This is a genomic window from Pseudomonas sp. AAC (genome assembly GCF_000725445.1).
In the GTDB taxonomy this organism is placed as follows: Bacteria; Pseudomonadota; Gammaproteobacteria; order Pseudomonadales; family Pseudomonadaceae; genus Pseudomonas; species Pseudomonas citronellolis.
This window is the reverse complement of record NZ_KL647096.1, coordinates 643,289-870,419: the sequence shown is the minus strand read 5'-3', so window position 1 is coordinate 870,419 and position 227,131 is coordinate 643,289. Positions and strand designations below refer to the sequence as shown.

At 67.8% G+C, this 227,131-nt stretch carries 200 protein-coding genes and 2 pseudogenes (1 of these 202 only partly in view); 95 read left to right on the top strand and 107 right to left on the bottom strand.

The window, feature by feature from the left end; genetic code table 11:
- Nucleotides 1-777 carry the 3' portion of an alcohol dehydrogenase AdhP gene (adhP, locus tag FG99_RS13680; protein ID WP_043270271.1) on the top strand. Its footprint begins 258 nt before the window's first position, so only the last 777 of its 1,035 coding nucleotides appear in the window; its start codon lies beyond the left edge, outside the window; the stop codon is at nt 775-777.
- Nucleotides 778-916: 139 nt separating this feature from the next.
- On the opposite strand, the gene FG99_RS13675 is transcribed toward adhP, so the two are convergent.
- On the bottom strand, nt 917-1,831 hold the full coding sequence (locus FG99_RS13675; protein ID WP_009614249.1) for a LysR substrate-binding domain-containing protein: 915 nt from the start codon (nt 1,829-1,831) through the stop codon (nt 917-919).
- A 222-nt stretch (nt 1,832-2,053) separates the two neighbouring features.
- Between FG99_RS13675 and FG99_RS13670 the strand changes: the two genes are divergently transcribed.
- Complete coding sequence (locus FG99_RS13670; protein WP_009614250.1) at nt 2,054-3,478, top strand: aspartate ammonia-lyase; 1,425 nt, start codon at nt 2,054-2,056, stop codon at nt 3,476-3,478.
- A gap of 461 nt (nt 3,479-3,939) precedes the next feature.
- On the opposite strand, the gene FG99_RS13665 is transcribed toward FG99_RS13670, so the two are convergent.
- The 9 genes from FG99_RS13665 to gbcA all read right to left on the bottom strand — a co-directional run bounded on the left by FG99_RS13665 (nt 3,940) and on the right by gbcA (nt 14,928).
- Nucleotides 3,940-4,239 (bottom strand): cell division protein ZapA, encoded by a 300-nt coding sequence (locus tag FG99_RS13665; RefSeq protein WP_009614251.1) that lies wholly within the window; start codon nt 4,237-4,239, stop codon nt 3,940-3,942.
- Nucleotides 4,236-4,466 carry a hypothetical protein gene (locus tag FG99_RS13660; RefSeq protein ID WP_009614252.1) on the bottom strand — a complete coding sequence of 77 codons (231 nt, stop codon included), beginning with the start codon at nt 4,464-4,466 and terminating at the stop codon, nt 4,236-4,238. The genes FG99_RS13665 and FG99_RS13660 overlap by 4 nt, the downstream gene beginning before the upstream one ends.
- Before the next feature lie 261 nt (nt 4,467-4,727).
- The gene (locus tag FG99_RS13655) at nt 4,728-5,501 is read right to left on the bottom strand and encodes an electron transfer flavoprotein subunit beta (RefSeq protein WP_043270269.1); all 774 of its coding nucleotides are present in this window, start codon (nt 5,499-5,501) and stop codon (nt 4,728-4,730) included.
- A 78-nt stretch (nt 5,502-5,579) separates the two neighbouring features.
- Nucleotides 5,580-6,812: an electron transfer flavoprotein subunit alpha gene (locus tag FG99_RS13650; RefSeq protein WP_043270267.1), complete on the bottom strand. Its 1,233-nt coding sequence runs from the start codon at nt 6,810-6,812 to the stop codon at nt 5,580-5,582.
- A gap of 289 nt (nt 6,813-7,101) precedes the next feature.
- On the bottom strand, nt 7,102-9,084 hold the full coding sequence (dgcB, locus tag FG99_RS13645; RefSeq protein ID WP_043270265.1) for a dimethylglycine demethylation protein DgcB: 1,983 nt from the start codon (nt 9,082-9,084) through the stop codon (nt 7,102-7,104).
- 103 nt (nt 9,085-9,187) lie between these two features.
- Complete coding sequence (gene dgcA / locus FG99_RS13640; RefSeq protein ID WP_043270263.1) at nt 9,188-11,248, bottom strand: dimethylglycine demethylation protein DgcA; 2,061 nt, start codon at nt 11,246-11,248, stop codon at nt 9,188-9,190.
- Between the two features lie 74 nt (nt 11,249-11,322).
- On the bottom strand, nt 11,323-11,853 hold the full coding sequence (locus FG99_RS13635; RefSeq protein WP_009614265.1) for a DUF5943 domain-containing protein: 531 nt from the start codon (nt 11,851-11,853) through the stop codon (nt 11,323-11,325).
- 105 nt (nt 11,854-11,958) lie between these two features.
- The gene (locus FG99_RS13630) at nt 11,959-12,936 is read right to left on the bottom strand and encodes a dipeptidase (RefSeq protein WP_043270261.1); all 978 of its coding nucleotides are present in this window, start codon (nt 12,934-12,936) and stop codon (nt 11,959-11,961) included.
- A gap of 702 nt (nt 12,937-13,638) precedes the next feature.
- Nucleotides 13,639-14,928 carry a glycine-betaine demethylase subunit GbcA gene (gbcA, locus tag FG99_RS13625; protein WP_043270258.1) on the bottom strand — a complete coding sequence of 430 codons (1,290 nt, stop codon included), beginning with the start codon at nt 14,926-14,928 and terminating at the stop codon, nt 13,639-13,641.
- A 447-nt stretch (nt 14,929-15,375) separates the two neighbouring features.
- Here gbcA and gbcB point away from each other — a divergent pair, with 447 nt between their 5' ends.
- The 4 genes from gbcB (at nt 15,376) to FG99_RS13605 (ending at nt 19,293) form a co-directional block, all read left to right on the top strand.
- Nucleotides 15,376-16,479: a glycine-betaine demethylase subunit GbcB gene (gene gbcB / locus FG99_RS13620; RefSeq protein ID WP_009614271.1), complete on the top strand. Its 1,104-nt coding sequence runs from the start codon at nt 15,376-15,378 to the stop codon at nt 16,477-16,479.
- Nucleotides 16,480-16,778: 299 nt separating this feature from the next.
- On the top strand, nt 16,779-18,065 hold the full coding sequence (locus FG99_RS13615) for an NAD(P)/FAD-dependent oxidoreductase (protein ID WP_043270256.1): 1,287 nt from the start codon (nt 16,779-16,781) through the stop codon (nt 18,063-18,065).
- A 60-nt stretch (nt 18,066-18,125) separates the two neighbouring features.
- Nucleotides 18,126-18,908, top strand: a complete 783-nt coding sequence (locus tag FG99_RS13610) for an NYN domain-containing protein (protein WP_009614275.1) — start codon at nt 18,126-18,128, stop codon at nt 18,906-18,908.
- 64 nt (nt 18,909-18,972) lie between these two features.
- A complete protein-coding gene (locus FG99_RS13605) occupies nt 18,973-19,293 on the top strand; it encodes a DUF2845 domain-containing protein (protein WP_043270254.1) in 321 nt (106 codons plus the stop codon).
- A 203-nt stretch (nt 19,294-19,496) separates the two neighbouring features.
- On the opposite strand, the gene FG99_RS13600 is transcribed toward FG99_RS13605, so the two are convergent.
- On the bottom strand, nt 19,497-19,790 hold the full coding sequence (locus tag FG99_RS13600) for a helix-turn-helix domain-containing protein (protein WP_043270252.1): 294 nt from the start codon (nt 19,788-19,790) through the stop codon (nt 19,497-19,499).
- 601 nt (nt 19,791-20,391) lie between these two features.
- On the opposite strand from FG99_RS13600, the gene FG99_RS13595 reads away from it, so the two are divergent.
- Both FG99_RS13595 and FG99_RS13590 read left to right on the top strand, forming a co-directional pair.
- The gene (locus FG99_RS13595) at nt 20,392-20,841 is read left to right on the top strand and encodes a BRO-N domain-containing protein (protein WP_043270250.1); all 450 of its coding nucleotides are present in this window, start codon (nt 20,392-20,394) and stop codon (nt 20,839-20,841) included.
- A gap of 126 nt (nt 20,842-20,967) precedes the next feature.
- Nucleotides 20,968-21,495 (top strand): REP-associated tyrosine transposase, encoded by a 528-nt coding sequence (locus FG99_RS13590; protein WP_043270248.1) that lies wholly within the window; start codon nt 20,968-20,970, stop codon nt 21,493-21,495.
- A 152-nt stretch (nt 21,496-21,647) separates the two neighbouring features.
- Here the strand turns inward: FG99_RS13590 and FG99_RS13585 are convergent, their stop codons facing one another.
- The 3 genes from FG99_RS13585 to FG99_RS13575 form a co-directional block, all read right to left on the bottom strand.
- Nucleotides 21,648-23,144 (bottom strand): CoA-acylating methylmalonate-semialdehyde dehydrogenase, encoded by a 1,497-nt coding sequence (locus FG99_RS13585; RefSeq protein WP_043270246.1) that lies wholly within the window; start codon nt 23,142-23,144, stop codon nt 21,648-21,650.
- 176 nt (nt 23,145-23,320) lie between these two features.
- Nucleotides 23,321-23,614 carry a cupin domain-containing protein gene (locus FG99_RS13580; protein WP_009614286.1) on the bottom strand — a complete coding sequence of 98 codons (294 nt, stop codon included), beginning with the start codon at nt 23,612-23,614 and terminating at the stop codon, nt 23,321-23,323.
- The gene (locus FG99_RS13575) at nt 23,615-24,961 is read right to left on the bottom strand and encodes an omega-aminotransferase AptA (RefSeq protein WP_043270244.1); all 1,347 of its coding nucleotides are present in this window, start codon (nt 24,959-24,961) and stop codon (nt 23,615-23,617) included.
- Between the two features lie 137 nt (nt 24,962-25,098).
- Here FG99_RS13575 and FG99_RS13570 point away from each other — a divergent pair, with 137 nt between their 5' ends.
- From FG99_RS13570 to argE, 6 genes are all read left to right on the top strand, one after another.
- The gene (locus FG99_RS13570) at nt 25,099-26,019 is read left to right on the top strand and encodes a LysR family transcriptional regulator (RefSeq protein ID WP_009614289.1); all 921 of its coding nucleotides are present in this window, start codon (nt 25,099-25,101) and stop codon (nt 26,017-26,019) included.
- Nucleotides 26,020-26,223: 204 nt separating this feature from the next.
- Entirely contained in the window at nt 26,224-26,913 is a 690-nt protein-coding gene (locus tag FG99_RS13565) for an NYN domain-containing protein (protein ID WP_043270242.1), read from the top strand.
- Between the two features lie 235 nt (nt 26,914-27,148).
- The gene (locus FG99_RS13560) at nt 27,149-28,498 is read left to right on the top strand and encodes a flavin-containing monooxygenase (protein WP_051878814.1); all 1,350 of its coding nucleotides are present in this window, start codon (nt 27,149-27,151) and stop codon (nt 28,496-28,498) included.
- Nucleotides 28,499-28,501: 3 nt separating this feature from the next.
- Complete coding sequence (locus tag FG99_RS13555; RefSeq protein ID WP_043270240.1) at nt 28,502-28,924, top strand: RidA family protein; 423 nt, start codon at nt 28,502-28,504, stop codon at nt 28,922-28,924.
- Between the two features lie 10 nt (nt 28,925-28,934).
- A complete protein-coding gene (locus FG99_RS13550; protein WP_009614292.1) occupies nt 28,935-29,609 on the top strand; it encodes a DUF1028 domain-containing protein in 675 nt (224 codons plus the stop codon).
- A 64-nt stretch (nt 29,610-29,673) separates the two neighbouring features.
- Entirely contained in the window at nt 29,674-30,825 is a 1,152-nt protein-coding gene (gene argE / locus FG99_RS13545; RefSeq protein WP_043270238.1) for an acetylornithine deacetylase, read from the top strand.
- Nucleotides 30,826-31,116: 291 nt separating this feature from the next.
- Here the strand turns inward: argE and FG99_RS13540 are convergent, their stop codons facing one another.
- The 6 genes from FG99_RS13540 to FG99_RS13515 form a co-directional block, all read right to left on the bottom strand.
- The gene (locus tag FG99_RS13540; protein WP_009614295.1) at nt 31,117-32,469 is read right to left on the bottom strand and encodes an 8-oxoguanine deaminase; all 1,353 of its coding nucleotides are present in this window, start codon (nt 32,467-32,469) and stop codon (nt 31,117-31,119) included.
- A 155-nt stretch (nt 32,470-32,624) separates the two neighbouring features.
- A complete protein-coding gene (locus tag FG99_RS13535; RefSeq protein ID WP_043270236.1) occupies nt 32,625-33,308 on the bottom strand; it encodes an SDR family oxidoreductase in 684 nt (227 codons plus the stop codon).
- 41 nt (nt 33,309-33,349) lie between these two features.
- On the bottom strand, nt 33,350-34,150 hold the full coding sequence (gene fetB, locus FG99_RS13530) for an ABC transporter permease (RefSeq protein WP_043270233.1): 801 nt from the start codon (nt 34,148-34,150) through the stop codon (nt 33,350-33,352).
- Entirely contained in the window at nt 34,147-34,770 is a 624-nt protein-coding gene (locus FG99_RS13525; RefSeq protein WP_043270230.1) for an ABC transporter ATP-binding protein, read from the bottom strand. The genes fetB and FG99_RS13525 overlap by 4 nt, the downstream gene beginning before the upstream one ends.
- A 197-nt stretch (nt 34,771-34,967) precedes the next feature.
- Nucleotides 34,968-36,275, bottom strand: a complete 1,308-nt coding sequence (locus tag FG99_RS13520) for an MFS transporter (protein WP_009614303.1) — start codon at nt 36,273-36,275, stop codon at nt 34,968-34,970.
- Between the two features lie 535 nt (nt 36,276-36,810).
- Nucleotides 36,811-37,608, bottom strand: coding sequence for an AraC family transcriptional regulator (locus tag FG99_RS13515; RefSeq protein ID WP_024128863.1), 798 nt, complete (start codon nt 37,606-37,608; stop codon nt 36,811-36,813).
- Nucleotides 37,609-37,685: 77 nt separating this feature from the next.
- On the opposite strand from FG99_RS13515, the gene FG99_RS13510 reads away from it, so the two are divergent.
- Together FG99_RS13510 and FG99_RS13505 are read left to right on the top strand one after the other, a co-directional pair.
- Nucleotides 37,686-39,302: a gamma-glutamyltransferase family protein gene (locus FG99_RS13510; RefSeq protein ID WP_043270228.1), complete on the top strand. Its 1,617-nt coding sequence runs from the start codon at nt 37,686-37,688 to the stop codon at nt 39,300-39,302.
- A gap of 456 nt (nt 39,303-39,758) precedes the next feature.
- Nucleotides 39,759-40,595, top strand: coding sequence for an outer membrane protein OmpK (locus FG99_RS13505; protein WP_043270226.1), 837 nt, complete (start codon nt 39,759-39,761; stop codon nt 40,593-40,595).
- Between the two features lie 347 nt (nt 40,596-40,942).
- On the opposite strand, the gene FG99_RS13500 is transcribed toward FG99_RS13505, so the two are convergent.
- The 3 genes from FG99_RS13500 to FG99_RS13490 all read right to left on the bottom strand — a co-directional run bounded on the left by FG99_RS13500 (nt 40,943) and on the right by FG99_RS13490 (nt 43,242).
- Entirely contained in the window at nt 40,943-41,860 is a 918-nt protein-coding gene (locus FG99_RS13500; RefSeq protein ID WP_043270224.1) for an AEC family transporter, read from the bottom strand.
- Nucleotides 41,861-41,933: 73 nt separating this feature from the next.
- Entirely contained in the window at nt 41,934-42,545 is a 612-nt protein-coding gene (gene cysC, locus FG99_RS13495; protein ID WP_043270222.1) for an adenylyl-sulfate kinase, read from the bottom strand.
- Nucleotides 42,538-43,242, bottom strand: a complete 705-nt coding sequence (locus tag FG99_RS13490; RefSeq protein WP_043270220.1) for a sulfotransferase family 2 domain-containing protein — start codon at nt 43,240-43,242, stop codon at nt 42,538-42,540. Before FG99_RS13490 ends, cysC begins: the two co-directional genes overlap by 8 nt.
- Nucleotides 43,243-43,788: 546 nt before the next feature.
- On the opposite strand from FG99_RS13490, the gene FG99_RS13485 reads away from it, so the two are divergent.
- The 3 genes from FG99_RS13485 to FG99_RS13475 all read left to right on the top strand — a co-directional run bounded on the left by FG99_RS13485 (nt 43,789) and on the right by FG99_RS13475 (nt 46,493).
- Nucleotides 43,789-44,772: an ABC transporter substrate-binding protein gene (locus tag FG99_RS13485; RefSeq protein WP_043270218.1), complete on the top strand. Its 984-nt coding sequence runs from the start codon at nt 43,789-43,791 to the stop codon at nt 44,770-44,772.
- 93 nt (nt 44,773-44,865) lie between these two features.
- The gene (locus FG99_RS13480; protein WP_043270216.1) at nt 44,866-45,672 is read left to right on the top strand and encodes an ABC transporter permease; all 807 of its coding nucleotides are present in this window, start codon (nt 44,866-44,868) and stop codon (nt 45,670-45,672) included.
- A complete protein-coding gene (locus FG99_RS13475; RefSeq protein WP_043270214.1) occupies nt 45,660-46,493 on the top strand; it encodes an ABC transporter ATP-binding protein in 834 nt (277 codons plus the stop codon). The genes FG99_RS13480 and FG99_RS13475 overlap by 13 nt, the downstream gene beginning before the upstream one ends.
- 45 nt (nt 46,494-46,538) lie before the next feature.
- Here FG99_RS13475 and FG99_RS13470 read toward each other — a convergent pair whose 3' ends face one another.
- Both FG99_RS13470 and FG99_RS13465 read right to left on the bottom strand, forming a co-directional pair.
- The gene (locus tag FG99_RS13470; RefSeq protein ID WP_043270212.1) at nt 46,539-47,009 is read right to left on the bottom strand and encodes a nuclear transport factor 2 family protein; all 471 of its coding nucleotides are present in this window, start codon (nt 47,007-47,009) and stop codon (nt 46,539-46,541) included.
- Nucleotides 47,010-47,281: 272 nt separating this feature from the next.
- Nucleotides 47,282-48,274: a GlxA family transcriptional regulator gene (locus FG99_RS13465; protein WP_043270210.1), complete on the bottom strand. Its 993-nt coding sequence runs from the start codon at nt 48,272-48,274 to the stop codon at nt 47,282-47,284.
- A 211-nt stretch (nt 48,275-48,485) separates the two neighbouring features.
- On the opposite strand from FG99_RS13465, the gene FG99_RS13460 reads away from it, so the two are divergent.
- From FG99_RS13460 to cls, 11 genes are all read left to right on the top strand, one after another.
- A complete protein-coding gene (locus tag FG99_RS13460) occupies nt 48,486-49,424 on the top strand; it encodes a choline ABC transporter substrate-binding protein (RefSeq protein ID WP_009614328.1) in 939 nt (312 codons plus the stop codon).
- Nucleotides 49,425-49,499: 75 nt separating this feature from the next.
- Nucleotides 49,500-50,384, top strand: coding sequence for a 3-dehydrocarnitine:acetyl-CoA trimethylamine transferase CdhC (locus FG99_RS13455; RefSeq protein WP_043270208.1), 885 nt, complete (start codon nt 49,500-49,502; stop codon nt 50,382-50,384).
- 45 nt (nt 50,385-50,429) lie between these two features.
- Nucleotides 50,430-51,395 (top strand): L-carnitine dehydrogenase, encoded by a 966-nt coding sequence (locus tag FG99_RS13450; RefSeq protein ID WP_043270206.1) that lies wholly within the window; start codon nt 50,430-50,432, stop codon nt 51,393-51,395.
- 85 nt (nt 51,396-51,480) lie between these two features.
- A complete protein-coding gene (locus tag FG99_RS13445; RefSeq protein ID WP_043270204.1) occupies nt 51,481-51,951 on the top strand; it encodes a thioesterase family protein in 471 nt (156 codons plus the stop codon).
- Nucleotides 51,952-51,953: 2 nt separating this feature from the next.
- A complete protein-coding gene (locus FG99_RS13440; protein ID WP_043270202.1) occupies nt 51,954-52,883 on the top strand; it encodes an alpha/beta hydrolase in 930 nt (309 codons plus the stop codon).
- Nucleotides 52,884-53,648: 765 nt separating this feature from the next.
- Nucleotides 53,649-54,479 carry an iron uptake transporter permease EfeU gene (gene efeU, locus FG99_RS13435; protein ID WP_043270199.1) on the top strand — a complete coding sequence of 277 codons (831 nt, stop codon included), beginning with the start codon at nt 53,649-53,651 and terminating at the stop codon, nt 54,477-54,479.
- On the top strand, nt 54,476-55,663 hold the full coding sequence (gene efeO, locus FG99_RS13430; RefSeq protein ID WP_043270197.1) for an iron uptake system protein EfeO: 1,188 nt from the start codon (nt 54,476-54,478) through the stop codon (nt 55,661-55,663). The genes efeU and efeO (FG99_RS13430) overlap by 4 nt, the downstream gene beginning before the upstream one ends.
- 15 nt (nt 55,664-55,678) lie before the next feature.
- Nucleotides 55,679-56,956 (top strand): iron uptake transporter deferrochelatase/peroxidase subunit, encoded by a 1,278-nt coding sequence (gene efeB / locus FG99_RS13425; protein ID WP_043270196.1) that lies wholly within the window; start codon nt 55,679-55,681, stop codon nt 56,954-56,956.
- Between the two features lie 29 nt (nt 56,957-56,985).
- Complete coding sequence (gene efeO / locus FG99_RS13420; protein WP_043270194.1) at nt 56,986-57,813, top strand: iron uptake system protein EfeO; 828 nt, start codon at nt 56,986-56,988, stop codon at nt 57,811-57,813.
- Between the two features lie 135 nt (nt 57,814-57,948).
- Complete coding sequence (locus FG99_RS13415) at nt 57,949-58,197, top strand: hypothetical protein (protein WP_009614343.1); 249 nt, start codon at nt 57,949-57,951, stop codon at nt 58,195-58,197.
- Nucleotides 58,198-58,748: 551 nt separating this feature from the next.
- Nucleotides 58,749-60,173 carry a cardiolipin synthase gene (gene cls, locus FG99_RS13410; RefSeq protein WP_009614345.1) on the top strand — a complete coding sequence of 475 codons (1,425 nt, stop codon included), beginning with the start codon at nt 58,749-58,751 and terminating at the stop codon, nt 60,171-60,173.
- A 434-nt stretch (nt 60,174-60,607) separates the two neighbouring features.
- Here cls and ahpF read toward each other — a convergent pair whose 3' ends face one another.
- Both ahpF and ahpC read right to left on the bottom strand, forming a co-directional pair.
- Complete coding sequence (ahpF, locus tag FG99_RS13405; protein ID WP_043270192.1) at nt 60,608-62,173, bottom strand: alkyl hydroperoxide reductase subunit F; 1,566 nt, start codon at nt 62,171-62,173, stop codon at nt 60,608-60,610.
- 274 nt (nt 62,174-62,447) lie between these two features.
- Complete coding sequence (gene ahpC / locus FG99_RS13400; RefSeq protein ID WP_009614349.1) at nt 62,448-63,011, bottom strand: alkyl hydroperoxide reductase subunit C; 564 nt, start codon at nt 63,009-63,011, stop codon at nt 62,448-62,450.
- Between the two features lie 724 nt (nt 63,012-63,735).
- Between ahpC and xdhA the strand changes: the two genes are divergently transcribed.
- From xdhA to FG99_RS33225, 5 genes and pseudogenes are all read left to right on the top strand, one after another.
- Nucleotides 63,736-65,160, top strand: coding sequence for a xanthine dehydrogenase small subunit (gene xdhA, locus FG99_RS13395; RefSeq protein WP_043270190.1), 1,425 nt, complete (start codon nt 63,736-63,738; stop codon nt 65,158-65,160).
- Nucleotides 65,153-67,741, top strand: a complete 2,589-nt coding sequence (gene xdhB, locus FG99_RS13390; protein WP_043270188.1) for a xanthine dehydrogenase molybdopterin binding subunit — start codon at nt 65,153-65,155, stop codon at nt 67,739-67,741. The genes xdhA and xdhB overlap by 8 nt, the downstream gene beginning before the upstream one ends.
- The gene (xdhC, locus tag FG99_RS13385) at nt 67,738-68,574 is read left to right on the top strand and encodes a xanthine dehydrogenase accessory protein XdhC (RefSeq protein ID WP_043270186.1); all 837 of its coding nucleotides are present in this window, start codon (nt 67,738-67,740) and stop codon (nt 68,572-68,574) included. The genes xdhB and xdhC overlap by 4 nt, the downstream gene beginning before the upstream one ends.
- A gap of 244 nt (nt 68,575-68,818) precedes the next feature.
- A pseudogene (locus FG99_RS33230) lies at nt 68,819-69,880 on the top strand (cache domain-containing protein); the annotation flags it as partial.
- A 129-nt stretch (nt 69,881-70,009) separates the two neighbouring features.
- On the top strand, nt 70,010-70,747 hold the full coding sequence (locus FG99_RS33225; protein WP_371263868.1) for a methyl-accepting chemotaxis protein: 738 nt from the start codon (nt 70,010-70,012) through the stop codon (nt 70,745-70,747).
- Between the two features lie 1,059 nt (nt 70,748-71,806).
- Here the strand turns inward: FG99_RS33225 and FG99_RS13375 are convergent.
- Both FG99_RS13375 and FG99_RS13370 read right to left on the bottom strand, forming a co-directional pair.
- A complete protein-coding gene (locus tag FG99_RS13375; protein WP_043270182.1) occupies nt 71,807-72,397 on the bottom strand; it encodes an IMPACT family protein in 591 nt (196 codons plus the stop codon).
- Complete coding sequence (locus FG99_RS13370; RefSeq protein WP_009614361.1) at nt 72,394-73,062, bottom strand: TetR/AcrR family transcriptional regulator; 669 nt, start codon at nt 73,060-73,062, stop codon at nt 72,394-72,396. Before FG99_RS13370 ends, FG99_RS13375 begins: the two co-directional genes overlap by 4 nt.
- Before the next feature lie 451 nt (nt 73,063-73,513).
- Here FG99_RS13370 and FG99_RS13365 point away from each other — a divergent pair, with 451 nt between their 5' ends.
- The 3 genes from FG99_RS13365 (at nt 73,514) to FG99_RS13355 (ending at nt 76,280) form a co-directional block, all read left to right on the top strand.
- Nucleotides 73,514-74,818, top strand: a complete 1,305-nt coding sequence (locus FG99_RS13365; RefSeq protein ID WP_009614363.1) for a CitMHS family transporter — start codon at nt 73,514-73,516, stop codon at nt 74,816-74,818.
- An 18-nt stretch (nt 74,819-74,836) separates the two neighbouring features.
- Entirely contained in the window at nt 74,837-75,598 is a 762-nt protein-coding gene (locus FG99_RS13360; RefSeq protein WP_009614365.1) for a TerC family protein, read from the top strand.
- 73 nt (nt 75,599-75,671) lie between these two features.
- On the top strand, nt 75,672-76,280 hold the full coding sequence (locus FG99_RS13355; protein ID WP_009614367.1) for a hypothetical protein: 609 nt from the start codon (nt 75,672-75,674) through the stop codon (nt 76,278-76,280).
- Here FG99_RS13355 and FG99_RS13350 read toward each other — a convergent pair.
- A complete protein-coding gene (locus FG99_RS13350; RefSeq protein WP_043270180.1) occupies nt 76,277-76,768 on the bottom strand; it encodes an LEA/WHy family protein in 492 nt (163 codons plus the stop codon). The two genes, FG99_RS13355 and FG99_RS13350, sit on opposite strands and share 4 nt — an antisense overlap.
- 476 nt (nt 76,769-77,244) lie before the next feature.
- Here FG99_RS13350 and FG99_RS13345 point away from each other — a divergent pair, with 476 nt between their 5' ends.
- The 4 genes from FG99_RS13345 (at nt 77,245) to FG99_RS13330 (ending at nt 83,287) form a co-directional block, all read left to right on the top strand.
- Complete coding sequence (locus tag FG99_RS13345; protein WP_009614371.1) at nt 77,245-78,960, top strand: Na/Pi cotransporter family protein; 1,716 nt, start codon at nt 77,245-77,247, stop codon at nt 78,958-78,960.
- Nucleotides 78,961-79,064: 104 nt separating this feature from the next.
- On the top strand, nt 79,065-79,388 hold the full coding sequence (locus FG99_RS13340) for a hypothetical protein (protein WP_043270178.1): 324 nt from the start codon (nt 79,065-79,067) through the stop codon (nt 79,386-79,388).
- Nucleotides 79,389-79,541: 153 nt separating this feature from the next.
- The gene (locus FG99_RS13335; protein WP_043270176.1) at nt 79,542-81,722 is read left to right on the top strand and encodes a putative bifunctional diguanylate cyclase/phosphodiesterase; all 2,181 of its coding nucleotides are present in this window, start codon (nt 79,542-79,544) and stop codon (nt 81,720-81,722) included.
- Nucleotides 81,719-83,287 carry a methyl-accepting chemotaxis protein gene (locus tag FG99_RS13330; RefSeq protein ID WP_043270174.1) on the top strand — a complete coding sequence of 523 codons (1,569 nt, stop codon included), beginning with the start codon at nt 81,719-81,721 and terminating at the stop codon, nt 83,285-83,287. Before FG99_RS13335 ends, FG99_RS13330 begins: the two co-directional genes overlap by 4 nt.
- Before the next feature lie 332 nt (nt 83,288-83,619).
- Here FG99_RS13330 and FG99_RS13325 read toward each other — a convergent pair whose 3' ends face one another.
- Entirely contained in the window at nt 83,620-84,579 is a 960-nt protein-coding gene (locus tag FG99_RS13325) for an NAD-dependent epimerase/dehydratase family protein (protein ID WP_043270172.1), read from the bottom strand.
- Nucleotides 84,580-84,775: 196 nt separating this feature from the next.
- Here FG99_RS13325 and FG99_RS13320 point away from each other — a divergent pair, with 196 nt between their 5' ends.
- Nucleotides 84,776-86,158, top strand: coding sequence for a M16 family metallopeptidase (locus tag FG99_RS13320; RefSeq protein WP_043270170.1), 1,383 nt, complete (start codon nt 84,776-84,778; stop codon nt 86,156-86,158).
- A gap of 3 nt (nt 86,159-86,161) precedes the next feature.
- On the opposite strand, the gene FG99_RS13315 is transcribed toward FG99_RS13320, so the two are convergent.
- From FG99_RS13315 to FG99_RS13280, 8 genes are all read right to left on the bottom strand, one after another.
- A complete protein-coding gene (locus FG99_RS13315) occupies nt 86,162-86,713 on the bottom strand; it encodes a GNAT family N-acetyltransferase (protein ID WP_009614384.1) in 552 nt (183 codons plus the stop codon).
- A 122-nt stretch (nt 86,714-86,835) separates the two neighbouring features.
- Complete coding sequence (locus FG99_RS13310) at nt 86,836-88,128, bottom strand: MFS transporter (protein WP_043270168.1); 1,293 nt, start codon at nt 88,126-88,128, stop codon at nt 86,836-86,838.
- Between the two features lie 222 nt (nt 88,129-88,350).
- A complete protein-coding gene (locus FG99_RS13305; protein ID WP_009614386.1) occupies nt 88,351-89,022 on the bottom strand; it encodes a S1C family serine protease in 672 nt (223 codons plus the stop codon).
- Nucleotides 89,023-89,213: 191 nt separating this feature from the next.
- A complete protein-coding gene (locus FG99_RS13300; protein ID WP_043270166.1) occupies nt 89,214-90,443 on the bottom strand; it encodes a nucleoside recognition domain-containing protein in 1,230 nt (409 codons plus the stop codon).
- Between the two features lie 216 nt (nt 90,444-90,659).
- Complete coding sequence (gene gltP / locus FG99_RS13295; protein WP_043270164.1) at nt 90,660-91,994, bottom strand: glutamate/aspartate:proton symporter GltP; 1,335 nt, start codon at nt 91,992-91,994, stop codon at nt 90,660-90,662.
- A gap of 842 nt (nt 91,995-92,836) precedes the next feature.
- Nucleotides 92,837-93,307: an inhibitor of vertebrate lysozyme family protein gene (locus tag FG99_RS13290; RefSeq protein WP_009614389.1), complete on the bottom strand. Its 471-nt coding sequence runs from the start codon at nt 93,305-93,307 to the stop codon at nt 92,837-92,839.
- Nucleotides 93,300-93,461, bottom strand: a complete 162-nt coding sequence (locus FG99_RS31330; protein WP_009614390.1) for a DUF1328 domain-containing protein — start codon at nt 93,459-93,461, stop codon at nt 93,300-93,302. The genes FG99_RS13290 and FG99_RS31330 overlap by 8 nt, the downstream gene beginning before the upstream one ends.
- A 39-nt stretch (nt 93,462-93,500) precedes the next feature.
- Complete coding sequence (locus FG99_RS13280; RefSeq protein ID WP_009614391.1) at nt 93,501-93,749, bottom strand: hypothetical protein; 249 nt, start codon at nt 93,747-93,749, stop codon at nt 93,501-93,503.
- A 351-nt stretch (nt 93,750-94,100) separates the two neighbouring features.
- On the opposite strand from FG99_RS13280, the gene algB reads away from it, so the two are divergent.
- Complete coding sequence (algB, locus tag FG99_RS13275; protein WP_043270162.1) at nt 94,101-95,450, top strand: sigma-54-dependent response regulator transcription factor AlgB; 1,350 nt, start codon at nt 94,101-94,103, stop codon at nt 95,448-95,450.
- On the top strand, nt 95,447-97,237 hold the full coding sequence (locus tag FG99_RS13270; protein ID WP_043270160.1) for an ATP-binding protein: 1,791 nt from the start codon (nt 95,447-95,449) through the stop codon (nt 97,235-97,237). The genes algB and FG99_RS13270 overlap by 4 nt, the downstream gene beginning before the upstream one ends.
- Here the strand turns inward: FG99_RS13270 and FG99_RS13265 are convergent.
- The 22 genes from FG99_RS13265 to rpmH form a co-directional block, all read right to left on the bottom strand.
- The gene (locus tag FG99_RS13265; protein ID WP_043270158.1) at nt 97,216-98,031 is read right to left on the bottom strand and encodes an N-acetylmuramoyl-L-alanine amidase; all 816 of its coding nucleotides are present in this window, start codon (nt 98,029-98,031) and stop codon (nt 97,216-97,218) included. The two genes, FG99_RS13270 and FG99_RS13265, sit on opposite strands and share 22 nt — an antisense overlap.
- Before the next feature lie 13 nt (nt 98,032-98,044).
- Nucleotides 98,045-98,638, bottom strand: a complete 594-nt coding sequence (locus FG99_RS13260) for a MarC family protein (RefSeq protein WP_024128857.1) — start codon at nt 98,636-98,638, stop codon at nt 98,045-98,047.
- A gap of 149 nt (nt 98,639-98,787) precedes the next feature.
- A complete protein-coding gene (gene glmU, locus FG99_RS13255; RefSeq protein WP_043270156.1) occupies nt 98,788-100,155 on the bottom strand; it encodes a bifunctional UDP-N-acetylglucosamine diphosphorylase/glucosamine-1-phosphate N-acetyltransferase GlmU in 1,368 nt (455 codons plus the stop codon).
- Nucleotides 100,156-100,292: 137 nt separating this feature from the next.
- Nucleotides 100,293-100,718, bottom strand: a complete 426-nt coding sequence (locus FG99_RS13250; RefSeq protein ID WP_009614398.1) for a F0F1 ATP synthase subunit epsilon — start codon at nt 100,716-100,718, stop codon at nt 100,293-100,295.
- Nucleotides 100,719-100,758: 40 nt separating this feature from the next.
- Complete coding sequence (gene atpD / locus FG99_RS13245; RefSeq protein ID WP_009614399.1) at nt 100,759-102,135, bottom strand: F0F1 ATP synthase subunit beta; 1,377 nt, start codon at nt 102,133-102,135, stop codon at nt 100,759-100,761.
- A gap of 30 nt (nt 102,136-102,165) precedes the next feature.
- Nucleotides 102,166-103,026 carry a F0F1 ATP synthase subunit gamma gene (atpG, locus tag FG99_RS13240; protein WP_009614400.1) on the bottom strand — a complete coding sequence of 287 codons (861 nt, stop codon included), beginning with the start codon at nt 103,024-103,026 and terminating at the stop codon, nt 102,166-102,168.
- A gap of 52 nt (nt 103,027-103,078) precedes the next feature.
- Complete coding sequence (gene atpA / locus FG99_RS13235; protein WP_043270154.1) at nt 103,079-104,623, bottom strand: F0F1 ATP synthase subunit alpha; 1,545 nt, start codon at nt 104,621-104,623, stop codon at nt 103,079-103,081.
- 18 nt (nt 104,624-104,641) lie between these two features.
- Entirely contained in the window at nt 104,642-105,178 is a 537-nt protein-coding gene (locus tag FG99_RS13230) for a F0F1 ATP synthase subunit delta (protein WP_009614408.1), read from the bottom strand.
- 11 nt (nt 105,179-105,189) lie between these two features.
- Nucleotides 105,190-105,660 carry a F0F1 ATP synthase subunit B gene (locus tag FG99_RS13225; RefSeq protein ID WP_009614410.1) on the bottom strand — a complete coding sequence of 157 codons (471 nt, stop codon included), beginning with the start codon at nt 105,658-105,660 and terminating at the stop codon, nt 105,190-105,192.
- Nucleotides 105,661-105,711: 51 nt separating this feature from the next.
- The gene (gene atpE / locus FG99_RS13220; protein WP_003457994.1) at nt 105,712-105,969 is read right to left on the bottom strand and encodes a F0F1 ATP synthase subunit C; all 258 of its coding nucleotides are present in this window, start codon (nt 105,967-105,969) and stop codon (nt 105,712-105,714) included.
- A gap of 109 nt (nt 105,970-106,078) precedes the next feature.
- The gene (gene atpB / locus FG99_RS13215; RefSeq protein ID WP_009614414.1) at nt 106,079-106,948 is read right to left on the bottom strand and encodes a F0F1 ATP synthase subunit A; all 870 of its coding nucleotides are present in this window, start codon (nt 106,946-106,948) and stop codon (nt 106,079-106,081) included.
- 16 nt (nt 106,949-106,964) lie between these two features.
- Nucleotides 106,965-107,372 (bottom strand): F0F1 ATP synthase subunit I, encoded by a 408-nt coding sequence (locus tag FG99_RS13210; RefSeq protein WP_009614423.1) that lies wholly within the window; start codon nt 107,370-107,372, stop codon nt 106,965-106,967.
- A gap of 149 nt (nt 107,373-107,521) precedes the next feature.
- On the bottom strand, nt 107,522-108,394 hold the full coding sequence (locus FG99_RS13205; protein ID WP_043270152.1) for a ParB/RepB/Spo0J family partition protein: 873 nt from the start codon (nt 108,392-108,394) through the stop codon (nt 107,522-107,524).
- Nucleotides 108,395-108,411: 17 nt separating this feature from the next.
- On the bottom strand, nt 108,412-109,200 hold the full coding sequence (locus FG99_RS13200) for a ParA family protein (protein WP_009614427.1): 789 nt from the start codon (nt 109,198-109,200) through the stop codon (nt 108,412-108,414).
- The gene (gene rsmG / locus FG99_RS13195; protein WP_043270150.1) at nt 109,193-109,867 is read right to left on the bottom strand and encodes a 16S rRNA (guanine(527)-N(7))-methyltransferase RsmG; all 675 of its coding nucleotides are present in this window, start codon (nt 109,865-109,867) and stop codon (nt 109,193-109,195) included. The genes FG99_RS13200 and rsmG overlap by 8 nt, the downstream gene beginning before the upstream one ends.
- Entirely contained in the window at nt 109,867-111,759 is a 1,893-nt protein-coding gene (gene mnmG, locus FG99_RS13190; RefSeq protein ID WP_043270148.1) for a tRNA uridine-5-carboxymethylaminomethyl(34) synthesis enzyme MnmG, read from the bottom strand. Before mnmG ends, rsmG begins: the two co-directional genes overlap by 1 nt.
- Before the next feature lie 594 nt (nt 111,760-112,353).
- Nucleotides 112,354-113,397 carry a PDDEXK nuclease domain-containing protein gene (locus FG99_RS13185; RefSeq protein ID WP_043270146.1) on the bottom strand — a complete coding sequence of 348 codons (1,044 nt, stop codon included), beginning with the start codon at nt 113,395-113,397 and terminating at the stop codon, nt 112,354-112,356.
- Nucleotides 113,398-113,582: 185 nt separating this feature from the next.
- Nucleotides 113,583-114,950 carry a tRNA uridine-5-carboxymethylaminomethyl(34) synthesis GTPase MnmE gene (gene mnmE, locus FG99_RS13180; RefSeq protein ID WP_043270144.1) on the bottom strand — a complete coding sequence of 456 codons (1,368 nt, stop codon included), beginning with the start codon at nt 114,948-114,950 and terminating at the stop codon, nt 113,583-113,585.
- Nucleotides 114,951-115,017: 67 nt separating this feature from the next.
- On the bottom strand, nt 115,018-116,769 hold the full coding sequence (gene yidC, locus FG99_RS13175) for a membrane protein insertase YidC (RefSeq protein ID WP_009614436.1): 1,752 nt from the start codon (nt 116,767-116,769) through the stop codon (nt 115,018-115,020).
- 2 nt (nt 116,770-116,771) lie between these two features.
- Nucleotides 116,772-117,020 carry a membrane protein insertion efficiency factor YidD gene (gene yidD / locus FG99_RS13170; RefSeq protein ID WP_043270141.1) on the bottom strand — a complete coding sequence of 83 codons (249 nt, stop codon included), beginning with the start codon at nt 117,018-117,020 and terminating at the stop codon, nt 116,772-116,774.
- Entirely contained in the window at nt 117,013-117,420 is a 408-nt protein-coding gene (gene rnpA, locus FG99_RS13165) for a ribonuclease P protein component (protein WP_009614437.1), read from the bottom strand. The genes yidD and rnpA overlap by 8 nt, the downstream gene beginning before the upstream one ends.
- 14 nt (nt 117,421-117,434) lie before the next feature.
- The gene (gene rpmH / locus FG99_RS31325; protein ID WP_003100258.1) at nt 117,435-117,569 is read right to left on the bottom strand and encodes a 50S ribosomal protein L34; all 135 of its coding nucleotides are present in this window, start codon (nt 117,567-117,569) and stop codon (nt 117,435-117,437) included.
- A gap of 540 nt (nt 117,570-118,109) precedes the next feature.
- Between rpmH and dnaA the strand changes: the two genes are divergently transcribed.
- From dnaA to gyrB, 4 genes are read left to right on the top strand one after another with little or no spacing between them, the layout of a single operon-like run.
- A complete protein-coding gene (dnaA, locus tag FG99_RS13160; RefSeq protein ID WP_009614445.1) occupies nt 118,110-119,678 on the top strand; it encodes a chromosomal replication initiator protein DnaA in 1,569 nt (522 codons plus the stop codon).
- Nucleotides 119,679-119,715: 37 nt separating this feature from the next.
- Entirely contained in the window at nt 119,716-120,822 is a 1,107-nt protein-coding gene (gene dnaN, locus FG99_RS13155; protein ID WP_043270138.1) for a DNA polymerase III subunit beta, read from the top strand.
- A 10-nt stretch (nt 120,823-120,832) separates the two neighbouring features.
- Nucleotides 120,833-121,939: a DNA replication/repair protein RecF gene (recF, locus tag FG99_RS13150; protein ID WP_043270136.1), complete on the top strand. Its 1,107-nt coding sequence runs from the start codon at nt 120,833-120,835 to the stop codon at nt 121,937-121,939.
- The gene (gene gyrB, locus FG99_RS13145; protein WP_043270134.1) at nt 121,936-124,356 is read left to right on the top strand and encodes a DNA topoisomerase (ATP-hydrolyzing) subunit B; all 2,421 of its coding nucleotides are present in this window, start codon (nt 121,936-121,938) and stop codon (nt 124,354-124,356) included. The genes recF and gyrB overlap by 4 nt, the downstream gene beginning before the upstream one ends.
- A 182-nt stretch (nt 124,357-124,538) precedes the next feature.
- On the opposite strand, the gene FG99_RS13140 is transcribed toward gyrB, so the two are convergent.
- The 6 genes from FG99_RS13140 to glyQ form a co-directional block, all read right to left on the bottom strand.
- A complete protein-coding gene (locus tag FG99_RS13140; protein ID WP_051878830.1) occupies nt 124,539-126,974 on the bottom strand; it encodes a TOTE conflict system archaeo-eukaryotic primase domain-containing protein in 2,436 nt (811 codons plus the stop codon).
- A 649-nt stretch (nt 126,975-127,623) separates the two neighbouring features.
- On the bottom strand, nt 127,624-128,028 hold the full coding sequence (locus FG99_RS13135) for an NUDIX hydrolase (RefSeq protein ID WP_051878812.1): 405 nt from the start codon (nt 128,026-128,028) through the stop codon (nt 127,624-127,626).
- Nucleotides 128,029-128,198: 170 nt separating this feature from the next.
- Nucleotides 128,199-128,966 carry a lysophospholipid acyltransferase family protein gene (locus FG99_RS13130; protein ID WP_051878810.1) on the bottom strand — a complete coding sequence of 256 codons (768 nt, stop codon included), beginning with the start codon at nt 128,964-128,966 and terminating at the stop codon, nt 128,199-128,201.
- Nucleotides 128,967-128,979: 13 nt separating this feature from the next.
- Entirely contained in the window at nt 128,980-129,510 is a 531-nt protein-coding gene (gene gmhB / locus FG99_RS13125) for a D-glycero-beta-D-manno-heptose 1,7-bisphosphate 7-phosphatase (protein ID WP_009614454.1), read from the bottom strand.
- Nucleotides 129,511-129,588: 78 nt separating this feature from the next.
- On the bottom strand, nt 129,589-131,643 hold the full coding sequence (glyS, locus tag FG99_RS13120) for a glycine--tRNA ligase subunit beta (RefSeq protein WP_043270132.1): 2,055 nt from the start codon (nt 131,641-131,643) through the stop codon (nt 129,589-129,591).
- The gene (glyQ, locus tag FG99_RS13115) at nt 131,643-132,608 is read right to left on the bottom strand and encodes a glycine--tRNA ligase subunit alpha (RefSeq protein WP_009614458.1); all 966 of its coding nucleotides are present in this window, start codon (nt 132,606-132,608) and stop codon (nt 131,643-131,645) included. The genes glyS and glyQ overlap by 1 nt, the downstream gene beginning before the upstream one ends.
- 182 nt (nt 132,609-132,790) lie before the next feature.
- Here glyQ and FG99_RS13110 point away from each other — a divergent pair, with 182 nt between their 5' ends.
- The 7 genes from FG99_RS13110 (at nt 132,791) to FG99_RS13080 (ending at nt 140,337) form a co-directional block, all read left to right on the top strand.
- A complete protein-coding gene (locus FG99_RS13110; RefSeq protein WP_043270130.1) occupies nt 132,791-133,339 on the top strand; it encodes a DNA-3-methyladenine glycosylase I in 549 nt (182 codons plus the stop codon).
- 289 nt (nt 133,340-133,628) lie between these two features.
- Nucleotides 133,629-134,516 (top strand): lysophospholipid acyltransferase, encoded by an 888-nt coding sequence (locus FG99_RS13105; protein WP_043270128.1) that lies wholly within the window; start codon nt 133,629-133,631, stop codon nt 134,514-134,516.
- Between the two features lie 6 nt (nt 134,517-134,522).
- On the top strand, nt 134,523-135,836 hold the full coding sequence (locus tag FG99_RS13100; protein ID WP_043270126.1) for an Nramp family divalent metal transporter: 1,314 nt from the start codon (nt 134,523-134,525) through the stop codon (nt 135,834-135,836).
- A gap of 56 nt (nt 135,837-135,892) precedes the next feature.
- Complete coding sequence (locus tag FG99_RS13095; protein WP_043270124.1) at nt 135,893-136,159, top strand: PilZ domain-containing protein; 267 nt, start codon at nt 135,893-135,895, stop codon at nt 136,157-136,159.
- Nucleotides 136,160-136,702: 543 nt separating this feature from the next.
- Nucleotides 136,703-137,356, top strand: a complete 654-nt coding sequence (locus FG99_RS13090) for a 7-cyano-7-deazaguanine/7-aminomethyl-7-deazaguanine transporter (RefSeq protein WP_009614477.1) — start codon at nt 136,703-136,705, stop codon at nt 137,354-137,356.
- Between the two features lie 130 nt (nt 137,357-137,486).
- Entirely contained in the window at nt 137,487-138,944 is a 1,458-nt protein-coding gene (locus FG99_RS13085; protein ID WP_009614479.1) for an NAD-dependent succinate-semialdehyde dehydrogenase, read from the top strand.
- A 13-nt stretch (nt 138,945-138,957) separates the two neighbouring features.
- Complete coding sequence (locus FG99_RS13080) at nt 138,958-140,337, top strand: aspartate aminotransferase family protein (RefSeq protein ID WP_043270122.1); 1,380 nt, start codon at nt 138,958-138,960, stop codon at nt 140,335-140,337.
- Nucleotides 140,338-140,733: 396 nt separating this feature from the next.
- Here FG99_RS13080 and FG99_RS13075 read toward each other — a convergent pair whose 3' ends face one another.
- The 5 genes from FG99_RS13075 to def all read right to left on the bottom strand — a co-directional run bounded on the left by FG99_RS13075 (nt 140,734) and on the right by def (nt 145,394).
- Entirely contained in the window at nt 140,734-141,057 is a 324-nt protein-coding gene (locus tag FG99_RS13075) for a tetratricopeptide repeat protein (protein ID WP_043270120.1), read from the bottom strand.
- A 122-nt stretch (nt 141,058-141,179) separates the two neighbouring features.
- Nucleotides 141,180-142,553, bottom strand: a complete 1,374-nt coding sequence (trkA, locus tag FG99_RS13070) for a Trk system potassium transporter TrkA (protein WP_009614484.1) — start codon at nt 142,551-142,553, stop codon at nt 141,180-141,182.
- 24 nt (nt 142,554-142,577) lie between these two features.
- The gene (gene rsmB, locus FG99_RS13065; protein WP_043270118.1) at nt 142,578-143,888 is read right to left on the bottom strand and encodes a 16S rRNA (cytosine(967)-C(5))-methyltransferase RsmB; all 1,311 of its coding nucleotides are present in this window, start codon (nt 143,886-143,888) and stop codon (nt 142,578-142,580) included.
- Nucleotides 143,885-144,829: a methionyl-tRNA formyltransferase gene (gene fmt, locus FG99_RS13060; RefSeq protein WP_043270116.1), complete on the bottom strand. Its 945-nt coding sequence runs from the start codon at nt 144,827-144,829 to the stop codon at nt 143,885-143,887. The genes rsmB and fmt overlap by 4 nt, the downstream gene beginning before the upstream one ends.
- Before the next feature lie 58 nt (nt 144,830-144,887).
- Nucleotides 144,888-145,394 carry a peptide deformylase gene (def, locus tag FG99_RS13055; RefSeq protein WP_009614487.1) on the bottom strand — a complete coding sequence of 169 codons (507 nt, stop codon included), beginning with the start codon at nt 145,392-145,394 and terminating at the stop codon, nt 144,888-144,890.
- Nucleotides 145,395-145,531: 137 nt separating this feature from the next.
- Here def and FG99_RS13050 point away from each other — a divergent pair, with 137 nt between their 5' ends.
- From FG99_RS13050 to FG99_RS13040, 3 genes are all read left to right on the top strand, one after another.
- The gene (locus tag FG99_RS13050; RefSeq protein ID WP_009614488.1) at nt 145,532-146,557 is read left to right on the top strand and encodes a LysM peptidoglycan-binding domain-containing protein; all 1,026 of its coding nucleotides are present in this window, start codon (nt 145,532-145,534) and stop codon (nt 146,555-146,557) included.
- 139 nt (nt 146,558-146,696) lie between these two features.
- Nucleotides 146,697-147,791, top strand: coding sequence for a DNA-processing protein DprA (gene dprA, locus FG99_RS13045; protein ID WP_043270114.1), 1,095 nt, complete (start codon nt 146,697-146,699; stop codon nt 147,789-147,791).
- 44 nt (nt 147,792-147,835) lie between these two features.
- Nucleotides 147,836-148,393, top strand: a complete 558-nt coding sequence (locus FG99_RS13040; protein ID WP_009614490.1) for an L-threonylcarbamoyladenylate synthase type 1 TsaC — start codon at nt 147,836-147,838, stop codon at nt 148,391-148,393.
- Between the two features lie 346 nt (nt 148,394-148,739).
- Here the strand turns inward: FG99_RS13040 and FG99_RS13035 are convergent, their stop codons facing one another.
- Nucleotides 148,740-149,717, bottom strand: coding sequence for a quinone oxidoreductase family protein (locus FG99_RS13035; RefSeq protein ID WP_043270112.1), 978 nt, complete (start codon nt 149,715-149,717; stop codon nt 148,740-148,742).
- A 181-nt stretch (nt 149,718-149,898) separates the two neighbouring features.
- On the opposite strand from FG99_RS13035, the gene hemF reads away from it, so the two are divergent.
- The gene (gene hemF / locus FG99_RS13030) at nt 149,899-150,822 is read left to right on the top strand and encodes an oxygen-dependent coproporphyrinogen oxidase (RefSeq protein WP_043270110.1); all 924 of its coding nucleotides are present in this window, start codon (nt 149,899-149,901) and stop codon (nt 150,820-150,822) included.
- Nucleotides 150,823-150,885: 63 nt separating this feature from the next.
- The gene (gene aroE, locus FG99_RS13025; protein ID WP_043270108.1) at nt 150,886-151,707 is read left to right on the top strand and encodes a shikimate dehydrogenase; all 822 of its coding nucleotides are present in this window, start codon (nt 150,886-150,888) and stop codon (nt 151,705-151,707) included.
- Between the two features lie 276 nt (nt 151,708-151,983).
- On the opposite strand, the gene FG99_RS13020 is transcribed toward aroE, so the two are convergent.
- The 3 genes from FG99_RS13020 to betC are packed head-to-tail and all read right to left on the bottom strand — an operon-like array spanning nt 151,984 to nt 156,017.
- On the bottom strand, nt 151,984-153,540 hold the full coding sequence (locus FG99_RS13020; protein ID WP_043270106.1) for a SulP family inorganic anion transporter: 1,557 nt from the start codon (nt 153,538-153,540) through the stop codon (nt 151,984-151,986).
- Nucleotides 153,541-153,546: 6 nt separating this feature from the next.
- Nucleotides 153,547-154,470: a choline ABC transporter substrate-binding protein gene (locus FG99_RS13015; RefSeq protein WP_043270104.1), complete on the bottom strand. Its 924-nt coding sequence runs from the start codon at nt 154,468-154,470 to the stop codon at nt 153,547-153,549.
- 38 nt (nt 154,471-154,508) lie between these two features.
- Nucleotides 154,509-156,017: a choline-sulfatase gene (gene betC / locus FG99_RS13010; protein WP_043270102.1), complete on the bottom strand. Its 1,509-nt coding sequence runs from the start codon at nt 156,015-156,017 to the stop codon at nt 154,509-154,511.
- Between the two features lie 128 nt (nt 156,018-156,145).
- Here betC and FG99_RS13005 point away from each other — a divergent pair, with 128 nt between their 5' ends.
- The 5 genes from FG99_RS13005 (at nt 156,146) to FG99_RS12985 (ending at nt 161,651) form a co-directional block, all read left to right on the top strand.
- Nucleotides 156,146-157,042 carry a choline sulfate utilization transcriptional regulator gene (locus FG99_RS13005; protein ID WP_043270346.1) on the top strand — a complete coding sequence of 299 codons (897 nt, stop codon included), beginning with the start codon at nt 156,146-156,148 and terminating at the stop codon, nt 157,040-157,042.
- Nucleotides 157,039-157,368 (top strand): DOPA 4,5-dioxygenase family protein, encoded by a 330-nt coding sequence (locus tag FG99_RS13000; RefSeq protein ID WP_043270100.1) that lies wholly within the window; start codon nt 157,039-157,041, stop codon nt 157,366-157,368. Before FG99_RS13005 ends, FG99_RS13000 begins: the two co-directional genes overlap by 4 nt.
- Nucleotides 157,369-157,460: 92 nt before the next feature.
- Nucleotides 157,461-157,982: a sigma-70 family RNA polymerase sigma factor gene (locus tag FG99_RS12995; protein WP_024128852.1), complete on the top strand. Its 522-nt coding sequence runs from the start codon at nt 157,461-157,463 to the stop codon at nt 157,980-157,982.
- On the top strand, nt 157,979-158,902 hold the full coding sequence (locus tag FG99_RS12990) for a FecR family protein (RefSeq protein ID WP_043270099.1): 924 nt from the start codon (nt 157,979-157,981) through the stop codon (nt 158,900-158,902). The genes FG99_RS12995 and FG99_RS12990 overlap by 4 nt, the downstream gene beginning before the upstream one ends.
- A gap of 367 nt (nt 158,903-159,269) precedes the next feature.
- Nucleotides 159,270-161,651, top strand: coding sequence for a TonB-dependent receptor (locus FG99_RS12985; protein ID WP_051878806.1), 2,382 nt, complete (start codon nt 159,270-159,272; stop codon nt 161,649-161,651).
- Between the two features lie 6 nt (nt 161,652-161,657).
- Here FG99_RS12985 and FG99_RS12980 read toward each other — a convergent pair whose 3' ends face one another.
- On the bottom strand, nt 161,658-161,972 hold the full coding sequence (locus tag FG99_RS12980; protein ID WP_043270095.1) for an antibiotic biosynthesis monooxygenase family protein: 315 nt from the start codon (nt 161,970-161,972) through the stop codon (nt 161,658-161,660).
- A gap of 306 nt (nt 161,973-162,278) precedes the next feature.
- Here FG99_RS12980 and FG99_RS12975 point away from each other — a divergent pair, with 306 nt between their 5' ends.
- Nucleotides 162,279-163,214, top strand: coding sequence for an AraC family transcriptional regulator (locus FG99_RS12975; protein ID WP_009614506.1), 936 nt, complete (start codon nt 162,279-162,281; stop codon nt 163,212-163,214).
- Nucleotides 163,215-163,369: 155 nt separating this feature from the next.
- Here the strand turns inward: FG99_RS12975 and FG99_RS12970 are convergent, their stop codons facing one another.
- The 3 genes from FG99_RS12970 to trpB form a co-directional block, all read right to left on the bottom strand.
- The gene (locus FG99_RS12970; RefSeq protein ID WP_043270344.1) at nt 163,370-163,753 is read right to left on the bottom strand and encodes an SMU1112c/YaeR family gloxylase I-like metalloprotein; all 384 of its coding nucleotides are present in this window, start codon (nt 163,751-163,753) and stop codon (nt 163,370-163,372) included.
- 124 nt (nt 163,754-163,877) lie between these two features.
- Nucleotides 163,878-164,684 (bottom strand): tryptophan synthase subunit alpha, encoded by an 807-nt coding sequence (gene trpA, locus FG99_RS12965; RefSeq protein WP_043270093.1) that lies wholly within the window; start codon nt 164,682-164,684, stop codon nt 163,878-163,880.
- On the bottom strand, nt 164,681-165,889 hold the full coding sequence (gene trpB, locus FG99_RS12960) for a tryptophan synthase subunit beta (protein ID WP_043270091.1): 1,209 nt from the start codon (nt 165,887-165,889) through the stop codon (nt 164,681-164,683). Before trpB ends, trpA begins: the two co-directional genes overlap by 4 nt.
- A 268-nt stretch (nt 165,890-166,157) precedes the next feature.
- Between trpB and FG99_RS12955 the strand changes: the two genes are divergently transcribed.
- From FG99_RS12955 to FG99_RS12940, 4 genes are all read left to right on the top strand, one after another.
- Entirely contained in the window at nt 166,158-167,048 is an 891-nt protein-coding gene (locus tag FG99_RS12955) for a LysR family transcriptional regulator (RefSeq protein WP_043270089.1), read from the top strand.
- Between the two features lie 103 nt (nt 167,049-167,151).
- Nucleotides 167,152-167,367 (top strand): dodecin, encoded by a 216-nt coding sequence (locus tag FG99_RS12950; RefSeq protein ID WP_009614515.1) that lies wholly within the window; start codon nt 167,152-167,154, stop codon nt 167,365-167,367.
- A 124-nt stretch (nt 167,368-167,491) separates the two neighbouring features.
- A complete protein-coding gene (locus FG99_RS12945) occupies nt 167,492-167,716 on the top strand; it encodes a DUF1161 domain-containing protein (RefSeq protein WP_043270087.1) in 225 nt (74 codons plus the stop codon).
- Between the two features lie 148 nt (nt 167,717-167,864).
- Nucleotides 167,865-168,077, top strand: coding sequence for a DUF1161 domain-containing protein (locus tag FG99_RS12940; protein WP_099049091.1), 213 nt, complete (start codon nt 167,865-167,867; stop codon nt 168,075-168,077).
- 10 nt (nt 168,078-168,087) lie between these two features.
- Here FG99_RS12940 and FG99_RS12935 read toward each other — a convergent pair whose 3' ends face one another.
- Together FG99_RS12935 and FG99_RS12930 are read right to left on the bottom strand one after the other, a co-directional pair.
- Nucleotides 168,088-168,522 (bottom strand): PA0061/PA0062 family lipoprotein, encoded by a 435-nt coding sequence (locus FG99_RS12935; protein WP_009614521.1) that lies wholly within the window; start codon nt 168,520-168,522, stop codon nt 168,088-168,090.
- Nucleotides 168,523-168,588: 66 nt separating this feature from the next.
- On the bottom strand, nt 168,589-169,014 hold the full coding sequence (locus FG99_RS12930; protein ID WP_043270085.1) for a PA0061/PA0062 family lipoprotein: 426 nt from the start codon (nt 169,012-169,014) through the stop codon (nt 168,589-168,591).
- 68 nt (nt 169,015-169,082) lie between these two features.
- Here FG99_RS12930 and FG99_RS12925 point away from each other — a divergent pair, with 68 nt between their 5' ends.
- Together FG99_RS12925 and FG99_RS12920 are read left to right on the top strand one after the other, a co-directional pair.
- The gene (locus FG99_RS12925; RefSeq protein WP_051878802.1) at nt 169,083-170,174 is read left to right on the top strand and encodes an aminopeptidase; all 1,092 of its coding nucleotides are present in this window, start codon (nt 169,083-169,085) and stop codon (nt 170,172-170,174) included.
- 85 nt (nt 170,175-170,259) lie between these two features.
- On the top strand, nt 170,260-171,315 hold the full coding sequence (locus FG99_RS12920; RefSeq protein WP_043270083.1) for an aminopeptidase: 1,056 nt from the start codon (nt 170,260-170,262) through the stop codon (nt 171,313-171,315).
- A gap of 330 nt (nt 171,316-171,645) precedes the next feature.
- Here FG99_RS12920 and FG99_RS12915 read toward each other — a convergent pair whose 3' ends face one another.
- Together FG99_RS12915 and FG99_RS12910 are read right to left on the bottom strand one after the other, a co-directional pair.
- A complete protein-coding gene (locus tag FG99_RS12915; protein ID WP_043270082.1) occupies nt 171,646-173,181 on the bottom strand; it encodes a 3-hydroxyacyl-CoA dehydrogenase in 1,536 nt (511 codons plus the stop codon).
- A 50-nt stretch (nt 173,182-173,231) separates the two neighbouring features.
- Nucleotides 173,232-174,863, bottom strand: coding sequence for an AMP-binding protein (locus FG99_RS12910; RefSeq protein ID WP_043270081.1), 1,632 nt, complete (start codon nt 174,861-174,863; stop codon nt 173,232-173,234).
- 182 nt (nt 174,864-175,045) lie between these two features.
- Here FG99_RS12910 and FG99_RS12905 point away from each other — a divergent pair, with 182 nt between their 5' ends.
- Nucleotides 175,046-175,831 carry an IclR family transcriptional regulator gene (locus FG99_RS12905; protein ID WP_009614533.1) on the top strand — a complete coding sequence of 262 codons (786 nt, stop codon included), beginning with the start codon at nt 175,046-175,048 and terminating at the stop codon, nt 175,829-175,831.
- A gap of 513 nt (nt 175,832-176,344) precedes the next feature.
- Here the strand turns inward: FG99_RS12905 and FG99_RS12895 are convergent.
- The 10 genes from FG99_RS12895 to zur form a co-directional block, all read right to left on the bottom strand.
- Nucleotides 176,345-177,475 carry an acyl-CoA dehydrogenase family protein gene (locus FG99_RS12895; RefSeq protein ID WP_043270079.1) on the bottom strand — a complete coding sequence of 377 codons (1,131 nt, stop codon included), beginning with the start codon at nt 177,473-177,475 and terminating at the stop codon, nt 176,345-176,347.
- Between the two features lie 10 nt (nt 177,476-177,485).
- Nucleotides 177,486-178,676, bottom strand: a complete 1,191-nt coding sequence (locus FG99_RS12890) for an acyl-CoA dehydrogenase family protein (protein WP_043270078.1) — start codon at nt 178,674-178,676, stop codon at nt 177,486-177,488.
- 9 nt (nt 178,677-178,685) lie between these two features.
- Nucleotides 178,686-180,767, bottom strand: coding sequence for a 3-hydroxyacyl-CoA dehydrogenase NAD-binding domain-containing protein (locus FG99_RS12885; protein ID WP_043270077.1), 2,082 nt, complete (start codon nt 180,765-180,767; stop codon nt 178,686-178,688).
- A 599-nt stretch (nt 180,768-181,366) separates the two neighbouring features.
- Nucleotides 181,367-182,149: a MetQ/NlpA family ABC transporter substrate-binding protein gene (locus FG99_RS12880; RefSeq protein WP_043270076.1), complete on the bottom strand. Its 783-nt coding sequence runs from the start codon at nt 182,147-182,149 to the stop codon at nt 181,367-181,369.
- 46 nt (nt 182,150-182,195) lie between these two features.
- Complete coding sequence (locus FG99_RS12875; RefSeq protein ID WP_043270075.1) at nt 182,196-182,861, bottom strand: methionine ABC transporter permease; 666 nt, start codon at nt 182,859-182,861, stop codon at nt 182,196-182,198.
- A complete protein-coding gene (locus FG99_RS12870) occupies nt 182,858-183,868 on the bottom strand; it encodes a methionine ABC transporter ATP-binding protein (protein ID WP_043270074.1) in 1,011 nt (336 codons plus the stop codon). Before FG99_RS12870 ends, FG99_RS12875 begins: the two co-directional genes overlap by 4 nt.
- A gap of 178 nt (nt 183,869-184,046) precedes the next feature.
- Nucleotides 184,047-184,421, bottom strand: a complete 375-nt coding sequence (locus FG99_RS12865) for a hypothetical protein (protein WP_043270073.1) — start codon at nt 184,419-184,421, stop codon at nt 184,047-184,049.
- A gap of 37 nt (nt 184,422-184,458) precedes the next feature.
- Entirely contained in the window at nt 184,459-185,247 is a 789-nt protein-coding gene (znuB, locus tag FG99_RS12860) for a zinc ABC transporter permease subunit ZnuB (RefSeq protein WP_009614550.1), read from the bottom strand.
- Nucleotides 185,240-186,049 (bottom strand): zinc ABC transporter ATP-binding protein ZnuC, encoded by an 810-nt coding sequence (gene znuC, locus FG99_RS12855; protein WP_043270072.1) that lies wholly within the window; start codon nt 186,047-186,049, stop codon nt 185,240-185,242. The genes znuB and znuC overlap by 8 nt, the downstream gene beginning before the upstream one ends.
- Nucleotides 186,049-186,555 (bottom strand): zinc uptake transcriptional repressor Zur, encoded by a 507-nt coding sequence (gene zur / locus FG99_RS12850; RefSeq protein WP_009614552.1) that lies wholly within the window; start codon nt 186,553-186,555, stop codon nt 186,049-186,051. Before zur ends, znuC begins: the two co-directional genes overlap by 1 nt.
- A 71-nt stretch (nt 186,556-186,626) precedes the next feature.
- On the opposite strand from zur, the gene FG99_RS12845 reads away from it, so the two are divergent.
- The 3 genes from FG99_RS12845 (at nt 186,627) to FG99_RS12835 (ending at nt 190,950) form a co-directional block, all read left to right on the top strand.
- On the top strand, nt 186,627-187,547 hold the full coding sequence (locus FG99_RS12845) for a zinc ABC transporter substrate-binding protein ZnuA (RefSeq protein ID WP_043270070.1): 921 nt from the start codon (nt 186,627-186,629) through the stop codon (nt 187,545-187,547).
- 551 nt (nt 187,548-188,098) lie between these two features.
- Entirely contained in the window at nt 188,099-190,246 is a 2,148-nt protein-coding gene (locus FG99_RS12840) for an adenosylcobalamin-dependent ribonucleoside-diphosphate reductase (protein ID WP_009614554.1), read from the top strand.
- A 17-nt stretch (nt 190,247-190,263) separates the two neighbouring features.
- The gene (locus FG99_RS12835; protein WP_043270067.1) at nt 190,264-190,950 is read left to right on the top strand and encodes a TSCPD domain-containing protein; all 687 of its coding nucleotides are present in this window, start codon (nt 190,264-190,266) and stop codon (nt 190,948-190,950) included.
- A 718-nt stretch (nt 190,951-191,668) separates the two neighbouring features.
- Here FG99_RS12835 and FG99_RS12830 read toward each other — a convergent pair.
- Together FG99_RS12830 and FG99_RS12825 are read right to left on the bottom strand one after the other, a co-directional pair.
- On the bottom strand, nt 191,669-192,619 hold the full coding sequence (locus FG99_RS12830; RefSeq protein ID WP_043270065.1) for a homoserine kinase: 951 nt from the start codon (nt 192,617-192,619) through the stop codon (nt 191,669-191,671).
- Between the two features lie 34 nt (nt 192,620-192,653).
- Nucleotides 192,654-192,944 carry a DUF2782 domain-containing protein gene (locus FG99_RS12825; RefSeq protein ID WP_009614560.1) on the bottom strand — a complete coding sequence of 97 codons (291 nt, stop codon included), beginning with the start codon at nt 192,942-192,944 and terminating at the stop codon, nt 192,654-192,656.
- A 74-nt stretch (nt 192,945-193,018) separates the two neighbouring features.
- On the opposite strand from FG99_RS12825, the gene polA reads away from it, so the two are divergent.
- A complete protein-coding gene (gene polA / locus FG99_RS12820) occupies nt 193,019-195,757 on the top strand; it encodes a DNA polymerase I (protein ID WP_043270063.1) in 2,739 nt (912 codons plus the stop codon).
- Nucleotides 195,758-196,060: 303 nt separating this feature from the next.
- On the opposite strand, the gene yihA is transcribed toward polA, so the two are convergent.
- On the bottom strand, nt 196,061-196,720 hold the full coding sequence (gene yihA / locus FG99_RS12815; protein WP_043270061.1) for a ribosome biogenesis GTP-binding protein YihA/YsxC: 660 nt from the start codon (nt 196,718-196,720) through the stop codon (nt 196,061-196,063).
- Nucleotides 196,721-196,908: 188 nt separating this feature from the next.
- Here yihA and FG99_RS12810 point away from each other — a divergent pair, with 188 nt between their 5' ends.
- From FG99_RS12810 to FG99_RS12775, 8 genes are all read left to right on the top strand, one after another.
- The gene (locus tag FG99_RS12810; RefSeq protein WP_009614563.1) at nt 196,909-197,199 is read left to right on the top strand and encodes a c-type cytochrome; all 291 of its coding nucleotides are present in this window, start codon (nt 196,909-196,911) and stop codon (nt 197,197-197,199) included.
- 44 nt (nt 197,200-197,243) lie between these two features.
- Nucleotides 197,244-197,852, top strand: a complete 609-nt coding sequence (locus FG99_RS12805; RefSeq protein ID WP_009614564.1) for a c-type cytochrome — start codon at nt 197,244-197,246, stop codon at nt 197,850-197,852.
- A 154-nt stretch (nt 197,853-198,006) separates the two neighbouring features.
- The gene (gene dsbA / locus FG99_RS12800; RefSeq protein ID WP_043270059.1) at nt 198,007-198,648 is read left to right on the top strand and encodes a thiol:disulfide interchange protein DsbA; all 642 of its coding nucleotides are present in this window, start codon (nt 198,007-198,009) and stop codon (nt 198,646-198,648) included.
- Between the two features lie 11 nt (nt 198,649-198,659).
- The gene (locus tag FG99_RS12795; protein ID WP_009614566.1) at nt 198,660-199,523 is read left to right on the top strand and encodes an endonuclease/exonuclease/phosphatase family protein; all 864 of its coding nucleotides are present in this window, start codon (nt 198,660-198,662) and stop codon (nt 199,521-199,523) included.
- A complete protein-coding gene (locus tag FG99_RS12790) occupies nt 199,520-201,418 on the top strand; it encodes a GGDEF domain-containing protein (protein WP_043270058.1) in 1,899 nt (632 codons plus the stop codon). The genes FG99_RS12795 and FG99_RS12790 overlap by 4 nt, the downstream gene beginning before the upstream one ends.
- A 248-nt stretch (nt 201,419-201,666) precedes the next feature.
- Nucleotides 201,667-202,437, top strand: a complete 771-nt coding sequence (locus tag FG99_RS12785) for a DeoR/GlpR family DNA-binding transcription regulator (RefSeq protein ID WP_009614568.1) — start codon at nt 201,667-201,669, stop codon at nt 202,435-202,437.
- Nucleotides 202,438-202,449: 12 nt separating this feature from the next.
- Entirely contained in the window at nt 202,450-204,285 is a 1,836-nt protein-coding gene (gene glmS, locus FG99_RS12780; RefSeq protein WP_043270056.1) for a glutamine--fructose-6-phosphate transaminase (isomerizing), read from the top strand.
- A 293-nt stretch (nt 204,286-204,578) separates the two neighbouring features.
- Nucleotides 204,579-204,902, top strand: coding sequence for a co-regulatory protein PtrA N-terminal domain-containing protein (locus FG99_RS12775; RefSeq protein WP_009614585.1), 324 nt, complete (start codon nt 204,579-204,581; stop codon nt 204,900-204,902).
- Here the strand turns inward: FG99_RS12775 and FG99_RS12770 are convergent, their stop codons facing one another.
- Nucleotides 204,903-206,288: a heavy metal sensor histidine kinase gene (locus tag FG99_RS12770; RefSeq protein WP_043270054.1), complete on the bottom strand. Its 1,386-nt coding sequence runs from the start codon at nt 206,286-206,288 to the stop codon at nt 204,903-204,905.
- Complete coding sequence (locus FG99_RS12765) at nt 206,285-206,959, bottom strand: heavy metal response regulator transcription factor (protein WP_043270052.1); 675 nt, start codon at nt 206,957-206,959, stop codon at nt 206,285-206,287. Before FG99_RS12765 ends, FG99_RS12770 begins: the two co-directional genes overlap by 4 nt.
- A gap of 443 nt (nt 206,960-207,402) precedes the next feature.
- Here FG99_RS12765 and FG99_RS12760 point away from each other — a divergent pair, with 443 nt between their 5' ends.
- From FG99_RS12760 to FG99_RS12750, 4 genes are read left to right on the top strand one after another with little or no spacing between them, the layout of a single operon-like run.
- Nucleotides 207,403-208,665 (top strand): TolC family protein, encoded by a 1,263-nt coding sequence (locus tag FG99_RS12760; protein WP_081884613.1) that lies wholly within the window; start codon nt 207,403-207,405, stop codon nt 208,663-208,665.
- Nucleotides 208,665-208,835, top strand: coding sequence for a hypothetical protein (locus FG99_RS32100; RefSeq protein WP_156060072.1), 171 nt, complete (start codon nt 208,665-208,667; stop codon nt 208,833-208,835). The genes FG99_RS12760 and FG99_RS32100 overlap by 1 nt, the downstream gene beginning before the upstream one ends.
- 25 nt (nt 208,836-208,860) lie before the next feature.
- Nucleotides 208,861-210,108: an efflux RND transporter periplasmic adaptor subunit gene (locus FG99_RS12755; RefSeq protein WP_043270050.1), complete on the top strand. Its 1,248-nt coding sequence runs from the start codon at nt 208,861-208,863 to the stop codon at nt 210,106-210,108.
- 15 nt (nt 210,109-210,123) lie between these two features.
- On the top strand, nt 210,124-213,255 hold the full coding sequence (locus FG99_RS12750; protein WP_043270048.1) for a CusA/CzcA family heavy metal efflux RND transporter: 3,132 nt from the start codon (nt 210,124-210,126) through the stop codon (nt 213,253-213,255).
- 538 nt (nt 213,256-213,793) lie between these two features.
- On the opposite strand, the gene FG99_RS12745 is transcribed toward FG99_RS12750, so the two are convergent.
- Nucleotides 213,794-215,119, bottom strand: a complete 1,326-nt coding sequence (locus tag FG99_RS12745) for an OprD family porin (RefSeq protein ID WP_043270046.1) — start codon at nt 215,117-215,119, stop codon at nt 213,794-213,796.
- 632 nt (nt 215,120-215,751) lie between these two features.
- Between FG99_RS12745 and FG99_RS12740 the strand changes: the two genes are divergently transcribed.
- Nucleotides 215,752-217,053, top strand: a complete 1,302-nt coding sequence (locus tag FG99_RS12740) for an MFS family transporter (RefSeq protein ID WP_043270044.1) — start codon at nt 215,752-215,754, stop codon at nt 217,051-217,053.
- 21 nt (nt 217,054-217,074) lie between these two features.
- On the opposite strand, the gene FG99_RS12735 is transcribed toward FG99_RS12740, so the two are convergent.
- Entirely contained in the window at nt 217,075-218,553 is a 1,479-nt protein-coding gene (locus tag FG99_RS12735; protein WP_043270042.1) for an MDR family MFS transporter, read from the bottom strand.
- A gap of 278 nt (nt 218,554-218,831) precedes the next feature.
- On the opposite strand from FG99_RS12735, the gene cfaB reads away from it, so the two are divergent.
- Nucleotides 218,832-220,016 (top strand): C17 cyclopropane fatty acid synthase CfaB, encoded by a 1,185-nt coding sequence (cfaB, locus tag FG99_RS12730; RefSeq protein ID WP_009614613.1) that lies wholly within the window; start codon nt 218,832-218,834, stop codon nt 220,014-220,016.
- Between the two features lie 212 nt (nt 220,017-220,228).
- On the opposite strand, the gene FG99_RS12725 is transcribed toward cfaB, so the two are convergent.
- A complete protein-coding gene (locus FG99_RS12725) occupies nt 220,229-220,678 on the bottom strand; it encodes a hypothetical protein (protein WP_043270040.1) in 450 nt (149 codons plus the stop codon).
- Nucleotides 220,679-220,752: 74 nt separating this feature from the next.
- Here FG99_RS12725 and FG99_RS12720 point away from each other — a divergent pair, with 74 nt between their 5' ends.
- Nucleotides 220,753-221,211, top strand: a complete 459-nt coding sequence (locus FG99_RS12720; protein ID WP_043270037.1) for a GNAT family N-acetyltransferase — start codon at nt 220,753-220,755, stop codon at nt 221,209-221,211.
- Here the strand turns inward: FG99_RS12720 and FG99_RS12715 are convergent.
- Genes FG99_RS12715 through folE2 form a run of 4 tightly spaced genes read right to left on the bottom strand, consistent with a single transcriptional unit; the run spans nt 221,208 to nt 224,522 of the window.
- A complete protein-coding gene (locus FG99_RS12715) occupies nt 221,208-222,080 on the bottom strand; it encodes a metal ABC transporter substrate-binding protein (RefSeq protein ID WP_043270035.1) in 873 nt (290 codons plus the stop codon). The genes FG99_RS12720 and FG99_RS12715 overlap by 4 nt on opposite strands.
- 23 nt (nt 222,081-222,103) lie before the next feature.
- On the bottom strand, nt 222,104-222,967 hold the full coding sequence (locus tag FG99_RS12710) for a metal ABC transporter permease (RefSeq protein ID WP_009614616.1): 864 nt from the start codon (nt 222,965-222,967) through the stop codon (nt 222,104-222,106).
- On the bottom strand, nt 222,967-223,632 hold the full coding sequence (locus tag FG99_RS12705) for a metal ABC transporter ATP-binding protein (RefSeq protein WP_043270033.1): 666 nt from the start codon (nt 223,630-223,632) through the stop codon (nt 222,967-222,969). Before FG99_RS12705 ends, FG99_RS12710 begins: the two co-directional genes overlap by 1 nt.
- Complete coding sequence (folE2, locus tag FG99_RS12700) at nt 223,629-224,522, bottom strand: GTP cyclohydrolase FolE2 (RefSeq protein WP_043270031.1); 894 nt, start codon at nt 224,520-224,522, stop codon at nt 223,629-223,631. The genes FG99_RS12705 and folE2 overlap by 4 nt, the downstream gene beginning before the upstream one ends.
- Before the next feature lie 67 nt (nt 224,523-224,589).
- Here folE2 and FG99_RS12695 point away from each other — a divergent pair, with 67 nt between their 5' ends.
- Nucleotides 224,590-225,768: an N-acetylmuramoyl-L-alanine amidase gene (locus tag FG99_RS12695; protein ID WP_043270028.1), complete on the top strand. Its 1,179-nt coding sequence runs from the start codon at nt 224,590-224,592 to the stop codon at nt 225,766-225,768.
- Nucleotides 225,769-226,312: 544 nt separating this feature from the next.
- Here the strand turns inward: FG99_RS12695 and FG99_RS12690 are convergent.
- The gene (locus FG99_RS12690) at nt 226,313-226,720 is read right to left on the bottom strand and encodes a hypothetical protein (protein ID WP_009614620.1); all 408 of its coding nucleotides are present in this window, start codon (nt 226,718-226,720) and stop codon (nt 226,313-226,315) included.
- 105 nt (nt 226,721-226,825) lie between these two features.
- On the opposite strand from FG99_RS12690, the pseudogene FG99_RS31320 reads away from it, so the two are divergent.
- Nucleotides 226,826-227,131, top strand: a pseudogene (locus FG99_RS31320) (TraR/DksA family transcriptional regulator); the annotation flags it as partial.

Below are 227,131 nucleotides of genomic sequence, written 5' to 3'. Positions count from 1 at the left end.
GAAGGCGACCGCGTCGGCGTGCCCTGGCTGTACACCGCCTGCGGCTGCTGCGAGCACTGCCTGACCGGCTGGGAAACCCTCTGCACGCAGCAGCAGAACACCGGCTACTCGGTGAACGGCGGCTACGCTGAATACGTGCTGGCCGACCCGAACTTCGTCGGCCACCTGCCCAAGGGCATTGGCTTCACCGAAATCGCCCCGATCCTCTGCGCGGGCGTCACCGTGTACAAGGGCCTGAAGGAAACCAAGGCACGCCCCGGCCAGTGGGTGGCCATCTCCGGCATCGGCGGCCTGGGCCACGTCGCGGTGCAGTACGCCAAGGCCATGGGCCTGCACGTGGTGGCGGTGGACGTGGACGACGCCAAGCTGGAGCTGGCGCGCAAGCTCGGCGCCAGCCTGACCATCAACGCGAAGAAGGAAAACCCGGTGGAAGTGGTCCAGCGCGACATCGGCGGCGCCCATGGCGTGCTGGTGACGGCGGTGTCCAACAGCGCCTTCGGCCAGGGCATCGGCATGGCCCGCCGCGGCGGCACCATCTCCCTGGTCGGCCTGCCGCCGGGCGACTTCCCCACGCCGATCTTCGACGTGGTGCTCAAGGGCCTGCACATCACCGGCTCCATCGTCGGCACCCGCGCGGACCTGCAGGAAGCGCTGGACTTCGCTGGCGAGGGACTGGTGAAGGCGACGGTAAGCGCCGGGAAGCTGGACGACATCAATGCCATCCTCGACAGGATGCGCGCCGGGCAAATCGAAGGGCGGATCGTCGTCGAGATGTAGGCCACACGCCTTGTAGGATGGCGTTGAGCGCAGCGATACCCATCATCGCCGGTCGATGGGTATCGCAAGCTCAACCCATCCTACGTCTTCAGGGCAAGCTCCGTTCGCGAGCAAGCTCGCTCCTACACAAAGCCCCGCCTCAGGCGGTCTCCCCGAGCCCCAGGCCGCCCTCCAGCTTGCGCCACAGCAAACGGATCTGCGCCTTGCGCACCAGGGCGCAGCGGTACAGGCGGATTTCCTGCGGCACCACCCAGTGCGGGCCGCCGCACACTGCCAGCTCGCCGCGGGCCAGTTCGGCCTCCATGCTCAGGCGCGGCACCCAGGCCACGCCCATGCCCTGCAGCGCCATGCTCTTCAGGCTGTCGGCCATGGCCGTCTCGTAGACCGTGGTGTAGCGCAGGTTGCGCTGGCGCAGCAGCAGGTTGACGCCGCGACCGAGGAAGGCGCCGGCGCTGTAGGCCAGCAGCGGCACGCTCTGGCCGCTGTCGAGGTCGTACAGCGGCAGGCCGGCGGAGTTCACCGCGCATACCGGGAGCATCTCGGTGCGGCCCAGGTGCAGCGAGGGGAACACTTCCGGGTCCATCTGCAGCGCCGCGTCCGGGTCGTAGAAGGCCAGCATCAGGTCGCAGCCGCCCTCGCGCAGCAGGTGCACGGCCTCGCCGACGTTAGTCGCCACCAGGCGGCTGGCGATGTTCAGGCCCTCGGCGCGCAGCCGGGCGATCCACGCCGGGAAGAAGCCCAGGGCCAGGGAGTGCGCGGCGGCGAACTGCAGCACCTCGCCCTGCCCGCCTTCCAGGTGGTGCAGGTGGCGCACCACCTGGCCGAGCTGCTCGACCACCGCGCGCGCGGTGACCAGGAACAGCTGGCCGGCCTCGGTCAGCTCGATGGGCGTGCGCTGGCGGTTCACCAGGGTCAGCCCGAGGGCGTCCTCCAGGCTGCGGATGCGCCGGCTGAAGGCCGGCTGGGTGACGAAGCGCTTTTCCGCGGCCTGGGAGAAGCTGCGGGTGGTGGCCAGGGTGCTGAAGTCCTCAAGCCATTTGGTTTCCAGGTTCACGTCGTCTCCTCCCGGCGCGGCGGGATGGTCTTGATCGATCGGTCAGTGGATGAACGGGCGCGCGTAGCATGGCCATACGCTCGCCGTCATCAGGTCGTCACAGAATACATTATGCCGTTTGTGCATGAGACAGCTTCCAACAGCATTGGCCGACGATCGGCGAAATCCCTAGTCTAGTGGGCATCGCGGCGCTGGCCGTGTTCTCCTGAGAAAAATCTCATCATGTCCCCTGTTGCATCGTTCCGCATCGAGAAAGACCTCCTCGGCACCCTCGAAGTACCTTCTGACGCCTACTACGGCATCCAGACCCTGCGCGCTGTGAACAACTTCCGCCTTTCCGGTGTGCCGCTGTCGCACTACCCGAAGCTGGTCGTCGCCCTGGCGATGGTCAAGCAGGCCGCGGCCGATGCGAACCACAAGCTGGGCCACCTGCCCGGCGAGAAACACGCCGCCATCAGCGAAGCCTGCGCTCGCCTGATCCGCGGTGACTTCCACGACCAGTTCGTGGTGGACATGATCCAGGGTGGCGCCGGTACCTCCACCAACATGAACGCCAACGAGGTGATCGCCAACATCGCCCTGGAAGCGATGGGCCACGCCAAGGGCGAGTACAAGTACCTGCACCCGAACAACGACGTGAACATGGCGCAGTCGACCAACGACGCCTACCCGACCGCCATCCGCCTGGGCCTGCTGCTGGGCCACGACACCCTGCTGGCCAGCCTCGACAGCCTGATCCAGGCCTTCGCCGCCAAGGGCGAGGAGTTCGCCAACGTACTGAAGATGGGCCGCACCCAGCTGCAGGACGCGGTGCCCATGACCCTCGGCCAGGAATTCCACGCCTTCGCCACCACCCTGGGCGAAGACCTCGACCGCCTGCGCCGCCTGGCCCCGGAACTGCTGACCGAAGTGAACCTCGGCGGCACCGCCATCGGCACCGGCATCAACGCCGACCCCGGCTACCAGCACCTGGCCGTGGAACGCCTGGCCGCCATCAGCGGCCAGCCGCTGAAGCCGGCCGCCGACCTGATCGAGGCCACCTCGGACATGGGCGCCTTCGTGCTGTTCTCCGGCATGCTCAAGCGCACCGCGGTCAAGCTGTCGAAAATCTGCAACGACCTGCGCCTGCTCTCCAGCGGCCCGCGCACCGGCATCAACGAGATCAACCTGCCGCCGCGCCAGCCGGGCAGCTCGATCATGCCGGGCAAGGTCAACCCGGTGATCCCGGAGGCGGTGAACATGTGCGCCTTCGAGATCATGGGCAACGACCTGGCGCTGACCATCGCCGCCGAGGGCGGCCAGCTGCAGCTGAACGTGATGGAGCCGCTGATCGCCTACAAGATCTTCGACTCGATCCGCCTGCTGCAACGCGCCATGGACATGCTGCGCGAGCACTGCATCACCGGCATCACCGCCAACGTCGAGCGCTGCCACCAGTTGGTGGAGCACAGCATCGGCCTGGTCACCGCGCTGAACCCGTACATCGGCTACGAGAACGCCACCCGCATCGCCAAGGTGGCGCTGGAAACCGGCCGCGGCGTGCTGGAACTGGTGCGCGAGGAGAAGCTGCTGGACGAGGCCACCCTGGCCGACATCCTGCGCCCGGAAAACATGATCGCCCCGCGCCTGATTCCCCTGCGCGCCTGATCCATCGCCCGGCGCGAGCCGGGCACGACTCACCGGTCGAGGGGCAGTACCCGCCTCTCACCCTTCAGGGATGGGCTATCCCCCGTCCCTTCTTTTATGCCCGGCGCGACGGGACTTCCCGCAGCGCCATGTCTCACCGGTCGAGAGGATATTCAGCCCTCTCTCCATTCATAGGGACGCCACGGATTGTGGTGTCCCTTTTTTTTCGGCTGGGGTTTGGGGGTGGCTGCTGCTTTTCGTAGGAGCGAGCTTGCTCGCGAACGGGGCTGGCCGGTGAGAAAGAGCACCCTCTCCCTAACCCTCTCCCTGAAGGGAGAGGGGACCGTACGGTGTCTGCGGATATTCTGGAGTCAGCCGGCGAGCGGCATATCTTCCGCGGGCACGGCCTGGCTCCCTCTCCCTTCAGGGAGAGGGCGGGGGGAGAGGGGCTCTATTCCCGAGCACAAAGGCCCGGCAAGAAATCAATCCTGCGCCTGCAAATGCGCACGAATACGCCGATTGAGCGCCGCAAGACGCTCCACCGCACGTTCGTCACCCTCTTCAGCCTCCCCCCGCGGCGCCAGCTGGCGGGCGCACAGGTTCAAGGCACTGAGCAGCAACAGCTCGTTGCTGGTGACGTAGGGGAATTTCTGCTTGGCGGCGGCGATCTCCGCCTGCAACAGGGCGGCGGCCTCCTGCAGGGCGCGCTCCTCGCCGGCCGGCGCCTTGACGCTGTAGTCGCGGCCGAGGATGCGCAGGACGCGCACGCCGTCGTCGCTCATGCGCTGGCGCGGCTGTCGCTGACGCGGCGGACCAGGGCCTGCAGGCGCACGGCGGTGGCGTTGTGCTTCTCTTCCTGCTCCATCAGTTGCAGTTGCAGGGCGTCGTTGTCTTCGCTGGCCTTGCCGAGGCTGTCGCGCAGTTGGGCGTTGTCGTCGGCCAGTTGCTTGTTCTGCTGCAGCAGCTCAGCCACCAGTTGTTCGAGCTGTTCGATAGTGCTGTCGAGCATGGGAGTCTCCGAGGCCGTGGTAAAGGTCGCGGAGGATAAAGAAAAGTCGCCTGTGCGGCCAGGGAAATACACGCTTTCCTGACGGAAAGTATGCTGTCAATTCAATAGCTTAGACGCTGAATTTCGTGAGCTTTCAGCGACTTGGCCGCGGGTGGAACTTCCGTAGGATGGGTTGAGCTTGCGATACCCATCGCCGCGGCCTGATGGGTATCGCTTCGCTCAACCCATCCTACGAAGAGCGCATCGACGCAGCCGGCAAGTTCAGCGGATCACGCCTTCCTCGCGCAGCAGCTTGAAGATGGCTTCGGCGCCGGCCTCCGGGGCCAGGTCCTTGAGCACCTGGCCGGTGCCGCCGGAGGCCTTGGCGGTGGCGGCCTTCATGCGTTCGGCGCCGGTCTTGGCCTTGATCACCTTGAGCCGCTTGGGCCGCGGGCGCGCCGGTTGCAGGCTGCCGGCGGCGAGCAGGTCGTCCTCGACGACCTCCACCTCGTGGGCCTCGATGAAGCCACGGCGGGCCGGGCCGAAGGCGCTCTGGCGCGCCACCGGGGCGGCGTTGTCGACGCTGGCGACGAAGGGCAGGCGCACCTTCAGCCGGCGCCGCTGGCCGCGCGGCAGGGCCTGCAGCACCTGGGCGCTGCCGCCCTCGACCTTCTCCACCTCGGCCAGGCCCACCACCAGCGGCCAGCCCAGGCGTTCGGCGAGCAGGAACGGCAGCATGCCGGAGCCTTCGCCGGTCTCGGCCTGGCTGCCGGTGAGCACCAGTTGCGCGCCAGCGCCGCCGAGGTAGTCGACCAGCGCCGGCAAGGCGTCGGCGCCGGCTGGTTGTTCCAGCACCGCCAGCTCGTCCAGGCCCATGCCCAGATAGCTGCGCAGCGCCTCTTCCTGCGGGTTGCCGGCGTGCAGCACCTGCAGGCGCTTGCCGGCCAGGCGCAGGCCCAGCTCGACGGCGCGGGCATCCTGCTCGGCGCGGCGGGCGCGGCCGGAAGCGGGGTGGGCGCCGATGGAGACCAGGGTGACGATGTTCAGGTCGGTCATTGTTCGTACCTATGGATAAGGACCAGCACCGTGCTGCGCTCTTGCTTGAAGCCTACAGCTTGAAGCTTGCAGCCGCTTTCAAGCCGCATCCCGCGCCCCTCCCTGCCGGTACTCCTCGGCCAGGCGGACCAGCGCCTGGAGAATCGCCGTGGAATCGCCAATCACCGAAAGGTCGGCGCGTTTGATCATGTCGCAGCCGGGGTCCATGTTCACCGCCACCACCTTGTCGCAGGCGCCGATGCCTTGCAGGTGCTGGATGGCGCCGGAGATGCCCACCGCCAGGTAGACCCGCGCGGTGACCCAGGTGCCGGTGGCGCCGACCTGGCGGTTGCGCGGCATGTGGCCGTCGTCCACCGCCACCCGCGAGGCGCCTTCGGTGGCGCCCAGGGCCGCGGCGGCGCGGTGGAACAGGTCCCAGTCGCGCACGCCGTTGCCGCCGGAGAGGATGAACTCGGCCTCGGCCATGGGAATCTGCGCCGGGTCCACAGCCACCGGGCCGAGGTCCTCGATGCGCGGCAGGTTGCGCGCTACGCCGCCTTCCAGGGCGACCGGGCGGGCCTCGTGGCGCGTCTCGCTGACCGGCTCGGCGCACTCGGCGGCGGCCAGGATCAGGCGCACCAGCGGCCGCTGCAGGTCCTGCTGGCCGGCGCCGGCGCGGCCGATGCAGCGCTCGCCCTCGGCCTGCCAGACGCGGGTGGCCGGGCGTTCGCCGAGGCTGGCGGCCAGGCGCCGGCCCAGTTCGCCGCCACCGGTGCGGCTATCGGGCAGCAGCCAGTGGCGCGGCACGAACTGGCCGTCCACGGCGCGCAGCGCCAGCACCCGCTGCTCCGGGGCGTAGCCTTCGTATTCGTCGCCCTCGACCTGCAGCAGGCGGTCGACGCCGGCGGTGTCGAAGGCGCTTTCCTTGTGTTCGCCGAAGACGATGGCCAGCACCGCGCCCGCGTCGCCGGCGAGCTTGCGGGCCAGGCCCAGCAGGTCGCGATCGTGGCTGGAGAGGCGGCCGCCGACCATGTCCGGCACCACGGCGATGTAGAACGCCGGTTGCTCGATGACCTGCAGCGGCAGCTGCACCACTTCCGGCGCGCTGGAGCGCTTGCCGACTGTGCCCTGCTGGCCGCCGGAGCGGTCGATGCGCTTGACGCCGTTGGGACCGATGAAGCCAACGGCGTGGAGGTTCTTGCGGATCAGGCCGTTGGGGCCCATCCAGCGCACCTCGCCGCCCTGGGCGGACTGCATGGCCGCGTGCAGCGGGTGCAGGCGGTTGCGGGCGATCCACTCGGCGCGTGGGTCGCGGCGGATGATGTCGCTCATGGCAGAACCTCCGGCAGGCCTGGGCTTTTCGTAGGAGCGAGCTTGCTCGCGAACCTTTCGGCATCGAAGCTCGGGCTACCCTCTCCCCCCGCCCTGGCTGCGCGCCCCGCTCCGAAGGGAGAGGGAGCTACCCGAGCTTCCCTGTAAGTAATGGCGCAGCGAGCAACCCGGCTAAAGCCGATGTCCGCCGTGGCAGAGACGGTCCCCTCTCCCTTCAGGGAGAGGGTTAGGGAGAGGGCCTGCGGACTCACAGTCAACACAGGACCCAAAGGGAGGAATACCGCTCTCATCAATGCACCCCCACCACTTCTTCCCGCTTAACCGCCGCCGGCTTTTTTGCCGGCGCCTCCGCGCTCTCGATCAGCACCTCCGCCACCAACTCGGCGATGTCCTTGATCTCCGGCCGCGGCGCCACCACGCCTTCGAGCATCGCGGTGCACTGCGGGCAGCCCACGGCCACCAGTTCGGCGCCGGTTTCCTTGATGTCGACCATGCGCATGTCCGGAATCCGTTGCTTGCCGGGGATATCGGTGATGGGCGCGCCGCCACCACCGCCGCAGCAGCGCGAGCGGAAGCCGGAGCGTTGCATCTCCTTCACCTCGATGCCGATGGCCTTGAGTACGTTGCGCGGCGCCTCGTACTCGCCGTTGTAGCGGCCCAGGTAGCAGGGGTCGTGGTAGGTCACGCTGTCGGCCTTGCTCTGGCCCAGTTGCAGCGCGCCGCTCTTCACCAGTTCGTCGATGAAGGTGGTGTGGTGCAGCACTTCGTAGCTGCCGCCCAGGGCGCCGTATTCGTTCTTCAGCACATGGAAGCTGTGCGGGTCGCAGCTGACGATGCGCTTGAAGCGGTACTGCGCCAGGGTGGCGATATTGCGTTTGGCCAGGTTCTGGAAGGTCGCCTCGTCGCCCAGGCGGCGGGCCACGTCGCCGCTGTCGCGCTCTTCCAGGCCGAGCACGGCGAAGTCCACTTTCGCCGCCTTGAGGATCTTCACGAAGGCGCGCAGAGTGCGCTGGTTGCGCATGTCGAAGGCGCCGTCGCCGACCCAGAACAGCACGTCGGCCTGCTTCTGCTCGCTCATCAGCGGCAGGTTCAGGTCGGCCGCCCAGTTCAGCCGGCCGCCGGGGGCGAAGCCGCCGGGGTTGTCGGTGGCGATCAGGTTCTCCAGCACCTCGGCGCCCTTGTTCGGGGTGGCGCCCTTTTCCAGGGTGAGGTGGCGGCGCATGTCGACGATGGCGTCGACGTGCTCGATCATCATCGGGCATTCCTCGACGCAGGCGCGGCAGGTGGTGCACGACCACAGCGTCTCGGCATCCACCAGGGCCTTGCCTTCCAGCGCGACTATGGGCAGGTGCGGGCCGCCGCTGTGTTCGCCGAGGGGCTTGCCCGGGTAAGGCGAGCCGGCGAACTTGGCGTCGTTGCCGCCGGCCAGGCCGATGACCATGTCCTGGATCAGCTTCTTCGGGTTCAGCGGCTGGCCGGCGGCGAAGGCCGGGCACATGGCCTCGCACTTGCCGCACTGCACGCAGGCGTCGAAGCCGAGCAGCTGGTTCCAGGTGAAGTCGGTGGGCTTTTCCACGCCCAGCGGTGCCATGGGATCGCTGAGGTCGAGGGCCTTGAGGCCGGTGGAGCGGCCGCCGCGCCCATCTTTTCTGGAGAACCGTTCGGCGCGACGGTGCCAGGCCAGGTGCAGGGCGCCGGCGAAGGCGTGCTTCATCGGCCCGCCCCAGGTCATGCCGAAGAACAGCTCGGACACGCCCCAGGCCACGCCGATGGCGAGGATGGCCGCCAGGAACCAGCCACCGAAACCTTCGGGAAGGATGCCGGCCACGGGCAGCGTGGCGATGAAGAAGCTCGCCGAGAACATCAGCAGGCTCTTCGGCAGGCGCATCCACGGGCCCTTCGACAGCCGCGACGGCGGGTCGAGGCGGCGCTTGGCGACGAACAGCGCGCCGCCGAACATCAGCGCCGTGGCCGCCAGCAGGGCGAAGCCGAGGATCCGGCTGTGCAGGCCGAAGCCGTGCACGACAATGGCCAGCAGCGCCGCCAGGACGAAGCCGCCGGCGGTGGCCACGTGGGTCCTGGACATGTACCTGTCGCGCTCGACCACATGGTGCAGGTCCACCAGGTAGCGCCGCGGCATGGCCAGCAGGCCGCCGAGCCAGTCGACTGGCGCGGGCCGGCCACGGCGCCACATGGCGAAGCGCTTCACGGCGCCCAGCACGGCGAGTGCCAGGGCGGCGAAGAGCAGGAGGGGAAGAATGATATTCAGCATTGCAGCTCACCCGGTTGGGGGAGCCGGAAGCTGGAAGCTGGAAGCTGGAAGCGGTTCGGGCCGCCCTTCGCTTCCAGCTTCAAGCCTCCAGCTTCAAGCTTCTTTAAAAGTCCTTGCACAACCGCAGCGCGTCGTAGATCGCCGCGTGGGTGTTGCGCTGGGCCACGCAGTCGCCGATGCGGAACAGCAGGTAGCCGTCGCCCGGCTCGCTGAGGCACGGCTGCGGCTTGATCGCGAACAGCGCCTCGACGTCGATCTGGCCCTTGTTGCGCGAGCCCTGCTTGAGCGCGTAGTACAGGCTCTCGTCCGGGCGCACGCCGTTCTCCACCACCACCTGGTCGACCACCCGCTCCTCTTTCGCGCCGGTGTATTCGTTCTCCAGCACCGCCACCAGCTTGTCGCCCTCGCGGTAGACCTTTTCCAGCATCAGGTCGCCGGTCATGATCACTTCCTTGGGGTACATGCTGCGGTAGTAGGTGGGGAAGGTGGTGCCGCCGATGGCCACGCCGGGCTTGATGTCGTCGGTGACGATCTCCACCAGCGCGCCCTTGTCGGCGAGGAAGTCGGCCACCGACATGCCGCTGAACTCGCAGATGGTGTCGTAGACCAGCACGTTCTTGCCGGGGGCGACCTTGCCGTCGAGGATGTCCCAGCTGCTCACCACCAGGCCTTCGGCGGCGCCCCAGTGTTCGTTCTGCTCGAGGAACGGATGGCCGCCGTTGGCCAGCACCACCACGTCCGGGCGCAGGTCGAGGATGGTGTCGGCATCGGCGCCGGTGCCCAGGCGCAGGTCGATGCCCAGGCGCGCCAGCTCCAGTTGGTACCAGCGGGTGATGCCGGCGATCTGGTCGCGCTGCGGCGCTTTCGAGGCGGTGGTGATCTGCCCGCCGAGCTGGTCCTTCTTCTCGAACAGGGTCACGTCGTGGCCACGCTCGGCCGCCACCCGCGCGGCTTCCATCCCGGCCGGGCCGCCACCGACGACCACGACCTTGCGCTTCACGCCGGTGGTCTTCTCGATGATGTGCGGCACGCCCATGTATTCGCGGCTGGTGGCGGCGTTCTGGATGCACAGCACGTCCAGGCCCTGGTACTGGCGGTCGATGCAGTAATTGGCGCCGACGCACTGCTTGATCTGGTCGACCTGGCCCATCTTGATCTTGGCGATCAGGTGCGGGTCGGCGATGTGCGCGCGGGTCATGCCGACCATGTCCACGTAGCCGCCTTCGAGGATGCGCGTGGCCTGGTTTGGGTCCTTGATGTTCTGCGCGTGCAGCACCGGCACGTTGACCACTTCCTTGATGCCCGCCGCCAGGTGCAGGAAGGGCTCCGGCGGGTAGGTCATGTTGGGGATGACGTTGGCCAGGGTGTTGTGGGTGTCGCAGCCGGAACCGACCACGCCGATGAAGTCGAGCATGCCGGTGTCGCTGTAGTACTTGGCGATCTGCTTCATGTCCTCGTGGGACAGGCCGTCGGGGTGGAACTCGTCGCCGCAGATGCGCATGCCGACGCAGAAGTCATCGCCCACCTCGGCGCGCACGGCCTTGAGCACTTCCAGGCCGAACTTCATGCGGCCCTCGAAGGTGCCGCCCCATTCGTCGGTGCGCTTGTTGACCCGCGGGCTCCAGAACTGGTCGATCATGTGCTGGTGCACGGCGGACAGCTCGACGCCGTCCAGGCCGCCTTCCTTCGCCCGGCGCGCAGCCTGCGCGTAGTTGCCGATCACCCGCCAGATCTCTTCGGGCTCGATGGTCTTGCAGGTGGCGCGGTGCACCGGCTCGCGGATGCCCGAGGGCGACATCAGCGTCGGCCAGTTGAAGCCGTCCCAGCGCGAGCGGCGGCCCATGTGGGTAATCTGGATCATGATCTTGGCCCCATGCTTGTGCATGGCGTCGGCCAGGTTCTGGAAGTGCGGGATGATGCGGTCGGTGGACAGGTTCACCGAGCTCCACCACTCCTGCGGGCTGTCGATGGCGACCACCGAGGAACCGCCGCAGATGGCCAGGCCGATGCCGCCCTTGGCCTTCTCCTCGTAGTACTTCACGTAGCGCTCGGTGGTCATGCCGCCGTCGGTGGCATAGACCTCGGCGTGGGCGGTGGAGAGCACGCGGTTGCGGATGGTCAGCTTGCCGATCTGGATCGGCTGGAACATTGCCTCGAAAGCCATTGCGGCATCCTCACGGGATCAGAGGTTTCTTGTTGTGGTGGCGGCCGGCGGGCCGCCTGTGCCGAAGTCGTGGATTAGAGCGGCTTGACGATGAACAGGCCGTCGTCGTGGCCGTCTTCCGAACCGCTGTAGACCTGCTCGGCCACGGTGCGGATGCTGCTGCCGCGGGCCTGGAGAATCTGGTCCATGGCGCCGGCGAACCAGCCGGTGAACATGTAGTCGACCTTGCGGTTGACCTTGCCGTACACGTACACGAAGGCAGAGTGCTTCAGGCGCACCTGGGCGGTGCCCTTGTCGAGGTCGATCTGCTCGATCTGGAACAGGCCCCAGCCGCGCTGCGACAGGCGCTTCATGTAGTGCTCGAACACCGCCACGCCTTCGATGCCGTGGCATTCGGCCTCTTTCTCGCACCAGTGCCAGGCGGACTTGTAGCCGGCCTTGTAGAGGATTTCGGCATAGCGCTCGGCGCCCAGCTCTTCCTCGATGCCCATGTGGTTGTTGACGAAGAAGTGCCGCGGCACGTAGAGCATCGGCAGGGCGTCGGTGGTCCAGACGCCGGTTTCGCTGTCGACTTCGATGGGCAGTTCGGGGGCGTGTTTGGCCATGGTTCGGTTCTCGGAATCCGGTTGATGATCTTGGCCGGCAGGGTGCCGGCATGGTGGGTATCGCTGCGCGTCACCCACCCTACGAAGGAAGTCGGCGGCCCGGGCTTACTCGCCCCAGACGTCCGCCAGGACGCGCACCCAGTTCTCGCCCATGACCTTGCGCACCACGCGCTCGGGCATGCCGCGCTTGAGCAGGGTCTCGGTGAGGTTGGGGAACTCGCCCACGGTGCGGATGCCCAGCGGGTTGATGATGGTGCCGAAGCGCGTCAGGCGGCGGGCGTAGCCCTTGTCGTGGGTCAGGTACTCGAAGAAGTCCTGGCCATGGCCCTGGGTGAAGTCGGTGCCGATGCCGATGGCGTCCTCGCCGACGATGTTCATCACGTACTCGATGGCCTCGGCGTAGTCGTCGATGGTGGCATCCACGCCCTTGGCCAGGAACGGCGTGAACATGGTCACGCCGACGAAGCCGCCATGGTCGGCGATGAACTTCAGTTCCTCGTCGGACTTGTTGCGCGGGTGCTCTTTCAGGCCCGAGGGCAGGCAGTGGGAGTAGCAGACCGGCTTTTTCGATTCGAGGATGACTTCCTCGCTGGTCTTGCTGCCGACGTGGGACAGGTCGCACATCACGCCAACGCGGTTCATCTCGGCGACGATCTCGCGGCCGAAGCCGGAGAGCCCGCCGTCGCGCTCGTAGCAGCCGGTGCCGACCAGGTTCTGGGTGTTGTAGCACATCTGCACGATGCCCACGCCCAGCTGCTTGAACACCTCGACGTAGCCGATCTGGTCCTCGAACGCGTGGGCGTTCTGGAAGCCGTAGAGGATGCCGGTCTTGCCCAGCTCCTTGGCGCGGCGGATGTCGGCGGTGCTGCGCACCGGGATGACCAGGTCGGCGTTCTCGCGGATCAGCTTGTTGCTGGCGACGATGTTGTTCACCGTGGCCTGGAAGCCCTCCCACACGGACACGGTGCAGTTCGCGGCGGTCAGGCCGCCCTTGCGCATGTCCTCGAAGAGTTCGCGGTTCCACTTAGCGATGATCAGGCCATCGATGACGATGCTGTCGGCGTGAAGTTCGGCTGGGCTCATCTGGCGTCTCTCTATATCAGGCAAGGCTTGTCGGGCTTGGCGCGCCGGGGCTTGTGCCGGCGCTTTGGGGGCAGCATATCCCCGGGTGGCGGGGCGGCCCGGTTCGAAAACGACCAGGGTCGTACCGAAAGCGTCAAGCCGGCGACATGCGCGACACCGAAGGCGTCGCGGGTGGGCATATGGGTATGAGGGGGGCGGTTTAGAGAGCTTGGGGGAATGAGGGGGGAAGGCTTTTCGTGGGACGATGGCTTTTCGTAGGAGCGAGCTTGCTCGCGAATGGAGTTTGCCGGAAGGAATTGGCGCAGGATGAAAGAGCGCCCTCTCCCTAACCCTCTCCCTGAAGGGAGAGGGGACCGTTGGGCAGGGCTGGGTGTTCTGGAGTCAGCCGGCAGCTCCGTCGGTTTCCGGCTGAAACCATCACTTCTCTCGGCACGGCCTAGCCCCCTCTCCCTTCAGGGAGAGGGCTGGGGAGAGGGAGCGGAGTCAACCCAACACACCAGAGCCGCCGGGGAGCACTGTTCGCGAGCAAGCTCGCTCCTACGAAAAGCGCCGAACCCTCAACGATTCCGCCAGCAAGCCACCAGGTTCCACACCATCAACCCGCCAACGACCACCGAACTGCCATAGAACAGCAGACTATCCACGCTCTCCCCTCCGAAATGCAGGCGCCCCCAGTGAAGGGGGCGCCGGGTGGACCTGGGCTTACTCGTGGGCGACCAGCCGCGCGTGGGCGGACTCTTCGCCGAGGTTGTTGAGCATGCGCTCGCTGTACCAGTCGAGGAAGTTGATCACGCCGAACTCGTAGGTCTTGGAGTACGGGCCCGGCTGGTAGGCGGTGGAGTTGATGCCGCGCTGGTTTTCCTCGGCCAGGCGGCGGTCCTGGTCGTTGGTGGCGTCCCACACTTCGCGCAGGCGCTGCACGTCGTAGTCCACGCCTTCCACCGCGTCCTTGTGCACCAGCCACTTGGTGGTGACGACGGTTTCCTGCGCGCTGATCGGCCACACGGTGAAGACGATCAGGTGGTCGCCCATGCAGTGGTTCCAGGAATGCGGCAGGTGGAGGATGCGCATCGAGCCCAGGTCCGGGTTCTTGATGCGGCCCATCAGCTTCTTGCTGCCCTGCTTGCCGTCCATGGTCATGGACACGGTACCGTCGAGCAGCGGCATGCGCACGATGCGGTTGCGCAGGCCGAAGCTGGCATGGGCGTAGGGGATCTTCTCCTCGTCCCAGGCCTTGGTGCAGGCGGCCACCTGGTCCTTGAACGCCTGGCTGGCGCGCGGGTCGGTGACGTCGTCCCACTCCAGCAGGGTCTTCAGCAGCTCCGGGTGCGAGCCGTTGCAGTGGTAGCACTCGCGGTTGTTCTCGAGCACCAGCTTCCAGTTGGCCGCTTCGCGGATGGTGGTCTGCACGGCGACCTTGGTGTTCTCCATGTCGTACGGCTCCATGTAGTGCTCGAGCGTACGCAGGAAGTCGTCGATGGCCGGCGGGTTCTCGGCCAGGGAAATGAAGATGTAGCCGCCGGCGGTCTTCACGTTCACAGGCTTGAGGCTGTAGTCCTTCATGTCGAAGTCGGCGCCCATCTCGGTGCCGGCGAACAGCAGGCGGCCGTCCAGCTCGTAGGTCCACTGGTGGTAGGGGCACACCAGCTTGGCCACCTTGCCCTTGTCGCTCACGCACAGGCGCGAGCCGCGGTGGCGGCAGACGTTGTGGAAGGCGTGGATCTTGCCCTCGGCGCCGCGCAGCACGATGACCGGGTTGTCGCCGATCTGCAGGGTGAGGAAGTTGCCCTTGGCGGGGATTTCGCAGGTCATGCCGGCGATCAGCCATTCCTTCTGGAAGATCTCCTGCATGTCGAGCTTGAACAGGCGCTCGTCGTTGTAGAACGGCTGCGGCAGCGAGAAGGCATGGTCGCGGGTGCGCAGCATCTCGGCGGTGGCCTTGCGGGCCGGTTCCAGCGGATCGCCCAGACTCAGGGTGGTAGTGACGTCCATCGGTTGGTCCTCATGCCGCGCCGGGGATCGGCGGCGGCGAAATTGGGTGGCTGATACGGTTCGACGCTACGCAAGGTGGCGTTCACGGCCTTCGGCACTCCGGTGGCTCCGGAATCCCGCCCTGCCGATGGGCGGGGCCCGCGGCGGCGGGCGTGAAGGTCAGGCGCTCTGGTGGATTACCTTCGTTTCGGCTGGGGGCAGTGTGCGTCCGGGCCTTTGCGGTGCCTTATCCATGGGCGACACGACCGCATCCGTTTCCGACCTGGCAGCCCCCGCCCCAGGCGGCAGGTCGCGATAAGCATGCAAATGTCGCTGGCAGGTAAGTGAGGGGCACGGGGCGTGCGCACAATCGGCCCCATCAGGCATGCCGAAAAGGCCGGGGCGAGCGTCCCCGCCCGGCGCTGCCCCATTCGGCCGGGAAACGGCCTGCGTGCGCGGAGAGACACCATGTCGACGAGCAACTTCCTCAACCCGGTGAACACCCAGACTTGGACCAACGGCCGCCACCTGGTGCGCTGCGTCAAGGCCATCCAGGAGACCTGGGACGTACGCACCTTCTGCTTCATGGCCGACCAGCCGATCCTGTTCTTCTTCAAGCCCGGGCAGTTCGTTACCCTGGAGCTGGAGATCGACGGCCAGCCGATCATGCGCTCCTACACCATCTCCAGCTCGCCCTCGGTGCCCTACAGCTTCTCCATCACCATCAAGCGGGTGCCCGGCGGCAAGGTTTCCAACTGGCTGCACGACAACCTCAAGGAAGGCGACGTCGTCCCGGTGCACGGCCCGGTGGGCAACTTCAACGCCATCGACTTCCCCACCGACAAGGCGCTGTTCCTCTCCGGCGGCGTCGGCATCACCCCGGTGATGTCCATGGCGCGCTGGTTCTTCGACACCAACGGCTCGGTGGACATGGTGTTCGTGCACAGCGCGCGCACGCCGAAAGACATCATCTACCACCGCGAGCTGGACCACATGGCCTCGCGCATCGCCAACTTCAAGGTCCACCTGATCTGCGAGAAGTACGAGATGGGCGAGGCCTGGGCCGGCTACCGCGGCTTCCTGAACAAGGCCATGCTGCAGCTGATAGCGCCGGACTTCCTCGAGCGCGAAGTCTTCTGCTGCGGCCCCACGCCCTACATGCACGCGATCAAGCGCCTGCTCGAAGCCGAAGGCTACGACATGTCGCGCTACCACGAGGAAGCCTTCGGCCCGACGCCGCCGGAAGTCCGCGAGGAAGTGAAGGAGCTGGCCGCCGAAGCCGCCGAAGCCCCGGAAATCCCCGCCGCCGACCTGAACAACGTGGAATTCTGCGAAACCGGCAAGAGCATCCGCGTGGGCCCCGGCGAAACCGTCCATGCCGCCGCCGCCAAGCTCGGCCTGCATATCCCCAAGGCCTGCGGCATGGGCATCTGCGGCACCTGCAAGGTGATGAAGCGCTCGGGCGAAGTGGAGATGGAGCACAACGGCGGCATTACCGACGAGGATGTGGCCGAGGGCTACATCCTGTCGTGCTGCAGCGTGCCGAAGGGGGATGTGGTGATTGAGTATTGAGTGCGCTCGGGTAGGCCGCGGTGCGATGGTTCGACCTCGCTCCCTCTCCCTGAAGGGAGAGGGGACCGTTCGACGTGTTTTGATATTTCAGCGTTAGCCGGCTTGTACCGAGCCGCCGGCTGACACCAAATCCTTTCTCGGCACGGCCAAGCCCCCTCTCCCTTCAGGGAGAGGGCTGGGGAGAGGGCGCTCTACCCCAAACTCCAGTCCCCCAAGGAATCCCAACCCGAAGATTTTTCAATTGCCCTCCCCGACCCAAGGCTAAACACTCGTTCAACAGCTCAAGGGACGAGTCCGCCATGCCCGCCTTCACCCAGACCTACTACGAAGCCACCTCCGCAAAGCCGACCTACCCCACCCAGACCGGCCGCCTCGACACCCGCGTGTGCATCCTCGGCGGCGGCCTGGCCGGCCTCAACACCGCCCTGGGCCTGGCCGAACGCGGCATCACCGACGTGGCGCTGCTGGAATCGCACTATGTGGGCCACGGCGCCTCGGGGCGCAACGGCGGCTTCGTCTTCGGCGGCTACAGCCTGGGCAACGCCGACCTGCTCGCCACCCTCGGCGCCGAGCAGGCGCGGCGGCTCTACCACCTGACCCTCGAAGCGGTGGACCTGATCCGCCAACGCGCGCGCCAGTACGCCATCGACTGCGACCTGGTGGACCAGGGCGTGATCCTCGCCAACTGGTTCAACGACCCCTCGCGCCTGGAAAAGCCCCGGCGCCTGATGAAGGAAGCCTATGGCGTGGACTGGGAACCCATCGCCCCCGGCGCACTCCGCGAACAGCTCAAGACCGACCGCTACTTCGGCGGCCTGCTGGAACGCAACGCCTTCCACTTCCACCCGCTGAAATACGTGCGCGGCGTGGCCCGCGCCGCCGCCGGCCTGGGCGTACGCATCCACGAAGGCTCGCCAGCCCTGGCCATCGAAAAACTCGACGGCCGCTTCGTCGTGCGCACCGCCGGTGGCGAAGTGCACGCCGAACAGGTGGTGTTCTGCGGCGGCGGCTACGCCCGCGGCGTGTACCGTCCCATCGAACGCGCAGTGCTGCCCATCGCCACCTACGTCATCGCCACCGAGCCCCTGGGCGAGCGCCTGCAGGACGCCATCGCCTGCCAGGCCGCGGTCTACGACACCCGTTTCGCCTTCGACTACTACCGCCCGCTGGCCGACAGCCGCATCCTCTGGGGTGGGCGCATCTCCATCCTCGACCGCGGCCCGGAGGCCATCGCCGCCCTGCTCAAACGCGACCTGACGCTGGTTTATCCACAGCTGGCCGAGGTGAAGGTGGACTACTCCTGGGGCGGCCTGATGAGCTACGGTCGCCACCAGATGGCGCAGATCGGCCAGGACGAAGCCGGCATCTGGCACGCCATCGGCTTCGGCGGCCACGGCATGGCGCCGACCACCGTGGCCGGCGAAGTGCTCGCCGACGCCATCAGCGGCGCCAGGGCGGTGCCGCCCGGCTTCGCCCGCTTCGGCCTGACCCACGCCTTCGGCCTCGCCGGCCTGCTCGCCGCCCAGGCCACCTACAGCGCCTACGAGGCCCGCGACGCCTTCGACAGCCGCCGTCTCAACGGCTAGGGCTGGTGCCCGGAGCGCTGCCGGTCTAAGGTCGATGCAAATTTCCAGATCGGAGCCCCCATGGCAATCAAGACCACCCCCAACCGCCAGCAGACGCACCTGGCCGTACTGATCGACGCCGACAACGCCCCCGCCGCCATCGTCGAAGGCCTGTTCGAGGAAATCGCCAAGTACGGCGTGGCCAGCGTCAAGCGCATCTACGGCGACTGGACGCAGCCGCAACTGGGCAAGTGGAAGCAGGTGCTGCTCGACCACTCCATCCAGCCGATCCAGCAGTTCGCCTACACCAAGGGCAAGAACGCCACCGACAGCGCGCTGATCATCGACGCCATGGACCTGCTCTACACCCGCCGCTTCGACGGCTTCTGCCTGGTCTCCAGCGACAGCGACTTCACCCGCCTGGCCGCCCGCCTGCGCGAGGAAGGCCTGATGGTCTACGGCTTCGGCGAAAGCAAGACGCCCGACCCCTTCGTGCGCGCCTGCGACAAGTTCATCTACACCGAAATCCTCCGCGCCGACCCGGTGACCCCGGCCGAACCTACCGAAACCGGCCAGCCCCAGGAACCCAAGGCCCCCGCCGCCAAGCCCAAGCCCCAGCGCGTGCCGCTGGACTTCATCGCCAAGGTGCTCGACGACATCGCCGACGACGAGGAAGACTGGGTGCAGCTAGGCGCCCTCGGCCAGAACATCAGCAAACTGCGCCCCGCCTTCGACCCGCGGCTGTACGGCTTCAAGAAACTCAGCGACCTGATCAAGGGCCACCCCAAGCGCTTCGAACTCCAGGCCCGCGGCGGCAGCAACAGCGGCGGCAAGGACCTGTACGCGCGCAACGTGCGCAAGTGAGCCGCGTCAAAGGCCCGGGCCGGAGCGAGCCGGTATGCTAGGGCGGTCATCGAGGAGGAAAACCATGACCGCCCTACCCCACAGCCTCTTCGCCGCCCTGCTGCTAGGCCTGACCCTGAGCACCAGCGCCCAGGCCTCGACGCTGCGCTGCGGCACGCAGTTGATCAACGAAGGCGACAAGATGGACGCGGTGCTGGAAAAGTGCGGCGCGCCGGCAAAACGCGAAGTCTTCCCGCCGGCCCCACCCCGCCGCGGCCCGGACGGCAAATTCATCCCCGGCGGCGCCACCATCGAAGTCTGGACCTATCTCCCACAGAACGGCGCCACCCGCGTACTGCGCTTCCGCGAAGGCATCCTGATGCTGATCGGCACCGAGTTCCGCTGAACCCCACTGCTTTCCGCTCTTCGTAGGAGCGAGCTTGCTCGCGAACCGCGCGTCCCGGCGACTCCGGCGCCAAACCAACCCCCGCCCCTCTCCCTAACCCTCTCCCTGAAGGGAGAGGGGACCGTTCGGAGTGCGCTGATGTTTCGGCGTTAGCCGGCTTGTGCCGAGTACCCGGCTGACACCAAATCCTTTCTCGGCACGGCCTAGCCCCCACTCCCTAGCCCACAATCACCCTTCTGGATAAGCCGCTGCAGATGATATCGCGTGGGCTCCGCATAGTGCTCCGGCACCTCAACGGACAACTCCAGCCCCAGCTCCCGCAGCACCTGAAACAGCTTCCCCCACTGCACGCTCTCCGCACCTCGCTCGACCTTACCGAGGAAATTCTCGCTAACCCCGATGCTGCCGGCAGCATCGTCCTGACGCAGACTCATGGCCTTGCGGCTTGCTCGCACCAGCAGCCCTAGAGTGGCAGGCGAATCAATTTTAACCTTCACGGCGGAATCCTCACGTTCTTGAGGATTCAGGGAGGTGGAGTGACTGGGTATTCGTTAATCCTCAAGCTCATGAGGATTTTCACGATTGAGCAGGAAGAGACAGCCGGGCCATTCCGATGCCTCCGTAGGAGTCCACCCGAGATGCATCCCGGATGCCATGTGTCAGACGAACCTACGTACCTCCAAGCAGCTTCGGACTGCCCCCTCTCCCTTCAGGGAGAGGGCTGGGGAGAGGGAACGGACTCCACCCAAAAACCGACACTGCCGGCGAGCACCATTCGCGAGCAAGCTCGCTCCTACACCCACATCGGAAATATCGCCGTATCCCGGCCAAGGGCCGCTGCCTATCCTGCCCCGGTCACGGCCAGTCCGTGACTTGGGTTTGGCGACCCAATCACTAGCAGGCGCGTAATGCCAAAGGGAGTGCTCTTGCAGCGCCCACAAGCTCGCAGATTCTCTGCAATGCTCGATGGCAGATCGCGCGGGGAGACCTTCGGGTCTGCCGGGTCCTGTTAGCCGGTTCGCCAACCCCGCGTGGTCTGCCGCCCTACGCTTGGCGACGTGGGGTGGCAGCTCTCTTGATGGATAACAGGAGCTAGCAATGCACGACGCATACACCCCCACCTTCTTCATCCGCCACGGTCGCCCCCTGCGCGCGGTCATGATCGACAACCAGCCCTGGTTCGCCTCCTACGACCTCGCCCGCCTCCTGGGCATCCGCCGTCCCCACACCTTCCAGCACCGCGTCCTGCCCCACGAAACCCGGCGCATCCACCTGCTGTACGAAAGCGGCAGCGAAGAGGCCATCGACGTCCTCAACGAGGCCGCGCTCTACAAGGCCCTGGTGCGCTTCGGCAGCCCGGAAAGCCAGCACCTGGATACCTGGCTGACACGTGAAGTCATCCCCAGCCTGCGCGACCAGTCCGTGCCGGATGGCCAGGCGCCAAGACGGGTGATGATGAGCTGGCAGGCGCGGCGGGTGATGTTGCTGGAGTGGCAGGGCGCGCTCTGGGTGCCCTTCGAGGAGATGCCGCGGCTGCTCGCCGATTGATGGGTATCGCTGCGCTCCACCCATCCTACGGGGGTATCAGCACGCTCCGGCATCGACGCCTGGCACGGACCCGTAGGATGGCGTTGAGCGCAGCGATACCCATCACCCCAAGGCCAAGGACGCGCCATGACTACTTACCGCCGTGACCGAACCCCAGGCGCCACCTGGTTCTTCACCCTGGCACTGCACGACCGCCGATCCCGCCTGCTGGTCGAGCACATCGGCCCGCTCCGCGAGGCCTTCCGTTACGTCGCCGAACGGCATCCCTGGGCAATCGACGCCATCGTCATCCTCCCCAACCATCTGCATGCCCTGTGCACCCTGCCCGAGGGCGACAACGACTATGCCCTGCGCTGGCGGCTCATGAAGGCGCACTTCTCCAGGGCCCTGCCGCGCGGCGAAGCGCGCTCGCCAAGCCGCGCCAGCAAAGGCGAGCGCGGCATCTGGCAGCGCCGCTACTGGGAGCACCGCATCCGCGATGAGCAGGACTTTTCACGGCACGTCGATTACATCCATTTCAATCCGTGCAAGCACGGGCACGTGCAGCGGGCGGTCGATTGGCCGTGGTCGTCGTTTCATCGTTATGTGCGCGATGGGGTGTTGCCGGTGGATTGGGCGGGAGGTAATGGGGAGGTCGAGCGGGCCGGGGAGTGAGGGAAATGATGGGTATCGCTTCGCTCAACGCCATCCTACGAACACCGATCCCTGAGGCCCCGTAGGATGGGTTGAGCGAAGCGATACCCATCAAGCCCCGTAAACGAAAAAGGCCGGTCAATCGACCGGCCTTTCCCTTACCTCATGCCACCTCAGCTATTGCTGGGGAAAGCGAACTGCGCCGCCTCGTGGCTCTTGCGCTGCGGCCAGCGCTGGGTGATGGCCTTGCGCTTGGTGTAGAAGCGCACGCCGTCCGGGCCGTAGGCGTGGAGGTCGCCGAACAGGGAGCGCTTCCAGCCGCCGAAGCTGTGGTAGGCCACCGGGACCGGCAGCGGGACGTTGACGCCGACCATGCCCACTTCGATCTCGTCGCAGAACAGGCGGGCGGCTTCGCCGTCGCGGGTGAAGATGCAGGTGCCGTTGCCGTATTCGTGGTCGTTGATCAGCTGCATGGCTTCTTCCAGGCTGTTCACGCGGACGATGCACAGGACCGGGCCGAAGATCTCTTCCTTGTAGATGGTCATTTCCGGGGTCACGCGGTCGAACAGGGTGCCGCCGAGGAAGAAGCCGTTCTCATGGCCGGCGACCTTGTAGCCGCGGCCGTCCACTACCAGCTCGGCGCCCTGGGCCACGCCGGTGTCGATGTAGCCGGTGACCTTGTCGCGGGCAGCGCCGGTGACCAGCGGGCCCATGTCCAGGCCGCAGGAGGTGCCGGCGCCGATCTTCAGGCCTTTGATCTGCGGAACCAGCTTCTGCACCAGGGCATCGGCGATCTGGTCGCCCACGCACACGGCTACCGAGATGGCCATGCAGCGCTCGCCGCAGGAACCGTAGGCGGCGCCCATCAGCGCGCTGACGGCGTTGTCCAGGTCGGCGTCGGGCATCAGCACGGCGTGGTTCTTGGCGCCGCCCAGGGCCTGCACGCGCTTGCCGCGCTTGGTGCCTTCGCTGTAGATGTACTCGGCGATCGGGGTCGAGCCAACGAAGCTCAGGGCCTTCACTTCCGGGGCTTCGATCAGCGCGTCCACCGCGCCCTTGTCGCCGTGCACCACGTTCAGCACGCCCTTGGGCAGGCCGGCTTCGTGGAACAGTTCGGCGATCAGCAGGGTGGAACTGGGGTCGCGCTCGGACGGCTTGAGGATGAAGGTGTTGCCGCAGGCGATGGCCAGCGGGTACATCCACAGCGGGACCATGGCCGGGAAGTTGAACGGGGTGATGCCGGCGACCACGCCGATGGGCTGGAAGTCGCTCCAGGCGTCGATGTTCGGGCCGACGTTGCGGCTGTATTCGCCCTTGAGGATTTCCGGGGCGGCGGTGGCGTATTCGACGTTCTCGATGCCGCGCTTGAGTTCACCGGCGGCGTCTTCGATGGTCTTGCCGTGTTCTTCGCTGATCAGTTTGACGATGCGCTCTTCGTTGGCTTCGAGCAGTTGCTTGAAGCGGAACAGCACCTGGGCGCGCTTGGCCGGCGGGGTGTTGCGCCAGGCCGGGAAGGCGGCCTTGGCGGCGTCGATGGCCTGCTGCATGGTTTCGCGGTCGGCCAGCGGGACCTTGCGCACGGCCTCGCCGGTGGACGGGTTGAAGACGTCGGCGGTGCGGCCGGTGTCGGCGATCAGCTCGCCGCCGATCAGGTGCTTGATGAGGGTCATCGTCTTGTCTCTTCTCGCTGAGTGGGGTTTGGAGGAGGAGCGTAAGAGCCCCTCTCCCTAACCCTCTCCCTGAAGGGAGAGGGGATTGTTCGGTGTGTTGGGTGGGCCGCGAGGCTCGCCGGGACGGCCAGGGTAAGCCCGGCCGAACCGGCATGCCTACGCGCGGGCCCGCGGGCTCAGTGTTGCTTGAGCTCGATCTCGATGAAGGCCACTTCGTGGTCGCACGGGTTGATCACGTTGTGCTCGGTGCCGATCTGGCGGGTGTAGCTCTGGCCCAGGACCAGCGGCGCGCGCCGCTCGCCTTCGGGAGTTTCCAGCAGCAGTTCGCCGCCGGTCACCGGGACTACCACGTACTCCATGCCGTGGCGGTGCCAGCCGGTCTCCGCTCCCGGGGCGAAGCGCCACTCGGTGACCAGGACCTTGTCGTTGTCGATCTGCACCGTCGGTACGGCCTTGGGACGCTCGCTCACTTACGCCACCCCGTTGAGGGCTTCGCCGACCGCGTCGAACAGGCGGTCGAGGTCTTCGGGCTTGGCGTTGAAGGTCGGCCCGAACTGCAGGGTGTCGCCGCCGAAGCGCACGTAGAAGCCTTCCTTCCACAGCTTCATGCTGGCTTCGAACGGGCGGACGATGGCGTCGCCGTCGCGGGCGGCGATCTGGATGGCGCCGGCCAGGCCGCAGTTGCGGATGTCGATGACGTTCTTCGTGCCCTTGAGGCCGTGCAGGGCCTTCTCGAAGTGCGGCGCCAGTTCGGCGGACTGCTGGATCAGGTTTTCCTTCTGCAGCAGGTCCAGCGCGGCGATGCCGGCGGCGCAGGCGACCGGGTGCGCGGAGTAGGTGTAGCCATGGCCGAACTCCACCGCGTATTCCGGCAGGTTCTGGTTCATGAAGGTGTCGTAGATTTCGCTGCTGGCGATCACCGCGCCCATGGGCACGGCGCCGTTGGTGACCTGCTTGGCGACGTTCATGATGTCCGGGGTCACGCCGAAGTATTCGGCGCCGGTGGCCTTGCCCATGCGGCCGAAGGCGGTGATGACTTCGTCGAAGATCAGCAGGATGTCGTTGGCGTCGCAGATTTCCCGCAGGCGCTGCAGGTAGCCCTTCGGCGGCACGATCACGCCGGCGGAGCCGGACATCGGCTCGACGATCACCGCGGCGATGTTGGAGGCGTCGTGCAGCTCGATCAGCTTCAGCAGTTCGTTGGCCAGCTCGACGCCGCCGGTCTCGGCCGCACCCTTGGTAAAGGCCATGCCCGGCTGCAGGGTGTGCGGCAGGTGGTCGACGTCCATCAGCGGGCCGAACATCTTGCGGTTGCCGCCGATGCCGCCCAGGGAGGTGCCGGCGACGTTCACGCCGTGGTAGCCACGGGCGCGGCCGATCAGCTTGGTCTTCTGCGCCTGGCCTTTGATGCGCCAGTAGGCGCGGGCCATCTTGATCGAGGTGTCGGCGCACTCGGAACCGGAGCCGGTGAAGAACACGTGGTCGAGGGTGCCGGGGGTCATCTGGGCGATCTTCTCGGCCAGCTGGAAGGACAGCGGGTGGCCGTACTGGAAGCCCGGGGAGTAGTCGAGGGTGCCAATCTGCTTGGCCACCGCGTCGGCGATTTCCTTGCGCGAGTGACCGGCGCCGCAGGTCCACAGGCCGGACAGGCTGTCGTAGATGCGCCGGCCCTTGTCGTCCACCAGCCAGCTGCCCTCGGCGGCCACGATGATGCGCGGGTCCTTGTGGAAGTTGCGGTTGGCGCTGAAGGGCATCCAGTGGGCCTTCAGGTTCAGGTCGGCGGCGGCCGACGGCGCTACGTTCACTTGCTGGTTCATGGAGCTCGTCCTCGACGACTGTCTTGTTGGGCGCGCAGGCCGCGTCACGCCTGCTGCGATGGCTCAAGATTGGGCCTGACTTAACGTGAGTTAAAGCCTATTCTTCTCACGTTCAGTTTCGATTCGGTAAAACAAAAATGGCGAAAACCCGCAGCCCGTCCCTGGGCCAGGTCAGCGATTTCGAAATACGCCTGCTGCGCATCTTCAAGACCATAGTCGAGTGCGGCAGCTTTTCCGCCGCGGAAAGCACCCTGGGCATCAGCCGCTCGGCCATCAGCCTGCACATGGGCGACCTGGAGAAGCGCCTGGGCATGCGCCTGTGCCAGCGCGGCCGCGCCGGCTTCGCCCTGACCGACGAGGGCCGCGAGGTGTACCGCGCCACCCAGTCGCTGCTGGCGGCGCTGGAGGGCTTCCGCGCCGAGGTCAACGAGCTGCACCAGCACCTGCGCGGCGAGTTGAACATCGGCATCATCAACAACCTGGTGACCCTGCCGCAGATGCGCATCACCCACGCCCTGCGTGCGCTCAAGGCGAGCGGCCCGGGGGTGCGCATCAACATCGGCATGACCACGCCCAACGAGATCGAGTTGGGCGTGCTCGATGGGCGCCTGCATATAGGCGTGGTGCCGCTCATCAGCCCGCTGTCGGGGCTGGAGTATTCGCCGCTGTACGACGAACGGTCGCTGCTGTTCTGCAGCCGCGAGCACCCGCTGTTCGAGCGCGAGGACGCGGGCATCACGGTGGCGGAAATCCACGCCTGCGATGCGGTGGCGCCCAGCTACCGCATCCCCGCCGAGGCCCAGGAGCGCCACCAGGAGCTGAACGCCAGCGCCAACGCCTCGGACCGCGAGGGCATGGCCTTCCTGATCCTCACCGGCAGCTACATCGGCTACCTGCCCGACCACTACGCCGCCGACTGGGTGGCCCAGGGCCGCATGCGCGCGCTGCGCCCGGAGCGCTTCCACTACGACATCCCGCTGACGGTGGTTACGCGCAAGGGACGGCGGCCGAACCTGGTGCTGGAGCGGTTTCTGGAGGCGGTGGCGGAGAGCCGGTAGGCCTGGCAATGTACGAAACGGCCTAGCCACGACAGGCAGGTCCTAGGTATTTTTTGTCAACTGAATTCGGTTGACATCAGATCCACGCCTCCCTAGCATCCTTTTTACGACTCAACCCCGTACGCAGCGATTCAGTTCGCTGGCCGTTGGGGTGAAGAAACCGGCCCACTGGCCGGTTTTTTCGTTTCTAGGGATTGGAAATTCGTGAGAACAGCCTTCTTCGTCGACGGCTATAACCTCTTCTATGGCCTGCTTGCCGGCACCGCATTCAAGTGGCTCGACCTTCCTGGTCTGCTCGAGCATGTGCTGCGAGTACAGGATCCCGTTGCCCGGATGGTGGCGGTCAATTACTTCACCGCAGGGGTGAAGCCGGACCTGGCATCACGCGGCGTCCTTTCCAAACAGGCGCAGGACACCTACATCCGTGCCCTGAAAGTCCGTGGTGTGGAGGTCTTCGTCGGGCGGCACCGCCTGGAGCCCGGGCGAGCGCCACGGTTCATCGACAGAAAAACACCCGCGTCCCGGGCGGACCAGGTCGATATCTGGCAATTGGAAGAAAAGGAAACCGACGTCCATCTGGCCATCAGCATGTACCGCCTGGCGGCGCGGCAGACCAGTTCCGCAGCAGAAGAGCGAATCGAGCAGATAGTTCTGGTGTCGGCCGATACGGACATGACGCCGGCCCTGCGGGCCTTACGGGAGGATTTTCCGCAATTGCGGATAGGCGTGATCCTTCCTCACCGCGAAGGCATCAAGCGTGAGCCCCCTGGATCGCTCCTTGAGTATGCGCACTGGACGCGTCGCATCATCACGACCGAAGAATTGCGAGCGCACCAATTTCCTCGCCGGGTGCCAACGCGTAAGCGCCCGGCCTGCAAACCGGATTACTGGTAACCCAAGCGCATACCACATCACCCCATACGTTTTATCTTCCCTGCCACGCAAAAACCTATACCCCTTCCCCGCCGCCCCGCGCGGCCCGTGGCTCGCGGGCCCACAGCTTTTCCCTAGCCTGCGACTACAAAAATCATAATTTCGCTAATGCCCGGGTCTGAACAGAATGCGGCCAACACGCGGTGGACAGTCGCGACCGCAGAACAACAACGATCAGAGTCCGAGGAGTCACCCCATGGCCGATCCGAACCAGACCGCCTTCGGCAAGCCCGCCGGCAAATCGCTCGATGGCATTGAAACCGACACCCTCGTGGTGGGCGCCGGGCAGGCCGGCGTGGCCATGAGCGAGCACCTGACCGCCCAGGGCGTGCCGCACATCGTGCTGGAGAAGAGCCGCATCGCCGAAGCCTGGCGCACCGGCCGCTGGGATTCGCTGGTGGCCAACGGCCCGGCCTGGCACGACCGCTTCCCGAACATGGAATTCTCCGTCGGCCCCGACGAGTTCCCGCACAAGGAGCAGGTGGCGGACTACTTCGTCGCCTACGCCAAGCAGTTCAACGCGCCCATCCGCACCGGCGTGGAAGTGAAGAAGGTGACCCGCAACGAAGGCCGCCCCGGCTTCACCGTGGAAACCTCCGAAGGCACCCTGCAGGCGCTGCGCATCGTCTCCGCCACCGGCCCGTTCCAGCGCCCGGTGATTCCGGCCATCGCGCCGAAGGACGAGCGTATCCAGCAGATCCACTCGGCCCAGTACTACAACCCGCAGCAGCTGCCCGAAGGCGCCGTGCTGGTGGTGGGCGCCGGTTCCTCCGGCGTGCAGATCGCCGACGAGCTGAACCGCGCCGGCAAGCGGGTGTTCCTCTCGGTGGGCGCCCATGACCGCCCGCCGCGCTCCTACCGCAACCGCGACTTCGTCTGGTGGCTGGGCGTGCTCGGCCTGTGGGACGCCGAGGAAGTGCAGCCCGGCCGCGAGCACGTGACCATCGCCGTGAGCGGCGCCCGTGGCGGCGAGACCATCGACTTCCGCCGCCTGGCCAACGAGGGCATCACCCTGGTCGGCCTGACCAAGGCTTTTGCCGACGGCAAGGTGAGCTTCCAGGAAGACCTGGTGAAGAACCTGCAGGCCGGCGACCAGAACTACCTCGACCTGCTGGACGCCGCCGACGCCTACATCGAACGCAACGGCCTGGACCTGCCGGAAGAGCCGGAAGCGCGCCGCGTCTACCCGGACGCCGAGTGCATCCGCAACCCGATCCTGGAACTGGACCTGGCCGCCGCCGGCATCACCTCGATCATCTGGGCCACCGGCTACGCCGTGGACTTCGACTGGCTGCAGGTGGACGCCTTCGACGACAAGGGCAAGCCCAAGCACCAGCGCGGCGTGTCGCGCGAGCCGGGCGTGTACTTCGTCGGCCTGCCGTGGCTGTCGCGCCGGGGCTCGTCGTTCATCTGGGGCGTGTGGCACGACGCCAAGCACATCGCCGGGCACATCGCCACGCAACGCAAATACGTCGAATACCAGGACGCCTCGCAGCGCGAGGCCTCCGCCGAATCGCAAGCCAAAAAAGCCGCTTCCTGGGAGTAAGTGATGCCTACCCACACCCGCATCCGCATGTTCAACACCAAGGACACCTACCCGAACCAGTCCCTGGACAACGACCTCTGCCAGGCCGTGCGCGCCGGCAACACCGTATACGTGCGCGGCCAGGTCGGCACCGACTTCAACGGCAACCTGGTGGGCCTGGGCGACCCGGCGGCGCAGGCCGAGCAGGCGATGAAGAACGTCAAGCAACTGCTGGAAGAAGCCGGCAGCGACCTGTCGCACATCGTCAAGACCACCACCTACATCATCGATCCGCGCTACCGCGAGCCGGTCTACCAGGTGGTCGGCAAGTGGCTCAAGGGCGTGTTCCCGATCTCCACCGGCCTGGTGGTCTCGGCCCTGGGCCAGCCGCAGTGGCTGATGGAGATCGACGTGATCGCGGTGATTCCGGACGACTGGGAACAATAAGGAGCGGCCCATGACCTTCTCCATCGTCGGCCGTTGCGCCGAAACCGGCCAGTTGGGCATCGCCATCAGCTCGTCGAGCATCGCCGTCGGCGCGCGTTGCCCCTGGGTGCGCGCCGGCGTCGGCGCGGTGGCCACGCAGAACGTGACCCTGCCGGCCCTGGGCCCGCAGATCCTCGACCGCCTGGAAGCGGGCCTGGCGCCGGCAGCCGCGCTGGACCAGGCGCTGTCCAGCAACGGCTACAGCGAGTACCGCCAGGTGACGGTGATCGACCAGCACGGCCAGGTGGCGCTGTTCACCGGCAGCGAGGCGCTGGGCGTGAACCACGCGGTGGCCGGAGAGAACTGCGTGGCGGCGGGCAACCTGCTGTCGTCCACCGCGGTGATCGAAGCCATGACCAAAGCCTTCGAGGCGGCCGATGGCTGCCTGGCCGAACGCCTGCTGGCGGCGATGCAGGCGGCCATGGCCGCCGGCGGCGAAGCCGGGCCGGTGCATTCGGCGGCGCTGAAGGTGGTGGGCGACCTGGTCTGGCCGATGGTGGACCTGCGCGTGGACTGGGCCGACGAGGCGCCGATCGACGAACTGGAAAAACTCTGGGTAGCCTACAAGCCGCAGATGCAGGACTACATCACCCGCGCGCTGGACCCGACCAAGGCGCCGAGCTACGGCGTGCCCGGCGACGAGTAAGCGCATCGACGCCAATCGATGGGTTACGCCGCTTCGCGGCTAACCCATCCTACGGAGACATTGCATGCTTTCCAGCCGTGACATCCTCGCCAGGCTGATCGCCTTCGACACCGTCAGCCGCAATTCCAACCTGGCGCTGATCAAGTACATCCAGGACTACCTGGCCGGCCTGGGCGTGGACAGCGAGCTGTTCTTCGACGAGGCCGGCGGCAAGGCCAACCTGTTCGCCACCCTCGGCCCGCGCGACCGCGGCGGCGTGTGCCTGTCCGGGCATACCGACGTGGTGCCGGTGGACGGCCAGAACTGGAGCGTCCCGCCCTTCGAGCTGAGCGAGAACGACGGCCGCCTGTACGGCCGCGGCACGGCCGACATGAAGGGCTACATCGCCTGCGTGCTGGCCGCCGTGCCGGCCTTCCTCGCCCAGCCTTTGCGCGTGCCGCTGCACCTGGCCTTCTCCTACGACGAGGAGGTCGGCTGCCTGGGCGTGCGCTCGCTGCTGGCGGACCTTGCGCGCCGCGAGCACAAGCCGATCGCCTGCATCATCGGCGAGCCCACCGAGCTCAAGCCGGTGCTCGGCCACAAGGGCAAGCTGGCCATGCGCTGCCAGGTGCACGGCGCGGCCTGCCACTCGGCCTACGCCCCGCAGGGGGTGAACGCCATCGAATACGCGGCGAAGCTGATCAACCGCCTGGGCGAGATCGGCACCCGCCTGGCCGCGCCGGAGCGCCACGACCCGCGCTTCGACCCACCCTACTCCACGGTGCAGACCGGGGTGATCGGCGGCGGCCGCGCGCTGAACATAGTCCCGGCCGAATGCCAGTTCGACTTCGAAGTGCGCGCCCTGCCCAGCGACGACCCGCAGCAGGTCGCCGAGCAGCTGCGCGACTATGCCGAGACCGAGTTGCTGCCGAGGATGCGTGCGGTGAAGGCTGAGGCGGATATTCGCTTCAGCGAGCTGTCGGCCTATCCGGCGCTGGCTACCGATCCGCAGAGCGAGGTGGCGCAGTTGCTGGCGCGGCTCAGTGGTTCGGATGAGTTTTCCACGGTGGCTTTTGGCACCGAGGGGGGGTTGTTCGATCAGGCGGGCATTCCGACGGTGGTGTGCGGGCCGGGGAGCATGGATCAGGGGCATAAGCCGGATGAGTTCGTGAGTGAGGAGCAGTTGGCGGCTTGTGATGGGATGTTGGGGCGGTTGGTGGAGTGGATGAGGGCTTGATTGGTGTCTTGCTGGGTGGGTTGGTGCGCGGGTTTGAGAGCGCCCTCTCCCTAACCCTCTCCCTGAAGGGAGAGGGGACCGTTCGGAGTGCGTGGGTATTCCTGAGTCAGCCGGCAGCATCGAAGGTTTCCGGCTGAAACCATTCCTCCTCTCGGCACGGACAAGCCCCCTCTCCCTTCAGGGCGGGGCGCGCAGCCGAGGGCTGGGGAGAGGGGCTCTTCAGGGCATGCACCGCACCCCCGGTTGGCCCCGTTCGCGAGCAAGCTCGCTCCTACGAAAAGCAGTCCGGTGTCAGCCGATCAGCTTCCGTGCTGCCTGGGTGTGCGAGGCGATCAGGCCCTTGAGGTCCAGGCCCTCCACCTCGCCATCCACCACCCGCCAATTCCCCCCGACCATCACTCTGTCCGCCTTGTCCGCCCCACACAGCAACAGCGCCGAAATCGGATCATGGCTCCCGGAAAACCGCAGCTCATCCAGCTTGAACAGCGCCAGGTCCGCCTGCTTGCCCGGCGCCAGCTCGCCGATGTCGCTGCGGCCCAGCAGCTTCGCCGACCCCTTGGTGGCCCAACCCAGCGCCCGCTCCGGGGTGATCTCTTCCGCACCGTAGCGCAGGCGCTGGATGTACAGGGCCTGGCGCGCTTCGAGAATCATGTTCGAAGCGTCGTTGGAGGCCGAGCCGTCCACGCCGATACCCACCGGCGCGCCGGCGGCTTCCAGCGCCACGGTGGGGCAGATGCCCGAGGCCAGGCGCATGTTCGAGCTGGGGCAGTGGCAGATGCCGGTGCCGGCTTCGCCCAGGCGCTTTATTTCCTCGTCGTTGAAGTGGATGCCGTGGGCCAGCCAGGTGCGCGGGCCGAGCCAGCCGACGCTGTCGAGGTAGTCCACGGTGCGCTGGCCGAAGCGCTCTAGGCAGAAGTCTTCCTCGTCGAGGGTTTCGGCCAGGTGGGTGTGCAGGCGCACGTCGTGGTGTTCGGCCAGCTCGGCGCTGGCGCGCATGATTTCCGGGGTCACCGAGAACGGCGAGCAGGGCGCCAGGGCGATCTGCACCTGGGCGCCGTCGCCGCGCTGGTGGTAGTCGCGGATCAGCCGTTCGCTGTCGGCGAGGATGTCTTCGGCGCGCTGCACCGTCTGCTGCGGCGGCAAACCGCCATCGGCCTCGCCCAGGCTCATGGAGCCGCGGGTGAGCATGGCGCGCATGCCCAGTTCGGCGACCACCCCGGCCTGCACGTCTATGGCCTGCTCCAGGCCGTCGGGGAACAGGTAGTGGTGGTCCGCCGCGGTGGTGCAGCCGGACAGCAGCAGTTCAGCCAGGGCCACCTTGGTGGCCAGCGCCAGTTGGTCCGGGGTCAGCCGCGCCCACACCGGATAGAGGGTCTTCAGCCAGGGGAACAGCGGCTGGTTGACCACCGGCGCCCAGGCGCGGGTGAGAGTCTGGTAGAAGTGGTGGTGGGTGTTGATCAGGCCGGGCAGCAGCACGTGCTGGCTGGCGTCGAACACCTGCTCGCAGGGTTGCGAGGGTTGCTGGCCAAGGGCGAGCAGTTCGACGATGCGACCGTCCTGCACGACCAGGCCGCCACGGGCATCGAGGCCGTTGGCGGTGAAGATGGCGAGGGGGTTGCGCAGCCACAGGCGGGGGGATGACATGGGTGAATCCTCTGAGTTGCGGAGCCGCCGCCCGAGGCGAGCCGGCTCCCGGTTGTACGGGAAGCCAGCTCAGTGTTCACCCTGTCTGCTGATCCAGGTGCGCCTTGACCCGCAGGTCAGGCGTCGGCGCATGGTAACGCCGCCGCCGGCATCCGTCACCAGTCGATCGTCGTCCCCTGGTAGTCCAGGTAGTGCTGGCCGCCGCGCCCGGCGTAGGCCTCGACCTGGTCGATGAGCCCGGCGGCGCTGGTTTCCACGTCCAGCGGCGCAGCCTCGCCGCCCATGTCGGTGCGTACCCAGCCGGGGTGCAGGTTGAGCACCGTCAGGCCGGTTTCGCCCAGCCCGGCGACCAGGCTGCGGGTCAGCGAGTTCAGCGCCGCCTTGCTCGCCCGGTACAGGCCCATGCCGCCGGATTCGTTGCCGGCCACGCTGCCCAGTTCCGAGGTCATGAAGGCCAGCACCCCGCGCTGCGGCTCCAGCAGCGGCAGCAGGCGCTCGGCCAGGCGCAGCGGGGCCACGGCGTTGACCATGAACAGCTCGCCCACCTCGGCCAGGCTGGCGTCCAGCGCCGACTGGTGCGGCGGACCGTAGATGCCGGCGTTGATGTAGACCAGGTCGAAGCGCTGCCCGGCCAGGGCCTCGGCGAGGCGGTCCTGGGAGGCCGCATCGTCCAGCACCAGGGACTCGACGCGCACCGGCAGGCTGTCCAGCACGCCGGCGTTGGCGGCGTCGCGCACGGTGGCGGTGACCTCCCAGCCGCGCGCCAGCAGCTGATTCACCAGGCCCAGGCCGAGGCCGCGGGAGGCGCCGATGATCAGGGCGGAATTGGCAGTGCTCATGGGGCTCTCCCCTCGGGATGGAAAAGCCCCAGCATACCCGCTCAATCCTCGCCGCGCAGGCGGTCCAGGCGCAGGCGGTCGCGCTCGTCGGTGAGCCGCCAGGCCGACAGGTACACGGCGCCCAGGGCCGCGGCGAACCCGGCGCCGACCAGCAGGAACATCAGCAGGATCTGGTAGCGCGCGGCGTCCAGCGGGTCCATGCCGGCGAGGATCTGCCCGGTCATGATCCCCGGCAGGGTGATGATGCCGGCGGCGGCCATCTGGTTCAGGGTGGGGATCAAGCCGGTGTAGAGCGCGCGGCGCAGCACCCCGCCAAGCGCGGTGTAGCGGTCGGCGCCCAGGGCCAGGCGCGCCTCGATGGCGGCGCGCTCGCGGGTGACGCTGGCGAACACCTGGTTCAGCGCCAAGCTGGCGGCGTTCATCGCCGTGCCGAGGATGATGCCCACCAGCGGGATGGCGTGCCGCGCGTCGTACCACGGCTGCGGCCGCAGGCTGCCGGCCAGGGCGAAGAGCGCGATGCCCAGGGTGGCGATGCCGACGCTGCTGCCGCCGATGCCCAGGTGCCAGAACCCGGCCAGCCGGCGGCGCTGCCGCGAGCCGACCTCGAAACTGGCCGCGGCGAGCATCGCCAGCACCACCCCGGCGGTCAGCCAGGGCGAGGACAGGGCGAACACCTGGCGCAGGAACAGCCCCACCAGCACCAGTTGCACCACCAGGCGCACGGCGCAGACCAGCAGGGTGCGCTGCAGGCCCAGGCGCAGCGCCCAGGACAGCGCGGCGGCGGCCACGATCAGCAGCGCCGCCAGGGCCAGTTCCGGCAGGCCGAGCTGCAGCGGCGTCATGGTTGCACCTCGCTAAGGCCGTGTTCGTCCAGCTGCAGGTGGACGTCCGCCAGGCGCCGCGCCTGCCCGGCATCGTGGCTGACCACCAGCAGGCCCAGGCCTTCGGCCTTCAGTGCCTGCAGCAGTTGCTCGACGCCCTCGCGGCTGGCCGCGTCCAGCGCCGCCGTGGGTTCGTCCAGCAGCAGGAAGCGCGGCCGCTGCACCACCGCGCGCAGCAGGGCCAGGCGCTGGCGCTCGCCTGTGGATAACTGCGCCACCCGCGCCTGCAGCAACGCCGGGTCGAGACGCACCCGCGGCAGCAGCGCCCGCGCGGCGTCGAGGTTGGCGAAGTGCGCGGCGACGCCCTCCTCCCACCAGCCGGATTCCGCCGCCACATAGGTGACCAGCCGCCGCCAGGCGCTGGCCGGCATACGCTCGCGCGCCACCCCGGCCAGGCTGACCTGGCCCTGGTTGGGGTCGAGGTCGGCGAGCATGCGCAACAACAGGCTCTTGCCGATGCCCGAGGGGCCGCTGAGCACCGTACAGCGACCGGGCGCCAGGTCGAGGTCGAAGGGCCCGCTCAGCGCCCCGCGCAAGCCGCAGGCCCGCAGAGGCCCGAGGGGAATTTCCAAAAGGCTCATGAACTCGCTTCGCCAAGCCGTAAGTCGCCGAGCATAGCGTAGGGCGTATAACCGTTCGCGGTTATACGCCGCTACACCCATCCCCCCGCCCCTCATAAGCCCAGCCCAGGCGACCCAAAAACGACAAGACCCAGCATCTGCCGGGCCTCGCGAATAAAACGCCCCGGAGCAACCCCGGGGCCAGGGCACGCGCCCTATCAGTCGGTAGTGATCTTCGAATGCGTCCGGGTGTCCTTCATGGTCACGTAGACCAGCAGCGAGCAGGCGATGCAGCCGGTGACGTACCAGTAGAAGCCACTCTCCATGCCGATGCTCTTGAACCACAGCGCCACGTACTCGGCGGTGCCGCCGAAGATGGACACGGTCAGCGCGTAGGGCAGGCCCACGCCCAGGGCGCGGATCTCGGTGGGGAACAGCTCGGCCTTCACCACGGCGTTGATCGAGGTGTAGCCGCTGACGATCACCAGCGCCGCCATGATCAGGAAGAACGCGCCCCACCAGGTGTCGATGCTGTGCAGGGTGCTGAGGATCGGGTAGGTGAAGACGGTGCCGAGCACGCCGAAGGCGATCAGGATGGGGCGCCGGCCGATCTTGTCCGACAGCGCGCCGACGATGGGCTGCAGCAGCATGAACAGGAACAGGGTGGCGGCCGAGATCATGGTCGAGTCGGTCTTGCTCATGCCCACGGTGTTCACCAGGTACTTCTGCATGTACGTGGTGTAGGTGTAGAAGGCCAGGGTGCCGCCCATGGTCAGGCCGACCACGGTGAGGACTTCCTTGGGATGGCGCAGCAGGGTGCGCATCAGGCTTTCCTTGGGCTCTTCCTTCTTCTTGGCGAAGGACTCGGTCTCTTCCATGCCGCGGCGCAGGAACATGGCGGTCACCGCGCACAGCGCGCCGATGAAGAAGGGCACGCGCCAGCCCCAGCTTTCCAGCTGTTCGACGGTCAGGGTCTGCTGCAGCACGATGAGCACCGCCAGGGCGATGAGCTGGCCGGAGATCAGCGTCACGTACTGGAAGCTGGAGAAGAAGCCGCGTTGCTCCTTGTTGGCCATCTCGCTGAGGTAGGTGGCCGAGGTGCCGTACTCGCCGCCCACCGACAGGCCCTGCAGCAGGCGCGCGAGCACCAGCAGGATGGGCGCGCCGACGCCGATGGTCTCGTAGCTGGGGGTCAGGGCGATGATCAGCGAGCCGAAGCACATCAGCAGCACCGAGGCCAGCAGCGCGGCCTTGCGGCCCTTGCGGTCGGCGTAAATGCCCATCAGCCAGCCGCCTATCGGGCGCATCAGGAAGCCCACGGCGAAGATCGCGGCGGTGTTGAGCAGCTGGGCGGTCATGTCGCCCTGGGGGAAGAAGGCCTTGGCGAAGTACAGGGAGAAGGCGGCGTAGACGTACCAGTCGTACCACTCCACCAGGTTGCCCACCGAGCCGCTGAAGATCGACTTGATGCGCTGGGAGGTCGTACGGGGCGCGGCAGAAGCGGAGACGGCGCTTGCGCTATCCATGGGTAATCCTCTTGTCGTTGTTGTCGTCGGGTGCGCGGACCACGAAACCGGCACCGGCGCGCCACGAGGTGCGGCGCAGTGTGGAGGGCGATAGCAGGCAACGTGCCAAGGGCGCAAAGCCGCGTGGGGCAATGGATTACGGGGTTTTCGTACGGTGTGGGCAGGCGGTTGGATGCCGATGGGCGGGGTGGGTGAGCGGAAATCCGCTTATTTGGAGTGGCTTTTCGTTGGGGCGAGATGGCTCGCGAACGGCGTTTCCAGGCGGCCTCGGTGTTTTGGTTTGACTCCGCAACCCTCTCCCCAGCCCTCTCCCTGAAGGGAGAGGGGGCTAGTCCGTGCCGAGAGAAGTGATGGTTCCAGTCGGAAACCGACGGAACTGCCGGCTGACTCCAAAACACCCGACCCTGCCCAACGGTCCCCTCTCCCTTCAGGGAGAGGGTTAGGGAGAGGGCGCTCTTCAGGCCAGGCACCGAAGCCGCCTGGAAACGCCGTTCGCGAGCAAGCTCGCTCCTACAGGAAGAAAGACCGCAGCGGCTCAACGCTGCTTGAACAACTCCCCCGGCGTAAAGCCGAACAACCCCTTGAACGCAGCTATATAGGCCGAAGTGGAGTCATAGCCACAATCCAGCGCCGCAGCGGTCACGCTGGCGCCATCCTCCAGCACCCCCAGCGAACCCAGCAGCCGCTGGCGTTGGCGCCAGAGGCGGAAGCTCATGCCGGTCTCGCGCTGGAACAGGCGCGAGAGGGTCTTTTCCGAGGTGCCCAGGCGTTGCGCCCAGTCGCCCAGGGTGAGGCTGGTGCTGGGCTGTTCGATCAGCGCCTGGCACAGCTGCAGCAGCCGCGGCTCCTGGGGCATGGGCAGGGAGAAGGCGACTTCCGGCAGGGTACGCAGCTGGTCCAGCAGTACGTTCACCAGACGCTGCTCGGGACTGTCGCCCTGTGGATAATCCACCGGCAGCTCACAGAAGCTCTTGATCAGCTCGCGGGCCAGCGGTGTCACCTCCAGCACCCGGCAGCGCGGTTCCGCCCAGGCGCAGGCCTCGGCGCTCAGGTACAGGCTGCGCATCTCCGCGCGGCCGGAGGTGACCACCTCGTGCTCCAGGTACGCCGGTATCCAGATGGCGCGCTGCGGCGGGGCGAAGAAGCTGCCCTCGGCGGTGTGCACGCCGAGCACCCCGCTGATGGCGTAGGACAGTTGCACCCAGGCGTGGTGGTGGCGGCCGGTCCAGGAGCCGGCGCGCAGGCTTTCGGCGCGCGCGTAGACCGGCCGCGGCAGGTCGTCGAGCGTGGGAATCGCGCGTTGCAGATGGGGGTGCTGTCCGTTCATCGCTATGCTTTGGCTTTGTATCGCTAGTGGACAGAGTCTGGCAGGGCTACCCTGCCGCCTCAAGCCGTCAACGGAGCCCGCCCATGCTGAATTTCTCCGCCCAGGAATATCCCTACGCTTCGCAGCGCTCGCTGGTATACGCCCGGCGCGGCATGGTGGCCACCTCGCAGCCGCTGGCGGCGCAGGTCGGGCTGGACATGCTCAAGCGCGGCGGCAACGCGGTGGACGCCGCGGTGGCCACGGCGGCGGCGCTGACGGTGGTGGAGCCCACCGGCTGCGGCATCGGCGGCGATGCCTTCGCCCTGGTGTGGGTGAAGGACAAGCCGCACGGCCTGGACGCCGCCGGCTACGCGCCCGGGGCGCTGGACATCGGCACGCTGCGCGGCGCCGGCCACGCGCGCATGCCGCTGTACGGCTGGACGCCGGTGACCGTGCCGGGCTGCCCGGCGGCCTGGGCCGAGCTGTCGGCGCGCTTCGGCCGGCTGGACTTCGCCGAGTTGCTGGCCCCGGCCATCGAACTGGCCGAGCAGGGCTTCCCGGTCTCGCCGGTGATCGCCGGCCTCTGGCAGAGCGGCCTGGACAAGTTCCGCGGGGTGCGCGACGCGCACCCGGAACTGGCGGCCTGGTTCGACGAATTCCTCATCGATGGCCGCGCCCCGCGCGCCGGGGAAATCTTCCGCAACCCCGGCCAGGCGCAGACCCTGCGCGAACTGGCGCAAAGCCGCTGCGAGAGCTTCTACCGCGGCGCCCTGGCCCAGCGCATCGCCGCCCACGCCCGGGACAGCGGCGGCTACCTGGACGAGGCCGACCTGGCCGGCTACCGCGCCCGGTGGGTCGAGCCCATCGCGCTGAACTACCGCGGCTACGACGTCTGGGAAATCCCCCCGGCCGGCCAGGGCCTGGTGGCGCTGATGGCCTTGAACATCCTCAAGGGCTTCGAATTCGGCGAGCGCGACAGCCCGGACACCTGGCACCGCCAGCTGGAGGCCATGAAGCTGGCCTACGCCGACGGCCGCGCCTACATCGGCCAGCCGGACGGCATGCGCTTCAGCGTCGCCGACCTGCTCAGCGACGACTACGCCGCCAGCCGCCGCGCGCTGATCGGCGAGCGCGCCCTGGAACCGCACCCGGGCAAGCCGCGCGCCGGCGGCACCGTGTACCTGGCCACGGCCGACGGCGAGGGCAACCTGGTGTCGTTCATCCAGAGCAACTACCACGGCTTCGGCTCCGGCGTGGTGGTGCCCGGCACCGGCATCGCCCTGCAGAACCGCGGCGCCGAGTTCAGCCTAGACGCCGCGCACGTCAACGCCCTGGCCCCGGGCAAGAAGACCTTCCACACCATCATCCCCGGCTTCCTCAGCAAGGACGGCGTGCCCCTGGGGCCGTTCGGCGTGATGGGCGCCTACATGCAGCCCCAGGGCCACGTGCAGATGGTGATGAACCTGGTGGACTTCGGCCTCAACCCCCAGGCCGCGCTGGACGCCCCGCGCTGGCAGTGGCTGGGCGACAAGCGCATCGGCATCGAGCACGGCGCGCCGCGCAGCCTGGCGGCGGTGCTCAGCCGCCGCGGCCACCACGTGGAAGTGGCCCACGACCTGAGCAGCTACGGGCGCGGCCAGATCATCCTGCGCGACCCGCGCAGCGGCGTGCTCTGCGGCGGCACCGAGCCGCGCACCGACGGGCAGATCGCCGCCTGGTGAGACCGCCGCCGGGCCGGCGGAGGTGCTTGCGCGGCGCGGCTCTGGCATCATCCGCGCCCGGAAAGGCCGCGGCCGCCCGCAAGGTGGCCGCCGGGGCGCTTGTGTAGATTCTTCACAGCAAATTTGTATACATATTTTGAATTGATTCCATTCAACTCAAAGCAAATATGTATTCAATAGCCCTGCCCCATGCTCGCCAAAATGACGCTTCGGCACGCTGCGCTGCCCTGTGCGAAGGCACGACCTGTCTCGAGAGTCAGGTTTTTGCCCGATCCCAGGCCTTCGCCGGCCGCGACGCAGGCCCATGAAAAAGCATGGCTTTTCCCGAAACCGAGAAGAAAACCCGGCCCGCGCCCGGCGTTGGCCCCGATCTTGCCTCGGCTGGCCAAGCCTGACCGAGTGGACAGGTTCAGAATTCCAATTAGATCGCAGCACTTCAAAACCTAGGAGCACCACATGACTCGCACCCTCGCATCCCTGCTGCTCGCCGGCGGGCTGCTGGCTACCGGCCAGGCCATGGCCGGCGGCGAAGACCTGACCCCCGCGCCGGCCAGCAACGACGGCCCGCTGATCTGGCACAACGAAAGCCTGACCTACCTGTGGGGCAAGAACTTCAAGGTCAACCCGCCGATCCAGCAGACCTTCACCTTCGAGAGCGCGAGCGCCTGGACCTGGGGCGACATCTGGTTCTTCGTCGACCAGATCAACTACAACGGCAAGGAAGACAGCCAGAACGGCAAGAACACCTACTACGGCGAATTCAGCCCGCGCCTGTCGTTCGGCAAGATCACCGGCGCCGACCTGTCGCTGGGCCCGATCAAGGACGTGCTGCTGGCCACCACCTACGAATTCGGCGAAGGCGACACCGAGGCCTACCTGATCGGCCCGGGCTTCGACCTGGCCCTGCCCGGCTTCGACTACTTCCAGCTGAACTTCTACTACCGCAAGCCCGACGGCAACCGCGTGCCCTCCGGCGCCTGGCAGGTCACCCCGGCCTGGGCCGTGACCATCCCGGTGGGCAACTCCGACATCCTCTTCGACGGCTTCATGGACTGGGTGGTGAACAACAAGAGCGCCAGCGCCAGCGAACGCGGCCAGAGCGACTACCACGCCAACCTGCACTTCAACCCGCAGATCAAGTACGACCTGGGCAAGGCCATGGGCTACGAGGCCAAGCACCTGTACGTGGGCGTGGAGTACGACTACTGGTCCGACAAGTACGGGATCAAGGATTCGCAGTTCTTTACCACCGACCAGAACACCACCAGTCTGTTGGTGAAGTACCACTTCTGATTGGGGCGGCCCTGCTGAGAGGTGGGGCCGAGGCGCTTTTCTGTAGGAGCGGGCCCTGCCCGCGAACGGTGTTTCCAGATGGCTTCGGTGCCTGGCCTGAAGAGCGCCCTCTCCCTAACCCTCTCCCTGAAGGGAGAGGGGACCGTTCGGAGTGCTTGGGTGTTTTGGAGTCAGCCGGCAACACCGCAGGTTTCCGGCTGAAACCACCACTTCTCTCGGCACGGACTAGCCCCCTCTCCCTTCAGGGAGAGGGCTGGGGAGAGGGTTGCGGAGTCAATCCAGCACACCAGAGCCACCGGGAAACGCTGTTCGCGAGCGAGCTCGCTCCTACGAAAAACCCCATAGCCTCACCCCGCCAGCGCCTGCACCACTCCCATCACCAGCAACAAACTCCCCCCCGCCAACAACGTCTGCAGCGTGATGATCCCCGCCATCAGGTGACTGTCCCCACCCAACTGCCGCGTCAGCACATAGGCCGTAGGCGCCGTCGGCAGGGCGAAGAACAGCACGAACACCGCCGACTCCAGCGGCGCCAGGCCGAGAAGCTGGGCGCAGGCGAAGGCCAGGGCGGGCATCGCCAGCAGGCGCGTGGCGCAGCTGCCCAGCAGCACCGGCAGTTCCGCGCGCAGTTCCTTCGGTTGCAGCGCGGCGCCCACGCAGAGCAGGCCCAGCGGCAGGCTGGCCACCGCCAGCAGGTCGAATAGCCGGGCGCTGCCGCCGCCCAGTTCCAGGCCGGCCAGGTTGACCAGGGCGCCGGCGGCGCAGGCGAGGATCAGCGGGTTCCTGAGGATCGGCAGCAGCAGCGCGCGGGCGCTGATGCCGCGTTCGGCGGTCAGCGCCCAGACCGACATCAGGTTCACCGTCGGCACCATCAGCGCCAGCATCAGCGCCGCCAGGGTCAGCCCTTCCTTGCCGTACAGGCTGCCCACCGCGGCCAGGCCCAGGTAGGTGTTGAAGCGCAGCACGCCCTGGGCGATGGCGCCGAAGCGCGCCGCGCTCCAGGCGCGCAGGCGCCGGCTGGCCAGCAGCGCCAGCCAGGCGCCGCCCAGGCCCAGGGCCACCGCCAGGGCCAGGCGGCCCAACCCCGGGTCGCGCAGCGGCGCCTTGGCCAGGCTGGCGAACAGCAGCGCGGGGAACAGGATGAAGTAGTTCAGGCGTTCGGCCGCCGGCCAGAAGGCCTCGCCGGGGAAGCCGCGGCGGCGCAGCAGGAAGCCGCCGACGATGAGCGCGAAGAGCGGCCAGAGGGCCTCGAAGAGAACGGACACGGATACCCCGCGGCGGTGGTTGGGCGCCCATCTTGCCCAGCCGCGCGCGGCGACGGCAAGCCGGGCCCGGAGCTCAGGCCGGACCGGGGCGGCAGCGCTGCAGGACCAGCCCGAGCAGCCTGCGGCAGGCCTCGTCGGTGGAGGTGTCGGTGGCGTCCACTTCGAAGTCGGCGTCCAGCGGCGGCTCGTAGGGGCTGTCGATGCCGGTGAAGTTGCGCAGGCGGCCTTCCCGGGCGGCCTTGTACAGGCCCTTGGGGTCGCGCTCGGCGCAGGTCCGCAACGGCGTGCTGAGATACACGCTGAGGAACTCGTCGGCCGGGAACAGCGCGCGGGCGGCATCGCGCTCGGCGCGGAACGGCGAAATGGCGGCGACTATCACCACCAGCCCGGCCTCGGTCATCAGCCGCGCGGCATGGGCCAGGCGGCGGATGTTCTCGCGGCGGCCCTCGGGGCTCATGTCCAGGTCGCTGCACAGGCCGCCGCGGACCAGGTCGCCATCGAGCAGGAAGCTGTGCACGCGCTCGCGGTGCAGGGCCAGCTCCAGGGCGTTGGCCAGGCTCGACTTGCCCGAGCCGGACAGGCCGGTCAGCCAGATGCAGCAGGGGCGCTGGCCCTTGAGCGCGGCGCGGGCTTCGCGGCGCACGCTGCCGGTGACGGGGAACAGGGGTACTTTGAGGTCACTCATAGCCAAGCAGTTGGTAGTCGCATTGATAGGCGCGGCGCACCAGGCGTCGCGTGCGAGTGTTGCAGAACTCCCGGGCCGGGCCGGCCTGGCGTTGCCGCGAGGCGTTCAGGTGGGGCAGCTGGCCGCTGATGCCCAGGTGCTCGCACAGCGTCTGGAAGTCCGCTTCCAGGTTCTCCTGGCGGCCGATGAAGTCCAGCCCCAGGTGGCCCAGTGAATCACAGAGGAAGGCCACCTGCGGCACGAAATGCAGCTGGCGCTGGAGGTTGTCCGGGTGCAGCCAGCGGTCGACGAAGTCGTCGAAGTCGCGGAACTGGCAGACCAGCTGGTGCGCCGCCCGGTCGCGCTGCGGCAGCTGGTTGCCGCGCAGGTAGGCATAGGCCGAGTAGGCGCGCTCCAGCGGGTCGCGGACGAAGCTGAACTTGAAGCTTTCGGCATATTCGCCGGGGAACTGCTGCTCGTACCAGTACAGCGGCAGGTGGCCGGGGCGGCCGCCATCGAACAGCGCCGCGCAGAGGCTGCTGCCGGCGCACTTGGGCACGTGCACGAACAGGCAGCGGCGCTCGCGGAAATACGCGGGGAAATGGGCGTTGCCGGACATCGCCTTGTTGACGATCTGGCGTTCCTGCACCGGCAGGCGGCTGAGCAGGAAGTTGCGCTGGACCTTGGGCAGCAGCTTCCAGAAGTAGCGTTGCAGCATGGGGACTCTCGAACGCCGGAGGGTCGCTCCGGTGGTTTTCCTTGGACGGCGGGAGGGCCCCGGCCTTAAGGAAACCTTAACAGGCCCGTGTCTGGCGATTATTCCGTGTTGGTCAAGAAGGTAAGGTTTCCGATACACGGCGACGTGGGCCTTGTGGCTTGTAGGTCCATCTGGGGCGGTTTCCGACGGCCGGGGGAGTCTATTCCCGGCCCGGCGCGGCGCCCACGGCGAAAAGGATGCACAAAGCGTAGGAAATCCCTGAGGAAGTGACTGGCAGCCCGCCGCCGGTCGAGGCGCCACGAACGCGGCAAGCCCGGGCCCCGGCGGCGAAAGGCAGCTTTTTCTTATGTCGCAACGACATATTTAATAATTTTCCGAGCCTCCCGCTTCCGCCACCATCCGCCCTGTCACGTGCCGCCCGCCTTTCGGGCCCAGGGGCCACAGAGCCCATCGCCACGCACGTTCCGCTTCGCTGTGAAACCTCCGGCCATCTGGCCACTGCCGCAGTTATCCAATAACAAGCCCAACAGGCTGTGGGAGTGCTTCATGAACAAGTCCTTGCTTGCGCGTTTCACCCGTCCCCTCGCCCTCGCCGGGCTGTTCGCCGGCGCCGCCGGGGCGGCCCAGGCCGGCACCCTGTCCATCGGCCATACCACCTGGGTCGGCTACGGCACCCTGTACCTGGCCCGCGACCTGGGCTACTTCAAGGAGCAGGGCCTGGACCTGCAGCTCACCCCCATCGAGGAAGCGGCGATGTACATGGCCGCCCAGGCCTCCGGGAAACTCTCCGGCTCCGCCTCGACCATCGACGAAATCCTCAAGTACCGCCCGCAGTTCTGCTTCAAGGCCGTGGCCGCGCTGGACGACAGCCATGGCGGCGACGGCGTGCTGGTGGGCAAGGACGTCACCAGCCTGGCCCAGCTCAAGGGCCAGGAAGTGGCGGTCAACGAAGGCTCGGTGTCGCAGTTCTGGCTGTCGTACCTGCTGAAGAACGCCGGCATGAGCATGAGCGACATCAAGGTGCAGAACATGACCGCCGACGATGCCGCCACCGCCTTCATCGCCGGGCGCATCCCCGCCGCGGTGACCTGGGAGCCGCACCTGTCGATGGTGCGCCAGAAGCAGCAGGGCAAGGTGCTGGTGGACAGCACCAGCACCCCCGGGGTGATCGTCGACGTGGTGGCGCTGAACTGCGACGTCATCGACAAGCAGCCCGACGACGTCAAGGCCCTGGTCAAGGGCCTGTACAAGGCCGTGCAGTACACCCGGGAGCACCCGCAGGAGGCCTACGCCATCATGGCCAAGGGCGTCGGCGGCTACCTGTCCGACCCCAAGGACCTGGCCGAAGCGGCCAAGGGCGTGCGCTTCTATGACCAGGCCATGAGCGAGAAGCTCCTCGGCGCCCCCGGCAAGGCCGGCGATATCAAGGACATCATCGGCCTGGCCAACGAGACCTGGACGCAGCTGCAGGGCAAGACCTTCCAGGTCAGCTACGACGACCTGGTGGACACCCGCTTCGTCGTCCAGTGAACCCGGCGGGCCGCGCGCCCGCCCCTTCCCATCCCCCGTTCCACGAACATCCTGGCGGAAGGCTTGCGGCCGTCCGCATGGAGGTAATCCGCGATGTCACGTCCGAATAAATCCTGGCTCGACCGCTGCCTGACGCCCAAGGTCGAGCTGCCGGTGCGCCTGGTGTGGTCCGCCAGCGCCCTGTGCTGGCTGCTGGTGTTCGGCCTCTGGGCCCTGCTCTCCTACGGCGGCGTGGTGCCGGCGATGTTCCTGCCCAGCCCCGGCGCGGTGCTGGACGCCGCCGTGCGCCTGGGCCGCGACGGCACCCTGGGCACCCACGTGCTGGCCAGCGTCGAGGTGGTGATGATCGGCTTCCTGGTCTCGTCCCTGGTGGCCGTGCCCCTGGGCCTGCTGATGGGCAGCTTCCGCATCGTCCAGGCCTTCCTCGAACCGCTGGTGAACTTCATCCGCTACCTGCCGGTGACCTCCTTCGTGCCGCTGTTCATCCTGTGGATCGGCATCGGCATCGAGCAGCGCGTCACGGTGATCATCTTCGGCGTGTTCTTCCAGCAGCTGGTGATGATCGCCGACGTCTCCCGCGGCGTCGCCAAGGACCTGGTCAACGCTTCCTACACCCTGGGCTGCACCCGCCGCGACGTGGTGCTGCACGTGCTCGGCCCGGCCTCGCTGCCCGGCGTGCTGGACACCCTGCGGGTGACCATGGGCTGGGCCTGGACCTACCTGGTGGTGGCCGAGCTGGTCGCCGCCTCCAGCGGCCTGGGCTACATCAGCCTCAAGGCCATGCGCGGCTTCCAGGTGGACGTGATCTTCCTGGCCATCGCCATCATCGGCCTGCTCGGGCTGATCACCGACCAACTCTTCCGCATCCTCCGACTGAAGGTGGCCTCATGGGCGCAGTAGCAGCCATGCAACGCAACGACGCGGCACCGGCCGCACAAGGGGCGCAGCCGGCGCGGCTGCGCGTGGACCAGGTCAGCCTGCGCTACCGCACCCCCGAGGGCGGCACCTTCGCCGCGCTGGAGAAGGTCTCCTTCGAGGTGCCGGACCAGCAGTTCGCGGTGATCGTCGGCCCCTCCGGCTGCGGCAAGTCGAGCCTGCTGTACCTCACCGCCGGGCTGTCCGAGCCCACCGAGGGCGACATCTACGTCGGCGGCCAGCGCGTCGACGGCCCCGGCGCCGACCGCGGCATGGTGTTCCAGAGCTACACCCTGTTCCCCTGGCTGACCGTGCGCGAGAACGTCGAGTTCGGCCTCAAGCGCCGCGGCCTGCCGGCCGCCGAGCGCAAGGAGATCGTCGACTATTACCTCAACGAAGTGGGCCTGGCCAACTTCGCCGGCAACTACCCCAAGCAGCTCTCCGGCGGCATGATGCAGCGCGTGGCCATCGCCCGCGCGCTGGCCAACGACCCGCAGATCCTGCTGATGGACGAGCCCTTCGGCGCCCTCGACAGCCAGACGCGCATGCAGATGCAGAAGCTGCTGCTGCGCGTGTGGGACCACAGCAAGAAAACCGTGGTGTTCGTCACCCACGACATCGACGAAGCCATCCTGCTGGGCGACCGCGTCTACGTCATGGGCGCGCGCCCGGGGCGCATCAAGCGCATCCTCGACGTGCCCATCGAGCGCCCGCGCTCGCTGGACATGGTGATGGACCGCCAGTTCATCGAGATGAAGCGCGAAATCCTCGGGCTGCTCCACGACGACCTGGAAGAAGCGCACTGAGGCTCACCGCGGGGGCGGGGCGCCCGCCTCGCTCCCGCGGTCGGTTCACAGCCCCAGGTCGCTCAGCGACGGGTGATCATCCGGGCGCCGGCCCAGGGGCCAGCGGAACAGGCGCTCGTCCTCGGTTATGGGCAGGTCGTTGATGCTGGCGTGGCGCTCGACCATCAGGCCGTTCGCGTCGAAGGCCCAGTTCTCGTTGCCGTAGGAACGGAACCAGTTGCCCGAGTCGTCGTGCCACTCGTAGGCGAAGCGCACGGCGATGCGCTCCTCGGTGAAGGCCCAGAGTTCCTTGATCAGCCGGTAGTCCAGCTCGCGGCGCCACTTGCCGGTGAGAAACTCGACGATCTGCACGCGGCCGCGGATGAAGGTGGAGCGGTTGCGCCAGGTGCTGTCCGGGCTGTAGGCCAGGGACACGCGCTGCGGGTCGCGGCTGTTCCAGCCATCCTCGGCGGCGCGCACCTTCTGGATGGCGGTCTCGCGGGTGAAGGGCGGCAGGGGTGGGCGGGCTTCGCTCATGATGGGGGCTCCTGGGGTGGGGGTTCTGGTCATGGTGCGCCTGGGGTGGGTTTGGAGGAATGACAGGCATCCCACGGATGTTGCCAAGGTGATGGGTGGTGTTCGTCGGTGGTTGCGTGGGCCTTGGGTGGACTCCGTTCCCTCTCCCTAACCCTCTCCCTGAAGGGAGAGGGGACCGTTCGGAGTACGTGGGTATTCCTGAGTCAGCCGGCAGCGGCGAAGTTTCCGGCTGAAACCATCACCTCTCTCGGCACGGACTACCCCCTCTCCCTTCAGGGAGAGGGCTGGGGAGAGGGGCTCTTCGAAGCCCCCACCGAAGCCCCACCCGCAAACACCCCCCGATCCTCCCGCGGACAAACCCCGAACCTGGCCCGATAACTGCGCGACAGATACGACGGCGACTCGAACCCACAGGCCAGCCCCACCTCCAGCACGCTCATCTCCGTCTGCCGCAGCAACTGCCGGGCCTTGTCCAGGCGCAAGCCGAGGTAGAAGTTCGACGGCGTATCGTTCAGGTGCAGGCGGAACAGGCGCTCCAGCTGGCGGCGGGTGACCTGGATACGCTCAGCCAGGTCCAGGGTGGAGAGCGGCGGCTCGGTGTGCCTTTCCATCTCGCCCAGCACCTGGATCAGCTTCTTGTTGGTCACCCCGTAACGCGTCGCCAGTTGCAGGCGCTGGTGGTCCTGGCGGGTGCGGATGCGCCCGACCACGAACTGCTCGGAAACCTGCACCGCCAGCTCCGGGCCCTGGGCGCGGGCGATCAGGTCGAGCATCAGGTCGATGGACGCCGTGCCGCCGGCGGAGGTGATGCGCGAGCCGTCGATCTCGAACAGCTCCTGGGTCGCCTGTAGCTGTGGATAAGTCTCCCGGAAGGCGTCCAGCGCCTCCCAGTGCAGCGTGCAGCGATGGCGGTCGAGCAGCCCGGCCTCGGCGAGGACGAAGCTGCCGGTGTCGATGCCGCCGAGGGTCACGCCCTCGCGGTCGAGGCGGCGCAGCCAGTGCAGCAGCGCCGGGGTGCAGGCCTGCAGCGGGTCGAAGCCGGCCACCACGAACAGGGTGTCGCCACGGCCCAGGGCCTGCAGGGCTCCGTCGGCGTTCATCGACATGCCGCTGCTGGCCAGCACCGGGCCGCCGTCGATGCTCAGCAGGTGCCAGCGGTAGAGCCCGCCGCGGAAGCGGTTGGCGACGCGCAGCGGCTCCACGGCGGAGATGAACCCCATCAGGGAAAAACCGGGCAGCAGGAGGAACCAGAAGTCGTTCGACATGGCGTCATCCAGGCGATTCGGAGCGGCGATCCGTTGGTATGGAGCATTTGCCCGGCCCTGGCAATGGCCGAGGTCGCCAGCGTGCAAGTGCAGGTCGCCGGAGTGCGATTCTCCGTCGCGGGCCGTGCGTAATTTGAACACCAGCCACCGCCGTGCGGGGCCCATGACACAACAACGATAACCATAGCCGCAAAGGCCTTGAGGAGAAGTCATGAAGCTATCGATCAAAGCGGGCGCCTGCGCCGCGCTGTTCACCCTGGTCAGCAGCGCCTGGGCCGCCGAGCCGGCGTCGTGCCAGAACGTGCGCATGGGCTCGGTGAACTGGACCGACGTGGTGGCCAGCAGCGCCGTGGCCGAGGCCCTGCTCGACGGCCTGGGCTACAAGGTCAAGCAGACCAGCGCCTCGCAGCAGATCATCCTGGCCGGCATGGCCGACAAGCAGCTCGACGTCTTCCTCGGCTACTGGCAGCCGACCATGCAGCCGGTGGCCAAGCCCTACCTGGACAAGCAGCAGATCGAAGTCATCACCCCGGCCACCCTGGGCGATGCGCAATCCACCTACGCGGTGCCCACCTACGTCTACGACGGCGGCCTGAAGACCTTCGCCGACATCGCCAAGTTCCGCGACAAGCTGGACAACAAGATCTACCTGATCGAGCCGGGCAGCGGCTCCAACCGCATCACCGCGGACATGATCGCCAAGGACAAGTTCGGCCTGAAGGGCTTCCAGGTCGTCGAATCCAGCGAGGCCGGCATGCTCACCGCGGTCAAGCGCGCCATCAAGCGCCAGCAGTGGGTGGTGTTCTTCGGCTGGAAACCGCACCCGATGAACCTGCAGATCGACATGAAATACCTCACCGGCAGCGACGACGTGTTCGGCCCCAACGAAGGCGCCGCCACCGTCTCCATCATGACCGCCGCCGGCTACCAGGCGCAGTGCGGCAACGTCGCCAAGCTGCTGCACAACCTGCGCTTCAGCAGCCAGGAAGTCAGCCAGGTGATGGAACCCATCCTCGACCGCAGCCAGCCGCTGGACGCCGCCCGCGCCTGGCTCAAGGCCCATCCCGACCAGCTCAAGGCCTGGCTCGCCGGGGTGACCACCTTCGACGGCAAGCCGGCAGAACCGGCCTTCGTCGCCAGCCTGAAGTAAGCCAATAACGCCCCACCCTTGCGCGGCCCGCCCGCCGCGCGGGGACTCCGCATGCCTAAAGAAAGGACAGCCACCGTGAACCATGAAGTCATAGTCACCTGCGCGGTGACCGGCGCCGGCGACACCGTCGGCAAGCACCCGGCCATCCCCGTCACCCCCAAGGAAATCGCCGCCGCCGCCATCGAGGCGGCCAAGGCCGGCGCCACCGTGGCCCACTGCCACGTGCGCGACCCGCAGACCGGCAAGCCCAGCCGCGACGTGAACCTCTACCGCGAAGTGGTAGAGCGCATCCGCGAGAGCGACACCGACGTCATCATCAACCTCACCGCCGGCATGGGCGGCGACCTGGAGATCGGCAAGGGCGAGCAGCCCCTGGAATTCGGCGCCGGCACCGACCTGGTCGGCCCGCTGGAGCGCCTGGCCCACATCGAGGCGCTGCTGCCGGAAATCTGCACCCTGGACTGCGGCACCCTGAACTTCGGCGACGGCGACTTCATCTACGTCTCCACCCCGGCCCAGCTGCGCGCCGGCGCCAAGCGCATCACCGAACTGGGGGTGAAGGCCGAGCTGGAAATCTTCGACACCGGCCACCTGTGGTTCGCCAAACAGATGCTCAAGGAAGGCCTGCTGGAAGACCCGCTGATCCAGATCTGCCTGGGCATCCCCTGGGGCGCGCCGGCCGACACCACCACCATGAAGGCCATGGCCGACAACATCCCCGAGGGCCTCACCTGGGCCGGCTTCGGCATCGGCCGCTCGCAGATGCCCATGGTCGCCCAGGCCATGCTGCTGGGCGGCAACGTGCGGGTGGGCCTGGAAGACAACATCTGGCTGGACCGCGGCGTGCACGCCAGCAACGGCAGCCTGGTGGAACGCGCCATCGAGATCATCGAACGCCTCGGCGGCCGCGCCCTGACCCCGGCCGAGGGGCGCAAGAAGATGAACCTCAAGCCCCGCTGACCCGGAACCGCATACGTCCTACGAAATTTCCCGCTGGAGCCCTTCATGTCCTACATCACCGAAATCAAGACCTTCGCCGCCCTCGGCAGCGGCGTCATCGGCAGCGGCTGGATCGCCCGCGCCCTGGCCCATGGCCTCGACGTGGTCGCCTGGGACCCGGCGCCGGGCGCCGAGGCCGCCCTGCGCCAGCGCGTGGCCAACGCCTGGCCGGCGCTGCAGAAGGCCGGGCTGGTGCCCGGCGCGTCCCAGGAGCGCCTGAAGTTCGTCGACACCATAGAGGAATGCGTGCGCGACGCCGACTTCATCCAGGAAAGCGCCCCCGAGCGCCTGGACCTGAAGTGCGAGCTGCACGCCAGGATCAGCGCCGCCGCCAAGCCCAACGCGCTGATCGGCTCCAGCACCTCGGGCCTGCTGCCCAGCGAGTTCTACGCCGACGCCACGCACCCCGAGCGCTGCGTGGTCGGCCACCCGTTCAACCCGGTGTACCTGCTGCCGCTGGTGGAAGTGGTGGGCGGGCAGAAGACCGACCCGGCGGCCATCCAGGCGGCCATCGCGGTGTATCGCAGCCTGGGCATGCGCCCGCTGCACGTGCGCAAGGAAGTCCCCGGCTTCATCGCCGACCGCCTGCTCGAAGCGCTCTGGCGCGAGGCCCTGCACCTGGTCAACGACGGCGTCGCCAGCACCGGCGAGATCGACGACGCCATCCGCTTCGGCGCCGGCCTGCGCTGGTCGTTCATGGGCACCTTCCTGACCTACACCCTGGCCGGCGGCAACGCCGGGATGCGCCACTTCATGGCCCAGTTCGGCCCGGCCCTGCAACTGCCCTGGACCTACCTGCCGGCGCCGGAACTGACCGAATCGCTGATCGACAAGGTGGTCGAAGGTACCAGCGAACAGCAGGGCAACCGCAGCATCGCCGAACTGGAGCGCTACCGCGACGACTGCCTGCTGGCGGTACTGGGCGCCATAAAGGACACCAAGGCACGCCACGGCTTCGCCTTCGTCGACTAACCTCGGTCCACCCGCCCACGCCGAACCGCCCCCTCTCCCGCTTGCGGGAGAGGGCTGGGGAGAGGGGCTCTTCGGAATCACCACCATGCCCACCCTGAAAACCTACGAAACCCCGGTACTGGCCGAGTGGACCGACTACAACGGCCACCTGCGCGACGCCTACTACCTGCTGATCTTCAGCTACGCCACCGACGCCCTGATGGACCACCTGGGCCTGGACAGCGCCGGCCGCGAGGCCAGCGGCCACTCGCTGTTCACCCTGGAGGTGCACCTGAACTACCTGCACGAGGTGAAGCAGGGCGAGCCGGTGGAAGTGCGCACCCAGTTGCTGGCCCACGACCGCAAGCGCCTGCACGTGCACCACACGCTGCACCGCCCCGGCGAGGACGAGCCGCTGGCGGCCAGCGAACAGATGCTGCTGCACGTGAGCCTGGACGGCCCGCGCTCGGCGCCCTTCGAGGGCGTGGTGCTGGAGCGTGTGCTGGCCCTGGCCGAGGCGCACCGCGCCCTGCCGCGGCCGGCGCACGTCGGCCGGGTGATCGGCCTGCCGGGCTGAGTATGGCCCGCGACTACCCGCTGTCCGCCGGCATGGCAGACTTCGTCGCACGCACCCGCGCCTTCGCCAGCGCCGATCCGTCCCTGGCGGCGCAGCGCAAGGCCTACTCGCGCATGGCCGCCGCCTTCACCCCGCCGCGCCCGCCGGGCCTGCGGGTGAGCGACCTGGCCCTGGCCGGCCTGCCGCCGCTGCGCCTGTTCCGCCCAGCGGGCACACCGCCGGCAACGGGCTGGGCGGCGCTGCTGTTCCTCCACGGCGGCGGCTGGATGCTCGGCGACCTCGACTCCCACGCCTTCTTCTGCGCCGAACTGGCCGCCCGCCTGGGCCTGCTGGTGGTGGCTGTGGACTACCGGCTGGCCCCACAGCACCCCTTCCCCGCCGCCCTGCAGGACAGCCTGGCAGCCTGGCGCGCCCTACGCGACGGCGCGCTGGACGAACCCCTCGACCGCACCCGCCTGGCAGTGGCCGGCGACAGCGCCGGCGGCAACCTGGCCGCCGCCCTGTGCCTGGCCCTCCGCGATGCGGGCGAGGCGCAGCCGCGGGTTCAGGTGCTGGTCTATCCGGCCTTGGGTGACGAGGCGACGGATTCGCGAGTCGAGTGTGCGGATGCGCCGTTGTTGTCCGCTGCCGACATGCGGGTGTGCATCGATGCCTACCTGCCTGATCCACTGCAACGGCATCGGCCTCTTGCCTTGCCTCTGCGGGCCCATGATTTCGCTGGGTTGGCGCCAGCATTCGTGGGTGTGGCCGAGTTCGATCCGTTGCGGGATGACGGGCGGCGCTATGCGGAGCGGCTGCGCAGGGATGGGGTGGAGGTGGACTATTTTCCCGGCCCGGGGTTGGTCCACGGCTGCTTGCGGGCGCGGGAACTGGCGGAGGTGGATAGGTTGTATGAGGCGCTGTTCGAGGCGCTGGCCCGGCGTCTGGATTGAGCGCAGGCGGTTTTTCGTAGGAGCAACTGTCTTGCGCCGAGGTGCTCTTCGTAGGATGGGTTGAGCTTGCGAAACCCATGCGGTTGCGCTGATGGGTATCGCTTCGCTCAACGCCATCCTACGAAAAGCCGTGCTTCCTGGAACCGTAGCGGACCTTGTCCGCGATAACCGGACGTCCCGGCGCGATTCGCGGATGAAATCCGCTCCTACGCTACGCCACCCACACCGTCCCCATGTAGGAGCGCGCCCTGCGCGCGAAATCGCGGGCAGGGCCCGCTCCTACAGTTCGCTGGGATGCATGGCATTCCCCCTGTAGCGGACCTTGTCCGCGATAGCCGGACATATCGGCGCGATTCGCGGATGAGATCCGCTCCTACGCCGCCCCTCCCCTGCAAGGTGCAGGAGGAGCGCCGTAGGATGGTGTCGAGCGCAGCGATACCCATCCTACGAAAAGCCGGCCACGACGAGCGAAAAAAAATCCCCCGCCGCGCCCGACGCGCGACAGGGGACGAAAGCGAGCCATCAAGGCTCCCAGTGTGACAAGCACCTACTTCGGTATCGACCGCAGCGGTATGGCTCCAGTGTGGCTACTTCGCCAACTTCGGGTTTGCCGAAAACGACGTGCGCGTATCCGCCGCGGACAGGCAACGAAACTAGGTACGGCCCCTTAAGCAATCCTTAAGGCGACGACATCGAGAATCCTTCTTGTTTGCATTCTCAGCCGCCACCGCCTCCGCGCCGCGCGGCCCTGCCCCAGGTGAAACCATGCTGGTCCCCTTCCTGATCATGCTCCGCGAGGGCATGGAGGCCGCGCTCATCGTCGGCATCATCGCCAGCTACCTGCGCCGCACCGGGCGCGCGCACTGGATGCCGGCGGTGTGGATCGGGGTGTTCCTCGCCGCCGCCCTGGCGCTGTTCGTCGGCGCCGGGCTGGAGCTGGCCAGCGCCGAGTTCCCGCAGAAGCAGCAGGAACTGTTCGAAGCCCTGGTGGGCCTGGCCGCAGTGGCCATCCTCACCTCCATGGTGTTCTGGATGCGCAAGATGGCGCGCTCCATCAAGGGCGAGCTGCAGGCCGCGCTGGACCAGGCCTTCCACTCCCGCCACCAGGGCTATGCGCTGATCGCCATGGTGTTCCTCGCCGTGGCCCGCGAAGGCCTGGAGACGGTGTTCTTCCTGCTCGCCGTGTTCCAGCAGAGCGACGGCCCCGGCGCGCCGCTGGGGGCGCTGCTCGGCCTGGCGCTGGCGGTGGCCCTGGGCTACGGCATCTACAGCGGCGGCGTGCGCCTGAACCTGGCGCGCTTCTTCCGCTGGACCGGGCTGTTCATCCTGGTGGTGGCCGCCGGCATCCTCGCCAACGCGGTGCGCTCGCTGCACGAGGCCGGGGTCTGGAACCTGCTGCAGGCGCCCTTGTGGGACAGCGGCGCCAGCCTGCCCGAGGACGGCGCCCTGGGCTCGCTGCTGGCCGGGCTGTTCGGCTACCAGCAGAGCCCCACCCTGAGCACCCTCGGCGCCTGGCTGGCCTACCTGGCGCTGAGCCTGACGCTGTTCTTCCTGCCGCCGCGCCCCGCGGCCCCTGCCCGGAGCACCGCCGAATGAGCCTGCCGGAACCCCAGCCGCCGGTCGGCGCCCGCCGCCTGCTGCTCAACGCCGCGGTGGCGGCCTCGGCGGCCCTGGCCGTGCTCGCCGCGGCGGCCTTCTACTACGCCGCGCGCCACGCCCACCAGGCCAAGCGGGAAAACGACGAAGTACAGGTCACGGTGCTGCCCCACGGCTGCCAGCCCAACGCCCTGAGCGTGCCGGCCGGGCAGGCGCGCTTCCGCATCCTCAACCGCTCCGACCGCGCGGTGGAGTGGGAAATCCTCGACGGCGTGATGGTGGTGGAGGAACGCGAGAACATCGCCCCGGGCATGAGCCAGTCGCTCTCGGCCTACCTCGCCCCCGGCGACTACCAGGTCACCTGCGGCCTGCTCAGCAACCCCCACGGCAGCCTGCACGTCACCCCCAGCGCAGCCGCCAGCGCCGCCCGGCAGGCGCGCTCGCCGCTGCTGGACTTCGTCGCCCCGCTGGCCGAATACCGCGTCTACCTGGCCGGCCAGCTGCGCCAGTTGCAACGCGCCCTGGACGCCCTGCGTCAGGCCCTGGCGGCCAACGACCTCGCCGCCGCGCGCACGCATTACCTGGAAGGCCGCGCCGCCTACCAGCGCATCGCCGCCAGCGCCCAGCGCCTGGCCGAGCTGGACAACCGCATCGCCCCGCGCGCCGACGCCTTCGAACAGCGCGAGCAAGACCCGACCTTCGGCGGCTTCCACCGCATCGAGTACGGCCTGTTCGCCCAGAACTCGACCGCCGGCCTGGCGCCGGTCGCCACGCAACTGCAGGCCGACGTCGCCACCCTGAAGGACGCCCTCATGGCCCAGTCGCTGCCGCCCGAACAGCTCTCCGGCAACGCCGCGCGGCTGCTGCGCAACCTGGCCGAGCAACGCGTGAACGGCGACGAGGAACGCTACAGCCACAGCGACCTGGCCGGCTTCGCCGCCAACCTGGAGGGCGCGCGCAAGGTCATCGACCTGCTGCGCCCGCTGCTGCAACGCAAGGCCGCCGAACTGCCCGCGCGCCTGGACGCCGCCGCCGCGGCGCTCGACACCGGCCTCGCGCAACTGGCCGGCAGGCCCTACGACCAGGTCACGGCCGCCCAGCGCCAGCAGCTGGCCGCCGCGGCCGCCCGCCTGGCCGAGGCGCTGGACGCCGTGGCGCCGGCCCTGGGCCTGGCCCAACCCTGATCCGAGGAAGTACCGATGCACAGTAACGACGACAGCCCCGCCAACGCCCAACGCCGCCGCGTGCTGCTCGGCCTCGGCGCCGCCGGTGTGGCCCTGGCCGGCGCCAGCCTGGCGGGCCCGGCGCGGGCCGCCGACACCGCGGCCGTCACCCATGCGCCGGCCAGCGAGCGCACCCAGGAGCGCAACGCCTGGTTCGGCCGCCACCAGCCGGGCATAGTCACGCCGCGCCCGGCGGCCGGGATGATCGTCGCCTTCGACGTGCTGGCCAGCGACCGCGCCGGCCTGGAGCGGCTGTTCCGGGTGCTCGACGAGCGTATCCGCTTCCTCATGGCCGGCGGAGCGGTGCAACAGGTCGACCCCAAGCTGCCGCCGCTGGACTCGGGCATCCTCGGCCCGGTGGTGATCCCGGACAACCTGACCGTCACCGTCTCCGTGGGCGACTCGCTGTTCGACGAGCGCTTCGGCCTGGCGGCGCGCAAGCCACGCCACCTGCAACCCATGGCCGGCTTCCCCAACGACGCCCTGGACCCGGCGCGCTGCCACGGCGACCTGTGCCTGCAGTTCTGCGCCAACACCCCGGACACCAACATCCACGCGCTGCGCGACATCGTGAAGAACACCCCGGACCTGCTGCTGGTGCGCTGGAAGCAGGAAGGCAGCGTGCCGGTGCAGCCCAGCCGCCCCGGCCAGCCCACCGAGAGCGCGCGCAACTTCCTGGGCTTCCGCGACGGCTCGGCCAACCCCGACTCCAGCGACGAGGCGGCCATGCGCCGCATCGTCTGGGTGCAGCCCGGCAGCGGCGAGCCGGCCTGGACGGCGGGCGGCAGCTACCAGGCGGTGCGCATCATCCGCAACTTCGTCGAACGCTGGGACCGCACCCCGCTGCAGGAGCAGGAAAGCATCATCGGCCGGATCAAGGCCAGCGGCGCGCCCCACGACGGCCGGGAGGAAACCGACGTGCCGGACTACGCCCGCGACCCCGAGGGCAAGCGCACGCCGCTGGACGCCCACATCCGCCTGGCCAACCCGCGCACCGCGCAGAGCCAGGCCAACCTCATCCTGCGCCGGCCGTTCAACTACTCCAACGGCGCGGCCAGCAACGGCCAGCTGGACATGGGCCTGCTGTTCATCTGCTACCAGGCGGACCTGGCGCGCGGCTTCATCGCCGTGCAGACGCGCCTGAACGGCGAGCCGCTGGAGGAATACCTGAAACCGCAAGGCGGCGGCTACTTCTTCGTCCTGCCCGGGGTCACCGGGCCGGACGACTTCCTCGGCCGCAGCCTGCTGGCCTGAACGACGACAACGCACTGGAGCCATCGGACATGAAACGCACCTCCCTCGCCCTGCTGTTCAGCCTCGGCCTGCTCGCCGCGCCGCTGGCCACCTTCGCCGCCACCGGCTCGCCGCTGGACCTGGTCGGCCCCATCGCCGACTACAAGCTCTATGTCACCGACAACCTCGACGAGCTGGTCAAGCGCACCCAGCAGTTCACCGACGCGGTGAAGCAGGGCGACCTGGCCACGGCGAAGAAGCTCTACGCGCCGACCCGCGTGTTCTATGAGTCGATCGAGCCGGTGGCCGAGCTGTTCAGCGACCTGGACAGCGCCATCGACTCCCGCGAGGACGACCACGAGAAGAAGGTCGACGCCCCGGACTTCACCGGCTTCCACCGCATCGAGTACGGCCTGTTCAGCAAGAACAGCACCGAAGGCCTGGGCCCGCTGGCCGACAAGCTGATGGCCGACGTGCACGAGCTGCGCAAGCGCGTGGAAGGCCTGCCCTTCCCGCCGGAGAAGGTGGTCGGCGGCGCCGCCGCGCTGATGGAGGAAGTGGCCGCGACCAAGGTCAGCGGCGAGGAGGACCGCTACAGCCACACCGACCTGTACGACTTCCAGGGCAACGTCGACGGCGCCAAGAAGATCGTCGAGCTGTTCCGCCCGCAACTGGCCAGGCAGGACCCGGCCTTCGTCGCCAAGGTGGAGAAGAACTTCGCCACGGTCGACGGCATCCTCGCCAAGTACAAGACCAGGGACGGCGGCTACCAGACCTACGACAAGCTCAGCGCCAAGGACCGCAAGGCCCTGGCCGGGCCGGTGAATACCCTGGCCGAGGACCTCTCGACCATGCGCGGCAAGCTGGGCCTGAACTAAAGCCGGTCGCGGGCCGTCCCGGTCGGAAAACGACCTGCTCTTGCCTGTGAAGGACACTCCGCCGGCCGGGTGCTTGCGCCCGGCCGGCGCTGTTCCGAGAATCCGGGGAAGCCCAACCTCACGGAGGACTCCGCGATGATGCACGCCGACCTGATCGACCAGGACGATTTCCGCGAACGCCTGCAGGCGCTGGGCTTCGCCGTTCCGCCGGACGTCACCGCGGAGCAGGCCTGCGAATACGCGGTGCGCGCCCTCACCCCCGAACGCTCCATGGCCCTGCGCCGGCTGGTGGAAGAGATGCTGGGCGGCAACGCGACGCTGCTGCCGGCGGTGCGCGAGGCGATTTCGCGGCAGCTGCTGCCGGCGTTGGTGCCGCGGCCCTGATTCGCTCTCTTCACTCTTCGTAGTAGCGAGCTTGCTCGCGAACGGTGTTCTGCCGGTAGCTTCGGTGCTTATCCTGAAGAGCGCCCTCTCCCTAACCCTCTCCCTGAAGGGAGAGGGGACCGTTCGGAGCGTGTGGATATTCCCGAGTTAGCCGGCAACTCTGCGGTTTCCGGCTAAAGCCATGCTCATCTCGGCACGGACTAGCCCCCTCTCCCTTCAGGGCGGGGCGCGCAGCCGAGGGCTGGGGAGAGGGAACCACGGGCGGGCCAGCCCCCCAAAACCACCGGCCTCTCCCAAAGTCACCCAGTTGAATCCCCCGTTCGGCAACCAAAGCCAAACGGCGGATAACGCTCCGCGTTATTCGCCCTACGCCGCTTTCCCCCGCAATAGGCCAGGGTCGTGCCATGGTTCCCCGCCGGAGTCCCCCATGAGCGCGCTGCGCCTGGGCAAGGCCTGCGAAACCTGGCGTGGCGAACTGCCGGGATGGCCGCGGCCCCCCGAGCGAGGCTAAGCTGCGCTAACACGCACGGCAGAAGGACTCGTTCGCGCGCATGCATTACTCCGCCTACATCGCCCATTTCCTGGTGGCCATCCAGATCCTCGGCGTGGTCGCCGCCGTCCACGCGGTGCTCACCGTGCGCACCGCGCAGGGCGCCATCGCCTGGGCCATTTCCCTGGTGTTCATGCCGCTGCTCACCCTGCTGCCCTACCTGGTGTTCGGCCGCAGCCGCTTCGACGCCTACATAGGCGCGCGGCGCCAGGCCAACGAGGAGATGCACCTGGCCGCCGCCGAGCTGGACTGGCGGCCCTGGGTGGAAGAGGCCCTTACGGCAAGCCAGTCGGAGAACTACAAGGCGCTCAAGGCCCTGACCGCGCTGGCGCGCATGCCGACCCTGGCGAACAATCACGTGCGCCTGCTGGTCAACGGCAAGGCCACCTTCGACGCCATCTTCGAGGCCATCGCCCAGGCCAGGCAGGTGGTGCTGGTGCAGTTCTTCATCGTCCGCGACGACGCCCTCGGCCAGCGCCTGGCGCAGCTGCTGCTGGAGCGCGCGGCCAACGGCGTGGAAGTCTTCCTGCTCTACGACGCCATCGGCAGTCACGGCCTGCCCGGGCGCTACGTCGAGCGCCTGCGCGCCGGCGGCGTGCAGGTGCAAGCCTTCAGCACCGGGCACGGGGCGATCAATCGCTTCCAGCTGAACTTCCGCAACCACCGCAAGGTGGTGGTGGTCGACGGCCTGCGCGGCTTCGTCGGCGGGCACAACGTCGGCGTCGAATACCTGGGCGAGAAGCCGCCGCTGTCGCCCTGGCGCGACACCCACGTGGAACTGCGCGGCCCGGCCGTGGCCTGCCTGCAGGAGTGCTTCGCCGAGGACTGGTTCTGGGCCACCCACGCCCTGCCCACCCTGCTGCTGCCGGACAGCTACGACGAGCAGGGGGTGATCTGCCAGGTGCTGGCCAGCGGCCCGGCGGACAAGCAGGAAACCTGCTCGCTGTTCTTCGTCGAGATGATCAACGCGGCCAGCGAAAGGGTGTGGATAACCACCCCGTACTTCATCCCCGACGAGGCGGTCAGCTCGGCCCTGCGCCTGGCCGCGCTGCGCGGCGTGGACGTGCGCATCCTGCTGCCCTCGCGCCCGGACCACCGCACCGTCTACGCCGCCTCCAGCCTCTATGCCCAGGACGCGGTGCGCGCCGGGGTGAAGGTGTACCGCTACCAGCCGGGCTTCCTGCACCAGAAGGTGGTGCTGGTGGACCACGACTGCGCCGCGGTGGGCAGCGCCAACCTGGACAACCGCTCGTTCCGGCTGAACTTCGAGATCATGCTGGTGACGGTGGACGAAGCCTTCGCCCGCGACGTGGAGAGCATGCTGCTGGCGGATTTCGAGCAGGCGGTGGAGCTGGGCACGGAGCGCAGCGGGCAGTTGCAGCAGCTGGGGATGCGGGTGGCGCGGTTGGTTTCGCCGATTCTTTGAAGGTTGCGGGCTGGAGGCTGGAGGCTGGAGGCTGGAGGCTGGAGGCTTTTCGTAGGAGCGAGCTTGCTCGCGAACCTGTCGGGGCTCGGTGCCAAGCTGTTCGCGAGCAAGCTCGCTCCTACGGGGAGAAGGTGTTCGGCGGTGATTTCTGGCGTGACGGGGATGCCGCGGCCCTCTCCCTAACCCTCTCCCTGAAGGGAGAGGGGACCGTTGGGCAGGGCTGGGTGTTTTAGAGTCAGCCGGCGACGCCGGAGGTGTCCGGCTGAAACCCTTCCATCTCTCGGCACGAACTAGCCCCCTCTCCCTTCAGGGAGAGGGCTGGGGAGAGGGAACCCAACTCACCCCCGAACCCCATCGACCCCCGGCCAAACACCCACAAAGAAAAACGCCCAGCTCACTCAAGTGAGCCGGGCGCTTTGACTAGCGCAAGGTCATCAAGCTGGCGCAGAACTACGGATCAGGTGATCGAAGGCCGACAACGAAGCCTTCGCCCCCTCGCCCACCGCAATCACGATCTGCTTGTACGGCACCGTAGTCACGTCACCGGCGGCGAAGATACCCGGCAGCGAAGTCTCGCCGCGCGCATCGACGATGATCTCGCCGCGCGGGGTCAGCTCGACGCTGCCCTTGAGCCACTCGGTGTTCGGCAGCAGGCCGATCTGCACGAAGATGCCCTCCAGCTCCACCGACTTGAACTCTTCCGAGTTGCGGTCCTTGTAGACCAGGCCGGTGACTTTCTGGCCGTCACCCTTCACTTCGCTGGTCAGCGCGCTGGTGATCACGTCCACGTTCGGCATGCTGTACAGCTTGCGTTGCAGCACGGCGTCGGCGCGCAGCTTGCTGTCGAACTCCAGCAGGGTCACGTGGGCGACGATGCCGGCCAGGTCGATGGCCGCCTCGACGCCGGAGTTGCCGCCGCCGATCACCGCCACGCGCTTGCCCTTGAACAGCGGGCCGTCGCAGTGCGGGCAGAAGCACACGCCCTTGGCCTTGTATTCCTGCTCGCCGGGCACGCCCATCTCGCGCCAGCGGGCGCCGGTGGCGAGGATCACGGTCTTGGCCTTGAGGCTGCCGCCGCCCTCGAACTTCACTTCGTGCAGCTCGCCGGCATTCTTCGCCGGGACCAGCGCGCTGGCGCGCTGCAGGTTCATGATGTCGACCTCGTACTGCTTCACGTGCTCTTCCAGCGCGCGAGCCAGTTTCGGGCCTTCGGTCTCCTTCACCGAGATGAAGTTCTCGATGGCCATGGTGTCCAGCACCTGGCCGCCGAAGCGCTCGGCGGCGACGCCGGTGCGGATGCCCTTGCGCGCGGCGTAGATGGCCGCCGAGGCGCCGGCCGGGCCACCGCCCACCACCAGCACGTCGAAGGCTTCCTTGGCGGCCAGCTTCTCGGCTTCGCGGGCGGCGGCGCCGGTGTCGATCTTGGCGAGGATTTCTTCCACGCCCATGCGGCCCGCGCCGAAGACTTCGCCGTTCAGGTAGATGCTCGGCACCGACATGACCTGGCGCTTTTCCACCTCGTCCTGGAACAGCGCGCCGTCGATGGCGACGTGGCGGATGTTGGGGTTGAGCACCGCCATCAGGTTCAGCGCCTGGACCACGTCCGGGCAGTTCTGGCAGGACAGCGAGAAGTAGGTTTCGAACTCGAACCTGCCCTGGATGCCCTTGACCTGCTCGATGACTTCGGCCTCGAGCTTGGACGGGTGGCCGCCGACCTGCAGCAGGGCCAGCACCAGGGAGGTGAATTCGTGGCCCATGGGGATACCGGCGAAACGCAGGCCGATGTCCGCCCCCGGGCGGTTCAGCGAGAAGGACGGCTTGCGTTCGTCGCTGCCGTCTTCGCGCAGGGTGATCTTGTCGGTCAGGCCGACGATGTCGTGCAGCAGTTCGCTCAGCTCGCGGGATTTGTCGCTGTCATCGAGGGACGCGACTATCTCGAACGGCTGGGTGACCTTTTCCAGGTAGGCCTTCAACTGGGTCTTAAGATTGGCGTCCAACATGAATTCAGCTCCTACGAAATTCGGGCAAAAGGGTTCCCCGGCAGGCACGCTGGCCCGCCCTACGGCACGCTTTGGGCTTGGGTAGGAAGGGTGCCGGCGGCACCCTTGGGGTATTGCGCAAAACGGATTGGGAGACGTCGTGAGCAAGCGCTCAGGCAAGGCGCGACCAGGCGCGGGCGCGGAGTTTACGAGCTGTAAATGACAAGCCCGTCCTAGGCGGCCCCACCTGCTCGCAACGCAGCATCAGCGCTGCGCAACAGCCTCCCGGCCGTTTTTAGATCTTGCCGACCAGGTCCAGGGAGGGAGCCAGGGTCTTCTCGCCTTCTTTCCACTTGGCCGGGCAGACTTCGCCCGGGTGAGCGGCGGTGTACTGGGCGGCTTTCAGCTTGCGCAGGGTCTCGGACACGTCACGGGCGATCTCGTTGCTGTGGATCTCGACGGTCTTGATCACGCCTTCCGGGTTGATCACGAAGGTGCCGCGCAGGGCCAGGCCTTCTTCCGGGATGTGCACGCCGAAGGCGTTGGTCAGCTGGTGGGTCGGGTCGCCGATCAGCGGGAACTGGGCCTTGCCCACGGCCGGGGAGGTTTCGTGCCAGACCTTGTGGGAGAAGTGGGTGTCGGTGGTGACGATGTAGACTTCGGCGCCAGCGTCGCGGAAGGCGGCGTAGTTGTTGGCGGCGTCTTCGATCTCGGTCGGGCAGTTGAAGGTGAAGGCTGCCGGCATGAAGATCAGGACCGACCACTTGCCCTTCAGGGACTGCTCGGTGACTTCGATGAACTTGCCGTTGTGGAAGGCGTTGACCTTGAACGGTTGGACTTGGGTGTTGATCAGGTTCATTCGGCATTCCTCGTAGAGATGGGTTGATCGAATTGGTTATGAAATTCGACGTGGGCAAGATTATCCACTATTAGCCCGGATGGCCCATTGATTTAGGCCATCAAACAAATTGGCTTTCTCTATCAGCAGACTTATAAAAGGAAGAGCACCGCTATCGATGAGCGATGCCATCCTCCATCCTGCACAACCGACACGACCGCCTCGTGACAGCTCGGTGCCCGGCCTTCCACGGCTGCCCCAGGGACACCGGGGCTAACCGCGCGAACGAGGTAGACCAGCGCATCCTGGGCGAAGAGCATCTTCCCGACCAACGGCAGCCCGCAAGCCATCAGCCGCAGCGGACGTGCCGGCGCCGGCCATGGCCTATCCCTGAAGCAGCACCGTCGTAGGATGGGTTGAGCGAAGCGATACCCATCGCCGCAACCGCATGGGTTTCGCAAGCTCAACCCATCCTACGAAAAGCGTTCACACCGCAGCGCCCCGCCTGAGAGCTGTAAGCACGGCCGCCAGGGGCTGTGGGCATGGGCGGGCTTCACCAGTGGCGGGGGCCGAAGCAGTTTCCTGGCCAGCTGGTCAAAAAGCGCCGCAAGCCTATGCTTTGCTTATGGAGCCGGCCCTTTCGGCTGGCAGAGTTCCTGCCTTACCTGACCATATGGGCAGCTTTGCCGCCGCGTCAGGCCCGCCCCCCGGCAGGCGCCGCGAGCGTGCTCCAGCGAGGTTACGCATGATCCAGTTCCTGCTCGACGACGAGCTGCGCCAGGTGGACGGCCTGGCGCCGGAAACGAGCCTGCTCGACTACCTGCGCACCCAACTGGGGCGCACCGGCACCAAGGAAGGCTGCGCCTCCGGCGACTGCGGCGCCTGCACCCTGGTGCTCGCCGAGCCCGATGGCGAGGGCCTGCGCTACCGCGCGGTGAACGCCTGCATCACCCCATTGGGCGCGCTGCACGGGCGCCAGCTGCTGACGGTGGAAAGCCTCGCCGAGGGCGAACGCCTGCATCCGGTGCAGCAGGCCATGGTCGACTGCCACGGCGCGCAATGCGGCTTCTGCACCCCGGGCATCGTCATGTCGCTGTTCGCCTGGCGCCACGCGGCCTGCGCCCACGACCGCGGGAGCGCGCTGACGGCCCTTTCCGGCAACCTGTGCCGCTGCACCGGCTACCGGCCGATCCTCGAAGCCGCCAGGCGCATCGCCGGCGACACGCACGGGGATCGCTTCAGCGACGCCGAACGCGCCACCGCCGAACGCCTGCGCGCCCTGCCCGCCGGCGCCAGCCTGGACGACGGCGAGCAGCACGCCTGGCTGCCCACCACGCTGGAAGAGCTGGACACCCTGTTGATGAACTATCCACAGGCGCGCCTGGTGGCCGGCGCCACCGACCTGGCCCTGGAAGCGACCCAGGCGCTGAAGCGCTTCCCGCAACTGATCCATCTGGAGCGCGTGGCCGAGCTGCGCCGCCTGGAAGAACACCCCGATCACCTGCTGATCGGCGCCGCGCGGCCCTACGCCGATTGCCTGGAGGCGCTGCGCGCCTTCCCCGGCGTGCCCGAGCTGCTGGAGCGCCTGGGCTCGCTGCAGATCCGCCAGCGCGGCAGCCTCGGCGGCAACATCGCCAACGCCTCGCCCATCGGCGACATGCCGCCGGTGCTGCTGGCCCTGGATGCGCGCCTGCGTCTGCGCCGCGCCAGGCAGGTGCGCGAGGTGCCCATCGATGGCTTCTTCACCGGCTACCGGCAGAGCGTGCTGCAGCCGGGCGAATACATCGAGGCGATAGTTATCCCCAGGTTGAGGGAAGGCCAGCTGTTCCGTGTGGACAAAGTCTCGAAGCGCCGCGACGACGACATTTCCGCCGTGTGCCTGGCCCTGCGCCTGGACTTCGACGACCAGGGCCTGGTGCGCAAGGCACGCCTGGCCTGCGGCGGCATGGCCGCCACCCCGCTGCGCGGCCGCCGCAGCGAGGCCGCGCTGAACGGCCGGGCGTTCGACGCCGCCGCCGTGGCCGCGGCCCAGGCCGCCCTGGCCGAGGACTTCCAGCCCATCGACGACCTGCGCGCCAGCGCCGCCTATCGCCTGAAGGTGGCGCAGAACCTGCTGCAACGCGCATTAGTGGAATACACGGCAACCCCTGCGGAGGTGCGCCATGCGTAGCCTGCCTCCCCTGGCCGCCAACGGCGGCGCCAGCGAAACCCGCAGCGCCGGCCAGGCCCGGCCCCACGACAGCGCCGAGCTGCACGTCAGCGGCGCGGCGCGCTACGTCGACGACATCAAGGAACCGCGCGAGCTGCTGCACGCCGCCGTCGGCCTCACGGACATCGCCTGCGGGGTTATCCACAAGCTGGACCTGGAGGCTGTGCGCAACGCCCCCGGCGTGGTCGCCGTGCTGACCCTGGACGACGTGCCCGGCCACACCGACATCGGCCCGGTGTTCCCCGGCGACCCGCTGCTGGCCGGCGAACGGGTGAAGTACCACGGCCAGGCGCTGTTCGCCGTGGCCGCACAAACCCAGCTGCAAGCCCGCCGCGCCGTGCGCCTGGCCAAAGTGGAATACGCCGAGGAACAGCCGCTGCTGGACCCGCTGCGGGCCAAGGCCGAGGAACGCTTCGTGCGCCCGCCGCACTTCATGCGCCGCGGCGACGCCGAGGACGGCCTGGCCGCCGCGCCCTACGTGCTGCAGGCCAGCCAGTTCGTCGGCGGCCAGGAGCACTTCTACCTCGAAGGCCAGGTGTCCATGGCGCAGCCCACGGACGACGGCGGCATGTTCGTGTTCACCTCCAGCCAGCACCCCAGCGAGGTGCAGAAGCTGGTGGCCGAGGTGCTGGCCATCCCCCTGGCCAAGGTCACCGTGGAAGTGCGGCGCATGGGCGGCGGCTTCGGCGGCAAGGAAACCCAGGCCGCGCCCTGGGCCTGCCTGGCCGCGCTGCTGGCGCGCAAGGCCGGGTGCGCGGTGAAGCTGCGCCTGCCGCGCGCCGACGACATGCGCGCCACCGGCAAGCGCCACCCCTTCCACAACCATTACCGCGTGGGCTTCGACGCCGAGGGCCGGCTGCTCGCCGCGCAGCTGGAAGTGGTGGGCGACTGCGGCCACTCGCCGGACCTCTCCGACGCCATCGTCGACCGCGCCATGTTCCACGCCGACAACGCCTACTTCATCCCCGACGTGGCCGTGGCCGGCTACCGCAGCTTCACCAACATCGTTTCGCACACCGCCTTCCGCGGCTTCGGCGGGCCCCAGGGGATGATGCTGATCGAACGCGCCATGGACGACATCGCCCGCGCCGTCGGCCAGGACCCGCTGGACGTACGCAAACTCAACCTCTACGGCGGCAGCGGCCGCGACCTCACACCCTACCACCAGCGCGTGGAACACAACCTGCTGGGCGAGCTGATCGAACGCCTGGAAGCCAGCAGCGACTACCGCGCCCGCCGCGCCGCCATCACCGCCTGCAACGCGGGCAGCCCGGTGCTGAAGCGCGGCCTGGCGCTGACGCCGGTGAAATTCGGCATCAGCTTCACCGCCCAGCACCTGAACCAGGCCGGCGCGCTCATCCACCTGTACACCGACGGCAGCATCCAGCTGAACCATGGCGGCACCGAGATGGGCCAGGGCCTGAACGTCAAGGTGGCGCAGATCGTCGCCGAGGAATTTCAGGTGCCGCTGGAGCGCGTGGCGATCACCGCCACGCGCACCGACAAGGTGCCCAACACCTCGCCCACCGCGGCCTCCAGCGGCACCGACCTGAACGGCATGGCCGCCCGCGACGCGGCCCGCACGCTGAAGGCGCGGCTGGCGGAATTCCTCGCCGCGCGCGAGGGCGTTGCGCCGCAGGAAGTGCGCTTCGCCCACGGCCAGGTGCAAGTCCGGAACAAGGCGCTGGACTTCGCCGAAGTGGTGCAGGCCGCCTACTTCGCGCGGGTGCAGCTGTCCGCCACCGGCTTCTACCGCACGCCGAAAATCCACTACGACCGCGAGACCGGCCAGGGCCGGCCGTTCTTCTACTTCGCCTATGGCGCGGCGGTGTCCGAGGTGGAAGTGGACAGCTTGACCGGCGAATACCGCCTGCTGCGGGTGGACATCCTCCACGACGTGGGCCGCAGCGTTAACCCGGCCATCGACATCGGCCAGATCGAGGGCGGCTTCGTCCAGGGCATGGGCTGGCTGACCAGCGAGGAACTGAAGTGGGACGCCAAGGGCCGCCTGCTCACCACGGGGCCGGCGACCTACAAGATCCCGGCGGTGAGCGACGTGCCGGAAGACTTCCGCGTGGCCCTGTTCGACCGGCCCAACGAGGAGGACAGCGTGTACCTGTCCAAAGCCGTGGGCGAGCCGCCGTTCATGCTGGCCATCTCGGTGTGGTCGGCCCTGCGCGACGCCATCGCCAGCCTGGCGGACTACCGGGTGAGCCCGGCGCTGGATACACCGGCCACGCCGGAGCGGGTGTTGTGGGCGTGCGAGGCGTTGAAGGGGTGGGCTGTGGATGGTTCGCTGGAAGACGCGGCATGCCCTCACCCTAGCCCTCTCCCAGAGGGAGAGGGGACCGTTTGGCGTGAAGCGAAACAACGGAGTCAGCCGGACACTGTGGATAAATCTCCAGCGCCATTACTTTCCCGCCACACCGAAGCAGCCCCCTCTCCATTCAGGGAGAGGGCTGGGGAGAGGGAACCCAACTCACCGCCAGCACAGAAACACCCAACCAACACCAGCAACCCACCCCAGGAGCCCACCCCATGACCCCCACCTGGATGGACGCCATCGCCCGCCTGCGCGACGGCGCCGAGCCCTACGTGCTGGTCACCGTCATCGGCGTGCAGGGCTCCACCCCGCGCGAGGCCGGCTGCAAGATGCTGGTCACCGCCGACGCCTGCTACGACACCATCGGCGGCGGCCACCTGGAACTCGCCGCCACCGAGCACGCCCGCCAGCTGCTGCTGGCCGGCAAGGACGCGCAGAGCCTGGAGCACTTCCCCCTCGGCGCGCGCCTGGGCCAATGCTGCGGCGGCCGCGCCAGCCTGCTGTTCGAGTGCTTCGCGGTGCGCGGGCCGCAGGTGCTGCTGTTCGGCGCCGGGCATGTCGGCCGCGCCCTGGCGCCGCTGCTGGCAGGGCTGCCGCTGCGCCTGGAATGGGTGGACAGCCGCGCCGCGGAATTCCCCGCCGAGTTACCCACAGGGGTACGCTGCAGCCTGCTGGACGAACCGCTGGAAGCTGTGGATAAGGCCGCGCCGGGCAGCTACTACCTGATCATGACCCACAACCACCCGCTGGACTACGCACTGGCCGAGGCCGTACTGAAACGCGGCGACGCCGGCTTCCTCGGCATGATCGGCTCGCGCACTAAAGCCCAGCGCTTGCGCATGCGCCTGGAGCTGCGCGGCTTTTCCACAGCCGCCATCGAATCCCTGCACTGCCCCATCGGCCTGCCCGGGTTGCCCGGCAAGCGCCCGCTGGAAGTGGCCATCGCCGTGGCCGCCCAGGTCATCGCCCGCTACCACCGGGACGCCCCGCCGCGCACCACGCGCAGCGGCGTCGAATGGAAAGCCCTGTGCAGCGAGGCAAACCATACGTAGGGCGAATAACCGTTCGCGGTTATCCGCCGTTTGACCTCGACCCCAGGCGCGCGCCGGATTCGGCCTCGAAGCGCCTGTCCTGGGTGCTCCGGGTCCGACGCATCGGCCACCCCAGCCAATCCCAAAAAACCTGACCGACTGGACAACAGTTTTCCCCGGCCCCGCCGATAACCTCTTCGGCCCCTTCCTACGCCCGTCTCCCGCCGCGAACGGATTCGCCGCGTGCCAAGAGGACAACAAGAACATGCGCCTTCGCAGCATCCAGACCCAACTCATCCTCAGCATGGGCAGCGCCCTGCTGCTCAGCCTGCTCATCGTGCTCGGCCTCTACGCCGTGCTGGTCAACCGCCTGAGCGAGCGCTACCTGCTCGAACAGGCGCTGCCGGCGAGCATCCAGGCCATCGCCAACGACTTCGAGCGCCAGCTCACCGGCCCGCTCACCGCCGCCGCCGGCATCGCCGACAACAGCCTGGTGCAGGACTGGCTGGCCGCCGGCGAGGACCCGGCGCGACAGGCCGACTTCGTCCGCTACCTGGGCGGCATCCGCACTTCGCAGCGGGCCTTCGCCGCGCTCATCGCCAGCCAGGCCAGCGACGCCTACTACAGCGACAAGGGCAAGGAACGCACGCTGTCCCGCGACAACCCGCAGGACGCCTGGTACTTCCGCTTCGTCGACAGCGGCCGGCCGCAGGTGCTGAACATCGACACCGACGTCGGCAGCGGCGAACTCACCCTGTTCATCGACCGCCGCGTCGAGCGCGACGGCAAGCTGCTGGGCATCGCCGGCCTGGGCCTGCGCATGGACGAGCTGTCGAAACTGATCCGTGACTTCCGCTTCGGCCAGTCCGGCCACGTGTACCTGGTGAAGAACGACGGCCAGGTGCAGATCCACCCCGACCCGGCCCGGACCCGCGGCAAGGCCCTGGCCGACCTGGTGGGCGGCGACGCGGCGCAGGCGCTGCTCGGCCATCCGGGCTTCCAGAGCAGCCGCTTCGAGCGCGACGGCGAAACCTACCTGGCCGCCAGCCTGCCGCTGCGCGACCTGGGCTGGACGCTGGTCAGCGAGGTGCCGGAGGCCGAGGTCTACGCCGACGCGCGCCAGGCCCTGCGCCTCTCCGGCCTGGCCGGCGCGGCGGTGGCGCTGCTCTGCCTGGGCCTGGTGGTGCTGCTGGCCCGCGGCCTGGTGCGGCCGATCCGCCAGGTGACCACGGCGCTGCTGGACATCGGCGCCGGCGGCGGCGACCTGACCCGCCGCCTGGACGATGCCCGCGCCGACGAGCTGGGCGACCTGGCCCGCGGCTTCAACCGCTTCCTCGAAGGCCAGCGCCAGTTGATCGGCGCGGTACTGGCCACCAGCGAGCAACTGCAACGCAGCGTGGCCGAGGTGGCGCGGGTTGTGGATAACACTGCGGAACACGCCAGCCGCCAGCAGGAGATGACCGACATGGTGGCCACGGCGGTGAACGAGATGGGCAGCACCGTGCAGGAGATCGCGCGCAACGCCGAGCAGGCCGCCAGCGCCTCGCAGCAGGCCCGCGGCGAAGCCGGCCAGGCGCGCCAGGTGGTGGGCGGCGCGCTGCAGCATGGCGAGCGCATGTCCGCCGAGATCGGCCAGGCCGCCGAGGCGGTGGGCGACCTCGCGGCCCAGGTGGCGACCATCGACCAGGTGCTGGCGGTGATCCGCGGCATTTCCGAACAGACCAACCTGCTGGCGCTCAACGCCGCCATCGAGGCCGCCCGCGCCGGCGAACTGGGCCGCGGCTTCGCCGTGGTGGCCGACGAGGTGCGCACCCTGGCCGGGCGCACCCAGGGTTCCACCGACGAGATCCAGGCGATGATCCAGCGCCTCAAGCAGGGCGCCGAGCAGGCGGTCGGTTCCATGCAGTCCGGCCAGGCGGCCACCGGCGAGGGCCTGGCCGCCAGCCAGCGCGCCGGCGCCTCGCTGGGCGCCATCGCCGACCAGGTGGAGCGCATCAGCGACATCAACCACCAGGTCGCCGCCGCCACCGAGGAACAGAGCGCGGTCACCGAGGAGATCAACCGCAACGTCCAGGGCATCGCCGACCTGGCCCGCGCCACCACCGGCGAAGTGCACCAGGGCCGCGAACAATGCCAGGCCCTGCGCGGCCTGGCCGACGACCTGCAGCGGCAGATGGGGCAGTTCCGGTTGTAACGACGTAGGGCGTATAACGCTCCGCGTTATACGCCGTTTGACCTTGGCGCCGGGCGCGCCTCGGATTTGGACTCGGAGCGCCTGTCCAGGGGCGCTTCGGGTTCGGACCACAGGCCGGGCATGAGGGCGGTGTAGCGGCGTATAACCGCGAACGGTTATACGCCCTACGCGGTGGTTGGGCCTGGTGTAGGGCGTATAACGCTCCGCGTTATACGCCGTTTGACCTTGGCGCCGGGCGCGCCTCGGATTTGGATTCGGAGCGCCTGTCCAGGGGCGCTTCGGGTTCGGACCACAGGCCCGGGCATGAGGGCGGTGTAGCGGCGTATAACCGCGAACGGTTATTCGCCCTACGTTCCTGTTATCCACTGTTGAAAAGCGGTTTTCGCTGTCCACAGGCAGCAGGCTTCCACAGGGAGGCCCCATAAACACTTTTTTGCCTCTTCGATTTGTGGATACTCTTCTACAGCCCAGCAATTCCGGGGCTTTTTGCTCAAATAACATACAGTTTTTGCCAGCCGGCGGCGGTTCTGGCATGGGCAGTTTTCCCCAGAGGATATCCACAACACTGTCCACGGCCTCTGTGAGCAATCCATTCGCCCATCCGTGGAAAACCCCGATTCCACCGGCTTCTCCCCGCTCCTTCCCCTGCCCTGCATAAGTGCCGCCCATGGCACAGTTTTCCACCAGGATATTCACAGCTTGCCAAGGGCTTATACCGGACTTGTCCAGGCCCCTTTTCCGAGGCTTCAAGACCTGGCCTAAGCCCTTGATTGGCGCGGCTTTCAGCCCGTTACAGAACAAAAAACGTACAGCCTCGCGCAGCCCCCGGAATGCCTGCTTCCGGGGCCTTCATCGACAGTTTTTCCACAGCCTTGCCCACGCTATCCGGGGATAGCCGAAAACGGCCTTTTCCGTCGTTTGCACAAATTCTGCGCAATACTGCGTAAGCCATGGCTGGCGTGGCCTGGAAAGGAGGGGACACAGTTTGTCCACAGGATGCCGCACAGGAACCGGGGACAAAACCCGCGTCCGCTGGAAAAGCCCTGGGGATAATTGCCTTCAGTCGTCGAGGCGGGTGGCCTGGATGCGGCCGCGGCTGAGGTCGCCGAGCAGGCGTTGCAGTTCCTCGACCTTGGCATCGGGCAGGCTCAGGCGGATATCCACACCCTCGGCGCCGTAGGCTTCGTCCTCGATGCCGGCGCCCAGGGCGAGGATGCGCGCCTTGAGCAGCGCGTGCTCGGCGAAGCCGCAGGCGAAGGCCAGGCGGCTGCTGGGCACCAGCTCGACGCGCGCGGCGTCCTGCAGGCACTTGGCCGCGCAGCCGCCGTAGGCGCGGGCCAGGCCGCCGGTGCCGAGCTTGATGCCGCCGAACCAGCGGCTGACCAGCACCACCACGCGGTCCATGGCCTGGCCCTCGATGGCCGCGAGCATCGGCCGCCCGGCGGTGCCGCCGGGTTCGCCGTCGTCGCTGAAGCGGTATTGCGCGCCGAGCTTCCAGGCCCAGCAGTTGTGCCCGGCGCTGGCGTCGCGGTGGGCGGCGAGGAAGGCCTGGGCCTCGGCCTCGCTGGCGATGGGCACGGCCAGGCAGGTGAAGCGGCTCTTGCGGATTTCCTCGGCGTAGCTGGCCGGGCCGGCGAGGGTGAAGCTCATGCCGTGGCCGGCGGCGTCAGCCCGCAGCCCTTGAGGATGATGCGGATGAGGTTGTCGGCGGCGTCGTTGAAGTCCTGCCGGGACATGCGCTTGCGCCCGGTGACGAAGGCGATCTGGGTAGCGAAGTCGGCGTAATGCTGGGTGCTGCCCCAGAGCAGGAAGATCAGGTTGACCGGGTCCACCGGGTCCATCTTGCCGGCGGCGATCCAGGCCTCGAACACCGCCGCGCGGCCGCGGAACCAGGCGCGGTAGTCCTGGTTGAAGTGGCTGCTCAGGCACTGCCCGCCGCTGATGATCTCCATGGCGAAGATGCGCGAGGCCAGCGGGTGGCGGCGGGAGAACTCCATCTTGGCGCGGATGTAGCCGGCCAGGGCGGTGGCCGGGTCGTCCTCGGCGGACAGATGGTTGAAGGTGCTGTCCCAGAGGTCGAGGATGTTGCCCAGCACCGCGGTGTAGAGCCCCAGCTTGTTGCTGAAGTAGTAGTGCAGGTTGGCCTTGGGCAGGTCGGCGCGCAGGGCGATGGCGTTCATGCTGGTGCCCTTGAAGCCGTGGCGGGCGAACTCTTCTTCGGCGGCGGCGAGGATGACTTCCTCGTTCTTCTGGCGAATGCGGCCGGCGGGCTTGTCGGCGCCTTCGGCAAGGTGGGCTGGCACTGGGAAAGTCATACGGCGTATCCATGGCTTCAGCGAAAGGGCGAAGCATGGATAACCCAGGCGGGGCGGGGGATTCAAGCGAATCCGGCGTTTTTCCCGCGGTGCACCGCAACGGGGCGGGGGAATGCCCCGCAGGGGCATGAGGAACGCCGACGTAGGATAGGTTGAGCGCAGCGATACCCATCGCCACGCCCGCATGGGTTTCGCCAAGGCTCAACCCATCCTACGAAGAGCCCGCCCTGAAACATCCAGAAACACCAGCCCTTCGCCGACGATCGCCGGTTTTTCCCAAGAAAGCCTGCTGAAAGCTTGAGCCCCTAGCATCCGCCCTCCCCTCCGCTGCCCGGCGGCGGGTTATCCACACAAGAACAACACGGGTGATGCCATGACACGCTTGAACCGCCGACCCGCCCCGTCCCTGCCCGGCCAGCCGCCGCGCTGACCCCCGACGGAGGCCCTCCCGATGCTGACCCTGCTCGCCTTCGCCATGGTGGCGACCTTCATGCTCCTGATCATGACGCGGCGCCTCTCGGCGCTCATCGCGCTGATCCTGGTGCCCATCGCCTTCGCCCTGCTCGGCGGCTTCGCCGCCGGCCTGGGGCCGATGATGCTCGACGGCATCCGCACCCTGGCGCCGACCGGGGTGATGCTGATGTTCGCCATCCTCTACTTCGCCATCATGATCGACTCGGGGCTGTTCGACCCGGCGGTGCGCAAGATCCTGCGGCTGGTCAAGGGCGACCCACTGAAGGTGTCGATGGGCACCGCCGCGCTGGCGATGATCGTCTCCCTGGATGGCGACGGCTCCACCACCTACATGATCTGCGTGGCCGCGGTGCTGCCGCTGTACCAGCGCCTGGGCATGAGCCCGCTGCTGATGGCCTGCCTGATCATGCTCTCCAGCGGCGTGCTCAACATGACCCCCTGGGGCGGCCCCACCGCCCGCGCCGCCAGCGCCCTGCACGTGGACCCGGCGGACATCTTCGTGCCGATGATCCCGGCGATGGTCGCGGGCCTGGCGACGGTGTTCGCCATCGCCTGGGCCTACGGCAAGCGCGAGCGCGCGCGCCTGGGCCAGCTGCACCTACCCGGCGAGCACCTGGACGCGGCCGAGGTCAGCGTCTCGCAGTACCCCGAGGCGCGGCGGCCGAAGCTCCTGTGGTTCAACGGCGCGCTGACGCTGGTGCTGATGGGCACGCTGATCGCCGGGCTGCTGCCGATGCCGGTGCTGTTCATGATCGCCTTCAGCATCGCCATGATCGTCAACTACCCGTGCATCCTGGAGCAGAAGAAGCGCATCGGCGCCCATGCCGAGAACGTGCTGGCGGTGGTCTCGCTGATCTTCGCCGCCGGCGTGTTCACCGGCATCCTCTCCGGAACCGGGATGGTCGAGGCCATGTCGAAGAGCCTGCTGGCGGTGATCCCGCCGGCGCTGGGGCCGTATCTTGCGACCATCACCGCGCTGGTCAGCCTGCCGTTCACCTTCTTCATGTCCAACGACGCCTTCTACTACGGCGTGCTGCCGGTGCTGACCCAGGCCGCCGCGCAGTACGGCATCACCCCGGTGGAAATGGCCCGCGCCTCGATCGTCGGCCAGCCGGTGCACCTGCTCAGCCCGCTGGTGCCCTCCACCTACCTGCTGGTGGGGCTGGCCAAGGTGGACTTCGGCGACCACCAGCGCTTCACCCTGCGCTGGGCAGTGCTGGTCTGTCTCGCTATCCTCGCCGCCGCCCTGCTGCTGGGGCTGTTCCCCCTGTTCAACGACTGACGACTGGTAAAACCGCAAATGGAATGGCTGACCAACCCGGAAATCTGGGTCGCGCTCCTCACCCTGACCGCCCTGGAGATCGTCCTGGGCATCGACAACATCATCATGATCTCCATCCTCGTGGGGCGCATGCCCAAGGCCATGCAGGCGCGCACGCGGCTGTTCGGCCTGGCCCTGGCGATGGTCACGCGCATCCTCCTGCTGCTGTCGATCACCTGGGTGATGCGCCTGACCGCCGACCTCTTCACGGTGTTCGAGCAGGGCATTTCCGGGCGTGACCTGATCCTGTTCTTCGGCGGCCTGTTCCTGCTGTGGAAGAGCAGCAGCGAGATCTACCACGGCCTGGAAGGCGAGGACGAGACCGAACAGCAGCCCAAGAGCCTGCTCGGCGGCTTCCTCGGCACCATCGTGCAGATCGCCATCATCGACATCGTGTTCTCGCTGGACTCGGTGATCACCGCGGTGGGCATGGTCTCCAACGTACCGGTGATGGTCGCCGCCATCGTCGTCGCGGTGCTGGTGATGATGCTCGCCTCCGGCGCCATCAGCGACTTCATCGACAAGCACCCGTCGCTGAAGATGCTGGCGCTGTCGTTCCTCATCGTGGTCGGCACCGTGCTCATCGCCGAAGCCTTCGAGGTCCACGTGCCCAAGGGCTACGTCTACTTCGCCATGGCCTTCTCGCTGGCGGTGGAAGCGCTGAACATCCGCATGCGCACGGCGCGCGGGCGCAAGCCGGTCGAGCCGGTGCAGCTGCGCCGGGACATTCCCGGCCAGTGACGGCCGGGACCCTGGTATGATCCGCACGGCCCCTGAACGGGGCCGTTTCACTTTCCATGGAAGAGGAAAACCCATGCTCCGCAAACTCCCCGCGGCCGGCGTCCTGCTGGCCCTGCTCGCCGGCTGCTCCGGCGGTACTCCCTCCCACGACGAGATCGAGAAGAAGCTGGCGACGCTGAAACTCGACCAGCCGCACTGCGCCACCGGAATGTTCGGCCAGTTCCCGCTGACCCTCGGCACGCCCGGCACCCCCGACAGCAGCAACGCCGACGTCTTCGACGCCTTCGTCAAGGTCGGCCTGCTGCGCAAGGATGGCCTGACCTACAGCCTCACCGACGCCGGCAAGGCCGCCTACCAGCCCGAACGCAAGGGCTTCTGCTACAGCGATGGGTTCAGCAACGAGATCAAGGATGTCTCCGAGCTGGACAAGGACGACTTCGGCCCGGCGGTGGAAAAGGGCTGGCTGGTCACCTTCGAGATCACCCCGCGCAACGTCCAGGACTGGGTCAAGAACCCGGAGCTGCTGGGCAAGGCCAGCCGGGCGAAGCTGGAAGACCTCACCCAGCCCCAGGTCGAACGGGTGAAGCTGCTCAAACTGCGCGGCGAGGAAGGCTACAAGCTGGTGGCGCCGACCCTGTCCATCGAGCACGGCATCTACTTCGACCAGGGCTGGAGGCCCTAGAGCGTCGGCAAGGGCGCCCCGGCCGGCCACTCCAGGGTGCCCTTGTCGCTGAAGCGCACGGTGCCGAACAGGCCGCCGCCGAGCTTGCCGCTGATTTCGTAGGGCATGCCCTGGCGCGGCGGCGCGTTGCCCAGGCCCCAGGCCTGGCGCACCAGGCGGAAAGCGGAGATGCTCACCGGCACGCTGAGCAGCGCCTCGCCGAAGCGCGGCACCTGCCCGCGCTGGTCGCTGACCCCGCTGGCCAGCGGGCGGCCGTTGACGCTCAGGTCCAGGGCCACGCCGTCGTAGTCGATGTCGCGGTCGTTGGGGTTCTGCACCCGCAGCTTGACCGCGAAGCGCGCTTCCATGCCCTGCCCGGCCAGGGGCTCCAGGCCCACCAGGTCGATCTTCAGCGGGTCGTTGCCGAACAGGCTGGCGCAGGCGCCCAGGCCCAGGATCAGGCCGAGGGCGAGGAACAGGCGCAGGGTGGCGAGAAGGCGCTTGGGCATTGGAGTTTCCGCTGGCGATGTGTCCGGGGCAGTCTAGCCCGCGGCGGTGGCCGGGAGAAACCGTGGTTCGGATACCCCTTGTAGGAGCGGGCCCTGCCCGCGATTCGCGCGCAGGGCGCGCTCCTACAGGGAAATGGTGCGGGTGGCGCAGTTGCGGTGATGGGTATCGCTTCGCTCAACGCCACCCTACGAAAAGCCGTGCTTCCTGGAACCGTAGGATCTCATCCGCGAATCGCGCCGATATTTCCGGCTATCGCGGACGAGGTCCGCTTACGATCGCGATTTTCCGAGCCCCCCTGCAAAACCCCGCCCCAACGGCTTTACTCAAGGTAAACACCCCGACGAATCAGCATCTTGTCGAACCCCCGAGGGACCGCAGGGGTCTACCATGACAATTAGATGACAGAAAAATCGGCCAGAGTCGTCCCACAGCGTAGTCACGCCTGGGCGGCCACGCAGTAACGAGGGGGGCCGCCATGCTGACACTGCTCAACCTGCTTTCCGCCGTCGCCTTGCTGGTGTGGGGCACGCACATCGTGCGCACCGGCATCCTCCGGGTGTACGGCAGCGACCTGCGGCGCATTCTCAGCCGCAGCGTGCAGAAACGGCCACTGGCCTTCGCCGCCGGCATCGGCGTCACCGCGCTGGTGCAAAGCAGCAACGCCACCGCGCTGCTGGCCACCTCCTTCGTCGCCAGCGGCCTGATGGCACTGGCCCCGGCGCTGGCGATCATGCTCGGCGCCGACGTCGGGACGGCGCTGATGGCGCGGGTGCTGACCCTCGACCTGTCGTGGCTGTCGCCGCTGCTGATCTTCTTCGGGGTGATCTTCTTCCTCACCCGCAAGCAGACGCGCCTGGGCCAGTTGGGCCGGGTGTTCATAGGCCTGGGCCTGATCATCCTGGCGTTGCAGCTGATCGTCGAGGCCGCCGAACCCATGACCCAGGCCAAGGGCGTGAAGGTGCTGTTCTCCAGCCTCACCGGCGACGTCATGCTCGACGCCCTGACCGGCGCGCTGTTCGCCATGATCTCCTACTCCAGCCTGGCCGCCGTGCTGCTCACCGCGACCCTCGCCACCTCCAAGGTGATCTCGCTGAAGGTCGCGCTGTGCCTGGTGGTGGGCGCCAACCTGGGCACCGGCATCCTCGCCCTGATCGGTTCCACCTCGCAGAACGCCGCCGGCCGCCGGGTGGCCCTGGGCAGCCTGCTGTTCAAGGTCGCCGGCTGCGTGCTGGTGCTGCCGCTGATCGGCCCGCTGGCGCAGTGGGTGGACGGCTGGCCGTTCCGCACCCAGGAGCTGGTGATCGCCTTCCACGTGCTCTACAACTCGGTGCGCTGCCTCGCCTGCCTGCCGCTGACCACCCAGATGGCCGCCTTCTGCACGCGCATCATGCCCGACCGCGCCGCCCCCGAGGACCGCGTGCGCCCGCGCCACCTCGACCCGGCGGCGCTGGACACGCCGAGCCTGGCGCTGGTCAACGCGGTGCGCGAGACGCTGCGCATGGGCGACATCGTCGAGCAGATGCTGATCAACCTGCTGCAGGTGACCCGCGGCGGCGACCCTCTGCTGGGCAAGGAGATCCGCAAGCTCGACGACGACGTCGACGCGCTCTACACGGCGATCAAGCTGTACCTGGCGCGCATGCCCCGCGAGGACCTGAGCGAGCGCGACAGCCGGCGCTGGGCCGAGGTCATCGAGCTGGCCATCAACCTGGAGCAGGCCGGCGACATCATCGAGCATATGCTCAGCGCCGTGCAGGACAAGAAGACCTCGCGCAGCCGCTCCTTCTCGGACAACGGCCTGGCCGAGATCACCGCGCTGCACAGCCAGCTGCTGGTCAACCTGCGCCTGAGCCTGTCGGTGTTCCTCAACGGCGACCAGGAAGGCGCGCGGCGCCTGCGCCGGGCCAAGCAGCGCTTCCGCCTGCAGGAGCGCCGCTACGCCCACGCCCACGTCGACCGCCTGCGCCAGCAGGTGGTGCAGAGCATCGAGACCAGCTCGCTGCACCTGGACCTGATCGCCGACATGAAGCGCCTGAACTCGCTGTTCTGCGCCATCGCCTATGCCGTCCTCGACAACCCCGAGGCCGGCAGCGGCGAGGAGGCCGAAGACGACTACGTCGAGCAGGCCCTGGAAGACGCCGCCCAACCGCCGGGCCATGGCGTGCCGCCAGGCTCCAGCGCGGCCGGCTGAGGCCCCCGGCATGCGGCAGCTCGCCGCGGGACTGATCCGCGTCAATGCCCGGGCATGGCGTTCGGCTAGGGTAATGGCCCTTTGCCATCCACGAGCATGACGCCATGACCCTTAGCCGGCTTCCGGCCCAGTTATTGGTGACCTCCCAGGACGAGAACGTGGCGCGCCAGGTGCGCGCCCTGCTCACTGTCTACCAGGTGCCCTGCGCGGTACTCGCCGGCCCCGGCGACTGCGAGCAGGCCCCGCTGTGCCGCTGGTTCAAGGATGCCACGCTGAGCGATGCCGCGCGCCTGCACGCCCTGCTGGCCGACGCCGTCGGCGTGCTCGAACGCAGCCGCCACGCCTTCCGCTCGCGCGAGCTGGGGCAACTGCGCCTGCGCCTGGAGGCCGCGTTGCGGGAGTTGTCCGCCTCCCCGCCGATGGTGTAAAAAACCCCGACCAACGTTCCGCCACCGCGGAAGCCGGCTTTGCCGGGCAGGACGCCAAGGGCCTGCAAGACAAAGCGCCGCGCCTGTCGCCGAATTCATCGTGCGACGGGCGCGGCGCTTTTTTCATGCCCGCAGAAAAACAAGGAGGCAAGCATGGGCCTGGGACCGAAGCTCGACCACATGCTCGACCGCATCGGCCTGTCGCCGGCGGAGATCGACCAGCGCCTGCGCTACCTGCACTGGCAGCCAGCCGACGAGCAGCGCCTGCAGCAGGCCGCCGCCGAGCGCGGCGACAGCCACGCGCGCTTCATCGACCAGCTCTACGCGCACCTCGGCCAGTTCCCGCCGCTGGCGGCCATCCTCGCCGAGCCGGCCACCCTGCAGCGCCTCAAGCGCAGCCAGGCGCAGTACTACGAGCAGCTCTGGGAGGCCCCGCAGGACGGCGGCTACGTGCGCGACCGCCTGCGCATCGGCCTGGTCCACCAGCAGGTGGGGGTGGAGCTGAAGTGGTACCTGGGCGCCTACCGCCTGTACCTGCAGCACATGCTCGACGAGCTGCTCGGCGACGCGCCGCAGGCGCAGACCTTCGCCAGCCTGCTCAAGCGGGTGTTCTTCGACATGTCGCTGGCCATCGACACCTACGGCGCCGCCCAGCGCCAGGCCCTGGAGGACAGCGAGGCGCGCTTCGCCCGGGCCCTGCGCGGGGCCAACGACGGCATCTGGGACTGGGACCTGGCCAACGACCGCCTGTACGTCTCCGAGCGCTGGGCGCGCATGCTCGGGCTGAACCGCGACAGCCTCGGCGAGGGCAGCGCCAGCTGGTTCGCCCGCGTGCACCCCGACGACCTGCCCGGCCTGCGCCAGGCCATCGACGCCCACCTGCGCGGCAGCGCCGCCCTGCTCAACCACGAGTACCGCATCCGCCAGCGCGACGGCGGCTACCTCTGGGTGCAGGCCCGCGGGGTGATCACCGACGGGCGCATGGCCGGCTCGCAGAGCGACATCAGCCAGCGCAAGGCCAGCGAGCACCAGCTCAGCCATGCCGCGCGCCACGACCCGCTGACCGGCCTGGCCAACCGCCTGCGCCTGGACGAGTTGCTGCAGCAGGCCCTGCAACGCCAGGGCCGCACCGGCGCGCGCGAGGCCGGCCTGCTGTTCATCGACCTGGACCGCTTCAAGCTGATCAACGACAGCCTCGGCCATGGCGTCGGCGACCGCGTGCTGGTGGAGGTGGCCCAGCGCCTGCTGCGCTGCCTGCGCCCCGGCGACCACCTGGCGCGCTTCGGCGGCGACGAGTTCGTGGTGCTGCTGGACGACATGGCCAACCTGGCCGACGCCGAGCAGGTCGCCCAGCGCATGCTCGACTGCCTGCACCAGCCGCTGCACCTGGACGGCCGCACCCTGGTGGTCAGCGCCAGCATCGGCATCACCGGGCTGATCGCCGAGGGCCAGGCGATCGACACCCTGCAGGCCGCGGACCTGGCCCTGTACCGCGCCAAGGAGGCCGGCAAGGCGCAGTACGCGCGCTTCTCCAGCGAGCTGCAGGCCGCCGCGCAGCGCCGCCTGGAGCTGGAGAGCGCGCTGGGCCAGGCGCTGGAGCGCGGCGAATTCAGCCTGCACTACCAGCCGATCCTGCGCATCGACGTCGACCCGCCGCGGCCCATCGCGGTGGAAGTGCTGCTGCGCTGGCAGCGCGACGGCCAGCCGGTCTCCCCGCTGCAGTTCATCCCGGCGCTGGAGGAATCCGGCGAGATCGTCCGCGTCGGCGACTGGGTGCTGCGCGAGGCCTGCCGGCAGACCCGCGCCTGGCAGCGCGACGGCCAACCCTGGCTGTACTGCTCGGTGAACCTGTCCATCCGCCAGCTGCAGCAGCCGGGCTTCGCCGAGCGGGTGCGGCAGATCCTCGCCGAGACCGGCCTGGCGCCGCAGAGCCTGGTGCTGGAGATCACCGAGAGCCTGATGATGCAGGACGGCGCCGAGACCCTCGCCTGCCTGCGCGAGCTGGCCGCCCACGGCGTGCGCCTGGCGCTGGACGACTTCGGCACCGGCTACTCGTCCCTGGGCTACCTCAAGCGCTTCCCGCTGGACCTGCTGAAGGTCGACCGCAGCTTCATCGGCAAGGTCCCCGACGACCCCGAGCTGAGCGCCATCTGCCGCGCCATCGTCGGCCTGGGCCGCAGCCTCGGCCTGGAGGTGGTGGCCGAGGGCGTCGAGCACCCCGAGCACCTGGAATTCCTGCGCAAGGAAGGCTGCCGCTTCGCCCAGGGCTTCCTGTTCAGCCCGCCGCTGCCGCCCCACATCCTGCACCCCGCGGCCATGGAGACCCACCGATGAAGCTCAACCTGCCGGTCAGCGGGCGCCAGGTCGAAGTGCCGGCCAGCGCCAACATCCTCTCCACCACCGACCTCAAGGGCGCGGTCAGCCACGTCAACCCGGACTTCCTGAGCATCAGCGGCTTCAGCGCCGAGGAGCTGCTGGGGCACAACCACAACCGCGTGCGCCACCCGGACATGCCGCCGGCCGCCTTCGCCCACCTGTGGCGGACGCTGCAGGCCGGGCGCAGCTGGATGGGCCTGGTGAAGAACCGCTGCAAGAACGGCGACCACTACTGGGTGAGCGCCTTCGTCACGCCGATCCGCCACGGCGGCAAGGTGGTGGAGTACCAGTCGGTGCGCACCCGCGCCAGCGCCGCCGAGGTCGAGGCCGCCGAGCAGCTGTACGCGCGCATGCGCGCCGGCTGGCTGCCGCGCCGGCCGCGCCTGGGCCTGCTGCCGCAGCTGCTAGTAGGCCTGGGCCTGGCGCAGGCCCTGGGCGCGCTGCTGGCGTACCTGGCGCCGGGGTTCGCGCCGCTGGCCTTCGGCCTCGCCCTGCTGCTTTCCGGCGCCTGGCTGGCGCACCAGCTGCAGCCGCTGCGGCCCCTGCTGGCGCGCGCCCGGCAGGTCGCCGACAACCCGCTGAGCCAACGCCTTTACAGCGGCCGCGTCGATGAATTCGGCGAGCTGGACTTCGCCCTGCGCATGCTCGAAGCCGAGACCGGCGCGGTGGTCGGGCGCATGGCCGAGGCCTCGCGCCAGCTCGCCGAACACGCCGGGCAGCTGGCCGGCACCGTGGCCGACAGCAGCGCCGGCACGCGCCGCCAGCAACAGGAGACCGACCAGGTGGCCAGCGCCATGCAGCAGTTGGCGCAGAGCGTCCAGGAAGTGGCGCGCCACGCCCAGCACAGCGCGGTGGCGGCGCAGTGCAGCGAGCGGGTGACCCAGGCCGGCCAGGGCGAGGTGCAGGCCACCCGCGGCCAGCTCGCCGCTCTGGAGGACGCGGTGCGCCGCGCCAGCGAGGCGGTGGAGCAACTGCACGGGCACAGCGAGGGCATTTCGCGGATGCTGCAGGTGATCCAGGAAGTCGCCGGGCAGACCAATCTGCTGGCACTCAACGCCGCCATCGAAGCGGCCCGCGCCGGCGAGGCCGGGCGCGGCTTCGCCGTGGTGGCCGACGAAGTCCGCGCGCTGGCCTCGCGCACAGCCGACTCGGCATTGGATATCCACCGGCTGGTGGGCGACCTGCAACGCGGCGCCGGCGCCTCGGTGCAGGCCCTGCGCCACAGCTGCGAACAGGCCCACACCAGCCTCGACCAGGCCGGCCGCGCCGCCGGCGCGCTGGAGGAGATCGCCGGGCAGGTCTCGGCGATCCAGCGCATGAGCCTGGAGATCGCCGGGGCCATCGAGGAACAGGGCTGCGCCAGCGAGGAGATCGAACGCAGCCTGTTGGCCATTCGTGAGTCGGCCGACGGCAATGCCGCCAGTGCGAGCCATAGCCAGGCCAGCGCTGCGCAGGTGGCGGAGTTGGCGGCGGGGTTGAGGATGATGGCGGGGCATTTCTGGGAGGGGCGGCGCAACGCCTGAATGAGGGCGCTGCTCTTCGTAGGAGCGAGCTTGCTCGAGAACAGTGCCCAGCTGTGACTTCGGTGTTTTGGCTTGGCTCCGTTCCCTCTCCCCAGCCCTCTCCCTGAAGGGAGAGGGGGCTTGTCCGTGCCGAGAGAAGTGATGGTTTCAGTCTGAAACCTTCGGTGTTGCCGGCTAACTCAGGAATACCCACGCACTCCGAACGGTCCCCTCTCCCTTCAGGGAGAGGGTTAGGGAGAGGGCGCTCTGAACCCCAACACCCGCAGCTCCCAGGAAACACCATTCGCGAGCAAGCTCGCTCCTACGAAAAGCCCCCAGCAGCACAGTTCCCCCTACCCCGCCCGCAACCCCCGCGCCGCGATGAACGCCAGAAACGCCTCCCGGCTCGAATACCGCGGCTGATACCCGAACTCCCGCTTCAACCTCGCATTGTCCAGCACCGGCCGGTAGCGCATGAAGTCCACCTGCTCCGGGCCGAAGGGCGCCAGGCCCAGCGGCCGCAGCATGGCCAACGCGCCGCGCGGCAGCGGCGCCGGCAGGGTGCGGTAGGGTTTGCGCAGCAGCCCGGCGATCTCGCGCAGGCTCAGCGCGCCGTCGCCGGCCAGGTTGTAGATGCCCTCGCTGCCCTGCTCCAGGCCCTGGCGGATGATGTTCACCACGTCCTGGTCCCAGATGAACACGAAGCGGCTGCAGCGGCCACTTATCCCCAGCACCGAACGCCCCATGAACAGGTCGGTGACCGGGTTATGCACACCCCTCCCGAGGATGGTGCCGGGGCGCAGCACCAGCTGGCGCAGCTGTGGACAACTCTGCCGCAGGCCGGCCAGCAGCTGTTCGATCTCGTGCTTGTGGCGGGCGTAGGGGAACTGCGACTGGCCGCGCAGGGGGTGGTTCTCGTCGATCAGCTCGGCGTTGTCCGGGTGGAAGCCGTAGGCCGCGGCGGAACTGGCCACTACCAGTTGGCCCACCTCGTGCTCCACCGCCGCCTCGAACAGCGCACGGCTGCCGCCGACCTCGATGGTGTGCAGGCGGGTGGCGGACATCTGCGGCGGCGGGTTGACCACCGAGGCCAGGTGCACGATGGCCTGCGGGCGCCACTGCCGCACGCACTCGCGGACCTGCCTGGGGTGGCCGATGTCCAGCTGCACCGGCTCGATGTTCGGCCGCAGGTGTTGCGTCGGCAGGCTGCGCACGTCGGCGGCCACCAGCGTCCAGTCGCGGTGCTGGACCGCCAGTTCGTTGAGCAGGTTCTGGCCGATGTGGCCGGCCGCACCGGTGATCAGGACGTGCATGGGAGCGGCCTCCGCGTTGGGCGATGCGGCAGGGCGTTGCCGCTAGCGAAAGGCCATCAATCACCCATCGCGCCACGCCTGATGATAGACCGGGCCGGGGCAGGTCGCAGCCCGTCGCCAAGGGTGCCGCCCATGGGTAGGTGGATCGGCGGCAATCCGCTATTCTCCTGGCTTTGCTTTTTTCCAGGCTTGGCCCATGCGTTGGTTGTTCCTCCCCCTCCTGTTCCTGCTCGGCGGCGGCTGGTCGTTGGCCGATTCGCGCTCGACCGTGGAGGGCTACCAGTTGCAGAACGGCATGGGCGTGCTGTTCAAGCCGACCAGCCAGCGCGGCTCGGTGTCCATCCGCCTGGTGGTGGGCGTCGGCTTCTCCGACTTCAGCTGCCATGACCGGCAACTGCCGCACCTGCTGGAGCACCTGTTCTTCAGCGGCCTGGACGGCGGCGACGAGGCCGGCCTGGAAGCGCGCATGCAGGCCCTGGGCGGCCAGTGGAACGCCTACACCAGCGAGGGCGACACCACCTTCGTCATCGAGGCGCCGGCGGCCACCCAGCGCCAGGTGCTCGACCTGCTGCTGGAAGTGCTCACCCGCACGCAACTGGACAAGGCCAAGGTGGAGGCCACCAAGCAGGTGCTGATCCGCGAGGACGGCGGCCACTACTCGCACCTGCAGCGCTTCCTCGACCACCAGAACACCAGCCGCCCGGGCCAGGAACAGCTGGCCGTGGAACTCGGCCTGGCCTGCGCCGAGCGCCCGCAGGTGGCGCACCTGACCCAGGCCCAGCTGGAGCAGCTGCGCAGCGACTGGTACGTGCCGGCCAACATGACGCTGATCGTGGTCGGCGACCTCGACCCGCGCCTGCCCGCCTACCTCAGCCACACCTTCGGCAGCCTGCCCGACCGGGCTACGCCGGAACGCCGCGAACTGCCGGAAATGCAGGGCCCGGCGGCGCGCCAGCGGACGCTGGACAGCGGCCTGTTCGGCGAGGGCGCGGTGGTGCACTGGATCTTCCCCGAGCCGGCCGAGGCCGACGGCGCCGCCCTAGACCTGCTGCAGGCCTACCTGAGCGATGCGCTCTATGCCGACCTGCGGGTCCATCGCGAGCTGTCCTACGGGCCCTGGAGCGAGCGCACCTCCTACGCCAACCAGGGCTTCCTCAGCCTCAACGCGGACATCGCCCGGGAGGATGAGGACGCCACCCTGAAGGCCCTGCGCGAGGTGGTGGAGAGCATCCGCCAGCACGGCCTGGACGCCCAGCGCTTCGCCCGCATCCAGCGGGTGCAGCGGGCGCAGTTGGCCTGGAGCACGCCGAGCAACGCCAGCCTCGCCGACTACTACTGGGGTGCGCTGGGCGACTACGACGGCAGCCAGTTCCCCAACGAGGACCGGCGCCTGGCCAAGGTCAGCCTGCAACGGGCCAACGACACGGCGCGCCAGCTGTTCAAGGACGAAGGCTACCTGCGCATCGAGAAGCCGCTGCTGGACGACGACATGGCCTACCCGCTGGCCGCCGGCGCGGTGCTGTTGGTGCTGCTGCCGCCGGCGGCCCTATGGCTGTGGTGCCGCCGGCGCAAGCGCTGAGCCTTACAGCGCCAGGCGGCGGATAACCCGGGTGGCATCGTCCGGGTCGCGCTGGGCGCGGAAGCCCAGTTCCACGGCGAGGTCGCGCATGTCGCGGTCGATGGCCTGGTCGATGCTGTACATCTGGGTGAAGCCGTTGCGCCGCGCCACGTCGATCAGGTGGCGCATCAGCGCCTTGCCCAGGCCCCGGCGCTTCCAGTCGTCGGCGGTGGTCAGGGCGCATTCGCACTGGTTCGCGTCCACCTTGGCGTAGCGGCTGATGCCGATTTCGCGCAGTTCGCCATCGTCGTGCACCAGGGCGACGAATGCCATGTTGTCCTGGTAATCCACGTCCATCAGGCTGTCGAGCAGCGCGTCGCTGATCTTCACTTCGCCGTGGAAACGCAGCTTGCGCGTCATCGGCGACAGGCGTTCGAGGAAGTTGCGCTCCAGTTCGCGGTCTTCCGCGCGCAGCGGGCGGATCAGCACGTGGCTGCCGTCGTCGAGCGTCTCGATCCAGTGGTCATGGCCGCCGGCGGCGAGCGCCGCGGCTTGCTGGTGCAGGGGGGTGGGCATGGCGTTGTCTCCGAGGAGAAGAAGGAAATGTCATTGACCTATCCTTCTCCTGCCGACCCTGGCCACCCTTGACCGAGATCAAGGCCGGCCGGGGGCGGCCAGTGGCAAAGCGCCGCAGGCCCTCAGGCGCCGGCCAGCGCCTCGCCCGAGGGGGCCGCGCGGCCGCGGCGGCGGAACAGCACCAGGGTGGCGACCAGGCCCAGCAGCGCCGCGCCGCTCAGCCACAGGCCGGGAGCGGCCTTGTTGTCCAGGGCGTGGATGAGCCAGGTACAGGCCGCCGGGGTGAAGCCGCCGAAGGTGGCGGTGGCCAGGCTGTAGGCCAGGGAGAAGCCGGTGGTGCGCACGTCCGCCGGCATCACCTCGGTCAGCGCCACCACCATGGCGCCGTTGTAGCTGCCGTAGATGAACGACAGCCACAGTTCCACCGTCAGCAGGCGGGCGAAGCTGGGCTCGGCCACCAGCCAGGACAGCGTCGGGTAGGCGGTCAGCAGCGCCAGCACGGTGGCGGCGAGCAGCAGCGGGCGGCGGCCGACGCGGTCGGACAGCGCGCCCATCACCGGCAGCCAGAAGAAGTTCGACAGGCCGATGCACATGGTCACCAGCAGGGCGTCGAAGTCCGACAGGTGCAGCTCGTTGCGGCCGAAGGTCGGGGTGTAGGCGGTGATCAGGTAGAAGGACACGGTGGTCATCACCACCATGGCGGTGCCGGCCAGCACCAGGCCGAAGTTCTGCCCGATGGAGCGCAGCACCTCGCCCAGGCGCGGGTGGTGCTTGCGCTGCTGGAAGGCCTCGGTCTCCTCCAGGGAGCGGCGGATGACGAACAGCGCCGGGACGATCATGCAGCCGACGAAGAAGGGCACGCGCCAGCCCCACTCGCCCATTTCCGCGGGGCTCAGCCAGCGGTTGAGGATCACCCCCAGCAGCCCGGCGAAGACCACCGCCACCTGCTGGCTGGCGGACTGCCAGCTGACGAAGAAGCCGCGCTTGCCGGGGGTGGCGATCTCCGCCAGGTACACCGACACGCCGCCCAGCTCGACACCGGCGGAGAAGCCCTGCAGCAGGCGGCCGAGCAGCACCAGCAGCGGCGCCAGCGCGCCGAGGGTGGAATAGCCGGGGACGAAGGCGATCAGCAGGGTGCCCATGGCCATCAGCGCCAGGGTGATGATCAGGCCCTGGCGGCGGCCGTGGCGGTCGATGTAGGCGCCGAGGAAGATGGCCCCCAATGGGCGCATCAGGAAGCCGGCGCCGAAGGTGGCCAGCGACAGCATCAGCGAGGCGAAGGGATCGTCGCCGGGGAAGAAGGTCTTGGCGATGGCGGTGGCGTAGAAGCCATACACCATGAAGTCGTACATCTCGAGGAAATTGCCGCTGACCACGCGGAACACGGCCTTGGCCTTGGAATTCTTGGAAGCCATGGGAAACACCATTCTGACGATCACGGGGCCCTTCCCGGATGCGAGCAGGCAGGCAGCGGCCGGGAAGATATTTGTAACCCTATGTGTAAAAACTGCCCGAGATCAAATGAAAAATGGCTGAAAGGCCCGAATTACAAGGGTTTGAAAGGCTGGTGAAAGCTTCGTGACAGCTCGTCGGAAAATTCACAAAAGATTGGCAGGTATGGCAGGCGTCATTCCCGCCTAGGGATTGCTCGCCTGCAACCGGCGCCCCATTTCCGCTTCCCGTTCCCGCGCCAGCTTCACCTGGAACAGCTTCCATTCGCGCTCGATCACCGCGTAGGGCACGAACACGCTGATGCGCTTGGCGCCCTTGAGCCCCGGGTGCTGCACGCCGCCCCAGGCCGTGCCCTTGTAGCCGATGTTCATGCCCAGCACGCTGCCGTCGGCCGCCACCAGCGGCCCGCCGGACATCCCCTGGGCCAGGGCCGCGTCATGGATGCCGTACAGCTCTTCGTTGGGCTCGTTGAGGTTGCGGTAGGGCACCGGCCACACCCGCCCGCGGGAGCTCACCGGCAGCAGCAGGGTGCTGCTGCCCAGCGCCGTCACCGCCTCGCCGTTGCGCGGCGCGCGCCAGTGCGGCAGCGGTCCGTCGGCCTTGCGGCGGATGAACACCAGGTCGCAGCGGGTGCTGCAGGAATAGGCCAGGTCCGACAGGTAGGGCACGTGGGCAGCGGTCACCGCATAGTCGGCGTTCCACTGCACCGCCGAAGCCACCATCAGCCCCGGCGCCGGCAGGCCGGACAACACCGTGAAATAACGCGAATTGAGCTGGCCATCGACTTCCGGCTTCACCCAGCCGTTGCAGCCGGCCAGCAGGGCGCACAGCGCCAGGCAACTCACTTTCCCTCTCATTGCGATTTTCCTTAATTTGATTTGAGGAAAATCTAATTTCGATTAAAGGAAAGTTCTTATGGAAAATTAACCCTATTAAGTGGCGCGAATCCTTAATTAAAAATCCAATTACCCAATTGTTTCTGAAAGAAACTTCAGAAGAATAAGGATATTTAAATATTTTCCGCTTTTGTTAATTAAACGGCCGGGCCTCAGCCGAAGAACCAGTAGCACACGCCGATGGACGCCAGCACCCCGGCCAGGTCCGCCAGCAGGGCGCAGCCCACGGCGTGGCGGGCGCGCTGGATGCCCACCGAGCCGAAGTACACCGCCAGCACGTAGAAGGTGGTCTCGGTGCTGCCCTGCACGGTGGCCGCCAGGCGCGCGGCGAAGCTGTCCACGCCCTGACTCTGCATGGTCTCCAGCAGCATGGCGCGCGCCGCGCTGCCGGAGAACGGCTTGACCAGCGCGGTGGGCAGGGCGTCGACGAAGCGGGTGTCCCAGCCCAGGCCCTCGACCGTCCAGCGGATGCCGCCGAGCACCATCTCCAGGGCCCCGGAGGCGCGCAGCACGCCGACGGCGCAGAGCATCGCCACCAGGTAGGGCAGCAGGTTCTTGGCCACGTCGAAGCCTTCCTTCGCGCCTTCGACGAAGGTTTCGTAGACCGGCACCTTCTTCAGCCAGCCGAGCACCAGGAACGCCACGATCAGGCCGAACAGGGTGAGGTTGCCCAGCAGCGAGGAGAGCTGCGCCAGCGCCGTGGCGGAAAGCCCGGCCAGCAGCGCCATGAAGGCGCCCAGGGCGAGGGCGCCGGGGACCAGGTAGGCGAGCACCAGCGGGTCCCACAGGCGCAGGCGCTGCATGACCGCCACCGAGAGCAGGCCGACCAGGGTCGAGGCGCTGGTGGCCAGGAGGATCGGCAGGAACACCAGGGTGGGGTCGGCCGCGCCCTGTTGCGCGCGGTACATGAAGATGGTCACCGGCAGCAGCGTCAGCGACGAGGCGTTGAGCACCAGGAAGAGGATCTGCGCGTTGCTCGCCGTGGTGCTGCTGGGGTTGAGTTCCTGCAGCGCCTTCATCGCCTTGAGGCCGATGGGGGTGGCGGCGTTGTCCAGGCCCAGGCCGTTGGCGGCGAAGTTCAGGGTGATCAGGCCGATGGCCGGGTGGCCGGCCGGCACCTCGGGCATCAGCCGGCGGAACAGCGGGCCCAGCAGCCACGCCAGGCGCTCCACCAGGCCGGCCTTCTCGGCGATGCGCAGGAAGCCCAGCCAGAGCGTCAGGGTGCCGAACAGCAGGACCATGACCTCCACCGACAGCTTGGCCATGGCGAACAGGCTCTCGACCATGGCGGCGAACACGTCGGCCTGGCCGCCGAGCAGCCAGCGCGACAGCGCGGTGACCGCCGCGACCAGGAAAAAGCCGAGCCAGAGGCCGTTGAGCATGGGTATCCCCCCAAGGACGTTGGCCGCGATGATAACGGCGCGCGTCCATCGCTGCCAGAAACGCCAAGGCCGCAAAGCGCCTCCGGGCTCGATCCCGAAGCCGGGCATGCGCCCGGTGTAACGGCGGACAACCGCGAACGGTTATTCGCCCTACGTCAATGGTGGGTTGGGTTGTAGGGCGAATAACGCGAAGCGTTATCCGCCGTTCGGCCTGGCTCAGTGCGCGGTGTTCTGCCGGGCGTCGCTCAGCAGCTCTTCGCCGCGGCCCTGTTCCACCGCCTGCCAGTAGAGCGCGCCCTGCTTGCCGTCGTAGATGCCTTCCCACTTGGAGATCACCAGCACCGCCAGGGCGTTGCCGATGACGTTCAGCGCGGTGCGCGCCATGTCCATGATGCGGTCGACGCCGGCGATGAAGGCCAGGCCTTCCAGGGGGATGCCGACGCTGCCCAGGGTGGCCAGCAGGACCACGAAGGACACGCCCGGCACGCCGGCGATGCCCTTGGAGGTGACCATCAGCGTCAGCACCAGCATCAGTTGCTGGCCGATGGACAGGTCGATGCCGTAGAGCTGGGCGATGAAGATCGCCGCGATGCTCTGGTAGAGCGTCGAGCCGTCGAGGTTGAAGGAGTAGCCGGTGGGCACCACGAAGCTGCTCACCGCCTTGGGCGCGCCGTAGGCTTCCATCTTCTCGATGATGCGCGGCAATACGGTCTCGGAGCTGGCGGTGGAATAGGCCAGGACCAGCTCGTCCTTGAAGATGCGCATCAGCTTGATGATCGAGAAGCCGAACAGCCGCGCCACCAGGCCCAGCACCATGAAGGCGAAGAAGGCGATGGCGAAGTACACCAGCAGCACCAGCTTGGCCAGCGGCAGCAGCGAGGCGAAGCCGAAGCTGGCGACGGTCACGGCGATCAGCGCGAACACCCCGACCGGCGCGTAGAGCATGATCATGTGGGTGACGCGGAACATCGCCTCGGCCACGCCCTGGAACATCTTCACCAGCGGCTCGCGGGTGGGCGCCGGCAGCGACGACAGGCCCAGGCCGAACATCACCGAGAAGAAGATGATCGGCAGCATCTCGCCGTGGGCCATGGCGGCGAAGATATTCGACGGGATCAGGTTGAGGATGGTCTCGATGAACGCGTGGTGGTGTTCCACTTCCTTGGCGGTCTGCGCGTACTTGGAGATGTCCACCGTGCCCAGGGTGCTCATGTCGATGCCGGCGCCGGGCTGGAACAGGTTGGCCAGCACCAGGCCGACGACGATGGCCACCGTGGTGATGATCTCGAAGTAGACGATGGTCTTCAGGCCGATGCGCCCGAGCTTCTTGGCGTCGCCCATGCCGGCGATGCCGACGATCAGCGAGGAGATGACGATCGGTACCACGATCATCTTGATCAGGCGGATGAAGATGTCGCCCGCCGGCTGCAGGATGTTGCTGATCCACCAGGCCTTCTCCGCGCTGAAGTGGTTCAGCACGGTACCCATGGCGATGCCCAGTGCCAGACCGATGACGATCTGCCAGGCGAGGCTGAGCTTGGCTTTGCCCATATGTGTTCACCCTTGGTTCTTGTGGAAGTCGGGGGTTTCGCCCGCCACCGGGATGGCCGGGGTGGCGAAAAAAAGGGCGCATGATTCCCACCCCCCTTCTTCGCGTCTAATGCCGGAAACGGCTACCCCATGCACAATCGGCATGGGGAAAAGCAAATGGAACGGGTGTTCCAGGCCCACGGGCCATTGCTTTTTTGCATGGGATAGAGGCTGAAAAAGCCGTGATGGCTGCTTTTTCCGAACCCTGTGGGTGGAAAGCGAGGCCCGGGGAGGCATTCGCTTTCCCTGCCGCGGGTGCGCTGCCGTGACGCAGGCGTGGGAGCCTGTAGTTCGCGATGGATGGTCGTCCGGGTGACCAGGCGCGGCGGGGATATTTTAGGGGGCCAGGGGGGTGGGTCGGGGTTGATTGATATCAGGGAAGTTGGAGGTGGGGGGATGGGGCCTTAAGAGCGCCCTCTCCGTTCAAGAGCGCCCTCTCCCTAACCCTCGGCTGCGCGCCCCGCCCTGAAGGGAGAGGGGACCGTTCGGAGTGCGTGGGTATTCCTGAGTTAGCCGGTAACTCCGAAGGTTTCCGGCCGAAACCTTAACTTTCAGCCAGCACGGACTGCCCCCTCTCCCTTCATGGCGGGGCGTGCAGCCGAGGGCTGGGGAGAGGGGCTCTTCAAGCTCCACAAGCTCCATAACTTCCACAAGCTCCACAGAAGCCATCGAAGTCCCCCTCACAGCCTCACACCTGACCTGGCCCTCTTCGGAGGCACTCCCTGTGCCCCTGGGTCGCTGCGGGCTCACCACTCCCCCCAGCATCCCGGCCCCCTGGTCATGCGCCATTGCCGGCGCGGATTTCAGTACCAGTTCGGATCGGCCTTGAGCTGCTCGTCGAGCAGCTGCTGCATGCCGGCGTCCGGCTCGCCCAGCCAGCGGAAGCTGGCGTGGCGGCTGGGCGACTTGTCCGGCGGCAGGTTTTCCGGCACCTGCACGTAGAGCGCGTAGGCGTCCTTCTTGTTCCAACTGAAGGCCACGTAGAGGCGGTTGGCCGCGCAGTCGTGGGCCTTGCACAGCTCGCCCACCAGGTATTTGTCGCCGTCCTCCTCTTCTACCTGCATGGGGGTGGCGGTGCCGTCCAGGTTCATCACCCAGTCGGGCAGCCGTTCTTCCTTCTTCACCAGGTCCTGCCAGGTCTCGCGGTACTGCGGGTCGCTGTCCAGCAGCTCGTTGAGGCGATAGATGGCGTCGTTGTCGGCCGCCCACCCCTGCCCGGCCGCCAGCAGCGGCAGCGCGAGCAGGAACCGACGCAGCGGGCGCGGCTCAGCCACGGCGCCGCCCGACGAAGAAGGAGATGACGAAGAGCACCAGGAACAGCACGAAGAGAATCTTGGCGATACTGGTCGCGGCGCCGGCGATGCCACCGAAGCCGAGTACCCCGGCGATGATGGCGATGATCAGGAATGTGAGAGCCCAGCTCAGCATGGAATGTCTCCTCTTTCATGGAAAGGCGGTGCGCGCCCCTCAGAACACCCAGCTCACCCGCGAGGTCTGGCGGACCACCGCGGTGCTGGCGGCCTCTTCCGTGATGGCCATTCGTTCGTCCTGCAGCCTCGACGGCTGTCCGAGGAAAGCGCTGGACACAGGTTCCTGCACCGGCGCGGCGGAAGGCTGTGGAGCGACCGGATACCAACGGTCCAGCAGTACGACCACGGCGACGGCCAGCAACAGCAGCCGCCCCAGCGAATCCCCCTTGGCTCCATCAGCGTTCATCGACGTGCTCCTCCCGAAGGACTGGTGATCGGCCGGTGCGGGTGCACCGGGCCTCCCGCAACCTGTCTCGCACGCCGCGTGCCAGGTCGATGACTTTGACTAATCCCTTTTAAAACAACGGCTTGTAAAAATCGGCGGGCCGCCGGCAGCGCGCATCCTGCACGACAGGCCGGTTCCGGCCGTGCGTTTTGCACGAGACCTGGTAGGTCGTTCCCCTTCCCGTCCGCTTTCCTTCGCCAGAGGAGCCGGTGTCCTTCAGAGATGCGTCTAACTTTCATTGCAACTTGCAAGAAATTTCCTGGACTAAAAGACGCATACGCGAAAGGAATTTCCTACTACGAGGCACCCCGAATGGACCCCACTCCGGAGACGCTTGGCCGAATCCTGCTGGTCGACGACGAACCCGCCATCCTGCGCACCTTCCGCTATTGCCTGGAGGACCAGGGCTACAGCGTGGCCACCGCATCCAGCGCGGCCCAGGCCGAGGCCCTGCTGCAACGCCAGGTCTTCGACCTGTGCTTCCTCGACCTGCGCCTGGGCGAGGACAACGGCCTGGACGTGCTGGCCCAGATGCGCCTGCAGGCGCCCTGGATGCGGGTAGTGATCGTCACCGCGCATTCCGCCGTGGACACCGCCGTGGACGCCATGCAGGCCGGCGCCGCCGACTACCTGGTCAAGCCCTGCAGCCCCGAGCAGCTGCGCCTGGCCGCGGCCAAGCAGCTGGAGGTGCGCCAGCTCACCGCGCGCCTGGAGGCCCTGGAGGGCGCCCAGGCCAACCAGGCCGAGCAGCTCGAATCCCACAGCCCGGCGATGACCGCGGTGCTGGAGACCGCGCGCCAGGTGGCCGCCACCGACGCCAACATCCTCATCCTCGGCGAGTCCGGCTCCGGCAAGGGCGAGCTGGCCCGCGCCATCCACGCCTGGAGCAAGCGCGCGAAGAAATCCTGCGTGACCATCAACTGCCCGTCGCTCAACGCCGAGCTGATGGAAAGCGAGCTGTTCGGCCACAACCGCGGGGCCTTCACCGGCGCCAGCGAGAGCACCCAGGGGCGGATCAGCCAGGCCGACGGCGGCACCCTGTTCCTCGACGAGATCGGCGACTTCCCGCTGCCGCTGCAGGCCAAGCTGCTGCGCTTCATCCAGGACAAGGAATACGAGCGCGTCGGCGACCCGGTCACGCGCCGCGCCGACGTGCGCATCCTCGCCGCGACCAACCGCGACCTGGCCGGCATGGTGGCCCAGGGGGCGTTCCGCGAGGACCTGCTCTACCGCCTCAACGTCATCGTCCTCAACCTGCCGCCGCTGCGCGAGCGCGCCGAGGACATCCAGGGCCTGGCCGAGCGCTTCCTCGCCCGCTTCGTCAAGGACTACGGGCGCCCGGCACGCGGCTTCAGCCCGGCCTCGGCCGCGCTGCTGCGGCAGTACGCCTGGCCGGGCAACGTGCGCGAGCTGCGCAACGTGATCGAGCGCGCCAGCATCATCTGCAACCAGGAACTGGTGGAGCCCGAGCACCTGGGGCTCGGCGAACAGAGCGGCGCCGCCGCCGTGCCGCGGGTCGGCGAGGCGCTGAGCCTGGAGGAACTGGAGAAGGCCCACATCGCCTCGGTGATGGCCAGCGCCCCGACCCTCGACCAGGCGGCGAAGATCCTCGGCATCGACGCCTCCACCCTGTACCGCAAGCGCAAGCAGTACAACCTGTGAAGCGCGCGCTGACTCTGCGCTCGCGGATGTTCCTCAGCATCTCGGCGCTGATCACCCTGGCCCTGATCGGCCTGCTGCTGGGGGTGTTCAGCGTGATGCTGATGGGCCGCGAACAGGAGCGGCTGATCTCGCACAACTTCGCCACCATCGCCAGCAGCCAGCAGCTGCGCCAGTCCCTGGACGACCAGTTGGCCCAGCTGCTCAGCGACAGCCCCGACGCGCAGCGCCTGGCGCGGCTGCGCGAGCAGTTCGACCGCTACCTCGCCGAAGGCCGGGCGAAAGCCGCCAGCAACGTCGAGCGCACCCTCTACGAGCGCATCGACCAGGCCAACCAGGAGTTCCAGGGCCAGGTCAGCTCCTCCGGCAGCAACCGCTGGAGCCTGGTGGTGGAGAGCGACTTCAGCCGCACCTTCACCTCCCTGCACCAGTACCTGCTGGCGCTGCACAACCACGCCATCCAGACCATCAGCGACGCGGAGCGCAGCTCGCGCCGCCACGCCTGGCTGATCGCCAGCCTGCTGGGGCTGGTGGGCGTGGCCATGCTGGTGATCGGCTTCGTCACCGCCCACGGCATCGCCCGCCGCTTCGGCGCCCCCATCGAGGCCCTGGCGCAGGCCGCCGACCGCATCGGCAAGGGCGACTTCGAGGTCAGCCTGCCGGTCTCGCGGGAAGCCGAGATGGCCTCGCTGAGCCGGCGTTTCGGCCTGATGGCCCAGGCCCTGGCCGAGTACAAGGCGACCAACATCGAGGCGGTGCTGGCCAGCCAGCGGCGCCTGCAGGCGGTGCTCGACAGCATCGACGACGGCCTGGTGATCATCGACCGGCGCAGCCGCATCGAGCACGCCAACCCGGTGGCCAGCCGCCAGCTGTTCTCCCGGGCCGACCCCCATGGCCAGCTGCTGGGCGAGCTGATCGACAACCAGGAGCTGCTGCAGGCCACCGGCCTGGTGCTGCAGGGCGAGTCGATGGGCGACGATACGCCCCAGGACCTGCAGGTCGAGATCGGCGGCGAGAACCGTCTGCTGGCCTGGACCCTGGCCCCGGTCACCCACGACGACGGGCGCAACATGGGCGCGGTGCTGGTGCTGCGCGACGTCACCGAGCTGCGCGCTTTCGAGCGGGTGCGCAGCGAATTCGTGCTGCGCGCCTCCCACGAGCTGCGCACCCCGGTCACCGGCCTGCACATGGCCTTCGCCCTGCTGCGCGAACGCCTGGCGCTGCCCGAGGGCAGCCGCGAGCGCGAGCTGGCCGATACCGTCGACGAGGAAATGCAGCGTCTGGTGCGGCTGATCGACGACCTGCTGAACTTCTCCCGCTACCAGGACGGCCAGCAGAAGCTCGACCGCCAGCCCTGCACGGTGGGCGAGTTGCTGGAACAGGCGCGCCAGCGCTTCCTCGCCCGCGCCCAGGCCCAGGGCATCGGCCTGGGGATAGTGCTGGAGGACCAGCTGCCGGTCCTAAGCGTCGACCGCCTGCGCCTGGAGCGCGTGCTGGACAACCTGCTGGGCAACGCCCTGCGCCACACCCCGAAGGGCGGCAGCGTGCAGCTGCTCGCCCAGCGCCAGAGCCAATGGCTGATGCTGGCGGTGGAGGACTCCGGCGAGGGCATCGCCTATAGCCAGCAGGCGCGCATCTTCGAGCCCTTCGTGCAGGTGGGCCGGCGCAGCGGCGGCGCCGGCCTGGGCCTGGCCCTGTGCAAGGAGATCGTGCAGCTGCACGGCGGGCGCATCGGCGTGCGCTCGCAGCCCGGCCAGGGCACGCGCATCTACATGCTGCTGCCGGTCTGAACCGCCGGCGCGGCCATGGAGGTGGGCACCGCCAGCAGCAGCGCGGCGGTCTCCAGGTCCGGCACGCCGTCGAAGCGCGCCGGCCGGTAGCGCATCTGGAAGGCGGCAATGACGTTGCGCGTCGCCTCGTCCAACTGGCCATTGAGCGGTACGGCGTAGCCATGCCGCGCCAGTTGCTGCTGGAACCAGCCGGGCGCCGGCAACTGGCCATTCAGCTCGGCCAGGCGATGCGCCAGGTCGCCGGGCTGCGGCCAGGGGATCAGGCCGGCGTCGGCCAGGCGCTTCCAGGGGAAGGCCGGGCCCGGGTCGACCTTGCGCTGCGGGGCGATGTCGCTGTGCCCGAGGATGTGCTCGGGGGTGATGCCCTGGCGCTTGACGATGTCCTTCAGCAGCAGGATGAGAGCATCGATCTGGCCCTGTGGATAAGGTGTCCACACCCGCCCTTCGGGGGTCTCGCGGTAACCCGGGTTGACCAGCTCGATGCCGATCGAGGTGGAGTTCAGCCAGGTCCGCCCCTGCCACTCGCTCTGCCCGGCGTGCCAGGCGCGGCGGTTCTCGTCCACCAGCTGGTAGATGGTCGGCGGGTTGGCGCCGATCAGGTAGTGGGCGCTGACCTCGCCGCGGGTGAGCAGCTGCAGCGAGCGCGGCAGGTCCGCCGAGGTGTAGTGGATGATGATGTACTGGACACGGCTGTCCTGGTTGCGCGAGGGGTGCTCGCGGTCGATTTCCAGGCCACCCCGGCCGGCGCAGGCGGCCAGCAGCAGGGTGGCGAATATCAGGCACAGGTGGCGCATGGTGGCTCCACGGTCATCCGACGATGTGCAGCACGCTACGCAGGTTCTGCAGCAGCATGTTGACGCTGAGCATGATCAGCAGCATGCCGGCCAGGCGCTCTACGGCGGTGAGCCCGCGCGGGCCGAGGAAGCGCTGCAGGAAGGAAGCCTGCAGCAGGATCAGCGCGGTGGCGGCCCAGGCCAGGATCACCGCCAGGTACAGCTCCCATAGCGGACCAGTGTAGGTGGTGCGCAGGGTGATCAGCATGGCCAGCGCCGAAGGCCCGGCCACCGCCGGAGTGGCCAGGGGCACCAGCAGCGGCTCGCTGTCGGGCATGTCGCCGAGCACGCCCTGGGGCGTGGGGAAGATCAGGCGCATGGCGACCACGAAGAGGATGATGCCGCCGGCGATGCCGGTGGCCTCCCTGGACAGGCCCAGGCCGGTGAGGATGTGCTCGCCCAGGGTGAGGAACAGCAGCAGCAGGCCGAGGGCGAACAGCAGCTCGCGCAGCGCCACCTTGAGCCGGCGTTCGGCCGGCACCGACTTGAGGGCAGCGAGGAACACCGCGATGTTGCCGAAGGGGTCGGTGATCAGGAAGATCAGGACGGCGACGCCGAGCATGTGGATAACTCCAGGAACAGGAACCGACGCCTGGGCGCCGGGCAGAAAGCCGTCCCTGTGGATGAATCAGCCGGGGACGCGACGGCCGTGGGCGCCTGTGCATAATTTCACGGCAGGCGCCGCGCGGGTGTGGATGTCGGTTTATCCACAGCCCCTCAGGACTTCTTGATCTTCTCCGGGCGCTTCCAGCCCTCGATCACCCGCTGCTTGGCGCGGCCAACCGCGAGGGTCTGCGCCGGGACCTCGGCGGTGATGGTGGAACCCGCGCCGGTCGTGGCGCCGGCGCCGATATCCACAGGCGCCACCAGGGAGTTGTTGGAGCCGATGAACACGTCCTCGCCGATCACCGTGCGCCATTTGTTGGCGCCGTCGTAGTTGCAGGTGATGGTGCCGGCGCCGATGTTGGTGCGCGCGCCGACCTCGCTGTCGCCCAGGTAGGTCAGGTGGCCGACCTTCACGCCCTCGTGCAGGTGGGCGTTCTTCAGCTCGACGAAGTTACCCACATGCACTTGGCTCTCCAGCACGCTGCCGGGGCGCAGGCGGGCGAACGGGCCGACGTCGCTGCCGGGGCCGACGTCGGCGCCTTCCAGGTGGCTGTTGGCCTTGATGATGGCGCCGCGGCGCAGGACGCTGTTGCGGATGGTGCAGTTCGGGCCGATCTGTACTTCGTCCTCGATGTCCACGCGGCCTTCCAGCACCACATTGACGTCGATCTGCACGTCGCGGCCGGCGTTGACCTCGCCGCGCACGTCGAAGCGCGCCGGGTCCAGCAGGGTCACGCCCTGGGCCATCAGGCGGCGGGCGATGCGCAGCTGGTAGAAGCGCTCCAGCTCGGCCAGCTGCAGGCGGTCGTTGGCGCCCTGCACTTCCATGGCCGCCTGGGGTTGCGCGGTGGCCACGCGCAGGCCGTCGGCCACCGCCATGGCGATGACGTCGGTGAGGTAGTACTCGCCCTGGGCGTTGGCGTTGGACAGCCGGCCCAGCCAGCCTTCCAGGCGCTGGCGCGGCACGCAGAGGATGCCGGTGTTGCCCTCGCGGATGGCGCGCTGCTCGGCGCTTGCGTCCTTCTGTTCGACGATGGCCTTCACCTCGCCGTCCTGGCCGCGGATGATCCGGCCGTAGCCGGTGGGGTCGTCCAGCTCCACGGTGAGCAGCGCCAGCTGCTCGGCGCTGGCCTGTTGCAGCAGGCGTTCGAGGGTCGGCAACTCGATCAGCGGCACGTCGCCGTAGAGGATCAGCACACGCTCGGCGCTCAGGTAGGGCGCGGCCTGGGCCACGGCGTGGCCGGTGCCCAGCTGTTGTTCCTGGACCACGAAATTCAGGTCATCGGCCTGCAGGCGCTCGCGCACCCGTTCGGCGCCATGCCCGATCACCACGTGGATGCGCTGCGGGGCGAGGCCACGGGCGGTATCGATCACATGGGCCAGCATGGGTTTGCCGGCGACCGGATGGAGGACTTTCGGCAGGGCCGAGCGCATGCGCGTGCCCTGGCCGGCGGCGAGGATGACGATTTCGAGGGACATGAAGTTGGACCGTCCTGGTAACGCTGGATGTAGAAAAAGAAAAAGGGTAGCCAAGGCTACCCTTTTCCCCTAGGTCGCTAAAGCCCGGGCCCCGGATTCGTCGCCGACTCCGAAGACCCTGGCCGTTGCGAGCCGGCTCAGCCGCCGAACTTCTTGCGAACCTGCTGGACCGTGCGCAGTTGCGCTGCGGCTTCGGCCAGGCGGGCTGCAGCGGAGCTGTAGTCGAACTCGGCACCTTTGGCGTGCAGAGCCTTCTCAGCTTCCTTCAGTGCGGTCTGAGCGGCCGCTTCGTCGAGGTCGCCCGCGCGGATCACGGTGTCGGCCAGGACCTTCACCATGTTCGGCTGGACTTCGAGGAAACCGCCGGAGATGTAGTACACCTCCTGCTCGCCACCCTGCTTGACCACGCGGATCGGACCCGGCTTGAGCTCGGTGATCAGCGGCGCGTGGCCCGGGGCGATACCCAGATCGCCGAGGGAACCGTGCGCAACGACCATCTCGACCAGACCGGAGAAGATCTCCGCTTCGGCGCTGACGATGTCGCAGTGGACAGTAATAGCCATACCCTTGCCTCACGTAAGCGCCCGTTGCCGGGCGCACGGATTACAGCTTCTTCGCTTTCTCGATGGCTTCTTCGATGCCGCCGACCATGTAGAACGCCTGCTCCGGCAGGTGGTCGTAGTCGCCGTTGAGGATGCCTTTGAAGCCAGCGATGGTGTCCTTCAGGGAGACGTACTTGCCCGGCGAGCCGGTGAAGACTTCTGCCACGAAGAACGGCTGGGACAGGAAGCGCTGGATCTTACGAGCACGGGCCACCAGCAGCTTGTCGGACTCGGACAGTTCGTCCATGCCGAGGATCGCGATGATGTCCTTCAGCTCCTTGTAGCGCTGCAGGATGTACTGCACGCCACGAGCGGTGTCGTAGTGATCCTGGCCGATGACCAGCGGGTCCAGCTGACGGGAGGTGGAGTCCAGCGGGTCCACGGCCGGGTAGATACCCAGCGAGGCGATGTCGCGGGACAGTACCACGGTGGCGTCGAGGTGGGCGAAGGTGGTCGCCGGGCTCGGGTCGGTCAGGTCGTCCGCGGGAACGTAGACGGCCTGGATCGAGGTGATCGAGCCTTGCTTGGTGGAGGTGATGCGCTCTTGCAGCACGCCCATTTCCTCGGCCAGGGTCGGCTGGTAGCCCACTGCGGAAGGCATACGGCCCAGCAGTGCGGATACTTCGGTACCGGCGAGGGTGTAACGGTAGATGTTGTCGATGAACAGCAGTACGTCGCGGCCTTCGTCACGGAACTTCTCGGCCATGGTCAGGCCGGTCAGCGCCACGCGCAGACGGTTGCCCGGCGGCTCGTTCATCTGGCCGTAGACCAGGGCTACCTTGTCGAGAACGTTGGAGTCCTTCATCTCGTGGTAGAAGTCGTTGCCCTCACGGGTACGCTCGCCCACGCCGGCGAACACGGAGTAACCGCTGTGCTCGATGGCGATGTTGCGGATCAGCTCCATCATGTTCACGGTCTTGCCGACGCCGGCGCCACCGAACAGGCCTACCTTGCCGCCCTTGGCGAACGGGCAGACCAGGTCGATCACCTTGATGCCGGTTTCCAGCAGCTCGTTGCCGCCAGCCTGGTCAGCGTAGGAGGGAGCCTCGCGGTGGATACCCCAGCGCTCTTCCTCGCCGATGGGGCCGGCTTCGTCGATCGGGTTGCCCAGTACGTCCATGATGCGGCCCAGGGTCGCTTTACCGACCGGGACGGAGATGGCTGCGCCGGTGCTTTCCACGTTCAGGCCACGCTTGAGGCCTTCGGTGGAACCCATCGCAATGGAACGGACCACGCCGTCGCCCAGCTGCTGCTGGACTTCCAGGGTGGTGTCGACGCCCTGAACCTTCAGGGCCTCGTAGATGCTCGGCACGGCATCGCGCGGGAATTCCACGTCGATCACGGCGCCGATGATTTGAACGATACGTCCGCTACTCATGTCTGGTTCCTCTGAATTTTGAACCTGTTCTTACACCGCGGCAGCGCCGCCGACGATTTCCGAGATTTCCTGGGTGATCGCCGCCTGACGCGCCTTGTTGTAGACCAGCTGCAGTTCGCTGATCAGGTCACCGGCGTTGTCGGTAGCGTTCTTCATTGCAATCATCCGGGCCGCCTGCTCACAGGCGTTGTTCTCAACCACCGCCTGGTACACCTGGGATTCCACGTAGCGCACCAGCAGGCCGTCGAGCAGGGCCTTGGCATCGGGCTCGTAGAGGTAGTCCCAGTGGTGTTTCAGGTCTTCGTTGTCCTCGGCCACCAGCGGAACCAGCTGTTCCACGGTCGGCTTCTGGGTCATGGTGTTGACGAACTTGTTGGAAACCACGTACAGGCGATCGATACGCCCGTCCAGGTAGGCATCCAGCATGACCTTGACGCTGCCGATCAGATCGTTGATCGACGGCTCTTCGCCCAGGTGACTGATGGCTGCGACCACGTTGCCGCCATAGTTCTTGAAGAAGGATGCGCCCTTGGCACCGATCACGCACAGGTCGATCTCCGCGCCGGCTTCACGCTGGGCGGACATGTCCTTGACGAGCGCCTTGAACAGGTTGATGTTCAGGCCGCCGGCCAGGCCGCGATCGGAGCTCACCACGATGTAACCGACGCGCTTGACGGGGCGCTCGATCATGAACGGGTGACGGTACTCCGGGTTGGCGTTGGCCAGATGGCCGATCACCTGGCGAATGCGCTCCGCGTAGGGACGGCCGGCCGCCATGCGCATTTGTGCCTTGCGCATCTTGCTCACCGCCACCTTTTCCATGGCATTGGTGATTTTCTGCGTGCTTTTGATGCTCGCAATCTTGCTGCGAATCTCTTTTGCGCCTGCCATTTCACACCTATCGGGTTAGCAGGCGGGGGCCATTACCGGCCCCCGCTGCGGCTTACCAGGTTTGGGTGGCCTTGAACTTCTCGATGCCGGCCTTGATGCCCGCGTCGATTTCGTCGTTGAAGTCACCCTTCTCGTTGATCTTCGCCAGCAGAGCGGCATGCTCGCGCTGGAAGTAAGCGATCAACGCCTGTTCGAAGGCGCCCACCTTGGCGATCTCGACGTCCTGCAGGAAGCCGCGCTCGGCGGCGTACAGGGACAGCGACATCTCGGCGATGGACATCGGCGCATACTGCTTCTGCTTCATCAGCTCGGTAACGCGCTGACCGTGCTCGAGCTGCTTGCGGGTGGCGTCGTCCAGGTCGGAAGCGAACTGGGCGAAGGCCGCGAGTTCGCGGTACTGCGCCAACGCGGTACGGATACCGCCGGAGAGCTTCTTGATGATCTTGGTCTGGGCCGCGCCACCAACACGGGATACCGAGATACCGGCGTTGACCGCCGGACGGATGCCCGAGTTGAACATGGAGGTTTCCAGGAAGATCTGACCGTCGGTGATGGAGATCACGTTGGTCGGAACGAACGCGGACACGTCGCCAGCCTGGGTTTCGATGATCGGCAGAGCGGTCAGGGAACCGGTCTTGCCAGTCACGGCGCCATTGGTGAACTTCTCGACGTATTCCTCGGAAACGCGGGAAGCGCGCTCCAGCAGGCGGCTGTGGAGATAGAACACGTCGCCCGGGTAGGCTTCGCGGCCCGGCGGACGGCGCAGCAGCAGGGAGATCTGGCGGTAGGCAACGGCCTGCTTGGACAGGTCGTCGTACACGATCAGGGCGTCTTCACCGCGGTCGCGGAAGTATTCGCCCATGGTGCAGCCGGAGTACGGCGCCAGGTACTGCAGAGCAGCGGATTCGGAAGCGCTGGCAACCACCACGATGGTGTTGGCCAGGGCGCCGTTCTCTTCCAGCTTGCGCACGACGTTGGCGATGGTCGATTGCTTCTGACCGATGGCCACGTAGACGCAGCGGATGCCGCTGTCTTTCTGGTTGATGATGGCGTCGACGGCCAGGGCGGTCTTGCCGATCTGACGGTCGCCGATGATCAGCTCGCGCTGGCCACGGCCTACCGGGATCATGGCGTCGACCGACTTGTAGCCGGTCTGCACCGGCTGGTCTACCGACTTACGCCAGATCACGCCCGGCGCCACTTTCTCGACGGCGTCGGTCAGCTTGGCATCGATCGGGCCTTTGCCGTCGATCGGGTTGCCCAGCGCGTCGACCACGCGGCCCAGCAGTTCCGGACCGACCGGAACTTCCAGGATGCGGCCGGTGCACTTGGCGTTCATGCCTTCCTTGAGGTCCTGGTATTCACCCAGTACCACGGCGCCGACGGAGTCCTGCTCCAGGTTCAGCGCCATACCGTAGACGCCGCCCGGGAATTCGATCATCTCGCCGTACATGACGTCGGCCAGACCGAAGATGCGCACGATGCCATCGGATACGGAAACGATGGTGCCTTCGTTGCGCGCTTGCGAGGCGACATCGAGTTTCTCGATGCGCCCCTTGATGATTTCACTAATTTCGGAAGGATTGAGTTGCTGCATGCCGCTGCCCCTTCAAACTCAAGATTTCAACGCTTCAGCCAGTTTCGCGATCTTGCCGCGCACCGAGCCATCGATTACCAAGTCACCGGCGCGGATCACCACGCCGCCGATCAGGCTCGCGTCTTCCGACGCATGGAGTCGCACTTCGCGACTGAGCCGGGCGCTGAGAGCCTTGGCGAGTTTGTCCTGCTGTTCCTGGTCCAGGGCGAAGGCGCTCACGACTTCTACCTCGACCAGCTTTTCCTGCTCGGCCTTGAGCTGCTCGAACATCTCGGAGATGGTCGGCAGCAAGTCCAGGCGCTTGTTTTCAGCCACGGTCCGCACGAAGTTCTGGGCCGGAGCATTGAGCTTGTCGCCACAGACGTCGATCAGGGCATCGGCCTTGGCCGCCGCGGTCAGCTGAGGCTCTTTGAGCAGCTGGCGCACGGTGTCGTCCTGCGACACTGCAGCCAGCACACCCAGAGCAGCGGACCAATCGGCCAATTGCTGATGAGCCTGGGCGTACTCGAAAGCCGCCTTCGCGTAAGGACGAGCCAACGTGGTCAGTTCTGCCATATCGCCCTCGCTCAGATTTCGGCGGCCAGTTGATCAACCAGCTGCTTTTGCGCGTTGGCATCGATCGAAGCACCCAGGATCTTCTCGGCGCCGGACACGGCCAGGGCACCCACTTGGGCACGCAGGGCATCCTTGACGCTGTTCAGTTCCTGTTCGATCTGGGCCTTGGCCTGGGCGATCATGCGATCGCCTTCGGCACGGGCCTGCTCACGGGCTTCATCAACGATCTGATTGGCGCTTTTCTTCGCCTGCTCGATGATTTCGGCCGCCTGAGCCTTGGCCTCGCGCAGTTGCTGGCCCGCTTTCTCGTGGGCCAGTTCCAGGTCACGAGCAGCACGGTTGGCTGCGTCCAGACCGTCGGCGATCTTCTTCTGACGCTCGTGCAGAGCCGCGATGACCGGAGGCCATACGAACTTCATGCAGAAGATGACGAAGATGGCGAACGCAATGGCCTGGCCGATCAGAGTTGCATTAATGTTCACGCCAACACCTCGCTCGTTCGTTGTCAGTCACGAATTTCCGGAATCCGGAAATTACTGGGCTACCTGAGCAATGAACGGGTTAGCGAAGGTGAAGAACAGGGCGATACCAACACCGATCATGGTCACGGCGTCGAGCAGACCGGCGACGATGAACATTTTCACCTGCAGCATCGGAACCATTTCCGGCTGGCGAGCAGCGCCTTCCAGGAATTTACCGCCCAGCAGGCCGAAACCGATGGCGGTACCCAGGGCACCCAGACCGATCAGCAGAGCGACGGCGATAGCAGTGAGTCCAACTACAGTTTCCATTTTTCCTCCCGACTTTCTGTCGTGTTGGTTAAGTTTTGAAGCAAGTTAAGGTGGTGAAACTTCCCTTCCGCCCCCGCCGACGTGGCGGGGAGCGGTCAGAATCTTTGGATCAGTGGCTGTCTTCGTGGGCCATCGACAGGTAGACGATGGTCAGCATCATGAAGATGAAGGCCTGCAGGGTGATGATCAGGATGTGGAACACCGCCCACGCCCAGTTCAGCACCACGCCCATGCCGCCCAGCCAGAGAATGCCGGAGCCGAACATGACGGCGATGAGGATGAAGATCAGCTCGCCGGCGTACATGTTGCCGAACAGACGCAGGGCCAGGGAGACCGGCTTGGCGATCAGGGTGACGAACTCCAGCAGGAAGTTCACCGGGATCAGGATGATCTGCACCAGCATGTTGCTGCTGTGGAACGGGTGCAGGGTCAGCTCGCCGAGGAAGCCGCCGATGCCCTTGACCTTGATGCTGTAGAAGATGATCAGGGCGAACACCGCGATGGACATGCCGAAGGTGGCGTTCGGGTCGGTGGTGGCCACGGCGCGGAAGAACAGGTGCTCGTTGCCGGTGATCTTCGCGGCGGCCAGCGGCAGGAAGTCCACCGGCACCAGGTCGATCAGGTTCATCAGGAAGATCCACACGAACACGGTCAGCGCCAGCGGTGCGATCAGCGGGTTACGGCCGTGGAAGGTGTCCTTCACGCTGCCGTCGACGAACTCGACCATGACTTCGACGAAGTTCTGCAGGCCGCCCGGAATACCGCTGGTGGCCTTCTTGGCCGCCATGCGGAAGATCAGGATGAACACCAGGCCGAGGAATACCGACCAGCCCAGGGTGTCGATGTGGAATGCCCAAAAGCCCATTTCCTTGGCTTGTTCGGCTGTGTGGGCGAACCCCCAGCCACCTTCCGGCAGACGACCGAAGGTCAGGTTCTGCAAGTGGTGCTGGATGTAACCCGAAGCGCTTTCTGCTGCCATGTTTGCCTCAATCGCTCTAAGGTCTTGTAAATGTGTGTCCCATCAGCAGGGGTGCGCACCAGCTGACCATCAGGGTCAGCAGGTAGAGGCCGAACAGAGCCAGGGGCTCCAGCGGCTTCACACCTGCGAACGCCAGTGCGAAGAGCACTGCCGTCAAAACCAGCTTCCCGGCCTCGCCCGCATAGAAGGAGCGGACGATCATCTGAGCCGAGCGCGCTCCGCTATAGCGGAACGCCTTGTATGCGAAATAAACGTTCGGCAGCCAGGCGATCAGTCCGCCGAGCAGACCAGAATAGCCGGCAACCACGCCCCGGGAGAAAAACAGGACGGCAGCCCCCAGAAGCACTACGGCCAGCTGGACGAGCAACAGGCGCAAGGCCGGTTGGCGATGGAAGGGCAGGCGGTTCGGCTTGCTGGGTTCCATCTGTCTCAAAGTCCTCTGGCGTCGGCTTCGCAAATCAACAACTTGGCATACTTTGTGCCGACAAAATTGCGCGCAGAGTATAGGGGGCCGGGCATACCCATTCAACAGCCGGGTAGTGATTTCCGACTATCGCTACACAGACGATGGTCTTAGCGGATGTGGGCCAGAACCCCTTGCAACTCGTCCAGCGAGTTGTAGCGGATCACCAGTTGCCCCTTGCCCTTCTGGCCGTGGCGAATCTGCACCGGAGCGCCCAGGCGCTCGGCCAGGCGCTGTTCCAGGCGGCTGATGTCGGGGTCGGACTTGACCACCTTGGCAGGTTCGCTGGGGGCGTTGAGCCAGTGGCGCACCAGTGCCTCGGTCTGGCGCACGGTGAGGCCGCGTGCGACAACATGTCGCGCACCTTCCACCTGCCGCGCCTCGGGCAAACCGAGCAGCGCGCGGGCATGGCCCATCTCCAGGTCGCCGTGGGAAAGCAGCGTCTTGATCTCCTCGGGCAGGGCGATCAGGCGCAGCAGGTTGGCCACGCTGACGCGGGACTTGCCGACGGCGTCGGCGACCTGCTGCTGGGTCAGCTGGAACTCCTGCTGCAGGCGTTGCAGCGCGACGGCTTCCTCGAGGGGGTTGAGGTCCTCGCGCTGGATGTTCTCGATCAGCGCCATGGCGATGGCGGCTTCGTCCGGCACCTCGCGCACCAGCGCCGGGATGGTGTCCAGGCCGGCCTGCTGGGTGGCGCGCCAGCGGCGCTCGCCGGCGATGATCTCGTAGCGGCCCTTGTCGACGGGGCGCACCACGATGGGCTGCATCACCCCCTGGGCCTTGATGGACAGGGCCAGCTCTTCCAGAGCCTGGGGGTCCATGTCGCGGCGCGGCTGGTACTTGCCGCGCTGGATCAGGTCCAGCGGCAGGTGCTGCAGTTCCTTGCTGTCCGCCTGGACGGCCTCTTCCTGCAGGGTGGCGGCGCTGGAGCCACTGAGCAGGGCATCCAGCCCGCGTCCGAGACCTCGTTTCTTAACGGCCATGCGGGTTCCTTAATGGGTCATGCGGTGGCGGCTTTGCGGGCGGCGCGCTGGCGGCGCGAGAGTTCGCCGGCCAGCGCCAGGTAGGCCATGGCCCCGCGCGATTGCTTGTCGTAGACCAGCGCCGGCATGCCGAAGCTGGGCGCCTCGGCCAGTCGCACGTTGCGCGGGATCACGGTGGTGTAGAGCTTGTCGCCGAAGTGTTCCTGCAACTGCGCGCTGACGTCGTTGGTCAGGCTGATGCGCGGATCGTACATGGTCCGCAGCAGGCCCTCGATGTTCAGCGTCGGATTCAGACGCTCGGCGATGCGCTGGATGCTGTTCATCAGGTCGGTCAGGCCTTCCAGCGCGTAGTACTCGCACTGCATGGGGATGATCACGCCGTCGGCGGCGGACAGGGCGTTGACCGTGAGCATCGACAGCGACGGCGGGCAGTCGATGAGGATGTAGTCGTAGTTCTCGCGCACCGGGGCCAGGGCCTGGCGCAGGCGGTGCTCCTTCATGTCCATCTCCAGCAGCACCACTTCCGCGGCGGTGAGGTCGCGGTTGGCCGGGAGGATCTGGTAGCCGCCGTGCTCGGAGAACTGCATGGCCTGGGCCAGGTCGGCCTCGCCGGTGAGCACGTCGTAGATGGAGTATTCCAGGGACAACTTATCCACACCGCTGCCGGTGGTGGCGTTGCCCTGTGGATCGAGGTCGATCAGCAGCACGCGGCGCTTGGTGGCGACCAGCGAGGCGGCGAGGTTGATGCAGGTGGTGGTCTTGCCGACACCGCCCTTCTGGTTGGCGATCGCGAATACCTTAGCCATGGTTTTCCCCCGTCCCCGTCATGCTCCGGCGCAGTATCAGCAGATGCCGCTGGCCTTGGCAACCCGGCACGCTGAGGGCGTGCTCGGCTTCGACCCGGAAATCTTCCGGGAGTGCCGTCAGCTCCTGCTCCGGGTGCACGCCTTTCATCGCCAGCCAGCGGGTCTCGCCGTCGCCGAGGTGGCGGGTCCAGTTGCAGAAGTCTTCCAGGCTGCTGAAGGCCCGGGAGACGATGCCGTTGAATGCCCGGTCCGGCTGGTAGGCCTCGACCCGGCTGTGGATAACTTCCAGGTTGTGCAGTTTCAGTTCCAGCTTCACCTGGGTGAGGAAGCGGGTCTTCTTGCCGTTGCTGTCGAGCAGCGTCAGGCGCTTGCCCGGGAACAGGATGGCCAGCGGGATGCCGGGCATGCCGCCGCCGCTGCCCACGTCCAGCCAGCGCTCGCCGCCGGCGGCGAGGAAGTGCGGGACGACGCTGAGGCTGTCGAGCAGGTGGCGCGAGACCATCTCGTCGATGTCGCGCACCGCGGTGAGGTTGTAGGCCTTGTTCCACTTCGCCAGCAGGGCGAGGTAGGCGAGCAGGCCCTGGCGGCCGGCTTCGTCGAGTTCGACGCCGAGCGCCGCGGCGCCACGCACGAGCTCGTCGGCGTGGGCTTGGGTGACCTGGGACATCAGGCGCTCTGCTCCAGTTGGCGGCCGCTAGCGCGTTTCTTCAGGTGGATCAGCAGCAGCGAGATGGCCGCCGGGGTGACACCGGGGATGCGCCCGGCCTGGCCGAGTGTCTCGGGGCGGGCCTGGCCGAGCTTGTTCTGGATTTCCTTGGACAGCCCGGAGATGCCCGTGTAGTCGATATCCACAGGCAGGCGGGTGTCCTCGCTGGCGCGCAGGCGGGCGATCTCTTCCTGCTGGCGGTCGATGTAGCCGGCGTACTTGGTGCGGATCTCCACCTGCTCGGCGACCTGCGGGTCCTCGGCGCTGGCGCCGGTCACTTCGGCCAGGCTGGCGTAGTCGATTTCCGGGCGGGCCAGCAGGTTGAGCAGGTTGTACTCATGGGCCAGCGGAGTGCCGAAGCGCTCGGCGATGGCGTCGCCCTGCGGGGTGTTCGGCCGCACCCAGGTGCTCTTCAGGCGCTGTTCCTCGCGCTCGATGCCTTCGCGCTTGGCCTCGAAGGCCGCCCAGCGGCGGTCGTCGACCAGGCCCAGCTCGCGGCCCTTCTCGGTCAGGCGCAGGTCGGCGTTGTCCTCGCGCAGGATCAGCCGGTACTCGGCGCGCGAAGTGAACATGCGGTAGGGCTCCTGGGTGCCCAGGGTGATCAGGTCGTCCACCAGCACGCCGATGTACGCCTCGTCGCGGCGCGGGCACCAGGCCTCGCGGCCCTGGGCGCGCAGCGCGGCGTTGGCTCCGGCGAGCAGGCCCTGGGCGCCGGCCTCTTCGTAGCCGGTGGTGCCGTTGATCTGGCCGGCGAAGAACAGGCCGCCGATGACTTTCGTCTCCAGGCTGTACTTCAGGTCGCGCGGGTCGAAGTAGTCGTACTCGATGGCATAGCCCGGGCGCACGATGTGGGCGTTCTCCATGCCGCGGATGGAACGCACGATCTGCAGCTGCACGTCGAACGGCAGCGAGGTGGAGATGCCGTTGGGGTACAGCTCGTGGGTGGTCAGGCCCTCGGGTTCGAGGAATACCTGGTGGCTGTCCTTGTCGGCGAAGCGGTGGATCTTGTCCTCGATCGACGGGCAGTAGCGCGGGCCGATGCCCTCGATGACGCCGGAGTACATCGGCGAGCGGTCGAGGTTGGCGGCGATGATCTCGTGGGTGCGCGCGTTGGTGTGGGTGATCCAGCAGCTGACCTGGGCCGGGTGCTCTTCCTTGCTGCCGAGGAAGGACATCACCGGGATCGGGGTGTCGCCGGGCTGCTCGGTCATCACCGAGAAGTCCACGCTGCGGCCGTCGATGCGCGGCGGCGTGCCGGTCTTCAGGCGGCCGACGCGCAGCGGCAGTTCGCGCAGGCGCCTGGCCAGGGCGATGGCCGGCGGATCACCGGCGCGGCCGCCGGAGTAGTTCTGCAGGCCGATGTGGATAAGTCCGCCGAGGAAGGTGCCGGCGGTCAGTACCACCTGGTCCGCGTGGAATTTCAGACCCATCTGAGTCACCACGCCGCGCACCTGGTCCTGCTCGACGATCAGGTCGTCGCAGGCCTGCTGGAATATCCACAGGTTCGGCTGGTTCTCCAGGATCTCGCGCACCGCGGCCTTGTACAGCACGCGGTCGGCCTGGGCGCGGGTGGCGCGCACGGCGGGGCCCTTGCGGCTGTTGAGCACGCGGAACTGGATGCCGCCCTTGTCGGTGGCGTGCGCCATGGCGCCGCCCAGGGCATCGATTTCCTTGACCAGGTGGCTCTTGCCGATACCGCCGATGGCCGGGTTGCAGCTCATCTGGCCCAGGGTTTCCACATTGTGGGTGAGCAGCAGGGTCTTCACGCCCATGCGTGCGGCCGCCAGCGCGGCCTCCGTGCCGGCATGGCCACCGCCGATCACTATCACGTCAAAACGGGAAGGGAAATCCACCACGCACCTCGTGCCTGTCGATCAGGGAAAGAAAAAGAGAGCCGCACAGTATAGGGGCTTAGCCCTGCCGATTGAAGGGACCTGTATGAAAAGTAGCCAATCGGCCCTTCGTGCGTCACACGAGGGAATGCTTCATTCACAAAATAAAGAGAGAGGGAATTTTTAAATCTTTTTAGAGCTAGTGATTATGTTTGGTGTGGACAATTTTTGTGGATAAGTGCTTCGAGGCCTTCTGGAACGAGATTTACAGCGAAGGATAAACCTGTGCCGAAGGTGTCCGGAAGCAGGGCACTTCCGGTTGAACACCTGTGCATGGAATGCAGGGTTATGCACATGCCGGTTATCCCCGGTTTTGGCCACTGGGTTGTCTACGTAGCTATACGGTAGTTTTCCACAGGGTTCAGGGCGCCGTGTGAATAGTCATCTACGGGCCAGATTTCACGCGGTACTGATCGTTCTTTTTGCCTGCTACGGTCCACACCAGGTTGGAAAAATAGACAGGAAATAGGGGCTTACGCACATCATCCACAGGGAATGCGTGGTGTGGATAAATGAAGCTGTGGGGCCAGGAGGTCGCCCCGTCGCAGGTGTCGCTCATTCCCCGGCGGGGCCGCCGAGTTCCCGCTCGATCTGCTCGATCGTGGGCAGGCTGGTCCGGAGTTCTTCCGGTAGCGATTGCAGCAGCTTGTATTCGGCAATGCCCATGGGCTGCGATTTGTCGCCCAGGGCGTATTCGGCCACCACCTTGTTGTGGCTCTTGCACAACAGCAGGCCGATGGTGGGGCTGTCGTGTTCGTGCTTCACCTGGCGATCCACAGCCGTCAGGTAGAAGCTCAGTTGCCCCAGGTGTTCCGGCTTGAACTTGCCCGCCTTGAGCTCTATCACCACGTAGCAGCGCAGCTTGAGGTGATAGAACAGCAGGTCGATGAAGAACTCCTCGCCACCCACTTCCAGCAGCACCTGCCGGCCGACGAAGGCAAAGCCCGCGCCCAGTTCCAGCAGGAAGTCGGTGACGTGCTGCACCAGCGCCTGCTCGATCTCGCGCTCCTGAGCCTGTTCGCCAAGCCCCAGGAAATCGAAGCGGTACGGGTCTTTCAACGACTCGATGGCCAGGTCGGATTGCGCCTTGGGCAGGTGGGCCTCGAAGTTGGTCACGGCCTTGCCGGTGCGTTCCAGCAGACGGGTTTCGATATGGATGTTCAGCACATTGCGCGACCAGCCATGCTCGATGGCGGCACGGGCATAGGCCAGGCGTTCTTCGCGCTCCTTCAGCTTGCTCAACAAGACCAGGTTGTGGCCCCAGGGCAATTGTCCAACAACCTGTTGGACAATTTCGGTGTCTGGCCAGGCCTCGGCGAAGGCGCGCATGTACATCAGATTGGCGCGGGAAAAACCCTTCATGTTCGGAAAGGCCGTGCGCAGGTCATGTGCCAGCCGCTCGATCACCTTCGCGCCCCAGCCTTGCTCGGCCTGTCGTTGCAGAATGTCGCGGCCGATCTGCCAATAGAGCTGCACCAGTTCGCGGTTGACCGCCAGGGCGGTGCGCTGCTGCGCCGCGTGGATGCGGCCCTTCACGTCGGCCAGCCAGTCGGCATAGCCTTGCGGGGCGTTGGAAAGGGAGGTCGGCTTGTCGGTCATGGCGATGTCGCTCCCTGCGGAGGGCGCTCATTCAGATATCCACAGCTTCGGCATCCGCATGATCGTCACATCGCGCCACGCTGCCGGCAGTGTGGCGACTATCTCGCACTGTTCCCTTCTTGCTGTCCTGGATGTGGCCGGAATTTTCTCAAAGGCGGTAGAGCCGCAGCAGGGCCGGCGCTACATCACTTCCCGATACAGAAACTGGAGAAGATCCTCCCCAGCAGATCATCGGAGCTGAACGCCCCGGTGATCTCACCCAGGGCCTGCTGGGCATGGCGCAGGTCCTCGGCGAGCAGTTCGCCGGCGCCGGCGAGCAGCAACTGGGCGTGGCCGTGGTCGAGGTGCTGGCCGGCCTGGCGCAGGGCTTCCAGGTGGCGGCGGCGGGCGCTGAAGCTGCTTTCGGCGGTCTGTTCGAAGCCCATGCAGGCCTTCAGGTGTTCGCGCAGCAGGTCCAGGCCGTCGCCGGAGCGTGCGGAGAGGGTCAGGGTGACGTGGCCGTCGGCGCTTTCCTCGATGCCTACTGGGCTTGTGGATAAGTCGGCCTTGTTGCGGATAAGGGTGACCCGCGCCGGGTCCGGGCGCTCGTCGAGGAATTCCGGCCAGAGGGCGAAGGGATCGGCAGCCTCCGGTGCGGTGGAGTCGATCACCAGCAGCACCCGGTCGGCCTCGCCTATGGCCTTGAGGGCGCGTTCCACGCCGATCTTTTCCACATGGTCCTCGGTGTCGCGCAGGCCGGCGGTGTCCACGACGTGCAGCGGCATGCCGTCGATGTGGATATGTTCGCGCAGCACGTCGCGGGTAGTGCCGGCGATGTCGGTGACGATGGCCGCCTCGCGCCCGGCCAGGGCGTTGAGCAGGCTGGACTTGCCGGCGTTGGGGCGGCCGGCGATCACCACCGTCATGCCGTCGCGCAGCAGCGCGCCCTGGCCGGCCTCGCGCAGCACGCCGGCGAGCTCGGCGCGGACCTTGTCGAGCTGCGACAGCACGTGGCCATCGGCGAGGAAGTCGATTTCCTCCTCGGGGAAATCGATGGCCGCCTCGACGTAGATGCGCAGCTGGATCAGTTGTTCGGTGAGCTGGTGCACGCGTCGCGAGAATTCGCCCTGCAGCGAGCGCACGGCGTTGCGCGCGGCCTGGGCCGAGCTGGCCTCGATGAGGTCGGCGATGGCCTCGGCCTGGGCCAGGTCGAGCTTGTCGTTGAGGAAGGCGCGCTCGCTGAACTCGCCGGGGCGCGCCTGGCGCGAACCCAGCTCCAGGCAGCGCTGCAGGAGCATGTCCAGCACCACCGGGCCGCCGTGGCCGTGCAGTTCCACCACGTCCTCGCCGGTGAAGGAGTTCGGCCCACGGAAGAACAGCAGCAGGCCTTCGTCGATCACCTCGCCTTCGTCGTCGTAGAAGGGCCCGTAGTGGGCGAAGCGCGGCTGCGGCTCGCGGCCGCTGAGGCTGATGGCGATGGGCAGCGCCCGCGGCCCGGAGACGCGGACGATACCCACGCCGCCCCGGCCCTGGGCGGTGGCGACGGCGGCGATGGTTTCACGGGCTGCGTTCATGGCGTTCCTCCGGATAGCAGAACGCCCCACGAGGGGGCGTTCTGAAGGTGGTTCGACAGCGCGGGGATCAGGCGGCCTTGGCCTTGCTCGTGGCGCGTTCGATCTGCCGGGTAATGTACCACTGCTGGGCAATGGACAGGCAGTTGTTGACCACCCAGTACAGCACCAGGCCGGCCGGGAACCACAGGAAGAAGAAGGTGAAGACGATCGGCATCAGCTTCATCACCTTGGCCTGCATGGGGTCCGGCGGGGTCGGGTTGAGCATCTGCTGGACCAGCATGGTGGCGCCCATGATGATCGGCAGGATGAAGAACGGATCCTTCACCGAGAGGTCGGTGATCCAGCCCAGCCACGGGGCCTGGCGCATCTCGACGCTTTCCAGCAGTACCCAGTAGAGGGAGAGGAACACCGGCATCTGCACCAGGATCGGCAGGCAGCCGCCCAGCGGGTTGATCTTCTCCTTCTTGTACAGCTCCATCATCGCCTGGGACATCTTCTGGCGATCGTCGCCGTGCTGTTCCTTGATCGCGGCCATCTTCGGCGAAACGGCACGCATGCGCGCCATCGACTTGTAGCTGGCGGCGGACAGCGGGAAGAAGGCCAGCTTGATGACGATGGTCAGCAGGATGATCGACCAGCCCCAGTTGCCGACCAGGCCGTGGATGTGTTGCAGCAGCCAGAAGATCGGCTGGGCGATGAACCACAGCGGGCCGTAGTCGACGGTCAGCTCCAGGCCCGGGGACAGCTCGCCCAGGTACTTCTGCAGCTTGGGACCGGCATACAGGGTCAGGCTGGTCTCACCCTTGGCGCCGGCGGGCACGCTGAGGGTCGGGCCGGTGAAGCCGACGATGTAGTTGCCCTGGGCGTCCTTGCGCGTCATCACGTTGTGGGTGTCGCCCTTGGCGGGCACCCAGGCGGTGACGAAGTAGTGCTGCAGCCAGGCTACCCAGCCGCCCTGCAGGGTCTGCTTGAAGGGCTCCTTGTCCATGTCCTTCATGGACACTTTCACGTAGGGCTTCTCCGGGGTCCAGACCGCGGCGCCCAGGTAGGTGGACACGCCGGTGGCGGTGGTGGACGACGGATCGGCGCTGGCGTCACGCTTGAGCTGGGCGAACAGCGAGGCGCTCCAGGGCTTGGCGCTCTGGTTGTCGATCAGGTAGGTGACGTCGATCTGGTAGGCGTTCGGGTTGATGCAGTCGAGCTTCTTCTGCGCCTTTTCCTTGTCGCTGCAGTCGGTCTTCAGGCCGCGGTGGAAGGTGAAGCGCTTGATGTAGCTGACACCGTCGCGGGCGAAGTTCAGATCGACCACCAGTTGGTCCTGGCCATCGGCCAGCTGGTACTGGGGCTTGGCGCTGCTGTACAGCGGGCGGCCGGCGACGGCGGCGTCCGGACCGTCGGTGCCGGTCAGGCCGCTCTGCGCCAGGTAGGTGCGCTGGCCATGCTCGAACAGGGCGAAGGGCAGGTCCGGGCGATCCTGGCGCATCGGGTACTGGGTCAGGCCCAGTTGCACCACGTCGCCACCGCGCGGGTCGATGGCCAGGTCGAGGACGTCGGTCTTCACCTGGATCAGCTGGCCGTTGGCGGCTGCCGGTTGCTGGGCGCTGGGCAGCCCGGTTTCGCCGCTCTGGGCGGTCGGTACGTCGGCGCTGGCAGTGCCGCCGGCCGGCACGGAAGTGTCCGGAAGGCCTTGGGGCTGCTGGTTGAACGACGCGGTCTGGGCCGGCAGTTCAGGCTGACCGTAGTCCTTGTTCCACTGGAGAACCAGCGCATAGGACACGATAGCCAGGGCGACGATGAGGATCGAGCGTTTGATGTCCATGGTTACTCGGCCGTCGAGGATGGGCGGTGCTTGGAAGTGGCGGGCGGCACGGGATCATAGCCACCGGGATGCCAGGGATGGCAGCGGCCCAGGCGACGCAGGGCCAGCCAGCCGCCGCGCAGGAAGCCATGGTGTTCGATGGCTTCGTACGCGTAGCAGGAGCAGCTGGGGTGAAAGCGACAGTGACTGGCCATCAAGGGGCTGATGGCGTAGCGGTAAAACTGGATGAGAAGCAGCGCCAGTCTACGCATGGGAACTGTCGGCGACCCCCGGAGGTTCGGTTGCGCTTTCCGGCCGGGGTCGGTTGCGCAGCAGGCGTTTGAAGAGCTTGCCGAATTGCTGGTGCAGTTCGGGGTTCTGCAACTCACCCAACCCCTTGCGCGCAATGACCACGATGTCCAGGCCAGCCAGGGCTTCCTGGTTGTGCCGGAACGATTCGCGGATCAGGCGTTTGAGGCGGTTGCGCTCGACGGCGAGCTTGACGTTCTTCTTGCCGATCACCAGGCCGAGGCGGGGGTGATCCAGAGCGTTTTCGCGCGCCAGCAGCAGGACGTGCTTACCGGAAACCTTGGCGCTGGGGGAGTCGAAGACCGCTGTGAAGTGCCGGGCTGTCAGAAGACGCTTTTCCCGGTCGAATCCTCGACTCACCACCTGTGCCGGGCGAATCAGACGGTCAGACGCTTGCGGCCCTTGGCGCGACGACGCGACAGAACCTGACGGCCGTTCTTGGTGGCCATGCGAGCGCGGAAACCGTGGACGCGAGCGCGCTTGAGAGTGCTGGGTTGGAAAGTACGTTTCATTGTTCGGTACCTGGATTGATGACCTGAGGTCGCAGGGACCCCGTTTAAAGAGACCGGCGATTCTAGTGAAAACACCGGTGCAGGTCAATTTCCAACCAGCCGGTAATTGCCCAGCGGCTTTCTGCAGAAATAGAAAGCAAGGAAAAGGTTTCTTAAAAGATGGTGAAAGCGATTGTTACTGGGGAGCGCCAGATCTGTGGATAAGTCAATTCCGGCCACTGTTTCCGCGGTATGGCGGATTTGACGAAGGTGTCGAGAAGCGGTGACCCTCCTGTGCGGCGGCAGTGGATAATCTGGGGAAGAAAGACCGGTTTGTCCACAGCGGAAGTTCTCAACAGCTTTCCAGCCTGGTTCATCCCCCATCGGCGCAAGGGTTATCCACAACTTTCAGGGTGCGCCGGCTGTTGCCATGTGCCATCATTAAGGCCTTGATTTTGCTTGCCCACTTGTTGATTTCTCATGTGGATAAGTCGCTAGCGCACGGCTACAATTGCGCTTTCCTTTTCGTTCCATTCCTTTCCAATCTCCTGGGGGATACCCGTGTCCGTGGAACTCTGGCAGCAGTGCGTGGAATTGCTCCGCGACGAGCTGCCATCCCAGCAATTCAACACCTGGATCCGGCCGCTGCAGGTCGAGGCCGAGGGCGAGGAGCTGCGTGTCTACGCACCGAACCGCTTCGTGTTGGACTGGGTCAACGAAAAATACATGGGGCGTCTGCTCGAACTGCTGGGTGAGCGTGGCAATGGGCAGATTCCCGCCCTCTCGCTGCTCATCGGCAGCCGCCGCAGCCGGGCCCCGCGTCCTGCGCTGATGCCGCAGAGCCACGCGATGCCCGCGCCGACCATCACCCCGCCGCCCTCGCCGGCGCAGGTGCGCGCAGCCAAGGCCCAGGCCTACCAGGCCGAGGCACCGGCCCAGGCCGAAGCGGCCAGCCGCGTGCAACAGATGCAGCTCAACGTGCAGGAGCCGATGCCCGACATCGACGAGTCCAGCCCGAGCATCGACCCGCTGGCCGCCGCAGCGGCCATGCCTGCGGCGCCGGCGGTGCGCACCGAGCGCAACGTGCAGGTGGAGGGCGCGCTCAAGCACACCAGCTACCTGAACCGCACCTTCACCTTCGAGAACTTCGTCGAGGGCAAGTCCAACCAGCTGGCCCGCGCCGCGGCCTGGCAGGTGGCGGACAACCTCAAGCACGGCTACAACCCGCTCTTCCTTTATGGGGGCGTGGGCCTGGGCAAGACGCACCTGATGCACGCCGTGGGCAACCACCTGCTGAAGAAGAACCCGAACGCCAAGGTCGTGTACCTGCATTCGGAGCGCTTCGTCGCGGACATGGTCAAGGCCCTGCAGCTGAACGCCATCAACGAGTTCAAGCGCTTCTACCGCTCGGTGGACGCCCTGCTGATCGACGACATTCAGTTCTTCGCCCGCAAGGAGCGTTCCCAGGAAGAGTTCTTCCATACCTTCAACGCCCTCCTGGAAGGCGGCCAGCAGGTGATCCTCACCAGCGACCGCTACCCGAAGGAGATCGAAGGCCTGGAAGAGCGCCTGAAATCGCGCTTCGGCTGGGGCCTGACGGTGGCGGTGGAGCCGCCGGAACTGGAAACCCGCGTGGCCATCCTGATGAAGAAGGCCGAGCAGGCGAAGGTGGAGTTGCCGCACGACGCGGCCTTCTTCATCGCCCAGCGCATCCGCTCCAACGTGCGCGAGCTTGAGGGGGCCCTGAAAAGGGTGATCGCCCACTCCCACTTCATGGGCCGGCCGATCACCATCGAGCTGATCCGCGAGTCGCTGAAGGACCTGCTGGCCTTGCAGGACAAGCTGGTCAGCATCGACAACATTCAGCGCACCGTCGCCGAGTACTACAAGATCAAGATCGCCGACCTGCTGTCCAAGCGCCGTTCGCGCTCGGTGGCGCGTCCGCGCCAGGTGGCCATGGCCCTGTCCAAGGAACTGACCAACCACAGCCTGCCGGAGATCGGCGTGGCTTTCGGTGGTCGGGACCACACCACGGTGCTGCACGCCTGTCGTAAGATCGCTCAACTGAAGGAATCCGACGCGGACATCCGCGAGGACTACAAGAACCTGCTGCGTACGCTGACCACCTGAGGCCAAGCTGCAGCCCCACGAGGCAAGGGATTAGACCATGCATTTCACCATTCAACGCGAAGCTCTGTTGAAACCCCTGCAACTGGTCGCTGGTGTGGTCGAACGCCGCCAGACGCTGCCGGTTCTGTCCAACGTACTGCTGGTGGTCCAGGGCCAGCAGCTGTCGCTGACCGGTACCGACCTCGAGGTCGAACTGATTGGCCGCGTCACCCTGGAAGAGCCGGCCGAACCGGGCGAGATCACCGTCCCGGCGCGCAAGCTCATGGACATCTGCAAGAGCTTGCCCAGCGACGCGCTGATCGACATCCGCGTCGACGAGCAGAAGCTGCTGGTGAAGGCCGGCCGTAGCCGCTTCTCCCTGTCGACGCTGCCGGCCAACGACTTCCCCTCCGTGGAGGAAGGCCCGGGCTCGCTGACCTTCAGCCTGGTGCAGAGCAAGCTGCGCCGCCTGATCGACCGCACCAGCTTCGCCATGGCCCAGCAGGACGTGCGCTATTACCTCAACGGCATGCTGCTGGAAGTCTCCAGCGGCACCCTGCGCGCCGTGGCCACCGACGGCCACCGCCTGGCCATGTGCTCGTTCACCGGCGGCGTGCCGGAAGCCCAGGACCGCCACCAGGTCATCGTGCCGCGCAAGGGCATCCTGGAACTGGCGCGCCTGCTCACCGAGCAGGACGGCCAGGTGGACATCGTCCTCGGCCAGCACCACATCCGCGCCACCACCGGCGAGTTCACCTTCACCTCCAAGCTGGTGGACGGCAAGTTCCCCGACTACGAGCGCGTGCTGCCCAAGGGCGGCGACAAGCTGGTGATCGGTGACCGCCAACTGCTGCGCGAGGCCTTCAGCCGTACCGCGATCCTCTCCAACGAGAAGTACCGCGGCATTCGCCTGCAACTGACCTCCGGCCTGCTGAAGATCCAGGCGAACAACCCGGAGCAGGAGGAAGCGGAAGAAGAAGTGCAGGTCGACTACAACGGCGGCAGCCTGGAAATCGGCTTCAACGTCAGCTACCTGCTGGACGTACTGGGCGTGATGGGCACCGAGCAGGTTCGCATGATCCTCTCCGACGCCAACAGCAGCGCCCTGCTGCAGGAAGCCGACAACGACGACTCCGCTTACGTCGTCATGCCGATGCGTCTCTGACCTTCACTGAATGTCACTGACCCGCGTCTCGGTCACCGCGGTGCGCAACCTGCACCCGGTGACCTTCTCCCCCTCCCCTCGCATCAACATCCTCTACGGCGAAAACGGCAGCGGCAAGACCAGCGTGCTCGAAGCCGTCCACCTGCTCGGTCTCGCCCGCTCCTTCCGCAGCCAGCGTCTGCAACCGGTCATCCAGTACGAACAGCCCGCCTGCACCGTCTTCGGCCAGGTTCAGCTTGCCAATGGCATGACCAGCAACCTGGGTGTGTCCCGGGAGCGCCAGGGCGATTTCCAGATTCGCATCGATGGCCAGAATGCGCGCAGCACTGCGCAGCTGGCGGAAACCTTGCCGTTGCAGTTGATCAACCCGGACAGCTTCCGCCTGCTGGAAGGCGCGCCGAAGATTCGCCGGCAGTTCCTCGACTGGGGAGTGTTCCACGTGGAACAACGCTTCATGGTCGCCTGGCAGCGGCTGCAGAAGGCGCTGCGCCAGCGGAACTCGTGGCTCCGACATGGTAGACTGGACGGTGCTTCGCAGGCTGCGTGGGACCGCGAATTGTGTACTGCCAGCGACGAAATCGATGGCTATCGGCGGTCCTATATCCAGGCCCTCAAACCGGTCTTCGAACAGACGCTGGGCGAGTTGATCCAATTGGACCAGCTCACCCTCAGCTATTACCGCGGCTGGGACAAGGATCGCGAGCTGAGCGAGGTATTGAACGGCAGCTTGTTGCGCGACCAGCAGATGGGACATACCCAGGCTGGACCGCAGCGAGCCGATCTACGAATTCGCCTGGGCGGGCATAACGCGGCGGAGATCCTGTCGCGGGGGCAGCAGAAACTCGTAGTCTGCGCCCTGCGTATCGCCCAGGGGCACCTGATCAATCAGGCCAAGCGAGGACAATGCGTCTACCTGGTGGACGACCTGCCCTCGGAACTCGACGAAAAGCACCGGCGTTCGTTGTGCCGGTTGCTTGAAGACTTGGGTTGCCAGGTATTCATCACCTGTGTCGACCCTGAACCTTTGAAGGACGGCTGGCGAACGGACACGCCGGTTGCGATGTTCCACGTGGAACATGGGCATGTCTCTCAGACCACCCTCGGGAGTGAAGAATGAGCGAGAACAACACGTACGACTCTAACAGCATCAAGGTGCTGAAGGGGCTGGACGCGGTACGCAAGCGTCCGGGTATGTACATCGGCGACACGGACGATGGCACCGGCCTGCACCACATGGTGTTCGAGGTGCTGGACAACTCGATCGACGAGGCCCTGGCTGGCTACTGCAGCGAGATCAGCGTCACCATCCACACCGATGAGTCGATCACCGTCCGCGACAACGGCCGTGGCATTCCGGTCGATATCCACAAGGAAGAAGGGGTTTCCGCGGCCGAGGTCATCATGACCGTGCTGCACGCCGGCGGTAAGTTCGACGACAACTCCTACAAGGTTTCCGGTGGCTTGCACGGTGTGGGTGTGTCCGTGGTGAACGCGCTCTCCGAGGAACTGCGCCTGACCATCCGCCGCGAAGGCAAGGTCTGGGAGCAGATCTACCGCCACGGCGTGCCGCAGTTCCCGCTGCGCCCGGTGGGCGAGACCGATGGCTCGGGCACCGAGGTGCACTTCAAGGCCTCCAACGAGACCTTCACCAGCATCCATTTCAGCTGGGACATCCTGGCCAAGCGCATCCGCGAGCTGTCCTTCCTCAACTCCGGCGTGGGCATCCTGCTGCGCGACGAACGTACCGGCAAGGAAGAGCTGTTCAAGTACGAGGGCGGCTTGCGCGCCTTCGTCGAGTACCTGAACACCAACAAGAACATCGTTAACCAGGTGTTCCACTTCAACACCCAGCGCGAGGAAGACGGCGTTGGCGTGGAAGTCGCCCTGCAGTGGAACGACAGCTTCAACGAGAACATCCTCTGCTTCACCAACAACATTCCGCAGCGTGACGGCGGTACCCACCTGGCGGGCTTCCGCTCCGCCCTCACCCGCCACCTGAACAACTACATCGAGCAGGAAGGCCTGGCGAAGAAATACAAGATCGCCACCACCGGCGACGACGCCCGTGAAGGCCTGACCGCGATCATTTCGGTGAAGGTGCCGGATCCGAAGTTCAGCTCGCAGACCAAGGACAAGCTGGTGTCCTCCGAGGTGAAGACCGCGGTGGAACAGGAAATGGGCAAGTACTTCGCCGACTTCCTGCTGGAGAACCCCAACGAAGCCAAGGCCGTGGTCGGCAAGATGATCGACGCCGCCCGCGCCCGCGAGGCCGCGCGCAAGGCCCGCGAGATGACCCGCCGCAAGGGCGCGCTGGACATCGCCGGCCTGCCGGGCAAGCTCGCCGACTGCCAGGAGAAGGACCCCGCCCTCTCCGAGCTGTACATCGTGGAAGGTGACTCCGCGGGCGGTTCTGCCAAGCAGGGCCGTAACCGCAAGACCCAGGCGATCCTGCCGCTCAAGGGCAAGATCCTCAACGTCGAGAAGGCTCGCTTCGACAAGATGCTGTCCTCCCAGGAGGTCGGCACCCTGATCACCGCGCTGGGCTGCGGCATCGGGCGCGAGGAATACAACATCGACAAGCTGCGCTACCACAACATCATCATCATGACCGATGCTGACGTCGACGGTTCGCACATCCGTACCCTGCTGCTGACCTTCTTCTTCCGCCAGCTCCCCGAGCTGGTCGAGCGTGGCTACATCTACATCGCCCAGCCGCCGCTGTACAAGGTGAAGAAAGGTAAGCAGGAGCAGTACATCAAGGACGACGTGGCCATGGAGGAATACATGACCCAGTCGGCCCTCGAAGACGCCAGCGTGCACGTCAACGAAAGCGCCCCGGGCCTGTCCGGCGAAGCGCTGGAGAAGCTGGTCAACGAGTACCGCACCGTCATGCGTACCCTCTCCCGCCTGTCGCGCCTGTACCCGCAGGACCTGACCGAGCACTTCGTCTACCTGCCGCGCATCGATGTCGAGCAACTGGGCGACCAGGCCGCCATGCAGGCCTGGCTGGAGCAGTACCAGGCGCGCCTGAAGACTTCCGAGAAGTCCGGCCTGACCTACACCGCCAGCCTGCGCGAAGACCGCGAGCGCCACCTGTGGCTGCCCGAGGTGGAGATGGTCGCCCACGGCCTGTCCAACTACGTGACCTTCAACCGCGACTTCTTCGCCAGCAACGACTACCGCTCGGTCAGCGAGCTGGGCGCCAAGCTGAACAGCCTGATGGAAGAAGGCGCCTACGTGCAGAAGGGCGAGCGCAAGCGGCCGGTCTCCAGCTTCAAGGAAGCCCTGGAATGGCTGATGGCCGAAGGCACCAAGCGCCACAGCATCCAGCGATACAAAGGCCTCGGCGAGATGAACCCGGACCAGCTGTGGGAAACCACCATGGACCCGAACGTGCGCCGCATGCTGAAGGTGACCATCGAGGACGCCATCGCCGCCGACCAGATCTTCAACACCCTGATGGGCGATGCCGTGGAGCCGCGTCGCGACTTCATCGAAAGCAACGCCCTGGCGGTGTCGAACCTGGATGTTTGACTGGTGGAGCAATTGAGGGCTGACAACGTTGAACGGAATCCTGCTAGACGTTAGTTGCCCTGCTGCTCTTGAAAACCCCGGCTCTCCGAAAGGTCAGCCGGGGTTTTTTATGGCTGGTCGCCAGAATGGTTGCTACCGGTGATCGGGCGTGAGTCATTCCGGCTTCCGTAGCCTTAGCTTGGCTAATCGCTATTGTCGTCGACGGCTATGGCCGGGCCGAACAGTTCCAGGGAACTGGATGCCTCCGCAAAGCGATAGCCCATGGCTCTATAACCCGCCTCCCGCTTGCTCCACATCCGAAGCAAGGCAGGGTGCCCCGCATCGACGAAGTCGATGATGCGCACGTCAGCCTTGCTCGAATGTTCACGGTGCAACCGCCCCGCATACTGTTGAAGCGTTCCCTTCCAGGAGACCGGCATGGCCAGTATGAGCGTATCCAGGGGCGGATGATCGAAGCCTTCGCCCACCAGCTTGCCGGTGGCCAGGATTACCCGGGGTGCATCGGCAGGCAGGGCCGCCAACCCCTTCATGAGGGCAGCACGGTGTTTCCTGGAAAGCCGGCCATGCAGTGCGAACAGATTCTTGATCTGCCCAGGCAATCTTTCCTCGAGCGCATTGAGATGGTCCGTTCGCTCCGTCAGCACCAGGATCTTCCTCCCCTGGTTGAAGGCAGCAACCACCTCGGCAACGATGCGCTCCGTCCTCTCCGTATCCCTGGCAATCAGCAGGAAGACCTCCTGGATACCCGCCCCTTCTTGCGTAACGATCGGCCTGGACGACCACCGCGGTAGTACGAGCAGATCGACAGGGGCGCTTTCGGGCCTGGCCGCCGTATGCCGTATCGGCCCACACTGCATGAAGATAATCGGCTGCTGGCCATCCCGGCGTATCGGTGTGGCTGTCAGGCCCAGCACATACCTGGCAGGAGCGCTCTTTAGGATGGCCTCGAACGAAAAGGCCGACAGGTGATGGCATTCATCCACGATGATTTGCCCGTACCGCTTCACTTGCTCGTCGACCTCGCCCTTGCGGGATAGCGACTGCATCAAGGCGACGTCGATGATGCCCGTGGGCCTTGCCTTGCCTCCTCCGATACTGCCGACAACGGCCTTGTCGACGCCGAGGAAAGCCTGCAGGCGCTCTTTCCACTGCTGCAGTAGTTCGGTCCTGTGCATCAGTATCAGTGTGTTCACTCGCCGTCTGGCGATCAGGGCCGAGGCGGTAACGGTTTTTCCGAATGCGGTGGGTGCACAAAGAACCCCCGTCTCGTATTGCGTCACGGCTTCGAGGGCGGCTTCCTGGTCAGGACGTAGCTTGCCTGCGAAGTCGACTTCGATGGGCTGCCCTGCGTAGCGCTCATCCTGAACCACGAGGTTGATGGCATTCTCGTGCAGCAGCGCCCGTACTTCATCGAGGCAGCCCCGAGGCAGGGCAATGTGGCGAGGGAAGTTCTCTGCGCAACCGATGATCCGCGGCTTGTTCCATACTGGCAGGCGCATGGCCTGGGCCTTGTAGAACTCGGGGTTCTGGAAGGCCGCCAACCTGATCAGCTTGTTGACCAACGGCTGAGGGAGTTCCGTCTTTTCGAAATAGATCTGGTTGGCCAGCGTCACATTCACCGAGCTTGGCAGAGGGACGCTCAATTTCCTGGGGGTCGCCGAGGGCTCATGCCAGGGTTTGCGTTCATCCTCATCCGTCACCTCGATGACATCCAGGGGATGACGCCCCTCCGTCGCCTGTAGCGTAGTGGCGGCAATGGCTTGCACGGGCATCGGCTGAAGGCTGGCCAGGAATGCCCATTGATCCGGATAGGGAGCCAGTGCTTCGTCGACGAAGACGCTCCCGCCATGCGCGCGAGCCTGCTTCTGCAGGGGTAAGGCGATGAGGTTGCCAAAGCCGCCCTTGGGCATGCTGTCCTGATTCGGAAACAACCGATCGTAGGACGCCAGCGTCAATTGGCGGGTACGGTCGCAGGTGTGGCTGATGATGGCCGAGCCGAGTTGCCGGGCCTCATGGGCGGGAACCTTGTGTTCGAAGAATATCCAGGCGTGGGCGCCATTGCCGGAGCGCGAAACCTCCAACGCAACAGGTACGTTCAGCTCTTGGCATGAGCGGACGAACGCCCGGGCATCGTCTCGCCAATCGGCTTCGTCAAAATCCACTGCGAGGAAATGGCAGGTGTCATCCGGGAGCAATGGATACACGCCGATCACGATCTCTCCGGCCAGATGCCTGTAGAGCACCTGGTCGGTGAGTGGCAATAGTTGGCGATGCGAGCAATCTCCGCATTTGATCCGAGGCTTCTGGCATATGCCCGGCCGCCATTCATTGGCACAGGCAGGCGAGTAGCCTGATTTGCCAGCCTTGCTTTCCCAGCGTATGGGGAACACATCGGCCCTGCCGCGGAAAAGACGTTTGAAGAGCGCCAGCTTTGCGTCCGTATCGAGTTGCTTGGTTGGCGTCGGGGGACGGCTCGGTCGCCCGTCAGGCAGGCGCCAGTCGATGCCATGGGCTTCCAGTAGCTCGATCAAGCGAGCGTTCTCCGCCCGCAAATGTTCCAACTGATCCTTATCGACCTTCACAATGAAACGACCTTCTTTCGACCTCTCATCGGCCATCAGGTCGTGGGCCTGACGGCAAAGCATTACCATAAAGCCAAATTGCCGAGCGGTGGCTGTAATGCTGTTTTTAGGCTCTGCCATGGCTCAGCGAAGGCATCCTGGCTCTGGTTCCGCTCCCTCACCCCAGCCCTCTCCCAGAGGGAGAGGGGGTTGTTCGGAGCAGGCGGAGAGTTCGGCCTCGTCCTGAAGCGCCTGATCGTCCCCGTCACTCCCGCGGGCGAAGGAGCGCGTAGGGCGCATAACCGTTCGCGGTTATCCGCCGTTGGCCGTGCCACCGGGGCGTCCCCGGTGTGGCCGGTGAATCCAATCGCGGACAAAGTCCGCTTCCTACGCCCGTGCTTCCCTGATGTGTAGGAGCAACTGTCTTGCCGGTCGCGCCGAGGTGCTTTTCGTAGGATGGGTTGAGCCTGCGAAACCCATGCGGTTGCGGTGATGGGTATCGCTTCGCTCAACCCATCCTACGAGGAGACTCCCCGTAGGACTCCGTTCGTGATTCGGCGGATAACGCCGTAGGCGTTATGCGCCCTACGCCGGGATATGGCGAGGTCGGGGCGGAGGATCGGGTTCACGCCTCTTCCCTATAGGAAACGCCATGAGGGCAATTGTTGGGCTTGCTCCGAAGCTGCTCTCCGGCCAAGGAGGGCGTTTATGCGCAGAACCCCGCACCGGGCCTTAGCGGAAAGACCGCCTCGGGGCAGCCTGCATCCTCGGGAATACACAGATGGCGGATGCCGCCAATTTCCTCCAGCCAAGGCTGCTCGCTACCCGCGCGCCGTGCCAGGAGGATGCCGCTCTCCTCGAACAGCTCGCGCAGCCCCGCCACCTGGAAACGCAGTTCGTCATCGTCCAGGGCATCTGCGCCTAGGCAGTGCTGACGGAGCCGGGCATGGCCGTCGACCTGTTCCACCTTGCCACCGGGGAACACCAGGGCGCCGTCGCAGAAGGCCACCTGGGGATTGCGCAGCAGCATGAAGACTTCCAGCCCCGTGCCCTCCTCCGCTTCGCGCAGAAGCAGGATGGAGGTGGCTGGACGCGGTTCGATCGGTGGCATGGCGAGCGCTCTTCCCTGGGGCCTGCCCTTGAGCTTATAGGCCGCCTGGGACGCTCGTGGAGGGCGTATCGGACAAAATCCAGGGGATGGTTGCCGTAGCGCCTTATCGTGCGCCAGAAACGAAAACAGGGCCCTTTTGGGCCCTGTTCGCTACAGCTGGGTTATCCGCCTCAGGCCACGTCGGCCTTGGGGGTTGCCGGCGCCGGCAGCTCGCCCATTTCGCGCAGCGTCCGCGCCACCCATTCCTCGGCGCGCTGGTTGAGTTCGGCGATGGCGCGCGGGCCCTCGCCTTCGGCGTGCATCGCCGGGCCTATCACCACCTCGATGGTGCCCGGGTGCTTGGCCCAGCCGTTCTTCGGCCAGCAGTGGCCGGCGTTGTGGGCGATGGGCAGCACCGGCAGGCCGGCGTTCACCGCCAGGGCCGCGCCGCCGCGGGAGAACTTGCCCAACTCGCCGGTGGGGATGCGCGTGCCTTCCGGGAAGATCAGCACCCAGGCGCCCTGCTGCAGGCGCTCGTGGCCCTGCTTGGCGAGCTGCTTGAGGGCCAGCTTGGGCTGGCTGCGGTCGATGGCGATGGGCCTGAGCAGGGCCAGGGCCCAGCCGAAGAAGGGCACGAACAGCAGCTCGCGCTTGAGCACCTGGCTCAGCGGCTCGAAGTAGCCGGAGAGGAAGAAGGTCTCCCAGGTGCTCTGGTGCTTGGAGAGGATCACGCAGGGCTGCTGCGGGATGTTCTCCAGGCCGCTGAGGCGGTAGCGCACGCCGACCATGTGCCAGGCCAGCCAGACGGCGAAGCGGCACCAGCGCTGGACCACGAAGCGATAGCGCGCGCGGAACGGCAGGAAGGGCGCGATCAGCAGGCTGAGGGTGCCCCAGAGGAAGGCGCTGGCGGACAGCAGCAGGTAGAAAAGAACGGTTCTGATGGCCTGCACTGTCGACATGGTCAGCGGGTCCTTAGGGCAAGAGGTGGGAAGCGACGGCGGCCAGGTCGTCGAAGACCAGCGTGCCTTCGGGCAGCGGTTTGGCCAGGGTACGTTCGCCCTTGCCGGTTTTCACCAGCACGGGCTGACAGTCGACGGCCAGGGCGGCGTCCAGGTCACCCCGGGTGTCGCCGACGAACCATACGCCCTTGAGCGGAACGTCGTAGTGCGCGGCGATCTGCCTGAGCATACCCGGCTTCGGCTTGCGGCACTCGCAGCCTTCGTCGGGTCCATGGGGGCAATGGACGATCAGCCCCAGTTCGCCGCCCTGCTCCGCCACCAGCTCGCGCAGCCGCGCGTGCATGCTTTCCAGCGTCGCCAGGTCGTAGTAGCCGCGGGCGATGCCGGACTGGTTGGTGGCCACCGCGACCGTCCAGCCGGCCTTGCTCAGGCGGGCAATGGCGGCGATGGCGCCGGGAATGGGAATCCACTCGTCGAGGGATTTGATGTATGCGTCGGAGTCCAGGTTGATGACACCGTCGCGGTCGACGATCAATAACTTCATAGCTTTAGCCAGAGGCTTGAAGCCGGAAGCTTGAAGCGGGAAGAATTTCCAGCTTCAGGCTTCCAGCCTCCAGCTCCATTACCCCAACAGAGAGATGTCGGCGACGCCGAGGAACAGCCCACGCAGCTTCGCCAGCAGGGCGTAGCGGTTGGCGCGCACGGCGCTGTCGTCGGCGTTGACCAGGACTTCCTCGAAGAAGGCGTCCACCGGCGCGCGCAGGGCTGCCAGGCGGGCCAGGGCGGCGCGGTAGTCGCGCGCCCGGGCCAGCGGCGCCACTTCGCCTTCGGCGGCCGCCACGGCGCTGCCCAGGGCCTTCTCGGCGGCCTCGTTGAGCAGGCCGGCATTCACGCTCTGCGGCACCTCCCCTTCGGCCTTGGCGAGGATGTTGGACACGCGCTTGTTGGCGGCGGCCAGGGCCTCGGCTTCGGGCAGTTGGCGGAAGGCCTGCACGGCCTGCACGCGCTGGTCGAAGTCCAGCGGCGCGGTCGGCGTCAGGGCGCGCACGGCCTGGTACACGGCGACGTCTACGCCTTCGTCCTCGTAGCGCGCGCGCAGGCGGTCGAAGATGAAGTCCTGGACCTGGGCGGCCAGGCCCTGGGCCTTGACCTTGTCGCCGTACTGGCCGACGGCGAAGGCGATGGCCTCGCCCAGGTCGAGGTCCAACTGCTTCTCGATGAGGATGCGCAGCACGCCCAGGGCGGCGCGGCGCAGGGCGTACGGGTCCTTGCTGCCGGTTGGCAGCATGCCGATGCCGAAGATGCCGACCAGGGTGTCGAGCTTGTCGGCCGCCGCCACCGCGGCACCGGTCAGGGTGCTTGGCAGCTCGGCGCCGGCGCCGCGCGGCATGTACTGCTCGTTCAGCGCCAGGGCGACGTCGTTGGCCTCACCGCCCGCGGTTGCGTAGTAGTAGCCGGCGATGCCCTGCATCTCCGGGAACTCGCCGACCATCTCGGTGGCCAGGTCGCACTTGGAGAGGATACCGGCGCGGGCGGCGTTCTTCGCGTCACCGCCAATGCGCTCGGCGATGAAGGCGGCCAGGGCGGAGACGCGCTCGGCCTTCTCGAACACGGTGCCGAGCTGGGCCTGGAACACCACGTTCTTCAGGCGCTCGTTGAAGCGCTCCAGCGGCTGCTTCTGGTCCTGCTTGAAGAAGAACTCGGCGTCGGTCAGGCGTGGGCGCACGACCTTCTCGTTGCCCGAGACGATGTGCTCGGGCGCCTTGCTCTGCACGTTGGCCACGGTGATGAAGCGCGGCAGCAGCTTGCCGTTGGCGTCCAGCAGGCAGAAGTACTTCTGGTTGTCCTGCATGGTGGTGATCAGCGCTTCCTGGGGCACGGCGAGGAAGCGCTCCTCGAAGGAGCAGACCAGCGGCACCGGCCATTCGACCAGGGCGGTCACTTCGTCGAGCAGGGCCGGCGGCACGATGGCGCTGCCCTTCTGCTCGGTGGCAAGCTCGGCGACGCGCTTGGCGATGATTTCGCGGCGCTCGGCGAAGTCGGCCAGCACGTGGGCGCTGCGCAGGTCTTCCAGGTAGTTGGCGGGGCTGGAGATCAGCACGTTGTCCGGGTTGTGGAAGCGGTGGCCACGGGATTCACGTCCGGCCTTGCGGGTGAGGATCTCGCACTCCACCACCTCGTCGCCGAACAGCATCACCAGCCACTGCGTCGGACGCACGAACTCTTCGCGGCGGGCGGCCCAGCGCATGCGCTTGGGAATCGGCAGGTCGTTCAGCGAGGTTTCGACGATGCCCGGCAGCAGGCCTACGGCCGGCTGGCCGGCAATGGTCTGGCTGAACTTCAGCTTCGGCCCGCTCTGGTCGATCTGCGCCAGGTCCACGCCGCACTTCTTGGCGAAGCCCAGGGCGGCCTGGGTCGGGTTGCCGCTGGCGTCGAAGGCGGCCTGCTGCGGCGGGCCGTCGAGGTTCACGGTGCGGTCGGGCTGCTGCACGGCGAGCTGGTCGATCTGCACGGCCAGGCGGCGCGGCGCGGCGTAGTAGCGGGCGGCCGAGTAGGTCAGGCCTGCGGCCTTAAGGCCCTTCTCGATGCCGGCCAGGAAGGCTTCACCGAGGCTCTTCAGGGCCTTGGGGGGCAGCTCTTCGGTGCCCAGTTCGACGAGGAAATCCTTCGCGCTCATTATTCGGCCTCCTTCAGCTTGGCCAGTACTTCGTCACGCGCCAGCACTTCATCACGAAGAGCGGGGGTGGCCATCGGGAAGCCCAGGCGCGCGCGCGCCTGCAGGTAGCTCTGCGCCACGTTACGGGCCAGGGTGCGCACGCGCAGGATGTAGCGCTGACGCTCGGTCACCGAGATGGCCCGGCGCGCATCCAGCAGGTTGAAGGTGTGCGAGGCCTTGAGGACCATCTCATAGGTCGGCAGCGGCAGCTGCAGCTCGATCAGGCGGTTGGCTTCGCTTTCGTAGAAGTCGAACAGTTCGAACAGCTTCTCGACGTTGGCGTGCTCGAAGTTGTAGGTCGACTGCTCCACCTCGTTCTGGTGGAACACGTCGCCATAGGTGACCTTGCCGAACGGGCCGTCGGCCCACACCAGGTCGTACACCGAGTCGACGCCCTGGATGTACATGGCCAGGCGCTCCAGGCCGTAGGTGATCTCGCCGGTGACCGGGTAGCACTCGATGCCGCCGACCTGCTGGAAGTAGGTGAACTGGGTGACTTCCATGCCGTTCAGCCAGATTTCCCAGCCCAGGCCCCAGGCGCCGAGGGTCGGCGATTCCCAGTTGTCCTCGACGAAGCGGATGTCGTGCACCAGCGGGTCGATGCCGATGGCCTTCAGCGAGCCCAGGTAGAGCTCCTGGAAGTTCTCCGGGTTGGGCTTGAGCACCACCTGGAACTGGTAGTAGTGCTGCAGGCGGTTCGGGTTCTCGCCGTAGCGGCCGTCGGTGGGGCGGCGGCTGGGCTGCACGTAGGCGGCGTTCCAGGTCTCCGGGCCGATGGCGCGCAGGAAGGTGGCGGTATGGAAGGTGCCGGCGCCAACTTCCATGTCGTAGGGCTGCAGCACCACGCAGCCCTGGTCGGCCCAGTACTGTTGCAGGGCGAGGATCAGGTCCTGGAAGGTGCGCACGGCGGGCGTAGTCTGGCTCACGAATTTCACCTGTGCTGGGTATGCGACGAAAACCCCGCAGTATACCCGAAGCCGCGTACCGCTTGGGGTGCGCGCACGTTTTCGGATGAATTCGCAAACGGCGGGAAGCGGGCATTGGACTGTATCTTCATACAGTATTCCGGCTATAGTGGGACTCCCTTCGCCTCGTCAGGACGACCGCCATGCCCCGCTGCTTCTGGTGCAACGACGACCCGCTGTACATCGCCTACCACGACACCGAGTGGGGCGTGCCGCAGAGAGACCCGCAGGCGCTGTTCGAAATGCTGGTGCTCGAAGGCGCCCAGGCCGGGCTGTCGTGGATCACCGTGCTGCGCAAGCGCGAGCGCTACCGCGAGGTGCTGTTCGGTTTCGACCCCGAGCGCCTGGCGCGCATGAGCGACGAGGAGATCGAGCAGCGCATGCAGGATACGGGCATCATCCGCAACCTGGCCAAGCTCAAGGCCGCGCGGCAGAACGCCCGGGCCTGGCTGGAACTGCCCGAGCCGGTGGAATTCCTCTGGTCCTTCGTCGGCGGCCAGCCGAAGGTCAACCATTTCAGCGGCCGCGGCGACGTCCCGGCGGTGACGCCCGAGGCCGAGGCCATGAGCCGCGCACTGAAGAAGGCCGGCTTCACCTTCGTCGGGCCGACCATCTGCTACGCCTTCATGCAGGCCACGGGGATGGTGATGGACCACACCACCGATTGCGACCGCTATGCCGAGCTGTCCTGACTGCGGACGGAATTCGCTTCGACGCGCTCTTCGTAGGATGGGTTGAGCCTCGGCGAAACCCATGCGGCCATGGCGATGGGTATCGCTTCGCTCCACCCATCCTACGATCGTGAGCGGGCTCTGCCCGCGATTCGCGCGCAGGGCGCGCTCCTACATGGAAAGAAAAGGCATGGCCGGATCACCCGGTGCGTGGATTCAGGCTGTTTCTATCGCCCCCATTGCCGAGCGCCTTTCGCCTTCGCCCATGCCCGCTGGTTAGAATGTGCGCATTCGGCTGAAGGAGCATTCCGTGGAGAAATTCAAAGGTGCCTTGGTGGTGGGTGGGCTGCGCCTGTTCGCCATGCTGCCCTGGCGGGCGGTGCAGGGGCTGGGGGCCGCCATCGGCTGGCTGATGTGGAAGCTGCCCAACCGCTCCCGCGAGGTGGCGCGCATCAACATCTCGCACTGCTTCCCCGAGCTGTCCGCCGCGGAGCTGGACAAGCTGCTGGGCCAGAGCCTGATGGACATCGGCAGGACCCTCACCGAGAGCGCCTGCGCCTGGATCTGGCCGCCGCAGAAGTCGCTGCAGTACATCCGCGAGGTCGAGGGCATGGAGGTGCTGGAAGAGGCCCTGGCCTCCGGCGACGGCCTGGTGGGCATCACCAGCCACCTGGGCAACTGGGAAGTGCTCAACCACTTCTACTGCTCCTACGCCAAGCCGATCATCTTCTACCGCCCGCCGAAGCTGAAGGCGGTGGACGATCTGCTGAAGAAGCAGCGCGTGCAGTTGGGCAACCGCGTGGCGCCGTCGACCCCCGAAGGCATCATCAGCGTGATCAAGGAAGTGCGGCGTGGCGGCTGCGTCGGCATCCCGTGCGACCCGGAACCGGACCTGGGCTCGGGGCTGTTCGTGCCCTACCTGGGCACCACCGCGCTGACCAGCAAGTTCGTGCCCTCGCTGCTGTCGCGCGGCAAGGCGCGCGGGGTGTTCTTCCACGCGGTGCGCCTGCCCGACGGCAGCGGCTACAAGGTGATCCTCGAAGCCGCGCCGGCGGACATGTACGACAAGGACATGGAAGTCTCGGTCGCCGCCCTGAGCCGCGAGCTGGCCCGCTACGTGCGCGACTACCCGAGCCAGTACATGTGGACCATGAAGCGCTTCAAGAAGCGCCCGGAAGGCGAAGGCAGGTGGTATTGAACTGACATGTGGGGATTGCCGACTACCGCCACCGCGCCCTTCTGCCCTTCCGAGGTCAGGGGCAGCGTCGTCGTTTCGCCCAGCGCGCCGCTGTGGAAGCGCATCCTGCAGTTCGCCGGGCCCGGCCTGCTGGTCTCCATCGGCTACATGGACCCGGGGAACTGGGCCACGGCCATCGAGGCCGGTTCCGGCTTCGGCTACCAGCTGCTCTACGTGGTGCTGCTGTCCAGCCTCGCCGGCATGGTCCTGCAGTGCCTGGCCATGCGCCTGGGCATCGTCACCGGCCAGGACCTGGCGCAGCTCTCGCGGCAGCGCTACAGCCCGGCCATGGCCAAGGTCCAGTGGCTGCTGGCGGAGCTGTCGATCATCGCCACGGACCTGGCCGAGGTGCTCGGCTGCGCCCTGGCCTTCCACCTGCTGCTGGGCGTGAACCTCACCGGCGGCATCCTCCTCACCGCCCTCGACACCCTGATCGTCCTCGGCCTCAAGGGCCAGCGCTTCCGTCACCTGGAGGCGATCATGCTGGGGCTGATCATCACCATCAGCGCCTGCTACGTGGTCGAGCTGGTGCTGATCAAGCCGTACTGGCCGGACGTCGCCGCCGGCTTCGTGCCCAGCCTGGACACCCTCAGCCAGCGCGAGCCGCTGTACCTGGCCATCGGCATCCTCGGCGCCACCGTGATGCCGCACAACCTCTACCTGCACTCCTCCATCGTGCAGACCCGCGCGGTGGCCGGCAGCCAGGGCAAGGCCTCGGCGATCCGCCTGGCGCGGCTGGACACCGTGGTCTCGCTGAGCCTGGCGCTGCTGATCAACGCCGCCATCCTGATCCTCGCCGCCGCGGCCTTCCACGAGACCGGGCACGCCGACGTCACCGAGATCCAGGACGCCTACCGCCTGCTCGAACCCCTGGTCGGCGCCGGCCTGGCCGCGATCCTCTTCGGCGTCGCCCTGCTCGCCTCCGGGCAGAGTTCCACCTTCACCGGCACCATCGCCGGCCAGGTGATCATGGAAGGCTTCCTGCAGATGAAGATCCCCTGCTGGCAGCGCCGCCTGATCACCCGTGCCCTGGCGCTGATCCCGGCGCTGCTCGGGGTGATGCTGATGGGCGACAGGGCGGTGGGCAAGCTGCTGGTGTTCAGCCAGGTGGTGCTCAGCCTGCAGCTGCCCTTCGCGCTCTGGCCGCTGATCCGCTTCACCAGCGACCGCGCGCTGATGGGCGAATTCGCCAACCGCTGGCCGACCCGCGCGCTGGCCTGGCTGCTGTTCGTGGTCATCAGCGGCGCCAACCTCTGGCTGCTGGGGCAACTGGCCGCTTGACCGGCGGCGGCGGATCGGGCCGACTATGCCGCTGACATTCCGGACGGATGCCGAGCATGGCGAATCAGAGGCAGTACCCGCGTACCCCGATGAAGTGCAGGATCAAGATCGTCCACTCCAGCTTCGGCGAGGTCATCGGCCACACCCGTGACCTCTCCGACGGCGGCGTCTACGTGCGCTACGCGGCGCTGGCCGGGCTTGCTCCCGGCACCCGCGTGCACGGCCAGGTGCAGGACCTGCCCATGGAAGCGCCGGTGCTGGAGATGGAAGTCATGCGCACCGACGCTGAAGGCGCCGGCCTGCGTTTCGTCGATTCCGACTGAGAGTGGCTACTGTGGTGGGCTGGGGAACCTGCTCTCTGACACCATAGGCGCGGGCTTTGCCCGCGAATCGCGCGCAGGGCGCGCTCCTACATTGGAATGACATGGGTGGGGCATGGCTTTTCGTAGGAGCGAGCTTGCTCGCGAAGGGTGTTCCGCCGGCAGGAATTGGCAGGGGTCCAAAGAACGCCCTCTCCCTAACCCTCTCCCTGAAGGGAGAGGGGACCGTTGGGCAGACGCTGATGTTATGGAGTCAGCCGGCTAGCACAGGGACTGCCGGCTGACACCAAATCTTCTCTCGGCACGGACAAGCCCCCTCTCCCTTCAGGGAGAGGGCTGGGGAGAGGGAGCGGAGTCAAGCCATTACATCGAAGCCGCCGGTAGGCACCGTTCGCAAGCAAGCCCGCCCCTACAACACCCCCTACCCAACTGCACAAAAAACACCCAAAAAACCTGACTCCAGGTTCAATCTCCTATAGAATGCGCCCCGCTCGGCACAGGGCCGGGCATGGGTTCCCTCACCCCATCGACGAAAAAGGATCCAGCATGTCGGCGCTTTCCCCGGCGGCTCGGCGCGGCGCATTGGCCGGCCTGGTCGTCTTCCACCTCCTCGTCATCATCGCCAGCAACTACCTGGTGCAACTGCCCATGACCCTGTTCGGCTGGCAGACCACCTGGGGCGCGTTCAGCTTCCCGTTCATCTTCCTGGCCACCGACCTCACCGTGCGCCTGCTCGGCAAGAGCCCGGCGCGGCGCGTCATCGCCCGGGTGATGCTGCCGGCGCTGCTGGCTTCCTACGGGGTCTCGGTGCTATTCCAGGACGGCGGCTACCGCGGCTTCGCCGCGCTGGGCGAGTTCAACACCTTCGTCGCGCGCATCGCCCTGGCCAGCTTCCTGGCCTACGTGCTCGGCCAGTTCCTCGACATCCAGGTGTTCGACCGCCTGCGCCGGCTGCGCCAGTGGTGGATCGCCCCGGTGGTGTCGACGCTGTTCGGCAACCTGCTGGACACCTTCGCCTTCTTCTCCATCGCCTTCTGGCGCAGCGACAACCCCTTCATGGCGCAGCACTGGGTGGAGATCGCCACGGTGGACTACGGCGTCAAGCTGGCGGTCATGCTGATCCTCTTCGTGCCGCTCTACGGCGTGCTGCTGCGCGCCATCCTCCAGGGCCTGGGCCGGCGCTCCGCCAGCGCCTGCTGAGGCGGGCGAAAAACCCGAAGCCGGCGGCGCATCTGCGGAAAGAATTGCCGCCGCCGCCCCGCCCTTAGGAAAAAACCGCCACGGCGCTCCCCTAGGATGGTCCCCATGCCACCTGCGAGGAGACGCCGTCATGTCCTACGCCCATCCCCTGCTCTTCAAGTCGCTGTGCTACGTCAACGGCCAGTGGCTGCACAGCGCCAGCGGCGCCAGCATCGCCGTGGAGAACCCGGCCAACCGCGAAATCATCGGCCACGTGCCGCTGCTCGAGCGCGAGCAGATAGTCGCCGCGGTGGATGCCGCCGCCGCGGCCTTCCCGGCCTGGCGCAAGCTGTCCCTGGACCGGCGCGCCGCGCCCCTGCTGCGCTGGGCCGAGCTGATCCGCCAGCACCGCGAGGACCTGGCGCAGATCCTTTCCCTGGAACAGGGCAAGCCCCTGGCCGAGGCCCGCGGCGAGATCGACTACGCCGCCAGCTTCATCCCCTGGTTCGCCGAACAGGCCCGGCGCCTGGACGGCCGCAACATCCCCAGCCACATCCCCGGCGCCCACCTGGGCACCGTGATGGAGCCGGTGGGCGTGGCCGTGCTGCTGACGCCCTGGAACTTCCCCTCGGCGATGATCACCCGCAAGGCCGCCGCCGCCCTGGCCGCTGGCTGCACCGTGGTGGTCAAGCCGGCCCACGAGACGCCCTACTCGGCCTTCGCCCTGGCGCAGCTGGCCGAGGAGGCCGGGCTGCCCGCCGGCGCCTTCAACGTGGTGCTGGGCGAGCCGCAGATGACCATGGAAACCCTGGTGCAGGACAGCCGCGTGCGCGCGGTGAGCTTCACCGGCTCGACCCGCGTCGGCAAGCTGGTGCTGCAGGCCGCCGCCCAGGACGTGAAGAAGGTGGCGCTGGAGCTGGGCGGCAACGCTCCCTTCATCGTGCTGCCCGACGCCGACCTGGAGCAGGCGGTGAAATTCGCCATCGACGCCAAGTTCCAGACCTCCGGCCAGGACTGCTGCGCGGCCAACCGCCTGCTGGTCGCCCGCGAACTCTACGAGCCCTTCCTCAAGCGCTTCGCCGCCGCCGTGCGCGAACTGCGCGTGGGCCCGGCCAGCGACCCGCGCAGCGACATCGGCCCGCTGATGCACCAGGCGGCCTTCGACGCCACCGGCGAGCGCGTGCGCGATGCCATCGACCAAGGCGCGCGCCTGCTGGCCGGCGGCGAACCCCATGCCCTGGGCGGCTGGTTCCACCAGCCGACGCTGCTGGCCGACGTCACCCCGGCCATGCGCATCTGGCGCGAGGAGAACTTCGCGCCCATCGCCGGGGTGATGGCCTACGACGACCTGGAGCAGGCCGTCGAACTGGCCAACGATAGCGAATACGGCCTGGCCGCCTACATTTGTGGGCAGCGCCTCGACCAGGTATGGCCGCTGATGCGCCGCCTGGAATTCGCCATGGTCGCGGTGAACGGCGCCAGGTTCACCGGCCACCCCATCCCCTTCGGCGGCATGAAGGCCTCGGGCCTGGGCCGCGAGGGCGGCAGCGAGGGCTTCGAGCCCTTCGTCGAGACCAAGTACTTCTGCCTGCACCACGGCGCCATCTGAGGAGAACACCGCCATGACCGACTACGCCAAGCTGTTCGAGCAGGACCGTGCGCACTTCATGCACCCCTCCACCCACGCCCACGACCACGCCAGCGGCGCCCTGCCCGGGCGCATCATCACCGGCGCCTCGGGCGTGCGCATCCGCGACCACCAGGGCCGCGAGCTGCTGGATGCCTTCGCCGGGCTGTACTGCGTGAACATCGGCTACGGCCGCCTTGAGGTGGCCGACGCCATCCATGAGCAGGCCAAGCAGCTGGCCTACTACCACACCTACGTCGGCCACGCGTCCGAGGCGATCATCGAGCTGTCCGCGCGGATCATCCGCGACTGGGCGCCGGCGGGCATGAAGAAGGTCTACTACGGCCTCTCCGGCTCCGACGCCAACGAAACCCAGGTCAAGCTGGTGCGCTACTACAACAACGTGCTGGGGCGGCCGCAGAAGAAGAAGATCATCTCGCGCCAGCGCGGCTACCACGGCTCGGGCATCGTCACCGGCAGCCTCACCGGACTGGCCAGCTTCCACCAGCACTTCGACCTGCCGGTGGAAGGCGTCAAACACACCCTCTGCCCGCACTTCTACAAGGCCCCGGCGGGCATGGACGAGGCGGCCTTCGTGCGCCACTGCGCCCAGGAGCTGGAGAACCTGATCCTCGCCGAGGGCCCGGACACCGTGGCGGCCTTCATCGGCGAGCCGGTGATGGGCACCGGCGGCATCATCGTCCCGCCCAAGGGCTACTGGGAGGCGATCCAGGCGGTGCTGGCGAAGTACGACGTGCTGCTGATCGCCGACGAGGTGGTCTGCGCCTTCGGCCGCCTCGGCGACAAGATGGGCAGCCAGCGCCATGCCATGCGCCCGGACCTGATCACCACCGCCAAGGGCCTGACCAGCGCCTACGCGCCGCTGTCCGCGGTGATCGTCGGCGAGAAGGTCTGGGATGTGATCGACAGCGCCTCCACCCGCGAAGGCGCCATGGGCCACGGCTGGACCTATTCCGGCCACCCGATCTGCGCGGCGGCGGCGCTGGCCAACCTGGACATCCTCGAGCGCGAGAACATCACCGCCAACGCGGCGGACGTCGGCGGCTACCTCAACCAGCAGTTGCGCCAGGCCTTCGAAGGCCACCCGCTGGTGGGCGAGGTGCGCGGCGACGGCATGCTGGCGGCGCTGGAGTTCATGGCCGACCGCGAGGCGCGCACGCCTTTCGACGCGGCGCTGAAGGTGGGTCCGAAGGTCTCGGCGGCGTGCCTGGAGCGCGGCATGATCGCCCGCGCCATGCCCCACGGCGACATCCTCGGCTTCGCCCCGCCGCTGGTACTCAGCCGCGCCGAGGCGGACGAGGTGGTGGGCATCGCCAAGGCCGCGGTGGACGCGGTGGCGGCGGAGGTGCTTTGAGGCGCGGGGGAATGACCCTGTGTAGGAGCGGACCTTGTCCGCGATAGCCGGCCATCCCGGCGCGATTCGCGGATGAGATCCGCTCCTACGCTGCCCCACCCACGCCATTCCATGTAGGAGCGCGCCCTGCGCGCGAATCGCGGGCAGGGCCCGCTCCTACAGGGTGATGTCGAACTTCCCGTTCGTGCCGGACGGCCCCCTCTCCCTTCAGGGCGGGGCGCGCAGCCGAGGGTTGGGGAGAGGGAGCGGAGTCAGGCCATTGCACTGAAGCCGCCGGTGAACACCGTTCGCGAGCAAGCTCGCTCCTACACCATGCCCATCTCCGGCTTCACCTGTAGGAGCGCGCCCTGCGCGCGAAATCGCGGGCAGGGCCCGCTCCTACAAGGTGTCGCGGATTCAGCCGCCCTTGGCCTTGTCCAGCTTGCGCAGGAACACGGTCATTTCCTTCTCCGCCTGCTTGTCGCCATGGGCCTGGGCCGCGGCCAGGCCGTCGGTCCAGGCGGCGCGGGCGCCGTCCAGGTCGCCCTGGGCCTGCAGGGCCTTGCCCAGCAGCTTCCAGGCGGCGGAATACTTCGGGTCCTGCTCCACGCAGCGGCGCAGATGTTCGGCGGCCTTCGCCGCATCGCCGGCGTCCAGGTAGCCCTTGCCCAGGCCGAAGCGCAGCAGCGGGTTGTCCATGCCTTTGGCGAGGAGTCTTTCGAGGGATTGAGGGTCGGTCATAGGGCTGGGGGCTGGAAGCTGGAAGCTGGAAGCTGGAAGCTGGAAGCGAACAGCATGCGGTGCCGTCGCGGCATGTCAAGCTCTTGCCTACAGCCTACAGCCTACAGCCTACAGCCTACAGCCTAGAAGAACGTCAACCCGGCCTGGAACAGCCGCTCGACGTCACGGATTCGCTTCTTGTCGACCACGAAGAGGATCACGTGGTCGCCGGATTCCACCACGGTGTCGCCGTGGGCGATCAGCACTTCCTCGTCGCGGATCACCGCGCCTATGGTGGTGCCCGGCGGCAGGTGCACCTCGCCGATGCGCTTGCCGATCACCTTGCTCGACTTGGCGTCGCCGTGGGCCACCACCTCGATGGCCTCGGCCGCGCCGCGGCGCAGCGAGTGCACGCTCTCGATGTCGCCGCGGCGCACGTGGGTCAGCAGGGTGCCGATGGTGGCCAGCTGCGGGCTGATGGCGATGTCGATCTCGCCGCCCTGCACCAGGTCGACGTAGGCCGGGTTGTTGATCAGCGTCATCACCTTGCGCGCGCCCAGGCGCTTGGCCAGCAGCGAGGACATGATGTTGGCCTCGTCGTCGTTGGTCAGGGCCAGGAACAGGTCGGTCTCGTTGATGTTCTCTTCCAGCAGCAGGTCGCGGTCCGAGGCGCTGCCCTGGAGCACGATGGTGCTGTCGAGGTTGTCCGACAGGTGCCGGCAGCGCGCCGGGTTCATCTCGATGATCTTCACCTGGTAGCGGTTCTCGATGGCCTCGGCCAGGCGTTCGCCGATGTTGCCGCCGCCGGCGATGATGATCCGCTTGTAGTTCTCCTCCAGCCGGCGCATCTCGCCCATCACCGCGCGGATGTGGGCCTTGGCGGCGATGAAGAACACCTCGTCGTCGGCCTCGATGACGGTGTCGCCCTGGGGGATGATCGGCCGGTTGCGCCGGTAGATCGCCGCCACGCGGGTGTCCGCGTTGGGCATGTGCTCGCGCAGCTGGCGCAACTCCTGGCCCACCAGCGGGCCGCCGTAGTGGGCCTTGATGCCCACCAACTGGGCCTTGCCCTCGGCGAAGTCGATCACCTGCAGGGAGCCGGGGTACTCGACCAGGCGCTTGATGTAGTTGGTCACCACCTGCTCGGGGCTGATCAGCACGTCCACCGGGATGGCCTCGTTGTCGAACAGGCCGGTGCGCGTCAGGTAGGCCGCCTCGCGCACCCGGGCGATGCGCGTCGGCGTGTTGAACAGGGTGTAGGCCACCTGGCAGGCGACCATGTTCACCTCGTCGCTGTTGGTCACCGCCACCAGCATGTCGGCGTCGTCGGCGCCGGCCTGGCGCAGCACCGTGGGGAACGAGGCCTTGCCGTGCACGGTGCGGATGTCCAGGCGGTCGTTGAGGTCGCGCAGGCGCTGGGCGTCGGTGTCGACCACGGTGATGTCGTTGGCTTCGCTGGCCAGGTGCTCGGCCAGGGTGCCGCCGACCTGGCCGGCGCCGAGGATGATGATCTTCATGGGGTCGCGCTCGTCCGTGCAGTGCTAGCGGGCTGAGATCTTGATGAGCTTGGCATAGTAGAAACCGTCGTGCCCGCCCTCTTGCGGCAACAGCTGGCGCCCGTGGGCCTGCTTCAGGCCCCAGGGCCCGGCCAGGTCCAGCTCGCGGGCGCCGGGGGTGCGGGCGAGGAAGGCGGCGATGGATTCGCGGTTCTCCTGGGGCATCACCGAGCAGGTGGCGTAGAGCAGGATGCCGCCCACCTCCAGGGTCGGCCACAGCGCGTCGAGCAGCTCGCCCTGCAACTGCGCCAGGGCCGGGATGTCCTCGGCGGCGCGGGTCAGCTTGATGTCCGGGTGCCGGCGGATCACCCCGGTGGCCGAGCAGGGCGCGTCCAGCAGGATGCGCTGGAACGGCTTGCCGTCCCACCAGGCGACGGTATCGCGTCCGTCAGCGGCGACCAGCGTGGCATCTAGTCGCAGGCGCTGCAGGTTCTCGCGCACGCGCACCAGGCGACTTTCTTCCAGGTCCACGCCCAGCACGCCGGCCAGGCCCGGTTCGGCCTCCAGCAGGTGGCAGGTCTTGCCGCCGGGGGCGCAGCAGGCGTCGAGCACGCGCTGGCCGGGGGCGAGTTCCAGCAGGTCGGCGGCCAGTTGCGCGGCCTCGTCCTGCACGCTCACGCGGCCTTCGGCGAAGCCCGGCAGCTCGCGCACGTCGCAGGGCTGGGCCAGCTGGATGCCGTCGCGGCTGTAGGCGCAGGGCGTGGCCTCGATGCCGGCGGCCTGCAGTTCGGCCAGGTAATCGTCCCGGCTGCCCTGGCGGCGGTTCACCCGCAGGGTCATCGGCGGGTGGGCGTTGTTCGCCGCGCAAACGGCTTCGAACTGCTCCGGCCAGGCCTGCTTCAGCGCCTTCTGCAACCAGCGCGGGTGGGCCAGGCGCGCGGCCGGGTCGCGGTCGACGTCGGCCAGCAGCACTTCGCCCTCGCGCTGGGCGCGGCGCAGCACGGCGTTGAGCAGGCCCTTGGCCCAGGACTTCTTCAGCTTGTCGGCGCAGCCGACGGTCTCGCCGATGGCTGCGTGGGGCGGAATGCGGGTGTAGAGCAACTGGTACAGGCCGACCAGCAGCAGCGCCTCGACGTCGCGGTCGCCGGCCTTGAACGGCTTCTGCAACAGGCGCGCGGCCAGGGCCGCCAGGCGCGGCTGCCAGCGCGCGGCGCCGAAGGCCAGCTCCTGGGTCAGGCCGCGGTCGCGCGGGGCCACCAGCTCCAGCTGCGGCGGCAGCGAGCCGCCCAGCGAGGCGCGGCCGGCGAGTACGGCGGCCAGGGCGCGGGCCGCGGCGAGGCGCGGGCTGAGGCTCATTGGCCGAGCACCAGGCCGCTGGCGAACTGCTCGCGGCGGCTGTTGAACAGGTCGGCGAAGGCCAGCGGCTTGCCGCCGGGCAGCTGCACGCGGGTCAGCAGCAGGCTGCCTTCGCCGCAGCCGACCAGCAGGCCGTCACGGCTGGCGCCGAGGATTTTCCCCGGCTCGCCCCTACCCTCGCCCAGGCGCGCGGCCCAGACCTTCAGCGGCTCGCCGTTCAGGGTGGTGTGGCACACCGGCCAGGGATCGAAGGCGCGCACGGCGCGCTCCAGCTCCACGGCCGGGCGGCTCCAGTCGAGCTTCGCCTCGTCCTTGCTGAGCTTGTGCGCGTAGGTGGCCAGGGCGTCGTCCTGCACTTCGCCCTTGAGCGTGCCGGCGGCCAGGCCGGCGATGGCCTCGACCACCGCCGGCGGGCCCAGGCGCGCCAGGCGGTCGTGCAGGCTGCCGCCGGTGTCTTCGGCGGAAATCGGCGTGCTGACCTTGAGCAGCATCGGCCCGGTGTCCAGGCCCGCTTCCATCTGCATCACGGTTACGCCGCTCTCGGCATCGCCGGCCTGCACCGCGCGCTGGATGGGCGCGGCACCGCGCCAGCGCGGCAGCAGCGAGGCATGGCTGTTGATGCAGCCCAGGCGTGGGATGTCCAGCACTGCCTGGGGCAGGATCAGGCCGTAGGCGACCACCACCATCAGGTCCGGCTGCAGCGCCGCCAGTTCGGCCTGGGCTTCGGGGGCGCGCAGGGTCGGTGGCTGCAGTACCGGCAGGCCATGCTGCGCGGCGAGCTGCTTGACCGGGCTGGGCATCAGCTTCTGGCCGCGGCCGGCCGGGCGGTCCGGCTGGGTGTAGACGGCGACGATCTGGTGCGGGGTATCGAGCAGGGCCTTGAGGTGCTCGGCGGCGAATTCCGGGGTCCCGGCGAAGACGATGCGCAATGCTTGGCTCATGCGTAGGCTCGCTTAAAGAAAAAAGGCTTGCCGGGGCAAGCCTTTGGGGAGGAGGGTGTCAGGCGCGCTGGCGGTGCTGCTTTTCCAGCTTCTTCTTGATCCGGTCGCGCTTGAGGTTGGACAGGTAGTCGACGAACAGCTTGCCGTTCAGGTGGTCGCATTCATGCTGAATGCACACCGCCAGCAGGCCCTCGGCGATTTCCTCGAAGGCCTTGCCGTCGCGGTCCAGCGCCTTGACGCGCACCCGCAGCGGGCGGTCGACATTCTCGTAGAAGCCAGGCACCGACAGGCAACCCTCCTGGTATTCGCCCATCTCTTGCGTGAGCGGCTCCAGTTCCGGGTTGATGAACACGCGCGGCTCGGACTTGTCCTCGGACAGGTCCATCACCACCACGCGCTTGTGCACGTTCACCTGGGTGGCGGCCAGGCCGATGCCGGGCGCCTCGTACATGGTTTCGAACATGTCGTCGACCAGTTGGCGCACGCTATCGTCGACCACCTCGACAGGCTTGGCGATCGTGCGCAGGCGCGGATCGGGGAATTCGAGGATGTTCAGAATGGCCATATGCGTTTGTGATGCACTTGTGGAATAAAGTAAAAATCGGCTGCTAATATGCCGAGCAGCATCGAAAAACCCTGGAAGGCCCGGTAGGGGCGGCTTTCCAGCGTTTCATGTGTATACATAATAAAGGGATTCACCGCATGAGGAAAACACTACTCGCCGTGCTGCTGCTGGCGGCAGGAAGCATGGCGCAGGGTGCCGTGGAACTCAGGGACGGCCACCCGGACCGCTATACGGTGGTCAAGGGCGACACCCTCTGGGACATCTCCGGCAAGTTCCTGAGCAAGCCCTGGAAGTGGCCGGAGATCTGGCAGGTGAATCCGCAGATTCGCAACCCGCACCTGATCTACCCCGGCGACGTCCTCAGCCTGGTGTACATCGACGGCCAGCCGCGCCTGGTGCTCAACCGCGGCGCCTCCCACGGCACCATCAAGCTGTCGCCCAAGGTGCGCAGCACGCCCATGGCCGAGGCGGTGCCGACCATCCCGCTGGACAAGATCAACGCCTTCCTGCTGTCCAACCGTATCGTCGACAGCGAGGGTGACTTCAGCAACGCCCCCTACATGGTCGCCGGCGATGCCGAGCGCGTGGTCAGCGGCGCCGGCGACCGCGCCTACGCCCGCGGCGACTCCCTGGCCGAGGAAGGCAGCTACGGCATCTTCCGCCAGGGCAAGATCTACTCCGACCCGGACACCAAGGAAGTCCTCGGCGTCGACGCCATGGACGTCGGCAGCGCCCGGGTGATCGCCAAGGAAGACGACATCGCCACCCTCAACCTGACGCGCACCACCCAGGAAGTGCGGCCGGGCGACCGCCTGTTCCCCACCGAGGAACGCGCGGTGACCTCGATCTTCATGCCCAGCGAGCCGAAGACGCCGATCAAGGGCAGCATCATCGACGTGCCGCGCGGCGTCACCCAGATCGGCAAGTACGATGTGGTGACCATCGACAAGGGCAGCCGCGATGGTCTGGAGGAAGGCAACGTACTGGCCATCTACAAGCTCGGCGAGACGGTGCGGGATCGTGTCAGCGGTGATCTGGTGAAGATCCCCGACGAGCGCTCCGGGCTGGTGATGATTTTCCGTACCTACAACCGTCTCAGCTACGGCCTGGTGCTTACCGCCAACCGTTCGCTGGAAGTGCAGGACAAGGTGCGCAATCCCTGATCGGCGCGCCTGTATGAAGAACCCCGCCACGGCGGGGTTCTTCGCTTCTGCCGGCCGTATCTTCCGAAGCGTCCGGCAGGCGTCAGCCGGCGGACGCGGCATAGTCGGGGTTCCCGCCAACGCGCCAAGGACTGTCGCCATGCCCCGCCAACCCTCCCCCGCCGAACTGGAAGCCCGCCTGCGCCTGCACGCCCTGCCCGAACTGGGGCCGCGGCGCTTCGCCGCCCTGCTGGCAGCCTTCGGCAGCGCCTCCGCCGCCCTCAGCGCGCCCGCCGCGGCCTGGCGTTCCCTTGGCCTGCCGGCGGCCAGCGCCGAGGCGCGGCGCAGCGAAACGACACGCCAGGCAGCGGCCGAGGCTCTGCGCTGGCTGGAAGGGCCCGAGCGGCACCTGCTGATGTGGGACGCCGAGGACTACCCCGCGCTGCTGGCGGAGCTGAGCGATGCGCCGCCGCTGCTGTTCGTCGAGGGCGCCCGCGCGGCCCTGGGCCGGCCGCAACTGGCGGTGGTCGGCAGCCGCCGCGCCAGCCGCCCGGGGCTGGACACCGCCCGCGCCTTCGCCCGCAGCCTGGCCGGCGGCGGCTTCGCCATCACCAGCGGGTTGGCCCTGGGCATCGACGGCGCCGCCCATGAAGGCGCGCTGGAGGCCGGTGGCGTCACCCTGGCGGTGCTCGGCACTGGCCTGCAATGCCTGTACCCGCGGCGGCACCTGGGGCTGGCGCGGCGCATCGTCGAGGGCGGCGGCGCGCTGCTGTCCGAACTGCCGCTGGACTGCCCGCCGCGGCCGGACAACTTCCCGCGGCGCAACCGCATCATCAGCGGCCTGTCCCTGGGTGTGCTGGTGGTGGAGGCCAGCCCGGCCAGCGGCTCGCTGATCACCGCGCGGCTGGCCGCCGAGCAGGGCCGCGAGGTCTATGCCATTCCCGGTTCCATCCACCATCCCGGCGCCCGCGGCTGCCACGAGCTGATCCGCCAGGGCGCCACCCTGGTGGAGCGCATCGACGACATCCTCGAAGGCCTGAGCGGCTGGACCGCCGAAGCACCCGCCAGCGAACCGGCCCCGCCGCCGCAGGCGCACCCGCTGCTGGACTTGCTGCGCGCCGCCCCGCAGGGCAGCGAGGCGCTGGCCGCCGGCAGTGGCTGGGCGCTGCCACAGGTGCTGGCGGCGCTGACCGAGCTGGAACTGGAGGGCAAGGTGGCCTGCGAGGCCGGCGTCTGGGTGCATCGCGGCGGCTGAGCACGTAAACTGCCGCGCAATCGTTATTTCCCCGGAGTTTGCCGATGATCAGCAGCTGGCGTGTGCAGCGTGTGGCCAGGATAGTGCGCGAGGGCGGCGTCATCGCCTACCCGACCGAAGCCGTCTGGGGCCTGGGCTGCGACCCCTGGAACGAGGATGCCGTCTACCGCCTGCTGGCCATCAAGGCGCGGCCGGTGGAGAAGGGCCTGATCCTGGTGGCCGACAACATCCGTCAGTTCGACTTCCTGCTCGCCGACCTGCCGCAGGAATGGCAGGACCGCCTGGGCGCGACCTGGCCGGGCCCGAACACCTGGCTGGTGCCGCACCAGGGGCGCCTGCCGGAGTGGATCACCGGCCAGCACGACAGCGTGGCCCTGCGCGTCAGCGAACACCCGCTGGTGCGCGAACTCTGCGCGCTGACCGGCCCGCTGGTGTCCACCTCGGCCAACCCCGCCGGGCGCCCGGCGGCGCGCTCGCGGCTGCGGGTGGAGCAGTACTTCCGCGGCGAGCTGGACGGCGTGCTCGACGGCAAGCTCGGCGGCCGGCGCAACCCCAGCGTGATCCGCGACCTGGTCACCGGCCGGACCGTGCGCCCGGCCTGAGAGGCTCTTCGTAGGAGCGAGGGGGGGCGCCTAGCTCTTGCTCGCGAACAGTGCTCAGCTGTGACTTCGGTGTTTTAGTTTGGCTCCGTCCCCTCTCCCCAACCCTCGGCTGCGCGCCCCGCCCTGAAGGGAGAGGGGGCTGTCCGTGTCGAGAAATGGTATGGCGCCAGCCGAAAACCTCGCGGTAGCCGGCTAACACCAAAACTCCCCGAACACACCGAACGGTCCCCTCTCCCGCTTGCGGGGGAGGGTTAGGGAGGGGGCGCTCTGAACGCCAACATCCGCTGTCCCCGGCAAATCCGGTTCGCGAGCAAGCTCGCTCCTACGAGAAGCCGTGCCCTTTCCCTCAAGGCAACAGAATGGTCGACCCGGTGGTCCGCCGCGCCGCCAGCTCGGTCTGCGCCTTGGCCGCGTCGGCCAGGGCGTAGCGCTGGTTGATCTCCACCTTGACCTTGCCCGAGACGAGCATGCCGAACAGGTCCTCGGCCATCGCCTGCAGGCGCTCGGGGGTGTTGGCGTAGCCGAACAGCGTCGGGCGGGTGACGAACAGCGAGCCCTTCTGCGCCAGGATGCCCAGGTTGACGCCGTCCACCGGGCCCGAGGCGTTGCCGAAGCTGACGATCAGCCCGCGCGGCGCGGCGCAGTCCAGGGAGATCGGCCAGGTGTCCTTGCCCACCGAGTCGTAGACCACCGGGCACTTCTTGCCGTCGGTGAGCTGCAGCACGCGCTCCGCCACGTTCTCCTGGCTGTAGTCGATGGTCGCCCAGGCGCCGTGGGCCTTGGCCAGCTCCGCCTTGGCGGCCGAGCCGACGGTGCCGATCAGCTTCACCCCCAGGGCCTTGGCCCACTGGCAGGCGATCAGCCCGACGCCGCCGGCGGCCGCGTGCCAGAGCACGGTCTGGCCGGGCTGGGCGTTGTAGGTCTGGCGCAGCAGGTACTGCACGGTCAGGCCCTTGAGCATCACCGCGGCGGCGGTCTCGAAGTCGATGGTGTCGGGCAGCTTCACCACGTTGGCCGCCGGCAGCACGTGCAGTTCGCTGTAGGCGCCCAGCGGGCCGGTGGCATAGCCGACGCGGTCGCCGACCTTGACGTTGCTCACCTCGCTGCCCACCGCCTCCACCTCGCCGGCGCCCTCGGTGCCCAGCCCGGAGGGCAGCGCCGGGGCCGGGTAGAGGCCGCTGCGGAAGTAGTTGTCGATGAAGTTCAGGCCGATGGCGCGGTTGCGTACGCGGACTTCCTTCGGGCCCGGCTCGGCGGGGGTGTAGTCGAGGTATTCGAGGACTTCGGGGCCGCCGGTGCGGGCGAACTGGATGCGCTTGGCCATGTCGATCTCCTGCTGCATGCGACGCCGGAGGGGCCGGCGCCGCGTTGGGAAAAGTCCTTCATCCAAGCCGCCTTGTTGACCGCCGTCAAGCATGGCGTGGCGGCCGGGAATGCTATGCTTGCGCTCCTCTCCCGGCCTGCAGCCCCGGCGCCGCAAGGCTTTCCCGCTCCAAGGTGATCCCGTGACCGACCCTATCCAGGCCGTGAAGGCCTACCTGCTCGACCTGCAAGACCGCATCTGCTCCGCCCTCGAAGCCGAGGACGGCGGCGCCCGCTTCATCGAGGATGCCTGGGAGCGTCCGGCCGGCGGCGGTGGCCGCACCCGGGTGATCGGCGATGGCGCGCTGATCGAGAAGGGCGGGGTGAACTTCTCCCACGTGTTCGGCGCCGGCCTGCCGCCATCGGCCAGCGCGCACCGCCCGGAACTGGCCGGGCGCGGCTTCCAGGCCCTGGGCGTGTCGCTGGTGATCCACCCGCGCAACCCCCACGTGCCGACCTCCCACGCCAACGTGCGCTTCTTCATCGCCGAGAAGGAAGGCGAGGAGCCGGTGTGGTGGTTCGGCGGCGGCTTCGACCTGACGCCCTACTACGCCCACGAGGAAGACTGCGTGCACTGGCACAAGGTCGCCCGCGAGGCCTGCGCGCCTTTCGGCGAGGACGTCTACCCGCGCTACAAGGAGTGGTGCGACCGCTACTTCCACCTCAAGCACCGCAACGAGCCGCGCGGCATCGGCGGCCTGTTCTTCGACGACCTGAACCAATGGGACTTCGACACCAGCTTCGCCTTCCTGCGCGCCATAGGCGACGCCTACATCGAGGCCTACCTGCCCATCGTGCGCAAGCGCAAGGCCCAGGCCTGGACCGAGCAGCAGCGCGAGTTCCAGGAATTCCGCCGCGGCCGCTACGTGGAGTTCAACCTGGTCTACGACCGCGGCACCCTGTTCGGCCTGCAGTCCGGCGGGCGCACCGAGTCGATCCTCATGTCGCTGCCGCCGCAGGTGCGCTGGGGCTACGACTGGAAACCCGAGCCGGGCAGCGAAGAGGCGCGGCTGACCGAGTATTTCCTCCAGGATCGCGATTGGTTGGGGTTGAAGCCGGAAGCCTGAAGCTGGAAGCCGGAAGAAAAAAGCCTCAAGCTTCCAGCTTCCAGCTTCCAGCTCAAAAAGCCTATGAATCGTTATTGCGTCTTCGGCAACCCCATCGGCCACAGCAAGTCGCCGCTGATCCACCGCCTGTTCGCCGAGCAGACCGGCCAGGCGCTCACCTACGACGCCCAGCTGGCGCCGCTGGACGACTTCGCTGGGGCCGCCCGCGGGTTCTTCGCCGAGGGCCTGGGCGCCAACGTCACCGTGCCCTTCAAGGAAGACGCCTACCGCCTGTGCGGTGAGCTCACCGAGCGCGCCCGCCGCGCCGGTGCGGTGAACACCCTGAAGAGACTCGACGACGGCCGCCTGCTGGGCGACAACACCGATGGCGCCGGCCTGACCCGCGACCTGGTGGTGAACAATGGCGTGGCGCTCAAGGGCCGCCGCGTGCTGGTGCTGGGCGCCGGCGGCGCGGTGCGCGGCATCCTCGAACCCTTCCTGGCCGAGGGCCCGGCGGCGCTGGTGGTGCTCAACCGCACCGCGGCCAAGGCCGAGCAGCTGGCCCGCGAGTTCGCCGACCTGGGCACGGTGCGCGCCGGCGGCTTCGACCTGCGCGACGAACCCTTCGACCTGATCGTCAACGGCACCTCGGCCAGCCTGGCCGGCGAGCTGCCGCCCATCGACGCGGCGCTGATCCGCCCGGGGCACACCGTCTGCTACGACATGATGTACGGCAAGGAGCCGACCGCCTTCAACCGCTGGGCCGCCGAGCATGGCGCGGCGCGCTGCATCGATGGCCTGGGCATGCTGGTGGAGCAGGCGGCGGAGGCCTTCGTGCTGTGGCGCGGGGTGCGGCCGGATTCGCGGCCGGTGCTGGATGAACTGCGGCGGCAGTTGGCCGGCTAGGCTCTTCGTAGGAGCGAGCTTGCTCGCGAACGGTGCTTGCCAGGGGCTTCGGTGTGCAGCCCCGTAGGATGGGTTGAGCGAAGCGATACCCATCACCGATGGCCGCATGGGTTTCGCAAGCTCAACCCATCCTACGAAAAGCACCGGTAACGTAGGGCGTATAACCGTTCGCGGTTATACGCCGCCTGACCGATCTCATCGCTCACTCCGAGGCTGAACCCGGCGCGCTCTGGGGCCATGGCCAATCGGCGGATAACGCCCTAGGCGTTATGCGCCCTACTCCACCTGCAATACCGCGCCTTCGCCCATCTGCCGCGCCAATTCCTCACGTACCCTCGGCCTTGCATGGCGCAGGATCAGATGCCGCCCTTCGCCGGCCAGCCGGCGGGCTTCCTGCTGCAGCATGTGCGCCCCGGCGAAGTCGATGAAGTTCACGTGCCTGGCATCCAGCACCAGGCGCCGGCCCTGGCTGGCCTGGATCAGGCGCTGCAGGTAGTCGCAGGCGCCGAAGAAGATCGAGCCTTCCACCCGCAGCACTTCCTCCTCGCTGGCCTGCCAGCGTTCCACCCGTGGCTGCGAGGTGCGCCGCAGGTAGAGCAGCAGCGAGGCCAGCACGCCCAGGTAGATGGCGTTCTGCAGCGGCAGCAGCAAAGTCGCCGCGGCGGTCAGGGCCATCACCGCGAACTCGCTGCGGCTGCCGCGCCAGAGGGCGCGCAGGGCCGGGCGGTCGACCAGGCCCCAGGCGATCAGCAGGATGCCGCCGGCCATGGCCGGCAGCGGGATGTGGGTGATCAGCCCGGCGCCGGCCACCGCCAGCACGGCGACCCAGGCGGCGGAGAACACCCCGGCCAGCGGCGTGCGCGCGCCGGCTTCGAGGTTGAGCCCGGAGCGGGTGAAGGAGCCCGCCGAAAGGCTGCCGGAGAACCAGGGGCCGACCAGGTTGGACAGGCCCTGGGCGCGGATTTCCTGGTTGGTGTCCAGCACCTGCTGGCTGCGCGCGGCCAGGGCGCGGGCGATGGACAGGCTGGTGACCAGGCCGAGCAGGCCGCAGGCCAGGGCCCCGGGCAGCAGCGCGGCGATGCCGGCCGCGTCGACCTGCAATGGGCTGAACGGCGGCAAGGCGCTGGCGAAGGCCTGCACCCGCGCCACGCCGCCGAACCACGCGGGCAGCGCCCACACCGTCAGGCTGGCCAGCAGCAGGCCGAACATCAGCGCCGGCCAGCGCGGCCGCAGCCAGCGGCACAGCAGGCTCGCCGCCAGGCTGAGCAGGCCGATGGCCAGGGACGCCGGCTCGCACTCGCCCAGCCGCGCCAGCAGCAGACGCGTGCCGTCCAGGGCGCTGCCGCGGCTGTGCACTTCCACGCCTAGCAGATACGGCAACTGGCCCAGGGCGATGACCAGCGCGGCGCCCAGGGTGAAGCCGAGCATCACCGAGTGCGAGACGAAGTTCAGCAGCACCCCGGCGCGCATCGCCCCCAGGGCCCATTGCAGGATGCCGGCGAGGAAGGTCAGCAGCAGCACGTACTGGATGAACGTCTCGCTGCCCGGCGGCGCCAGGGGCGCCACCGTGGCGTAGAGCACCACCGAGATGGCCGCGGTGGGCCCGCCGACCATGTGCCTGGATGAGCCCCACAGGCAGGCCACCACCACCGGCAGCATGGCCGCGTACAGGCCGTACTGCGGCGGCAGCCCGGCGATCAGCGCGTAGGCGATGGACTGCGGCAGGGCCAGCACCGCGCCGGCCAGGCCGACCCAGGCTTCCCGCGCCATCGCCCGCGGGCCGAGGCCCGGCAGCCAGGCGAGGAACGGCAGCAGGCGATACAGGCGCTCCATCGGCGGTCAGAGCTTGGCCTGCACGGCGGCCAGGGCATCGCCGCCGTCGCGGGCCTTCACCCCGTCCAGCCACTTGCCCAGGACCTGCGGGTTGGCCTTGATCCAGGCCTTCACCGCGTCGGCGTTCTTCACGTTCTTCTCCAGCACCTCGGCCATGATGGCGTTCTCCATCTTCAGGTCGAAGCTCAGGTTGGCCAGCAGCTTCGCGCTGTTCGGGCACTGCTGGGCGTAGCCGTTGCGGGTGACGGTGTAGACGCTGCCGGTGCTGCCGAAGTACTTGTCGCCGCCGGCCAGGTACTTCATGTCGTACTTCACATTCATCGGGTGCGGCGTCCAGCCGAGGAAGACGATCCAGCGCTCGCGCTTAACCGCCCGGCCGACCTCGGCGAGCATCGCCTGCTCGCTGGATTCCACCAGCTTCCAGTCGCCCAGGCCGAACTCGTTGCCGCCGATCATCTTCTGGATCGACTGGTTGGCCGGCGCGCCCGAGCCGATGCCGTAGACCTTGTGGTTGAACTGGTCGGCGTGCTTCTGCAGGTCGGCGAAGTTCTTCACCCCGGCGTTATAGACGTAGGTCGGCACGGCGAGGGTGAATTCGGTGCCCTCCAGGTTCTTCGCCAGTCGCGTGACCTGGCCGCTGGCGATGAACTGGTCGTGGAAGCCCTGCTGCGCCGGCATCCAGTTGCCGAGGAAGGCGTCCACCTGGCCGTCGCGCAGGCCGCCGTAGGTGATCGGCACCGAGAGGGTGTCGACCTTGGCCTGGTAGCCGAGGCTGTCGAGCAGGAAGCTGGCGACGCCGTTGGTCACGGCGATGTCGGTCCAGCCCGGATCGGCCAGTTTCACCGTGGCGCAGGCGTCGTCCTCGGCCTGCGCGGCCTGGCCGGCCAGCGCCATGGTGGTGGCCAGCAGCAATGCACTTAACTTGGTCATGCTTATCTCCCCTCGGCTTTTTCTGGTTGTGGTTATGGTCAGGGTCTGGGGTAACGGGCGCGGCGCTCCAGGTCGTCCAGGTCGATGTGGTTGCGCATGTACTGCTGGCTGGCATCGACGAACGGCTGGTGGTCCCAGCTGGTCAGCTTGCCGCGCTGCAAGGCGTCGGCGACGAAGCGCCGGCGGCGCTGGCTGGCCAGCACGCGGGCGGTGATCGCCGGGATGTCCCAGCGCTGCCGGGCCTCGGCCAGGAAGGCGTCGAACAGCTCGCGGTGCGCCGCGGAGCCGGCCAGGTTCTCCAGCTCGCGCGGGTCGTTCTTCAGATCGTAGAGCAGGCACGGGTCCTGTTCGGAATAGACGAACTTGTAGTCGCCACGGCGGATCATCATCAGCGGGCTGAGGGTGCCCTCGGCGGTGTACTCGCCGATCACCTCGTCGTGCCCGCCCTGGCCCCGCAGGTGCGGCAGCAGCGAGCGGCCGTCCAGCTCCAGGTCCGCCGGCAGCTCGCCGCCGGCCAGTTCCACCAGGGTCGGCAGCAGGTCGAGGGTGGACACCGACTCGGCCACGTGGCGCGCGGCGAAGCGGCCCGGCGCGTGGATCAGCATGGGCACGCGGGCGGCCATCTCGAACCAGTGCATCTTGTACCAGAGGCCGCGCTCGCCAAGCATGTCGCCGTGGTCGCCGGAGAACACCACCAGGGTGTTCTCGGCCAGGTCGCATTCCTCCAGGGTCCTGAGCAGCGCGCCGATCTGCGCGTCGACGTAGCTGCAGGCGCCGAAGTAGGCGCGGCGGGCGTCGCGGATCTTCTCCGGCGGCAGCGGCTTGCCCCACAGGTCGATGACCTTGAGCAGGCGCTGGGAGTGCGGGTCCTGCTCGTGCTGCGCCAGTTCCACCGACGGCAGCGGGATGTCCTCGTCGCGGTACAGGTCCCAGTACTCGCGGGGGATGGTGTAGGGGTCGTGGGGGTGGGTCATGGAGACGGTCAGGCAGAACGGCTGCTCGGCGTGCTCGCGGACGTGGTCGTAGAGGTACTGGCGCGCCTTGAACACCACCTCGTCGTCGAAATCCAGCTGGTTGGTGCGCACGCAGGGCCCGGCCTGCAGCACCGAGGACATGTTGTGGTACCAGCTGGGGCGCACCTCCGGCTCGTCCCAGTTCACCGCCCAGCCGTAGTCGGCGGGGTAGATGTCGCTGGTCAGGCGCTCTTCGTAGCCGTGCAGCTGGTCCGGGCCGCAGAAGTGCATCTTGCCCGACAGCGCTGTGCGGTAGCCCAGGCGGCGCAGGTGGTGGGCGTAGGTGGGGACGTCGGCGGCGAAGTCGGCGGCGTTGTCCCAGGCGCCGATCTTGGTCGGCAGCTGGCCGCTGACCAGGGTGAAGCGCGAGGGCGCGCACAGCGGGCTGTTGCAGTAGGCCGAATCGAACACCACGGCCTGTTCCGCCAGGCGCATCAGGTTGGGCATGCGGATCGGCGAGGCGGCATCGTGCAGGGGCAGCAGGGGCGCGGCCATCTGGTCGGCCATGATGAAGAGAATGTTCGGGCGTGGCATGGCGAGGCTTATCCTATGCACGGTTGTTATGGAATAGTGCGTGGCAGCAGTGTCACGCCGCGCCGGCAGGGGGTAAACCGCATGGCCATACATGCTTCGGATAACACCAGCTTATGGGTGGCGAACCCATGAGCCTGCCCCTGGAGCTGCTCCGCGTGTTCGAGTGCGCGGCCCGCGAGCAGGGCTTCACCGCGGCCGCTGCCGAGCTGGGCAGCAGCCAGCCGGCGGTGAGCCAGCAGATCAAGCGCCTGGAGAAGTTGCTCGGCACACGTCTGTTCGACCGGGTGCACCGTGGGATCGTTCTGACGGAAAGCGGCCAGTTGCTGCTGCGCCACGTGCAGGCCGGGCTGGCGGAACTGGAGGCCGGGGTCGAGGCGGTCAGCGCCCGGCGCACCCAGGAGGTGCTGCAGGTGGCCACCGACTTCGCCTTCGCCGCCTACTGGCTGATGCCGCGCCTGCCGCGCTTCCGCCAGCTGCACCCGGAACTGGACGTCAGCCTGCTGAGCAGCGAGCGCAGCCCCAGCAGCCTGCGCAGCGACGTGGACGTGGCCATCGCCTTCGGCGACGGGCGCTTCAAGCATGGCGAGCCGCTGCTGCTGTTCGGCGAGGAAGTCTTCCCGGTGTGCAGCCCGCGCCTGCTGGGCGAGCGCCAGGCGCCGCTGCCGCTGGAGGAGCTGCAGCGCCTGCCGTTGCTGCACCTGAAGCCCGAGGCCCACAGCCGCTGGTTCGACTGGCCGGGGCTGTTCCGCGCCCTGGAACTGCCGCGCCCGCCGGAGGCTGCCGGGCTACGCTTCGACAACTACACGCTACTGGTGCAGGCGGCCATCGCCGGCCAGGGCGTGGCCATCGGCTGGCGCCACCTGGTCGACGAACTGCTGGAGCAGGGGTTACTGTGCCGGCCCATCCGCGAGAGCGCCGCCTCGCGCTACGGCTATTACGCCGTGCTGCCCGAGCGCAAGCGCCGCGCCCGCCTGCTGCAGCCCTTCGTCGACTGGCTGCGCGCCGAACTGGAACAGGACCCATGAACGAGATCCACGGCTACCACGCCCACGTCTACTACGATGCCGACAGCCTGGAGCAGGCCCGCCAGCTGTGCGAGGAGGCGGTGCGCCTGTTCGGCGTGAAGATGGGTCGCATGCACCAGCGCCCGGTCGGCCCGCACCCGGACTGGAGCTGCCAGCTGGCCTTCGGCAACGACGCCTTCGCCGCCGTGGTGCCCTGGCTGGCGCTGCACCGCGATGGCCTGGTGGTGTTCATCCACCCGGACACCGGCGACGACCTGCGCGACCACCGCGACCACGCCATCTGGATGGGCGCGGTGCGGCCGCTGGACCTGTCGCAGTTCGGCTGAGTTCGATAATGATTCTCGATTCGGTGTATGCTTGCCCGCTTTACCGGCGGCCCGCCCACGGCGGGCCGGTATTCCAGGGTATCGCGGTCATCATGCGGCGTTTCGCCTCCTCCCACCTCCTGCAGAGCTTCCAGGCGCACTATGCGGACCTGCTGCGCTTCCTCGCCCGCCGCCTGGGCGACAACCAGCGCGCCGCCGACGTCGCCCAGGACACCTGGCTGCGCCTGGCCGACCAGGCCCCGGAGGCCGAAGTGCAGGACCCGCGCGCCTACCTGTTCCGCGTCGCCGGCAACCTGGCCATCGACAACCTGCGCCGCGAGGGCCGGCTGGCCGAGCTGCACGTGGAGGAGACGGCGGCCAACGAGGTCAGCGACCCCGGCGCCGGCCTGGAGCGCAACCTGCTGGCCCGCGAGGCCCTGGAACAGCTCGACGCCGCCCTCGACCAGCTGCCGCCCAAGGCCCGCCAGGCGCTGCTGATGAACCGCCTGGACGGCCTGACCCACGCGCAGATCGCCCGTCGCCTTGGCGTTTCCGAGAGCATGGTGGGCAAGTACATCGTCCAGGCCATGCGCCATTGCCGCGACCACCTGCAACAGCGGGAGGCGCAGCCATGAGCCGCCGGGACCTGGAGAATCAGGCCATCGACTGGCTGGCGGAGCTGCATTCCGGCCGCGTCGAAGCCGGCCGCCGCAGCGCGTTCGCCCAGTGGCGCGCGCAGAGCCCCGAGCACGAAAGCGCCGCGCGCAGCGCCGAGGCGCTGTGGGGCGCCCTGCCGGCCACCCGCACGGCGCGCCGCCACCGCCTGCTGCGCCCGCGCCGCCTCGTCGCTGTGGCAGCGGCCGCTTGCGTCGCCGCGCTGGCCGTGGCGCTGGCGCTGCCCACGCCGGTGGCGGGCCTGTACGCCGACTACGCCACCCGTACCGGCGAGCGGCGGATGATCGAGCTGGCCGACGGCAGCCGCGTCTGGCTGAACAGCGCCAGCGCGCTGTCGGTGGACTTCTCCGCCAGCCGTCGGAGCCTGCATCTGTATGGCGGCGAGGCGCTGTTCGAAGTGGCCAAGGACGCGCAGCGGCCCTTCGTGGTGCATGCTGGCGACGGCGAAGTCACCGCCGTGGGCACCCGCTTCGACGTCGACAGCCGCGGCCCGGAAGTGCAGGTGGCGGTCAGCGAGGGCGTGGTGCGGGTGGAGGCCGGCGGCAAACCGGCGGTGCGCCTGGCCGCCGGCGAGCGCCTGGCCTATCGCGGAGAAGCCGCCCCCGGCCCGGTGCAGCCGCTGGACCTGGACAGCGCCAGCGCCTGGCAGCGCGGCAAGCTGATCTTCAACCAGCGCCCGCTGGGCGAGGTGCTGGCGGAACTGGAGCGCTACCTGCCGGGGCGCATCCTGCTGACCGATGCCGGCTTGCGGCGGCACAGGGTGAGCGGGGTGTTCGATCTGGACGATCCCGATGCGCTGCTGCAGACGTTGCAGCGGTTGCAGCCGGTGCGGGTGACGCGGTTGCCCTGGTTGGTGGTGGTTAGGCCGGTTTCTTCGTAGGGGCTGGAGAGCGCCCTCTCCCTAACCCTCTCCCTGAAGGGAGAGGGGACCGTTGGGCATGCGCTGATATTTCGGCGTTAGCCGGCTTGTACCGAGTATCCGGCTAACACCAGATCCTTTCTCGGCACGGACAAGCCCCCTCTCCCTTCAGGGAGAGGGCTGGGGAGAGGGAACGGCGCCAAACCAACACACCGAAGCCGCCGGTAACCGCCGTTCGCGAGCAAGCTCGCTCCAAAATACAAAACCAGACCCCGCGCAAAAATTTTTACCTCCCCCACTGCAAGATCCCCCACCCCGTTTCGTCGTAGGCATGAACGCGAAGAATTCCCAACAAACGCGCCCTGCCCACAAGAACGGAAACCCCCGCATGCATCACCGCCTCTCCCCGCTGTACCGCGCCCTGGCCCTGGCCGCCCTGCTCGGCGGCGCCAGCCCCCTGGCCCTGGCCGCCGAGGACGTCGAGCTGCATATCGCGCCGCGCAGCCTGGACAGCGCCCTGACGCAGTTCGCCGACCAGGCCGGGCTGCACCTGCTGTTCAACTCCGAGGACGTCCAGGGCCTGAAGAGCCCCGGCCTGGACGGCCGCTACAGCCGCGAGGAGGCGCTGGACAAGCTGCTTTCCGGCAGCGGCATGCGCTGGAGCTTCAGCGACGAGCGCACCGTGGTGCTGCAGCGCGAGAAGGCCGCCGGCGGCGAGCCGCTGAGCATGGCGCCGACGCAGATCAGCGTGGCCGCGCGCACGCCCACCGACATCAGCTCCATCCCCGGCACCGTCTGGGTGGTGGACCAGGCGCAGCTGCGCGAACAGCTGGACACCGGCGTCAGCCTCAAGGAAGCGGTGGGCAAGCTGGTCCCCGGCCTCGACCTGGCCCCGGAAGGCCGCACCAACTACGGCCAGAACATGCGCGGGCGCAACGTGCTGGTGATGATCGACGGCGTCAGCCAGAACAGCTCCCGCGGCCTGTCGCGGCAGTTCGACAGCATCTCGCCGTTCAACGTCGAGCGCATCGAAGTGCTCTCCGGTGCCAGCGCCATCTACGGCGGCGGCGCCACCGGCGGCATCATCAACATCATCACCAAGAAGGGCGTGCCCGGCAGTGCCCGCTTCGAAAGCCAGCTGGGCGCCAGCAGCGGCTTCAACAACAGCGACGACCTCTCCACCCGCCTGGCCCAGTCGGTCAGCGGCGGCAGCGATCGCCTGAGCGGGCGCCTGGGCGTTTCCGCGGAGAAGAACGAAGCCTTCTACGACGGCGCCGGCAACCAGATCTTCATCGACAACACCCAGACCGACCTGCAGTACAACCGCACCGTCGACGTCATGGGCAACCTCACCGCGCAGTTCACCGACGAGCAGAGCCTGGACCTGCTGGCCCAGTACTACGACTCGGGCAACGACGGCAGCACCGGCATCTACTTTCCGCACCTGAACTACAAGGCCCCCTCGGACCTGGACGATGCGCAGATCCGCAGCGGCATGGACACCGACCTGGAGCCGCAGACGCGCCGCCTGCTGCTCAACGCCAACTACCACCACGCCAACCTGCTGGACCAGGACTTCTACCTGCAGGCCTACTACCGCAAGGAAGACGACAACTTCTACCCCTTCCCCTACTACAACGCCGGCAAGCCGGCCGGCAGCACCGGCGTGTACTTCGCCGCCTCGCAGCAGAACTTCGAGGTCAGCGGCCTCAAGGGCCTGTTCAGCAAGCAGTGGGACAAGCTGAAGCTCACCTACGGCGTGGACCTGGACCACGAGCGCTTCAACGCCGAGCAGAAGACCTTCGACCAGCTGGTCTCCTCGGAAAGCGGCGGCCTCGACCTGAGTACCGCCAGCAGCGCGCCGCGCTACCCCAGCTACGTGGTCGACGGCCTGTCGTTCTACGGCCAGCTGGACTACAAGCTGACCGACGCCCTGACCCTCTCCGGCGGCGCGCGGCACCAGAAGATGGACGTCGAGGTCGACGACTTCAAGGGCGTGCCCGGCGGCAACAACGACTACCAGGTCAACCTGTTCAACCTCGGCGCCATCTACGACTTCCACAACGGCCACCAGCTGTGGGGCAACTACAGCGAAGGCTTCGACCTGCCCGACCCGGCCAAGTACTACGGCAAGCCCGGGCTCTCGGTGGACGACAACCCGCTGGCCGGCATCAAGAGCCGCCAGGTCGAGCTGGGCTGGCGCTATGCGGACATGGACTGGCAGGCGCAGACGGCGGTGTACTACATCTGGTCGGACAAGGTGATCAGCGTCGACCAGGCCACCCTGACCATCGACGTCAACGACCAGAAGAGCCGCGACTTCGGCTTCGAGGGCGCGCTGACGCGCTACTTCCAGAACGGCTGGCAGGGCGGCACCACCCTGCACCTGGTGCGCTCCGAGGAAGAGGACGCCGACGGCGACTGGATCAAGCGCGACGCGCGCTACGCCTCGCTGTCCAAGGCCACCGCCTTCGTCGGCTGGAACGATGAGCTGAACAGCGCGCGGCTGCAGGCCAACCACGCCATGAGCCTGAAGGACGACGCCGACCACGAGATCGACGGCTACACCACCTTCGACCTGATGGGGGAACGCAAGACGGGTTTCGGCACCTTCAGCGCGGGCATCCAGAACCTGCTGGACCGCGAGTACAGCACCGTGTGGGGGCAGCGGGCGACGCTGTTCTACTCGCCGACCTACGGGCCGGCCTACCTGTACGACTACCAGGGCCGCGGGCGCACCTTCACCCTGGGCTGGCGCATGGAGTACTGAGGGGGCTCAGGCCGCGCGGGATTCCTCGCGCGGCGCGTCCAGGTGGGTGTGCAGGCTGAGGGCGTGATGCTGGAGGATTTCCCCCAGCAGTTGTTGCAGCGGCAGTTCCAGGTAGGCCTGCAGGCTTTGCGCATCGGCCCAGCGGCCGCGCAGGCGCCAGAAGTCGCTGCGGGTGGCCGGCAGCAGCACCTCGTAGGACTGGCAGCCGGGCAACTGGTGCGCGGCGCTGATCAGGCGGTCGAGCAGCTGCGCCAGCTCGGCCTCGTGGCCGGGGCGTGAGCGGATCAGCAGGTGGTGTTCGAGCGGTTGTCGAATGGCCATGAAAGATCTCCTCCTGTCCCGGGCGCTGGAAGGGGGGCTCGGCCCGGTTGTGCCAGAGTAGGAGACGGGCGTCTGCGGGCGGTAGACGGATGCTGTCGGCTTCTTGCCTGATCCTGCGTCATCCGCGCCGCCTTGCCCGAAGCGGCGGATTCCCTGGCCTGGCTGGCATGATGGGGGCTTCCCGCGCTGGCTGGCTTGTACGATCCTGCCGATTGCTTGCCCGATCCTCCAGCGTCCGTCGCCCTGTCACACTTCCCGCGTGTGCCCGGGCGTAAGCTGGACGCCGCCACTCTCGGAGGCCCCCGTATGTCGCAACCCCACGACCCCGTCGCCGCCAGCCGCCAGGAACTGGCCGACATCATCGAGCGCCACTGCAATGGCGTCTCCGGCGTCCACGACACCGCCGTCGAATCGCTGTCGCTGGCGCGCCTGGAGCAGCCCAGCGAAGGCCGCATGCCCACCCTGTACCGCCCGGCGCTGTGCGTCATCGCCCAGGGCAGCAAGGAAATCCGCGTCGGCCCGGAAATCTACCGCTACGACGAACTCAACCTGCTGGTGGTCTCGGTGACCCTGCCGGTGTGCGGCCAGGTGGTCGACGCCTCGGCGGACAAGCCCTACCTGTCGCTGCGCCTGGACATCGACCCGGGCGAACTGACGCGGCTGATCGCCGACGCCGGCCTGGCCGGCAGCACCCCGCGCCCGGCCAGCCGCGGCATCTACCTGCAGCGCCTGGACACCTCGGTGCTCGACGCCCTGCTGCGGCTGATGCGCCTGCTCGACAGCCCGCGCGACATCGCCATGCTGGCGCCGCTGTACATCCGCGAGATTCTCTACCGCCTGCTGCGCGGGCCCCAGGGCCACCTGCTGCACGACCTGGCGATGACCGACAGCCAGACGCACCGGGTGACCCGCGCCATCGAATGGCTCAACCGCAACTTCGACAAGGCTCTGCGCATCGACGACCTGGCCCGCGAGGTCAACCTCAGCCCCTCGACCCTGCACCACCGCTTCAAGGAAGTCACCGCGCTCAGCCCGCTGCAGTACCAGAAGCAGCTGCGCCTGCAGGAGGCGCGCCGGCTGATGCTCTCCGAGGGTCTGGAAGTGGCGGTGGCCGGCCACCGCGTGGGCTACGAGAGCCCCTCGCAGTTCAGCCGCGAATACAGCCGCCTGTTCGGCGCCCCGCCGCTGCGCGACCTGGCCAGCCTGCGCAACGCCCTGGGCGACGCGGCGATGCCGGCCTGACCTTGGCCGAGCCTCGCGGCATGGCGATGGGTATCGCTTCGCTCAACGCCATCCTACGAGGCACGGTGTTTGCCGGGGGGCGTAGGAGCCGTGCCTGCCTGTAAGGTAGGAGCGGATTCATCCGCGATTCCGGCCAACAGGCCGGCGGGCATCTATCAACGCTCGTACAACTCCAACGGCAACCCGTCCGGATCGGCGAAGAAGGTAAAGCGCTTACCGGTCAACCCATCGCAACGGATCGGCTCGCAACGCACCCCCTGCCCCTCCAGCTCGACCACCGCCGCTTCCAGGTCTTCCACGGCAAAAGCCAGGTGGCGCAGCCCCAGAGCCTCGGGATAGGACGGCCGCGGCGGCGCGCCGGGGAAGGAGAACAGCTCCAGCTGCACCTCGCCCAGGGCCAGGTCGAGCTTCCAGGAATCGCGCTCGGCGCGGTAGGTCTCGGCGACAACCCGCAGCCCCAACACCTCGGTATAGAAGCGTTTCGAACGCGGGTAATCGGAGCAGATCAGGGCAACGTGATGGAGGCTGTGCAGATTCATGGGCTGGGGCCGCTGCGGAAAAACACCCGACCCATTATGCAGCCTGCCCGCCGCCCCCCGTAGGATGGCGTTGAGCGAAGCGATACCCATCGCTGGATATCGCCCCGCTCATGCAGCCGGGCCCTCAGCGCGCCTTGCGCACGCCCTCGGCCAGTTCGCGGCACAGGCCCAGCACGCCCTGCACGGCGTCGGCGGAGCTTCCCGCGTTGGCGATCTTGTCCACCAGCGCCGAGCCCACCACCACGCCGTCGGCCAGGCGGGCGACGCTGGCGGCGTGTTCCGGGGTGCGGATGCCGAAGCCGATGGCCACCGGCAGGTCGGTGTGGCGGCGCAGGCGCGCCACGGCCTGCTCGACGTGCTCCAGGGTCGCGGCTCCCGCGCCGGTCACGCCGGCCACCGAGACGTAGTAGACGAAGCCCGAGCTGCCCGCGAGCACCGTGGGCAGGCGCTTGTCGTCGGTGGTCGGGGTGGTCAGGCGGATGAAGTCCAGCCCCGCGGCCTGGGCCGGCTGGCACAGGTCCTCGTTATGCTCCGGCGGCAGGTCGACGATGATCAGGCCGTCGACGCCGGCTTCCTTGGCATCGGCGATGAAGCGCTCGACGCCGTAGTAGTGGATGGGGTTGAAGTAGCCCATCAGCACCAGCGGGGTGCTGTCGTTGCCGGCGCGGAATTCGCGGACCATCTTCAGCGTCCTGGCCAGGTTCTGGCCGTTGCCCAGGGCGCGGATGTTGGCCAGCTGGATCGCCGGGCCGTCGGCCATCGGGTCGGTGAACGGCATGCCCAGCTCGATCACGTCGGCGCCGGCCTCGGGCAGGCCCTTGAGGATGTCCAGCGAGGTGGAGTAGCCCGGGTCGCCGGCGGTGATGAAGGTCACCAGAGCGGCGCGGTTCTGCTGTTTCAGTTCGGCGAAGCGGGTCTGCAGGCGGCTCATGCTTGCTGCTCCTGTTGCATGTGGTGCATGACGGTCTGCATGTCCTTGTCGCCACGACCGGACAGGTTCACCACCATGATGTGGTCCTTGGGCAGGTTCGGCGCGCGCTTGAACACCTCGGCCAGGGCGTGGGAGGACTCCAGCGCCGGGATGATGCCTTCCAGGCGGCAGCAGGTGTGGAAGGCCTGCAGCGCTTCGTGGTCGGTGATCGAGGTGTACTCGACGCGGCCGATGTCGTGCAGCCACGCGTGTTCCGGGCCGATGCCGGGGTAGTCCAGGCCGGCGGAGATGGAGTGGGCATCGATGATCTGGCCGTCCTCGTCCTGCAGCAGGAAGGTGCGGTTGCCGTGCAGCACGCCGGGCACGCCGCCGTTCAGGCTGGCCGCGTGCTTGCCGGTCTCGATGCCGTGGCCGGCGGCTTCCACGCCGATGATCTTCACCCCGGCGTCATCCAGGAACGGGTGGAACAGGCCCATGGCGTTGGAGCCGCCGCCGATGCAGGCGACCAGGGAATCGGGCAGGCGCCCTTCCTTCTCGGCCAGCTGCTCGCGGGTTTCCTTGCCGATCACCGCCTGGAAGTCGCGGACCATCGCCGGGTAGGGGTGCGGGCCGGCCACGGTGCCGATCAGGTAGAAGGTGTCGTGGACGTTGGTCACCCAGTCGCGCAGGGCTTCGTTCATGGCGTCCTTGAGAGTGCCGGTGCCGGCGGTGACCGGGATCACCTCGGCGCCCAGCAGGCGCATGCGGAAGACGTTGGCCTGCTGGCGGTCGATGTCGGTGGTGCCCATGTAGACCACGCACTTCATGCCGAAGCGCGCCGCCACGGTGGCGGTGGCCACGCCGTGCATGCCGGCGCCGGTCTCGGCGATGATGCGCTGCTTGCCCATGCGCCTGGCCAGGAGGATCTGGCCGATGCAGTTGTTGATCTTGTGCGCGCCGGTGTGGTTCAGCTCTTCGCGCTTGAGGTAGATCTTCGCGCCGCCGCAGTGCTCGGTCAGGCGCTCGGCGAAGTACAGCGGGCTCGGGCGGCCGACGTAGTCGCGCTGGAAGTAGGCCAGTTCCTTGTGGAACTCCGGATCTTCCTTGGCCTTGTCGTACTCGCGGGCCAGGTCGTGGATCAGCGGCATCAGCGTCTCGGCGACGTACTGGCCGCCGAAGCTGCCGAACAGGCCCTTGGCGTCGGGACCGGTGCGCAATGTGGACATGGGAAGGCTCCTCTGGTGTCGGTAGGCAGGAGCGCCCCTGGGTGCGAAACACCTCCAGGGAAGCACGGCTTTTCGTAGGATGGCGTTGAGCGAAGCGATACCCATCACCACGGCAGCATGGGTATCGCAAGCTCAACCCATCCTACGAAGAGCACCTCGGCGCAAGGCCGTTGCTCCTACGGAATGTGCCGAGGATACGACTGCCAGCCGGGCGGGAAAAGCGATAAGATCGCCCGGACATGTCAGGAAAACTCACAGGTTTAACGCCATGAGCCGCGACCTTCCCCCGCTCAACGCCCTGCGCGCCTTCGATGCCGTCGCCCGTCTCGGCGGCGTGAGCCAGGCGGCGGCCGAGCTGCATGTCACCCACGGCGCGGTGAGCCGGCAGCTGCGGCAACTGGAGGAAGACCTCGGCGTGGCCCTGCTGGCCAAGGACGGGCGCGGCGTAAAACTCACCGATGCCGGGCGCCGCTTGGGCGAGGCCAGCGGCGACGCCTTCGAGCGCCTGCGCCGTGTCTGCGCCGAGCTGCGCCAGGCTGGCGGCGAGGCGCCCTTCGTGCTCGGTTGCCCGGGAAGCCTGCTGGCCCGCTGGTTCATCCCGCGCCTGGACCGCCTCAACCGCGAGCTGCCGGAACTGCGCCTGCAACTCTCGGCCAGCGAGGGCGAACTGGACCCACGCCGCGGCGGCGTCGACGCCACCCTGCTGTTCGCCGAGCCGCCGTGGCCGGCCGACATGCAGGTGTTCGAACTGGCCGCCGAGCGCATCGGCCCGGTGCTCAGCCCGCGCCACCCGCGCTTCGCCGAACTGCAGCTGGCCGAGCCCCGGGCGCTGCTGGGCGAGGCATTGCTGCACACCGCCTCGCGGCCCCAGGCCTGGCCGCAATGGGCGCTCGCCCAGGGCCTGGACGCCGGCGCCCTGCACCTGGGCCAGGGCTTCGAGCACCTGTACTACCTGCTGGAAGCGGCGGTGGCCGGCCTTGGCGTGGCCATCGCCCCCCAGGCGCTGGTGGCCGACGACCTCGCCGCCGGCCGCCTCGCCGCGCCCTGGGGCTTCGCCGAAACCGCCGCGCGCCTGGCGCTGTGGGTGCCGGCCCGGCGCGGCGACGCCCGCGCCGAACGCCTGGCCCGCTGGTTGCGAACGGAACTGGCCGCGCGCTGAGGGTTGCCCCCTGGCGGCAATTTGCTGCACTTCCAGGGCTCGGCTAGTGTCCTACGAGGACATTCAGCACTGCGCGCCGCCGGGCGCGCTCAAGGAGAAGCCGATGTCGAACCATCACACCTACAAGAAGATCGAGCTGGTCGGGTCTTCGCGCACCAGCATCGAGGACGCCATCAACAACGCCCTGGCCGAGGCCTCGAAGTCGTTGAAGAACCTGGAATGGTTCGAGGTGGTGGACACCCGCGGGCATATCGAGAACGGTGCGGTGGGGCATTACCAGGTGACGCTGAAGGTCGGCTTCAAGATCGCCGACAGCTGACCGGCATTTGCCGCCGCGCGCCCGCGGGCCGGGGCGCCGGGGGCTTTCGGGGGCCGCCGCGGGGCGGCCGTTTCACGGGCCCAGCGGGGCCCTTCGTCCATTCGTTCAACGGAGAGCATCAGCCATGAAGAACCTGTTGTTGGCCGCCGGCCTACTGGCCATGGCGGGCAGCGTCCTGGCCGCCGGCAAGCCGTGCGAGGAGCTCAAGGCCGAGATCGACGCGAAACTCCAGGCCAAGGGCGTCTCGGGCTACACCCTGGAGATCGTCGACAAGGGCGCGGGTGGCGCTCGTCAGGTGGTCGGCACCTGCGAGGGCGGCAGCAAGGAGATCGTCTATTCGCGGCACTGAAGCCGCCGCGGGACCGCGAAGGGGCGCCATTGGCGCCCCTTCGTCGTTGGGCACTCTGTCGCCGCCGCGCTGTCTCTCGTTAGGATAGGGCGCCCCGTGGTGGGGCTGACGAGGGAATGCCATGACCGTGAGCAAGTTCGCCGTGCTGATGCTGGCCCTGGCCTGCGCGGGCGCCGCCCAGGCGAAGACCAAGCCGTGCGAGGAACTCAAGGCGGAGATCGAGACCAAGATCCAGTCCGCCGGGGTGACCGCCTACACCCTGGAGATAGTCACCAACGCCGAGGTGAAGGACCCGAGCATGGTGGTCGGCAGCTGCGAGGGCGGCACGCGCAAGATCATCTACCAGAAGAACGACGACTGAGCCGCCCGGCTCAGAACAGCCCGCAGTCCATCCGCCCCTGGAAATCGGTCTTGGCCACCAGCTGGCCGTTGGCATCGGTGAGCAGGGCCAGGGCCTTGCGCAGTTGCGGGCGCACTTCCAGGCGGTAGCGCTGGCCGGGGGCGAAGTTGTCGTAGGTCAGCCATACGCGGCAGGTGATCTGCGTGGTGTTGTCGCTCATCGCCAGGCCGCCGCCGCCACCCCCGGGAATCTCGTACTGGTAGCGCACTTCCAGCTCGTGCTTGCCCGGCGGCACCTGGAAGAAGCGGCCGTCGCGCAGCACCTGCTTGTCCAGGCGCTCGGCGAGCAGGGTGTTGGCCGGCTGGGTGTAGAGGTCGACCCAGGCCAGCTGCGGGTCGTGGGCCGGCAGCGGGCCGGCGCAGGCGCTCAGCAGGGCCGGGAGGAACAGCAGCGGGAGTTTGCCCATGGCGGTGTCGCTCGAAGCGGGGAATCCGCCCAGCATACGCCCTGGGCGGCGCCGCGGCGCGTTCGCTCAGACCTTCTCGCAGCGCCCGGTGCGGCCGCGGGCGATTTCATTGGCCTGCTGGTCGTACAGCCGCGCCCAGGGGTAGAAGCCGATGCTGCCGGTCTCCAGGCGGTAACGCTGGCCGGCGCCGAAGTCCTTGTACTTGAGGGTCAGCTGGCAGTCGCGCCACATCGCCTCGGAAACTGCGGCCTCGGAACCGATGTTCTGCGGTTCGACCTGGAACTGGTAGCGCACGCGCAGCTCGTGCTGGCCGGGGTCGACCTCGAAGTAGCGGGTGCTGTGCCAGGGCTGGTCGTCCACCTGCAGGGCCGAGAGGTCGCTCTGGCCGTTGGTGTCGAGGTCGATCCAGGCACGGTTGGGGTCGGGTTGCGGCAGGATCAGCGAGCAACCGCTCAGGACGAGCAGGCCGGTGGCGAGCAGCAGCGGGCGCATGGGTACACTCCAGGGTGGTCTCGTTGTGTCGGCAGCGGCGGTTCGGGGCCTGTGCTAATGTGCCGCGCATGCCCGCCCGCCTGTGTATTGCGTTTCTCGACCGCCGATTGCCCCGCTGGGTTCCCTGCCTGGCGTTCTTCCTGCTGGGCGGTTGTTCCACCGCCGGCTATTACAGCCAACTGGGCAACGGCCAGTTGCAGTTGCTGGCGGCCCGCGAGCCGGTGGCCGAGGTGGTCGCCGACCCCGCCCGCGACGCCAGGCTGCGCCAGCGCCTGGCGCTGTCCCAGGAGGCCCGCGCCTTCGCCAGCGCCGAGCTGGCCCTGCCGGACAACCGCAGCTACCGGCTGTACAGCGATATCCACCGGCCCTACGTGGTGTGGAACGTGTTCGCCACGCCGGAGCTGTCGCTGCAGCCGCTCACCCACTGCTTCCCCATCGCCGGCTGCGTGGCCTACCGCGGCTACTACGCCGAGGCCGGCGCCAAGGCTGAGGCGCAGCGCCTGAAGGCGCAGAGCTGGGACGTCTACGTCGGCGGCGTGGAGGCCTACTCCACCCTCGGCTGGTTCGACGACCCGATCATCAGCAGCATGCTGCGCTGGGACGACCAGCGCCTGGCCGAGACGCTGTTCCACGAGCTGGCCCACCAGCGCTTCTACCTGCCGGGCGACACCGCCTTCAACGAATCCTACGCCAGCTTCGTCGAGCAGGAGGGCGGCCGCCGCTGGCGCGCCTTCCGCGGCCTGCCGCCGGAACAGGCCAGCCGCGTGCGCCAGCGCGAAGGCTTCACCCGCCTGGTGCTGGACACCCGCGAGCGCCTGAAGGAGCTCTACGCCCGCGACCTGCCCGAGGCCGACAAGCGCGCCGCCAAGGCCGCCGAGTTCGAGCGCCTGCGCCGCGACTACCGTGAACTGTGCCAGCGCGAATGGGCCGGCAAGTGCCCCTACGACGCCTGGGTGAACGGCCCGCTGAACAACGCCAAGCTGCTGCCATTCGGCCTCTACGACCAGTGGGTGCCGGCCTTCGCCACCCTGCTGCGCCAGGTCGGCGGCAACTGGCCGGCGTTCTATGCGCGGGTCGAGAAGCTCGGCGCGCTGCCCGCGGAAGAGCGCCAGGCAGCGCTGGTTCGACTGAAAACCGGCGAATTCGTCAGCCTGCGCTAGGCTCACCCGTAAAGAGTCGATTTCTTGACTTCGCGCGGGCCGCCATGGCCCCCCTGCCCCGGGTCAACGGGCATGGAGGTGCGCCATGGGCCTGGTCCATTGCACCTTGGTCTGCCTGGGCCTGCCGTTGCTGATGGCCTGCGCCGCCGGGAGCTACCAGGAGCAGTTGCACGAGGGCCAGCGGCAAGTGCTGGCCAATGCCCTGCCGGTGGCCGAGGTGCTGGCCGACCCCGGCACCGACGCGCGCACCCGGCGCCTGCTCGCCGCCGCCCTGGCCGCCCGCGACTTCGCCAGCCGCCACCTGGACCTGCCGGACAACGCCAGCTACCGCCGCTACGCCGACCTGCGCCGGGACTATGCGGTGTGGAACCTGTTCGCTACCGACGAATTCTCCCTGCGGCCGCGCGATCGCTGCTTTCCCCGCGCCGGCTGCGTCAGCTACCTCGGCTTCTACGATCCGCATGCCGCTCGGCGCGCGGCGGCCGAGCTGCAGCGCCAGGGCCTGGACACCTGCATAGGCGCGGCCGCGGCCTTCACCATTCCCGGGCGCGAGGATGCGCCCATCCTCAGCACCATGCTCGGCGACGAGGCGCACCAGGCCGAGCTGATCTTCCACGAGCTGGCCCACCAGCGCCTGTACCTGCCCGGCGACAGCGCCTTCAACGAATCCCTGGCGGTCTTCGTGCAGCGGGAGGGGCTGCGCCAGTGGCTGGCCTCGCGCGGGCAGCCGTTGCCGACGGAGACGGGGCCACGGCAGCGCGAGGAGCTGGCGGCCCTGCTGCTGGCGACGCGGGCGCGGTTGCAGGCGCTCTACGCCAGCGGCCTGCCGCCGGAGGCCATGCGGGCGCGCAAGGCCGCCGAGTTCGAGCGCCTGCGTAGCGAATACCGGCAACTGGTGGCCCGGCGCTGGGGTGGCAAGGGCCTGTTCGACGGCTGGATCGACGGGCCGCTGAACAACGCCACGCTGCTGCCCTTCGCGCTCTACGACCAGTGGGTGCCGGCCTTCGCCGCGCTATACCGCCAGGTCGACGGCGACTGGTCGGCGTTCTATGCCCAGGCCGCAAGGCTCGGCGCGCTGCCCGCGGCGCAGCGGCAGGCGGCGTTGGAGCAGCTTGCGGATGGGCGGTTTCGGTGGTTGTGAGGCACCGCCTGCGCCGAGGCGCTCTTCGTAGGATGGGTTGAGCTTGCGAAACCCATCGGGCCGGGGTGATGGGTATCGCTTCGCTCAACCCATCCTACGATGGCGTTTCTCCTGTGCCTGCAGGAGCGGTTGCATTCCTCACCCCGTAGGAGCGGATTTATCCGCGATTTCGCCGGCAGGGCCGGCGCTGGGCCTATCGCGGACGGAGCCCGCTCCTACGCCACCCCCACCCGCGTAGCTTCCCTGTAGGAGCGCGCCCTGCGCGCGAAATCGCGGGCCGGGCCCGCTCCTACGAAGAGCGGTTCGGTGCGGCCTGTAAGGCAGTTGTTCTCAGTCCGCCGCATCCGGGGCGTGCAGCGGCAGGTCCAGCTGCACGCGGCGGCGCAGCCAGGGGCTGGGGCGGTAGCGCGGTTCGCCGTAGCAGGCCTGCAGGCCCTGGAGGATGGTGAGGATGCGCGCCGCGCCGTAGTGCTCGCCGAAGGCCAGCGGGCCGAAGGGGTAGCCCAGGGCCAGTTGCACCGCGCGGTCGAGGGTCACCGGGGTGGCGATGCCGCGCTGGGCGATCTCGCAGCCCAGGTTGACGATGCTGGCGATCACCCGCTGGGTGACGAAGCCGGCGGAGTCGTTGATCACCTCCACCGGCACGCCGTCGGCGCCCAGGGCCTGGCGCGCCTGAGCCTCCAGCTGCGGGTCGAGGGCCGGCTGGCGCATCAGCACGCGGCGCTTGTCAAGGTCGCCGAAGCTTTCCAGGGCCAGGCTGCGCTCCGCCGGCAGGCCGAGGGCGTCGATGCGGGTGCTGGCGTCTTCCCCCAGCGGGGTGACCAGGCAGATGGCGCGGGCCGAAGGCGCCTCGGCGCTCTCCAGCACCAGCCCGGCCTGGATCAGCAACTGGCCGACGTGGTGGCGCAGCTCCGGGTCCTGGCTGTCCAGCCAGAAGGGCCGGTCCAGCACCACCGGCTCGGGTTGCGGCTCCGGCTCGCGCAGCGGCTGGCCGTCGCGGTAGCGGTAGAAGCCCTCGCCGCTCTTGCGCCCGAGCAGGCCGGCGGCCACCCGCTGCGCCGCCAGGGGCGAGGGCAGGTAGCGCGGGTCCTGGTAGAACTGCTGGTAGAGCGATTCCATCACCGCGTGGGAAACGTCCAGCCCGGTCAGGTCGAACAGCTCGAAGGGCCCCATGCGGAAGCCGGCGCCGTCGCGCAGGATGCGGTCGATCTGCGCGGCGCTGGCGATGCCTTCGCCGAGGATGCGCAAGGCCTCGGTGCTGTAGGCGCGGCCGGCGTGGTTGACGATGAAGCCGGGGCTGTCCGGGCTCACCGCCGGGAAGTGCCCGGCCTGCTCGGCCAGGCGCGAAAGGCGCGTTATCACCGCCTCGTCGGTGCGCTGGCCGCGCACCACTTCGACGATGCGCATCAGGGGCGCCGGGTTGAAGAAGTGGAAGCCGGCCACTCGCTCGGGGCGTCGGCAGCGCGCGGCGATACGGGTGATCGACAGCGACGAGGTGTTGCTGGCCAGCACCGCGTCGTCCGCCACCCGCGCTTCCAGTTCGGCGAGCAGCGCCTGCTTGGCGCCGAGGTCTTCGACGATGGCCTCGACCAGCAGGTCGCAGCCGGCCAGCTCGTCCAGGCTGTGCGCCGCTTGCAGGCGCTGCAGGGTGGCGGCCAGGGCGTCGGCGCCGAGCTTGCCCTTGGCGGCGGCGCGCTCGAGCAGCTCGCGGTTGAAGTCCAGGGCCTGCTGGATGCTCTCGGCGCGGCTGTCGTAGAGCTGCACCGGCACCCCGGCGCTGGCGAACAACTGGGCGATGCCGCGGCCCATGGCGCCGGCGCCTATCACGCCGATGCGGCGGAACGCGGGAAGGTTGCTCTCGGGCATGGGCTTGGGGCCCCTGTCTGGCTGGCTTGTCTTCACCTTAGTCGCTGTCGTCACGTCGTGGGGTTCCGTCGTGCTTCCAGGTCGCGCAACTGGCGGCGGAGCATCTTGCCCACCGAGGTCTTGGGCAGCTCGTCGAGAATCTCGACGAAGCTCGGCACCTTGTAGCCGGTGAGGTGCTCGCGGCAGTGGGCGATGATCGCGGCGGCGTCCAGGGCCGGGTCGCGCAGGCTGACGAACAGCTTCACCGATTCGCCCTTGCGCAGGTCCGGCACGCCGATGGCGATGCACTCGCGGATGCCCGGGTGGCGCATCACCGCGTCCTCCACCTCGTTGGGGAAGACGTTGAAGCCCGACACCAGGATCATGTCCTTCTTGCGGTCGACGATCTTCAGCAGGCCGTTGGCATCCTGCAGGGCGATGTCGCCGGTGCGCAGCCAGCCGTCGGCGTCCAGCACCTGGGCGGTTTCCTCCGGGCGGCCCCAGTAGCCGAGCATCACCTGCGGGCCGCGCAGGCACAGCTCGCCGGGCACTTCCAGCGGGCACGGGTTGCCCTCCTCGTCGACGATGCGCACCTCGGTGTCGATCAGCGGCTGGCCGACGAAGCCCTCGCGGTAGGGCGTCAGCCGGGTGTTGGTGCACACCACAGGCGATGCCTCGGTGAGGCCGAAGCCCTCCAGCACCGGGGCGCCGGTGAGCGCCTGCCAGCGCCGGCCGACTTCCAGGTTGAGCGGCGCGCCGCCGCTGGTCACCCATTTCAGGTGGCTGAAGTCCAGGCTGGCGAAGGCCGGGTGGTTCATCAGCCCGACGAACAGGCTGTTCAGCCCGCTGAGCAGGCTGAAGGGGTAGCGGCGCATGGCCTCGATGATCTCGTCGAGGTTGCGCCCGTCGCGGATCACCACGGTGTGCAGCCCCATGGCCACCGAGCTGAGGCAGTTCGTGGAGAAGGCCATGATGTGGTACAGCGGCAGCGGGGCGATGCGCACGTCGTTGGCCGGGTCGAGCAGGCCCGGGCGCATGAACAGCTCCAGGGTCTGGATGACGTTGGCCAGCAGGTTGTAGTGGCTGAGCATGGCGCCCTTGGACACGCCGGTGGTGCCGCCGGTGTACTGCAGCAGCGCCAGGCGTTCCAGGCCCGGCTCGGCGTCCAGCGGCGGGGCTTCGGCGCCCAGGCGCAGGGCCTGCATGAAGCGCGTGGCGTCGGGCTCGTCGCAGGCGTACTGCGGCGCTTGCATGTCTTCCACCGAGGTCAGCAGCACCTGGCGCACCGCGCTGTCGCCCTGGACCTTGCGCAGCAGCGGCAGCAGGCGGTCGAGCAGCAGTATGGCCACGGCGCCGGAGTCGCGCAGCTGGTGGCTCAGCTCGCCGGCGGTGTACTGCGGGTTGGTGTTGACCAGCACCAGCCCGGCCTTGAGCGCGCCGAAGGCGGCGATGGGGTATTGCAGGGAGTTGGGCAGCATCAGCGCCAGGCGCTCGCCGGGTTGCAGGCCGGCGCAGTGGCGCAGGTAACGGGCGAAGGCGTCGGCCTGGCGCTCCAGCTCGGCGAAGCTCAGGCAACTGCCGGCGCAGGAGAAGGCGGGGCGCTCGGGGTGTTCGCGGCTGGCGTCGCGCAGCAGGTCGTGGACGTTGTGGTAACCGCGCGCGGCGAATTGCGCGGCGACATGGCTTTCGGCAGTGACGGGCATCGTCGCCCTCCATCAGTGAATTGTTATTCTGCTCTGCGAAACATGATGTCGAAATCGATGGTATGCGATAGCCTTTGCCTGTGCAACGGCCCGTCGCCCTGCTGTCCGCGGCATGCCGATCTGCTATCGTTCGCCCGCGCCGGACGCCGCTCCGGCCCTTATTTCCCCATAGCCGAGGCAGCATGAGCGACGATTTCGAAGACTCCAGCGCACCCAAGGACCGCAAGTTCGTCGAGGCCCTGGCCCGCGGCCTGGACGTGCTGCGCGCCTTCACCCACGGCTCGGTGGTGCTGGGCAACCAGGAGATCGCGCGGATCACCGGCCTGCCCAAGCCGACCGTGTCGCGCATGACCTACACGCTGACCAGGCTCGGCTACCTCAGCTATTCGCAGCAGCACGAGAAGTACCAGCTGGATTCCGGCGTGCTCGCCCTGGGCTACGCCTACGTGTCGAACCTGCGCGTGCGCCAGCTGGCCAAGCCGTACATGGACGCCTTCGCCCGCCGCACCAACACCACCGTGGGCCTGACCTGCCGCGACTGGCTGTCGATGATCTACGTGGAGAACTGCCGGCCGCCGGAGGCTACCTCGCTGCGTATGGATGCTGGTGTGCGCCTGCCGTTGGCTACCACTGCTGCGGGTCGTGCCTACCTGGCGGCGACTCCGGAGCAGGAGCGGGAGCATTTGCTGCAGGCCCTCGAAGCCCGTCATGAAGGCGACTGGGCGGCCATGCGTGCGTCGCTGGAGCGTTCCTTCGAGGAATATCGCGAGCATGGTTTCTGCCTGTCCCTCGGTGACTGGGACCGTAATGTGCGTGCGGCCGGCGTGCCGCTGCGCCTGGCCGATGGGGGGCTGATGGCGCTGACCTGTGGTGCGCCGTCGTTCCAGTTGAGCGAGGAAACGCTCAAGGGGTCGCTGGCCCATGAGCTGGAGATGCTGGCGCGGGATATCGAGAGCCTGGGGGCCTGAGGCGGGTTCGCGAGCAAGCTCGCTCCAAGGTGTGGGTCTGGTGGTGTTGGTGCTCGGGCTTTTCCCTCACCCCAGCCCTCTCCCAGAGGGAGAGGGAGCTGTCCGTGCCGGCTGGGAGTGGGGTTTCAGCTGGGTGGGGGCGGTGCTTGTCCTGAAGAGCGCCCTCTTCCTAACCCTCTCCCTGAAGGGAGAGGGGACCGTTGGGCAGAACTGGGGATTCTGGAGTCAGTCGGCAGCGCCGTTGGTTTCCGGCTGAAACCATTCCTCCTCTCGGCACAGACTAGCCCCCTCTCCCTTCAGGGAGAGGGCTGGGGAGAGGGGACAGAGTCAAGCTACCACTCCAGAGCTGGGAGGGGCCGCAGTGCCTGCCCTGCGCCACCCCATCAATCCCGCCTGGACCTTTGAGCCAGGAGCCAGCTCAGTTTCCCCGACTGACTCCAACCTCCCCGCACACACCAAACGGTCCCCTCTCCCTCCGGGAGAGGGTTAGGGTGAGGGGGCCGCAGGCCTGCCCTACGTTACCTCCATCAACCCCGCATAAGCCTTCAGGTGATGATCGTCATCGCCCAACTGGTGACCCAGCATCACCAGCCGCTTGGCATGGTGCGCCAGCACGTATTCCCAGGTCATGCCGATGCCGCCGTGCAGCTGGATCGCCTGCTCGGCGATGTAGCGCCCGGCGCGGGTGACGATGAACTTGGCCGCGGCCAGGGTGCGGCTGCGCTCGGCGCTGTCCGGCTGGTCCGCCACGCAGGCGGCGAGGATGGCCATGGACGTGGCCTGCTCCAGCTCGCTGCGCATGTCCACCATGCGGTGCTGCAGCACCTGGAACTTGCCGATGGGCACGCCGAACTGCTTGCGCGTCTTCAGGTAGTCGAGGGTCAGGGCGCAGGCTTCCTGCATGCTGCCCAGGGCTTCCGCGCACTGCGCGGCGATGGCGCGGCCCTGCTGGTAGCGCAGCGCCGGCAATGCTTCGCCCGGCACGCCGACGGCCTCGGCCACGGCGCCGTCGAGGAACAGCTCGCAAGCCTTCTGCCCGTCGATGGTCGGATAGGCACGGCGCTGCACGCCGCTCTGCTGCGGATCGACCAGGAACAGGCCGATGCCCGCCTCGTCCCGCGCGTTGCCCGCTACCCGCGCCGAAACCAGGATCGCCGTGGCGCTCTGCCCGCCGATCACCACCGCCTTGCGGCCGTTGAGCTTCCAACCGTCGCCGGCCTTCTCCGCGTGGGTCTGCACGTCGTGCAGCTGGTAATGGCTCTGCGGCTCTTCCAGGGCCACCGCCAGCTGCGCCTCGGCGCTGGCGATGCGCGGCAGCCAGCTGTCCTTCTGCGCCTGGCTGCCCAGTTGGGCGAGCAGCCCGCCGGCGTGCACCACCGATTGCAGGTAGGGCTCCAGGCACAGGCCGCGGCCCAGTTCGGTGAGCACCAGCATGCTGTCCACGCCGCCGCCGAAGCCGCCGTAGGCTTCGGGCAGCGACACCGAGGTCAGGCCCAGCTCGCCCAGCTGGCGCCAGAAGCCGGCGCTGTAGCCAAGTTCGCTGTTGCCGAAGCCCTCGCGCCTGTCGAAGGCGTATTCGTCGCGCACCAGGCGCGCCGCGGTGTCCTGCAGCATCTGCTGCTCTTCGCTGAGTTTGAAGTCCATGCTCACGCCCTCACAGCTCGAGAATCATCTTCGAGACGATGTTCTTCTGGATTTCGTTGGAGCCGCCGAAGATCGACAGCTTGCGCAGGTTGAAGTACTGGCTGGCCGGCGCGCTGGCGTAGTCGGCGTGCAGCGGCTCGGCGCCCAGCTCGAATTCTTCTTCGAGGAAGGGCAGCGCGTAGGGGCCGATGACCTTGCGCAGCAGATGGCTGATGGCCTGGCGGATCTCGGTGCCCTTGACCTTGAGGATCGAGCTTTCCGCCCCCGGCACGCCGCCTTCGCGGGCGGCGGCGAGGATGCGCAGGGTGCTCATCTCGATGGCCATCAACTGCATCTCCACCTCGGCCACCTGGGCGCGGAACAGCGGGTCTTCCAGCATCGGCCTGCCGTCGCACAGCTCGCGGCTGGCCACGCGCTTGAGGTGCGCCAGCACTGCCTTGGACGCGCCTATGCCGGCCAGGCCGGTGCGCTCGTAGGTGAGCAGGTACTTGGCGCAGGTCCAGCCTTCGTTCTCGCGGCCGACCAGGTTCTGCACCGGCACCTTCACGTTGTCGAAGAAGACTTCGTTGACCTCGTGCTCGCCGTCCAGGGTGATGATCGGCCGCACGGTGATGCCGGGGCTCTGCATGTCGATCAGCAGGAAGCTGATGCCGCGCTGCTGCTGAGCCTCCGGGTCGGTGCGCACCAGGCAGAAGATCCAGTCGGCGTGCTGGCCCAGTGTCGTCCAGGTCTTCTGACCGTTGACGATGTAGTGGTCGCCCTCGCGCACCGCGCGGGTCTTCAGCGAGGCCAGGTCGGAGCCGGCGCCCGGCTCGGAGTAGCCCTGGCACCACCAGTCGGTGCCGTCGAGGATGCGCGGCAGGTAGTGGGCCTGCTGCTCGGGCGTGCCGAACCTGATGATCACTGGGGCGACCATGTTCACACCGAAGGGGATGGTGCGCGGCGCGCCGAAGGCGGCGCATTCCTCTTCGAAGATGTGCTTCTGCACGGCGTTCCATCCGGTGCCGCCGAATTCCACCGGCCAGTGGCTGGCGTACCAGCCCTGCTCGCTGAGGGCGCGTTGCCAGCGCTGGTGGTCCTGTTTGTTCAGGTGCTTGCCCAGGCGCACCTTGCTGGCGATGTCGGCCGGCAGCTTGTCGCGCAGGAAAGCGCGGACTTCATCGCGGAAGGCCAGTTCGTCGGGGGTGAAGTGGATGTCCATGGCGGTTCCTTAGAGGTCGGCGAAACGGCGGCCTTCGGCCACCAGGCGTTCGAGCAGCGGCGCCGGCTCCCACCAGGCGCCGAAGCGCTGGTGGAATTCGCGGATGCGTTGCAGTACGTGGTCCAGGCCCAGGCGGTCGGCGTGGAACAGCGGGCCGCCGCGCCAGGCGGGGAAGCCGTAGCCGTTGAGGAAGATCAGGTCGACGTCGCTGGCGCGCTGGGCGATGCCCTCGTCGAGGATGCGCGCGGCCTCGTTGACCAGGGCGAAGAGGCAGCGCTCGACGATGTGCTCGGCGCTCACCGGCTGGCGAGTGATGCCGCGGGCAGCAGCGGCCTGTTCGAGCATGGCCGGCAGCGCCGGGTTGTCCTGCGGGGTGCGCGAGCCTTGCGGGTAGAGGTAGAAGCCGGCGCCGCTCTTCTGCCCGAGCATGCCGGCGGCGTACAGGTGGTCGAGCACCGTGGGCAGCGTCTGCCCGGGCTCGAGGCCGGGGCGCTGGCGCTCGCGGATGGCGTGGCTGATGTCCAGCCCGGAGAGGTCGCGCACCGCCAGCGGGCCCATGGCCATGCCGAAGTCGCGCAGGGCGGCGTCCACCTGGGCCGGGCTGGCGCCTTCTTCCAGGAGGAACTCGGCCTGGCGGCCGTACTGGAAGATCATGCGGTTGCCGACGAAGCCGTCGCACACGCCCACCGCCACCGCGACCTTCTTCAGGCGCTTGCCCAGTTGCATGGCGCTGGCCAGCACTTCGGCGGAAGTCTCGCGGCCGCGCACCACTTCCAGCAGGCGCATGACGTTGGCCGGGCTGAAGAAGTGCAGGCCGACCACGTCCTGCGGGCGGCGGGTGAAGGCGGCGATGGCATCGAGGTCCAGCGACGAGGTGTTGCTGGCGAGGATGGCGCCGGGCTTGCACACCGCGTCCAGGCGCTCGAAGACCTGGCGCTTGACCTCCAGGCTCTCGAACACGGCTTCGATCGCCAGGTCCGCGTCGGCTAGCGCGGCGTAGTCGAGCACGCCCTGGATCAGGCCCAGGCGCTTTTCCATTGCGTCGCTGGTGAGGCTGCCGCGTTCGACGCTGGCCTGGTAGGTGGCGCGGGCGCGTTGCAGGGCGCGGTCGAGGGCGGCGCCGTCGACTTCCAGCAGCTTCACCGGGATGCCGACGTTGGCGAAGCACAGGGCGATGCCCACGCCCATGGTGCCGCCGCCGATCACCGCGGCCGTGCGCACTTCGCGCACCGGGGTGTCGGCGGGCAGGCCGGCGATCTTCGCCGCTTCGCGCTCGGCGAAGAAGGCGTGGATGAGGGCGGCGCGCTGCGGCGACTCCAGGCATTCCTGGAACAGTTCGCGCTCGCGCTTCAGGCCCTCGGCCAGGGGCAGGCGGCTGGCGGCTTCCACCGCGGCCACGCAGCGCAGCGGGGAGAACAGGCCGGGCATGCGCTTCTGCACTTCGGCGTGCTTGGCGGCGATCAGCGCGGCGTCGCCTTGCACCTGGCGCTCGCCGCTGCGGCGCGGGCCGCGGCCTTCGTCCAGCAGGCGGCGGGCGTAGGCCAGGCCGGCTTCGGCCAGGTCGCCGTCGACGAGTTTGTCGAGGATGCCGTATTCCACGGCCTGCGGCGCCTTCACCGGGTTGCCGGAGACGATCATCTCCAGCGCCCGTTCCACGCCGGCCAGGCGCGGCAGGCGCTGGGTGCCGCCAGCGCCGGGGAGCAGGCCGATCTTCACTTCCGGCAGGCCGACCTGGGCGTCGGCCCGGGCGATGCGGTAATGGCAGGCCAGGGCCACTTCCAGCCCGCCGCCCAGGGCGGTGCCGTGGATGACTGCCACGCTGGGCTTGGCGGAGGCCTCGATGGCTTCCACCACCTCGGGCAGCGAGGGCGCCTGCGGCGGCTTGCCGAATTCCTTGATGTCGGCTCCGGCCATGAAGGTGCGCCCGGCGCACACCAGCACCACCGCGCGCACCGCGGCATCCGCCTCGGCCTCGCGGAAGGCCCGCAGCAACCCGGCGCGCACCGCCAGGCCCAGGGCGTTGACCGGGGGATTGTCGACCTTGATCAGGGCCACGTCGGCGTGACGTTCGACCTGCACTACCTCGGACATGCTCAGCGTCTCCGTTGTAATTGTGGTTTTTAACGGAATTATGTTTCGCTGTGCAGAATATAAAGATCACTGGGGGTTGTCGAGGGGGTTGTGCTTTTCGTAGGAGCGAGGGGGCGCCTAGCCCTTGCTCGCGAACGGTGCCTCCCGGCTGCTTCGGTGTCGTGGTTTGACTCCGCCCCTCTCCCTAACCCTCTCCCTGAAGGGAGAGGGGACCGTTCGGCGCGTTCGGGCATTCCTGAGTTAGCCGGCAGCGCCAGCGGTTTCCGGCTGAAACCATCACTTCTCTCGGCACAGACTGCCCCCTCTCCCTTCAGGGAGAGGGCTGGGGAGAGGGCGCTCTTCGGACAAACACCATAGGCCCGGCCGGAAATCCGTTCGCGAGCAAGCTCGCTCCTACGAGAACGTAGAGCGCAGGGCGTCGGCCGAAACGCAGACAAAAAAAGACCGCTCTCCCCTGCCTGAATCTGGAAAAGCGGTCTGTTAAGCGAAAAGAAGTCGTGGAAACACCGTTATAGCTCCCCCGCCGTTTCAGCTTGTTTACAGGCGAAAAAAAGCCGCGCCCTTGCGGGGCGCGGCTTCTTCAAAGGTGCGGTCGGCTATCAGAACGCCGGAACCACGGCACCCTTGTACTTCTCCAGGATGAACTGCTTCACCTCGGGGCTGTGCAGGGCGGCGGCCAGTTTCTTCATGGCGTCGCTGTCCTTGTTGTCCGGGCGGGCTACCAGGATGTTCACGTAGGGCGAGTCCGAACCCTCGATGGCCAGGGCGTCCTTGGTCGGGTTCAGCTTGGCTTCCAGGGCGTAGTTGGTGTTGATCAGCGCCAGGTCGACCTGGCCCAGCACGCGCGGCAGGGTCGCGGCTTCCAGTTCACGCACCTTGATGTTCTTCGGGTTGTCGGTGATGTCCTTCGGGGTGGCGGTGATGCTCTTCTCGTCCTTGAGCTTGATCAGGCCGGTCTTGGCCAGCAGCAGCAGGGCGCGGCCGCCGTTGGTGGCGTCGTTGGGGATCACCACGGTGGCGCCGGAGGGCAGCTCGTCGAGCTTCTTGTACTTGCTGGAGTAGGCGCCCAGCGGCTCGATGTGCACGCCGGTGACGGCTACCAGGCTGGTGCCCTTGGACTTGTTGAACTCGTCCAGGTACGGCTGGTGCTGGAAGAAGTTGGCGTCCAGGCGCTTCTCGGCGACCTGGGTGTTGGGCTGCACGTAGTCGGTGAATTCCTTGACCTTCAGCTCCACCCCTTCCTTGGCCAGGATGGGTTTGACGAAGTTGAGGATTTCCGCGTGCGGCACCGGGGTGGCGGCCACGCTGAGGGTTTCGGCCGCGTTGGCGCCGGTGATCGACAGCGCCGCGGTGGCGGCGAAGGCGGCAAGCAGTTTCTTCATGGAGCGCTCCTTTTGGGATTTTCCTGTGGCCCGCGGGGCCTTGTGGTTATTTGCGGGAGAAGTGGACCACCAGCTTGTCGCCGACGGTCTGCAGAACCTGTACCAGCACCAGCAGCATGATCACGGTGACCACCATGACGTCGGTCTGGAAGCGCTGGTAGCCAAAGCGGATGGCCAAGTCGCCGAGGCCGCCGGCGCCGACCACGCCGGCCATCGCGGTGTAGGACACCAGGGTGATGGCGGTGACGGTGATGGCGGCGATGATGCCCGGGCGGGCCTCCGGCAGCAGGGCGTTGCAGATGATCTGGCGGGTGCTGGCGCCCATCGCCTGGGTGGCCTCGATGATGCCCTTGTCGACCTCGCGCAGGGCGGTTTCCACCAGGCGCGCGAAGAACGGCGTGGCGCCCACCACCAGCGGCGGGATGGCCCCGGCGACGCCCAGCGAGGTGCCGGTGATCAGCACGGTGAAGGGGATCATCACGATCAGCAGGATGATGAACGGCAGCGAACGCAGCACGTTGACCACGAAGGACAGCAGGGCGTAGACCGCGCGGTTCTGGAACAGCTGCCTGGGCCCGGTGAGGAACAGCAGCACGCCCAGCGGCAGGCCGAGGATGACGGTGAACAGCAGCGAGCCGCCGAGCATCCAGAAGGTGTCGATGCTGGCCTGGAGGATTTCCGACCAGTCGATATTTATAAAGAAGTCGTTCATGCGCGCAGCACCTCCACATGCACCTCGGCCGCGTTCAGCTGGGCCATGGCCGCCTCCATGTCACCGCCCACCAGGGCCAGGGTCAGCTGGCCGTAGGGCTGGTCCTTGATGCGGTCGATGCGCCCGGCGAGGATGCTGTAGTCCACCCCGGTCTGCCGCGCCACCGTGCCCAGCAGGGGGGCGTAGGTGGCTTCGCCGCGGAAGGTCAGGCGCAGGATACGCCCGGGCACGTGGGCGAAGTCGTCGTGCTGTTCGTCCTCGTCGACGCGCTCGGCCTCGAAGACGAAGCGCCGGGTGGTTTCGTGCTGCGGGTGGAGGAAGACGTCGGCCACCTCGCCCTGCTCGACGATGCGCCCGGCGTCCATCACCGCCACGCGGTCGCAGACGCGGCGGATCACGTCCATCTCATGGGTGATGAGCACGATGGTCAGCTTCAGCTCGCGGTTGATCTCAGCCAGCAGCTGCAGGACCTGGCCGGTGGTCTGCGGGTCCAGCGCGCTGGTGGCCTCGTCGCAGAGCAGCAGCTTGGGCCCGCAGGCCAGGGCGCGGGCGATGCCGACGCGCTGCTTCTGGCCGCCGGAAAGCTGCGCCGGGTACTTGCGGGCGTGGTCCTGCAGGCCCACGCGCTTGAGCAGTTCGTCCACCCGCGCGGCGATCTGCGCGGCGCCGAAGCTGCCGGCCAGCTTCATCGGCATGGCGATGTTCTCGGCCACGGTCTTGGAGGCCAGCAGGTTGAAGTGCTGGAAGATCATCCCGACGCGCTGGCGGAAGCGCCGCAGGCCGTCGGCGTCGAGGGCGGTGACGTCCTCGCCGTCGATGACGATGCGCCCGCCGCTGGGTTCTTCCAGGCGGTTGATCAGGCGCAGCAGGGTGCTCTTGCCGGCGCCGGAGTGGCCGATCAGGCCGAACACCTGGCCGGCGCCGATGCTCAGGCGCGTCGGCTGCAGGGCCGGGATGTCGCGGCCGGCGACGCGGTAGGTCTTGTGGACGTCGTGGAATTCGATCACGTGGCGAACCTTGTGGGTACGGCGAAGTGTGGGAATGGCGCGCTCTGCCGGGGTGTCCTGGCAAACGAGCGTAGGCGCTCGGCAAAAACCGCGCATTTTACCCTGCTTTCCTATAGCCGATTAATCCTTGTTCGGATAAGGGCCGGGCGAAACGGAATAAGACGGGCGGACGCGGCTTTCAGGGCTCGCACTTGACCGGGGCGGCGGCCTTGGGCTGGCCGATGTCCTTGACATCGGCGGCCAGCGCCGGGGCGCGCGGCATCAGCGAGCGGGCGCGGGCCAGGGCGTTGCTGGCGCCGTTGACGTCGCCGGCCTGCAGGGCCTCGCGGCTGCGTTGCAGGTAGGCGTCGGCCAGGCGCTGGCGGCGTTCGGCCAGCTGCGCGGCATCCTCGTGCTCCTGGCCCAGCTGCAGTTGCGCGGCTTCCAGCTGGCCGGCGGCCAGGCGGGCCTCGAAGCCGGAGCCGGCCGGCGCCTGGCCGGACAGGCTCTGGCACGCGCCCAGCAGCAGGGCGAGGGAGAGGACGAAAAGCAGACGGAGGGCAAGGAACTTCATGCCAGTCATTCTCGATTGATCAAAAAATCGACAAATTCTACACCGTCCGCCGCGGCAGGACAAAACTCAGCAGGAACAGCGCTGCGGCACTGACCACGATGGACGGCCCGGCCGGGGTGTCCTTGAACCACGACAGCGCAAGCCCGGCGCACACCGCCACCAGGCCCACCAGGGTGGCGCCGAAGGCCATCTGCTCGGGGCTGCGGGCGTGGCGCTGGGCGGCGGCGGCGGGAATGATCAGCAGCGAGGTGATCAGCAGCACGCCGACGATCTTCATGGCCACGGCGATGACGATGGCGATCAGCAGCATCAGCGCCAGGCGGATGGCGGTCACCGGCAGGCCCTCGACCCGCGCCAGTTCCTCGTGCACGGTGATCGCCAGCAGCGGCCGCCACAGCCAGCAGATCAGCCCCAGCACCAGGGCGCTGCCGGCGACTATCCACATGAGGTCGGTCTGGCTCACCGCCAGCAGGTCGCCGAACAGGTAGGCCATCAGGTCCACCCGCACTTCCTTCATGAAGCTCAGGGTCACCAGGCCCAGGGACAGCGTGCTGTGGGCGAGGATGCCCAGCAGGGTGTCGGCGGCCAGCGGCTGGCGCTGCTGCAGGGTCACCAGCAGCACGGCCAGCAGTACGCAGCCGACGGTCACCGCGAGGGTCGGGCTGACGTCCAGCAGGAAGCCCAGGGCCACGCCGAGCAGCGCGGCATGGGACAGGGTGTCGCCGAAATAGGCCATGCGCCGCCAGACCACGAAGGAGCCCAGGGGGCCGGCGACCAGCGCCAGGGACAGCCCGGCCAGCAGCGCGTAGAGAAGGAAATCAGCCATGGTTGCAGTCGGGGCCGTGCTTGTGTACCGGGGTCAGTTTGCCGTGGATAGCCAGGCCGGCGCCGCCCTGCGGCACCACTTCGCCGTGCAGGTCGTGGGCATGGTCGTGGTGGTGGTGGTAGACCGCCAGGCTGCGGGCGTCCTGGCCGAACAGCTCGACGAAGGCCGGGTCGCCGCTGACCTGCTCGGGGTGCCCGTGGCAGCACACGTGGCGGTTCAGGCAGACCACCTGGTCGGTGGTGCTCATCACCAGGTGCAGGTCGTGGGAGACCATCAGCACGCCGCAGCCCAGGCGGTCGCGCAGGCGGGTGATCAGGCGGTACAGCTCGGCCTGGCCGGCGACGTCGACGCCCTGCACGGGCTCGTCGAGCACCAGCAGCTGCGGCTTGCGCAGCAGCGCGCGGGCCAGCAGCACGCGCTGCAGTTCGCCGCCGGAGACGGTCTGCAGCGGGCTGTCCAGCACCTGCGCGGCGCCCACTTCCTTGAGCGCGGCCAGGGCCTGCTCGCGGCCCACGCCGGGCACCAGGCGCAGGAAGCGCAGCACCGAGAGCGGCAGGGTCGGGTCGACGTGGAGCTTCTGCGGCATGTAGCCGATGGTCAGCTTCGGCTGGCGCCACACCGTGCCGCTGTCGGGCCTGAGCAGGCCGAGCACGCTGCGCACCAGGGTGGTCTTGCCGGCGCCGTTGGGGCCGATCAAGGTGACGATCTCGCCGGCGCCGATGCTCAGGCTGACGTTCTGCAGCACCGCCTGCCCGGCATAGCGCACGCCCACCCCTTCGAGGCGGACCAGGGGCTGGCTCATCAGGCCTCCCGCTGCTTGGGCGCGCAGGCGGCGCAGAGGCCGACCACTTCGACGGTCTGCGTCTCGACGCTGAAGCCGACGCCCTCGGCGCCGGCGACTATGGCCTGGCTGATGGCCGGCTGTTCCAGCTCGATGGCGGTGTGGCAGGCGCGGCAGATGAGGAACTGGCCCTCGTGGGCGTGCTCGGGGTTGTTGCAGCCGACGAAGGCGTTGAGCGAGGCGATGCGGTGCACCAGGCCGTTTTCCAGGAGGAAGTCCAGCGCCCGGTAGACGGTGGGCGGCGCGGCGCGGCGGCCGTCTTCCTCGCTGAGCACGGCGAGGATGTCGTAGGCGCCCAGCGGCCTGTGGCTCTGCCAGACCAGTTCCAGCACGCGCCGGCGCAGCTCGGTCAGGCGCACGCCCTGGCGCGCGCAGAGCGCGTCGGCCTCGGCCAGGGCGCCGGCCACGCAGGTGGCGTGGTCGTGCGGGCGGCAGGCCAGCGGGGTGTTGGGCATCAACTTGTACATTGCGGCGACGACGCTCGGGTACGGAGACGTTATTATATTACCCTTTACCTCCCTGCCCGTGTGAGTCCGCCGTGTCCCTGCGCCCATCCGCCCTGCTCCTCGCCTGTTGCACCCTGTTCCTGAGCCTTGGCGCCAGCGCCGAGGTCAAGGTGCTGACCAGCATCAAGCCGCTGCAACTGATCGCCGCCGCCGTCCAGGACGGCGAGGGCAGCCCCGACGTGCTGCTGCCGCCCGGCGCCTCGCCGCACAGCTACGCCCTGCGCCCCTCGGACGTGCGCCGCCTGCGCGAGGCCCAGCTGTTCTACTGGGTGGGCCCGGACATGGAAGTGTTCCTCGACAAGCCGCTGCAGGCCCGCCAGGCCCCCAGCGTGGCGGTGCAGGAGCTGCCGGGCATGCACCTGCGCAAGTTCGTCAACTTCGAGAACATGAGCCACGCCGACTACGAGGACCACGACCACGATCACCGCCCCGGCACCCTGGACGCGCACCTCTGGCTGCTGCCGGCCAACGCCCAGGCCATCGCCGCGCGCATGGCCGAGGACCTGGCCATCGCCGACCCGCTCAACGCCGGGCGCTACCAGGCCAACCTCAAGGCCTTCGACGAGCGCATGGAACAGCTCGACGCGCGCCTGAAGCAGCGCCTGGCGCCGCTGGTCGGCAAGCCCTACTTCGTCTTCCACGAAGCCTTCGACTACTTCGAGGAAGCCTACGGCCTGCGCCACGCCGGGGTCTTCGCCCTGTCCGCGGACGTGCAGCCGGGGGCGAAGCACGTCGCCGCGATGCGCGCGCAACTGCAGAAGGCCGGCCCGTCGTGCATCTTCAGCGAACCGCCGCTCCGCCCGCGCCTGGCCGATACCCTCAGCGCCGGCCTGCCGGTGCAGCTGGCCGAGCTGGATGATCTGGGCGTGGCGGTCAAGGTCGACGCCAATGGCTATGAGAGGCTGCTGGGCAACCTGGCCGATGAGTTCGCCGGGTGCCTGGAGAAGCTCTGAGGCGGCGCTCTTGTAGGATGGGTTGAGCGAAGCGATACCCATCGGGCCATGCCATGGTGATGGGTATCGCAAGCTCAACCCATCCTACGGTCTTTGGTGGGGTGAGAGGGAATGGTGCCTGCCGGGGGGCCATGGTGCTGGGATGGGTACCGCTCCCTCTCCCCAGCCCTCTCCCTGAAGGGAGAGGGGGCTAGTTCGTGCCGAGAATAGAACAGGCATCAGCCTGAAAATTTCGGCGTTGCCGGCTAACTCCTATATCTCCGACTCTGCCCAACGGTCCCCTCTCCCTTCAGGGAGAGGGTTAGGGAGAGGGCGCTCTTGCGCTCTTGGGCACTTAGGCTCTTGCCCCCACCCCAACCCCCTCCCTCCCGCCCCCGCTCACCTACACTTTCCCCCTGCGTCCCATCGCCTCATAGGCAAATACCTCTTCCGGGTACTAGAGTCTCCGGCTGGACTAAATACACAATATGTAGTTTCGTGTATTTACTGGATAACTAGATATTGCGGTCTGCCCCAAGCCGGCCGCGCACCAACGGGAGGATCTTCAGCGGATGGCCAAGACCGATGCTCGCCCGCAGGGCACAGACCAGGCGGCACTCGAACTGCAGCCGGCGTCCCAGGACATCTGGGACAGCAAGTACCGGCTCAAGCAGAAGGACGGCACGCCCATCGACGCCAGCGTCGACGAGACCTGGCAGCGGGTGGCCCGCGCCCTGGCGGACGTCGAGCCGGACGCGGCGACCCGCGAGCACTGGTACGAGCGCTTCCTCTGGGCCCTGCGGCATGGCGCCATCCCGGCCGGGCGGATCATCTCCAACGCCGGCGCCCAGGGGCACAAGCCGGCCACCTCGACCATCAACTGCACCGTCTCCGGGATCATCCACGACTCCATGGACGACATCCTGCAGAAGGTCCACGAGGCCGGCCTGACGCTCAAGGCCGGCTGCGGCATCGGCTACGAGTTCAGCACCCTGCGCCCGCGCGGCGCCTACGTGTCCGGCGCCGGCGCGCACACCAGCGGGCCGCTGTCGTTCATGGATATCTTCGACAAGATGTGCTTCACCGTCAGCTCCGCCGGCGGCCGCCGCGGCGCGCAGATGGGCACCTTCGACGTCGCCCACCCGGACGTGCGCGAGTTCATCCGCGCCAAGCGCGAGGACGGCCGGCTGCGCCAGTTCAACCTCAGCCTGCTGATCACCGACGACTTCATGCAGGCGGTGCAGGCCGACGCCGACTGGCCGCTGCTGTTCCCGGTGCACCACAAGGAGCGCGACGAGGTCGACCTGGACGACCCGGCCCAGGTGCTCTGGCGCGACTGGCCGATCCACGACGAATACCTGGTCGGCGAGGACGGCCGCGTCGCCTGCAAGGTCTACGGGCGCGTGAAGGCGCGGCACCTGTGGGACATGATCATGGTCTCCACCTACGACTACGCCGAGCCGGGCTTCATCCTCATCGACCGCGTCAACGAGCTGAACAACAACTGGTGGTGCGAGGCCATCCGCGCCACCAACCCCTGCGGCGAGCAGCCGCTGCCGCCCTATGGTTCCTGCCTGCTGGGCTCGGTGAACCTCACCGGCTTCGTCGTCGACCCCTTCGGCGAGGAGCCGCACTTCGACTGGGAGCGCTACCGCGAGGTGGTGCGGGTGTTCACCCGCATGCTCGACAACGTGGTGGAGGTCAACGGCCTGCCGCTGGCGCAGCAGCGTGAGGAAATCCTCGGCAAGCGCCGCCACGGCATGGGCTTCCTTGGCCTGGGCTCGACGCTGACCATGCTCAAGCTGCGCTACGGCAGCCCCGAGGCCTGCGTGTTCACCGAGGAAGTGGCGCGCGAAATGGCCCTGGTGGGCTGGGAAGTGGCCCTAGACCTGGCCCTGGAGAAAGGCCCGGCGCCGGTGCTGGCGCAGGACTACGAAGTGACCGCGGAAATGCTGCGCAAGCGCCCGGAAATGGCCGCCGACGGCCTGAAAGTGGGCGACCGGGTGCCCGGCCGCGTCCTCCACGCCAAGTATTCGCGCTACATGCAGCGCATCGCCGAGCACGCCCCGCAGCTGGTCGAGGCCCTGGCCCGCCACGGCGCGCGCTTCACCCACCACAGCTCCATCGCGCCCACCGGCACCATCAGCCTGAGCCTGGCCAACAACGCCTCCAACGGCATCGAGCCGAGCTTCGCCCACCACTACTCGCGCAACCTGATCCGCGCCGGGCGCAAGACCAAGGAGAAGATCTCGGTGTTCAGCTACGAACTGCTGGCCTACCGCGCCAAGGTCGACGCCAAGGCCGTGCCCGACGCCGAGGACGGCAAGCACCGCCTGCCGGAGTACTTCGTCACCGCCGACGACATCACCCCGCAGCAGCACGTGGACATCCAGGCGGCGGCGCAGCGCTGGATCGACTCGTCGATCTCCAAGACCGCCAACGTGCCCACCGACTACCCCTTCGAGGACTTCAAGGACATCTACCTCTACGCCTGGCGCCAGGGCCTGAAGGGCTGCACCACCTTCCGCTTCAACCCGGCCGCCTTCCAGGGCGTGCTGGTCAAGGACTCGGACCTGGAGAAGACCCTCTACCGCTTCGAGCTGGAAGACGGCAGCACGGTGGAACTCAAGGGCAACGAGGAAGTGGAGTACGACGGCGAGACCCACACCGCCGCCAACCTGTTCGATGCCTTGAAAGAAGGCTACTACGGCAAGTTCTGAAGCCGCGGAGGAATCCCATGCCAGTGAAAATCAACCAGAAGATCCGCAGCTTCGAAGTGGTCGACGTCGCCGAGGAAAAGGCCCGCGCCGAGGCTGCCGCGGCGGCGGCCGTGGTGAAGATGGACGAAACCCTGCAGCGCCCGGAGATCCTGGTGGGCGCCACTTACAAGATCAAGTCGCCGCTGTTCGAGCACGCGCTCTACGTGACCATCAACGACATGGTGCTCAACCCCGACACGCCCTACGAGCAGCGCCGGCCCTTCGAGATCTTCATCAACTCGAAGAACATGGACCACTTCCAGTGGATAGTCGCCCTCACCCGCATCATGTCGGCAGTGTTCCGCAAGGGCGGCGACTGCACCTTCCTGGTGGAGGAAATGAAGGCGGTGTTCGATCCGCGCGGCGGCTATCTCAAGCGCGGCGGCATCTACATGCCCTCCATCGTCGCCGAGATAGGCGCGGTGGTGGAACGCCACCTGGTAGCCATCGGTCTGATGCAGGGCCCGCAGATCGACGAGGAACAGCGCCTGTACCTGGCGGAAAAGCGCGCGGCCTACGAAGCGGCCCAGGGCACCAACAAGGCCGAACCCGGCGAAGGCTTCCCCGCCGGCGCCCAGCTGTGCGGCAAGTGCAACACCATGGCGGTGGTGCAGATGGACGGCTGCGCGACCTGCCTGAATTGCGGGTATTCGAAATGTGGGTGAGCCGGAGTCTTTGCGAAGCATGCTTCGCCCGGCGAACGACTGACCATGGATGGTCAGGCCGGGGTTGAACTTGGGCGGAGGAGTATCGACAGGGATGTCTGCTCAAGATCGGATCTTCACTCCGTACGAGCATGCGTCGCGCCGGCGAACGACCGGCCAAGGATGGCCGGGCTGGGGTTGAACTTGGGCAGAGGAGCAACGACAGGGATGTCCACTCCGACTCAGATCTTCACACCCGCATGCGCCACGCTGGCACATCCCCTGTAGGAGCGAGCTTGCTCGCGAACGGAGCTTCGCCGGCAACCTCGGAGCTTGACCTGAAGAACTCCCTCTCCCCAACCCTCGGCTGCGCGCCCCGCCCTGAAGGGAGAGGGGGCTGTCCGGCGCAGATGGGAAATTCGGCATCAACCTGTAGGCCTGTAGGAGAAACACCCCGTAGGATGGGTTGAGCGAAGCGATACCCATCGCCATGACTCGGCACGATCCCCCTTCGCGAGCAAGCTCGCTCCTACGAAAAGCCGTGCCATCCGGCAGAACCGTGGGGGCGTCATCCCGCGATCGCGCGCAGGGCGCGCTCCTACAGGTGGGCATCGAGGCCCCTGGGACGCACGGACGTAGGAGCGGACTCCGTCCGCGATAGCGTACATACGCCGGCCCTGCCGGCGGAAATCGCGGATAAATCCGCTCCTACAAAAAACCGTACCGTCCGGCGGCGGCCCTACAACGCAAACGGCAAATGAATGTCCACCTTCTGCCGCTTCGCCAGGCGCCGTTCGAACTCGCCCGGGTCGTGGATCAGCACGTCCTGCCCGGCGAAGGCCTCGGCGGCGATCAGGCGCGACAGCCAGAAGCGCACGCAGGCCACGCGCAGCATTTCCGGCCACAGCTCGGCCTCCAGGGCGGTGAACGGCCGGCGGCTGGCGTAGGCGGCCAGCAGCGCGCGGGCGCGGGGGCCGTCGAGTTCGCCGTCTTCGTGGGAGCACCAGTCGTTCAGGGTGATCGCCAGGTCGTAGAGCATCCAGCCCGAGCAGGCGTTGTAGAAGTCGATCACCCCGGCCAGGTGCGGGCCGTCGAACAGCACGTTGTCGCGGAACAGGTCGGCGTGCAGGTTGGCGCGCGGCAGCTCGGGTTGTTCGGCGAGTAGCCGGGCGATTTCCTCCAGGGCGTTTTCCAGCAGTTCGCGCGGGGCCGGGGCCAGGTGCGAGGCGAGGTTCTCGCCCTGGTGCAGCATCCAGCTCAGGCCGCGGTCGCTGGGGCGTTCGATGATGCGCCCGCGGGTGGCCAGGTGCAGGCGTGCCAGCAGGGCGCCGACCTCGCCGCAATGGTGGGCGTTGGGCTGGCGCTCGTGGCGGCCGGGCAGGCGCGGCTGCAGCAGCGCCGGCTTGCCCTCCAGCTGGCGCAGGGCCTCGCCGGATTCGGTGCGCAGGGCGTAGGGCACCGGCAGGTCGGCCTCGTGGAGCACGTCGAGCAGTTCGACGAAGAACGGCAGGTCCTGCACCGGGCCGCGCTCGACCAGGGTCAGGACGAATTCGCCGCGCTCCAGGCTGACGAAGAAGTTGCTGTTCTCCGAGCCCTCGGGGATGCCGCGGAACTCATGCAGGCGCCCCAGTCCGTAGGGAGCGAGGAAGCTTTCCAGGGTGGAACGCTCAAGAGGGGTGAATACCGACATGCTCAGGCCTCGTGAGCGCCATGGGGTTGAAGGTTTACCAGCTGAAGATCTGCCACTGCGGGATCAGCTTGTCCGGCTGGTCGGAACGGATGAAATTGCCATCGCTGCCGTCCTGGCGCACCAGGAAATACGGCTTGCCATGCTTGGGCGTGACCTTGATGGCATAGAGGAAGCCGTTGACCCGGTATTCCTGGATGGTCTTGTCGCCCTCCTGGCGGATGGTCACATCCGGTTCGGGCGTCGGCGCTTCCTCGTCCACCGCCATGGCGACCAGGGGGGATACGGCCAGCAGGGCGGCGAGCAACCAGCGTTTGCGACTGCGCATGATAACCTTGTTCCTTTGTCGATTCGGCTGGGGTCATTCTAGCCCCTGGCCTCCGGAAAAGGTTGATTCCACTCATGAGTCAAGCACCCCTCGTCCTCGTGGACGGCTCTTCCTACCTGTACCGCGCCTTCCATGCCCTGCCGCCGCTGACCACCTCCACCGGCATGCCCACGGGCGCGGTGAAGGGGGTGCTGAACATGCTCAAGAGCCTGCGCAAGCAGTACCCGGACAGCCCCTTCGCGGTGGTCTTCGACGCCAAGGGCCCGACCTTCCGCGACGAGCTGTTCGCCGAATACAAGTCGCACCGCCCGCCGATGCCGGACGAGCTGCGGGTGCAGATCGAGCCGCTGCACGCGGCGGTGCGCGCGCTGGGCCTGCCGCTGCTGTGCGTGGAAGGGGTGGAGGCCGACGACGTGATCGGCACCCTGGCCCGCAGCAGCGCCGCGGCGCAGCGCCCGGTGGTGATCTCCACCGGCGACAAGGACATGGCCCAATTGGTCGACGGGCACATTACGCTGGTCAACACCATGACCGGTAGCTCGCTGGACGTGGATGGCGTTAAGGAGAAATTCGGCGTCGGTCCTGAGCTGATCATCGACTACCTGGCGCTGATGGGCGACAAGGTCGACAACATCCCCGGCGTGCCCGGGGTCGGCGAGAAGACCGCGCTGGGCCTGCTCACCGGCGTCGGCGGCGGCCTCGACGTGCTCTACGCCAGCCTGAACAAGGTGCCCGAGCTGCCGATCCGCGGCGCCAAGGGCCTGCCGGCCAAGCTCGAGGAAAACCGCGAGCAGGCCTACCTGTCCTACCAGCTGGCCACCATCAAGACCGACGTGGCGCTGGACATCGAGCTGGATGCCCTGCACCCGGGCGAACCGGACCGCGAGGCGCTGATCGAGCTGTACCGCCAGCTGGAGTTCAAGAACTGGCTGGACGACCTGCTGCGCGAGGCCAAGGACGCCGGCGAAAGCCCCGCCGAGAGCGCCCCGGCCCAGGACTCGCGCTACGAAACCGTTCTGGAGCAGGCCGCCTTCGACGCCTGGCTGCAGAAGCTGCAAGTCGCCGAGCTGATCGCCTTCGACACCGAGACCACCAGCATCGACGCCCAGCAGGCGCAGGTGGTGGGCGTGTCCTTCGCCGTCGAGCCGGGCGAGGCCGCCTACGTGCCCCTGGCCCACAGCTACATGGGCGTGCCCCAGCAGCTGGACCGCGACGCCGTGCTCAAGGCCCTCAAGCCGCTGCTGGAAGACCCGAACAAGGCCAAGGTCGGCCAGCACGCCAAGTACGACATCAACGTCCTGGCCAACGCCAGCACGCCCATCGAGGTGCGCGGCGTGGCCTACGACACCATGCTCGAATCCTACGTGCTCAACTCCACCGCCACCCGCCACGACATGGACAGCCTGGCGCTGAAGTACCTGGGCCACAGCACCATCCGCTTCGAGGACATCGCCGGCAAGGGCGCCAAGCAGCTGACCTTCGACCAGATCGCCCTGGAGCAGGCCGGCCCCTACGCCGCCGAGGACGCCGACGTGACCCTGCGCCTGCACCAGGCCCTGTGGGAGAAGCTGCAGGCCATCCCGTCGCTGGCCAAGGTGCTGACCGACATCGAGATGCCGCTGGTGCCGGTGCTGGCGCGCATCGAGCGCAACGGCGCGCTGGTCGACGCCAACCTCCTGGGGCTGCAAAGCCGCGAACTGGGAGAGAAAATGGTCGAACTGGAGCGCAAGTCCTTCGAACTGGCCGGCCAGGAGTTCAACCTCGGCTCGCCCAAGCAGCTCGGCGCCATTCTTTACGAGAAGCTTGGCCTGCCGGTGCTGGCCAAGACCGCCACCGGCCAGCCGTCCACCGCCGAGAACGTGCTGGCCGACCTGGCCGAGCAGGACTACGAGCTGCCCAAGGTGATCATGCAGTACCGCTCCCTGAGCAAGCTCAAGAGCACCTACACCGACAAGCTGCCGGAGCAGATCAACCCGCGCACCGGGCGCATCCACACCAGCTACCACCAGGCGGTGGCGGCCACCGGGCGGCTCTCCTCCACCGACCCGAACCTGCAGAACATCCCGATCCGCACCGCCGAGGGCCGGCGCATCCGCCAGGCCTTCGTCGCCCCCGCGGGCTGCCGGCTGCTGTCGGCCGACTATTCGCAGATCGAATTGCGGATCATGGCCCACCTGGCCCAGGACGAAGGCCTGCTGGACGCCTTCCGCCACGACCGCGACGTGCACCGCGCCACCGCCGCCGAGGTCTTCGGCCTGCCGCTGGACGAGGTCACGCCCGAGCAGCGCCGCCGCGCCAAGGCCATCAACTTCGGGCTGATCTACGGCATGAGCGCCTTCGGCCTGGCCAAGCAGATCGGCGTCGAGCGCAAGGAGGCCCAGGCCTACATCGACCGCTACTTCGCCCGCTACCCCGGGGTGCTGGCCTACATGGAGCGCACCCGCGCCCAGGCCGCCGAGCAGGGCTACGTCGAGACGCTCTACGGCCGCCGCCTGTACCTGCCGGAAATCGGCTCGAAGAACGCCGCCATGCGCAAGGCCGCCGAGCGCACCGCGATCAACGCGCCCATGCAGGGCACCGCGGCGGACATCATGAAGCTCGCCATGGTCGCCGTGGACGACTGGCTGCAGGCCAGCGGCATCGACGCCCGGGTCATCCTCCAGGTACACGACGAACTGGTGCTGGAAGTGCGCGAGGACCTGGTCGAGGAGGTGGCGGCGAAACTGCGCGACCTGATGGGCAAGGCGGCGCAGCTGGCGGTACCGCTCATCGTCGAAACCGGCAGCGGTTCGAACTGGGACGAAGCCCACTGACGAACGGTCGCAGGGCCCGGGTGACGGGCTCTGCGGGGCGCCTCAGGAAACCCTGAAAAGGGCCTCGGGAAAATTTTTTCAGCCACCACTGAACTTTCCCGCTGCAGCCCGGGTCAGAACTCGTGAATGGCTGGAGAAGCCCTTCGATGCTCCTTTGCAGTGTTTAGTGTTGGCAGAATCCTGGACCCCGCCCTAGCGGTCCGGACTTAAACCCCGAACTTCCCCCTCCCCATACGAAGCTCGGGGTTTTTTTTGCCCGCGCAAAAGTGCCGGCGGCCAGCCGGCACCCTCTGCGCCAGGCCTTCAGGCCTGTTCGGCCTCCTCTCCGTCCTCTTCCAGCAGGCCCAGCCAGGCCGCCAGGACCTGTTGCGCCTCCTCCACTCCCTCGCGCTTGGGCGCCGAGAACAACTGCACGCTGGCGACGTCGCCCCAGCCCTGCTGGATTTCGCGGCGCACCTTGAGCAGCGCGTTCTTCGCCGCGCCGAAGGCCAGCTTGTCGGCCTTGGTCAGCAGCACGTGGATCGGCAGCCGGCTGGCCTGGGCCCAGTCGAGCATCAGGCGGTCGAATTCGGTCAGCGGATGGCGGATGTCCATCATCAGCACCACCCCGGCCAGCGACTCGCGGCTGCTCAGGTAGGCTTCCAGGTGCTGCTGCCAGTGCAGCTTCAGCGGGATCGGCACCTTGGCGTAGCCGTAGCCGGGCAGGTCGACCAGGCGGCGCTCGTCGTCCAGGCGGAAGAAGTTCAGCAACTGGGTGCGCCCGGGGGTTTTCGAGGTGCGCGCCAGATTGGCATGGGTGAGTGCATTTAGCGCGCTAGACTTACCAGCGTTGGAACGGCCGGCGAAGGCGACTTCGCGGCCGCTGTCTTCCGGGCACTGCTCGACCTTGGCCGCGCTGATCAGGAAGGTTGCCTGCTGGCAAAGGCTGAGGATGGGGTTCTTGGCAGGGCTCTTGGGGGGCATGGGGGGCTTCCGCGGCGGGGTGCGACTCGGTGTCGCGGGGGCCGGTCTCGTTTTCGAACAGGCAGGCGAAGTATATAATGCCGCGGATTTTGTGTGCGCTTTATCCCCCAGGGTCGGGCGCCACGGGAACGCGATAATCAACCGGCCGCGCAATAGAACGCGGACGTTCCCTCCCGATGAGGACGATCATGAAGAAACTGCTGTTCGCAGCCGTAGCCGCCGCGATGGCTACCAGCGTGCAGGCCGCCCAGGACCCGGAAGCGGTATTCAACCGGGCATGTGGCGCCTGTCATGCCGGCCAGTTGCCGATGGCCCCGAAGAAGGGCGACGCCGCAGCCTGGAAACCGCGCCTGGACAAAGGCATGGATACGCTGGTGCAGCACGTCACCAACGGTTTCAACGCCATGCCCCCGCGTGGCCTGTGCACCGACTGCAACACCGAGGACTACAAGGCAATCATCCAGTGGATGTCCAAGTAACCCGGGCTTTTCTCTTTCACCTATTAGCCGTAATGGATTAGCTGATGAACAAAATAATCGTGAGTCTGCTCTTGACCCTGGGACTGACCGCCATGGCCCACGCCGAAGTCGGCGATGCCAAGGCCGGCCAGGCGAAGGCCGCCGTGTGCGGCGCCTGCCATGGTGCCGATGGCAACAGCATGGCGCCGAACTTCCCGAAACTGGCGGGCCAGGGCGACAAATACCTGCTCAAGCAGATGCATGACATCAAGGACGGCAAGCGCACCGTTCTGGAGATGACCGGCCTGCTGACCAACCTCAGCGACCAGGACCTGGCCGACATCGCCGCCTACTTCTCCAGCCAGAAGATGAGCGTCGGCGCCGCCGATCCCAAGCTGGTCTCCGCCGGCGAGGCCCTGTACCGCGGCGGCAAGCTCGCCGAGGGCATGCCCGCCTGCACCGGCTGCCACTCGCCCGACGGCGTGGGCAACGAGCCGGCCGCCTTCCCGCACCTGGGTGGCCAGCACGCGGCCTACGTGGCCAAGCAGCTGACCGCCTTCCGCGAAGGCGAGCGCACCAACGACGGCGACAGCATGATCATGCGCAGCATCGCCGCCAAGCTGTCCAACAAGGACATCGCCGCCGTCTCCAGCTACATCGAAGGCCTGCACTGAGGCCTTCGCCCCGCGGCACGGCTTGAAAAAAAAGGGTGGCTTCGGCCACCCTTTTTCGTATCCGCCGCCACTACAATGCCTGGAACCGCCGCCGGCCTCCCCAGTCCAATCACGGCCGCGCCGCGGCGCCCCCGATCCAGCCAAGGAGTGAACCATGCGTAACCTGATTTTCACCGCCGTACTGGCCTTCGCCGGCCTGTTCGGTCTCAGCGCGCAAGCCGCCGAGTTCGAATCCGGCAAGCAGTACACCGAGCTGAGCACCCCTGTTCCGGTGTCCCAGCCCGGCAAGATCGAGGTGGTGGAGCTGTTCTGGTACGGCTGCCCGCATTGCTACGCCTTCGAACCGATCATCAACCCGTGGATCGGGAAACTGCCGGCCGACGTGCATTTCGTCCGCATCCCGGCCATGTTCGGCGGCATCTGGAACGTCCACGGCCAGCTGTTCCTGACCCTGGAAGCCATGGGCGTGGAGCACAAGGTGCACACCGCCGTGTTCGAGGCCATCCACAAGGAAGGCAAGAAACTGGCCACCCCGGAAGAGATGGCCGACTTCCTCGCCCCGCTGGGCGTGGACAAGGACAAGTTCCTCAGCACCTTCGACTCGTTCGCCATCAAGGGCCAGATCGAGAAGGACAAGAAACTGGCCATGGCCTACCAGATCAGCGGCGTACCGACCATGGTGGTCAACGGCAAGTATCGCTTCGACATCGGCTCGGCCGGTGGCCCGGAGAAGGCCCTGGAGCTGGCCGACTTCCTGATCGCCAAGGAACGCGACGCCGCCAAGGCCGCCCAGTGAGGTAACCCGCCATGCTGAGCAGGCTCCGCCAGCAGCGGGTGGTCGCATCCCGCCCCGCGCAGGTCAACCCGCAGGCCGCGGAATCCGGCTATCCCGCCGATGGCCGCCTGCGCCTGCTCAGCTTCAACATCCAGGTGGGCATCAGCACCGAACGCTACCGCCACTACCTGACCCGCGGCTGGCAGCACCTGCTGCCCGCCGCCGGGCGCGCCGGCAACCTGCAGCGCATCGGCGACCTGCTGTCCGGCTACGACCTGGTGGCCCTGCAGGAGGCCGACGGCGGCAGCCTGCGCTCCGGCTACGTCAACCAGGTCGAGCACCTGGCCCAGCTCGGCGCCTTCCCCTACTGGTACCAGCAGCTCAACCGCAACCTCGGGCGCATCGCCCAGCACAGCAACGGCCTGCTCAGCCGCCTGCGCCCGACCCTGCTGGAAGACCACCCGCTCCCCGGCCCGCCCGGCCGCGGGGCGATCCTCATGCGCTTCGGCGAGGGCGACAACGCCCTGGCCGTGGTGATGATGCACCTGGCCCTGGGCCCGCGCACCCGCACCCGCCAGCTCGCCTACATCCGCGAGCTGCTGCAGAACTACCGCCACCAGGTGCTGATGGGCGACATGAACACCCACGCCAGCGACCTGCTGGAGACTTCGCCGCTGCGCGATCTCGGGCTGATCGCCCCGCAGGTCCAGGCGACCTTTCCCAGCTGGCGCCCGCAGCGCTGCCTGGACCACATCCTGCTCAGCCCCGGGCTGACCCTGGAGCGGGTCAGCGTGCTGCCGGAGCCGATCTCCGACCACCTGCCGGTGTCCGTGGAGATCCGCCTGCCCGACGGCTGCCGGCAAGACTCCGCGCTTTCTCTCAAGGACGCTCGATGAGCCGCGACGACAACCAGCGCTGGAAGGAAAAGTACCTCGCCAACATCGACCAGCAGGAGCGCCTGGAGCGCCGCTGGGAAGTGCGCGTCGACCTGCTGCGCCGCGGCCTGGTGCGCAGCAGCCTGGCTGCCGAGGGCAGCGACAAGGCGGTCGACCAGTGCATGCAGGAACTGCGCGAACTGCTGCGCCGCAACGATATTGACGCGGGCCTGGCGCGGCTGATCCCGCGCCTGGAAAAGACCGTGCTGGACTCCGAACAGCGCCGCCAGCAGCGCATCCGCCAGAACATCACGGCGCTGCAGCAGATCGCCCAGCAGCTGCTGAACCTCGACCTGCCGCGGGACGTGCGCCTGCCGCTGAAACTGTTCGCCCGCGACCTGGAGGCGCGCGCCAGCCAGTCCCGCGAGCTGCCGGTGCTGCTCGGCGAGCTGGGCAACTTGCAGCGGCGCGTGCTGGAACAGCTTTCCGACGCCGAGGCGCCGCGCCCCGGCCTGCTGCAGCGCCTGTTCGGTGGCCGCGAAGACGGCGAGGACGGCCCCGCCCAGCCCGCGCCCGCCAGCAATGGCGCGCCGGCCAGCGAGGCGCCGGCGGCGCCGGCCAGGGCCGAGGCCGCCGTGGTCGCCGAGGCTGACGTGGCCGTCGCGGACGAAGAACCCCTGGTCATTCCGCAGCAGGCCGCCGCCGTGGCGGTGCAAGCCGATCCCGAACCGCTGCCGTCACCCGCGCCGTCCGCCGCCCTGCTGGACAGCCTGCCGCTGCCCGCCGACCTCATCCCCAGCGCGCCGCGCCCGGTGCTGCTGGATGGCGAGGGCGAGCAGCACTACGCCCTGCCGCCGATGCCGGAGCCCGGCTACAGCGCGGTGGCGCCGCACATCGAGGCCAGCCTGCTGAACCTGCTCGACCAGCTGCAGCTGCCGGCCACCTACCGCCCACAGGCCCAGGCCCTGCGCGAGCGCATCAACGGCAGCCTGAACTGGTACGAACTGGTGCCGGTGCTGGACGACCTGGCGGTGCTGGTGCTGGCCCTCAACGACAGCGGCCAGGCCGCCTTCGAAGGCTACCTGCACCAGCTCAACGACCGCCTGAGCACCTTCCTCGACAGCCTTGGCGCCGTGCAGCAGGGCCAGGACGCCGTGTCCGACAGCGCGCGGCGCCTGGACGATGAACTGCGCGACCAGGTCAGCGGCCTGCAGAACAGCGTGCAGCAGGCCACCGACCTGGACAGCCTCCGGCGCTCGGTGGATGAGCGCCTGGAAGGCCTGCTCGGCAGCATCGAGCGGCACCGCCAGGAACGCGAGGCCCGCGAGCGCGAGGCCGGGGAGCGCCTGCAGGCGCTGGTGGCGCGGGTTTCCTCGATGGAGGAAGAGGCGCGCAGCTTCCAGGCCAGCATCGAGGACCAGCGGCAGAAGGCCCTGACCGACCCCCTCACCGGCCTGCCCAACCGCGCCGCCCTGAGCGAGCGGCTGGAACTGGAAGTGGCGCGGGTGCAGCGCTTCGGCGGCGAACTGCTGCTGGCGGTGCTGGACGTCGACCACTTCAAGCGCATCAACGACGACTACGGCCACCTGGCCGGCGACAAGGTGCTGAAGATCATCGCCGGCGAGCTGGCCAAGCGCCTGCGCAAGACCGACTTCATCGCCCGCTTCGGCGGCGAGGAATTCGTCGTGCTGCTGCCCTCCACGCCGCTGGACGGCGGGCAGCAACTGCTGGAAGCCCTGCGCACGTCGGTGGAACGCATCCCCTTCCACTTCAAGGGCGAACCGCTGGTCATCACCTGCTCCGCGGGCCTCACCCAGTTCCGCGCCGGCGAGCGCAACGAAGCGGCCTTCGAGCGCGCCGACCAGGCCCTGTACCGTGCCAAGCGCGGCGGCCGCAACCGCCTGGAGATGGGCTGAGGCGCTGCCCGTGGGCGCTCCTGCACCCGCCGGCAAACACAACCCCCGTAGGATGGCGTTGAGCGAAGCGATACCCATCGCCACGGCAGCATGGGTTTCGCAGGCTCAACCCATCCTACGAAAAGCGCCCCGGTGCGGTGGGCAGTCGCTCCTGCGTCGCCCCAACCTCCCATCACCCGAACTTGACGAATGAAAGCTCTTGGGTTTTGATTCGCACCTGTAACTTTCGAATCGAAACATAAGCCTTCATGTCGAAACGCAACACGCCCCAGCGCCGCCACGAGATCCTCGCCCTGCTCAACCAGCAGGGCGAGGTCAGCGTCGACGACCTCGCCCGGCGTTTCGCCACCTCCGAGGTGACCATCCGCAAGGACCTGGCCGCCCTGGAGAGCAACGGCCTGCTGCTGCGCCGCTACGGCGGCGCGGTGCCCATGCCGCAGGAACTGCTGGCCGAGCCGAGCCCGCCGCTGTCGCCCTACAAGCAGGCCATCGCCCGCGCCGCGGCGGCCTGCATCCGCGAGCACGCGCGGATCATCATCGACAGCGGCAGCACCACCGCCGCGCTGATCCCCGAGCTCGGGCACAAGCCCGGCCTGGTGGTGATGACCAACTCGCTGAACGTCGCCAACGCCCTGCGCGAGCTGGAGCGCGAGCCGGTGCTGCTGATGACCGGCGGCACCTGGGACCCGCACTCGGAGTCGTTCCAGGGCCAGGTGGCGGAGCAGGTGCTGCGCTCCTACGATTTCGACCAACTGTTTATCGGCGCCGCCGGCCTCGACCCCGCGCGCGGCACCACCACCTTCAACGAACTGCTCGGGCTCAGCCGGGTGATGGCCGAGGTCGCCCGCGAGGTGATCGTCATGGCCGAGGCCGACAAGCTCGGGCGGCGCATGCCCAACCTGGAGCTGCCGTGGAGCAGCATCCAGACCCTGATCACCGACGAGCGCCTCAGCGACGAGGCCTGTGCCCAGATCGAGGCGCGTGGCGTGAAAGTCATACGCGCGCGCTGCACGAACTAAGGAGAACGCCCCATGTGTGGAATCGTTGGCGCCATTGCCGAACGTAACGTCACCCCGATCCTGATCGAGGGCCTCAAGCGCCTCGAATACCGCGGCTACGACAGCGCCGGCCTGGCCCTGGTGGACGCCGCCGGCGAACTGCAGCGCCGCCGCCGCGTCGGCAAGGTGGCGAGCCTGGAGCAGGCCCTGGCCGAACAGCCGCTGGCCGGCCACCTGGGCATCGCCCACACCCGCTGGGCCACCCACGGCGCGCCCAGCGAGGCCAACGCCCACCCGCACTTCTCCCACGACCGCCTGGCGGTTGTGCACAACGGCATCATCGAGAACCACGAGGAGCTGCGCGAATACCTCAAGAGCGAGGGCTACGTGTTCAGCTCGCAGACCGACACCGAGGTCATCGTCCACCTGCTGCACCTGCGCCTGCGCGAGCTGGGCGACCTGACCACCGCGCTCAAGGCCACGGTCCGGGAACTGCACGGCGCCTACGGCCTGGCGGCGATCAGCCTGGACCAGCCGGACCGCATCGTCGCCGCCCGCAGTGGCAGCCCGCTGGTGGTCGGCCTGGGCCTGGGCGAGAACTTCCTCGCCTCCGACCAGTTGGCCCTGCGCCAGGTCACCGACCGCTTCATCTACCTGGAAGAAGGCGACATCGTCGAGCTGCGCCGCGATAGCGTGCAGCTGTGGGATGCCGAAGGCCGCCCGGTGAAGCGCGAGGCGGTGCAGTACCACGAGGGCGCCGAGGCCGCCGACAAGGGCGAGTACCGCCACTTCATGCTCAAGGAAATCCACGAGCAGCCCAAGGTGGTGCAGCGCACCCTGGAAGGCCGCCTGGGCTCCGGCCAGGTGCTGGTGGAGAGCTTCGGGCCGAACGCCGCCGAGCTGTTCGCCAAGGTGCGCAACGTGCAGATCGTCGCCTGCGGCACCAGCTACCACGCCGGCCTGGTGGCGCGTTACTGGCTGGAAGAGCTGACCGGCATCCCCTGCCAGGTGGAAGTGGCCAGCGAGTTCCGCTACCGCAAGGTGGCGGTGCAGCCCGACGCCCTGTTCGTCACCATCTCGCAGTCCGGCGAGACCGCCGACACCCTGGCCGCGCTGCGCAACGCCAAGCAACTGGGCTTCCTCTCCAGCCTGGCGATCTGCAACGTCGCCACCAGCTCGCTGGTGCGCGAGTCGGACATGACCCTGCTGACCCTGGCCGGCCCGGAAATCGGCGTGGCCTCGACCAAAGCCTTCACCACCCAGCTGGTGGCCCTGCTGCTGCTGACCCTGGCCATCGGCCGGGTGCAGAACCGCCTGGGCGAGGGTGTCGAGGCCGAACTGGTGGAAGCCCTGCGCCGCCTGCCGACGCGCCTGGAAGAAGCCCTGGCGATGGACAAGGTGGTGGAGAAGGTCGGCGAGCTGTTCGCCGAGAAGCACCACACCCTGTTCCTCGGCCGCGGCGCGCAATACCCGGTGGCCATGGAGGGCGCGCTGAAGCTCAAGGAAATCTCCTACATCCACGCCGAAGCCTACCCGGCCGGCGAGCTCAAGCACGGCCCGCTGGCCCTGGTGGACGCCGACATGCCGGTGGTCACGGTGGCGCCGAACAACGAGCTGCTGGAGAAGCTCAAGTCCAACCTGCAGGAAGTCCGCGCCCGCGGCGGCGAGCTGATCGTCTTCGCCGAGGCCAACAGCGGCCTGGGCAACGGCCCGGGCACCCACGTGGTAAGCATGCCGCCGATCCACGACTGCCTGGCGCCGATCCTCTACACCGTGCCGCTGCAACTGCTGTCCTACCACGTCGCCGTGCTCAAGGGCACCGACGTCGACCAGCCGCGCAACCTGGCCAAGTCGGTTACGGTGGAATAAGCCGCGCGCCCGGTGAATCCAATCGCGGACAAAGTCCGCTCCTACCGCATGAGCGAGCATGGCTTTTCGTAGGATGGTGTTGAGCGAAGCGATACCCATCAGCGCAACCGCATGGGTATCGCAAGCTCAACCCATCCTACGCAGGAACACTTCAGCCTAGGCAGCTGGGTCATTTCCCTTCGGGCCGGGTCACCCCCACGGATAACCGAATCGTCATGCACGCCTCAGGCTCCCGTTAGGCCCCGCTGCTTAAGGTGAAGGCAGTTTCCACCACCACCGACGAGGTGACTGCCATGAACCTGTTCCGCCCTCTCCTGCTCGCCGGCCTGCTCGGTGTTTCGTCCCTGGCCCTGGCCGAGAGCGGGGGCGACCGTACCTTCGCGCGCATGGAGCAGAACCGCCTGGCGGCCATGGCCGCCGCGAACCCGCCGGCGCAGGCCGACGATTTCCGCCGCTACGAGTACGGCATGCGCCTGGACATCGCCCAGGTGCTGGAAGTGACGCCGGCCCGGGGCTGCGGCGTGGTGCCGGTGCGCATGCGCTACCTGGACTCCGACGGCGCCGAGCAGCGCCTGGAATACCGCGCCGAGCGCGTCAGCTGCAACCGCGGCAAGTGATCAGGCGGCCGCGTTGGGAAAGCGCAGGTGGAAGCGCGTCGGACCTTCCGCCGCGCTGTCCACCGCGACGCTGCCGTTGTGCAGGCTCATGATCGAGCGGACGATGGCCAGGCCCAGGCCGGTGCCGCCCTCCTGGCGCGAGCGGCCGCCATCGGCGCGGTAGAAGCGCTCGAACAGGTGCGGCAGGTGCTGCGGCTCGATGCCGGGCCCGGGGTTGCCGACGCAGAGCGCCACGCCCTCCGCGCCGCCCTTGATGTCGATGTCGACCTGGCTGCCGGCCGGCGCGTGGCGGATGGCGTTGGACAGCAGGTTGGAGATCGCCCGCTGCACCATCAGGCGGTTGCCGTGGACCCAGGCATCGCCGGACAGTTCGATGTCCACCCCCTTCTCCTCGGCGGCATACAGGAACAGCTCCGCCACGCGGCAGGCCTCGGCCCCCAGCGAGAGGCGCTCGAAAGGCACCTGCGCCTGGTTGACCTGGGCCAGGAACAGCATGTCGCTGACGATGCGCGACAGCCGCTCCAGCTCCTCGACGCCCGAGGCCAGCACTGCCTGGTATTCCTCCACCGGCCGCTCGCGGGACAGGGTGACCTGCGCCTTGCCCAGCAGGTTGCCGATGGGCGAGCGCAGCTCGTGGGCGAGGTCGTCTGAGAACTGCGTCAGCTGCTGCACGCCCTGGTCCAGGCGATGCAGCATGACGTTCAGCGCCTGGGCCGCCTCGCCCAGTTCCAGCGGCAGTTTCTCCACCGGGATGCGGTGGCTGAGGTCCTCGGTGGAAATGCGCGCGGCCACCTTGCGAAAGCGCTGCAGCGGCGACAGCCCGCGGTGCACCGCGTACCAGGCGCCCAGGCCCACCAGCAATAGAAGGAAGGGCACGCCGGCCAGCACCGACTGGCGGAAGGCGCCGAGCAGCGCATCGTCGTTGCCGCGCTCGAGGGTCAGCAGGGCGCGCACGCTGGCGCCGTTGGCCATCGGCACCCGGCTGCCGATGCTGAGCAGGCGCCGGCCGGCGTCGTCGGTCCAGGCGTGGTACTGCGGTTCGCTGCCCGGTTGCAGGCTGTCCAGGGTGGCCAGCCGCTGCGGCTTGCCGGTGTCGAGCAGCGGTGCCTGGCCCTGGTCCGGGGCCAGCAGCGTCAGCTCCAGGTTGTCGTGGCCGGCCACCACGTCCAGCAGTTCGTGCGGCCCGCGCGCCAGGGCGCGGTCGTCCAGGCCGGCATCCAGGGCGTGGCGGACCTGGCCGAGCTTGTCGGCCAGCTCGTTGCGCGCGCGGCTCTGCAACTCGTGGTCGAGGGCCGTGTAGGCGAGCAGGGCGAACACCACCACCAGGCCGGCGCAGAGCAGGCCGATGCCCAGGGCCAGGCGGGTGGACAGGCTGGCCGGCTTCATTCGCGCGCCTCCAGCACGTAGCCGACGCCGCGCAGGGTGTGGATCAGCTTGCTGTCGAAGGGGTCGTCGACCTTCAGCCGCAGGCGGCGGATGGTGACTTCCACCACGTTGGTGTCGCAGTCGAAGTTCATGTCCCACACCAGGGAGATGATCTGGGTGCGCGTCAGCACCTCGCCGCTGCGGCTCATCAACAGGTGCAGCAGGGCGAATTCCTTGGTGGTCAGGTCGATGCGCCGGCCGTCGCGGTAGGCGCGGTGGCGCGCCGGGTCCAGCTCCAGGCCGGCGATGCGCAGCACCGGCGGCGCGCTCACCCGCTCGCTGCGGCGCAGCAGGGTGCGCACCCGGGCGAGCAGCTCGGGGAACTCGAAGGGTTTCACCAGGTAGTCGTCGGCGCCCAGCTCCAGGCCGCGCACGCGCTCGGCCAGGCGGCCGCGGGCGGTGAGCAGCATGACCCGCGTGTCGCTCTCGCGGCGCAGTTGCTGCAGCACTTCCCAGCCATCCATCTGCGGCATGTTCACGTCGAGGATGACCAGGTCGTAGGTGCCCTGGCGGGCCAGGTGCAGGCCGTCCACGCCGTTGTCGGCGCGGTCCACCACGAAGCCGCTTTCGCTCAGGCCCTGGTGCAGGTAGTCGGCGGTCTTGGCTTCGTCCTCTACAACTAGGATTCGCATATGGGGAATGACCTTACTTATGAAGTCTGAAAATTCTGTACTTATCGGACGTGTGAATTACGGATATGTAGGCAGGGAACTTTCCGATATTTAACTGGCCGGCGAGGCTAAGGGCTGTAGCCGCTTCAGGGTCAATGCCGCTGGCTCCCAAAGGATGTTTCCGGATATTGCTATTGCGGCGCATTAGTTGTTCAAAATCCTTGATAAGGCGGCTTTATCGGTGGTTTTCAGGGCCTGGTTCGGAGCGCCCTGGATAGCCGGATAAAGCCGATGCTAACGCAGGAAAATATGAACTTCGGTTGAATGACATATTTGTAATTGACGAGTCACCTTGCCGATAAAAGCAGGAAATTAACGTTGCGGCAGTGGGTGGAACTTCCCTGGAAGTTGCCGCCTGTCCATGGGGCGAAAACGCCGTCCCGGGCCGTTTCCTGAGGTGTGCCGTGTCCTACTTTCGTGGCCTGTTCCGCTGGCCGGCTGCGGGCCTGTGTCCGTGGCCGGCATCGTTGTCGCTGTTCCTGCTTCTGCTCGGCCTGCCGGGCGTGCCGGCCGAGGCCCGCGCCCTGGGCTTCGACGAGGCCCTGCGCACCGCGCTGGCGGCCAACCCCGAGCTGGCCGCCGTCGCCCGCGGCCAGGGTATCGCCGCGGGCGAGCGGCGCCAGGCGGCGCTGCTGCCGAACCCGAGCCTGTCCTGGGAGACCGAGGACACCCGCCGCGAGCGTTCCACCACCACCCTCGCCCTGACCCAGCCCCTGGAACTGGGCGGCAAGCGCGGCGCGCGGGTGGCCGTGGCCGAACGCGGCGAGGCGATCGCCGAAATGGAGCTGGAAGTGCGCCGCAACACGCTGCGCGCCGAGGTGCTGGAGGCCTTCCAGGCTGCCTTGCAGGCCCAGGAACGCCTGCGCCTGGGCGAGGAGTCGGCAACCCTGGCCCGGCGGGCACTGCGCGCCGCCGAGGCACGGGTGCGCGCCGGCAAGTCGGCGCCGCTGGAGGCGACGCGGGCACAGGTGCAACTGACCGAGGTGGAGCTGGAACTGCAGCGCGCGCGCATCGACCGTGACCAGGCCTACCGCGCCCTGGCCGGGCTCATGGGCGAGGCCGAGCCGGGCTTCGCCGAGGTGGCCGGCAACGCCGAACTGCCGGCGCCGCCCCAGGCCGCGCAGTTGCTGCGGCGCCTGGAGCAGACCGCCGAGCTGCGCCTGGCGCTGCTCCAGGTCGACCAGCGCGAGGCCGCCATACGGCTGGCGCGTGCCGAGCGCGTGCCCAACCTCGACGTCACCCTGGGCAGCCAGTACGACCACGAGGCCCGCGAGCGGGTGAACCTGGTCGGGCTGTCCATGCCGCTGCCGCTGTTCGACCGCAACCAGGGCCGCCTGCTGGCCGAGGCGCGCAGGGCGGACCAGGCCCGCGACCTGCGCAACGCCACCGAGCTGCGCCTGCGCCGCGAGACGCAGCAGGCGCTGGACCTGTGGGGCACCGCGCAGCATGAGGCGCAAACCCTGCGCGACAGCCTGCTGCCGGTCGCGCGCCAGGCCCTGGACGCCGCCACCCGCGGTTTCGAGATGGGCAAGTTCGGCTTCCTCGAAGTGCTCGACGCCCAGCGCACCCTGCTCGCCGCGCGCGACCGGTACCAGCAGGCGCTGGCCCGCCTCGCCGAGGCGCGCGCTCGCACCGAGCGCATCTTCGGCGACCTGGCGCTGCGCTGATGGCCGGGCGCTCCCTGCGCGCCCGGCTGTCGTCGGCCCTGCTGCTGGCGGCGTTGCTGGCCACCAGCGGCCACCTTCCCTACCAGGCCTACGGCTCCGCCGCCGGGCACTGGTGCATCCATGACCTGTTCCGCGCCCTGGGCGCGTTGTCGAGCCTGATCGGCGCCTGAGGCGCGGGGCCATCCGGGAGAGTCCATGAAGTCGAGAGAAATGAAGATCGCCGCCGCCGTGCTGTTCATGCTGGCGCTGGGCGGCGCCGCCACGCTGTTGCCGGGCGGGGCCGCGCAGGCGCCGGAAGGGCATGGCGAGGCGGCCGCGCACCAGGATGGCGAACACCACGGCGAAAGCACCGCCAAGGCCCATGGCGAGGCCGCTGGCCATGGCGACGACGAGCACCACGCCGATAGCGAAGAACACGGCGAGGAAGACGCCGGCCTGCGCCTGAGCGACGAGCAGTTGCGCGTAGCCGGCGTGGAGCTGGAGCGCGCCGCGCCGGCCGAGCTGTCCGCGCGCCTGAGCCTGCCCGGCGAGATTGCCTTCGACGCCGACCGCACCGCGCACCTGGTGCCGCGGGTGGCCGGGGTGGTGCAGCAGGTGGCGGCCGAACTGGGCCAGGCGGTGAAGCGCGGCGAGCTGCTGGCGGTGATCGCCAGCCCGCAGCTGTCGGACCTGCGCAGCGAACTGGCGGCGGCGCAGCGGCGCCTCGAACTGGCGCGGGTGACCTACGAGCGCGAGCGCCAGCTGTGGCAGGAGAAGGTCTCCGCCGAGCAGGACTACCTGCAGGCGCGCCAGGCCCGGCAGGAAGCCGAGATCGCCCTGGCCAACGCCCGGCAGAAGCTCGGCGCCCTGGGCGGCGGCGGCGGCGACCGCTACGAGCTGCGCGCGCCCTTCGACGGCGTGGTGGTGGAGAAGCATCTGGTGCGCGGCGAGGTGGTGGACGAGAACACCGCCGCCTTCACCCTTTCCGACCTGTCGCGGGTCTGGGCCACCTTCGCCGTGGCGCCGCGCGACCTGGCCTGGGTGCAGCTGGGCAAGGCGGCGCAGGTCGAGGCCGTGGACCTGGGCATGAGCGCCGAGGGCCGCGTCGCCCAGGTCGGCAACCTGCTGGGCGAACAGTCGCGCATGGCCAGCGCCCGGGTGGTGGTGGAGAACCCCGGCGGCACCTGGCGGCCGGGCCTGCCGGTGCAGGTGACGCTGGCCGGCGCGCCGCGTGCGGCGGCGGTCAGCGTGGCGGAGGCGGCCATCCAGCGGGTGGAGGAGCAGGACGTGGTGTTCGTCCGCCGCGACGGCGTCTTCGTCGCCCAGCCGGTGCGCCTGGGCGCGCGCGGCCAGGGCCGGGTGGAGGTGCTGCAGGGCCTGGCCGCCGGCGAGCAGGTCGCCGCCGCCGGCAGCTTCGTACTCAAGTCGGAGCTGGGCAAGGCCAGCGCCGAGCACGCCCACTGACCGCGAGAGCCCCCCATGTTCGAACGCATCATCCGTTTCGCCATCGAGCAGCGCTACCTGGTGCTGCTCGCCGTGCTGGGCATGGCCGCCCTCGGCGTGGCCAGCTACCAGAAGCTGCCGATTGACGCGGTGCCCGACATCACCAACGTCCAGGTGCAGATCAACACCGCCGCCCCCGGCTACTCGCCGCTGGAGACCGAACAGCGCATCACCTACCCCATCGAGACCGCCATGGCCGGCCTACCGGGCCTGCAGCAGACGCGTTCGATCTCGCGCTCGGGGCTGTCGCAGGTGACGGCGATCTTCGCCGACGGCACCGACATCTACTTCGCCCGGCAACTGGTCAACGAGCGCCTGCAGCAGGCCCGCGAGCAGCTGCCCGAGGGCGCCGAGGCGGCGCTGGGGCCGATCTCCACCGGCCTGGGCGAGATCTTCCTGTGGACCATCGAGGCCGCCGAGGACGCCCGCAAGGAGGACGGCACGCCCTACACGCCCACCGACCTGCGGGTGATCCAGGACTGGATCGTCAAGCCGCAGCTGCGCAACGTGCCCGGCGTGGCCGAGATCAACACCATCGGCGGCCAGGCCCGGCAGTACCAGGTGGCGCCCGACCTGCAGCGCCTGGCCGCGTACCGCCTGACCCTGGCCGACCTGCTGGCGGCGCTGGAGCGCAACAACGGCAACGTCGGCGCCGGCTACATCGAGCGCAACGGCGAGCAGCTGCTGGTGCGCGCGCCGGGGCAGCTGTCCGGCCTGGAGGACATCGGCAACGTGCTGGTGGCCAACCTGGAAGGCACGCCGATCCGCGTGCGCGACGTGGCGCAGGTGCAGATCGGCCGCGAACTGCGCAGCGGCGCGGCCACCGAGAACGGCCGCGAGGTGGTGCTGGGCACGGTGTTCATGCTGATCGGCGAGAACAGCCGCAGCGTCGCCGCCGCCGTGGCCGAGCGCCTGGAGCAGGTCAACCGCAGCCTGCCGGCGGGCGTGCGCGCGGTGCCGGTGTACGACCGCACGCAACTGGTGGACAAGGCCATCGCCACGGTGAAGAAGAACCTGGTGGAGGGCGCGGTGCTGGTCATCGCCGTGCTCTTCCTGTTCCTCGGCAACCTGCGCGCGGCGCTGATCACCGCCATGGTCATCCCGCTGGCGATGCTGTTCACCTTCAGCGGCATGTTCGCCAACCGCGTCAGCGCCAACCTGATGAGCCTGGGTGCGCTGGACTTCGGCATCATCGTCGACGGCGCGGTGGTCATCGTCGAGAACGCCATCCGCCGCCTGGCCCACGCCCAGCAGCACCACGGCCGCCTGCTGACGCGCAGCGAGCGCCTGCATGAAGTATTCGCCGCCTCGAAGGAGGCGCGCCGCGCGCTGATCTTCGGCCAACTGATCATCATGGTGGTGTACCTGCCGATCTTCGCCCTCACCGGCGTGGAAGGGAAAATGTTCCACCCCATGGCCTTCACCGTGGTCATCGCGCTGTTCGGCGCCATGCTGCTGTCGGTGACCTTCGTGCCGGCGGCCATCGCCCTGTTCGTCAGCGGCCGCGTGCGCGAGGAAGAGAACTGGCTGATGCGCGGCGCGCGGCGCGGCTATGAGCCGGTGCTGGGCTGGGTGATGGGCCACCGCGCGCGGGTGTTCGCCGGCGCTGCGCTGCTGGTGCTGGGCGCGGGTCTGCTGGCCACGCGCATGGGCAGCGAGTTCGTGCCCAGCCTCAGCGAGGGCGACTTCGCCCTGCAGGCGCTGCGCGTGCCGGGCACCAGCCTGACGCAGTCGGTGGAGCTGCAGGAACGCCTGGAGCGCCACATCCTCGCCAGGGTGCCGGAGGTGCAGCGAGTGTTCGCCCGCACCGGCACCGCCGAGATCGCCTCCGACCCCATGCCGCCGAACATCTCCGACAGCTACCTGATGCTGCGCCCGCAGCAGGACTGGCCGGACCCGCGCAAGCCGCGCGCGCAGCTGGTGGAGGAAATCCAGCGCGCCGCCGCCGAGGTGCCGGGGAGCAACTACGAGCTGTCGCAGCCGATCCAGCTGCGCTTCAACGAGCTGATCTCCGGGGTGCGCAGCGACGTGGCGGTGAAGGTCTTCGGCGACGACATGGCGGTGCTGGAACAGACCGCCGGGAAGATCGCCGAGGCCCTGCGCCAGGTGCCCGGCGCCTCCGAGGTGAAGGTCGAGCAGACCGGCGGCCTGCCGGTGCTGACCCTCGACATCGACCGCGACCGGGCGGCGCGCTTCGGCCTGGCCGTGGGCGACGTGCAGGACTTCGTCGCCATCGCGGTGGGCGGGCGCCAGGCCGGCACGCTGTTCGAGGGCGACCGCCGCTTCGACCTGCTGGTGCGCCTGCCCGAGGCGCAGCGCAGCGACATCGACGGCCTGTCGCGCCTGCTGCTGCCGTTGCCGGCCGGCGCCGACGGGCGCATCGCCTTCATCCCGCTCGGCCAGGTGGCGCAACTGCAATTGCTGCAGGGGCCGAACCAGGTCAGCCGGGAGAACGGCAAGCGCCTGGTGGTGGTCAGCGCCAACGTGCGCGGCCGCGACATCGGTTCCTTCGTCGCCGAGGCCGAACGGCGCCTGGCCAATGAGGTGCAGGTGCCGGCCGGCTACTGGACCGCCTGGGGCGGCCAGTTCGAGCAGCTGCAATCGGCGGCCAAGCGCCTGCAGGTGGTGGTGCCGGTGGCGCTGCTGCTGGTCTTCGTGCTGCTGTTCATGATGTTCGGCAACGTCCGCGACGGCCTGCTGGTGTTCACCGGCATCCCCTTCGCCCTCACCGGCGGGGTGGCGGCGCTGTGGCTGCGCGACATCCCGCTGTCGATCTCCGCCGGCGTGGGCTTCATCGCCCTGTCCGGGGTGGCGGTGCTCAACGGCCTGGTGATGCTCGCCTTCATCCGCAACCTGCGCGAGGCGGGCCGCGGGCTGGATGCGGCCATCCACGAGGGCGCCCTGACGCGCCTGCGCCCGGTGTTGATGACGGCGTTGGTGGCGTCGCTGGGCTTCGTGCCCATGGCTTTGGCGACAGGTACCGGCGCCGAGGTGCAACGGCCGCTGGCTACGGTGGTGATCGGGGGCATTCTCTCCAGCACTGCGCTCACGCTGCTGGTGTTGCCGGCGCTGTATCGCTGGGCGCACAGGCGCGATGAGATGGGCTGAGCAGGGACGTAAAAAAGGCGCCCGCGGGGGGCGCCTCAGGGGCCGTCCCTCACCAAAGGAGCTTTCGCTGCCGGGACGGCCGTCAGTTCACACGAGTGGGGCTGACGGGGTTATTGGAACCTGTCGTCGGTAACAGGATGCTGAGGTGGGGATGACGATTTTGATAGGGAGGGGTTTGGCTTTTGCGTAGGAGCGAGCTTGCTCGCGAACGGAGTTCCCCGGTTGCAACGGAGCCTTGGATTGACTCCGTTCCCTCTCCCCAGCCCTCTCCCTGAAGGGAGAGGGGGCTAGTTCGTGCCGAGAGGCGATGTGGTTTCATCCTGATACCCGTGTAGTAGCCGGCTAACGCCGAAATACCCGAGCACACCGAACGGTCCCCTCTCCCTTCAGGGAGAGGGTTAGGGAGAGGGCGCTCTTCAGGCCAGGCACCGAAGCCACCGGGAAACCGGGTTCGCGAGCAAGCTCGCTTCTACGCAAAAGCCAAACCACCCCCGCAAACGAAAAAGGCCCCGCAGGGGCCTTTCTCCACACCCGAACCTCAAAGCACCCGCAACGGGTACTCCACTATCAGCCGCACCTCATCCAGGTCCGACTCGAAGGCCGTGGCCCGCGTCGTCGCCTGGCGCAGGCGGAAGGACAGGTCCTTCAGGCTGCCGTTCTGCACCACGTACTTCGCCTCGACGTCGCGCTCCCAGCGCTTCTGGTCGGTCAATGGATCGCCGTTCCCGTCGCGGCGCATGTAGACCGCGTTGGCGTGGCTGTAGTCGGCGTCGCTGCCGCGGGCGTAGCGGGTCATGAAGCTCAGGCCGGGGATGCCGTAGGCCTGCATGTCGAGGTCGTAGCGGAGCATCCAGGAGCGCTCCTTCGGCGAGTTGAAGTCGGTGTACTGGATGGAGTTGTCCAGGTAGATCGAGTCCGACTGGCGCAGGTAGTCGAAGTCGTTATTGCCGTTGTTGCGCTGGTGGCTCAGGGCCAGGGTGTGGGCGCCGAAGCGCACGCCGAGCTTGCCGCTCCAGATGTTGGTGTTGAACTCGCCGAGCAGCTCGCGGCCGCCGTCGTCCACCGACTTGTAGTAGGTGAAGCCGCCGATCAGGTCCAGGCCGTCGGCCAGTGGATAGGTCGCCGAAGTGGCCGCGTAGTACTGCTTCCAGGCGTCCTTCAGGCGGCTGCCGTAGAGGCTCACGCTGACCTGTTCGGTGAGCGCGTAGTCGCCGCCCAGGTAGGCGACCCAGGGGGCGTCGACGGGGCCGGCGTAGAAGGTCGAGAAGCCTTCGCTCATCTTGCGGTCGTTGGGCTGGCTCATCGAATGCAGGCGCCCGGCCTGCAGGTCCAGGCCGTCGATGCTGGCGTTGTTCAGGGTCACGCCGCGGAAGGATTCGGGCAGCAGGCGCGAGTCGCCGTAGTGCACCACCGGCGTCTGCGGGAACACGTCGCCGATCCTCACCTCGGTGTCGAACAGGCGCAGCCTGGCGGCGCCGCCGGCCTTGGCGTATTCGTCCTGGGTGCGGCCCCGGGCGTCCACCGGCAGCACGTCGAACGAACTGTGCCCGCCGTTGCGGCCGTCGCCGCTGTCCAGCTGGATGCCGAGCATGGCGAAGGCGTCGACGCCGAAACCCACCGTGCCCTGGGTGTAGCCGGACTGGTAACGGGCGAAGAGGCCCTGGGCCCAGGCCTCGGAGTAGCCGTTGCCCTTGGGGCTGGACTGGCCGTGGCGGTCGTCGCGGTTGAAGTAGAAGTTGCGGTTGAGGATGTCCAGGCGCTGGCCTTCGAGGAAGCCTTCGGCGCTCTCCTCGGCGCCGGCCAGGGGGCTGGCCAGCCCGGCGGCGAGCAGGGAGAGGGCCAGGGGGATGTGCCGCTGTGTCATCGATCGCTCCATGGGGTGTTGGGCGGCTGCCGGAGAGGCGCCGCATCGTTGTTGTGCACCCGCAGCGGCTGGGAGCCGCGCGCAGGCAGGCTCCATCCTGATGACGGCGGAATGACGCGGAGATGAGGCGGACATGACAATTCCGTCAGCCGGCGAACGGCAGACGAAGACGGCAACGGCACGAAGGATGGGGAAGGCGGGGGGGACCATTATCCCCCCGGTGCCTGCGCGTCCGGGGGTGTGGACGGGGCACCGAGGCTTTGCGGCAGGAGCCGCCCTGCGAGGGGAAGGTAATCGACCTTGTCTTGTGGACAAGGTCGGACCCTGCGGCCCACCGAGGGGTACCTGACAAGTAGTCCCGGCAGGCACGCGTGGGTGGCGAAACGATAGAAGCTGGCCTTGTGCCGGTCAATCGGAAATGCCGAACGGACGTTCGATATTCGCCCTTTCGATGGTTGGCACCCCGTCGATCGGCAGGATTTATCGTTAGCTGGCTATCGGCAGGGGGCTATACTCCTGTAACAGATTGTGTCGGCAAGCTGCCCGAGTGCGGCCTGCCGCACCTCGTCCGGTGGCGAAAGGGACGGCCGCCGTACAACGCCAACAACAGTGTCATCGACGAGAGAACCCGCATGAACGCACCCGTACCGCATTACTCCGCCGAAGAACGCGCCCGACGCATCTTCGCCATTGTCGGCGCCTCCTCCGGCAACCTGGTGGAGTGGTTCGACTTCTACGTCTACGCCTTCACTGCCATCTACTTCGCCCACGCCTTCTTCCCCTCGGGCAACCCCACGGTGCAGCTGCTCAACACCGCCGGGGTGTTCGCCGCCGGCTTCCTGATGCGCCCCATCGGCGGCTGGATGTTCGGCCGCATCGCCGACAAGAAGGGCCGCAAGACGGCGATGATGATCTCGGTGCTGATGATGTGCGGCGGCTCCCTGGCCATCGCCGTGATGCCCACCTACGAGACCATCGGCGTGCTGGCGCCGGCGGCGCTGCTGCTGGCGCGGCTGTTCCAGGGCCTGTCGGTGGGCGGCGAGTACGGCACCAGCGCCACCTACATGAGCGAGGTGGCGCTCAAGGGCCAGCGCGGCTTCTTCGCTTCCTTCCAGTACGTGACGCTGATCGGCGGCCAGCTGCTGGCGGTGCTGGTGGTGGTGATCCTGCAGCAGCTGCTGAGCAACGAGGAGCTGCGCGCCTGGGGCTGGCGGATTCCCTTCGTGGTCGGCGCCATCACCGCGGTGATCGCCTTCTACCTGCGCCGTTCGCTGAGCGAGACGGCCAAGGACGAGAACCTGCACCGCGCCGAGTCCGGCACCCTCACCGAGCTGTTCGCCCACCACAAGCGCGCCTTCTTCACCGTGCTCGGCTTCACCGCCGGCGGCTCGCTGATCTTCTATACCTTCACCACCTACATGCAGAAGTACCTGGTCAACACCGTGGGCATGGACGCCAAGGTGGCCAGCGGCGTGATGACCTTCGCGCTGTTCGTCTACATGTGCATGCAGCCGCTGTTCGGCGCCCTCTCCGACCGCATCGGGCGCAAGACCTCGATGCTCTGGTTCGGCCTGCTGGGCATGCTCTGCACCTGGCCGATCCTCTCCGCGCTCAAGACCACCACCAGCCCCTACATGGCCTTCGTGCTGATCATCGTGGCCATGGCCATCGTCAGCCTGTACACCTCCATCAGCGGGCTGATCAAGGCCGAGCTGTTCCCGCCGCAGATCCGCGCCCTGGGCGTGGGCCTGTCCTACGCGGTGGGCAACGCCATCTTCGGCGGCTCGGCGGAATACGTGGCCCTGGGCCTGAAGAGCCTCGGCGTGGAGTCGTACTTCTACGTCTACGTCTCGGTGATGTGCGGCGTGGCGCTGGTGGTCTGCCTGCTGCTGCCGGACCTGCGCAAGGTCAGCTACCTCAACGATGAGGACTGACGGCGCGCGGGCGGTGGAGGCTCAGTCCTCCACCTTGCCGCGCAGGCGGCTGTTGGGCAGCGCCAGGGCGATGAGCAGCGCCAGCACGCCGACGCCGGCGTTGACCAGGAACAGCCGGCGGAACACTTCGTCCAGCAGCAGGCGGCGGTCCTCGTGGCCGGGGCCGGCGAGGCTGGCGAGCAGTTCGTTGGCGGAGATGCCGTGGCCGAAGCCCTGCCCGGCCGCCAGCGGCTGCAGCATGGCCAGGAGGATCGCCGACATCAGGGCGACGCCCACCGCCCCGCCGAGGGAGCGGAACAGCGTGGTGTTGCTGGTGGCGACGCCCAGGTGGCTATGCGACACGGCGCTCTGCGCGGCCACCAGGCTGGTGGGGAACTGGGTGCCGGCGGCGGTGCCGCACAGCAGCATGAACAGCCCCGACAGCCAGAAGCTGGACGGCGTGACCAGGGCCAGGCCGGCCACCGCGCAGGGCAGCAGCAGCGCGCCGGCGACTATCTGCGGCTTGTAGCGGCCCAGGATGGTGGTCAGGCGCCCGCAGCAGTAGGCGCCGATCGGCACGCCCATGGCCAGCGGCAGCATGTGCAGCGCGGCGCTGTCGGCGCCGGCGCCGGTCACCGACTGGAAGCGCAGCGGCACCAGCACCGACAGCGAGATGATCTGGAAGCTGGCGAAGAAGCCGACCATCCAGCTCAGCGTCGCCGCGCGGATGGCGAACAGCTGCATGGGCACCAGCGGCTCGGCGGCGCGGCGCTCCTGCAGGACGAACAGCACCAGCAGCACCAGGGCCGCGGCGAACAGCCCGAGCAGCTGCGCATCGCGCCAGTCGGCGCCCTGGCCGACGTCGGTGACGGCCAGCAGCAGGCTGCCCAGGCCTGCGATCATCAGCAGCGTGCCCAGGTAGTCGATGCGCGGCCGCCGGCCCGGCACCGGCAGGCCCACCAGGGTGCGCCGCGACACCGCGAAGGCCACCAGGCCCACCGGCAGATTGATCAGGAACACCCAGCGCCAGGACAGGTACTCGGTGAGCAGCCCGCCCAGCACGGGGCCGGCGATGCTCGCCACCGCGTACATGCTGCTGAAGTAGCCCTGGTAGCGGCCGCGTTCGCGCGGCGGGACTATGTCGCCGATGATCGCCTGGCTCACCGACATCAGCCCGCCGGCGCCCACGCCCTGCAGCACCCGCGCCAGCACCAGCTGCTCCATGCTCTGGGCCAGGCCGCAGAGCAGCGAGGCGAAGGTGAACAGCGCGGTGGCGAAGAGCATCAGCCGGCGCCGCCCGTAGAGGTCGCCGAGCTTGCCGTAGATGGGCATGGAGATGGTCATGGCGACCATGTAGCCGGAGATCACCCAGGCCAGCAGGTCGAAGTTGGCGAAGCCGGCGGAGATGGCGGGCAGCGAGACGGCGACTATGGTCTGGTCGAGCGCGCCGAGGAAGATCGCCAGCATCAGCCCGATGAGGATGGTGCGCACCGGCGGACGCGGGTGGCTCAGGGTATTCAAGCAACCCCCTTGAGGACGAGCGAATTTATTGGGACGGGATGGATGCTTAGCAGTCTAACGGATTGTGCCTGCGGCGCGCTGCCGCACTTTTGCAATCCGGTAAAGGCTCTATCTCGATATGGACACGCTGACTGTCAGAAATCTCCTGCTACGCTTTTGCAGCGCTCCGTTCGCACCTGCCGCCGAATCCACCGATAGACGAAGGGCGGGAACACCCATAGGCGAAGGCTATGAGGGTCCTGTTCTATAGTTTTTCTGTTCGTGACCAGGAGGAATGCATGAAAGCCAACCTGCCCTCTGAGTTGCTGTCCCTGCAATTGCCGTTGCGCATCCGCATCGGCGATGCCCAGGCCTTCGACCTCGGCCCGGACCCGCAGGTGACGCTGATCGTCCGCGATCCGACGCTGCTGGCCGAGATCACCCAGCCCAGCCTGGACGCCCTCGGCCGCGCCTACGTCGAGAAGCGCATGGATATCGAGGGGCCGATCGGTGACGTCATCGCCATGGGCGATGCCCTGAGCGAGGCCCTGGGCGTCGACGACGGGCCCGCCGACTTCGTCCGCGAAAGCCACGACAAGCGCACCGACGCCGAAGCCATCCACTACCACTACGACCTCTCCAACGACTTCTACAAGCTCTGGCTGGACCCGGAGATGGTCTATTCCTGCGCCTACTACGAGACCGGCACGGAAGACCTGGCCACCGCCCAGCTGGCCAAGCTGCGCCACCTGTGCCGCAAGCTGCGCCTGAAGCCCGGCGAGCGCCTGCTCGACGTCGGCTGCGGCTGGGGCGGCCTGGCCCGCCTGGCGGCGCGCGAATTCGGCGCCGAGGTCTACGGCATCACCCTGAGCGAAGAGCAGCTCAAGCTCGGCCGCGAACGGGTCAAGGCCGAGGGCCTGGAAGGCAAGGTGAGGCTGGAGCTGCTGGACTACCGCGACCTGCCCCGCGACGGCCGTTTCGACAAGGTGGTCAGCGTGGGCATGTTCGAGCACGTCGGCCACGCCAATCTGGGCCTCTACTTCCAGCAGCTGTACGACGCGGTGCGCCCGGGCGGCCTGGTGATGAACCACGGCATCACTGCCAAGTACACCGACGGCCGCCCGGTGGGCCGCGGCGCCGGCGACTTCATCGACCGCTACGTGTTCCCCCACGGCGAGCTGCCGCACCTGTCCCTGGCGGTGTCGCGCATGAGCGAGGCGGGCCTGGAAGTGGTCGACGTCGAGGGCCTGCGCCTGCACTACGCGCGCACCCTGGACTTCTGGAGCGCCAGCCTGGAAGCGAAACTGGCCGAGGCCGCCAAGCTGGTGCCGGAGCAGGCACTGCGCATCTGGCGCTTGTACCTGGCCGGTTGCGCCTACGGCTTCAAGAAGGGCTGGATCAACCTGCACCAGATCCTGGCGAGCAAGCCGCACGCGGACGGCAGCCACGAAGTGCCGTGGAGCCGGGGGGATATCTACGCCTGAGGCGCGGCCACCCTATAGGCGCGGGCCCTGCCCGCGATTCGCGCGCAGGGCGCGCTCCTACATGGGCACGGTGTTGGGGGCACTCGTAGGAGCAACTATCTTGCGCCGAGGTGCTCTTCGTAGGATGGGTTGAGCTTGCGAAACCCATGCGGTCGTGGCGATGGGTATCGCTGCGCTCAACGCCATCCTACGAAAGGCACCTCGGCCTCGCTTCAACGTTTCGCGACGTCCAGCCAATCCTCCGGGCGTTGCGCCGGCGGCACTCCGCTGGCCTGCGCCGCCTCGAAAGCCTTGCGCCAGCGCTGTGCCGAGCACTCCTGGCGATAGTCCGCCGCCAGTGCCTCGATTCGGTTCAACGCCGCGTCGCTGGCTACGCCTGGCGCGGGTGTCGAGCCCAGCCGCTCGACCGCGAGCCGCGCTTCCAGTGTCTGCTCGGAGAGCTCCACGCAACGGGTGAACTGCCTGTCGCTCATGCCTGGATAAGGCGAGTCGTACTGGCGCAGCACTTCCACCAGCCGGGTCACGCCGGCGATCAATACCAGCGAGGCGAACATCAGCGCGATGACCCCGGCGGCGGCAAGCACCAGGCCGAGGTTCAGTGTCTGGGTACGTTGGCGAGGGGACAGCTGGTTCCAGACATCCAGCCAGGTCGGTCTTGGCATGACATTCCTTGTCCAGGGATTTGGCACAATGCGCAGACTAGCCATTCCCTTTCAGCGTTTCCAGGAGCCTTTGCTTGTCCACCCTTGTCCCCCGTGAGCTACCTCTCACCCAAGCCCCCTGGCCCCTGCTCCTGCTCGCCGACCCCAGCCGCGAGCAGGTCGAACGCTACCTCCCGCAATCCCGCCTGCTGGCGCTGGTCGAAGGCGAGACAGTCCGCGGAGTCCTGGCGCTGACGCCGGTGAGCTGGGGTGTGCTGGAAGTCACCAACCTCGCCGTGGACGAGGCCTGGCAGGGGCGTGGGCTGGGCAAGCGCCTGCTGGCCGCGGCCATCGACGCGGCGCGGGCGGCCGGGGCGCTGCGGCTGGACATCGCCACCGGCAATTCCAGCCTGGCGCAGCTGGGGCTCTACCAGCGCATGGGCTTTCGCATCTGCGCCGTGGAGAGCGACTACTTCAGCCTCAACTACCCCGAGCCCATCGTCGAGAACGGCATCCCCTGCCGCGACCGCCTGCGCCTGAGCCTGGTGCTCTAGTCGGCCAGCGCCTGGTAGAGGGTGTCGACGTTGCTGCGGTACAGGCCCAGGTAGGTGCTGGCCGGGCCTTCGCTGGCCAGGGCGTCGGAGTGCAGGGTGCCGCCGATCTTCGCGCCGCTTTCCTCGGCGATCCGCTGCATCAGCCGCGGGTCCTTGATGTTCTCCACGAAGACCGCGCGGATGTGCTGCTCGCGGATCTGCCGGATCAGCTCGGCGACTTCCGTGGCCGAGGCCTCGCGCTCGGTGGACAGGCCCTGGGGCGCCAGCAGCTTCAGGCCGTAGGCCTGGCCGAGGTAGCCGAAGGCGTCATGGGAGGTGACCAGGGTGCGGCGGTCGGCGGGCAGGTTGCCGAGTTTGTCCTTGGCGTAGGCGAGCAACGCGTGGGCCTGCTTCAGGTAGGCCTCGGCGTTGCGCCGGTAGTCGGCGGCATTGGCCGGGTCGAGCTTCTCCAGCGCCTTGGCGATGTTGTCGACGTAGATGTCGGCGTTGGCCAGGTTGTTCCAGGCGTGCGGGTCGGGGATGGTCTGGCCGTCCTCCTCCAGGCTGCGCGGGATCACGCCGTGGCTGGCCTGGATCACCTGCGCGCGGGTCTCGGTGCTCTTCACCAGGCGGTCGAGCCAGGGTTCGAAGCCCAGGCCGTTCTCCACCACCAGCTGCGCCTGGCGCACGGCGCGGGCGTCGTCCGGGGTGGTCTCGTAGGTGTGGGCGTCGCTGTCGGGGCCGACCAGGTTGTTCAGCTGGATGTGCTCGCCGCCGACCGCGCGGGTCATGTCGGCGAGGATGCTGAAGCTGGTCACCACGCGCGGCTTCTCGGCGGCGGGCAGCGACAGGGGCAGGCAGAACGCGAACAGCAGCAAAAGGGCGCGCATGGCGGGTTTCCTTGGGTGGAGGGTCATTGGGGGATGGGCAGCAGGCCGCGGCGCAACAGGCCGTGCACCGGGCCGAACAGCACGGAGAACAGGTAGAACAGGCCGGCGAGCAGGACGATGGCCGGCCCGCTGGGCAGCGACCAGGCGTAGGACGCCGCCAGGCCCAGCCACACCGAGAGCGCGCCGATGCCCGCGGCCAGGGCCAGCAGCGCCGGCAGGCGGCGGCTCCAGAAGCGCGCGGCGGCGGCCGGCAGCATCATCAGGCCGACCATCATCAGCGCGCCCAGGGCCTGGAAGCCGATCACCAGGTTGAGCACCACCAGGCCGAGGAACAGCCCGTGGGCGAAGGGCCCGAGGCGGCTGACGCTGCGCAGGAACAGCGGGTCGAGGCTATCCAGCAGCAGGCTGCGGTAGATCAGCGCGAGCACGCCGAGGCTGAGCACGGCCACGCCGAGCATGCCCAGCAGGGTCGTGCGGTCCACCGCCAGGGCCGAGCCGAACAACAGCTCCAGCAGGTTCAGGCGCTTGCCGGCCAGGCCCAGCAGCAGCACGCCGCTGGCCAGGGAGATGGGGTAGACCGCGGCCAGGCTGGCGTCCTCGCGCAACCCGGTGTGGCGCGTCACCCAGGCCGCCAAGCCGGCCACCGCCAGGCCCGCGCCGAGGCCGCCGAGGGTCAGCGCCGGCAGCGACAGCCCGGCCAGCCAGAAGCCGATGGCGGCGCCGGGGAGGATGCCGTGGGCGATGGCATCGCCGATCAGGCTCATGCGCCGCAGGATCAGGAACACCCCCAGGGGCGCCGCGCTCGACGCCAGGACCACGCCGCCCAGCAGCGCGCGGCGCATGAAGGCGAATTCGACGAAGGGCTGCCAGAGCGCGTGCAGGACCATCACGCCACCCGCGCCAGGCAGCGGCTGGCGAGCAGCTCGCGGCTGCTGCCGTGGCGGCAACCCTCGGCGGCCACGCGCAGGCAGTCGGGGACGCGCTCGCGCACCGCGCCCAGGTCGTGGCAGACCAATAGCAGGGTGCGGCCTTCGCGGTGCCAGGCGTCGATGTGCTGCCAGAGCAGCGCCTGGCCGGCTTCGTCGAGGCAGGCGTCGGGCTCGTCGAGCAGCAACAGCGGGCTGTCCAGCAGGCTCAGGCGGGCCAGCAACGCGCGCTGCAGCTGGCCGCCGGAGAGCGCCGCCAGCGGGCGCTGCTCCAGGCCCTCCAGCTGCCAGTCGGCCAGCGCCCGGCGCAGCTTCTCGCGGCGCTCGGCGGTGCTCAGGCGGCTGTTCCAGAAGCCGGCGCCGACCAGCTCGCCGAGGCCGATGGGGAACTGCCGGTCGAGGGCCTGCTGCTGCACCAGGTAGCCGATCTCCCGCGGCCGCAGCTGGACGCGCACGCGCCCGGCCAGGGGCTTCTGCAGCCCGGCGATGACCTTCAGCAGGCTGCTCTTGCCGCAGCCGTTGGCGCCGACGATGGCGGTCAGGCTGCCGGCGCCCAGGTCCAGGTTCAGCGGCGGCGTCAGCGGCAGGCGCGGCGGGCCCCACTGCAGGGCCTGGCAATGGATCATGGGGCCTCCCTGCGCCACTGGCTGCGGGCCACGGCGTCGTGGGCGTGGAGGCTTTCGGCGTGAACCACGCTCAGCGCGAAGGCCTCCAGTTCCCCGCGTTGCGCCAGGGCGCGGTGCAGGCGGCGGGCGGCGTCTTCGCAGAACATCAGGTTCTGCCCGTTGGCCAGGGCGAAGGCCTGCTCGTCGGCGCGCTTCACCGCGGTCTGCACGGCGGTGCCCAAGGCGGCCTCGGCGCAGTCGAGCAGCTCGCGCAGCGGCAGGCCGTCCAGGCCCGCGCGCAGGTGCAGGTGCAGGTCGGCGAAGCTGCGCTGGCTGTGGGGCGTGGCGACTATGCCGGCGCTGCTGCCGAGCCAGGTGTGGACTTCCTGGTGGCTGGGCGAGCGGTCGGCGAAATCCTCGGCGAAGCGCTGCTGGATCAGCTGGCGCGCCAGGGCCGCCGAGCAGGGGCAGGTGGAGGAATAGGCCAGGCGCAGGCGCAGCTCCAGGCGCAGGCCCTGGTCGTCCAGGCGCGCGTGGACCTCGCAGGGGTACTGCTTCCAGCCGCTGAGCGGGCTGACCAGCGCCGGGCGGCTGAGCAGGGCGTCGAAGGCCAGGCGCAGGCTGGCGCGGCGCGACAGGCCGGCGTGGCTGGCGAGGAAGTCGTCGAGCACTTCGCGCAACAGCTGCGGGCCCAGCTCGGCCTGCTCCAGGCGGGCCAGGGCCAGGTACAGGCGCGACATGTGGATGCCGCGGGCGGCGGCCGCGTCCAGGCTGACGCCGGCGTCGGCCAGCGCGTTCAGGCGTTCGCCGTGCAGGCGCAGCGGCAGGGCGATGCCCTGCATGCCGACCCAGTCCAGGGCGAGGGTGTCGGACGCGGCCTGGCTGGCGACGTCGGGGAGAAAGGCGGTCATGGGAATGGCTGGCACTGTCGGATGTTATAATATAACATATTGTTTCCCCAACCTTCCTGCAAGCGCCATGAATCGACGCCGCCTGCTGCAAAGTCTGCTCGCCAGTGCCGCCTGGCTACCCGCCCTGGACGTCTTCGCCAATTCGCGCCTGCTCGGTGCGCGCACCGAGGCCACGGCCGGGGGCCTGCGCCTGGTCCTCGACCTCGACGGGCCCTTCCACTACCGCACCTTCACCCTCTCCGCGCCGGAGCGCCTGGTGGTCGACCTGGACGGCGCCAGCCTGGGCACGCCCCTGGCCTCCCCTGCCCCGTCCGGCCCGCTGCGCGGCCTGCGCAGCGGGCGCCTGGCCGACGGCGGCACGCGGCTGGTGCTGGACCTGGCCGAGCCGGTGCAATTGCAGGCCTTCGCCCTGGGGCCCCAGGCCGGCAAGGGCCATCGGCTGGTGCTCGACCTGCATCCGGCAGGGGCGCCTGCCCCGGTAGCCACGGCGAAGGCTGCCGGCAAGGGCCGCGACATCCTTGTGGTGGTGGACGCCGGCCACGGCGGCAAGGACCCCGGCGCCCTCGGTTCGCGCGGCGAGCGGGAGAAGGACGTGGCGCTGCTGATCGCGCAAAACCTGGCGCGGCGCATCGACCGCCAGAACGGCTTCAAGGCGCGCCTGGTGCGCAACGTCGACGTGTTCATCCCGCTGCGCCAGCGCGTGGAAGTGGCGCGGCGCTGCAACGCCGACATGTTCGTCTCGGTACACGCCGACGCCGCGCCCCGCCGCACGGCCTCCGGCGCCTCGGTGTTCGCCCTCTCCGAGCACGGCGCTACCTCGACCCTGGCGCGCTTCATGGCCGAGCGCGAGAACGGCGCCGACCTGATCGGCGCCGCCGGCAACCTGCCGCTGCAGGGCAAGGACCCGGCGCTGGCCAAGGTCATCCTCGACATGTCGCTGAGCTCCACCATCGCCTCCAGCCTGGACCTGGGCCACAGCGTGCTGCGTAGCCTCGGAGGCATCACCCGGCTGCACCAGGAACGCGTCGACCAGGCCGGCTTCGCCGTGCTCAAGTCGCCGGACATCCCCTCGATCCTGGTGGAGACCGGCTTCATCTCCAACGACGCCGACTGCCGCCGCCTGCACGACGCGCGGCACCAGCAGGAGCTGGCCGGAGCGATCTTCGATGGATTGCACGGCTACTTCCGCCAGCGCCCGCCGGTGGGGAGCCTGCTGGCGGCGTTGCGGGAGCAGGGTAAGGCGTAGGGCGAATAACCGTTCGCGGTTATCCGCCGTTTCACCAAGCCCATGCCTGGCTTCGTGGTCGAGCCCGGGGCGCTCCGAAACAGGTGCTCCGTAGCCGAACCCGAAGCGCGCCTGGGATCAAGGTCAAACGGCGGATAACGCCGTAGGCGTTATGCGCCCTACGCCCAGCCCAACCCTCGATGTAGGGCGAATAACCGTTCGCGGTTATCCGCCGTTTCACCAAGCCCATGCCTGGCTTCGTGGTCGAGCCCGGAGCGCTCCGAAACAGGTGCTCCGTAGCCGAACCCGAAGCGCGCCTGGGGTCAAGGTCAAACGGCGGATAACGCCGTAGGCGTTATCCGCCCTACGCCCAGCCCAACCCTCGATGTAGGGCGAATAACCGTTCGCGGTTATCCGCCGCTTCACCGAGCTCATGCCCGGCTTCGTGGTCGAGCCCGGAGCGCTCCGAAACAGGTGCTCCGTAGCCGAATCCGAAGCGCGCCTGGGATCAAGGTCAAACGGCGGATAACGCCGTAGGCGTTATGCGCCCTACGCCCAGCCTGCCCTACCGCACCTGCTGGCTGCACCCGCTCACGCGTCCGCAGGTCAGCTTCGCCTGGCCGCCGCTGGAGCTGCTGAAGCGGCTGATATGCGTCCAGCCGATGCCGCGGCTGGTGCCCAGCCACACCTGGCCGTCGCTGCTCACGCCGCTGAAGAAGGTGAGGCGCCCGTAGCGCGTGCCGGTCTGCGCCCAGCGCTGGCCGCTGGCGGCGTCGAAGCCGCGCAGGTAGGTGTCGTGGCCCTGGGTGGCGACGCTGTAGTGGCTGCCGTCGCGGTCCATGCAGGCCAGCACGTTGGCCAGCCAGGCGCAGGCCGCCGGTGGCAGGCCGGGGAAGGCCAGCGGCGGCTCGCCCGCGGCCCGCGCCAGGGGCGCCAGGAGCAGCAGGCAGAGCGTCAGGGCGGCGGCTTTCATCGGGACCTCGGGGCGGGCTGGGCGGGCCTCCATGGTACGCCGGCGGATTGTCGAATACGAAATGTTATATTATAACAATTCGATCAAGTCCTTCCGGAGACCGCCATGTCCCTGCAATCCGAACCGGTCCTCAGCGAACGGCAACTGCTGGCGCAACCCGCCAGCGCCTACATGAACGAGGCCCAGCAGGCCTTCTTCCGCGACCTGCTGCTGCGCCAGCGCGCCGAGCTGCAGGCGCGCATCGACGGCGAATTCGACGCGCTGCGCGAGGTGGAACGGCCCGGCGACGAGGCCGACGTCGCCAGCCGCGAGGAACAGCGCCAGTGGCAACTGCGCCTGCTGGAGCGCGAGAAGAAGCTGCTGGACAAGATCGACCAGTCCCTCGAGCGCCTGGCCCTGGCCCGCGGCGAC

Bases quoted from the DNA above. Each gene is read 5' to 3' on its own strand.
- rsmG (WP_043270150.1), bottom strand. From the start codon at position 109,867: ATGTCCCAGGTCACCCAAGCCCACGCCGACGAGCTCGTGCGTGGCGCC.
- FG99_RS12945 (WP_043270087.1), top strand. From the start codon at position 167,492: ATGAAGAACCTGTTGTTGGCCGCCGGCCTACTGGCCATGGCGGGCAGC.
- FG99_RS12745 (WP_043270046.1), bottom strand. From the start codon at position 215,119: ATGACACAGCGGCACATCCCCCTGGCCCTCTCCCTGCTCGCCGCCGGG.
- FG99_RS12785 (WP_009614568.1), top strand. From the start codon at position 201,667: ATGTCGAAACGCAACACGCCCCAGCGCCGCCACGAGATCCTCGCCCTG.
- efeB (WP_043270196.1), top strand. From the start codon at position 55,679: ATGCACAGTAACGACGACAGCCCCGCCAACGCCCAACGCCGCCGCGTG.
- FG99_RS33225 (WP_371263868.1), top strand. From the start codon at position 70,010: ATGACCGACATGGTGGCCACGGCGGTGAACGAGATGGGCAGCACCGTG.
- FG99_RS13200 (WP_009614427.1), bottom strand. From the start codon at position 109,200: ATGGCTAAGGTATTCGCGATCGCCAACCAGAAGGGCGGTGTCGGCAAG.
- znuB (WP_009614550.1), bottom strand. From the start codon at position 185,247: ATGGCTGATTTCCTTCTCTACGCGCTGCTGGCCGGGCTGTCCCTGGCG.
- aroE (WP_043270108.1), top strand. From the start codon at position 150,886: ATGAATCGTTATTGCGTCTTCGGCAACCCCATCGGCCACAGCAAGTCG.
- FG99_RS13465 (WP_043270210.1), bottom strand. From the start codon at position 48,274: ATGTCGAACGACTTCTGGTTCCTCCTGCTGCCCGGTTTTTCCCTGATG.
- FG99_RS13590 (WP_043270248.1), top strand. From the start codon at position 20,968: ATGACTACTTACCGCCGTGACCGAACCCCAGGCGCCACCTGGTTCTTC.
- FG99_RS13140 (WP_051878830.1), bottom strand. From the start codon at position 126,974: ATGGCCGATGAGAGGTCGAAAGAAGGTCGTTTCATTGTGAAGGTCGAT.
- gbcA (WP_043270258.1), bottom strand. From the start codon at position 14,928: ATGGACGTCACTACCACCCTGAGTCTGGGCGATCCGCTGGAACCGGCC.
- trpB (WP_043270091.1), bottom strand. From the start codon at position 165,889: ATGTCCACATTGCGCACCGGTCCCGACGCCAAGGGCCTGTTCGGCAGC.
- FG99_RS12895 (WP_043270079.1), bottom strand. From the start codon at position 177,475: ATGGACTTCAAACTCAGCGAAGAGCAGCAGATGCTGCAGGACACCGCG.
- FG99_RS12990 (WP_043270099.1), top strand. From the start codon at position 157,979: ATGAGCCGCCGGGACCTGGAGAATCAGGCCATCGACTGGCTGGCGGAG.
- FG99_RS13185 (WP_043270146.1), bottom strand. From the start codon at position 113,397: ATGACCGACAAGCCGACCTCCCTTTCCAACGCCCCGCAAGGCTATGCC.
- FG99_RS12740 (WP_043270044.1), top strand. From the start codon at position 215,752: ATGAACGCACCCGTACCGCATTACTCCGCCGAAGAACGCGCCCGACGC.
- glmS (WP_043270056.1), top strand. From the start codon at position 202,450: ATGTGTGGAATCGTTGGCGCCATTGCCGAACGTAACGTCACCCCGATC.
- yihA (WP_043270061.1), bottom strand. From the start codon at position 196,720: ATGCCCCCCAAGAGCCCTGCCAAGAACCCCATCCTCAGCCTTTGCCAG.
- FG99_RS13440 (WP_043270202.1), top strand. From the start codon at position 51,954: ATGGCCCGCGACTACCCGCTGTCCGCCGGCATGGCAGACTTCGTCGCA.
- znuC (WP_043270072.1), bottom strand. From the start codon at position 186,049: ATGAGCCAGCCCCTGGTCCGCCTCGAAGGGGTGGGCGTGCGCTATGCC.
- FG99_RS13655 (WP_043270269.1), bottom strand. From the start codon at position 5,501: ATGACCGACCTGAACATCGTCACCCTGGTCTCCATCGGCGCCCACCCC.
- FG99_RS12950 (WP_009614515.1), top strand. From the start codon at position 167,152: ATGTCGAACCATCACACCTACAAGAAGATCGAGCTGGTCGGGTCTTCG.
- FG99_RS31330 (WP_009614390.1), bottom strand. From the start codon at position 93,461: ATGCTGAGCTGGGCTCTCACATTCCTGATCATCGCCATCATCGCCGGG.
- FG99_RS12690 (WP_009614620.1), bottom strand. From the start codon at position 226,720: ATGAAAGCCGCCGCCCTGACGCTCTGCCTGCTGCTCCTGGCGCCCCTG.
- FG99_RS12695 (WP_043270028.1), top strand. From the start codon at position 224,590: ATGAATCGACGCCGCCTGCTGCAAAGTCTGCTCGCCAGTGCCGCCTGG.
- efeO (WP_043270197.1), top strand. From the start codon at position 54,476: ATGAGCCTGCCGGAACCCCAGCCGCCGGTCGGCGCCCGCCGCCTGCTG.
- FG99_RS12905 (WP_009614533.1), top strand. From the start codon at position 175,046: ATGAGCGACGATTTCGAAGACTCCAGCGCACCCAAGGACCGCAAGTTC.
- FG99_RS12790 (WP_043270058.1), top strand. From the start codon at position 199,520: ATGAGCCGCGACGACAACCAGCGCTGGAAGGAAAAGTACCTCGCCAAC.
- FG99_RS13585 (WP_043270246.1), bottom strand. From the start codon at position 23,144: ATGACCCTCATCAAGCACCTGATCGGCGGCGAGCTGATCGCCGACACC.
- polA (WP_043270063.1), top strand. From the start codon at position 193,019: ATGAGTCAAGCACCCCTCGTCCTCGTGGACGGCTCTTCCTACCTGTAC.
- dnaN (WP_043270138.1), top strand. From the start codon at position 119,716: ATGCATTTCACCATTCAACGCGAAGCTCTGTTGAAACCCCTGCAACTG.
- FG99_RS13095 (WP_043270124.1), top strand. From the start codon at position 135,893: ATGGCGAATCAGAGGCAGTACCCGCGTACCCCGATGAAGTGCAGGATC.
- FG99_RS13375 (WP_043270182.1), bottom strand. From the start codon at position 72,397: ATGAGCTTCACCCTCGCCGGCCCGGCCAGCTACGCCGAGGAAATCCGC.
- FG99_RS13485 (WP_043270218.1), top strand. From the start codon at position 43,789: ATGAACAAGTCCTTGCTTGCGCGTTTCACCCGTCCCCTCGCCCTCGCC.
- FG99_RS13460 (WP_009614328.1), top strand. From the start codon at position 48,486: ATGAAGCTATCGATCAAAGCGGGCGCCTGCGCCGCGCTGTTCACCCTG.
- FG99_RS13335 (WP_043270176.1), top strand. From the start codon at position 79,542: ATGGGCCTGGGACCGAAGCTCGACCACATGCTCGACCGCATCGGCCTG.
- FG99_RS12725 (WP_043270040.1), bottom strand. From the start codon at position 220,678: ATGCCAAGACCGACCTGGCTGGATGTCTGGAACCAGCTGTCCCCTCGC.
- FG99_RS13350 (WP_043270180.1), bottom strand. From the start codon at position 76,768: ATGCCCAAGCGCCTTCTCGCCACCCTGCGCCTGTTCCTCGCCCTCGGC.
- FG99_RS12995 (WP_024128852.1), top strand. From the start codon at position 157,461: ATGCGGCGTTTCGCCTCCTCCCACCTCCTGCAGAGCTTCCAGGCGCAC.
- xdhA (WP_043270190.1), top strand. From the start codon at position 63,736: ATGATCCAGTTCCTGCTCGACGACGAGCTGCGCCAGGTGGACGGCCTG.
- FG99_RS13340 (WP_043270178.1), top strand. From the start codon at position 79,065: ATGACCCTTAGCCGGCTTCCGGCCCAGTTATTGGTGACCTCCCAGGAC.
- FG99_RS13450 (WP_043270206.1), top strand. From the start codon at position 50,430: ATGTCCTACATCACCGAAATCAAGACCTTCGCCGCCCTCGGCAGCGGC.
- dsbA (WP_043270059.1), top strand. From the start codon at position 198,007: ATGCGTAACCTGATTTTCACCGCCGTACTGGCCTTCGCCGGCCTGTTC.
- argE (WP_043270238.1), top strand. From the start codon at position 29,674: ATGCTTTCCAGCCGTGACATCCTCGCCAGGCTGATCGCCTTCGACACC.
- FG99_RS13570 (WP_009614289.1), top strand. From the start codon at position 25,099: ATGGCGAAAACCCGCAGCCCGTCCCTGGGCCAGGTCAGCGATTTCGAA.
- FG99_RS13110 (WP_043270130.1), top strand. From the start codon at position 132,791: ATGCCCCGCTGCTTCTGGTGCAACGACGACCCGCTGTACATCGCCTAC.
- FG99_RS12875 (WP_043270075.1), bottom strand. From the start codon at position 182,861: ATGAACGACTTCTTTATAAATATCGACTGGTCGGAAATCCTCCAGGCC.
- FG99_RS13355 (WP_009614367.1), top strand. From the start codon at position 75,672: ATGCTCCGCAAACTCCCCGCGGCCGGCGTCCTGCTGGCCCTGCTCGCC.
- FG99_RS12830 (WP_043270065.1), bottom strand. From the start codon at position 192,619: ATGTCGGTATTCACCCCTCTTGAGCGTTCCACCCTGGAAAGCTTCCTC.
- FG99_RS12935 (WP_009614521.1), bottom strand. From the start codon at position 168,522: ATGGGCAAACTCCCGCTGCTGTTCCTCCCGGCCCTGCTGAGCGCCTGC.
- FG99_RS13315 (WP_009614384.1), bottom strand. From the start codon at position 86,713: ATGCCCACCCCCCTGCACCAGCAAGCCGCGGCGCTCGCCGCCGGCGGC.
- FG99_RS13630 (WP_043270261.1), bottom strand. From the start codon at position 12,936: ATGAGCCCAGCCGAACTTCACGCCGACAGCATCGTCATCGATGGCCTG.
- FG99_RS13520 (WP_009614303.1), bottom strand. From the start codon at position 36,275: ATGGATAGCGCAAGCGCCGTCTCCGCTTCTGCCGCGCCCCGTACGACC.
- xdhC (WP_043270186.1), top strand. From the start codon at position 67,738: ATGACCCCCACCTGGATGGACGCCATCGCCCGCCTGCGCGACGGCGCC.
- zur (WP_009614552.1), bottom strand. From the start codon at position 186,555: ATGTACAAGTTGATGCCCAACACCCCGCTGGCCTGCCGCCCGCACGAC.
- FG99_RS13085 (WP_009614479.1), top strand. From the start codon at position 137,487: ATGTCCTACGCCCATCCCCTGCTCTTCAAGTCGCTGTGCTACGTCAAC.
- FG99_RS13595 (WP_043270250.1), top strand. From the start codon at position 20,392: ATGCACGACGCATACACCCCCACCTTCTTCATCCGCCACGGTCGCCCC.
- FG99_RS12840 (WP_009614554.1), top strand. From the start codon at position 188,099: ATGGCCAAGACCGATGCTCGCCCGCAGGGCACAGACCAGGCGGCACTC.
- yidD (WP_043270141.1), bottom strand. From the start codon at position 117,020: ATGCGTAGACTGGCGCTGCTTCTCATCCAGTTTTACCGCTACGCCATC.
- FG99_RS13050 (WP_009614488.1), top strand. From the start codon at position 145,532: ATGAGGAAAACACTACTCGCCGTGCTGCTGCTGGCGGCAGGAAGCATG.
- FG99_RS12985 (WP_051878806.1), top strand. From the start codon at position 159,270: ATGCATCACCGCCTCTCCCCGCTGTACCGCGCCCTGGCCCTGGCCGCC.
- FG99_RS13075 (WP_043270120.1), bottom strand. From the start codon at position 141,057: ATGACCGACCCTCAATCCCTCGAAAGACTCCTCGCCAAAGGCATGGAC.
- FG99_RS13505 (WP_043270226.1), top strand. From the start codon at position 39,759: ATGACTCGCACCCTCGCATCCCTGCTGCTCGCCGGCGGGCTGCTGGCT.
- xdhB (WP_043270188.1), top strand. From the start codon at position 65,153: ATGCGTAGCCTGCCTCCCCTGGCCGCCAACGGCGGCGCCAGCGAAACC.
- FG99_RS13660 (WP_009614252.1), bottom strand. From the start codon at position 4,466: ATGCTCGACAGCACTATCGAACAGCTCGAACAACTGGTGGCTGAGCTG.
- fmt (WP_043270116.1), bottom strand. From the start codon at position 144,829: ATGAGCCAAGCATTGCGCATCGTCTTCGCCGGGACCCCGGAATTCGCC.
- FG99_RS12980 (WP_043270095.1), bottom strand. From the start codon at position 161,972: ATGGCCATTCGACAACCGCTCGAACACCACCTGCTGATCCGCTCACGC.
- FG99_RS13575 (WP_043270244.1), bottom strand. From the start codon at position 24,961: ATGAACCAGCAAGTGAACGTAGCGCCGTCGGCCGCCGCCGACCTGAAC.
- FG99_RS13320 (WP_043270170.1), top strand. From the start codon at position 84,776: ATGCGTTGGTTGTTCCTCCCCCTCCTGTTCCTGCTCGGCGGCGGCTGG.
- dprA (WP_043270114.1), top strand. From the start codon at position 146,697: ATGCCCCGCCAACCCTCCCCCGCCGAACTGGAAGCCCGCCTGCGCCTG.
- rpmH (WP_003100258.1), bottom strand. From the start codon at position 117,569: ATGAAACGTACTTTCCAACCCAGCACTCTCAAGCGCGCTCGCGTCCAC.
- gmhB (WP_009614454.1), bottom strand. From the start codon at position 129,510: ATGAAGTTATTGATCGTCGACCGCGACGGTGTCATCAACCTGGACTCC.
- ahpF (WP_043270192.1), bottom strand. From the start codon at position 62,173: ATGTTGGACGCCAATCTTAAGACCCAGTTGAAGGCCTACCTGGAAAAG.
- FG99_RS13615 (WP_043270256.1), top strand. From the start codon at position 16,779: ATGCCCGCCTTCACCCAGACCTACTACGAAGCCACCTCCGCAAAGCCG.
- FG99_RS12885 (WP_043270077.1), bottom strand. From the start codon at position 180,767: ATGTCCGAGGTAGTGCAGGTCGAACGTCACGCCGACGTGGCCCTGATC.
- FG99_RS12925 (WP_051878802.1), top strand. From the start codon at position 169,083: ATGCCCGCCCGCCTGTGTATTGCGTTTCTCGACCGCCGATTGCCCCGC.
- FG99_RS13040 (WP_009614490.1), top strand. From the start codon at position 147,836: ATGATCAGCAGCTGGCGTGTGCAGCGTGTGGCCAGGATAGTGCGCGAG.
- FG99_RS13130 (WP_051878810.1), bottom strand. From the start codon at position 128,966: ATGTCGACAGTGCAGGCCATCAGAACCGTTCTTTTCTACCTGCTGCTG.
- FG99_RS12755 (WP_043270050.1), top strand. From the start codon at position 208,861: ATGAAGTCGAGAGAAATGAAGATCGCCGCCGCCGTGCTGTTCATGCTG.
- FG99_RS13480 (WP_043270216.1), top strand. From the start codon at position 44,866: ATGTCACGTCCGAATAAATCCTGGCTCGACCGCTGCCTGACGCCCAAG.
- FG99_RS13665 (WP_009614251.1), bottom strand. From the start codon at position 4,239: ATGAGCGACGACGGCGTGCGCGTCCTGCGCATCCTCGGCCGCGACTAC.
- cysC (WP_043270222.1), bottom strand. From the start codon at position 42,545: ATGAGTGACCTCAAAGTACCCCTGTTCCCCGTCACCGGCAGCGTGCGC.
- FG99_RS13310 (WP_043270168.1), bottom strand. From the start codon at position 88,128: ATGGCTTCCAAGAATTCCAAGGCCAAGGCCGTGTTCCGCGTGGTCAGC.
- FG99_RS13670 (WP_009614250.1), top strand. From the start codon at position 2,054: ATGTCCCCTGTTGCATCGTTCCGCATCGAGAAAGACCTCCTCGGCACC.
- FG99_RS13035 (WP_043270112.1), bottom strand. From the start codon at position 149,717: ATGGCCAAGCGCATCCAGTTCGCCCGCACCGGCGGCCCCGAAGTCCTC.
- FG99_RS13250 (WP_009614398.1), bottom strand. From the start codon at position 100,718: ATGGCTATTACTGTCCACTGCGACATCGTCAGCGCCGAAGCGGAGATC.
- FG99_RS12890 (WP_043270078.1), bottom strand. From the start codon at position 178,676: ATGGACATCCACTTCACCCCCGACGAACTGGCCTTCCGCGATGAAGTC.
- FG99_RS12770 (WP_043270054.1), bottom strand. From the start codon at position 206,288: ATGAAGCCGGCCAGCCTGTCCACCCGCCTGGCCCTGGGCATCGGCCTG.
- gbcB (WP_009614271.1), top strand. From the start codon at position 15,376: ATGTCGACGAGCAACTTCCTCAACCCGGTGAACACCCAGACTTGGACC.
- FG99_RS13205 (WP_043270152.1), bottom strand. From the start codon at position 108,394: ATGGCCGTTAAGAAACGAGGTCTCGGACGCGGGCTGGATGCCCTGCTC.
- FG99_RS12710 (WP_009614616.1), bottom strand. From the start codon at position 222,967: ATGGTCCTGCACGCGCTCTGGCAGCCCTTCGTCGAATTCGCCTTCATG.
- FG99_RS13415 (WP_009614343.1), top strand. From the start codon at position 57,949: ATGATGCACGCCGACCTGATCGACCAGGACGATTTCCGCGAACGCCTG.
- FG99_RS12805 (WP_009614564.1), top strand. From the start codon at position 197,244: ATGAACAAAATAATCGTGAGTCTGCTCTTGACCCTGGGACTGACCGCC.
- FG99_RS13470 (WP_043270212.1), bottom strand. From the start codon at position 47,009: ATGAGCGAAGCCCGCCCACCCCTGCCGCCCTTCACCCGCGAGACCGCC.
- FG99_RS13280 (WP_009614391.1), bottom strand. From the start codon at position 93,749: ATGAACGCTGATGGAGCCAAGGGGGATTCGCTGGGGCGGCTGCTGTTG.
- FG99_RS13230 (WP_009614408.1), bottom strand. From the start codon at position 105,178: ATGGCAGAACTGACCACGTTGGCTCGTCCTTACGCGAAGGCGGCTTTC.
- efeU (WP_043270199.1), top strand. From the start codon at position 53,649: ATGCTGGTCCCCTTCCTGATCATGCTCCGCGAGGGCATGGAGGCCGCG.
- dgcB (WP_043270265.1), bottom strand. From the start codon at position 9,084: ATGCTGAATATCATTCTTCCCCTCCTGCTCTTCGCCGCCCTGGCACTC.
- FG99_RS13090 (WP_009614477.1), top strand. From the start codon at position 136,703: ATGTCGGCGCTTTCCCCGGCGGCTCGGCGCGGCGCATTGGCCGGCCTG.
- atpA (WP_043270154.1), bottom strand. From the start codon at position 104,623: ATGCAGCAACTCAATCCTTCCGAAATTAGTGAAATCATCAAGGGGCGC.
- FG99_RS12715 (WP_043270035.1), bottom strand. From the start codon at position 222,080: ATGCGCGCCCTTTTGCTGCTGTTCGCGTTCTGCCTGCCCCTGTCGCTG.
- FG99_RS13550 (WP_009614292.1), top strand. From the start codon at position 28,935: ATGACCTTCTCCATCGTCGGCCGTTGCGCCGAAACCGGCCAGTTGGGC.
- FG99_RS32100 (WP_156060072.1), top strand. From the start codon at position 208,665: ATGGCCGGGCGCTCCCTGCGCGCCCGGCTGTCGTCGGCCCTGCTGCTG.
- cfaB (WP_009614613.1), top strand. From the start codon at position 218,832: ATGAAAGCCAACCTGCCCTCTGAGTTGCTGTCCCTGCAATTGCCGTTG.
- FG99_RS13490 (WP_043270220.1), bottom strand. From the start codon at position 43,242: ATGCTGCAACGCTACTTCTGGAAGCTGCTGCCCAAGGTCCAGCGCAAC.
- fetB (WP_043270233.1), bottom strand. From the start codon at position 34,150: ATGACGCCGCTGCAGCTCGGCCTGCCGGAACTGGCCCTGGCGGCGCTG.
- dgcA (WP_043270263.1), bottom strand. From the start codon at position 11,248: ATGGCTTTCGAGGCAATGTTCCAGCCGATCCAGATCGGCAAGCTGACC.
- gltP (WP_043270164.1), bottom strand. From the start codon at position 91,994: ATGGGCAAAGCCAAGCTCAGCCTCGCCTGGCAGATCGTCATCGGTCTG.
- atpG (WP_009614400.1), bottom strand. From the start codon at position 103,026: ATGGCAGGCGCAAAAGAGATTCGCAGCAAGATTGCGAGCATCAAAAGC.
- rsmB (WP_043270118.1), bottom strand. From the start codon at position 143,888: ATGAGCCTCAGCCCGCGCCTCGCCGCGGCCCGCGCCCTGGCCGCCGTA.
- FG99_RS13135 (WP_051878812.1), bottom strand. From the start codon at position 128,028: ATGCCACCGATCGAACCGCGTCCAGCCACCTCCATCCTGCTTCTGCGC.
- FG99_RS13330 (WP_043270174.1), top strand. From the start codon at position 81,719: ATGAAGCTCAACCTGCCGGTCAGCGGGCGCCAGGTCGAAGTGCCGGCC.
- FG99_RS12975 (WP_009614506.1), top strand. From the start codon at position 162,279: ATGTCGCAACCCCACGACCCCGTCGCCGCCAGCCGCCAGGAACTGGCC.
- cls (WP_009614345.1), top strand. From the start codon at position 58,749: ATGCATTACTCCGCCTACATCGCCCATTTCCTGGTGGCCATCCAGATC.
- FG99_RS12920 (WP_043270083.1), top strand. From the start codon at position 170,260: ATGGGCCTGGTCCATTGCACCTTGGTCTGCCTGGGCCTGCCGTTGCTG.
- FG99_RS13605 (WP_043270254.1), top strand. From the start codon at position 18,973: ATGACCGCCCTACCCCACAGCCTCTTCGCCGCCCTGCTGCTAGGCCTG.
- yidC (WP_009614436.1), bottom strand. From the start codon at position 116,769: ATGGACATCAAACGCTCGATCCTCATCGTCGCCCTGGCTATCGTGTCC.
- FG99_RS12750 (WP_043270048.1), top strand. From the start codon at position 210,124: ATGTTCGAACGCATCATCCGTTTCGCCATCGAGCAGCGCTACCTGGTG.
- FG99_RS12775 (WP_009614585.1), top strand. From the start codon at position 204,579: ATGAACCTGTTCCGCCCTCTCCTGCTCGCCGGCCTGCTCGGTGTTTCG.
- def (WP_009614487.1), bottom strand. From the start codon at position 145,394: ATGGCCATTCTGAACATCCTCGAATTCCCCGATCCGCGCCTGCGCACG.
- FG99_RS13650 (WP_043270267.1), bottom strand. From the start codon at position 6,812: ATGAGCGACATCATCCGCCGCGACCCACGCGCCGAGTGGATCGCCCGC.
- FG99_RS12955 (WP_043270089.1), top strand. From the start codon at position 166,158: ATGAGCCGCGACCTTCCCCCGCTCAACGCCCTGCGCGCCTTCGATGCC.
- FG99_RS13305 (WP_009614386.1), bottom strand. From the start codon at position 89,022: ATGAGAGGGAAAGTGAGTTGCCTGGCGCTGTGCGCCCTGCTGGCCGGC.
- glmU (WP_043270156.1), bottom strand. From the start codon at position 100,155: ATGTCCCTCGAAATCGTCATCCTCGCCGCCGGCCAGGGCACGCGCATG.
- FG99_RS13100 (WP_043270126.1), top strand. From the start codon at position 134,523: ATGTGGGGATTGCCGACTACCGCCACCGCGCCCTTCTGCCCTTCCGAG.
- FG99_RS13300 (WP_043270166.1), bottom strand. From the start codon at position 90,443: ATGCTCAACGGCCTCTGGCTCGGCTTTTTCCTGGTCGCGGCGGTCACC.
- FG99_RS12930 (WP_043270085.1), bottom strand. From the start codon at position 169,014: ATGCGCCCGCTGCTGCTCGCCACCGGCCTGCTCGTCCTGAGCGGTTGC.
- betC (WP_043270102.1), bottom strand. From the start codon at position 156,017: ATGCCACGCCCGAACATTCTCTTCATCATGGCCGACCAGATGGCCGCG.
- atpD (WP_009614399.1), bottom strand. From the start codon at position 102,135: ATGAGTAGCGGACGTATCGTTCAAATCATCGGCGCCGTGATCGACGTG.
- trkA (WP_009614484.1), bottom strand. From the start codon at position 142,553: ATGAAGATCATCATCCTCGGCGCCGGCCAGGTCGGCGGCACCCTGGCC.
- FG99_RS12765 (WP_043270052.1), bottom strand. From the start codon at position 206,959: ATGCGAATCCTAGTTGTAGAGGACGAAGCCAAGACCGCCGACTACCTG.
- FG99_RS13540 (WP_009614295.1), bottom strand. From the start codon at position 32,469: ATGTCATCCCCCCGCCTGTGGCTGCGCAACCCCCTCGCCATCTTCACC.
- FG99_RS13265 (WP_043270158.1), bottom strand. From the start codon at position 98,031: ATGCGCCACCTGTGCCTGATATTCGCCACCCTGCTGCTGGCCGCCTGC.
- FG99_RS13475 (WP_043270214.1), top strand. From the start codon at position 45,660: ATGGGCGCAGTAGCAGCCATGCAACGCAACGACGCGGCACCGGCCGCA.
- FG99_RS12970 (WP_043270344.1), bottom strand. From the start codon at position 163,753: ATGAATCTGCACAGCCTCCATCACGTTGCCCTGATCTGCTCCGATTAC.
- FG99_RS12940 (WP_099049091.1), top strand. From the start codon at position 167,865: ATGCTGGCCCTGGCCTGCGCGGGCGCCGCCCAGGCGAAGACCAAGCCG.
- FG99_RS12865 (WP_043270073.1), bottom strand. From the start codon at position 184,421: ATGAAGTTCCTTGCCCTCCGTCTGCTTTTCGTCCTCTCCCTCGCCCTG.
- FG99_RS13370 (WP_009614361.1), bottom strand. From the start codon at position 73,062: ATGACTTTCCCAGTGCCAGCCCACCTTGCCGAAGGCGCCGACAAGCCC.
- mnmE (WP_043270144.1), bottom strand. From the start codon at position 114,950: ATGAACGCAGCCCGTGAAACCATCGCCGCCGTCGCCACCGCCCAGGGC.
- FG99_RS13365 (WP_009614363.1), top strand. From the start codon at position 73,514: ATGCTGACCCTGCTCGCCTTCGCCATGGTGGCGACCTTCATGCTCCTG.
- FG99_RS12880 (WP_043270076.1), bottom strand. From the start codon at position 182,149: ATGAAGAAACTGCTTGCCGCCTTCGCCGCCACCGCGGCGCTGTCGATC.
- FG99_RS13020 (WP_043270106.1), bottom strand. From the start codon at position 153,540: ATGGAGCGCCTGTATCGCCTGCTGCCGTTCCTCGCCTGGCTGCCGGGC.
- FG99_RS13555 (WP_043270240.1), top strand. From the start codon at position 28,502: ATGCCTACCCACACCCGCATCCGCATGTTCAACACCAAGGACACCTAC.
- FG99_RS13000 (WP_043270100.1), top strand. From the start codon at position 157,039: ATGAACGAGATCCACGGCTACCACGCCCACGTCTACTACGATGCCGAC.
- atpB (WP_009614414.1), bottom strand. From the start codon at position 106,948: ATGGCAGCAGAAAGCGCTTCGGGTTACATCCAGCACCACTTGCAGAAC.
- FG99_RS12705 (WP_043270033.1), bottom strand. From the start codon at position 223,632: ATGATCCATTGCCAGGCCCTGCAGTGGGGCCCGCCGCGCCTGCCGCTG.
- FG99_RS13510 (WP_043270228.1), top strand. From the start codon at position 37,686: ATGCTGAATTTCTCCGCCCAGGAATATCCCTACGCTTCGCAGCGCTCG.
- FG99_RS12915 (WP_043270082.1), bottom strand. From the start codon at position 173,181: ATGCCCGAGAGCAACCTTCCCGCGTTCCGCCGCATCGGCGTGATAGGC.
- algB (WP_043270162.1), top strand. From the start codon at position 94,101: ATGGACCCCACTCCGGAGACGCTTGGCCGAATCCTGCTGGTCGACGAC.
- FG99_RS13080 (WP_043270122.1), top strand. From the start codon at position 138,958: ATGACCGACTACGCCAAGCTGTTCGAGCAGGACCGTGCGCACTTCATG.
- FG99_RS12810 (WP_009614563.1), top strand. From the start codon at position 196,909: ATGAAGAAACTGCTGTTCGCAGCCGTAGCCGCCGCGATGGCTACCAGC.
- FG99_RS13635 (WP_009614265.1), bottom strand. From the start codon at position 11,853: ATGGCCAAACACGCCCCCGAACTGCCCATCGAAGTCGACAGCGAAACC.
- FG99_RS13210 (WP_009614423.1), bottom strand. From the start codon at position 107,372: ATGGAACCCAGCAAGCCGAACCGCCTGCCCTTCCATCGCCAACCGGCC.
- gyrB (WP_043270134.1), top strand. From the start codon at position 121,936: ATGAGCGAGAACAACACGTACGACTCTAACAGCATCAAGGTGCTGAAG.
- FG99_RS13610 (WP_009614275.1), top strand. From the start codon at position 18,126: ATGGCAATCAAGACCACCCCCAACCGCCAGCAGACGCACCTGGCCGTA.
- FG99_RS13325 (WP_043270172.1), bottom strand. From the start codon at position 84,579: ATGCACGTCCTGATCACCGGTGCGGCCGGCCACATCGGCCAGAACCTG.
- glyS (WP_043270132.1), bottom strand. From the start codon at position 131,643: ATGAGCGCGAAGGATTTCCTCGTCGAACTGGGCACCGAAGAGCTGCCC.
- efeO (WP_043270194.1), top strand. From the start codon at position 56,986: ATGAAACGCACCTCCCTCGCCCTGCTGTTCAGCCTCGGCCTGCTCGCC.
- FG99_RS13345 (WP_009614371.1), top strand. From the start codon at position 77,245: ATGCTGACACTGCTCAACCTGCTTTCCGCCGTCGCCTTGCTGGTGTGG.
- FG99_RS13015 (WP_043270104.1), bottom strand. From the start codon at position 154,470: ATGACCAAGTTAAGTGCATTGCTGCTGGCCACCACCATGGCGCTGGCC.
- FG99_RS13560 (WP_051878814.1), top strand. From the start codon at position 27,149: ATGGCCGATCCGAACCAGACCGCCTTCGGCAAGCCCGCCGGCAAATCG.
- FG99_RS13535 (WP_043270236.1), bottom strand. From the start codon at position 33,308: ATGAGCACTGCCAATTCCGCCCTGATCATCGGCGCCTCCCGCGGCCTC.
- ahpC (WP_009614349.1), bottom strand. From the start codon at position 63,011: ATGAACCTGATCAACACCCAAGTCCAACCGTTCAAGGTCAACGCCTTC.
- FG99_RS13525 (WP_043270230.1), bottom strand. From the start codon at position 34,770: ATGAGCCTTTTGGAAATTCCCCTCGGGCCTCTGCGGGCCTGCGGCTTG.
- FG99_RS13360 (WP_009614365.1), top strand. From the start codon at position 74,837: ATGGAATGGCTGACCAACCCGGAAATCTGGGTCGCGCTCCTCACCCTG.
- folE2 (WP_043270031.1), bottom strand. From the start codon at position 224,522: ATGACCGCCTTTCTCCCCGACGTCGCCAGCCAGGCCGCGTCCGACACC.
- FG99_RS13445 (WP_043270204.1), top strand. From the start codon at position 51,481: ATGCCCACCCTGAAAACCTACGAAACCCCGGTACTGGCCGAGTGGACC.
- trpA (WP_043270093.1), bottom strand. From the start codon at position 164,684: ATGAGCCGCCTGCAGACCCGCTTCGCCGAACTGAAACAGCAGAACCGC.
- FG99_RS12835 (WP_043270067.1), top strand. From the start codon at position 190,264: ATGCCAGTGAAAATCAACCAGAAGATCCGCAGCTTCGAAGTGGTCGAC.
- recF (WP_043270136.1), top strand. From the start codon at position 120,833: ATGTCACTGACCCGCGTCTCGGTCACCGCGGTGCGCAACCTGCACCCG.
- FG99_RS12910 (WP_043270081.1), bottom strand. From the start codon at position 174,863: ATGCCCGTCACTGCCGAAAGCCATGTCGCCGCGCAATTCGCCGCGCGC.
- FG99_RS13005 (WP_043270346.1), top strand. From the start codon at position 156,146: ATGAGCCTGCCCCTGGAGCTGCTCCGCGTGTTCGAGTGCGCGGCCCGC.
- FG99_RS12825 (WP_009614560.1), bottom strand. From the start codon at position 192,944: ATGCGCAGTCGCAAACGCTGGTTGCTCGCCGCCCTGCTGGCCGTATCC.
- FG99_RS12795 (WP_009614566.1), top strand. From the start codon at position 198,660: ATGCTGAGCAGGCTCCGCCAGCAGCGGGTGGTCGCATCCCGCCCCGCG.
- atpE (WP_003457994.1), bottom strand. From the start codon at position 105,969: ATGGAAACTGTAGTTGGACTCACTGCTATCGCCGTCGCTCTGCTGATC.